The 178,644-nt window shown below is 69.8% G+C and carries 132 protein-coding genes and 10 pseudogenes; 77 read left to right on the top strand and 65 right to left on the bottom strand.

Features of this window, described 5'->3' with window-relative positions:
* Positions 1–299: 299 nt before the first annotated feature.
* The 3 genes and pseudogenes from ACFYQA_RS15260 to ACFYQA_RS15250 all read left to right on the top strand — a co-directional run.
* Positions 300–761 (top strand): annotated as a pseudogene (locus ACFYQA_RS15260) (rhomboid family intramembrane serine protease); the annotation flags it as partial.
* A gap of 1,071 nt (positions 762–1,832) precedes the next feature.
* Complete coding sequence (locus tag ACFYQA_RS15255) at positions 1,833–2,288, top strand: winged helix-turn-helix domain-containing protein (protein ID WP_388916849.1); 456 nt, start codon at positions 1,833–1,835, stop codon at positions 2,286–2,288.
* A gap of 299 nt (positions 2,289–2,587) precedes the next feature.
* Positions 2,588–2,872 (top strand): transposase, encoded by a 285-nt coding sequence (locus ACFYQA_RS15250; protein ID WP_388916846.1) that lies wholly within the window; start codon positions 2,588–2,590, stop codon positions 2,870–2,872.
* A 38-nt stretch (positions 2,873–2,910) separates the two neighbouring features.
* On the opposite strand, the gene ACFYQA_RS15245 is transcribed toward ACFYQA_RS15250, so the two are convergent.
* On the bottom strand, positions 2,911–3,762 hold the full coding sequence (locus ACFYQA_RS15245) for a hypothetical protein (protein WP_388916843.1): 852 nt from the start codon (positions 3,760–3,762) through the stop codon (positions 2,911–2,913).
* Between the two features lie 148 nt (positions 3,763–3,910).
* Here ACFYQA_RS15245 and ACFYQA_RS15240 point away from each other — a divergent pair, with 148 nt between their 5' ends.
* From ACFYQA_RS15240 to ACFYQA_RS15225, 4 genes are all read left to right on the top strand, one after another.
* Positions 3,911–4,771, top strand: coding sequence for a VOC family protein (locus ACFYQA_RS15240; protein ID WP_386406447.1), 861 nt, complete (start codon positions 3,911–3,913; stop codon positions 4,769–4,771).
* A gap of 98 nt (positions 4,772–4,869) precedes the next feature.
* The gene (locus ACFYQA_RS15235; RefSeq protein ID WP_388916840.1) at positions 4,870–5,685 is read left to right on the top strand and encodes a phytanoyl-CoA dioxygenase family protein; all 816 of its coding nucleotides are present in this window, start codon (positions 4,870–4,872) and stop codon (positions 5,683–5,685) included.
* A gap of 54 nt (positions 5,686–5,739) precedes the next feature.
* Positions 5,740–7,719 (top strand): FAD-dependent oxidoreductase, encoded by a 1,980-nt coding sequence (locus ACFYQA_RS15230; protein WP_388916837.1) that lies wholly within the window; start codon positions 5,740–5,742, stop codon positions 7,717–7,719.
* Positions 7,716–9,119, top strand: coding sequence for an MmgE/PrpD family protein (locus tag ACFYQA_RS15225; RefSeq protein WP_388916834.1), 1,404 nt, complete (start codon positions 7,716–7,718; stop codon positions 9,117–9,119). Before ACFYQA_RS15230 ends, ACFYQA_RS15225 begins: the two co-directional genes overlap by 4 nt.
* Here ACFYQA_RS15225 and ACFYQA_RS15220 read toward each other — a convergent pair.
* The 3 genes from ACFYQA_RS15220 to ACFYQA_RS15210 are packed head-to-tail and all read right to left on the bottom strand — an operon-like array spanning position 9,109 to position 12,405.
* Positions 9,109–10,098 carry an ABC transporter substrate-binding protein gene (locus ACFYQA_RS15220; RefSeq protein WP_388916831.1) on the bottom strand — a complete coding sequence of 330 codons (990 nt, stop codon included), beginning with the start codon at positions 10,096–10,098 and terminating at the stop codon, positions 9,109–9,111. The two genes, ACFYQA_RS15225 and ACFYQA_RS15220, sit on opposite strands and share 11 nt — an antisense overlap.
* Before the next feature lie 19 nt (positions 10,099–10,117).
* Complete coding sequence (locus ACFYQA_RS15215; protein WP_388916828.1) at positions 10,118–11,326, bottom strand: FAD-dependent oxidoreductase; 1,209 nt, start codon at positions 11,324–11,326, stop codon at positions 10,118–10,120.
* Entirely contained in the window at positions 11,323–12,405 is a 1,083-nt protein-coding gene (locus ACFYQA_RS15210) for a cupin domain-containing protein (protein ID WP_388219584.1), read from the bottom strand. Before ACFYQA_RS15210 ends, ACFYQA_RS15215 begins: the two co-directional genes overlap by 4 nt.
* Before the next feature lie 134 nt (positions 12,406–12,539).
* On the opposite strand from ACFYQA_RS15210, the gene ACFYQA_RS15205 reads away from it, so the two are divergent.
* Both ACFYQA_RS15205 and ACFYQA_RS15200 read left to right on the top strand, forming a co-directional pair.
* Complete coding sequence (locus tag ACFYQA_RS15205) at positions 12,540–12,767, top strand: hypothetical protein (protein WP_055592531.1); 228 nt, start codon at positions 12,540–12,542, stop codon at positions 12,765–12,767.
* 32 nt (positions 12,768–12,799) lie between these two features.
* Positions 12,800–13,654, top strand: a complete 855-nt coding sequence (locus tag ACFYQA_RS15200) for a fumarylacetoacetate hydrolase family protein (RefSeq protein ID WP_388916824.1) — start codon at positions 12,800–12,802, stop codon at positions 13,652–13,654.
* Between the two features lie 75 nt (positions 13,655–13,729).
* Here ACFYQA_RS15200 and ACFYQA_RS15195 read toward each other — a convergent pair whose 3' ends face one another.
* Positions 13,730–14,509, bottom strand: a complete 780-nt coding sequence (locus ACFYQA_RS15195; RefSeq protein WP_388916821.1) for an SDR family NAD(P)-dependent oxidoreductase — start codon at positions 14,507–14,509, stop codon at positions 13,730–13,732.
* Positions 14,510–14,741: 232 nt separating this feature from the next.
* On the opposite strand from ACFYQA_RS15195, the gene ACFYQA_RS15190 reads away from it, so the two are divergent.
* Both ACFYQA_RS15190 and ACFYQA_RS15185 read left to right on the top strand, forming a co-directional pair.
* Positions 14,742–15,476: a GntR family transcriptional regulator gene (locus ACFYQA_RS15190; RefSeq protein WP_388916818.1), complete on the top strand. Its 735-nt coding sequence runs from the start codon at positions 14,742–14,744 to the stop codon at positions 15,474–15,476.
* 303 nt (positions 15,477–15,779) lie between these two features.
* Positions 15,780–16,655, top strand: coding sequence for an IclR family transcriptional regulator (locus ACFYQA_RS15185; RefSeq protein ID WP_055592528.1), 876 nt, complete (start codon positions 15,780–15,782; stop codon positions 16,653–16,655).
* A 104-nt stretch (positions 16,656–16,759) separates the two neighbouring features.
* Here ACFYQA_RS15185 and ACFYQA_RS15180 read toward each other — a convergent pair whose 3' ends face one another.
* The 5 genes from ACFYQA_RS15180 to ACFYQA_RS15160 form a co-directional block, all read right to left on the bottom strand.
* The gene (locus ACFYQA_RS15180) at positions 16,760–18,076 is read right to left on the bottom strand and encodes an MFS transporter (protein ID WP_055592527.1); all 1,317 of its coding nucleotides are present in this window, start codon (positions 18,074–18,076) and stop codon (positions 16,760–16,762) included.
* 191 nt (positions 18,077–18,267) lie between these two features.
* On the bottom strand, positions 18,268–19,467 hold the full coding sequence (locus tag ACFYQA_RS15175) for a flavin reductase (RefSeq protein ID WP_388219599.1): 1,200 nt from the start codon (positions 19,465–19,467) through the stop codon (positions 18,268–18,270).
* Entirely contained in the window at positions 19,457–20,815 is a 1,359-nt protein-coding gene (locus tag ACFYQA_RS15170; protein WP_388219602.1) for an MFS transporter, read from the bottom strand. The genes ACFYQA_RS15175 and ACFYQA_RS15170 overlap by 11 nt, the downstream gene beginning before the upstream one ends.
* Entirely contained in the window at positions 20,808–22,055 is a 1,248-nt protein-coding gene (locus ACFYQA_RS15165) for an acyl-CoA dehydrogenase family protein (protein WP_055592524.1), read from the bottom strand. The genes ACFYQA_RS15170 and ACFYQA_RS15165 overlap by 8 nt, the downstream gene beginning before the upstream one ends.
* Before the next feature lie 85 nt (positions 22,056–22,140).
* Complete coding sequence (locus tag ACFYQA_RS15160; RefSeq protein WP_388916814.1) at positions 22,141–23,142, bottom strand: alpha/beta fold hydrolase; 1,002 nt, start codon at positions 23,140–23,142, stop codon at positions 22,141–22,143.
* Between the two features lie 225 nt (positions 23,143–23,367).
* On the opposite strand from ACFYQA_RS15160, the gene ACFYQA_RS15155 reads away from it, so the two are divergent.
* A complete protein-coding gene (locus tag ACFYQA_RS15155) occupies positions 23,368–23,550 on the top strand; it encodes a hypothetical protein (RefSeq protein WP_388219606.1) in 183 nt (60 codons plus the stop codon).
* A 19-nt stretch (positions 23,551–23,569) separates the two neighbouring features.
* Here the strand turns inward: ACFYQA_RS15155 and ACFYQA_RS15150 are convergent, their stop codons facing one another.
* Positions 23,570–24,493, bottom strand: a complete 924-nt coding sequence (locus ACFYQA_RS15150; protein ID WP_388916812.1) for an IS5 family transposase — start codon at positions 24,491–24,493, stop codon at positions 23,570–23,572.
* A gap of 137 nt (positions 24,494–24,630) precedes the next feature.
* On the opposite strand from ACFYQA_RS15150, the pseudogene ACFYQA_RS15145 reads away from it, so the two are divergent.
* Positions 24,631–25,353, top strand: a pseudogene (locus ACFYQA_RS15145) (IS3 family transposase); the annotation flags it as partial.
* 116 nt (positions 25,354–25,469) lie between these two features.
* Here ACFYQA_RS15145 and ACFYQA_RS15140 read toward each other — a convergent pair.
* Positions 25,470–26,333, bottom strand: coding sequence for a fumarylacetoacetate hydrolase family protein (locus tag ACFYQA_RS15140; RefSeq protein ID WP_388219608.1), 864 nt, complete (start codon positions 26,331–26,333; stop codon positions 25,470–25,472).
* A gap of 354 nt (positions 26,334–26,687) precedes the next feature.
* Here ACFYQA_RS15140 and ACFYQA_RS15135 point away from each other — a divergent pair, with 354 nt between their 5' ends.
* From ACFYQA_RS15135 to ACFYQA_RS15090, 10 genes are all read left to right on the top strand, one after another.
* The gene (locus ACFYQA_RS15135) at positions 26,688–27,449 is read left to right on the top strand and encodes an SDR family NAD(P)-dependent oxidoreductase (protein ID WP_388219611.1); all 762 of its coding nucleotides are present in this window, start codon (positions 26,688–26,690) and stop codon (positions 27,447–27,449) included.
* Positions 27,450–27,538: 89 nt separating this feature from the next.
* The gene (locus tag ACFYQA_RS15130; RefSeq protein ID WP_388916809.1) at positions 27,539–28,363 is read left to right on the top strand and encodes a phytanoyl-CoA dioxygenase family protein; all 825 of its coding nucleotides are present in this window, start codon (positions 27,539–27,541) and stop codon (positions 28,361–28,363) included.
* 297 nt (positions 28,364–28,660) lie between these two features.
* A complete protein-coding gene (locus ACFYQA_RS15125; RefSeq protein WP_388916807.1) occupies positions 28,661–29,710 on the top strand; it encodes an ABC transporter substrate-binding protein in 1,050 nt (349 codons plus the stop codon).
* A 9-nt stretch (positions 29,711–29,719) separates the two neighbouring features.
* The gene (locus ACFYQA_RS15120) at positions 29,720–31,513 is read left to right on the top strand and encodes an ABC transporter permease (RefSeq protein WP_388916805.1); all 1,794 of its coding nucleotides are present in this window, start codon (positions 29,720–29,722) and stop codon (positions 31,511–31,513) included.
* Between the two features lie 13 nt (positions 31,514–31,526).
* On the top strand, positions 31,527–32,717 hold the full coding sequence (locus ACFYQA_RS15115; protein WP_388916802.1) for an ABC transporter ATP-binding protein: 1,191 nt from the start codon (positions 31,527–31,529) through the stop codon (positions 32,715–32,717).
* Between the two features lie 155 nt (positions 32,718–32,872).
* Entirely contained in the window at positions 32,873–33,634 is a 762-nt protein-coding gene (locus tag ACFYQA_RS15110; protein ID WP_388916799.1) for a GntR family transcriptional regulator, read from the top strand.
* A 157-nt stretch (positions 33,635–33,791) separates the two neighbouring features.
* Positions 33,792–34,841: a cupin domain-containing protein gene (locus ACFYQA_RS15105; protein WP_388219624.1), complete on the top strand. Its 1,050-nt coding sequence runs from the start codon at positions 33,792–33,794 to the stop codon at positions 34,839–34,841.
* 30 nt (positions 34,842–34,871) lie between these two features.
* A complete protein-coding gene (locus ACFYQA_RS15100; protein ID WP_055592268.1) occupies positions 34,872–36,092 on the top strand; it encodes an FAD-dependent oxidoreductase in 1,221 nt (406 codons plus the stop codon).
* 1 nt (position 36,093) lies between these two features.
* Positions 36,094–37,077, top strand: coding sequence for an ABC transporter substrate-binding protein (locus ACFYQA_RS15095; RefSeq protein WP_388916795.1), 984 nt, complete (start codon positions 36,094–36,096; stop codon positions 37,075–37,077).
* 48 nt (positions 37,078–37,125) lie between these two features.
* The gene (locus ACFYQA_RS15090; protein ID WP_388916792.1) at positions 37,126–39,105 is read left to right on the top strand and encodes an FAD-dependent oxidoreductase; all 1,980 of its coding nucleotides are present in this window, start codon (positions 37,126–37,128) and stop codon (positions 39,103–39,105) included.
* 266 nt (positions 39,106–39,371) lie between these two features.
* Here ACFYQA_RS15090 and ACFYQA_RS15085 read toward each other — a convergent pair whose 3' ends face one another.
* Positions 39,372–39,581 carry an integrase core domain-containing protein gene (locus tag ACFYQA_RS15085; RefSeq protein WP_388219633.1) on the bottom strand — a complete coding sequence of 70 codons (210 nt, stop codon included), beginning with the start codon at positions 39,579–39,581 and terminating at the stop codon, positions 39,372–39,374.
* Between the two features lie 170 nt (positions 39,582–39,751).
* A pseudogene (locus ACFYQA_RS15080) lies at positions 39,752–40,245 on the bottom strand (alcohol dehydrogenase catalytic domain-containing protein); the annotation flags it as partial.
* Between the two features lie 181 nt (positions 40,246–40,426).
* Here ACFYQA_RS15080 and ACFYQA_RS15075 point away from each other — a divergent pair.
* The 3 genes and pseudogenes from ACFYQA_RS15075 to ACFYQA_RS15065 form a co-directional block, all read left to right on the top strand.
* Positions 40,427–40,663 (top strand): annotated as a pseudogene (locus ACFYQA_RS15075) (transcriptional regulator); the annotation flags it as partial.
* Positions 40,664–40,680: 17 nt separating this feature from the next.
* Complete coding sequence (locus ACFYQA_RS15070) at positions 40,681–41,409, top strand: SDR family NAD(P)-dependent oxidoreductase (protein WP_388916789.1); 729 nt, start codon at positions 40,681–40,683, stop codon at positions 41,407–41,409.
* Between the two features lie 468 nt (positions 41,410–41,877).
* A pseudogene (locus tag ACFYQA_RS15065) lies at positions 41,878–42,324 on the top strand (rhomboid family intramembrane serine protease); the annotation flags it as partial.
* A gap of 314 nt (positions 42,325–42,638) precedes the next feature.
* On the opposite strand, the gene ACFYQA_RS15060 reads toward ACFYQA_RS15065, so the two are convergent.
* The gene (locus tag ACFYQA_RS15060) at positions 42,639–44,066 is read right to left on the bottom strand and encodes an IS1380 family transposase (protein ID WP_388916787.1); all 1,428 of its coding nucleotides are present in this window, start codon (positions 44,064–44,066) and stop codon (positions 42,639–42,641) included.
* A gap of 285 nt (positions 44,067–44,351) precedes the next feature.
* On the opposite strand from ACFYQA_RS15060, the pseudogene ACFYQA_RS15055 reads away from it, so the two are divergent.
* From ACFYQA_RS15055 to ACFYQA_RS15040, 4 genes and pseudogenes are all read left to right on the top strand, one after another.
* Positions 44,352–44,600: pseudogene (locus tag ACFYQA_RS15055) on the top strand (transposase family protein); the annotation flags it as partial.
* A 466-nt stretch (positions 44,601–45,066) separates the two neighbouring features.
* On the top strand, positions 45,067–46,503 hold the full coding sequence (locus tag ACFYQA_RS15050; RefSeq protein WP_388916784.1) for an NAD(P)-binding domain-containing protein: 1,437 nt from the start codon (positions 45,067–45,069) through the stop codon (positions 46,501–46,503).
* A 490-nt stretch (positions 46,504–46,993) separates the two neighbouring features.
* The gene (locus tag ACFYQA_RS15045; protein ID WP_388916781.1) at positions 46,994–47,503 is read left to right on the top strand and encodes a transposase family protein; all 510 of its coding nucleotides are present in this window, start codon (positions 46,994–46,996) and stop codon (positions 47,501–47,503) included.
* A gap of 132 nt (positions 47,504–47,635) precedes the next feature.
* Complete coding sequence (locus tag ACFYQA_RS15040; RefSeq protein WP_388916778.1) at positions 47,636–48,628, top strand: LLM class flavin-dependent oxidoreductase; 993 nt, start codon at positions 47,636–47,638, stop codon at positions 48,626–48,628.
* A gap of 31 nt (positions 48,629–48,659) precedes the next feature.
* On the opposite strand, the gene ACFYQA_RS15035 is transcribed toward ACFYQA_RS15040, so the two are convergent.
* The 6 genes from ACFYQA_RS15035 to ACFYQA_RS15010 all read right to left on the bottom strand — a co-directional run bounded on the left by ACFYQA_RS15035 (position 48,660) and on the right by ACFYQA_RS15010 (position 52,475).
* Positions 48,660–48,971 carry a hypothetical protein gene (locus ACFYQA_RS15035; RefSeq protein ID WP_388916775.1) on the bottom strand — a complete coding sequence of 104 codons (312 nt, stop codon included), beginning with the start codon at positions 48,969–48,971 and terminating at the stop codon, positions 48,660–48,662.
* Positions 48,968–49,300: a transposase gene (locus ACFYQA_RS15030; RefSeq protein WP_388916772.1), complete on the bottom strand. Its 333-nt coding sequence runs from the start codon at positions 49,298–49,300 to the stop codon at positions 48,968–48,970. Before ACFYQA_RS15030 ends, ACFYQA_RS15035 begins: the two co-directional genes overlap by 4 nt.
* Positions 49,301–49,349: 49 nt before the next feature.
* Complete coding sequence (locus ACFYQA_RS15025; RefSeq protein ID WP_388916770.1) at positions 49,350–49,481, bottom strand: hypothetical protein; 132 nt, start codon at positions 49,479–49,481, stop codon at positions 49,350–49,352.
* Between the two features lie 490 nt (positions 49,482–49,971).
* Complete coding sequence (locus ACFYQA_RS15020) at positions 49,972–51,228, bottom strand: M20 family metallopeptidase (RefSeq protein WP_388916767.1); 1,257 nt, start codon at positions 51,226–51,228, stop codon at positions 49,972–49,974.
* Positions 51,225–51,677 carry a TRIC cation channel family protein gene (locus ACFYQA_RS15015; protein WP_388916863.1) on the bottom strand — a complete coding sequence of 151 codons (453 nt, stop codon included), beginning with the start codon at positions 51,675–51,677 and terminating at the stop codon, positions 51,225–51,227. The genes ACFYQA_RS15020 and ACFYQA_RS15015 overlap by 4 nt, the downstream gene beginning before the upstream one ends.
* Before the next feature lie 207 nt (positions 51,678–51,884).
* Positions 51,885–52,475, bottom strand: a complete 591-nt coding sequence (locus ACFYQA_RS15010; RefSeq protein ID WP_388916764.1) for a trimeric intracellular cation channel family protein — start codon at positions 52,473–52,475, stop codon at positions 51,885–51,887.
* Between the two features lie 78 nt (positions 52,476–52,553).
* Here ACFYQA_RS15010 and ACFYQA_RS15005 point away from each other — a divergent pair.
* Positions 52,554–53,313, top strand: a pseudogene (locus tag ACFYQA_RS15005) (transposase family protein).
* A gap of 331 nt (positions 53,314–53,644) precedes the next feature.
* Positions 53,645–54,112: pseudogene (locus ACFYQA_RS15000) on the top strand (rhomboid family intramembrane serine protease); the annotation flags it as partial.
* 13 nt (positions 54,113–54,125) lie between these two features.
* Here ACFYQA_RS15000 and hemE read toward each other — a convergent pair.
* Positions 54,126–55,193, bottom strand: coding sequence for a uroporphyrinogen decarboxylase (gene hemE / locus ACFYQA_RS14995; RefSeq protein WP_388916761.1), 1,068 nt, complete (start codon positions 55,191–55,193; stop codon positions 54,126–54,128).
* A gap of 202 nt (positions 55,194–55,395) precedes the next feature.
* Between hemE and ACFYQA_RS14990 the strand changes: the two genes are divergently transcribed.
* The 3 genes from ACFYQA_RS14990 to ACFYQA_RS14980 all read left to right on the top strand — a co-directional run bounded on the left by ACFYQA_RS14990 (position 55,396) and on the right by ACFYQA_RS14980 (position 58,794).
* Positions 55,396–56,073, top strand: a complete 678-nt coding sequence (locus ACFYQA_RS14990; protein WP_388916758.1) for a DUF3000 domain-containing protein — start codon at positions 55,396–55,398, stop codon at positions 56,071–56,073.
* Between the two features lie 526 nt (positions 56,074–56,599).
* Positions 56,600–57,256, top strand: coding sequence for a response regulator transcription factor (locus ACFYQA_RS14985; protein WP_042164084.1), 657 nt, complete (start codon positions 56,600–56,602; stop codon positions 57,254–57,256).
* Positions 57,257–57,447: 191 nt separating this feature from the next.
* Positions 57,448–58,794, top strand: coding sequence for an HRDC domain-containing protein (locus ACFYQA_RS14980; protein WP_388916755.1), 1,347 nt, complete (start codon positions 57,448–57,450; stop codon positions 58,792–58,794).
* A gap of 51 nt (positions 58,795–58,845) precedes the next feature.
* Here ACFYQA_RS14980 and ACFYQA_RS14975 read toward each other — a convergent pair whose 3' ends face one another.
* The 3 genes from ACFYQA_RS14975 to ACFYQA_RS14965 are packed head-to-tail and all read right to left on the bottom strand — an operon-like array spanning position 58,846 to position 61,936.
* Entirely contained in the window at positions 58,846–59,676 is an 831-nt protein-coding gene (locus tag ACFYQA_RS14975) for a carbohydrate ABC transporter permease (protein ID WP_388916753.1), read from the bottom strand.
* Positions 59,673–60,620 carry a carbohydrate ABC transporter permease gene (locus ACFYQA_RS14970; RefSeq protein ID WP_388916750.1) on the bottom strand — a complete coding sequence of 316 codons (948 nt, stop codon included), beginning with the start codon at positions 60,618–60,620 and terminating at the stop codon, positions 59,673–59,675. Before ACFYQA_RS14970 ends, ACFYQA_RS14975 begins: the two co-directional genes overlap by 4 nt.
* Entirely contained in the window at positions 60,620–61,936 is a 1,317-nt protein-coding gene (locus ACFYQA_RS14965) for an ABC transporter substrate-binding protein (RefSeq protein WP_388916747.1), read from the bottom strand. Before ACFYQA_RS14965 ends, ACFYQA_RS14970 begins: the two co-directional genes overlap by 1 nt.
* A gap of 519 nt (positions 61,937–62,455) precedes the next feature.
* Between ACFYQA_RS14965 and ACFYQA_RS14960 the strand changes: the two genes are divergently transcribed.
* The 3 genes from ACFYQA_RS14960 to ACFYQA_RS14950 all read left to right on the top strand — a co-directional run bounded on the left by ACFYQA_RS14960 (position 62,456) and on the right by ACFYQA_RS14950 (position 66,273).
* On the top strand, positions 62,456–63,673 hold the full coding sequence (locus tag ACFYQA_RS14960; protein WP_388916744.1) for a thiolase family protein: 1,218 nt from the start codon (positions 62,456–62,458) through the stop codon (positions 63,671–63,673).
* Positions 63,670–65,799 (top strand): 3-hydroxyacyl-CoA dehydrogenase NAD-binding domain-containing protein, encoded by a 2,130-nt coding sequence (locus ACFYQA_RS14955; RefSeq protein WP_388916742.1) that lies wholly within the window; start codon positions 63,670–63,672, stop codon positions 65,797–65,799. Before ACFYQA_RS14960 ends, ACFYQA_RS14955 begins: the two co-directional genes overlap by 4 nt.
* Before the next feature lie 96 nt (positions 65,800–65,895).
* Complete coding sequence (locus tag ACFYQA_RS14950; RefSeq protein WP_388916740.1) at positions 65,896–66,273, top strand: NTP pyrophosphohydrolase; 378 nt, start codon at positions 65,896–65,898, stop codon at positions 66,271–66,273.
* Between the two features lie 366 nt (positions 66,274–66,639).
* Here the strand turns inward: ACFYQA_RS14950 and ACFYQA_RS14945 are convergent, their stop codons facing one another.
* The gene (locus ACFYQA_RS14945; protein WP_388916737.1) at positions 66,640–74,010 is read right to left on the bottom strand and encodes an SDR family NAD(P)-dependent oxidoreductase; all 7,371 of its coding nucleotides are present in this window, start codon (positions 74,008–74,010) and stop codon (positions 66,640–66,642) included.
* Positions 74,011–74,171: 161 nt separating this feature from the next.
* Between ACFYQA_RS14945 and ACFYQA_RS14940 the strand changes: the two genes are divergently transcribed.
* The 6 genes from ACFYQA_RS14940 to ACFYQA_RS14915 are packed head-to-tail and all read left to right on the top strand — an operon-like array spanning position 74,172 to position 80,215.
* Positions 74,172–75,200, top strand: coding sequence for a 3-oxoacyl-ACP synthase III family protein (locus tag ACFYQA_RS14940; RefSeq protein ID WP_388916734.1), 1,029 nt, complete (start codon positions 74,172–74,174; stop codon positions 75,198–75,200).
* Positions 75,197–76,150 carry an alpha/beta fold hydrolase gene (locus ACFYQA_RS14935; RefSeq protein WP_388916731.1) on the top strand — a complete coding sequence of 318 codons (954 nt, stop codon included), beginning with the start codon at positions 75,197–75,199 and terminating at the stop codon, positions 76,148–76,150. Before ACFYQA_RS14940 ends, ACFYQA_RS14935 begins: the two co-directional genes overlap by 4 nt.
* Positions 76,147–77,724 carry an AMP-binding protein gene (locus tag ACFYQA_RS14930; RefSeq protein WP_388916728.1) on the top strand — a complete coding sequence of 526 codons (1,578 nt, stop codon included), beginning with the start codon at positions 76,147–76,149 and terminating at the stop codon, positions 77,722–77,724. The genes ACFYQA_RS14935 and ACFYQA_RS14930 overlap by 4 nt, the downstream gene beginning before the upstream one ends.
* Positions 77,721–78,722 (top strand): NAD-dependent epimerase/dehydratase family protein, encoded by a 1,002-nt coding sequence (locus ACFYQA_RS14925; protein WP_388916725.1) that lies wholly within the window; start codon positions 77,721–77,723, stop codon positions 78,720–78,722. Before ACFYQA_RS14930 ends, ACFYQA_RS14925 begins: the two co-directional genes overlap by 4 nt.
* Positions 78,723–78,731: 9 nt before the next feature.
* Positions 78,732–78,992, top strand: coding sequence for an acyl carrier protein (locus ACFYQA_RS14920; RefSeq protein ID WP_388916723.1), 261 nt, complete (start codon positions 78,732–78,734; stop codon positions 78,990–78,992).
* The gene (locus ACFYQA_RS14915; RefSeq protein WP_388916720.1) at positions 78,989–80,215 is read left to right on the top strand and encodes a beta-ketoacyl-[acyl-carrier-protein] synthase family protein; all 1,227 of its coding nucleotides are present in this window, start codon (positions 78,989–78,991) and stop codon (positions 80,213–80,215) included. The genes ACFYQA_RS14920 and ACFYQA_RS14915 overlap by 4 nt, the downstream gene beginning before the upstream one ends.
* Before the next feature lie 210 nt (positions 80,216–80,425).
* Here ACFYQA_RS14915 and ACFYQA_RS14910 read toward each other — a convergent pair whose 3' ends face one another.
* The 9 genes from ACFYQA_RS14910 to ngcE form a co-directional block, all read right to left on the bottom strand.
* Positions 80,426–81,949 carry an amino acid permease gene (locus ACFYQA_RS14910; RefSeq protein WP_388916717.1) on the bottom strand — a complete coding sequence of 508 codons (1,524 nt, stop codon included), beginning with the start codon at positions 81,947–81,949 and terminating at the stop codon, positions 80,426–80,428.
* Between the two features lie 154 nt (positions 81,950–82,103).
* Positions 82,104–84,026 (bottom strand): 1-deoxy-D-xylulose-5-phosphate synthase, encoded by a 1,923-nt coding sequence (gene dxs, locus ACFYQA_RS14905; RefSeq protein ID WP_388916714.1) that lies wholly within the window; start codon positions 84,024–84,026, stop codon positions 82,104–82,106.
* 208 nt (positions 84,027–84,234) lie between these two features.
* Positions 84,235–85,524, bottom strand: coding sequence for a sugar ABC transporter permease (locus ACFYQA_RS14900; RefSeq protein WP_388916711.1), 1,290 nt, complete (start codon positions 85,522–85,524; stop codon positions 84,235–84,237).
* Complete coding sequence (locus tag ACFYQA_RS14895) at positions 85,521–86,312, bottom strand: ATP-binding cassette domain-containing protein (RefSeq protein WP_381168226.1); 792 nt, start codon at positions 86,310–86,312, stop codon at positions 85,521–85,523. Before ACFYQA_RS14895 ends, ACFYQA_RS14900 begins: the two co-directional genes overlap by 4 nt.
* 192 nt (positions 86,313–86,504) lie before the next feature.
* Positions 86,505–87,608, bottom strand: coding sequence for a sugar ABC transporter substrate-binding protein (locus ACFYQA_RS14890; RefSeq protein ID WP_388916860.1), 1,104 nt, complete (start codon positions 87,606–87,608; stop codon positions 86,505–86,507).
* Between the two features lie 133 nt (positions 87,609–87,741).
* On the bottom strand, positions 87,742–88,953 hold the full coding sequence (locus tag ACFYQA_RS14885; protein WP_388916707.1) for an ROK family protein: 1,212 nt from the start codon (positions 88,951–88,953) through the stop codon (positions 87,742–87,744).
* A 277-nt stretch (positions 88,954–89,230) separates the two neighbouring features.
* Complete coding sequence (locus ACFYQA_RS14880; protein ID WP_388916705.1) at positions 89,231–90,154, bottom strand: carbohydrate ABC transporter permease; 924 nt, start codon at positions 90,152–90,154, stop codon at positions 89,231–89,233.
* A 3-nt stretch (positions 90,155–90,157) separates the two neighbouring features.
* Positions 90,158–91,084, bottom strand: a complete 927-nt coding sequence (locus tag ACFYQA_RS14875) for a carbohydrate ABC transporter permease (RefSeq protein ID WP_388916702.1) — start codon at positions 91,082–91,084, stop codon at positions 90,158–90,160.
* 115 nt (positions 91,085–91,199) lie between these two features.
* Positions 91,200–92,705 carry an N-acetylglucosamine/diacetylchitobiose ABC transporter substrate-binding protein gene (gene ngcE / locus ACFYQA_RS14870; RefSeq protein ID WP_388916699.1) on the bottom strand — a complete coding sequence of 502 codons (1,506 nt, stop codon included), beginning with the start codon at positions 92,703–92,705 and terminating at the stop codon, positions 91,200–91,202.
* 33 nt (positions 92,706–92,738) lie between these two features.
* On the opposite strand from ngcE, the gene ACFYQA_RS14865 reads away from it, so the two are divergent.
* Together ACFYQA_RS14865 and ACFYQA_RS14860 are read left to right on the top strand one after the other, a co-directional pair.
* Entirely contained in the window at positions 92,739–92,894 is a 156-nt protein-coding gene (locus ACFYQA_RS14865; RefSeq protein ID WP_388916696.1) for a hypothetical protein, read from the top strand.
* 283 nt (positions 92,895–93,177) lie between these two features.
* Positions 93,178–96,975 (top strand): GH92 family glycosyl hydrolase, encoded by a 3,798-nt coding sequence (locus ACFYQA_RS14860; RefSeq protein ID WP_388916693.1) that lies wholly within the window; start codon positions 93,178–93,180, stop codon positions 96,973–96,975.
* 130 nt (positions 96,976–97,105) lie between these two features.
* Here ACFYQA_RS14860 and ACFYQA_RS14855 read toward each other — a convergent pair whose 3' ends face one another.
* The 4 genes from ACFYQA_RS14855 to acnA all read right to left on the bottom strand — a co-directional run bounded on the left by ACFYQA_RS14855 (position 97,106) and on the right by acnA (position 103,402).
* Entirely contained in the window at positions 97,106–98,194 is a 1,089-nt protein-coding gene (locus ACFYQA_RS14855; protein ID WP_388916691.1) for a lytic polysaccharide monooxygenase, read from the bottom strand.
* Between the two features lie 262 nt (positions 98,195–98,456).
* Entirely contained in the window at positions 98,457–100,028 is a 1,572-nt protein-coding gene (locus ACFYQA_RS14850; protein WP_388916688.1) for a caspase family protein, read from the bottom strand.
* 14 nt (positions 100,029–100,042) lie between these two features.
* Positions 100,043–100,489 (bottom strand): hypothetical protein, encoded by a 447-nt coding sequence (locus ACFYQA_RS14845; protein ID WP_388916686.1) that lies wholly within the window; start codon positions 100,487–100,489, stop codon positions 100,043–100,045.
* 189 nt (positions 100,490–100,678) lie between these two features.
* Positions 100,679–103,402: an aconitate hydratase AcnA gene (acnA, locus tag ACFYQA_RS14840; RefSeq protein WP_388916683.1), complete on the bottom strand. Its 2,724-nt coding sequence runs from the start codon at positions 103,400–103,402 to the stop codon at positions 100,679–100,681.
* 455 nt (positions 103,403–103,857) lie between these two features.
* On the opposite strand from acnA, the gene ACFYQA_RS14835 reads away from it, so the two are divergent.
* Positions 103,858–104,058, top strand: coding sequence for a DUF4236 domain-containing protein (locus tag ACFYQA_RS14835; RefSeq protein WP_388916680.1), 201 nt, complete (start codon positions 103,858–103,860; stop codon positions 104,056–104,058).
* A gap of 81 nt (positions 104,059–104,139) precedes the next feature.
* Positions 104,140–105,669, top strand: a complete 1,530-nt coding sequence (locus ACFYQA_RS14830; RefSeq protein ID WP_388916677.1) for a UDP-N-acetylglucosamine 1-carboxyvinyltransferase — start codon at positions 104,140–104,142, stop codon at positions 105,667–105,669.
* 208 nt (positions 105,670–105,877) lie between these two features.
* Here ACFYQA_RS14830 and ACFYQA_RS14825 read toward each other — a convergent pair whose 3' ends face one another.
* Together ACFYQA_RS14825 and ACFYQA_RS14820 are read right to left on the bottom strand one after the other, a co-directional pair.
* Entirely contained in the window at positions 105,878–106,705 is an 828-nt protein-coding gene (locus ACFYQA_RS14825; protein ID WP_388916674.1) for a hypothetical protein, read from the bottom strand.
* 78 nt (positions 106,706–106,783) lie between these two features.
* Positions 106,784–113,653: an RHS repeat domain-containing protein gene (locus tag ACFYQA_RS14820; RefSeq protein WP_388916671.1), complete on the bottom strand. Its 6,870-nt coding sequence runs from the start codon at positions 113,651–113,653 to the stop codon at positions 106,784–106,786.
* Positions 113,654–114,241: 588 nt separating this feature from the next.
* Between ACFYQA_RS14820 and ACFYQA_RS14815 the strand changes: the two genes are divergently transcribed.
* Positions 114,242–117,706, top strand: a complete 3,465-nt coding sequence (locus tag ACFYQA_RS14815) for a DNRLRE domain-containing protein (protein ID WP_388916668.1) — start codon at positions 114,242–114,244, stop codon at positions 117,704–117,706.
* 469 nt (positions 117,707–118,175) lie between these two features.
* Here the strand turns inward: ACFYQA_RS14815 and ACFYQA_RS14810 are convergent, their stop codons facing one another.
* From ACFYQA_RS14810 to ACFYQA_RS14800, 3 genes are all read right to left on the bottom strand, one after another.
* Positions 118,176–118,373, bottom strand: coding sequence for a hypothetical protein (locus ACFYQA_RS14810; RefSeq protein ID WP_388916665.1), 198 nt, complete (start codon positions 118,371–118,373; stop codon positions 118,176–118,178).
* Between the two features lie 120 nt (positions 118,374–118,493).
* Positions 118,494–118,757 carry a hypothetical protein gene (locus ACFYQA_RS14805; RefSeq protein WP_388916662.1) on the bottom strand — a complete coding sequence of 88 codons (264 nt, stop codon included), beginning with the start codon at positions 118,755–118,757 and terminating at the stop codon, positions 118,494–118,496.
* A 715-nt stretch (positions 118,758–119,472) separates the two neighbouring features.
* Positions 119,473–119,703: a DUF6243 family protein gene (locus tag ACFYQA_RS14800; protein WP_388916659.1), complete on the bottom strand. Its 231-nt coding sequence runs from the start codon at positions 119,701–119,703 to the stop codon at positions 119,473–119,475.
* Between the two features lie 608 nt (positions 119,704–120,311).
* Here ACFYQA_RS14800 and ACFYQA_RS14795 point away from each other — a divergent pair.
* Together ACFYQA_RS14795 and ACFYQA_RS14790 are read left to right on the top strand one after the other, a co-directional pair.
* Positions 120,312–121,145 (top strand): PIG-L family deacetylase, encoded by an 834-nt coding sequence (locus ACFYQA_RS14795; protein WP_388916656.1) that lies wholly within the window; start codon positions 120,312–120,314, stop codon positions 121,143–121,145.
* Between the two features lie 143 nt (positions 121,146–121,288).
* Positions 121,289–121,513 (top strand): RHS repeat domain-containing protein, encoded by a 225-nt coding sequence (locus ACFYQA_RS14790; protein ID WP_388916653.1) that lies wholly within the window; start codon positions 121,289–121,291, stop codon positions 121,511–121,513.
* A gap of 6 nt (positions 121,514–121,519) precedes the next feature.
* Here the strand turns inward: ACFYQA_RS14790 and ACFYQA_RS14785 are convergent, their stop codons facing one another.
* Positions 121,520–122,371, bottom strand: coding sequence for a hypothetical protein (locus tag ACFYQA_RS14785; protein WP_388916651.1), 852 nt, complete (start codon positions 122,369–122,371; stop codon positions 121,520–121,522).
* On the opposite strand from ACFYQA_RS14785, the pseudogene ACFYQA_RS14780 reads away from it, so the two are divergent.
* Positions 122,357–122,782, top strand: a pseudogene (locus ACFYQA_RS14780) (nucleotidyl transferase AbiEii/AbiGii toxin family protein); the annotation flags it as partial. The gene ACFYQA_RS14785 and the pseudogene ACFYQA_RS14780 sit on opposite strands and share 15 nt — an antisense overlap.
* Before the next feature lie 325 nt (positions 122,783–123,107).
* Here the strand turns inward: ACFYQA_RS14780 and ACFYQA_RS14775 are convergent.
* Complete coding sequence (locus tag ACFYQA_RS14775) at positions 123,108–123,458, bottom strand: trypco2 family protein (protein ID WP_388916648.1); 351 nt, start codon at positions 123,456–123,458, stop codon at positions 123,108–123,110.
* A gap of 91 nt (positions 123,459–123,549) precedes the next feature.
* Here ACFYQA_RS14775 and ACFYQA_RS14770 point away from each other — a divergent pair, with 91 nt between their 5' ends.
* From ACFYQA_RS14770 to ACFYQA_RS14750, 5 genes are all read left to right on the top strand, one after another.
* A complete protein-coding gene (locus ACFYQA_RS14770; RefSeq protein WP_388916645.1) occupies positions 123,550–124,872 on the top strand; it encodes a serine protease in 1,323 nt (440 codons plus the stop codon).
* Positions 124,873–124,918: 46 nt separating this feature from the next.
* A complete protein-coding gene (locus ACFYQA_RS14765) occupies positions 124,919–127,225 on the top strand; it encodes a tetratricopeptide repeat protein (protein ID WP_388916642.1) in 2,307 nt (768 codons plus the stop codon).
* Positions 127,226–127,294: 69 nt separating this feature from the next.
* On the top strand, positions 127,295–128,695 hold the full coding sequence (locus ACFYQA_RS14760) for a vWA domain-containing protein (RefSeq protein ID WP_388916639.1): 1,401 nt from the start codon (positions 127,295–127,297) through the stop codon (positions 128,693–128,695).
* Positions 128,692–129,708 (top strand): hypothetical protein, encoded by a 1,017-nt coding sequence (locus tag ACFYQA_RS14755; protein ID WP_388916637.1) that lies wholly within the window; start codon positions 128,692–128,694, stop codon positions 129,706–129,708. Before ACFYQA_RS14760 ends, ACFYQA_RS14755 begins: the two co-directional genes overlap by 4 nt.
* 2 nt (positions 129,709–129,710) lie before the next feature.
* Complete coding sequence (locus ACFYQA_RS14750) at positions 129,711–130,988, top strand: ABC transporter substrate-binding protein (RefSeq protein WP_388916634.1); 1,278 nt, start codon at positions 129,711–129,713, stop codon at positions 130,986–130,988.
* A 500-nt stretch (positions 130,989–131,488) separates the two neighbouring features.
* On the opposite strand, the gene ACFYQA_RS14745 is transcribed toward ACFYQA_RS14750, so the two are convergent.
* Positions 131,489–131,938, bottom strand: coding sequence for a transposase (locus tag ACFYQA_RS14745; protein ID WP_388916631.1), 450 nt, complete (start codon positions 131,936–131,938; stop codon positions 131,489–131,491).
* 41 nt (positions 131,939–131,979) lie between these two features.
* Positions 131,980–134,304: a beta-L-arabinofuranosidase domain-containing protein gene (locus tag ACFYQA_RS14740; RefSeq protein ID WP_388916628.1), complete on the bottom strand. Its 2,325-nt coding sequence runs from the start codon at positions 134,302–134,304 to the stop codon at positions 131,980–131,982.
* A gap of 592 nt (positions 134,305–134,896) precedes the next feature.
* Here ACFYQA_RS14740 and ACFYQA_RS14735 point away from each other — a divergent pair.
* Both ACFYQA_RS14735 and ACFYQA_RS14730 read left to right on the top strand, forming a co-directional pair.
* Positions 134,897–136,300 (top strand): glycoside hydrolase family 43 protein, encoded by a 1,404-nt coding sequence (locus tag ACFYQA_RS14735; protein WP_388916625.1) that lies wholly within the window; start codon positions 134,897–134,899, stop codon positions 136,298–136,300.
* A 609-nt stretch (positions 136,301–136,909) separates the two neighbouring features.
* Positions 136,910–137,344 carry a VOC family protein gene (locus ACFYQA_RS14730; RefSeq protein WP_388916622.1) on the top strand — a complete coding sequence of 145 codons (435 nt, stop codon included), beginning with the start codon at positions 136,910–136,912 and terminating at the stop codon, positions 137,342–137,344.
* Positions 137,345–137,639: 295 nt separating this feature from the next.
* Here ACFYQA_RS14730 and ACFYQA_RS14725 read toward each other — a convergent pair whose 3' ends face one another.
* The 4 genes from ACFYQA_RS14725 to ACFYQA_RS14710 all read right to left on the bottom strand — a co-directional run bounded on the left by ACFYQA_RS14725 (position 137,640) and on the right by ACFYQA_RS14710 (position 140,951).
* A complete protein-coding gene (locus ACFYQA_RS14725) occupies positions 137,640–138,542 on the bottom strand; it encodes a TIGR03619 family F420-dependent LLM class oxidoreductase (RefSeq protein ID WP_388916619.1) in 903 nt (300 codons plus the stop codon).
* A 431-nt stretch (positions 138,543–138,973) separates the two neighbouring features.
* A complete protein-coding gene (locus tag ACFYQA_RS14720) occupies positions 138,974–139,513 on the bottom strand; it encodes a GNAT family N-acetyltransferase (protein ID WP_388916616.1) in 540 nt (179 codons plus the stop codon).
* Between the two features lie 368 nt (positions 139,514–139,881).
* Positions 139,882–140,073, bottom strand: a complete 192-nt coding sequence (locus ACFYQA_RS14715; RefSeq protein ID WP_388916613.1) for a DUF397 domain-containing protein — start codon at positions 140,071–140,073, stop codon at positions 139,882–139,884.
* On the bottom strand, positions 140,070–140,951 hold the full coding sequence (locus ACFYQA_RS14710; RefSeq protein WP_388916610.1) for a helix-turn-helix domain-containing protein: 882 nt from the start codon (positions 140,949–140,951) through the stop codon (positions 140,070–140,072). The genes ACFYQA_RS14715 and ACFYQA_RS14710 overlap by 4 nt, the downstream gene beginning before the upstream one ends.
* Positions 140,952–141,297: 346 nt before the next feature.
* Here ACFYQA_RS14710 and ACFYQA_RS14705 point away from each other — a divergent pair, with 346 nt between their 5' ends.
* From ACFYQA_RS14705 to ACFYQA_RS14675, 7 genes are all read left to right on the top strand, one after another.
* A complete protein-coding gene (locus ACFYQA_RS14705; protein ID WP_388916607.1) occupies positions 141,298–141,522 on the top strand; it encodes a DUF397 domain-containing protein in 225 nt (74 codons plus the stop codon).
* Between the two features lie 78 nt (positions 141,523–141,600).
* Positions 141,601–142,092, top strand: a complete 492-nt coding sequence (locus tag ACFYQA_RS14700) for a hypothetical protein (protein WP_388916604.1) — start codon at positions 141,601–141,603, stop codon at positions 142,090–142,092.
* Positions 142,093–142,304: 212 nt separating this feature from the next.
* A complete protein-coding gene (locus tag ACFYQA_RS14695) occupies positions 142,305–142,955 on the top strand; it encodes a CBS domain-containing protein (protein ID WP_388916601.1) in 651 nt (216 codons plus the stop codon).
* Positions 142,956–143,313: 358 nt separating this feature from the next.
* Positions 143,314–144,072, top strand: coding sequence for a hypothetical protein (locus ACFYQA_RS14690; RefSeq protein ID WP_388916598.1), 759 nt, complete (start codon positions 143,314–143,316; stop codon positions 144,070–144,072).
* 373 nt (positions 144,073–144,445) lie between these two features.
* Positions 144,446–144,895: an ATP-binding protein gene (locus tag ACFYQA_RS14685; protein WP_388916595.1), complete on the top strand. Its 450-nt coding sequence runs from the start codon at positions 144,446–144,448 to the stop codon at positions 144,893–144,895.
* Between the two features lie 116 nt (positions 144,896–145,011).
* Entirely contained in the window at positions 145,012–146,019 is a 1,008-nt protein-coding gene (locus ACFYQA_RS14680) for a hypothetical protein (protein WP_388916592.1), read from the top strand.
* Positions 146,020–146,180: 161 nt separating this feature from the next.
* Positions 146,181–146,723 carry an ATP-binding protein gene (locus ACFYQA_RS14675; RefSeq protein WP_388916589.1) on the top strand — a complete coding sequence of 181 codons (543 nt, stop codon included), beginning with the start codon at positions 146,181–146,183 and terminating at the stop codon, positions 146,721–146,723.
* Positions 146,724–146,860: 137 nt separating this feature from the next.
* Here ACFYQA_RS14675 and ACFYQA_RS14670 read toward each other — a convergent pair whose 3' ends face one another.
* Positions 146,861–148,606, bottom strand: coding sequence for a hypothetical protein (locus tag ACFYQA_RS14670; protein ID WP_388916586.1), 1,746 nt, complete (start codon positions 148,604–148,606; stop codon positions 146,861–146,863).
* 89 nt (positions 148,607–148,695) lie between these two features.
* Here ACFYQA_RS14670 and ACFYQA_RS14665 point away from each other — a divergent pair, with 89 nt between their 5' ends.
* Positions 148,696–150,087, top strand: coding sequence for an IS1380 family transposase (locus tag ACFYQA_RS14665; protein ID WP_388916583.1), 1,392 nt, complete (start codon positions 148,696–148,698; stop codon positions 150,085–150,087).
* A 391-nt stretch (positions 150,088–150,478) separates the two neighbouring features.
* Here the strand turns inward: ACFYQA_RS14665 and ACFYQA_RS14660 are convergent, their stop codons facing one another.
* On the bottom strand, positions 150,479–151,795 hold the full coding sequence (locus tag ACFYQA_RS14660; RefSeq protein WP_388916580.1) for a hypothetical protein: 1,317 nt from the start codon (positions 151,793–151,795) through the stop codon (positions 150,479–150,481).
* Positions 151,796–152,207: 412 nt separating this feature from the next.
* Between ACFYQA_RS14660 and ACFYQA_RS14655 the strand changes: the two genes are divergently transcribed.
* From ACFYQA_RS14655 to ACFYQA_RS14635, 5 genes and pseudogenes are all read left to right on the top strand, one after another.
* A complete protein-coding gene (locus ACFYQA_RS14655) occupies positions 152,208–153,014 on the top strand; it encodes a hypothetical protein (RefSeq protein ID WP_388916577.1) in 807 nt (268 codons plus the stop codon).
* A gap of 158 nt (positions 153,015–153,172) precedes the next feature.
* Positions 153,173–155,272 carry a DUF262 domain-containing protein gene (locus ACFYQA_RS14650; protein ID WP_388916574.1) on the top strand — a complete coding sequence of 700 codons (2,100 nt, stop codon included), beginning with the start codon at positions 153,173–153,175 and terminating at the stop codon, positions 155,270–155,272.
* Positions 155,273–155,356: 84 nt separating this feature from the next.
* On the top strand, positions 155,357–157,186 hold the full coding sequence (locus ACFYQA_RS14645; protein WP_388916571.1) for a DUF4357 domain-containing protein: 1,830 nt from the start codon (positions 155,357–155,359) through the stop codon (positions 157,184–157,186).
* A 44-nt stretch (positions 157,187–157,230) separates the two neighbouring features.
* The gene (locus ACFYQA_RS14640; protein WP_388916858.1) at positions 157,231–158,484 is read left to right on the top strand and encodes an McrC family protein; all 1,254 of its coding nucleotides are present in this window, start codon (positions 157,231–157,233) and stop codon (positions 158,482–158,484) included.
* Between the two features lie 30 nt (positions 158,485–158,514).
* A pseudogene (locus tag ACFYQA_RS14635) lies at positions 158,515–158,718 on the top strand (hypothetical protein); the annotation flags it as partial.
* Between the two features lie 114 nt (positions 158,719–158,832).
* Here the strand turns inward: ACFYQA_RS14635 and ACFYQA_RS14630 are convergent.
* The 3 genes from ACFYQA_RS14630 to ACFYQA_RS14620 form a co-directional block, all read right to left on the bottom strand.
* Positions 158,833–160,488, bottom strand: coding sequence for a class I SAM-dependent DNA methyltransferase (locus ACFYQA_RS14630; protein ID WP_388916568.1), 1,656 nt, complete (start codon positions 160,486–160,488; stop codon positions 158,833–158,835).
* Between the two features lie 612 nt (positions 160,489–161,100).
* Entirely contained in the window at positions 161,101–161,457 is a 357-nt protein-coding gene (locus tag ACFYQA_RS14625; protein WP_386392345.1) for a DoxX family protein, read from the bottom strand.
* A gap of 210 nt (positions 161,458–161,667) precedes the next feature.
* The gene (locus ACFYQA_RS14620) at positions 161,668–162,525 is read right to left on the bottom strand and encodes an SDR family NAD(P)-dependent oxidoreductase (RefSeq protein WP_388916565.1); all 858 of its coding nucleotides are present in this window, start codon (positions 162,523–162,525) and stop codon (positions 161,668–161,670) included.
* Here ACFYQA_RS14620 and ACFYQA_RS14615 point away from each other — a divergent pair.
* Positions 162,467–163,027, top strand: coding sequence for a transposase (locus ACFYQA_RS14615; RefSeq protein ID WP_388916562.1), 561 nt, complete (start codon positions 162,467–162,469; stop codon positions 163,025–163,027). The genes ACFYQA_RS14620 and ACFYQA_RS14615 overlap by 59 nt on opposite strands.
* 533 nt (positions 163,028–163,560) lie before the next feature.
* Here the strand turns inward: ACFYQA_RS14615 and ACFYQA_RS14610 are convergent.
* The 3 genes from ACFYQA_RS14610 to ACFYQA_RS14600 form a co-directional block, all read right to left on the bottom strand.
* A complete protein-coding gene (locus tag ACFYQA_RS14610) occupies positions 163,561–165,027 on the bottom strand; it encodes a hydrolase (RefSeq protein ID WP_388916559.1) in 1,467 nt (488 codons plus the stop codon).
* Positions 165,028–165,537: 510 nt separating this feature from the next.
* A complete protein-coding gene (locus ACFYQA_RS14605) occupies positions 165,538–166,113 on the bottom strand; it encodes a flavoprotein (protein WP_388916556.1) in 576 nt (191 codons plus the stop codon).
* Positions 166,114–166,292: 179 nt separating this feature from the next.
* Positions 166,293–167,153 carry a sulfurtransferase gene (locus ACFYQA_RS14600; RefSeq protein ID WP_388916553.1) on the bottom strand — a complete coding sequence of 287 codons (861 nt, stop codon included), beginning with the start codon at positions 167,151–167,153 and terminating at the stop codon, positions 166,293–166,295.
* A 342-nt stretch (positions 167,154–167,495) separates the two neighbouring features.
* On the opposite strand from ACFYQA_RS14600, the gene ACFYQA_RS14595 reads away from it, so the two are divergent.
* Positions 167,496–168,464 (top strand): alpha/beta fold hydrolase, encoded by a 969-nt coding sequence (locus ACFYQA_RS14595; RefSeq protein ID WP_388916550.1) that lies wholly within the window; start codon positions 167,496–167,498, stop codon positions 168,462–168,464.
* Between the two features lie 191 nt (positions 168,465–168,655).
* Here the strand turns inward: ACFYQA_RS14595 and ACFYQA_RS14590 are convergent, their stop codons facing one another.
* The 3 genes from ACFYQA_RS14590 to ACFYQA_RS14580 form a co-directional block, all read right to left on the bottom strand.
* Entirely contained in the window at positions 168,656–169,306 is a 651-nt protein-coding gene (locus ACFYQA_RS14590; RefSeq protein ID WP_388916855.1) for a 3-oxoacid CoA-transferase subunit B, read from the bottom strand.
* 71 nt (positions 169,307–169,377) lie between these two features.
* Positions 169,378–170,049, bottom strand: a complete 672-nt coding sequence (locus tag ACFYQA_RS14585; RefSeq protein WP_388916547.1) for a 3-oxoacid CoA-transferase subunit A — start codon at positions 170,047–170,049, stop codon at positions 169,378–169,380.
* The gene (locus tag ACFYQA_RS14580) at positions 170,046–171,251 is read right to left on the bottom strand and encodes a thiolase family protein (protein WP_388916544.1); all 1,206 of its coding nucleotides are present in this window, start codon (positions 171,249–171,251) and stop codon (positions 170,046–170,048) included. Before ACFYQA_RS14580 ends, ACFYQA_RS14585 begins: the two co-directional genes overlap by 4 nt.
* Before the next feature lie 84 nt (positions 171,252–171,335).
* Here ACFYQA_RS14580 and ACFYQA_RS14575 point away from each other — a divergent pair, with 84 nt between their 5' ends.
* The 3 genes from ACFYQA_RS14575 to ACFYQA_RS14565 all read left to right on the top strand — a co-directional run bounded on the left by ACFYQA_RS14575 (position 171,336) and on the right by ACFYQA_RS14565 (position 176,998).
* Positions 171,336–172,220 (top strand): LysR family transcriptional regulator, encoded by an 885-nt coding sequence (locus ACFYQA_RS14575; protein WP_388916541.1) that lies wholly within the window; start codon positions 171,336–171,338, stop codon positions 172,218–172,220.
* Positions 172,221–172,846: 626 nt separating this feature from the next.
* Positions 172,847–175,537 (top strand): SpoIIE family protein phosphatase, encoded by a 2,691-nt coding sequence (locus ACFYQA_RS14570; RefSeq protein WP_388916852.1) that lies wholly within the window; start codon positions 172,847–172,849, stop codon positions 175,535–175,537.
* 414 nt (positions 175,538–175,951) lie between these two features.
* Entirely contained in the window at positions 175,952–176,998 is a 1,047-nt protein-coding gene (locus ACFYQA_RS14565) for a PHB depolymerase family esterase (protein ID WP_388916538.1), read from the top strand.
* A gap of 427 nt (positions 176,999–177,425) precedes the next feature.
* Here ACFYQA_RS14565 and ACFYQA_RS14560 read toward each other — a convergent pair whose 3' ends face one another.
* Together ACFYQA_RS14560 and ACFYQA_RS14555 are read right to left on the bottom strand one after the other, a co-directional pair.
* Complete coding sequence (locus ACFYQA_RS14560) at positions 177,426–177,647, bottom strand: helix-turn-helix transcriptional regulator (protein WP_055595213.1); 222 nt, start codon at positions 177,645–177,647, stop codon at positions 177,426–177,428.
* Positions 177,647–178,138: a DUF2975 domain-containing protein gene (locus ACFYQA_RS14555; RefSeq protein WP_388916535.1), complete on the bottom strand. Its 492-nt coding sequence runs from the start codon at positions 178,136–178,138 to the stop codon at positions 177,647–177,649. Before ACFYQA_RS14555 ends, ACFYQA_RS14560 begins: the two co-directional genes overlap by 1 nt.
* Between the last annotated feature and the right edge of the window lie 506 nt (positions 178,139–178,644).

Genomic DNA, 178,644 nt, shown 5'->3' with positions numbered 1-178,644 from the left:
ACCCGCAGCTCAACCGACCCCGGCACCCGCCGAGTCACCCGCACCATCGTGCTCCACCAGCTCACACCCCACACGGCTTAACTCATGGCCATTGCAGCTGGGCCTGGAGCAGTCACAGGGCTGGAAGAAGGAACCCATGCCACGGGCGAGCCAAGGAGCGACACCTTCCGGAGGACGAGTGGACCAGCGGACCTGGTCCTGCTGACGCGCCCCGCGGTCAGCAAGGCGAGACCTCCCGCTCGCCGCTTGCTGGCCACTTGCTGACCAGGGCTCAGCAATCATGCCTGTGACCTGCACTGATGTCCACTCTTCAGATCTTCGGCAACAACGTCGAGGACCGCATGGGCCATCTGCGGTACCTGCTGTTCTACCTGGTCTGCGGCTACGCGGCCGCATACGGATTCGCACTCACGAACACCGACTCCGCAGCTCCGCTGATCGGCGCCTCCGGGGCGATCGCGGGGGTGCTGGGCGCCTACCTGGCGCTCTACCCGAGGGCACGCGTCTGGGTCCTCGTCCCCTTCCTGATCTTCCTTCCCCTGCGCATGCCGGCCTGGATCGTCCTGGGCCTGTGGTTCGTCCTGCAGGCCGTGTACTCGTCCGGCGCGGGCGTCACCGGCGCCGGGACGGTGGCGTACGCGGCCCACGTGGTCGGCTTCGTCGTGGGCATGCTGATCGCCTGGCCCCTCAAACCGGGCACTCCCCCACCACCCGAACCGGGCGGCATCCTCTTCGGACGGCAGACACGACGGGACTGGTAGGACCACACGCCGAGGGCCGGGCAGCGCAGGGAAAACCTGAGCTGCTTTGCATAAGCAACATCTATACCTCCAGGTCAGCCATCAACCGTTGAACGGTTCAACTACCCGCATGTTTTGCCGGATCCATGAACCTTCAGCAGGGCTCATGCTGACCCATTGCCGACTTTTCTGACCATTCGTCAGGTGAGAAGTGCCCCCATAAGGATCACGCCGAGCCCGACAGAGCCCCGAGCGCCCCACGTCGGAGATGCCACATCACGAGGCGGCGCAAAATACGGCCAGAACTCCCCGGTCAGCCAAATGGCGATACTCCGCATCATTCCCCTACCTCGATCAGGCCGGTCGCCCGTCTTGACGAATGACCCCGAGGCTCCGATGAACAACTTACTGAACGTTTCTCATCCTGAGCGCCAGGCGATTTCGACGGCGTGAACGGCGGCGACCGTGGGGCCGATGCGGTTGGTGCTGCAGCGGGCTTTGCGGAGGATCCGCCATTGCTTGAGACGCACGAAGGCGCGTTCTCCTGGCGCTCGCAGCCGGGCGTGGTCGCGGTTGAACTGGGCTTACTTCTCGGGAAGGTCGCGGCCGTAGTAGGGGCAGGGCTTCGGCGTAGTCGCGTGACGTCCGTTTCATGATCATGTGAGTCCGAGGAGGGGCACGCGGTCAGCGCAAGCACAACGACCAGAGCGTGCCGCACGCCTCGCGGATCGCGCGGGTCGGGCACCTCGGCCGGCCGCTCCAGCAGACCCGGGACCTCCTCGGCCACGGCCCCGGGATGCTCGCGGAGTTGGCCAAAGGCAGGCGGGATCGGCGATGACGCGTCGGCAGGCACGGTCTTCCAACTCGGGTCACGGGGCGTAGAGAACTCCATGATCCACAGGCGCCGTGCCCGCTCTGTGTCCGGAGCCCGCCGCATGATCAAATCGGGCGAACGCGACTCTCCCCGGGGCCTTGTCCCTGCAGGTCACGCCGATATAGGCCGGCAGTCGGATGCTACTGAACTTGATTGGGTGAAGTCGGGTCGTCTGTCTGACGGTTGGAGGTCTGTGCGGGTGAGATACGCGCAGGGCGGTGGGCTGTCCGACGCCGGGAGGGCCGCGCGGGAGCGTATCCGGCTGCAGGCCGTGGAACGCTTCGAGCGCGGGGAGAAGAACGAGGGACATCGCCGTCGCACTGCGGGTGTCGGAGCGGTCGGTGGAGCGCTGGCGGAAGTCCTGGCGTGAGCGGGGCGGGGCCGGAGTCCTGTCGAAGGGGTCACCGGGCCGCCCGAGGCTTACGCCGGCCCAGATGGAGCGTCTGGAGCGGGAGCTGGAGCGTGGTCCGCTCGCGCACGGCTGGCCGGATCAGCGGTGGACGCTGGCGCGGATCAGGACGCTGATCGGCCGGTTGTTCCACGTCTCGTACACCATCGAGGGCACCTGGCTGTTGCTGAGGCGGCACGGCTGGTCCTGGCAGCAGCCCGGCGGGCGATCGAGCGGGACGACGAGGCGGTCGAGCTGTGGAAGAAGGAGGTCTGGCCGCAGGTAAAAGAGCGGCCGCGGCCCGGGGTGCGTGGATCGCCTTCGAGGACGAGGCCCGGCAGTCGATGACCCCACCCAGGGCCAGGACCTGGGGCCGCGTCGGCCGCACCCCGGTGGTCAGGATCCGCGGCCGGGGAAGTGGCCGTCTGTCCATGGTGGGCAGTGCTGCTTCAAGCCGGGGTCCCGGTCGCGGCTGATCTACGGGCTGCGGGAGTACCGGGGCCGCAGGGGCGAGCCGAAGGGCTTCGGCTGGCGCGACTTCTGTCGCCTCCTGGTCCGGGCCCGGATCCAGCTCGGCGCCCGATCGTGCTGGTCCGGGACAACGTCCGCCTCCACCTCACCCGCAGCATGCGGGAGTTCATCGAGAAGAACGCCGACTGGCTGACCGTGTTCCAGCTGCCCACCTACGCGCCGGACCTCAACCCGCAGGAGGGCATCTGGTCGCTGGTCAAGCGCGAGATCGGCAACCTCGCGGCCGCCGGTCTCTCCCAGGTCACCCGGGCCGTCAAGCGCAGGCTCAAGCAGATCCAGTACCGGCCCGACGTGGTCGACGGCTGTCTCGCCGGCACCGGCCTGACCATGAACGACTGACCGGCATCACGAATTCAAGTTCAGTATCGTGACGCAAGTCAGTTCGCGGGTGTCAGGGGCTCGAACCCCTCCTCATAGCTGCCCTGGCCGTGGCTGACCCGCACGGTTCCGAAAGGCCCGGCGGTCAGCGTCGCGGTGGCGTCCGGTGCGAGCTCGAGAGCACGCCCCTCGCATGGCAGGACCACGACCTCACCGGGTTGGACCGGGCCGAACAGCGCGATCGAACGACGCAGCGCATGGGCGAGCTGCGTCCACGTCCCCGCAGGCAGCCCAAAACGTCCCGCGGCGGTGTCCGTCGCCAGGTCGAGCCCGATCAAGGCGAGGTCTACGCCCGTGGGAGCGAGCCAGGTGTCGGAGACGACGACATGCCCCGCGTGCGCGTTGTCCGCGATGCGCTCCAGCGTCGTCGAGGGCTCGTCGACGACGGTCCGCCGACTGTTGACCACCAGCGCTGCGTACGTCCGTGCGGCGGCGGCATGGATCTCGGGCACGGTGATGTCGAGGTGCTGCAACGGGGTGCCGATCCGGATGGCGAAAGCACCCGTGACCAGCGGTTGGACGAGCTGGTTACTCGGGATCACCGCTCCCGAGCCGTGCACCGAGCTGCTGAGGTAGTAGCCACCGACAGCGACTGCCCCGTCCGGAGACTCCGGCAAGGACACCGCCCGCCCGGCCACACGGCAGCCCTCGTCCATGGCTCGCCGGAAGTTGAGTGCCGCGACTGTCTCCGCGTCTTGTTCGGCGTACGGCTCCAGCAGGGCGGTGACACCTCGGGCCGGACGTCCGGTCAGGTCGGCGTTGATGAGCATGTTGGCCGCGCGTTCGAGGTCGGCGTGTTTCCGGGTCTCGTCCCACGGCGGCGGCTCTGTGGTCTGAGGGTTGGCGGGCATCGACACATGGTGTCCCGGCATGTGGTCGGGGTCGCTGTATGCGGTTTCACGCAGTGGCACCGCAGGAATGAGCGATGCGCGTGATCGGCACCACACTCCGAGAGGGCATGCACAACGGCCTGGGACCGGCATGCAACGAGGAGGAGAGATGAGACGCATCCGCGAGTTCGGATACCTGGTCGCGACCGTACGCGACATCGACGCCTGGAAGGTCTTCGCCAGCGATGTGCACGGCATGCAGATCGTCGAGCACACCGAGGGCCGGCTGAAGCTCCGGCTCGACGAACGCAGCTGGCGCATCGACCTTCACCGGGGCGAGGTCGAGCACATCGACGCGGTGGGCTGGGAGGTCCGCGGTCCGGGCGACATCGAGGCAATCGAAAAGAAGTTGCGCGATCACGGCTACACCCCGCACCGCGCCACGACCGAGGAGGCCGCCTCCCGAGAGGTCACCGACTATCTCGCCTTCGAGGACCCCGATGGCAACGGCGTCGAAGTCTACTACGGCGCCCGGCGCGACCAGACGCCGTTCATCTCGCCGACCGGCGCCCGCTTCGTCACCAAGAACATGGGCATCGGCCACGTGATGTTCGCGGTCAGTTCCTCGGCCCCCTTCCGCGAGCTCTACCTGGACATCTTCGAGCTCGGGCTGAGCGACTTCATCGACATCGGTCCCGACCCGGGAACCTTCCTGCACTGCAACCCGCGCCACCACTCCATCGCCTTCGCCAACCGCCCCGGCGTCGCTCCTCGCCTGGGCCACCTGATGGTGCAGGTCGACGACATGGACACGGTCGGACGTGCGTACGACAAGGTCCTCGACGGGGCCGCCGTACTCGGCTCGACGCTGGGCAAGCACACCAACGACGAGATGGTCTCCTACTACGTCAAGACGCCGTCGGGCTGGGAGATGGAGTACGGCTACGGCGGCCTGGAGATCGACGAGGAGACCTGGGTCCCCGGGCGCTGGAGCGCCGCGCACTTCTGGGGCCACAAGCGGGTCGGCTGAGCCGTACATGCGGCAAAAGAATGAGTCATTCGGTTGACCGGATGAATTCCATCTGGTGTTCTGGTCTTACGGAACTACGCATGAATAGGGGCTCATCCATGACTGCAACACTCGCCGAGTCCCGCGTCGAGGACTACCGACGCGACGGCTTCCTCTTCCCGATGCGCGCCATGAGCGCCGAGCAGGCGGCGTCCTACCGGGCTCGGCTGGAGGCCTTCGAGGCCGAGCACGGGCCGCAGGCCGGCTCCGTCCTCCGCTCCAAGTCCCACCTGGTGCTGCCCTGGGTCAACGAGATCATCCGGCTCGACCCGGTGCTGGACGTGGTCGAGAGCATCATCGGCCCCGACATCTACTGCTGGGGCTCGTCGTTCTTCATCAAGGACCCGCACCACCCCGGCTTCGTCGCCTGGCACCAGGACGCGCCGTTCTCCAACATCCCCGCGGGCGGGGAGATGCTCACCGCCTGGATCGCCCTGGCCCCCAGCATCCCCGAGAACGGCTGCCTCAAGGTCGTGGCCGGCACGCACACCGAGCAGGCGCCGCACTCCTTCGTCGAAGGCACGGACAACCTGCTCTCGCAGGGCCAGGAGATCGCCGTCGAGGTGAACGAGGACGACGCCACCTCGCTCGCCCTGGAGCCGGGGGAGTTCTCCCTGCACCACCAGTTCATCTTCCACGGTTCGGCCCCGAGCCGCTCCGACCAGCGCCGCGTCGGCATCGCGGTGCGCTACATGGCGCCGTACGAGCGCGAGGGCGAGCCCACCGACTACGCCACGCTCGTACGCGGCGAGGACCCGTACAACGCCTTCATCCCCGAGCCCGTCCCGTCCTCCGACATGAACCCGGCAGCGGTGGCCTACCGCAACGACCAGCTGGTGCGACTCCACGGTGACCGCTACCGGACCACGATGTGACGCGCCTTCGGACGACGTCGTAGGACCTCACCGCGTAAAGGACGGAAGACCCCCATGCCCGACGCTGCCTACAGCCGCCTGCTCTCCCCGGTCACGGTCGGGAGCTTCACGATCCCGAACCGGATCATGCTCACCACGCACAACCCGAAGCTGAGCGAGGAGCGCTACCTCAAGTACCTCGAGACCCGAGTGGCCAGCGGCGTCGGGCTGGTCGGGATCCCGGTGCTCCACGAGGCCATCTCCACCCTCGCCTTCGTGGACACCGGGCACCTCGACCATGTCGGCGTCCACGACATCGACAACGGTCCGGACGCCGAGACCGAGGAGGGCGACGCCTACTACGACGAGCGCCTCCTGCCGCCGCTCCGGGCTCGCGCCGAGATCGTGCACCGGCACGGCGGGGTCGCCTTCGGCCAGGTCGCCAACCGGGGCGCGATCCGGCTGCCCGAGACGTTCCAGGCGATGGTGTCTCCCAGCGGCCTGCCCGACCCACAGGTGCGAGCCCAGCCGCACGAGCTGTCCACCAGCGAGGTCAAGCGGGTCGTGCGCCTCTTCGCACGTGCGGCCTCCCGCGTCCAGCGGGCCGGCCTCGACGGCGTCGAGATCCACGCCACCCACGGCTACCTGATCGAGCAGTTCCTCTCCCGCACCACCAACCGTCGCACCGACGAGTACGGCGGCTCGCTGGAGAACCGGACACGGTTCCTCGTCGAGACGATCGCGGCGATCCGCGAGGCATGCGGCCCCGACTTCCCGATCGCGATGCGGATCAGCGGCCACCAGGCCGAGACCGACGGGCTCACCACCGAGGAGATCTGCCGGATCGTCAAGGCGGTCGAGAAGGACCTCGTCTACGTCAACATCACCGCCGGCACGATCATGGCACTGCACGACGGGGTCGTTCTCCCATACGTCGCCTCCACCCTCTTCGAGCCAGGCTTCAACGCCGAGGCCGCAGCGGCCGTCAAGGCCGCCGTCTCGATCCCGGTGGGCCTGACCGGCCGGATGAACAGCCCCCAGCTGATGGAGCGGCTCCTCGAAGAGGGCGTCTGCGACCTGATCGGCACCACCCGGGCGCTGCTGGCCGACCCCGACTTCATCCGGAAGACCGCCGGCGGGCGTGCCGACCGGATCCACCGATGCATCGGCATCAACGAGTGCCACTACCCCGACCGCGCCTCCTCCTGCCCGGTCAACCCCTGGGCCGGCCGGGAGGACGAGCTCGACCTGCCCGACCCCGTCCGCCGCAAGAAGGTGCTCGTCATCGGCGGCGGCCCGGCCGGTCTGATGACCGCCAGGACCGCCGCTCAGCGCGGGCACGACGTCGTGCTCGCCGAACGGTCCGACCGGCTCGGCGGCAAGATCGCGACCCTCGTGAGCGACCCGTTCCGCAAGGAGATGGCCAACCTGCTCGGCGACCTGGTCCGGGAGGTCCACGAGGCGGGCGTCGAGGTGCAGCTCGGCCGCGAGGTCGGGCCCGGGGACATCGCCGCGTACGGTGCCGACGCGTTGGTCGTGGCCACGGGCTCGGTGCCCGACATCCCCGACATGGCCGGGATCGACGACGTGCCGGTCTACTCCGGGATCTCGCTGCTGGAGGAGGACCTCGACCGGATCGGTGACCGGGTGCTGGTCGTGGGCGGGCTCAACGACCACGTCGCCCCGCTGGCGGCGGCCGATTACCTCGCCCAGGCGGGCAGGAGCGTCACGCTGATCTCGGAGTGCCTGCTCCCCGGGCAGAGCGCCGAGCCGTCCATCCTCCACCTGCTCACCAAGCGGCTCCACGAGAAACAGGTCGACATCCGGCCGGTCACCCGGTTCCACAAGGCAGGGGTGGAGCCTGAGCTGCGCGACGTCTTCAGCGGCCGGATCAGCTCGATCGGGCAGGTCGACGCGGTGGTCTTCGTGACCACCTCCACACCGGTGCCCTTCCCCGAGACCGCCGGCGAGTTCTATCGCGTGGGGGATGCCCTGGCACCCCGCCGACTGGTCCACGCGACCCTCGACGGTGCCCGCACGGGGAGCCGGATATGACGGCGCCCGTCCCCTCCGAGGTCACGGCGGCGATCCTCGCCGCCGTGACGCGCACGCGTTTCGAGGACCTCCCCGCGGCAACCGTCCGGCACGCGAAGCAGCGGATCACCGACATCGTCGGCTGCGTCATCGGCGGTGCGGACACCGCCGGCAGCCCTGAACTGCGCAGCCTCCTCGTCGCTCGGGGCGGAAGGCCCGGCGCCACGGTCCTGCCCGGCGGAGAGCGCCTCCCGACCGCCCCGGCCGCGTTCGCGAACGCCATCGCGGCCCGCGGCAACGACTTCGGCGTGCTCATCCCCTACATCGGCACCACACCGGTCTGGTCGCACATCTCCGAGTCCACCGTGCCGGCCGCCCTCGCGATGGCGGAGAGCACCGGCGCGTCCGGTCGTGAGCTGATCACCGCCCTCGTTCTCGGCGACGACCTGGCCGCCCGGCTCACGGCGGGAGCGACGTACGTCCCCGGAGCCGGATGGGACAGTCCGGGGCTGGTCAACAAGTTCGGCGTCGCAGCGATCGCCGGCAGGCTCCTCGGCCTGGACGAACTCCGGCTGCGCGACGCGTTCGGGATCGTGCTCCACCAGCTCGGCGGCACCTTCCAGGCGATCGACGCCGGCGCCCACACCTTCAAGCTGGCCCAGGGCCTGGCCGCCCGCGACGGCATCGAGGCGGCGGAGCTCGCGGCTCACGGCTGGACCGGCAGCCCCGATCCGTTCTTCGGTCCGAACGGCTACATCGACATGTACTGCGACGGCGTCGACCTGGACGTCGTGGCGGACGGTCTCGGCACCGTCTTCCACGGTGACGCGACCTTCAAGCCCTACCCCTCATGCCGCTTCACCCACTCGGCGATCGACTGCGCGCTCGAGATCTCCGCCCGGCTCCGTGAGGCCGGCGCGGACGCCGGACAGATCGGCCGGATCCACCTCGACGTCGCGCCGATGCACGTCGACTCACCGCTGGACCAGCCGTTCGCCCCCGGCCGGAACCCGCAGGGCCACGCGATCTTCAGTCTGAGGTACGCCGCGGCCAGCGCGCTCCTCCGCGGCCGGGCGACTCTGGCGGAATACACCGAGGAGGCGGTCGGCGACCCCGCCGTCGCGGCGCTGGCCGACCGCGTCTCGATCACGGGTGGCCGTCCGACGGCGACCCCCGAGGCAGCGACTCTCACGGTCGGGCTGCGGGACGGTACGTCCCTGACCGCCGGTCGCGACACGGCCACGGGCAACCCGCTCTCGTCCCCGCTCAGCGCGGCCCGGATCGAGGCCAAGTTCCGTGCCAACTGGTGCTTCACCGGGATGCTCGAGCCGGCCCGTGCCGACGACGCCCTCGAACTGCTCGGCCGGCTCGACGAGGTCGACGACCTCGCCGAGCTGACAGCGATCCTGGTCAGACCGTGAAGCCGGCGGCGGTGGTGGTCCCGGCGAAGAGCTCCTCCGGGCTCCACTTCCGCTTGGCGAGTCCCTGACGCCTGGAGTAGCGCAGGAACGTCTCCAGGGTGTGGCGGTTGGCCTCCACCCCGTACTTCCAGAAGTCCTCGCCCATCACCTCGACGGTCTCCTCGAGGTGATGGGCCAGCCACGGCAGCATCAGCTTGAGCGAACTGCGGTACTCGAGGTCCTCCCGGGCCAGGGCGAGCGACTGCTCGAACGCCTTGAAGAGCGACAGCGGCACCCACGGGTTCGTCTCGACGACGTCACGTCTGATCGCCACCACGTGCATGATCGGGAAGATCCCGGTGCGCCGGTAGTAGTCGGCCTCGACCGCCTTGTAGTCCGGAAAGAGCCGGGTCACGTCGGGGCTGGTGTGGAAACTGGACGGCGTGCTGGCGCTGAAGACCGCGTCGAGCTCACCGGACGCGAGCATCTGCGAGAGCGTCTGCTCGGGACCGATGGGCCGCACGGAGATGCCCTCGGGCAGGTCGAGCCGGATCTTCTCGCTGCGGCCCCTGTCCTCGACGCCTCCGGTGAAGAACCGCATGTCCTCGACGGCGACGCCGTACTCGTCCTCCAGCATGCCGCGCTGCCAGACACCCGCGGTGATCTGGTACTCGGGCAGGCCGACGCGCTTGCCCCTCAGGTCGGCCGGTGAGGCGATGCCGCTGTTGCGGTTGACGAACATCGACTGGTGCCGGAAGTAACGTGACGGGAAGGCGGGGACGGCGACGAACGGCGCGCCCTGCTCCAGCGTGAGCACGTACGACGACAGGCTCATCTCGCTCAGGTCGAACTCGTGGTGCTTGATCTGGCGGTGGAAGATCTCCTCGACCGGGAGGGTCAGGTAGTTGAGGTCGATGCCCTCGGCCCGCACCCGTCCGTCCTGCAGAGCGCGCAGGCGGTCGTAGTTGGTGGCCGCGATGGTCAGGTTGAGCTTGCTCATAGAGGATCGTCAGCCGCCTTCAGCTCTTGGAGTAGATGTCCATGTGGCCGGGCACCCTCGGCGGTGCGACGCCGTCGGTGCCGTAGAGCCACTGGGCCAGGGAGTAGTCGTTGTCGGCGAGCGTGCCGAGGTAGGCGTCGCGCAGGATGGCACCGGCGCCGCCGAGGTGGACCATCTCGCCGAAGAACCGGGTGTTCTCCTGCACCGCGCTGGTGCGCGGGTAGCGGATCTCCTCGTACTTCGCGAGGGCGGCCGGGACGTCCGCGGCGCCGCTTCCCAGCGCGTCGGCGAGCGCGACCGCGTCCTCCATGGCCTGACCGGCGCCCTGCGCGAGGTACTGCCGCATCGGGTGCGCGGCATCGCCGAGCAGGGTGATGCGGCCGTCACTCCAGCCGGCCATCGGCTTGCGGTCGAACTGCACCCATCGGGTCTCCAGGTCGAGAGTGTGCAGCGACTCCTTGATGTGGTCGCAGGTGTTCGCGAACCGCTCGAAGAGCTCCTCGCGGGTGGCCCATTCCTCACTGCCGGGTGTCGCCGTGCGGCTGCGGAAGGAGAGCACCCGGTTGAGCAGCTCGCCGCCCTGGACGGGGTACTGCATGAGGTGGATCTCGTCGCCGGCGAAGAGCATGACGGCGTCCTCGGTGCCCTCCGGCCGGGGCCCGGGACCGCGGTAGATGACGTACTCCGACCGGATCGGCTCGGAGTCGTCCAGCGTCAGCCTGCGTACGGCCGAGCGCAGGCCGTCGGCGCCGATGACGGCGTCGCCCCGATAGGTGCTGCCGTCGGCGCACCGGACGTGCGCGGCGGTGTCGGTCTGCTCGACGGCGACGACCTCCTTGCCGGTCACGACCTCGACGTTGCCGGTGGCGAGGGCGACCTCCAGCAGCGCGTCGAGCAGGTCGGCGCGGTGGATGACGGTGTACGGGGCGCCGTACCGCTGCACGAACTCCTTGCCCATCGTGGCCTGGTAGATCTCGTTGCCCGTGTAGATGTCGCGCAGGACGAAGCGGTGCGGGAGAACCGCGGTGCGCAGGACGGCGTCCATGACGCCGAGGTCCTGGAGGACGCGCCCGGCGTTCGGGCCGAGCTGGAGGCCGGCGCCGATCTCCTTGATCTCGGGGGCGCGCTCCAGGACGGTGACCTCCATCCCGCGCTTGGCGAGGGCGACGGCGGCGCTCACGCCGCCGATTCCCCCGCCCACGACGACGATCGTGTCAGGTGCGGTCATGACTGGTCCTCCCGCTCTTCGCGGTAGAGCCCGAACGGCTCGTACAGGGGCCGGTCGTTCATGCTGAAGAGAACCGCGTCGGTTCCGTCGTCGGCGACGTGCCGGTACGTCGACCAGGACGGGATCGCGAGGAAGTCGTGCTGCTCCCAGTCGAAGCGCTCACCGTCGATGACCGTGTGGCCGGCCCCCTCGACGGCGCAGAAGATGACGCTCGAGGTGTGCCGGCGCGTGATCGCGGCGTTGCCGGCGGGCACCAGGTGCATCCCGCAGGTCATCGTCGGAAGGACCGGCCCGCCGGTGAGGGGGTTGGTGAACTCCAATTCGACCCCGTGCTCCGGGGAGCCTTCGTCCACCCGCAGTTTGGCGAGGGCCTCCTTCGTCGCGGCGTACGGGTATTTGGTCAGTGGCGAGTGCAGTGTCCCGGAGCGGGTGCCGTACGGAACCATCCCGGTGCCGTACCGGTTGGTGCTCGCGTCCTCGGCCTGGGTGAGCGGCTGGAGCTGCTTGCCGGGAAAGTCCTCGTAGAACTGGGCGTTCATCGTCTGCACGAACGGGACGTCGAGCGCGTCGAGCCAGAGCATGGGCTCGTCGCCGTCGTTGCGGTGATCGTGCCAGGTCCAGCCGGGGGTCAGGATGAGGTCGCCCGGGTTCATCAGCATCGGCTCTCCCTCGACCATGGTGTGGCCGGAGCCGGAGAGCATGAGCCGGATCGCGGACGGCGTGTGCCGGTGCGCGGGGGCTGTCTCGCCGGGCAGGACGAGTTGGTAGCCGGCGATCATCGTGTGCGTGGTGCCCTTGCGGCGCGCGGGGTTGACGGCGTTGAGGGCGCGGCGATCGGACTCACCGCCCAGGTCGACCGCCGTGGCGGCCTCGTCCATGAGCGCCATGACGTCGCGTCGGTGCCAGACGTGGGGAACGTCGGTCACCACCGGCTCCGGAGCGTCGGTGCCGGGGACACGCCACAAGGGGGCGAGATGGGCCTCGCCCAGACGCCCGTAGAAGGCGGCGTCGGGTTCTCCCGGAACCGCGAAGTTCGGACCGGTGCTCGCCGCTGCACGGCTTTCGGCTGTCGTACTCAAGCTGTTCCTCCAGAGGTGGGGAGGGTGGTGCCCAGAAGAGTCCTTCGTGTCGCGGGGAGCGAGCCATGCGGCTGTGTCACCAGGTGGCATCGCGTTCAGGTGGGCGTGCTGATCGGTGCCTAGGCTCCGCAGGTGTGCCTCCGTCCACCGATCTCGCCGGGACCCGCACCGGGAAGGAACCGCGCACGGCGGTGTTCCTCGGGGCTGTCGGGGCCCTGAGCGACGGGGCACTCGCCGAGCCGTCCCGCCTGCCCGGCGACGACGTCGCCCGCCGGCCGGATCGCCCGGGCCACGCGGCGGCCCTCGTCGCCCGGCCGGCCGGGCGCGCCTCGACAGGTCCCGGGCCCGGGTCCTGGATCTGACCCCACTCACACCAGCCCACCAAGGAGTCCGGATGCGCTTCGGAGTACTCGACGACCGCCTCATCGCCGTCCTGTCGGACGGCGCGGCCCACGACGTCACCGGCCTGGCAGGCCCGCCGGCCGGTCCGGCCGGCCCGCTCCAGAGGCTGATCGAGCGCGGTCGGCCGCTGAGCGCCGCCGAGGTCCGCACCGCCCCGGCGGTCGACGTCGGCGGTGCGGCCTGGGACGCGCCACTGCCGTTCCCGCGGAAGGTCATCGGTGCGCCGGCGAACTATCGCGCTCACGTCGCGGAGATGGGCAACCCGAACACGATCGTGGAGTGGGGCGTCTTCCTCAAGGCCAGTACGTCCGTGATCGGGCCGGGTCGGACGGTCGAGCTGCCCTACACCGACGTGCGCACCGACCAGGAGGGCGAGCTCGCGGTCGTCATCGGGAAGGAGGCCCGGCACGTGTCGGCGTCGGATGCCTTGGACTACGTCTTCGGTTACACCTGCGTCCTCGACATCACGACCCGCTCGACCGAGGACCGCTCGACCAGGAAGTCCTACGACACGTTCACGCCCCTCGGCCCGCTCGTCGTCACCCCCGAAGAGGTCGGCGACCCGGACGACCTCGCCCTGAGGTGCTGGGTCGGCGGGGAGCTGCGCCAGGACTCGAACACCAGCCGGATGATCTACGGTGTCCGCCGGCTCATCGCGTACGCGAGCTCCGTGATGACCCTGCAGCCGGGTGACGTGATCGCCACCGGCACCCCGGAGGGGGTCGGCCCCCTTGCCGACGGGGACGAGATCGTCGTCGAGATCGAGCGGGTCGGCCGGCTCGCCGTGACCGTCTCGGCCGCCGGCGCGCTGCCGTACGGGAACCGCATGGGCATGCCGACCGTCTGACGGGCCGCGGACCGGCATTCCGTCATGGGCGCGGTGCCGGTCCGCGGCCCGATCGGGTCGGCCGGGGGTCCGTCGTCAGCGTGCGGTGTAGCCGCCGTCCACCGGCAGGACGGCGCCGGTGAGGTAGGACGCGGCGTCGGAGCCCAGGAAGGCGATGCACGAGGCGACCTCGCCGGGCTCGGCGAAGCGCCGCCCGAGGAGGCGATCACGCTGATCCTCGGGGAGGGCACCGCGTTCGGTGATCCGTTCGGTGAGCGTCAGGCCCGGGCAGACCGCGTTGGCCCGGAGGCCGGCTGCGGAGTGCTCTGCGGCCAGCTGCTTGGTGAATCCGATCAGTCCGGCCTTCGAGGTCGCGTAGCTGGCGGCGCCGGGCATGCCGACCAGTCCGTGGGCCGAGGAGACGTTGACGACGCTTCCGCCGGTCGGGCACTCCAGCAGCGGGTCGAGCAGTGCCTGGGTGAGGAAGACGTTCGCGCTCAGGTTGAGGTCGAGGGCACGGTGCCAGCGCTCTCGGGTGGTGTCCGAGGCGGCCAGTTTGTCGTTGACGCCGACGTTGTTGACCAACGTCTTCAGGGGTACGCCGCTGGACGCCACCGCCCGGACGATCCGGTCGATGTGGCCGGCGCAGGTGACATCCGCGGTCACCAGCGTGTGCCGGGCGTCGCCGAGGCTCTCGGCGAGCACCGGGAGCCGTTCGCTGTCGCGGTCGACCGCGATGACGTACGCCCCCAGCTCCGCGAAGGCGCGGGCCGTCGCCGCGCCGATCCCCGCGGCCGCGCCGGTGACCACGACGCCCTGGCCGTCGAACCGCATTCTCTCGAGAAGCACCGCGTCCACCCCATCAGTCACTGTCATCCGCACTTCCGTATGAATAGACTAGGGTCGGTGTCTTCGCAGGGCCGTGGCCAGGGTGCTGCACAGTGGCACAGGCCGAAGAGGAGCTGAACGTGGCATCTGAGGGACACCGGTCCGATCGGGGCGTGCGCGTACCTCCCTGCCCGGAATCGCGGTGTGCCGCTGTTCCGGTGACCGGCACGGCAGGCTGACCGGGCCCCGGGCCGGGGCCGGACCGAGAAGGGGGACCGAGATGACGTTCACGCCGATACCGGCGCCGCTCTACCAGCGCATCTTCGCGGTGCTCTCCCAGCGGATCGGCCAGGGCGGTTACGCGCCCGGCTCCCGGTTCGCCACGGAGGACGAACTGGTGGCGGAGTTCGGCGTCAGCAAGGCGACCGTCCGCAGAGCGGTCGGTGAGCTGGTCGCGCGTGGTCAGCTCGTCCGGCGACAGGGGAGCGGTACGTACGTCCGAGGCTCCGGGGACGACCCTGCGGCACGCGGCTTCGTGGGGTCCATCGGCGATCTGATCCGCGGTACGCCACAGCTGAAGGTCCTCGACGTCCACGTCGAGGAGGACGTCCGGTTCCCCGCGAGCGTGCGGCAGGCCCTCGGCACGGACGCCGAGACGGGCACCGTCTATCGCACCAGGCGGCTGTGGGGGGATCAGCCCTTCGTGTACTCGGTCCACTACGTCGGTCCCACCGTCGCGGCGGTTCTCGGCCGTGCCGAGCTCGCGGAGGAAGGGCTGATGAGCCTCCTGCGCCGGGAGAACGTCGAGATGAGCGAAGCGGAGCAGACCCTGTCCGCGCGACTCGCGGACGTGGAGGTCGCGGACCGGCTGAACATCGGGCTGGGCGCCGCCGTCCTCTTCGCCGAGCGGGTCCTGCGCTCGCCCTCCGGACCGCTCGACTGCCTGCACAGCTGGTACCGGGGGGACCTCTACCGCTGGCAGGCACGGCTCGCCGTCGAGCCGGCCGGTCGTTGAGTCCGCGTCGGCCCCGTCGGTCAGCGGGGGTGGTCCGCGGCACGGACGCGTCGGCAGGGTTCCGGGCCCGGCTCCGCTCCGTGCGCTGACGCATCGCTTTCCTTGCCCTGCGTTCCGCGTCCTCCGACGGCGTGGAGTCGCGAATCCGGGGTTCGTTCTCCGAGACCGGCGATCCGTACGCCGTTCCTTGGGATCGGGCTGACCAGGGCACTCGAGGCCTTGCGGGTTGTCCTCCGTCGGGAAATCATCGGTCGGACATCGGTGTGCGCCCGTACGGCGTCGGGGGAGGGAAGGAAGTTGACCATGACTGACGAGCATGCGGGCGGAGGCTCGGATCCTCTCGAAGCTTCCTTCCGCGTCAAACCGAGTGTCGCGGTCAGCCGGGCCCTGGCTCTCCTCGATGCCTTCCTCGAGGCCGGGCACACCGTCAGTGTCACCGAACTGGCACAGCGGACCGGGATCCCGAAGTCGACCGCCTTCCGCATCCTCGTCCAGCTCACCAAGAGCGGTCACGTCATCCGGAGCGGGAACAGCTACCGGCTCGGCATACGCATGTTCGAACTCGGAAACCACTTCGTCCACGCGCGTCCCCACGGTCTGAGGGAGGTCGCGGCTCCGCTGCTGGGTGATCTCTTCCTCGAGCTCGGTGCGGCGGTGGGTCTGTCGGTCCTGGACGGCTCCGACGTCATCCTGATCGACCAGGTCACGAGTTCACGGAGCAGCATCGCCTCCTCCGTGGTCGGCGTACGGGAAGACGCCTTGACGACGGCATCGGGCAAGGCGATGCTCGCCTTCGTCAACGCCGCGAACCGCGACCGTGTGATCGCGCAGCACCTCGAGCTCTCCCGCCGCACGCGGCACACCGTGATGCACGCCGGACGGCTGCGGGCGCAACTGCAGCTGACGCACGAGACGTGCCTCGCCTACACGCACGAGGAATACACCATGGGCGAGGGCGCCATCGCCTCTCCGGTCCTGGTGAACGGTCGCCCCATCGCCGCGGTCAGCGTCTCGGCACCGAGCAGTCGCATCGACAAGGCCAGGACGGACGGAGCGGTGCTGCGCACCGCGCGTCTGGTGGCCGGCCGGTTCATCCGCGCCCGCGAGCTCGCGGAGGACTACGGGCTCCAGGACGTCCACTGGGACATGGAGGCGGAGTTCCCGCACGGCTGTTCCTGAGAGGCCGTCGCGCCGCGCCCGTCGCGACGCCGGCATCACCACAACCCACGCGGTGCCCGGCCGGGAGTCCGGCCGGGCACCGCGTGACGGATTCGGAAGTCCGATCAGGAGACGGGGGACGGGCTCGCCGGCACCTGCGCCCGGTGGACTTTGCCCGCATCTCCCTTCTGCAGTCGGCCCAGGACGATGATGCAGACCGTGCCGATCGCGAGGGGTACGGCCATCAGGTAGAACAGGCTCCCCGCGGACCAGCCGCCGTCAAGGAGGTAACCGATGCTGATCGGCGAGACGATCGACACCAGCCGTCCGACACCGAGCATCCAGCCGACACCGGTGCCGCGCAGCGCCGCCGGGTAGACCTCGGGTGCCACGGCGTAGAAGCCGGCCACCGCGGCGACCGCGAGAACTCCCAGGAGGACTCCCAGGACGACGGCGAGCCAGGCGACACCGAACGTGGCCCCGTAGGCAACGGTGCCGACCACGCTGAGGGCCATGGCGACCTGCAGGATCCTCCTCGGCAGCACCCGTATCGCGACTGCCGCGAAGAGCAGGCTGCCGAAGATGCCGCCGAAGTTGAGGAAGGAGCCGACCGTGGTGCCCATCTGATCATCACCGGTCGCCTCCGCGGCCAGTTTGGGAATCCAGGAGTTCGCGAAGTAGTAGGACGCCATCAGGCAGGCGTAGCCGAGCCACAGTACGAGCGTCTTGCGCCCGGTGGCACCGGCGAAGACCGCGGAGACACCGAGGTGGGCACGCTCGCCCTCGGTCACTTCGGGCAACTCCTTCAGGCTTGGCCGCCCCATCTTGTTGAGGACGGTGTTGACCCGTTCGAGGGCGTTCTTGGGACGGCGGGCCACCAGGAAGTCGATCGACTCCGGAAGGAACGCCCATGACACGACGAGCATGACGAGAGCCAGGACCGCACCGGCCACGAACATCGACTTCCAGCCGGCCGGCTCGACGAGCAGGCTCGCGGCCACGCCGGCCAGGGTGGCACCGATCGGAAACCCGGTGGCGTAGATCCCGACCACCGTTCCGCGACGGCGATCGGAGGCGAACTCCGAGACATACGCGTTGAGCTGCGACATCGCTCCGATGCCGAACCCGGTGATGAACCGGGCCACGATCAGGACGGCCACGTTCGGGGCCACCACGGCGAGCACCATGCCGACCAGCACGATGGTCACCGAGATGGTCGTCAGCGGTCGGCGGCCGAGGCGGTCACCGACCGGGCTGAACAGGATCGCACCCGCGGCCATACCGAAGAGGCTCGCGCTGAGCACGATCCCGAGCGTCGCATCACTCACGCCCCACGCGTCCGCCATCGGCTTGGCGGTGAACGCCATCATCGCGATCTCGAAGCCGTCCATGATGATCAACGCCATCGCGACTGCCACGGCGCGGATCTGGAGACCGGTCATTCTGGACGACCGGACTTCAGCCAACACATCCATCGAACATCCTCTTCTCCGGTCGCGTCCCGGACCTGGATCACCAGGCGGCCGAGACGCGATCGATAAGACGGTCACCTTCCCGCGAGGTGAAGTGAGGCCACACGTTGGCTGTATCACAGCGGTTGGCTCGATCCTGCTGTGCCACCAGGTGGCCGCTGTCACAAAACGGGGGTCAATGTCCGTTCGATGGCCCTCGCGGACAGGCGCAGCCGGTCGACGAAGGCGATGATTTCGGCCCCTGAGGAGCTTCCCGGGAGCCCGGACAGGCGCAGGACGAGAACAACGTTCTCATCGGCGTCACAGACCGGCACCGACACCTGCAGAACGTTGTACGACCGGTCGGGCACGATCTGCTCCGGCTCGTGGAACGCCGTCATCCGGCGCAGTGCCTCCAGCAGACGCCGTTCGTTGTCCGGGGTGCGTGCCGGCTCGCTGAACGCGTCGACGAGTTCGTCGAGCAGTGCGGTCGCGAGCGGACCGTGCAGGGTCAGGGACCAGCCGCGCTCCTGGGTCCGGCGCAGTTGGACGGCGGCGGCCTCCCGCACCTGTGGTGCCGAAGCCGGCACACGGTCGAGCCATTGCCCGGCCGAGGGAGCCCCGGGATGCCCGACCAACAGCATTCCCAGGGGCGGAGCGAAGGGCAGCCGGGTTCCGGGAGGGGGCGAGGAGGTTCCGCCGGAGGAGCCGGCCGTGGCCACGAACGCGAACTCGTCGCCGAGCGGCGCGAGCAGGCTCACCTCCGCGCCCAGCTCCGAGGCCAGATGCTCCAGCTCCAGGCGACCGCGTTCGGCGACGCCGACGGCCGCGGCGAGGGAACGGTGGTCGGAGGTCATCAGCAGGCCCGGCGTGAAGCGACCGTACCCACGCTGGAAGAACAGCAGCGGCAGACATTCGCGCTCGGCGGCGAGCGACTGGATGGCGCCGAGCACGAAGTAGTGGTCGCCCACCTCGATGACATCGGCCCAGGTGCATTCGATCCAGGCGGTCACGCCCTCGATGACGGGAGCGCCGTCGGGCGCGGCACGCCACCGCAGGCCGCGGAACTTCTCCTCCGGGGGCCGCATGAACGACCCGCACACGTCGCTCTGGTCTGCGGCCAGGATATTGACACAGAAGGACGCGCACTCGCGCAGTGCGGTGAAGGTCCGCGACGTCTTCATCGGCATGAACGAGACCAGCGGCGGCTCCATCGACACGGAGCTGAACGTTCCCACCACCATCCCGAGAAGTGTGCCGTCGGGCGCGCGTCCGGTGACGACGGCGACCCCGGTGGGATAGTTGCCCAGCACCTGCCTCATGACCTGGGGGTCGATGGCCTCGGGGGCGGACGTGGACAGCACGGAGGCGTCAGGAGGCATCGGTTCTTGTCCTTTCGTGAGCGGTCGAAGCGCCTGAGGAGGCGCTGGAGGAAGCCGGCTCCGGCGTGACGGAGACGTACGACTCGTCCCTGGAGCCGTTGAGGTGGCGCAGGCTCAGGCGATGGGAGCCCACGGCCAGGAGGGCGGCGGCCAGGACGAGGAGCGCGGCGGCACCGAGCACGGTCGCCCTCAGACCGAGCCAGTCCCCGATCCCGCCCTGGACGGCGGCCCCCAGGGAGACGGAGCCGGTGTAGACGATGACGTTGATGGACAGCACCCGTCCGCGCACCCGGTCGGCGACCAGCATCTGTATCGTGTTCTGTGCGACGGACAGGGCGAGAAGGAAGAAGACACCGACACCGACGGTGGCGAGGGTCGCGGTCAGGAGGCTGGGGGCCAGCCCGAAGACGGCGAAGGTGATGCCGTAGCCGCACATCGCGATCGCCACGACGGTCGAACGCCTCATGATCCGCAGCATTCCGCCCAGCACGGGCACACCCGCCAGGGTTCCGGCACCGAGACCCAGGTTGAGGAGGGCCACGCCGAGCGCACCGGAGTCGAACACCTGTTCCGCGAAGGTGATCACGTGTTGGAAGATCGGCATGCCGAGGCTGCCCACCAGGAAGACGACCGTCAGGGCCGTCATCACCCCCGGGGAGCCCCAGGTGTAGCGCAACGCCTCACGGAAACCGCCGTCCGCGACGCGATCCTTGCGGGCTCGTCGCGGCTGTGGGTTGACCGGTTCGGTGACCAGCAGGACCACCACGACCACGAGCACCATCACGAAGCTGACGAAGAAGGCGGCCGCCGGGCCCACCCAGAACAGCACCAGACCCGCCACGGCAGGGCCCAGCGAGCGGGCGAGGTTGAACTGGATGGTGTTCAGCGACGCGGCCGAGTCGAGCGCCTCACGCGGCACGTAGTCGTTGACCAGCGCCTGCCAGCTCGGCATCGAGATGCCCTGGGCGCACCCCGTCAGCACCGCGAGGCCCACGAGCAGCAGCGGGTCGTGCCGGCCCGACCACCAGCACACGCACATGGCCAGCGCCACCAGCGAACGGGCCAGCTGCGTGACCATGACCAGCCGGCGGCGGTCCAGCCGGTCGGCCGCCACGCCCGCCCACGGACCCAGCACCATGATCGGGACGAACTGCGCCGCGGTCGCGAGACCGACCCAGAAGGCGCTCCCGGTGAGCTGGAGGAGGACGAACGGTACCGCCAGCGACTGGAACCAGCCGCCCGCGCTGGCCAGGAAGGCCCCCAGCCAGAACTGCACGAAGGGGCGGTGCCTCAGCGCCGACGCCAGGGAGTCCCCACGAGCCGGACCTGCCTTGGCAGGGTCAGCCATAGAGCCGCTTCGAACGGTCGACCGCCGCGGTGCGCTCGGCTTCGCTGAGCAGGAAGGTGGCGGCCGCCGGGTTGCCCATCTCGAGGTTGGCCGCGGTGGCGGCCGCGAAGTCGGTGTTCTGGGTGAAGTGCTGACGGGCCACGATCAGATCCCGGTACAGCCGCGACAACGGGTTCAGCTCGTGCACCACCCGCGCCGACATGGTGGGCATCAGCTGCTGGGCGACGTACAGCGCGGCTTCGGCGGTGCGTGCGGCGTCGTAGATCCCCCGCGCGGCCTCGAGGTCGCCCGGCACCTGGCCCAGTTCGGCGAGCCGGTAGCCCTCGTCGAGGATCCGCAGGGCGACCTTCTGCTGGTCGTCGAGGCGCACCCGCACGTCGTTCGTACGCAGCAGCTCGACCCGGTCCTCGCTCAGCTTCGCGTTGTCGAAGCGGCGCGTGAACTTCTTCAGCTGGTCGACGTACTCCTCGTAGAACGCCCAGCCCGCGCCCAGCGCGGGCGCGCCGGCGACGAGGTTGTAGAGGTAGCCCTGTGGCACGCGGTACAGCGGGCCGTCGTTCTTCTTCAGACCGGGACCGGCCTGGGCCAGCAGAATCTGGCGGTCGAGCGCCCGGTGCGCGGGGACGAAGACCTGGTCGAGCTCGACGGAACGGGACCCGGTCCCCCGCATGCCCAGCACGAACCAGTCGTCGATGATCCGTCCCTCGGCCAGCGGCACGACGAAGTTGTGCATCAGCGGCTTGCCGTCGACCTCCACGCTGGCGCCGAGGATGACCCACGACGCGTGGGTGACGCCCGAGGAGGACTTCCACGAACCGTTGAGGATGTAGCCGCCCTCGACGGGGGTGGCGGTGCCGTGGGGCGCGTACGAGGAGGACAGCAGGGTCGTCGGGTCGTCACCGAACAGCTCGTCCTGCAGCTGCTCGGTCATGTGCGAGACCTCCCAGTTGTGCACGCCGAGCAGCATCAGAACCCAGCCGGTCGACGTGCAGGACTTGGCGACCTCGATGACGGCCTCGACGAACTCGACCGGGTGCGCCTCCTCGCCGCCGTACCGGGCCGGCTGGAGGGCTCGCGTGAGTCCGCAGTCGACCATGGCCTGGACGGCCTCGTCGGCCACCACACGATGGGCGTCGTTGTCGGCCGCGTACTTCGCGACGACGGGAGCGATCTCCCGGGCCCGGTCGACCAGCGAGGTGCGGTGGTGCGCACGAACAGCGGCTCCGGTCGGTGCGGTCATGAAGGTCTCCTTGGTGGTCGATGGCTCATCAGTGCTGGTCTGGGCTGATCCGCGCTGATGGAGCAGGTTCCGATCGCTTCGTGAATCAGCTGGTGAAGGGGGCATCCGTCGGGCTGCCGACGAGATCAGGGTTCGGTGGGCGGCGCGTGGAGATGCCCGCGGCCCGGGCGGTCTCCCAGGAGACCTTGCCGTCGCGGAAGAACTCCAGGAACACCTGGTGGTGCAGTTCCGGGCGGTCGGTCTGCCCCTGGTGACCGGTGTTCTCGGGGTAGAAGAACTGGACGTTCGGCAGAGCGTCCTCCTGAAGGTGCGCCGCCTCGACGGCGTACAGGACGTCCCTGTCGCCGAACATCGCGATGCCCGGGATCGTCGCCTTGTCCAGGCGCCCCTTGGTGGTGAGCCGGATCAGCTCGTTCGGGTCGGTGGGCCGCAGCACCCGGCCCATGTTGAGGTCGTAGTAGTCGCGGTTGCGGTTGGCGGCCGCGGTGCGCATGCTGACGAGCTCGTCGGTGACACCGGACCGGTCGACGACCATGGACTCGATCATGGCGCGCATCATGGTCTCGGAGCCGTCGTAGGTTCCGCCGCTGCCGGGCAGCGGGCCCTGCTTGGCGCGGTTGTCGACGGCACGCATCTCGTCGCGGGTGACCAGGTCGCCGATCATGCCGGCGATGACGGCGAACCGCTCCACTCGCTCGGGGTGCGCCACCACGTAGTTGACGCTTGTCTGGCAGCCCATCGAGTTGCCGCCCAGGCAGAACGTGTCCAGCGCGACCGCGTTGACGAAGTCCTGCAGGTAGTCGACCTGTCCGCCCTGCCCGTAAGCGTAGAAGCGACCTGGATCCTCGGTCAGGCCGAACCCGGGGAAATCGGGGCAATATACGCGGAAGCCCTGCGCGCCGAGGAACGGAGCCATGTAGCGGAAACCCGCGGAGCCCGATGAGCCGGGGATGCCGCCGTGCAGCAGCACGACAGCCGGACCGGCCTCACCCGAGGTCGAATAGTGCGCCTTCACACCCGACTGCAGCCGGACGAACCGGCTGAGCAGTCCTGGGACCTTGATCTCCTGCTCTTCGGTCAGAGCCACTGCCCCCTCCTTCGCTGGTGGACGTCTCGTGGAGCGTCGGCCAGTCTTGAGGCAAGTGCGTGAGATCGCCCACCGCGAGATGCCAACAGGTGAAACCCGGCGACTCGGAATCAGCCATTCCGGTGCGCTCATGGCAGTGACACCGACACGGGAAAATGCTCAGCTCAAGCGGGACAACAAGGAGCTGGCGATGGAGCGTGAAGTCCTCAAACGCTGCATGGTCCTGTGGGTGAAGTAGCCGTGGGGGACCCGGCGGCCGTCGTCGGGGCGATCAGCGACCTCAGGACCGAGCACGGCATCCCGCACCGCGTCGCCTGCCACGCCTTGGGCGTGAGCGAGTCGTGGTTCTACAAGCACCGCAACCGCGAACCCACCGGCAGGGAAGTACGCCGCCAACAGCTGGCCTAAGAGCCCGTGAACAAACTGATCATTTCCGGTGTTTGGCGTCCTTCGTGCCCGCCAGGCGCCGTGACATCAGCATGATCATGGACCACTTGACCATGGCTTCGTGGCGCTCGGGTAACCGTTCGTAGTCGCGTACGCAGCGGCGGCGCTGGAAGATCCACGACAGCGTGCGCTCCACCACCCACCTGCGTGGTATTACCACGAAGCCCTTGACGTCGTCGTTGCGCTTGACGATCTCGATCGTGAACTGGAGCTTCTTCTTGGCCCAGGTGACGAGTTTCCCGGCGTAGCCGCCGTCGGCCCAGACCAGACTGATCGATTCGAAGAGGTCACGCAGGTGCGCCAGCGCGGGGCGGGCTCCGTCGCGGTCCTGCACGCTCGCGCTGGTGACCATGACGACCAGGAGCAGGCCGATCGTGTCCACGATCACGTGGCGCTTGCGTCCTGCCACCTTCTTGCCCGCGTCGTACCCGCGGCTGTCGACGCCGACCGTCTCCGCGGCGCGTACCGACTGTGAGTCGATGATCGCGGCGGTCGGGTCGGTGTCCCGGCCCTCGGACCGGCGGACCTCGTCGCGCAGGTCGTTGTGGATGGCGTCGACACTTCCGTCCTGCCACCACCGGGTGAAGATCGTGTGCACCGTGCGCCAGTGCGGGAAGTCACCCGGCAGGTTGCGCCACTTGTTGCCGTTGTCCGCGACGTAGAAGATCGCGTCCACGATCAGCCGGCGGCAGTACTCCTCCGGCCGTCCGCCGTTGCCGTCCAGCCATGCCGGCCACGGCAGCACCGCCGCGATGACCTGCCACTCCGCGTCCGTGGTGTCCGAGGTGTAGCGGCGGGAGCGGGCCGGATGACGGCGGCCGTGACCGAACCGGCAGGCCAGGCAAGGGCAGTCGGCTTGCCCATCCGGGGCGACAGCGGGGGTGGCGGGGGAGTACAACGGCATGACAGGACCTCTTGGCGCGACTGGGCTTCGATACCGCAGTTGCTACCAAGAGGTCCTGGCCGTGCGCGTCACTTTGCCGATTCCCACCCGCCCTCGACGATCAGTTTGTTCACGGGCTCTAAGCGGTTACGGAGGAATTCACCAAGTCCGGCGGCACCTACGGATCTTTGAAGATCTGGATCACGCTGGTGCGTCAGGGCTGGCGGGTCTCGGTGAACACCATCGCAAAGCTCATGGCCGAGCTCGGCCTCGTCGCCCGCAAGGTCCGCAGGCGGAGCGGGCTGACCCGGCCCGGGAAACGGCCGGCGAGCCCGGACTTCGTGCACCGCGACTTCACCGCCGAGGAGCCCGACCTGGTCTGGTGCGGGGACATGACGGAGATCGTCACCGGAGAGGGCAAGCTGTATCTGGCCACGGTCATCGACCTGTTCTCTCGGCGCCTGCTGGGCTACGCGATGGGCGCCCGCCACGACGCCGACCTGGTCGTCGCCGCGCTGCACATGGCCGCCGCGACCCGCAGCGGGGACGTCCGTGGCGTGATCTCCCACAGCGACCGCGGCAGCGAATACACCTCACGGAGGTTCCGCCGGGCCTGCCGCAGGCTGGGCGTCTTCCGGTCCATGGGACGCGTCGGCTCCTGCTTCGACAACGCCGTCAGCGAGGCGTTCAACAGCGTCCTGAAGGTCGAGTACGTCCACCGGCACACCTTCACCACCCGCACCGAGGCCCGGATCAGGATCGCGACCTGGATCACCGACTTCTACAACACGCGTCGGCTACACAGCGTGTGCGGGTTCAAAAGCCCGATCGACTACGAACACGACCACCGAGCCGCCCTCACCGAGGAGCTGGCTGCATAGGAAGGGCTCCACCATCCGAGGGGATTGACAGTTGCGGCGGCCGGCTTCCCGGGCCGGTGCCCGCCGCGGCGTCACGGCTCCCTGGCCGCTCGCGGCGGGGCCCCGGCCCCGGGGAATCAGTTCGCGCCGCGGCCCAGGCGGGAGACGTACGGGAGTGCGCCGTCGGCAGTCACGCCCACCTCCAGGCGTCCGACCTTCTCGACCTCCATGGCGATGCGGTCGCCGTCGGCCAGTGGGCCCACGCCTTCCGGGGTGCCGGTGGCGATGACGTCGCCGGGCATGAGGGTCATCACGGAACTGGCGTACTCGATGAGCCGCGGCACGCTGTAGATCATCAGGGAGGTCCGGCTGTGCTGACGCGACTCGTCGTTGACCCAGCAGCGCAGTTCCAGGTCGTCGGGGTCGCCGACCTCGTCCCTGGTGACGACGAACGGGCCGATCGGAGTGAAGGTGTCGAAGGACTTGCGGGTGGAACGGTCCTCGGTCGAGCGGATGGTGATGTCCAGGACACAGGTGTAGCCGAAGACGTAGTCGAGTGCCTCCTCCCGGCTCACGTTGCGGGCCCGCCTGCCGATGACGACTCCGAGTTCGGCCTCCTGGTCGGTGCGCACGTCGCTGTAGGGGAGCCTGACGAGTTCGTCCGGGCCGATGACGGAGGACGCGGCCTTCAGGAACAGACCCCACTCGGCGATGGTGTTCGGGTTGTTCATCTCGGCCACGTGCGCCCGGTAGTTGGCCGGCGCGCCGATGATCTTGTGCGGCCGGGGCAGGGGGGCGGACCAGGCCACCTTCTCCGGGTCGATCCGGGGGGAGTCGCGCAGTGCCTCCGGGGCGGCAAGGACGTGACCGAGGTTCTGCTCCAACAGCCGTTGCAGCGGGCCCTGTGGTGTGTCGGGGCCCGGGACCAGGTCTGTCACATCGATAACTTCCGTGTCCGTCGAGACCGCGAGGCGGTTCCCGTCGAAGACTCCAAGACGCATCTGCGCCTCCTTCTCTTCCGACCCTTGAACGGTCGGCTCCGGCGGTGAGGCGGCCGCAGGGCGGGGGTGCGACCGAAGCCCTGAAGATTCATCCGCTGATCAGTATGACTGGAGGATAGGGCCGGTCGACAGGGGGCGCAATGGCGCTGTCGAGGTCCTTTTGGTCGACAGAAAAGGGCTGGAAGGCCCTTGAAAGGGTTGCTGCACACCTCTGGTGCGACCGCGGGGAGCCATGTACGTTGCAGCTCATTCATCCGGAGAAACGGATGACCGAATTTCTTGTCGGGTCGATGCGAGCCGCGTCGACCGCATCGACCGACCTTTGCCCGTCCTTCCTTCCAAGGGGGTGACCGCATGCTGGAAAAGTCCGGATTCGACGGCCTGGGAGTCGTCGTCACGGGAGCCGCCGCCGGAATCGGCGCCGCGACCGCCGAGGTGCTCGGCGGACTCGGTGCGCACGTCCTGGCCGTCGACATCGACGCCGACGGTCTGACCGAACTCGCCGCACGTCTGGCCGGTTCGGGTGCCGCCTGCACCGTTGTCGAGGCCGACCTCACCGACCGGTCCGACGTGGAGCGGATCCCCCGGGCGGTGGACGATTCCGGGATCGTGATCAAGGGGCTGGTCAACAACGTCGGGGTCAACAGCCGGCGTTCGATCCAGGACCTGGACCCGGAACAGTGGGACCGGGACCTCGCCCGCAACCTCACCAGTGCCTACCTGCTCACCCGGGCACTGCTGCCGGCGCTGCTCGCGGCACCGCGCGGCGGGTCGGTCGTGAACGTCTCGTCGACACACGCCCTGGCCGCCAACCCGGCGGCGCTGGGCTACGCCACCACCAAGTCAGGACTGCTGGGCTTCACCCGGCAGTTGGCCGCCGAGTTCGCGGACCGCGGTCTGCGGGTCAACGCAGTCTGTCCCGGACTGACGATGACCACACGGATCGCCGACCGGGGCATCCCGCAGCCGCAGGAACGCCTGCGGGACCGGCTCCTCGGCGGCAGGTTCGCCGAGCCCGAGGAGGTCGCGAACGGTATCGCGTTCCTCGCCTCGGACGCCGCCTCGTACATCACCGGCGTGACCCTGCCGATCGACGGCGGCTTCACGGCCCGTTGACCCGGGCGGTCGCATGCGGCTTCACCGCCCGTCCACCCGGGCGGATCCCTTCGGCACAGCCAGAACCCCACCAGAGAGAGGTGTGTTCCATGACCACAGCGACGACCGGGACCCTGCTACCCGGCCAGGTCGACGGCTACCGCCAGAACGGCTTCCTGTTCCCGCTGGATGCCATGACGGCCGATCAGGCGGCGTCCTACCGTGCGAAGCTGGAGGCGTTCGAGGCCGAGTACGGCGAACGCGGCTCGGCCATCCTGCGCTCCAAAGCCCATCTGGTGCTCCCCTGGGTCAACGAGCTGATCCGGCTGGAGCCCGTACTGGACGCGGTCGAGAGCGTTCTCGGCCCCGACCTCTACTGCTGGGGCTCCTCCTTCTTCATCAAGAACCCGCACCACCCCGGATATGTGGCCTGGCACCAGGACGCCCCGTTCTCCAGCATCCCCAAGGGCGGGGAGATCATCACCGCCTGGATCGCGCTGGCCCCGAGCATCGTGGAGAACGGCTGCCTGAAGGTGGTCGCCGGCACTCACACCAAGGAGGCCGAGCACACCTTCAACAGCGACGGCTCCAACATGCTCTCCCAGGGGCAGGAGATCGCCGTCGAGGTGGACGAGAACGACGCCACGCTGATCCAGCTCCGGCCCGGGCAGTTCTCGCTGCACCACCAGTTCATCTTCCACGGCTCGGGGCCGAGCCACAGCGACGAGCGGCGCATCGGCATCGCCGTCCGCTACATGAAGCCCTTCGAGCGAGAGGAGGAGGGCACCACCGAGACCGCCACCCTGGTACGCGGCAGCGACCCGTACGGAACCTTCGTCCCCGAACCGGTACCGACCGCCGACATGGCCCCCGAGTCCGTCGCCTACCTCGACGAGCAGCTGGTCAGCCGGCACGGAGACCGCTACCGCAAGTGACCCACCGGGCGGGGCTGCCGCGCCGTACGGCACAAGCCCCGCAGGGACCGCCCAGCCCGTTCGCGTGAGCGCCGGCCGCCCGGGGCAGTCCCGCCCCGCGCGTGTCCGCCGCCCTGTCCCGCCCTTCCCGCACGCGTCAGCAGTGGGACGGACGGGGCCACCGCCCCCCACTCCCCCCACCTGCCCCCCGAGCGATGGTGCCGGCTCCGTCCTCCGCGACGAGCACGCCCGAACACGGCGCGGCACCGAAAGACCGATACCGGCTGTGAAACAGCCTCGCGACGAGAGGTATAGAACATGGAGTACCGCCCGCACCGGACCGGTGTGCTCACCCTGGCCGTCCTCGCCTCCCTGGCTGTGCTTACCGCCTGCGGAAAAGGCGGGCCGGGGGTGAAGGCCGGCGAGGTCGCCACCACCGGTGAGACCCTGGTGGCCGCGGCCGCGAAGGAGGGCCAGGTCGTCTTCTACTGTTCCCTCACCCCCGCCTCGTGCGAAGCACTGGCCAAGGGGTTCGAGAAGGAATACCGGGGAGTCTCCGTCAAGGTCCTCAGAGCGACCAGCCCCGACCTCTCGGCGCGGTACGCGACCGAGAAGAAGTCGGCGGCCGAAACCGCCGACGTCATCCTGCACGCCGATGTCCCGTTCATCCAGACGGCCCTCAAGGAAGGGCTCGTCACGTCCTTCAAGGACGCCGGAATGCTGCCCGCCGACCACCCCGAGAAGTGGCTCCTCGACAGCGAGGGGATCGCCGGCACGCCGTACATCGTCGACGCCCTCGGCATCGGCATCAACACCGACCTGGTGAAGCCTCAGGACCGCCCGAAGACCTGGGCCGACCTGGGCGACCCCAAGTGGAAGGGCAAGATGAACGGCCCGCACAAGGACGGCTCCGGCTACGCCACCTACTACGGCACCATCGACGACCACGTCGACGGCTTCCTGGAGAGCCTGAGCAAGCAGGAGATCTTCCCCGACCCCGGCGGCATGGTCAGCCTGACCGAGTCGCTGGCCGCCGGTCAGTACGCGATCCAGAGCGTGGCCAGCAAGGCCGCCATCGACAACGCCAAGGCCAAGGGCGCGCCGGTCGACATCGTCTTCCCGGAGCCCGGCGCCACGGGACCGGCCTTCGCCTACACGCTCAACCCCGAGCCCGGCCATCCCAACGCCCAGAAGCTGTTCGCCGACTACGTCCTGTCCGAGAAGGCCGGCCAGGCGCTGCACGGCGCCAACAGCGCGATAGCCGCGCCCCAGGTGGAGACCGAGTTCGAACTGCTGCACCCCAACCTCGAGTACTACCGGCCCGCCAAGGTCGAAGAGGTCGCCAAGATCCTCAACGGCGGCAGGTGAGCGGGCACCATGAGCGAGAACTCCGTCATCGACGCCGAGCGGGCCCCCGCGTCCGCCGGCCCGCCGGATGTCCCGGTGCGCCCCCTGAGCGCTCCACGCCGCAAGGCCTCCCCCACCGCCTTCCGTCTCGTCGTCCTGCTGGTGGCGGCCGGAGTGGCGCTGCTGATCGGCTATCCCCTGGTGCGGATCGTCCTCGGTCTGGTGTGGGTGGACGGCACACTGACCTTCTCGGCCGTCTCCGAGACCCTGGCCCTGCCCGGACTGGGTGACACCCTGCTCGACACGTTCATCGTGACCGGCAGCTCCGTCACGCTGGCCCTGGTCATCGGTTCGGCCTTCGCCTGGCTCAACGAGCGGACCGACGCCCGGATGGGCGTCCTCACCGACGTGCTCCCCGTCGTCAACTTCCTGATGCCCGGCATCGCGACGGCGGTGGGCTGGCTGCTGCTGATGTCCTCGGACGCCGGATACGTCAACAAGGTCATCCGCGCGGTGGCCAACGGGGTGTTCGGGGCGAACCTGACCTCCGGGCCGTTCAGCGCCAACTCCTGGTACACCGTCATCGGCGTCTACACCCTCACCCTGGTCCCGTTCGTCTACCTGGTGGTCTCGGCCGGGCTGCGCAACCTCGACTCCCGGCTGGAGGAGCAGTCCCGGATGTGCGGGGCCGGTGTGTTCACGACCCTGGTCCGGGTGACGCTGCCCGCGCTGCGCCCGAGCCTGCTCAGCGCGGCCTTCCTGGCCGTGTGGTTCGGCTTCGCGGTCTTTTCGGTACCGGTGGTGCTCGCCGAGCCGGCGGGCATCCAGATGCTGTCGGTGGAGATCGTCCACCTGCTCACCTCCTCCTACCCGCCCCAGACCGGTGCGGCGATCGGGCTGAGCAGCCTGGAACTGGTGGTGCTGGGCGTGATCTGGCTGCTCCAGCAGCGGTCCCTGCGCGGCGGCCGTACGGCGGTGATGGGCGGCAAGGGATCGGGCACCGAGCGCATCCCGCTGGGCCGGCTGCGTGGGATGGCTCGGGCGGCGATGCTGCTCTACCTGTTCTGCGCCGTGCTCCTCCCCGTGGGCGCGCTGACCCTGGTCACCCTCAACGGCTACTGGGGCAACCCCTCCTGGAAGAACTTCGGCCTGGGCTCCTTCTGGTCGATCCTCACCGACCCCGCCAACCAGCAGGCGATCGTGAACAGCCTCCTGTTCGCTCTGGCCACCGCGACGGTCGCGGTCGTGATCGGCGGCGGCATCGCCTGGCTGTCGGTCCATTCCCCGGGCACCGTGGCGAAGGCCGCTGCGGCCGTGTCCAAGGTCCCGGCCGCCATCCCGCCGGTCGTCGTCGCGGTGGGCATGGTGCTGGCCTTCGCCGGAGAGCCGTTCTTCCTCGGCGGCACCGCCCTGATCCTGCTGATGGGCTTCCTGGTGGTCGCGATGCCGGAGGCATCCATCACCTCGGAGGCCGCCGCCGGCCAGGTCGGCAAGGAACTGGGGCAGGCGTCCTCGCTCTCCGGGGCCTCGCAGGGACGCACCTTCCGGTCCGTCTACCTCCCCCTGATGCTGCCGGGCCTGGCCGCCGGCTGGACCCTGATCTTCGTCCGGATCATGGCGGACGTCGAGGCCTCGGCCCTCCTGGCGAGCACCGGGACGCCGGTGATCGGCTTCCAGCTCCTGGCCATCTTCGAAGGTGGCGGCGGATACGCCGAACTGGCGGCGCTGGCCCTCTTCGTGTCCCTCGTCTCCATGGTGATGGTGGCGGTGGTCCTGAGCGCCACCTCGATGTGGCAGGCACGCAGAAACCGTCAACAGTCCTAGAAGGAGAGCCGTCATGGCGAATGTCGTATCCCTGGACACGGGAGACGTCACGGCCCGCGAGGCCGTCGCGCTCCCTCCGGCACCAGCCGCTCCGGAGCCGGCGCTCAGGATCAGGGGCGTCCGCAAGATGTACCGCCGCAGCGACGGGGAGTCGGTGCCCGCCGTCGATGACACCACCCTGGACATCCACGAGGGCGAGGTGCTGGTGCTGCTCGGTGCCAGCGGCTGCGGGAAGAGCACCTTCCTGCGGTGCATCGCCGGTCTGGAGAAGCCCGACGCCGGAAGCATCGAGAGCCGCGGGAAGATCCTTTCCTCCGCCGAGGACGGTGTCTTCGTCCCGCCCGAGCAGCGCGACATCAGCATGATCTTCCAGTCGTACGCGCTGTGGCCGCACATGACCATCTTCAAGAACGTCGCCTACCCGCTGACCACGGGCCACCACAAGGGCCTGACCCGGGAGCAGGTCCGGGAGCGGGTCATGGACGTGCTGGAGATGATGGGCATCGCGCATCTCGCGGAACAGCACCCCGCGCAGATCAGCGGCGGCCAGCAGCAGCGCGTCGCGCTGGCCCGGGCACTGGTCAAGGACTCCGGGATCGTCCTGTTCGACGAGCCGCTGTCCAACGTCGACGCCCGGGTGCGCGACCAGTTGCGCGTGGAGATCCGGGAGATGCAGAAACGCCTGGGCTTCACCGCGGTCTACGTCACCCACGACCAGGAGGAGGCGATCGGGATGGCCGACCGTATCGCCGTCATCGACCACGGGGTCGTGGCCCATGTCGCCACTCCGCGCGAGGTCTACCTCAGGCCGGCCAACCTCAGGGTGGCGCGGTTCATCGGCAAGCTCAACGAGGTGGAGGGCACGGTCACGGCCGTCCGGGGCGACAGCAGCGTCATGGTCGCCACCGCGCTGGGCGACATCGAGGCCGCCACCGGACAGGACGGCCTGCGCACCGGGCAGGAGATCGCCGCGGTCTGGCGGCCCGACCGCACGGTCCTCAACGGCGCCGACGGCGGCGGGAACTGCTGGCCGGGGACGGTGCGGACCTCGGAGTTCTACGGATCCTTCACCGACAGCCGCATCACGCTGGGGGACCGGGACCACGAGGTCATGCACTGGGCGACGGGGGACGTGCCCCTGGAGACGGGCGGCTCCGTGCGGCTCTCGGTCGCGCCGTCCGACGTCAGGGTGCTGGCGCGGTAGCCGAACGGCTGTGCCGACGACCAGAACGCCGGCGTTCCGGACGGAAGGGACTTCTTTCCTCCGGAACGTCCGCCGAGAGAATTCCATCCACCCACATGCCGGTTTATCCGGCTGTTACTATGCAGGGTTGAAATGCTCCGTGACCTCTTAGGGGAATGATGCAGCACACGCCACCCCCCGCTCCTCTGTATCAGCGAGTATTCGGGGTGATCTACCAGCGGATTCGCCTGGGTGACTACCCGGCGGGAGAAGCGCTGCCCACCGAGGACCGGCTCGTCGCCGAGTTCTCGGTGAGCAAGGCGACCATCCGCAAGGCCGTGGACGAGCTCATCGCCCGCGGACTGGTATTTCGCCGGCAGGGGAAAGGCACGTTCGTGTACGGGGACGCGGAAGAGAAGATCGGCAGTGTCTTCCGGGGGTCCCTGCTCGACCTCATCTCCGGTACGCCGCGCATGCCGCTCCATGACGTCGGGGTGGAGATCGGGGTCCGTTTTCCCGCCTCGGTCCGCGCGACCCTCGGCACCGACCGGGAGACCGGCAACGTCGTCTGGAACCGGCGTACCGCCGGCGGCACGGTGTTCGTCTACTCGATCCATTATCTGGCCCCGCAGATCGAGCACTTCGCACGGGATCCCCGCCTGCGCACCGACGGGCTGCTGGCGGTGCTGCACAGCGACGGGGTGGCCATGGAGGGAGCCGAGCAGCGGGTGTCGGCGCAGCTCGCCGACACCGAGGTGGCCCGACATCTGGAGACCGAACTGGGTGCGCCGGTGCTGTTCTCCCAGCGGATCCTGAGCTCCGCGGACGGCCCCATCGACGTACTGCACAGCTGGTACCGCGGTGATCTGTACGAATGGCGTTCACGCCTGGACATCAGGAGTGACGGTGGCGTGGTCATGGTGCCCGAGGAAAGCTGACGCCCTGCACGCCGGATAACGCAGGAACACGAGAAAGCGCACTCTTCTCCAGACTTCTGGAAAGGGTGTGCGGGTTGGACGCTGCCTTTTCCGGTGATTTCGACGACGTTTTTGATGACCCGGTACCGGGTGTCCGAATCAGAGGAGTGAAGGAAATATGACGACGGTGGAAAACCGAACCGATTCCCCGGCCGATTCACCGGCGGACCTTTACGAGAGGCTGGCCGGGGCACATGTGGTGCCGCTGTGGCGGGTCCCGGGCACGGACGCTCCGGAGCCCGAACCGGCCGAGGTCCCGCACGTGTGGCGCTGGCGGGAGCTGATCCCCCTCATGGAGGAGGCGGGCCGCACCATCGACCTGGGCAGCGAGGCGGAGCGCCGGGCGCTCAACGGCGTCAACCCCGCCCGCCAGTGGGGCACGACGCACACCATGGTTGCCGGCTACCAGTTGGTCCTGCCGGGTGAGGAGGCCACCGCGCACCGGCACACCCCCGCCGCGGTCCGGCTGATGCTGGCCGGCCGGGGGCACACCACCGTCGAGGGCGAGCCGGTGCTGATGGAGCCCGGCGACCTGGTCCTCACCCCCGGATGGAACTGGCACGACCATCGCAACGTGGGCGACGAGCCCATGATCTGGCTCGACGGCCTCGACGTTCCCTTCGTCCGCGGCCTCAACGCCCAGTTCTACGAGGACTTCGAGGACAAGCGGATGCAGCCGGCACGGGTCGCCGAGGACGACAGCGTGGCGCGGTACGGCGCCGGCATCGTACCGGCCGGCCCGCGGACCGGCCGGGCGCACTCGCCCCTGATGAAGTACTCCTACGCCGCCACCCTGGAGAGTCTGGAGCGGCTGCGGGAGTCGGAGGGCGACCCGGAGCACGGGGTCACCGTCGAGTACACCGATCCGCAGACCGGCGGTCCGGTGATGCCCACCCTGGGCTGTGCCGCGCAGCTGCTGCCGGCCGGGCGCCGCACCCGCCGTCGCCGGCACACCTCCAGCACGGTGTTCTGCGTGACCCGGGGCTCGGGCCACAGCGTGATCGGCGGCCGACGCTACGACTGGGAGCAGAACGACTTCTTCGTCGTCCCCTCCTGGACCTGGTACGAGCACGTCGCGGCGGACGGAAGCCCGGACGTCACCCTGTTCGCCATGAGCGACCGGCCGATGCTCGAACCCTTCGGTCTCTACCGCGAACAGCTCGCCTGACCCATGACGACTCCGAGGAAAGAGGTCCCCATGGCCGGCCCGGAAAGCAGGCCGCACGTTCTCGTGATCGGCGGCGGAATCGGTGGCTTCACCACAGCCCTGGCGTGCGCCAGGCGCGGTATGTCGGTGCACGTCCTGGAACGCGCGCCGGAGATCAAGGAGATCGGCGCCGGGCTGCAACTCGGCCCGAACGCCGGCCGGCTGCTCGGCGAACTCGGCGTGCTGGACAGCGTGCTGCGCACCGCCGTGCTCCCGGAACGGTTCGTGATCCTGGACGCCTACACGGGCCGGGAGATCTACCAGGCACGGTTCGGGCAGGCGCTCGCCGAGCGGTTCGGCGCGCCGTACACGGTGATGCACCGCGCCGACCTGCTCGACACGCTGCTCCAGGGCAGCCTCGCCACCGGCCTGGTGACGGCGTTCACCGGCAAGGAGGTCGTCGGCGTCGAACAGGACGCCCGCGGCGCCACCGTCACCTGCGCCGACGGGTCGACGCACTCGGCCGACGTCGTCATCGGCGCCGACGGCCTGCGGTCCGCCGTCCGCCGCGAGGTGCTCGACGACAGCGAGCCGGCCGTCTCCCGGTACGCCATCTACCGCGGCCCCGGACCCCGCCCCGAGGGGGTGGAGGACGCGGTCACCCTGTACGCGGGCGACGGGCTGCACCTGATGCAGTACCCGATCCAGGGCGGCGAACTGCTCAACAGGGTGGCCTCGTTCCGCAGCGACCGCGGTGCGCCGGGCAGCGACACCTGGGCCACCCCGGAGGAGCTCTTCGAGAAGTTCGCCGACACCTGCGACCCCGTGCGGGAGGCGCTGCACCACCTGGACCTCGGCAAGCGATGGGAGCAGTTCGACAGAAAGCCCATGCCCGGCTGGGCCCAGGGACGCGTCGCGCTGCTGGGCGACGCAGCCCACCCCATGCGCCAGTACCTCGCACAGGGCGCCGGCCAGGCCATGGAGGACGCCGTCGCGCTCGCCGCCGCCCTCGCCGACAGCCCGGACGACCCGGTCACAGCGCTCAAGGAGTACGAGGAGATCCGCTTCCCGAGGGCCGCCGCGGTGCAGCGCAACACCCGCTTCTTCGGGGAGATGGTCCACCTGGGCGGCGTCGGCGCGGTCCTGCGCGACTTCGCGTTCAGCTCCCTGACAGCGGACGACTACTCGCTCGCCGAGTGGCTCTACGGCACCGGCGGGGCGCCCGCCCCGCAGCCGCCCGCCCGGCTCGACTTCTACACCGAGGGGCGATGAAGTGACCATCGACCTGACCGTGGCCTGCGGGCCCTACGACCGCACGGCGGCGCTCGCCGACGGCCGGGTGCGCGTCCCCGGAGTGGACCTCACCTGGCTGCCCTTGAGCGCCGAGGAGATCTTCTTCCGGATGGCGCGGCACGGCGAGTTCTCCGCCTCCGAGATGTCGCTGTCCTCGTACACGCTGACGCTGGAGCGGGACCGGCCGTTCGTGGCGATCCCGGTGTTCCCCTCGCGCACCTTCCGGCACCACGCGGTGTACGTCCACGCCGACAGCGAATTCACCCACCCCGAGCAGCTCAAGGGGAAGACCGTCGGCATCCCCGAATACCAGATGACGGCCGCGGTGTGGATGCGGGGCATCTTCGACGAGCACTACGGGCTTCCGGTGGACTCGGTCTCCTACCGCACCGGGGGACTGCTGGAACCCGGCCGGACCGAGAAGCTGGCCATCCACGTCCCCGGCGTGGGCATCACGCCGATCGCGGAGGGGCAGAACCTCTCCGACATGCTGGAGGCCGGCGAGATCGACGCCCTCTACACCGCCCGGGTGCCCCGCCACTTCACCGACGGCACCCGCCGGGTGCGCCGGCTGTGGGCGGACCCTGCCGCCGCCGAGAAGGAGTACTTCGAGCGGACCGGCATCTTCCCGATCATGCACACCGTAGTGCTGCGACGCGACGTCTACGAGCGCAACCGCTGGCTCGCCAGGGCACTGACCGACGCCTTCCAGGAGGCCAAGGAACACGCCGACCGGGCGCTCGGCGAGACCGTCGCGCTGGCCGGGATGCTGCCGTGGGGCCATCTGGCGGCGCAGTCGGCACGAGACGTCATGGGCGAGGACATCTGGCCCTACGGCCTGGCGCCCAACCACGCCTGCCTGACGGCCTTCCTGCGCTACCTGCACGAGCAGGGGCTCACCGGACGGCTGCTGGCCCCCGAGGAACTGTTCGCCCCGGAGACCCACGAGAGCTTCGTCGTGTAGTGGGCGGCGCGCGAGCGCCGCATATGACCTACCCATTGGGAGACACTGATGAGCAGCGGTGAGTTCGCAACGCTTCTGAGCCCCTTCGCCATCGGTGGCAAGACGGTCCGCAACCGGATCATGCTCACCACCCACAACCCGAAGATGAGCGAGGAGCGTTACCTGCAGTACCTGGAGACCCGGGTCGCGGGCGGGGTCGGGATGGTCGGCATACCGGTCCTGAACGAGACCATCTCGACCCTGGCCTATGTCACGCCCGGCCAGCTCGACGGGATCTCCGCCCGGGACCTGGACGGCACCGCCGACCCCGAGACCGAGGAGGGCAGGGAGTTCTTCGACTCCCTCCTCCTGCCGCCGCTGCGGGCTCGCGCCGAGATCGCGCACCGACACGGGGCGCTGGTCTTCGGCCAGGTGGCCAACCGCGGCTCCATCCGGCTGCCCGAGACCTTCCAGGCGATGGTCTCGCCCAGCGGCATACCGGACCCGCACGTGCGGGCCCAGCCGCGCGAGATGACCACCGGCGAAGTGGAGCGGGTGGTGCGGCTGTTCGCCCGGTCCGCCTCGCGCATCCAGCGGGGCGGGCTCGACGGCGTCGAGGTGCACGCCACCCACGGCTACCTGGTCGAGCAGTTCCTCTCGCCGTCCACCAACCGTCGCACGGACCGCTACGGCGGCTCACTGGACAACCGGATGCGCTTCCTGACCGAGGTGCTCGAGGCGATCCGCGAGGAGTGCGGAGCGGACTTCCCCATCGGGATGCGCATCAGCGGCCTCCAGGCCCACCCCGGCGGGCTGACCACGGACGACATCGCGGCCGTCGTCAAGACCGTGGAGTCCTCCCTGGCCTACGTCAACATCACGGCCGGGACGATCGGCGCCCTGCACGACGGCGTGGTGCTCCCCTACGTCGCCTCCAGCCACTACGAGCCCGGCTTCAACGCGGACGCCGCGGCCACCGTCCGGGAGGCGGTCTCCGTGCCGGTGATCCTCACAGGCCGGATGAACGACCCCGCGCTGATGGAGGACGTGCTCCGCAGCGGTGTCGCGGACCTGGTGGGCACCACCCGCGCCCTGATCGCCGACCCGGAGTTCGTGAAGAAGACCGCGGCCGGGCGGGCGGACCGCATCCACAAGTGCATCGGGATCAACGAGTGCCACTACCCCGACCGGGTCTCCTCCTGTCCGGTGAACCCGTGGGCGGGCCGGGAGCGCGAGCTGGACGTGCCCGCTCCCACCCGGCGCAAGCGGGTCCTGGTGGTGGGCGGTGGCCCCGCCGGCCTGATGTGTGCCCGCACGGCGGCGAGCCGGGGCCACTCGGTGGTGCTGGCGGAGAAGCAAGAGACGCTGGGCGGCAAGATCACCCTGCTCTCCCGTGACCCGCACCGCCGCGAGATGGCCTCGCTGATCGACGACCTCGCCCGGGAGGTGGCGGAGGCCGGGGTGGAGGTGCGGCTCGGGTTCGAGGCGACCCCCGAGTCCGTGGCCGAGATCGCGCCGGACACGGTGGTCGTCGCCACCGGCGCGCTCCCGGCCGTCCCGGACCTCCCCGGCCTGGAGGAGACCCGCACCTACACCGCCCTGGACATCCTCGACACGGACCTCACGGAGCTGGGTGAGAACGTGCTGGTCGTCGGCGGCCTCAACGACCACCTCGCGCCGCTGGCCGCCGCCGACCTGCTGGCCGGCCACGGCAAGAAGGTCGTGCTGCTGTCGGAGTGCATCCTGCCCGGTCAGGCCGCCGAGCCGTCGATCCTGCACCTGCTGACGAAGCGGCTGCTGGAGAAGCACGTACGGATCGAGGCGCTCACCCAGCTGGTGAAGGGGGGAGCACGCCCGCAGGTGCGCAACGTCTTCTCCGGGGAGACCTCCGACATCGGCGCCTTCGACTCGGTGGTGTTCGCCACCGGCGCCGAGCCGGTCGACTTCCCCGAGACCGGCGGCGAGTTCTACCGCATCGGCGACTGCCTGGCGCCGCGACGGCTGGTGCATGCCACGCTCGACGGCGCCCGTATCGGCTCCCGTCTCTGAGGGGGCGCCGGAAGGCGGGCAGGGGCCTGGCGATCCCTGCCCACCTTCCGGCGCCGGCAGGATCAGCCCTCCGTGAGATGTCTTGGTGATGGCGACGCTGCCGGCGTCAGGCTCGAAGCTCTCCGCAGGGCGTTGGAGGTGGGGGGCGTCGGCTCGACCGGTGCTTCCCGGCCAGAGTCTTCAGCATCGACGTCTCCATGACCCACCGGAGACGGCCCAGGCGGAACTGAGCTGCCCCGAGTTTCGTGGAGTTCGCGATCGTGTGATCAAGCGGTCTGCGGAACTTGCTCCTGTCTCGTCCAGTACGCCTGTTCGTACTCGTCGGGGGGCACGTAGCCGAGGGCGGAGTGGAGCCGTTCACCGTTGTACCACGCGACCCACTGGAAGACGGTCCGCTCGACCTTGTCGAAGTGCCGATACGGACCCTGATGGTCGATCAATTCGGCCTTGAACGTGCCGTTCAAGGCCTCGGCCATCGCATTGTCGTACGAGTCCGCGACGGAGCCGACCGACGCCGAGGCGCCTGCCTGCGGCGAGATGCTCCGTATACCGAAATGGACACGTATTGCGACCCGCGGTCGCTGTGATGCATGAACCGGTCGGAGGCGGCACCGTGCCAGTGCTCTTCGCCGGGCGGGCGGCTGACGGTTTCCCCGGGGTGTGCTTCGAGGACGGTGCCGTCGCGGGTGCCGATCAGGGCGATGCCGGAGACGGCCAGCAGACCGGGCCAGAACTTCTCGCCCAGCACCTCGTCGGTGGCGACCAAGGTGCCCGGGGCGTTGGGATGCGCACGTACCCGGCCTGGCAGGTGCCCATGAACGTGCGGTCGAGGCAGTTGGACTGGGAGCCGTTACGGCAGTTGGCGCAGGTGTTGTCCGAGGTGGCGAACGAACCGATGACGAACTGGCCCGGCTTCACGGCAGTGACCTCGCTGCCGACCTCCTCGAGGAAACCGAGGTACTCGTGGCCCATCGGGTGCGGCTCGTCGACCGTGTCCAGACCACGGAAGGGCCACAGGTCCGATCCGCACACGCAGGTGACAGCGGTGCGGATGATCGCGTCGGTGGGCTGGAGGATCTTCGGGTCGTCGAGCGTCTCGAAGCGGACGTCGCCGGGGGCGTGGATCACTGCTCCGCGCATGAGGGTGGTTCCTTACGTGCTGAGGGGACGGGCAGCAGGCGCCCGCGTGAAGTCGGCCAGGGCACCCGAGTGTGCCCTGCCACTTCCGGGCAACCGCTCTTCCACACGTACAGCGAGTCACGGATGAGGGATGTACCGGCAGTACATCGCTCCGGCAGCACTCGGCCCGTACGGTCGAGACATGGACAACCGCGATGAGGTCCGCGAGTTCCTGACCTCGCGGCGAGCCAGGATCACCCCGGAGCGGGCCGGGCTGCCGGGCGGGTCCCGGTGCCGCGTGCCGGGACTGCGCAGAAGCGAGGTCGCCGCGCTGGCTGACATGAGCGTGGAGTACTACGCGAAGCTGGAGCGGGGCAGCCTCGCTGGCGGCTCTCCGGCCGTCCTGGAAGCCGTCGCCCGCGCAGCAGCCCACGACGAGCTGAGAGCGGTGCGATCGTGAGTCGGATCCTGGTGACGGGCTCTGCCGACGGGCTGGGGCGGGCCGCGGCAGACGCACTGCTGTCCGCCGGCCACGAAGTCGTGGTGCACGCCCGCAATGAGGAGCGCGCGGCCGGCATGCAGGGACTGGTCGACCGCGGGGCGGGCCTGGTCCTGGGCGATTTCGCGGATCGTGACGTGGTGCGGCGCATCGCCGCCGAACTCAACGAGGCCGCACCGCTCGATGCCGTGATCCACAATGCCGGCGTATGGAGCGGGCCTGCGGTCATGCCGGTCAACATCATCGCCCCGTACCTGCTCACGGCCCTGCTGCGCGGGCCGCGTCGGCTGGTCTACCTGAGCAGCGGCTCGCACTACCAGGGGCGGATCTTCCTCAACTGCATCGACTGGCAAGGTGACAAGCCCGGCTCGTACGCCGACAGCAAGCTGTTCCTCACCACGCTCGCAGCCGCGGTGGCCCGCCTGCGCCCCGGAGTACTGAGCAATGCCGTGGACCCGGGCTGGGTGCCCACCAAGATGGGCGGCCCCGGCGCGCCGGACGATCTCGAGCTCGGTCACCGGACGCAGGCGTGGCTGGCCTCCAGCGATGACCCGCAGGCACTGACCAGCGGCGGCTACTGGTACCACCAGCAACGTCAACAGCCGCACGCCTCGGTGCTCGACGAGAACTTCCAGGACCGTCTCCTGCACACGCTGGGCGAAGAGACGGGCACCGCCCTCGCCTGACCGGCGGCGCACGTCCACGCTGTGCGCTGCTGTATCAGGCTCCATGCGAGGGGTCTCGCCACCTTCGGCGAAGGTGGCGAGACCCCTCGCTGAGGCCGCTACCACCAGGCCGCCTCCGCCACCGAGGGAGACGTCTTTTTCCGGTCGGCGTACAGCTCCGTCAGCCTTTCGACCGCCGCGTCCTGAGTCCGATACCCGGTTTCCTCTCACTGCTTTGCCCGAGCGTCGCGAAACCGGATGGTGCAGGCGTGCGGGCCACGACTGGGCTTGAAGAAGGGGCCCATGCCGCAGGCGGGCTGACGAGCCAAGGAGCGACACCTTCCGGGGACGAGTGGACCGGCGAACCTGGTCCTGCTGACGCTCCCCTCGGTCGGCAAGGCGGGGCCTCCCGCTCGCCGCTTGCTGGCCACTTGCTGACCCAGGGCTCAGCAATCATGCATATGACCTGCACTGATGCCCACTTTTCAGATCTTCGGCAACAACGTCGAGGACCGGATGGGGCACGTGCGCTTCGCGCTGTTCTACCTCGTCTGCGGCTACGCGGCCGCATACGGATTCGCTCTCACGAACACCGACGCCACCACTCCCCTGATCGGCGCCTCGGGCGCCATCGCCGGCGTCCTGGGCGCCTACCTGGTGCTCTACCCGAGGGCGCGCGTCTGGGTCCTCGTCCCCTTCCTGATCTTCCTGCCGCTGCGGTTGCCGGCTTGGATCGTGCTGGGCCTGTGGTTCGTCCTGCAGGCGGTGTACTCGTCAGGCGGTGGCGTCACCAGCGCCGGAGCGGTGGCGTACGTGGCCCACGTGGTCGGCTTCGTCACGGGCATGCTGCTCGCCTGGCCCCTCAAGCCGGGCACTCCCCCACCGCCCGAACCGGGCGGCATCCGCTTCGGACGGCAGACCCGACGGGACTGGTAGGGCCACCCGCCAGGAGCCGGGCAGCGCAGGGAAAACCTAAATGACTTTGCATGAGTGATATTCGTATTCTCAGGCCGGCCGATGCTCCTATAGACGTCAAGCCGCAGGAGCAAGGTCGTTTTGACTGATTCGTTCGGTTGGCCTCGATTCGTCAGCGGGGTTTGGTCGCTGACCGGTCCGGCGGTTCGCCCGGAATATCCTCCCCGGCTGGAGGACGGGCCGTCGCGTGACACCGCGGGGTGCGCCGGGTTCCACGGGCCCGGAGGTGGTGGCTCCTTCTCCTTCCTGGTGATCGTCGGGGTGAGGCCGGTTCGTCAAGTGACGGCCGGAAGTTCGGTCAGCCGTTGCCAGCAGGTGGTGAATGCCTCGGCCCAGGGCCAGGACCGCTCGATCCGCAGGTAGCGGCGGCGGGCGTGTTTCGCGAGGCGGGCGGGCAGGTGGTAGAGCCGGAAACGCATGGTGTCCGGCTCGGCATCGGCCAGGTCGGCGATGTCGTGCAGACCGAGCAGGCGGACCCAGGCGTCCAGGTCGGCGGCGAGATTCGCGGCCAGCATCCACCCCTGATTCACAGCGAACGACTTCGAGGGGAGATTATGCAGGCCGAGGGCCTTGTTCGTACGCACGCGGTCTTCGACCTCGGCGTGGTCGCGGTGCAGGGCGTCGAGGAACTGCGGCTGATGGGAACCGGCGATGCCCCACATCCGGCCGATGTTCGTGGCGGTGATCGAGTAACGCCAGCCGGTCTTCTTCTCGAAGTCGGTCAGCTTGGCCACCTGCCGGCCCGAGGGCCTGACCCGGCGGACGATCAGCCGGGTGCCGCTCGGCCAGCCGGTCCGGGTGTTCAGGTCCGTCAACTCGGCCAGGAAGTAGCCCTCCTGGAGTGAGCCGTCCTGCTTCAGTGAGGTCTCCCACGCCGTCTCGGGCAGCTTCGCGATGGCCTTCTCGTCGTCCTCGGTGATCTTCCAGCCGACACTGAAGCGGACCGTGCGCCGCTTCGTGTTGAGGGCGACCAGGTGGTCCAGCAGGCCGTGGGTGGCCCCGGCTCCGTCAACGCGGACGAGGAGCTTCGCGCTGGAGGAGCGTGGGATTTGGGCCAACGCCGCGTGGAGGACACGCAGATGATCGGCGACCGTGTTCGCGCCGGCGTTGCCGGGACGCAGTTCCATGGCCAGGCACTCGTCGGTGTTCGCGCACCAGGCCGCGAGCGGGTGAAAGCCGAACGTGCCCTTGAACGTGGGTGCTGCCCGCTCCTTCTTGGACGCGGCGGTGATGATCGTGGCGTCCATGTCGATGACGACCCAGCCCTGCAGATGCCGGCCCGCGACCGTCAGCCAGGGAAACCCGCCGGGACGCAGGGCCAGCAGCGACCAGACATGCCGACGGACCTGGCGCCGCGCCTTCGCGATCAGTTTCAGGGCCGCCTCGTCCAGGGCGGCAAGGGTGCGCCGGGCGGTGGAGTCCGAGGCCGTTGGTCCGAACACGGACCGCTGGTGCAGGCCGAGTTGCTCGGCCTCGCTCAGATTCGACGCCCCCAACACGATCGCCACAGCGAGCTGCACCACCACCGTGGCGCGATCACGCCAGCCATGCCCGAGGCCAACCGGCAGCACGTCGGCCAGAGCCCCGGTCAGCCCGACCCGGTCCGCGCATCGGCGCAGCAGCACAGCCCCGGCATGCCCGACCAGCCCCTTGCCGTCGGCCCGCACACGCAGCCGACGGTCCCACCCTGTACGCTCGCTCACCAGAAAGGTGCCCTGACTCTCGTGCCGGATACGACGTAGACACTCGCATCCTTGCAGGTCAGTGGCACCTTTCTGCTATCGGGGCGTCAGTTCGGTCAATTCCGCTGAATCAGCCGGGCCAGTACAAGAGGTCCGAGGTCTTCAGATGGCTGGAACAGCAAAAGCTGCACTGACGTACCGACAGTCACAGGCACGAGCCGACCAGGCACCGACCTGTATGAGGTCCTGGAACGCCGCTGCCGCGGGGCACGACCTATGTGATCCTCGACGGCACGCCGATCGAGCACGTGCTGGGCCGACAAGGGCCACCGGAGTGCCGGCGGCACGGTCCGCACCCCGTGTTGGTGACGGCGGTAGACCCTGCCCACCGGTCAGCAGGCGATGAACCGGTCCCACGCGAAGATCCGCGCACTCGTCGAGCAGGCCATGGCCACCCTCAAGTCCTGGCGGCTCCTCCGCAAGCTCCGGTGCTCGACCACCCGGATCACCAGCCTCGTCCAAGCCGCCCTCTGCCTTTATCTGGCCGGCTCAGACCGATGGTGGAAAATCCTCCTTCACTCGGACAAGACGGAGAACCAGATTACGGATCCGCTTCCTTCTGCATCTCGGAGGAATGAGATTGCGCAGACCGGGAAGGAGCTACGGTCGGGCACATTTCCGCCAGGGCGCCATCCACCCTTTCCGCTGCGTTGCCGATGTGAAGTTCAAAGGGTGAAGGCACGCAGGGCGACGACCTTCGCGGCCAGCCCGGCGGACGACCCCGTCACACTCGGCGAGGTGACAAAGTTGCAGTTCATCCGCCGAGAGTGGGGCTTGATGCCGACCTGTAGCCGCACGGCCGGACCGGCTATCGCGGCCCGCACCTCCGACGGGTTGACGCCGTTGATTGCGACAGCAAATTAGCGCAACTGAGCCAATCCTGCTACGGTCAAAAGAAATCCGCCTCTCTGGACCGGTCGATACGTGCGGACTCTGGCGACCGGACGGCTCCGCCCTGCCCGTGAGGGTGAGTACGGGGCCACATGGCGAAAATAAAGGGACATACGTGACGAACAGAAAAAGAGTAGCGATTGTCGGTGCCGGCCCCTCGGGCATGGCTCAGCTGCGGGCCTTTGAGACCGCAGCGCGCGCAGGGGCGGACATCCCCGAGATTGTCTGTTTTGATAAACAGGCTGACTGGGGTGGCCAGTGGAACTTCACCTGGCGCACCGGACTCGACGAGTACGGCGAGCCCGTGCACTCGAGCATGTACCGCAATCTGTGGTCGAATGCGCCGAAGGAAGCGCTGGAGTTCGCTGATTACACCTTCGACGAGCACTTCGGTCGCGCCGTCTCCTCATACCCGCCGCGCCCGGTTCTGTGGGACTACATCGCCGCCCGGCTGAAGAAGACGAACGTGCGCGATTTCATCCGTTTCCAGACCGTCGTGCGCTGGACGGAATACGACGCCGAGCGTGAGGTCTTCACGCTCACGGTCGAGAATCTCCCCACCGGAGAATCGACGACCGAGGAGTTCGACCATGTGGTCGTCGCCAGCGGCCACTTCGCCTTCCCCAACGTGCCGCACTTCCCTGGCATCGAGACCTTCCCCGGGCACATCGCCCACGCGCACGACTTCCGCGGCGCGGAAGCCCTCAAGGGGCAGGACGTCCTCGTCGTCGGCTCCAGCTACTCGGCCGAGGACATCGGCAGCCAGGCGTTCAAGATGGGCGCACGCTCGGTGACGGCGAGCTATCGTTCCGCGCCGATGGGCTACGACTGGCCCGAGGGCTTCGAGGAACGCCCCGTCATCAAGCGCATCGAGGGCAACACGGTCCACTTCGCCGACGACACCTCGAAGCACATCGACGCCGTCATCCTGTGCACCGGCTACCTGCACAAGTACCCGTTCCTGCCCGACGAGCTCGCGCTGGCCTCCCCGAACAACGTGTACCCGGACGGCCTTTACCGCGGTGTCGTGTGGCAGGACAACCCGCGTCTGGCCTACCTCGGCGCGCAGGACCAGTGGTTCACCTTCAACATGTTCGACGCGCAGGCCTGGTACGTACGCGACCTCATCCTGGGCCGCGCCGAGCTGCCGTCGGAGACCGAACGCTCCGCCTCCATCGCCGAGTGGCGGGAACGTTTCGAGAAGCTTTCCTCGGACGCCGAAGAGGTCCGCTTCCAGGCCGACTACGTGCGTGATCTGCTGCGGCAGACGGACTACCCCGAGTTCGACCTCGACCGGGTCGTCGAGATCTTCCTCGCGTGGAAGCGCGACAAGAAGGCCGACATCATGGGCTACCGCGACCGTGCCTACCGCTCGGTCATGACGGGAACCCTGGCCACCGAGCACCACACACCGTGGCTCGAAGAACTCGACGACTCGATCGAGCGCTACCTCGCCGAGGGCCCCGCCAAGACCCTGCAGAACGCTGAGCGCAGCCTGGCGGCGTAATTCCCCGAGGTCGGGGGCGGAGCCCACTACGGGTCAGGGGCCCAGCAGCTCTCGCTGCGGGCCCCTGACCCGTATCCATGGGGTGGGCACAACTGGGGGATGTCGGTTGCCGGGGCCAGGGGGAGTGCGCCTTGGGTCGTGGGAGCGTGCCGTGGGCCGTGCCGGACGGCTTGTGTGTGAGGGGCGGGAATCGAGCCGCAGCCCTGTGGAGACCCTCCGCAATCGCCTCGGCATCGGCGCGGCCCGCTCAAGAACCCTGGCCCCCGTGATCCGCGCAGAACGCAACGACCACTTCCAAGGGCAGCCCTGGTCGAATACAGTGAGCAACTTGGGGCCTTCGAAAGACAGCGGACGGTAGGCATCCCGGCCAAGGGCTGCCGTGTGTCAGGCGGGCGATGCTGTCCGCGAGGTAGTGGGCAAGCAGCCAGTGCCGTTCAATGCTCGGCCGCTCTCGAGTGCTGCGATTTCCTGATACAGGCCGCTGCGGCTGATGGTTGACCCACTCACTTCTGCAAGAGTCATTAGCAGTGCCGCTTGGTGTGGTGTCCAGGACAACGGCAACGACTGGCGGTTCAGCCAAAAACACAAGGCATTCGGCGGCAACGTGCAGTTCCTGGCCGCCCCGGACGGCACCCCGCGGTGGGTCTCCGACGTCGAACCCGGCAGCGTCCCCGACAGCACCGCCACCCGCCTCCACGCCCTGCCCGCGCTGTACAAGGCGGCGGCCGACGGCCTGCCCATCCTGGCCGACAAGGGCCACACCGGCGTCGGCATCGGCATCCTCCTCCCGGTCCGCCGCCCCAAGGGCCAGCCAGAACAGGCCCTGGACGCCGGCACACGAACCACCAACAGCCTGATCCGAGGCATCCGAGCCCTCGGCGAACGCGCCGCAGCCGAACTCAAGCAGCGCTGGCGCACGCTGCAGCACATCACCATCAGCCCCAGCCGGATCGGCGACATCGCCCGCGCCGCCCTCACCCTCAACGGAATCTGGAAGTGATCAACGCCGAGAAAACGTCAGTGGCGCCGAAATATCACGGGCTTCGTCAGTGTTCCCGGATACGAGCACGGTCGGCATTCGGCGTGCCCGCTCCACGTACCGGTGTCTTTCTTTCCGAGAGGTCTGCTACCCGTGACTGTCCCACTCTCCATCCTCGACCTGGCGCAGATCGGCGAGGGCGAAACCGCCGCCGACAGCTTCCAGGCCAGCGTGACCATGGCCCAGCACGCCGAGGAATGGGGCTACCGGCGGATCTGGTACGCGGAACACCACAACATGCCGACCATCGCCTCCTCGGCGACCAGCGTGCTCATCGCGCACATCGCCGCGCATACGCGGACCATCCGCCTCGGCGCCGGCGGCATCATGCTGCCCAATCACGCACCGCTGCCGATCGCCGAACAATTCGGAACCCTGGCGACGCTGCACCCCGGCCGCATCGACCTGGGCCTGGGCCGGGCACCGGGCAGCGACCAGCAGACGATGCGTGCGCTGCGCCGCGACCCCAGGTCGGCGGACACCTTCCCGCAGGATGTGCTGGAGCTGCAGGGCTACCTGGCAGGCGAGTCCCGCATCTCAGGTGTCGACGCCACACCGGGCAAGGGCACCAACGTGCCGCTGTACATTCTCGGTTCTTCCCTGTTCGGCGCGAAGCTCGCCGCCGCACTCGGGCTTCCGTACTCCTTCGCCTCCCACTTCGCCCCGAACGCGCTGCGGGACGCCGTCGCCCTCTACCGGCGCGAATTCCAGCCGTCGGCGCAACTGGACAAGCCGTACGTCATCGCCGGCGTCAATGTCATCGCGGCGGACACGACGGAAGACGCCCAGGAGCATTTGCACGCCACGAAGCGCCACCGCGTGACCCAGATGCTCGGCCGAGGCGACCGGACGTTCACGCCGGAGGAGGCGGACATGATCCTCGAGACCCCCGCCGGACAGCAGGTCCTGCAAATGCTCCAGTACACCGCCGTCGGCAACCCCGCCGAGGTCAAGGATTACCTGGACCGCTTCACCGGGCTCGCCCAGGCGGACGAGCTGATCATCGTGTCCTCGGCCATCGACAGGAAGGCCTGGCTGAGGTCGCTGGAGCTGCTGGCGGAAATCAGCGGACAGGCATCCGCCTGACGGGCCAGGGAGCTGTCGAAAAATAGCATTGTCATGCTGGCTGACCGGCGTGGGATGATCTTGTGATTCGTGCCGGGGAGAGGTTGTTCTCCGCCCACAGGTCCTGGGTGATCCTAGGCGATCCGTAGGTCTCACCGGACTCCCGGAAGAAATGCACGATCCTGTCCTCCAGTTCCGCGCGTCTGACCTCGCGCTTCGTCGGCTCGTCCGGACGGCGCCGCCACTTGTAGAACCATGCCTCGCTCACCCCGACCACCCGGCAGGCCACCCGGTGCGGGACGCCGTGCTCGACCCTCTGGTTACCGATGAAGGCGACCAGCGCCTCCGGATCGTTCTCGGTCACTTCACCCAGAGGGCCATGCATCGCTTGAAGACATCACGCTCCATCTCCAGCTCCCGGATGCGCTTGTTCTTCTCGCTCATCTCCCGGCGCAGCCGCTCCAGCTCCTCGCGCTCGGCCTCCCGCACACGCCCGCCCGACGCGGCCGACGCGGGCCGGTCCGACGACGTCGTCCCGTTACGGCGCCACCGCGAGACCCAGCTGTGCAGGGTGCCCGGGTTGATGCCGAGCTCCTCGGCGACATCACCGACCGGCTTCCCCGTCTCGATCACGATGCGTACGGCACCCTCACGGAACTCGGCATCGTACGGCGGCTTCTTCTTGGACCCCATGAGCCCCAACTTCCCCTGCAATCACGGGCTCTACGCTACGAGGGGATGGTCAGGGTGCGACGTCCTCGATCCTTTCGTGCGGCAGACGCAGGCACAGCATCCCGGATGCCTTGGCCACATCGATCGCGGCGACTCGCTCCACCAGTTCCGCTGTCTGGTCGACCGCCCCGGACTCGTCCACCCACGTCCCCTCCCTCACACGGACCCGCCGGGCCGCAGCCACCCGCAGGGCCGTGAGGGGAAACGAGAATCTGAACGGCGTGCTCGAAGGCGACAGTGCGCGGCCCCTCCGGCCGGCCCCGGCGCCAGACTCTGTCCCGGGCTCACTGTCCCAAAGAGGGAGCGACGTCGACGGGCGGCCACCACGGCCCATTTTCACGCCTGTGAGGCGTCCCCGCAGGGGATATGGGGGACTCCGTCAAAGTAGGCCGAGTCAGGCAACCCAAGGAAAACCTGAAAGATTTTGCATAAGAGCTCGTGACACGATCTTGTTGAGATGTCCTGGTGGGGCGTTACCAGTGTGACGATTCGGCCGTTCGTGAGGGTGTGGGTGCTCGACCGTGGATCGTGGACGATGAGTTGTGGGGGTTGATCGAGCCGCTGCTGCCGCCCTGGCCGGAGCGGTCGCCGGGCCACGACCGAGCGACCGGCGAGGCGATGCCGGACTTGTCTCAGCTGCCGAGCCAGGAGAGGGCGGCCACCGCCACGGCGCTGACGCCGGTGTCCAGGGTCGGCTGGATGACAGGGGCGAATGTGGCGCTGTGGTTGACCGGGATGTCCTGGAAGACGGTCCCCTTCTTGGCGGCCTCGGCGTAGCGCTCCGGATCGATGCCGCCGATCGCCCAGTACGTGAACGGCACCTCGAACGCCGCGGGGATCTCGCTCATGTCCTCGCTGGCGGTCTGCAGGTCGACGGTGTGCGCGTCGTCGCGGAAGTACGCGGCGAACGCCTCCGCGACGCGCCGGGTCGGCTCCTCGTCGTTGACGGTGGGCGGGAAGGAGGCGATCCGCTCGATCTCGGGTGCCTTCGGCGAGCGGGACGCCTCGCACTCGGCTTTGACGATCCGCTCGATCGCGTCCAGGACGTGGGTGCGGGTGGCGTCGTCGTAGGTGCGCACGTTGAGTTCGATGACGGCCCGGTCGGGGATGACGTTGGGGCCGGAGCCGGCGTGGATGCTGCCCACGGTGAGCACGGCGGGCGTGGTGGCGGCCAGTTCCCGGGAGACGATGGTCTGCAGGCGCACGACGATCATCGCGGCCATCACCACCGGGTCGACCGCCGCCTGGGGCATGGAGCCGTGCGCCCCGCGTCCGTGCACGGTGATGCGCAGGCTGTCCGCGGCCGACAGGAACGAGCCGGCGCGGGTGCCGACGTAGCCGGCCGGATAGGGCAGTACGTGCTGGGCGAGCACCACGTCGGGCCGGGGCGACCTGGAGGTGAGACCGTCGGCGATCATGGCCTCGGCGCCCTCGCCGTTCTCCTCCGAGGGCTGGAAGAGCGCCACGAAGGTACCCCGCCAGGCGTCCCGGTGCTGGGCCAGCAGCCGCGCGCAGCCGAGCAGGCAGGTCACGTGCACGTCGTGTCCGCAGGCGTGCATGACGGGCTGTTCGCTGCCGTCCGGGCCGGTCACGGTCGCGGTGGAGGCGTAGGGCAGACCGGTCCGTTCACGCACGGGGAGGGCGTCCATGTCCGCCCGGGCCATGACGGTGGGGCCGTCCCCGTTCGCAAGGACCCCGATCACGCCCGTGCCGCCGATGCCTTCGGTGACGTCATAGCCGAAGTCCCGCAGCGCGTCCGCCGCCTTCTTCGCCGTGCGGTGTTCCCTCAGTCCGAGTTCGGGGTGCCGGTGCAGGTCCTGGTAGAAGTCCTCCAGGTCGGAACGGATGGAGTCGAGGTCGGCCAGCACGGTTTGGGCAGGATCGGTCATCGAGGCTCCTTGCGTGGGCGGGGCTGCTCTTCCTCCCCGTTTCGGGCCGCGGGATCGATGCGGCGCCGCACTGCCGAGGCCGCGTTGGACCGGGACTGCCGGTGGAGCCACTGGGAGGATTCCAGCCGTAGTGCGCGGCGGTACGCCCGGAAACCCGGCCTCGGAACGATGCCCAGGCCGACACCGCCCCCGGCACGACGTACGAGCAGACCACCGTGACTCCGGCGACCGTCACAGCGACAGTGGCAGCGCGACTGGTGTGCCTGGCGGAGCACATCCCTGATCGTGCTGCCGCTCGGGCCGGAGGTGATGCCGAGCACCAGGAACCCGAACAGGTCCAGGCCGGCCGCGCGGGATGCGGCGCCCAACGGCACACACAAGAAAACGTGGCGAGGTCCAGGCAACGCACCGCGACAACCCTCCCGGAACGGGATCGGCGAAGCCGGCATCGCGGACGTAGTGCCCATAGGCCGAGCCTACCCATGGTCCCACGCCCGGCGACCCGGGCGAACACGAAGCGTGACGGACAGCAGCGGGGTGCCGACTCGCATCACGGCCCGCCCCACGGGACGTGTGGAGCACGAAGGGCTCGTGCCGTGGGACCGACCCGAACGGGTGAGCCGGTCGGGTTCGGCCCATGTCCCGGCCCCGCGTACCTACCTGCGCCTCCTGGTCTCAGGTGGTTCGGGTGCGTCAATACTGAAGTGGAGGCCGAGCGTGCGGATCAGGAAACAGGCCGATGCGGCGCCCAGCGCGGCCGGCAGACCGTAAACACCCAGCTGGATAGCGGTGACGGTTACCGTGGCGCCCACCAGGGCGGGGATGGCATACAGGCCACTGCTCAGCACCGACGGAACCTGACGGACGAGCATGTCGCGGATCGTGCCCCCGCCCACTGCGGTGACCACTCCCAGCAGGGCCGCGGGCGCAACGCCCAGCCCGGATTCCAGTGCCTCGCTCGCTCCGATCACCGCGAAAGCGCTCAACCCGATCGTGTCGAGCATGGTGATAGCTGCCTCGATCCGACGCAGGTACTTGCTGAGAGCGAAAGCGATCACCCCGCCGATGGCGGCAAGCGTGTAATAGCGCCGGTCCAGGAGAGTGGCAGGGGGCAGCGAGTCGATGAGGACATCGCGGATGAAGCCGCCGCCCAGTGAGCCTCTTCCAACCTGGCGGGTGGTTGGATCGGCGCCCTGGTGGCGGGCATGAAGAAAGCTCCTGGTAGACGGGTTCACGACCAAGATCACCAGTCCGCCAGGAGCTCTCGTGCTTGTCCACCCTTCCCCAAGCTCTCGGCTTCTCTCGAGCAGGGGAGACCCCATTGCATCGATCTGTCCAGCCGCACCCTGCAGCACCTCTCCGGTCTTCTCGCAGGTCACCGCCGCCGCATCGGTTCCCGGTGGCGCCGCCTGACCTGCGGCCGGCAGGCCCTGCCGGTCCTGGCCCACCTGCGCTGCGGTGACACTCCCCCAGCCTCCGGCCGGGGGTGCCCCCAACGCCCGCCTCGCGGCGGGATTCCGCGTCGGGATCGCCACGGTCCACCGCTGCATACGCGAGGCCGTCGACCTCCTGGCCGCCCTCGCGCCCACGCTCGAGCAGGCCATGCAGACCGTGCGGAAGAAGGCATATGTGATTCTCGACGGCACGCTCCTGCCGATCGACCGCATCGCCGCCGACCGGCCGTACTGCTCGGGGAAGAAGAAGCATCACGGGATGAACGTGCAAGTCATCGCCGATCCAGCCGGACGCCTGATCCGGGCGTCGGACGCACTGCCGGGAGCCACGCACGACCTGACCGCGGCCCGGACCCACAAGATCCCTGCCGCTCTGGCCGCCGACGACATCAAGTGCTGGGCAGACAAGGCGTATCAGGGTGCGAACTCCGCCATCCGCGTCCCGTTCCGGGGCAAGCACCTGCGCGGCCGGCGCCGGCGTCACAACCGGGACCACGCCACCATCCGCAACCTGGGCGAACGCGCCATGGCGATCCTCAAGTCTTGGCGGCTTCTGCGGAAACTCCGCTGCAGCACCACTCGGATCACCGCCATCGTCCAAACTGTCGTCACCCTCGAACTCGCCAGCTGATCAAGATGGAAAAGGCTCAGCCTGTCGATCGCCGCGTCTTGGTTTCGGGACCCGCCTTCCTCCGACTGTTTGCCACGGGCATCACGGAAACGGATGGTGTAGAAGTGCGGACAGCGGCTGGGCTTGGCACAGGAGCAGGTCTTGAAGAAGGAACCCATGCCGCGAGCGAGCTGACGAGCCGAGGAGCGAGATCTTCCGAAGGGGCGGGCGAACCAGCGAAGGCCGGCCCTGCTGTCACGTCCCGCGGTCAGCAAGGCGGAGACCTCCGGCACGCCACATGCTGACTACTTGCTGACCTGGGGTCCACCCAGCACACATCTGACCTGCGGTAATGTCCACCCTCCGGATCTTCGGCAACAACATCGAGGACCGCATGGGGCACCTGCGCCTCGCGCTGTTCTACGCCGTCTGCGGCTATGTGGCCTCGTACGGCTACGCGCTGGTGAACGCGGGCTCGGGCACCGCGCTGATCGGCGCGTCCGGGGCGATCGCGGGGGTGCTGGGCGCTTATCTGGTGCTGTATCCGAGGGCGCGCGTCTGGGTACTGGTGCCGTTCCTGATCTTCCTGCTGCTGCGGCTGCCGGCCTGGATCGTGCTCGGCATGTGGTTCGTGCTGCAGGTGGTGTACTCGTCCGGGACGGGCGTCACCGACGCCGGGACGGTGGCGTATGTGGCGCATGTCGTGGGCTTCGTGGCCGGCATGCTGATCGCCTGGCCGCTGCGCCCCGGTACTCCCCCGCCGCCGGAGCCGCCCGGCCTGCTGTCCGGCAGGCGGGCACGGCCCCGGCACCCGTGGTGAGCGCCCCGCGTGGTCAGCGGGCGGTGGCGGTGTGAACGTGGTCGACGAGGCGGGTCAGCGCGTCGGCGTCGGTGTTCGGCATGACGCCGTGGCCGAGGTTGAAGATGTGGCCCTCGAGGCCCTCGGCCGCGGCCAGCACCTCGCGGGTCTTCGCCTGCACCGCCTCCGTGCCGGCGAACAGCACGGTCGGGTCGAGGTTGCCCTGGAGCGCCTTGCCGGGGCCGACCCGGCGGACGGCCTCGTCCAGCGGGACGCGCCAGTCGACGCCGACGACGTCCGCGCCGGCCTCGCCCATCAGGCCGAGGAGTTCGCCGGTGCCGACGCCGAAGTGGATACGGGGGATGCCGTAGCCGGACACCGCGTCGAGGACCTTGGCCGAGGCGGGCAGCACCGAGCGCCGGTAGTCGGCCGGGGCGAGCGCGCCGGCCCAGGAGTCGAACAGCTGGACCGCGGAGGCGCCGGCCTCGATCTGCACGGTGAGGAACGCGGCAGTGATGTCCGCGAGGCGGTCGAGGAGGTCGGCCCAGAGCTCCGGGTCGCCGTACATCATCGCCTTGGCGTTCTCGTACGTGCGGGACGGGCCGCCCTCGACGAGATAGCTGGCGAGGGTGAACGGGGCGCCCGCGAAGCCGATCAGCGGGGTGGCGCCCAGCTCGGCGGTCAGCAGGCCGTACGCCTCGGTGACGTAGGAGACGTCCTCCGGGGTGAGGTCGCGCAGCCGGGCCAGGTCGGCGCGGGTGCGGAAGGGCTCCTCGACGACGGGGCCGATACCGGGCTTGATGTCGAGGTCGATACCGATGGCCTTGAGGGGCACGACGATGTCGCTGAAGTAGATCGCCGCGTCGACATCGTGCCGGCGCACCGGCTGGAGGGTGATCTCGGCGACGAGGTCGGGGCGCATGCAGGAGTCGAGCATCGCGATGCCCTCGCGCACCTTGCGGTACTCCGGCAATGAGCGGCCCGCCTGCCGCATGAACCACACCGGAGTGTGCGGCACCGGCTCACGCCGGCACGCCTTGAGGAAGGCACTGTCGTACGTCTGGGTCGGCTGCTTGCCCCGCGGGCTGACATTGGCACTCACCCGGCCAGTCTCGCATGGTCCGCCGGACGTCCCGCACCGCAGGCCACCCGGGCACCGTGCCCCGCGCCACACCGTGCGCCGCGTCCGCGCCACGCCGGGCATCGTGCCCCGCGCCACGCCGGTGTGACACGATCCGGACACCGTTACCCGCCCCGGGTGTCCTTCCCCGCGCCGGGGCCCGCTTCCGCTTAACCTTCCCCGCATGGCTGCGGCTCAGGGACGACTGTCGGACGGCACGGGCGGAATGGACGAAGCGAAGGACACCGATGCGGATCTCGGGCTCGGGGACACGGCGCCCCCCTCGCCCTTCCGGACCGCCGTCGAAGCGTTGCGGGGCGCGCGGCTCCGACCGCAGATCGAAGTGGAGACCACTCCGGCGCCCAAACGGCTCGCCCCGTACGCGTACGCGCTGGAGGCGGCGGTCGTGGACGGCGACCAGGACCTGGCCGACGGCCGACTGGTGTTGCTGCACGACCCGGCCGGGCACGACGCCTGGCGGGGCACCTTCCGGCTGGTGACGCTGGTGCGCGCGGAACTGGAGCCGGAAATGGCGGCGGATCCGCTGCTTCCGGAGGTGTGCTGGTCCTGGCTGACCGGTGCGCTCGCGGCACACGGCCTGACGTACGGCGAGCCGAGCGGCACGGTCACGCGGGCCAGTTCGCACTACTTCGGCGGGCTGTCCGAGCGTCCTGCCGCCTCGCAGATCGAGATCCGTGCCTCGTGGACGCCGGAAGAGGGCATGGGCGGGGTGCCGGACGCGGCCACGCATCTGATGTCGTGGTGCGATCTGCTGGCGCAGGTCGCCGGGCTGCCGCCGGCCGCTCCGGGGGACGCGTCGGTGGTGACGCTGCCGCAGCGCAGGGGGCCGCAGTCACGCTGAGCCCACCGCACCGCTGGGTCCACGGCGGGCGCTGAGCCCACCGCGGGCACTGAGCCCACCGCGGGCACTGAACCTGCAGCCGTTGCCGGGTCGATCCCCTCGTGGGGCTCCCGGCGCTCCCCCAGACCGGTCTTCGGGCCGGTCTTCTGCCGTTTCCGGGCTGGTCGTCGGGCTGTTCGCCGGGCTGTAGCCGGGTCGGTCACCGGAGCACTCGCGACCGGTCTCTTTGTCGATCTCCTCGGTTGCCCCCTTGCCAATCCCCTCAAGATCTCTTTGGCGACCTTTTTGGGGATCTCTTTGTCGATACGGCCACTTCCGGAAGCGTTGCGATGCAGACCGAAACCGTTCGATCTTCGAATGATCGACCGCGTGTCCGAATTGCACGGATTGTTACTCACTGGATCGTGATCATTCTCTAAAGGAGACCGCGTTTGTTGCCGAAGACGACTGTGACCTTGAAAGCACGGTTGAGCCCGGCTCCGCCCCCACGAGCCGGCCCCGTCCCGCCGCCACCCCAGGAGGCCTGGTGTCCGTTCTCCTCGAGCAGCCCGCAAGCCTGGTCGCCTACCGCCCGAACAAGCCGACCGCCATGGTGGTCGTGGCCGACCCCCGCGTCCGCTCCACCGTCACCCGCCATCTGTGGGCTCTCGGTGTACGCGACGTGATCGAGGCCTCGTCCGTCGCGGAGGCTCGTCCCCGCATCGGCAACCCCCGCGACATCTGTGTCGCCGACGTCCATCTGCCGGACGGTTCCGGCCTCACCCTCCTCTCGGAGACCCGGGCCGCAGGCTGGCCCAATGGCCTCGCCCTGTCCGCCGCCGACGACATCGGCGCCGTGCGCAACGCCCTCGCCGGCGGAGTGAAGGGCTACGTCGTCACCGGCACCCGTACCAACCTCGGACTTCCCTCCCGCCCCGGTGCCGCCCCCATCGGCGGCGCCCGTCTGCACCGCCGCCCTCCGGGTGCCCCGAGCCACCCGGGCGGCTACCGCGAACTGTCCGGCCGTGAGGTCGAGGTGCTGCGGCTGGTGGCGGAGGGGCAGTCGAACAAGGCCATCGGCGTCTCGATGGGCCTGTCCGCGCTGACCGTCAAGAGCCACCTCGCCCGCATCGCCCGCAAGCTCGGTACGGGCGACCGCGCCGGGATGGTCGCGGTCGCCCTGCGCACCGGCATCATCCACTGACCTCCGCGGCACCGACCTCCGCGGCCGTGCCGCCCGCCTCCCCTCCTCCATCCCCCTCCTCCGCCCCCTCCCCTCCGGTCCGCTTCTCCTCGGCCGGGCATGCACCGGCCTGACTTGTTTACGACCCCCTGGGGCCCGCCGACGGAACGTTCCGTCGGCGGGCCCCTTCGCGGCACGGATACTCTTGACAGGTGACCGACGCCCACGACACCGCAGCAGACAATGCCCTGCGAACCACCGGAGGCGCCCCTCCGGACGACGACGGATCTTCTGCTACGGAGGCGCCGATCCCCTTGCTCGAACCGCGCGAGGGCGTTCCGCCCGTGATCACGGACGACGCCGCGCTCGCCGAGGTGATCGCCGCCTTCGCCGCGGGCACCGGCCCCGTCGCCGTCGACGCCGAGCGGGCCTCCGGCTACCGTTACGGCCAGCGTGCCTACCTCGTCCAACTGCGCCGTGAGGGCGCCGGGTCCGCACTGATCGACCCCGTCGCCTGCCCCGACCTGTCAGGGCTGGGCGAGGCGCTGTCCGGCGTCGAGTGGGTGCTGCACGCCGCCACGCAGGACCTGCCCTGCCTGCGAGAGATAGGGATGCTGCCCACCCGTCTCTTCGATACCGAGCTGGCCGGCCGCCTCGCCGGTTTCCCCCGCGTCGGGCTCGGCGCGATGGTCGAGAACGTGCTCGGCTTCGTCCTGGAGAAGGGCCACTCCGCCGTCGACTGGTCCACCCGCCCGCTGCCCGAACCCTGGCTGCGGTACGCCGCCCTCGACGTCGAGCTCCTGGTCGACCTGCGGGACGCCCTGGAGAAGGAACTGGACCGGCAGGGCAAGCTGGAATGGGCGTGGCAGGAGTTCGACGCGATCGCGTCCGCACCGCCGCCGGAGCCCCGCAAGGACCCCTGGCGGCGCACCTCCGGTATGCACAAGGTGCGCCGGCGCCGGCAGATCGCCGTCGTACGGGAGCTGTGGCAGACCCGGGACCGGATCGCGCAGCGCCGGGACGTCTCCCCGGGCAAGGTGCTCTCCGACACGGCCATCGTCGAGGCCGCTCTCGCCCTGCCGGCCGACGCACAGGCCATGGCCGCGCTGAACGGGTTCGGGCCGCGGGCGGGGCGGCGTCAGCTGGAGCAGTGGCAGGCGGCCGTGGACCGGGCGCGGGCGCTGAGCGAGGCGCAGCTGCCGCAGCCCGGACAGCCCTTGACCGGACCCCCGCCGCCGCGCGCCTGGGCGGACAAGGACCCGGTGGCCGCCGCCCGGCTGTCCGCGGCCCGCGCGGGAGTGAGCGCGCTGGCCGAGCGACTGACCATGCCGCAGGAGAACCTGATCACCCCGGACACGGTACGGAGGGTGTGCTGGGAACCGCCGCAGCCCGTCGGCCCGGAGTCCGTTGCGGCCGCGTTGGCGGGGTACGGGGCGCGGCCGTGGCAGGTGGAGCAGGTGACGCCGGTCCTCGTCACCGCGCTGGCCTCGGACGGTTCCGACGGCGGTTCCGACGGCGGTTCCGACGGCGGTTCCGAGGGCGGTTCCGAGGGCGTCTGAGCGCGGTGGGACCCGCAGGTCCGGCCGCCCGCGGCGGTGCCGCCCTCTGTTCTACTTCGTGGCCCCCCTCATGAAACCGTTGTAGATGAAGCGCTGGAGGGTCAGGAAGACGATCAGGGTCGGGAGGATGACCAGGATCGCGCCCGCCGAGATGGTTTCCCAGTGGGCTCCGAAGGGGCCCTTGAAGCGGAACAGGGACGTCGAGATCACGCCAAGATCCTCGGAGGGCAGGTAGAGGAAGGGGATGTAGAAGTCGTTGTAGACGTTGATCCCCTTCACGATCACCACCGTCGCGATCGCCGGTTTGAGGAGCGGGAGGATCACCTTCCGGTAGACCGTGAACGCGTTGGCGCCGTCCAGTCGTGCCGCCTCGTCGAGGGAGACGGGGATGGAGCGGATGAACTGCAGGAAGATGTAGATCGACACGATGTCCGTGCCCATGTAGAGGGCGATCGGCGCCCACAGACTGTCGAACATGCCGAAGCTGTTGACGATCTGGAAGGTCGCCACCTGGGTGGTCACTCCGGGGACGAGCGCGGCGAGCAGGAACAGGACGACGACCAGTTTCCGGAAGCGGAAGGCGAAGCGGTCGATCGCGTACGCCGTCATCGAACCGATGAGTATGGTGCCGCCCACGGCGACGACCAGGATGACCGCCGTGTTGCCGAAGGCGGAGAGCATCCGGCCGTCCTGGAACGCGGTGACGTAGTTGCCGAGGTTCAGCGGGTCGTCGGGCAGGGCAAGCGCTCCGCTGCCGCCCGCCATCTCCTCCGAGGTCTTCAGCGAGGTCAGGAGAACCACGGCGAGCGGCAGCAGGACGACCAGCGTGGCGAGGACGAGGGTCAGGTACATGAGCGACCGGGCCACTGTGCGGCGGGTCATACCAGGTCCACCTTGTCGTCGGGGACGATGCGGCGCTGCACCCAGGTGACCGCCAGGACGATCAGGAGCAGGACGACGGCGGCGGCCGAGGCGAGCCCCGTCTTGTTGAACTGGAACGCGAGCTTCACCGTCTGGATGACGAAGGTCTCGGTGCCGGTGGCGCCGCCGGTCATGATGTACGGGATCTCGAAGACCGACAGGGAACCGGAGACGGAGAGGATCACGCTCAGGCCCAGAATGGGTCTGATGCCGGGCGCGATGATGTACCGGAACTGCTGCCATCGGGTCGCGCCGTCGATCTCGGCCGCCTCGTACAGCTCGCCGGGGATGGACTGGATCGCGCCGAGGAACAGCACGAAGTTCAGGCCCAGATAGCGCCAGACGGACACGCCGGCCAGCGAGGTGTTCGCGGAGAACGGGGTGCCCAGCCAGGCGTGGTCGGTGTCGACGCCGACCAGACGGAGCACCGAGTCGAGGGTGCCGCCGTCCTGGAAGAAGTAGAGGAAGACGAAGCCGATCGCCACCCCGTTGATCAGGTAGGGGAAGAACAGCACGCCCTTGAAGAAGTTCCGGAAGCGGACGTCGAAGCTGAGGATCGTGGCGAAGTAGAGGGCGACGGCGATCTGCACCACGGAGGCGACGAGGTAGTAGCCGCTGACGAAGAACACCTCGAACAGTTCGGGCCGGGTGAAGAGTTCGGTGTAGTTCTCGGTGCCCGTCCAGCTCAGTTCGGGGCTCACACCGTCCCAGTCGGTGAAGCTGTAGGCGACCATGTTGGCGAGCGGCGCGTAGGTGAAGGTGAGCAGCAGGGCGAGCGGCGCGATCAGGAACAGCCAGGGGGTGACGCGCCGCCGCAGCCGGGCGCCGCGCGGGGCGGGGGCCGCGGCCGGCCCGGCGGGCGCGGCCGAGGGCACAGGCCGCGCCGCCTCGGCGGTGTCCGCCATCAGGACCCCAGGGACGTACGCGCCTCGGCCCAGCGTGCGCCGAGGCCGTCGAGGAAGTCGTCCAGGCTGCCCTTGCGCGCTCCGCGGGCCAGGTCGACGAGGTCCTGGCGGTAGTCGGGCTTGTAGATGCCGACCTCGGAGCTGTTGTCGATGGACTTGACCTGGGCGCCCTTGGCGTCGTCGAGGTCGATCAGCTCGACTCCCGCGTCCCGGTAGGGCCGCAGGATCTCGGGCAGGGGGTCGTCCTTCAGCGGGGACAGGGCGAGATTGGCCTTCGCGTAACCGGACTTGTCGGTGAACCAGTCGATCCAGGCGCGGGCGGCGGCCTTGTGGTCGGAGTGGACGTTGACGGCCTGCTGATAGTCGGGGGAGGTCACCGCGCAGAAGGCGCCGTCCTGTTGGGCGGGGAAGGGCATGAAGCCGATGTCGTCGGGGTCGCTGCCGGCCTGCTTCGCGGCCTCCCGCATCTGGACGACGGCCCAGGAGCCGAGCCACATGGTGGCGATCTCGCCCTTGGCCAGCTTCGGCTTGGACGCCTCCCAGTTGGTGGTGGTCGGGTCCTTCTCGGCGAGGCCGGCGCGCACGATGTCGTGGAGCAGGGTGTCGGCGACGCGCAGGTCGGCGCCGTCGGCCCACGGGTCCCCCTCGGCGAGTTTCGTGGTGGCGCCGGTGTCGCAGCCGACCGAGCCGTTGACGTTGGTCCACTGGGTCAGCGGCCACATGTCCTTGAAGTTGGTGTAGTACGGGACGGCGTCGGTCCGGGACTTGACGGCCTTCAGGTCGTCGAGGAACCGGGCGGGGGTGGTGGGCCAGTCGGTGACGCCCGCCTGCTCCCAGACCTTCTTGTTGTAGAGGAATCCGGGGACCACGCCGATCGGGCTCTGGCCGTAGACCTTTCCGTCGACGGTGGAGTAGTCGGTGAAGCGGTACTTCTCGCTCAGTTCGGCCCGGCTGCCCAGCGAGGCGAAGAACTTCGGGTAGTCCTTCTTCTCGATGACGGCGGGGATCATGAGGACGTCGCCGTAGTTCTCCGTGTTCATCCGGATCTTGACCTCGCCCTCGTAGTCGGTGAGGGCGTCGAACTCCACCTTCACGTCGGGGTGGGTCTTGTTGAACTCGGCGGCGTAGGCCTCCATCGTGCCGTCCTGCACCAGATCGGTCCGGTGGGTGAGGACGGTGATGGACCCCTTGGCCTCGGACGGGTCGTCGGGCGCCTCGGCGTCCGCGCCCTGGGAACTGCCCCCGGTGCCGGTGCAGGCGGAGGCCAGGAGGGCGAGGGCGGCGATCGATCCGGTGAGCACAGTGCGGCGGTTCATGAGGACCAGCTCCGTTCGAGGACACGGGACCCGACATGAGTCAGTTGGCTGGTTCGGCACTCTGACAGCCGCTACTAAACCGGTAAAGTCACAATTGCGCCAAGGATGCGGGAGTGCCTACGGGTTCCTGGGTCAACCGGTCTAGAAATCCCGTGGCCGATGGAGCCGGGGGAGGGACCGGGGGCGCGTTCCGCCGCGATACCGGGCCGCGCCGCCCATCGCCCGCCGGCCACCGGACCGACCCCGCCCCGCCGCTTCACCGGTACGCGGAGGTGGCGCGGACACCGGGCGGGGATACTCCACCACCGGGACCCGGGTTCGTGCCCTGCACCGGCCCCGGCCCCGGCCCGTACCGGCCACCGTCCGTGCCGCGCCGCGCGACGCCTCCCCCAGGGGTGTGACCTTCACCGCTCGGAGATGGAGGACTGGGCAGCTACATTACCCACAAGTAGCATAGGCTCTGAGCGCGCGCTCAGCGCAACGCAGCAGTGCCATCCCGCACCCTGGAGGAGAGCCATCGTGCCTCGTACCGTCAAGGACGTCGTCTTCGTCGACGGCGTCCGCACCCCGTTCGGCAAGGCGGGCCCGAAGGGCATCTACCACGAGACCCGGGCCGACGACCTCGTCGTGAAGGCGATCCGGGAGCTGCTGCGCCGCAACCCCGGACTCGACCCGAAGAAGATCGACGAGGTCGCGGTCGCCGCGACCACGCAGATCGGCGACCAGGGCCTGACCATCGGCCGCACCGCCGGCATCCTCGCGGGCCTGCCCACCTCGGTCCCGGGCTACTCCATCGACCGCATGTGCGCGGGCGCCCTGACCGCCGTGACCGCCGTGGCCGGCTCCGTCGCCTTCGGCGCGTACGACGTGGCCATCGCGGGCGGTGTCGAGCACATGGGCCGCCACCCGATGGGTGAGGGCGTCGACCCCAACCCGCGCTTCGTCTCGGAGAAACTGGTCGACGAGTCCGCCCTGTTCATGGGCATGACCGCGGAGAACCTGCACGACCGCTACCCGACGATCACCAAGCAGCGCGCCGACGAGTACGCGGTCCGCTCGCAGGAGAAGGCCGCCAAGGCGTACGCCGACGGCAAGATCCAGGCCGACCTGGTGCCGGTCTCGGTGCGCCGCACCAACGCCGAGGCGGGCGAGACGGGCTGGGGCCTGGTCACCGCCGACGAGCCGATGCGCCCCGGCACCACCCTGGAGAACCTGGCCGGGCTCAAGACGCCGTTCCGCGTCCACGGCCGGGTCACCGCCGGTAACGCGGCCGGTCTGAACGACGGCGCCACCGCCTCGCTCATCGCCTCCGAGGACTTCGCCCGCGAGAACGGGCTGCCGGTCAAGATGCGCCTGGTCTCCTACTCCTTCGCGGGTGTGGAGCCCGAGGTCATGGGCTACGGCCCGATCCCGGCGACGGAGAAGGCGCTGGCCCAGGCCGGCCTGTCCATCTCCGACATCGGCCTGTTCGAGATCAACGAGGCCTTCGCCGTCCAGGTGCTGGCCTTCCTGGAGCACTACGGCATCGCCGACGACGACGCGCGCGTCAACCAGTACGGCGGCGCCATCGCCTTCGGCCACCCGCTGGCCTCCTCCGGCGTCCGCCTGATGACGCAGCTGGCCCGCCAGTTCGAGGAGCACCCGCACGTCCGCTACGGCCTGACCACCATGTGCGTCGGCTTCGGCATGGGCGCGACGGTCATCTGGGAGAACCCGCACTTCGAGGGGGACAAGTGAGCACCACCGCAGAACTGTTGAAGGGCGCCGCCGCGCTCTTCCCCGACGAGGTCGTCACGACGGCCCACGTACGCCACTTCGAACTGCCCCTGGGCGCAGGTCGCTTCGCGCTGATCACGCTCGACAACGGTCTTGACCACACCAAGCCGACCACCTTCGGCCCGCAGTCGCTGGCGAACCTGGACGCCGCCATCGACCAGGTCGAGAAGGAGGCCGCGGACGGCACAATCGTCGGTGTCGGCATCACCGGCAAGCCGTTCATCTTCGCCGTCGGCGCCGACCTCAAGGGCGTCGAGCAGCTGAAGGAGTGGGACCACGCCCACGCCATCGGCAAGGGCGGCCACGACGTCTTCAAGCGGCTCGCGAAGCTCGCCGTCCCGACCTTCGCGTACTACAACGGCGCGGCCATGGGTGGCGGCGTCGAGGTCGGCCTGCACTGCGCCTACCGCACGGTGTCGTCGGCCATCCCCGCCTTCTCCCTGCCCGAGGTCTTCCTCGGCCTGGTCCCCGGCTGGGGCGGCTGCGCCCTGCTGCCGAACCTGATCGGCGCCGAGAAGGCCATCTCGGTGATCATCGAGAACAGCCTCAACCAGAACAAGCAGCTCAAGGGCAAGCAGGTCTACGAACTCGGCATCGCGGACGCGATCTTCGAGGGCGCGGACTTCCTGGAGCAGTCGCTGATCTGGACGGCGGCCGTCCTCAAGGGCGAGATCGCCGTCGAGCGCCCGGTGATCGACCGCGGCGAGGCCTGGGACCAGGCCGTCGCCAAGGGCCGGTTCATCGCCGACTCCAAGGTGCACGGCGCCGCCCCGGCCGCCTACCGGGCGCTGGACATCATCGCCGCCGCCAAGGACGGCGACCTCCAGCAGGGCTACGACGCCGAGGACAAGGCGCTCGCCGACCTGATCATGGGCGGTGAACTGCGCTCCGGTCTCTACGCGTTCAACCTGGTGCAGAAGCGCGCCAAGCGCCCCGCCGGTGCCCCGGACAAGAACCTGGCCCGTCCGGTCACCAAGGTCGGTGTCGTCGGCGCCGGTCTGATGGCCTCGCAGCTCGCGCTGCTGTTCCTGCGCCGCCTCGAGGTGCCGGTCGTGCTGACCGACATCGACCAGGAGCGCATCGACAAGGGTGTGGGCTACGTCCACGCCGAGATCGACAAGCTGCTCGGCAAGGGCCGCATCAACCAGGACAAGGCCAACCGCCTCAAGGCCCTGGTCACCGGTGTGCTGGACAAGGCCGAGGGCTTCGCGGACGCGGACTTCATCATTGAGGCCGTGTTCGAGGAGATGGGTGTCAAGCAGCAGGTGTTCGCCGAGGTCGAGGCGGTCGCCCCGGCGCACGCGATCCTCGCCACCAACACCTCCTCGCTGTCGGTGTCCGAGATGGCGTCGAAGCTGAAGAACCCCGAGCGGGTCGTCGGCTTCCACTTCTTCAACCCGGTCGCGATCCTGCCGCTCCTCGAGATCGTCCGCGGCGAGCAGACCGACGACGCCTCGCTGGCCACGGCGTTCGGTGTCGCCAGGAAGCTGAAGAAGACCGCGGTCCTGGTCAAGGACGCCCCGGCGTTCGTCGTCAACCGGATCCTGACCCGCTTCATGGGCGAGGTCCAGAACGTCATCGACGAGGGCACCCCGGTCGGGACCACCGAGAAGGCCGTCGAGCCGCTCGGTCTGCCGATGTCCCCGCTGGTCCTCCTCGAGCTGGTCGGCCCGGCGATCGGCCTGCACGTCTCCGAGACGCTCAACCGGTCCTTCCCGGAGCGCTTCACCGTCTCGCCGAACCTCAAGGCGGTCGTCGAGGCCGGCAAGCGCGGCTTCTACGTCTACGACAGCGGTAAGCCGGAGCTGGACCCGGAGGTCGCCGCGCTGCTCAAGCAGGGCGACACCGTCCTCACCGAGGAGCAGGTGCGGGCCCGGGTGCTCGACGCGGTGGCGCAGGAGATCGGGCTGATGCTCGACGAGGGTGTCGTCGCCGAGGCCCAGGACATCGACCTGTGCCTGATCACCGGCGCCGGCTGGCCCTTCCACCTGGGCGGCATCACGCCGTACCTGGACCGCGAGGGCGTCTCCGAGCGGGTGAACGGCAAGCGGTTCCTGGAGCCCGGAGTGGCTTCGGTTCCGGCGTAGCCGTCGCCGTCGTACGGCCCTGAGGAGGGCCCCCGCCCGTGGCGGGGGCCCTCCTTCGCGCGTGGGTGCCGTCCCGTTCCGTGGGACCCTGACGGGATGAACGACACCGTCGCCCCGCTCGTGATCGTCGACGCCGCGAACGTCGTCGGGTCGGTGCCCGACGGCTGGTGGCGGGACCGGCGCGGCGCCACCGAACGCCTGCGGGACCGCCTGGCGTCGGACGGTCTGCCGGACCGGTCCGGACCGGTGGAGATCATCCTGGTCGTCGAGGGCGCGGCCCGCGGGGTGGAGTCGGTGCCGGGCGTCCGGGTGGAGTCCGCCCCGGGCAGCGGCGACGACCACATGGTCGCCCTGGTGGCCGGTGTCGGCGTCGGCGACCGCCCCGTCCTGGTCGTCACAGCCGACCGCGAACTGCGCCGCAGGGTGACGGCCCTGGGAGCGGACGTCACCGGCCCGCGGTCCGTGCCCCGCTGAGGCCCGCGGTCCCGGCCGCCGGCCCGGATCCCGGGCGGTGACGGCGGTCAGGCGGACCCGGCGGTCCCGGCGTGGCGGACGGTGACGCCCTGCGCCGCTCGGGCGGGCGCGCCGGCCGGTCGCCGGTGTGCGCCTGCTCGGGACCCGCCGCCCCCCGCTGAGGCCCCTGGCCCGCCCGCCGGCCCGGCTCCCGGATGGTGACGGCGGTCCGGTGGACCCGGCGGTCTCGTCGTGGCGGACGGTGACGCCGCGCCGCCGCCCGGACCGGCGTGCCGCCCGGACCGGCGTGCCGGCCGGTCGCCGGTGTGCGCCTGCCCGGCGCCGCTGTGCCGGGGTCCCCGGCGCAGCGGGGGCGGCGGCCTCCGTCTACTCCTGCTCGCCGGTACCCGGTCCCAGTCGCTGGTGGACCAGGCGGGCGAAATGGGTCAGGGTGCGTCCGGTGGCCAGGTCGGCCGGTCCGAGACGGATGTCGAAGAGATCCCTCGCCTGGACCAGGAACTGCATCCCCAGCAGCGAGTCCAGCCCGAAGTCGGTGACGTTGAGCGTGGGGTCCAGGTCGGCCGGATCGGTCTGCAGGACACCCGCGAGGAGCTGCGCGACCGTCTCGGTGATCTTGTGCACCGCCTCGTCCGCCGAGAGGTCCGCCAGCGTGCTCAGGAGCTCGTTGCGGGCGTCCGGGGAGGCCGCGGAGGACTCCGGGGCCAGCAGGGCGAACCGGGGGGTGGCCAGGGCGGGCAGCAGCTGGCGTACGGCTCCCCAGCGGTAGCGGCCCGCTCCGGCGACATCGGCGCCGGCGGCCGGCAGCCGGTCGGCGGTGGTCAGGACCTCGGCGGGGGTGAGCAGTTCGAGGCCGCGTCCGGTCATGGCGGGACCCATGCCGCTGCGGGCGACATAACCGGTTTCGCCGATCGGTCCCCAGGCCAGTGCCGTACCTGTCCGGCCGGCGTCGCGCCGGGCCCGGGTGAGGGCTTCCAGGTAGGCGTTGGCCGCCGCGTAGGCGGCCTGCCCCGGGTTGCCGATGCCGGCGGAGACGGACGAGTAGGTGAGGAACAGATCCAGGTCGCGGTCGGCGGTGAGGCGGTCCAGCAGGGCCGCTCCCGCCGCCTTGGGTGCCATTACGGCGGCGAACCGGTCGTCGGTGAGGTCGGCCAGCACCGCGTCGTCCATGTGCATCGCCGCGTGCACCACGCCGCGCAGGGGGTGCCCGGTGGCGTCCACGGCCTCGACGACCCGGCGCAGCGCGGCTTCGTCGGTGACGTCGGCGGCGTGGGCGGTGGCGTGCACTCCGCGGTCGGCGAGTTCCCGGAGCAGGGCGGGCGCCTCGGGGGCGTCGGGTCCGCTGCGGGAGAGCAGGGCCAGGTGCCGGGCCCCGCGGTCGGCCAGCAGGCGGGTGGTGGCGGCACCGAGTCCGCTCAGTCCGCCGGTGATCAGGTAGGTGCCCTCGCCGTCGAGGCGCAGGGTGCCGGGTGCGGGCTCCACGGGGACGGGTTCGTCCAGGGGGTCGAAGGTGACGACGACCTTGCCGGTGTGCCGGGAGTGCTGCAGGAGGTGGAAGGCCTCCTCGACCCGGGCGGCGGGGTGGACCGTGTGGGGCAGCGGCCGGTAGGTGCCGGAGGCGGCCTCCGCCTCGAAGTCCGCAAGGAGACGGGAGCCCAGTTCCGGGCAGTCGACGACGGCGTCGAGGTTGAAGCCGATGAAGGTGAGGCTGCGGTCGAACGGGCGCAGCGTGATCGGGTTGTTGAGGAAGATGTCCCTCTTGCCGAGCTCGATGAAGCGGCCGTTGGGGCGCAGCAGGTCGAGGCCCCGGGCGATGGCCTCACCGCTGAGGGAGTTCACCAGGACGTCCACACCCCGGCCGCCGGTCAGCTCCCGTACCCGGGGGACGAAGTCCAGGCCGCGGGAGTCGAGCACGTGCTCGGCGCCGAGCGTGCGCAGCAGGTCCCGTTTGGTCTCCGTGCCGGCGGTGGCGATGACGCGGGCGCCCTGACGGCGGGCGCACTGCAGGACGGCCAGGCCCACCGCCCCGGCTCCGCCGTGCACGAGCACGGTCTCCCCGGGGCCGAGGCGGGCCTGGTTGACCAGGGTCTGGTGGACGGTCAGGAAGGCGACGGGGAAGGTCGCCGCTTCCGTGAAGCCCAGCCCGGCGGGGATGCGGACGACGGCGGAGGCGGAGGTCGTCGCGTGGGACGCGAGGGCGGCGGGCACCAGGCCGCACACCCGGTCGCCGGGCTTCAGGCCCCGTACACCCGGTCCCACGGCGCGCACGATGCCGGCGCCGTCGGTGCCCAGTCCGCGGCCGAGCGGGCTGTTCTCCACCGCCTCGGGCGGCAGCAGGCCGTTGGCCCGCATGGGGTCGCGGTAGTTCAGGGCCACGGCCCGCATCTCGAGGGCCACCTCGCCCGGCCCGGGTTCGCGCAGGTCCGTCTGCCGCCAGATCAGCCGCCGGCGCAGGCCGGGGTCGCGGGCTTCCAGGATGTACGGCGTGCCGGCGGGGACGGCGGGTGGTTCGTCCGCCGGGTGCTGGAGGTGCCGGGGGACGAACCGGCCCCGGGCGGTCAGGACGATCTCGTCCTCCCGGGCGTTCGGGTCGTCGTCGGGGGTGAGGAGTTCTCCGGCCAGGCGGCGGGCGTCGGTGCCGGCGTCTGTGGTGCGGTGGCACGACAGACGTCGCAGGCGCAGATCGGGACGCTCGTTGGCGAGGGTGCGGCAGGCCGCCCAGACGGCCGCGTCGACCGGGTGGGACGGCTGCTCCGGGGCGGGGAAGAGGCCGGTCGGGCGGGTGACGAGCCATACCCGGGGGCTCGTACCGCCCTTCAGGCCGTCGCAGGCGGCGGCGAGGGAGCGCAGGAGGGCCGCCCGGCGGGTGGTCCGCGTGACGGTGTCGTGCGGGCCGGGTTCGGCGAGCAGCAGGACGACGTGCGGATCGGAGTCCGTGGGCAGCGTCCCGCGCCAGGCGGTGGCCTCGTCGGGCGCGGTGACGACGGTGGCCTTCCCAAGGTGGGCGGCCAGTGCCCGTGCTGTCGCCGTCTCGGTGTCGTCCTCGACGGCGATCACCCAGGCGGCGCCGGGAACCGTCCGCGGGGGTTCGGCGTCCGGCCCGGGGTCGTGGTCCGCGGCGGCGAGGAGGACGGAGCGGTCCTCGGGCCCGGTCTGCGCCACACCGGAGAAGCCGCACTGCCGCAGCAGCGGTGCCCACTGGTCGCGGGGGAGGATGCGGGACGCCGGGCGCAGGCTGTGGTCGCCGCGCTCCCAGAAGTCGTTCAGCGTGCCGGACAGCAGGGCCTGGAGCCCGGCGTGGTGCGGTTCGGTGGCCAGCAGGTGTCCGCCGGGGGCCAGCACGGTGTGCAGTCGGCGCAGGGTGGCGGCCAGGTCGGTGGTGGCGTGCAGGGCGTCGCCCGCGAGGACGAGGTCGAAACCGCCTCGGGGCAGGCCCTGGCCGATCAGGTCGGCGTCCGGGTCCAGGGTGCGGTGGTCGACGAAGTCGTAGGCGGCGAAACGGTGTTCGGCGCGGGTGAGACCGCTGCCGGTGGTGGCGGTGCAGGTGTAGCGGGTCCGGTCGGCCGGCAGTACGGGCAGGGCCGCGGCCGTCAGGGCGGTGGTGGTCGCGCCGAATTCCAGGACGCGCAGCGGACGGTCGGCGGGCCAGCGGGCGACGATGTCGCCGAGCAGTGCCCGCACGGTGCGGTGGGCGAAGCGGTGGGCCGGGCCGGTCTCGTGGAGTTGCTCGTAGGCGCTGTCCCCGGCCGGCAGGAGTTCGCGTGCGTCGGCGCGTCCTCGCACCACGTCGGGCAGCCGGCGCAGGTGCCGGTTGAGGAGCAGCGTCTCGGCGCCGTACGCGGGATGGTCCTCCACCAGGGCGCGCAAGCGCGCCTCGGCGCGGATGCCGGCGCCGGTCAGCCGCCAGGTCTCCCCGGTCGGCCGGGCGAGGCCGTGCTCGGTCAGCAGGGGCAGCATCAGCCGTGCGAGCCGCCGGTGTCGGGGCTGCAGGCCCCCGGCCACCAGGTCGCTCATCGAGAACGGGGCCGCGGGGTCGGTGAGGAGACCGCGCAGCGTCTCGGCCCAGCAGTGGGCTCCGGCCTGTTCGGCGGCGGCGGTGAACCGGCGGTGGCCGCTGTCGTCCAGGGTGGCGCGTGCGGCGGCGATCCGCGGTTCGGCCGCGCGCGCGACCTCGGTGGGCGTGGGAAGCGGAGAGGACGGGGCGGGGGCTGCCCGGTGGGGGGCGGCCCGGAGCACGGTGCGCTGGACCGTCAGCGGGGTGCCCTGGATCATGTGGCCGCGGCGGGTGCGGCAGCCGTCGATCTCGACGGTGACCGTGCCGTCCGTGTCGGCGTAGGTGATGTCCCAGCACATCTCGTGGGCGCTGCGGCTGCGCCGGCGCAGGTGCACGACGCCCGTGGGCGCGGGGGTGCGCCATACGCGTACGGCCCCGAACACGGTCGGCAGGAACGCGGCGGATTCCGCCTCCGCCCCGGCGAGGGCCACGGTGGCCTGCAGCGGCGCGTCGAGCAGGACCGGGTGGGCGGTGTAGGAGTCTGCGGCGTGCTCCAGCCGGTAGGAGAGCAGCACCTCACCGTCGCCGGCGTCGATGCGGTCGATGAGCTGGAAGTCCGGCCCGCAGTTCAGGCCGATGCCGTGGCACGTCCGGTAGAAGTCCGGGCCGTCGATGCTCCGGTCGCAGCGTGCCCGGAGCGCGTCGACGTCGAGCGGGTCCGGTGCCGTGCCGAGCAGGGTGCGGACCTGGGCGCGTACGACGGGCCGGCACTCCCCGCCGTGTTCCTCGCGGACGCTGATGGTCAGGGCGCCGTCGTCGGGGGTGACCGCGGTCTGCAGGGCGACCGGCGTCGGGTCCGGCCACGGCACGGACAGCGGACGTCCGATCTCCAGGTGCCGTACTTCGACCGGTCGGTCCATGGCCCGCCGGCCGGCGCTCAGTGCCATCTCCACGTAGGCGGCGGCCGGCATGAGAACGTCGTCGCCGATCCTGTGGTCGCCCAGCCAGGGCACCAGTTGCGGTTCGACGGTGCCGTGCCACACGGGGTGCGGGGCGGGCATCCGCTCGCCCACCAGGGGGTGGTCCAGCAGGCCGCTGCCGCTGGTGTGCGCGACCAGGTCCTGCGCGGTGCCGTGCCAGTGCCGTTCGTGCTGCCACGTGTAGGCGGGCAGATCGACCACCCGGCCCGGCCGGGGGAAGTGGTGCCGCCAGTCGGTCGCGGTGCCGGCGGCGAGTACGGCGGCGACGGCCGCCGCGGTCTCGCGGGGGCCGTCCCCGTCGCGGTGCAGGGTGGCGACGCAGGTGGCTCCGGTGCGACGCAGATAGGGGCGCAGCACCGGGTGCGGTCCGATCTCGACCAGGACGCCGGCGTGCTCGGCGGCGAGGCGGGCGGCGGCCTCGGCGAACCGGACGGGTTCGCGGACGTTGCGCCACCAGTACTCGGCGTCGAGTTCCGGCCCGTTCAGCGGGGTGCCGGTGACGGTGGAGACGAACGCGATCCGGGCCGGGGCGGGTTCGAGCCCGTCGAGTGCGGCGAGCAGCGGCTCCCTGATGGGGTCCATGACCCGGCTGTGGAAAGCGTAGTCCAGGTCCAGTTCGCGGAAGAAGACGCCGCGGCCGGTCAGTTCGGCGCCCCAGGCCGCCAGCGCGTCGGCGTCACCGGCGACGGTCACGTCGCTCTCGCTGTTGATGCCCGCGATCTCCAGTGCCCCGTCGTGGCGGAGCAGTTCCTCGCGTGCCCGGGCCTCGGGCAGGCCGACGGCGGCCATGCGGCCCCGGCCCGCCGTGGCGCCCTGGGTGCGGCTGCGCTCGGCGATCACCAGCGCCGCCTGTTCCAGGGTCAGGGCCCCGGCGGCGTGGGCGGCGGCAACCTCTCCGACGCTGTGCCCGGTCACCGCCCGCGGGCGCACGCCGTGCGAGGCGAGCAGCGCGGTCAGGCCCACCTGTACGGCGAACAGGGCCGGCTGGGCCACCTCGGTGCGCTGCCACTTCCGGGGGGACGGGTGGGCCAGTTCCTTGGCCACCGACCGGCCCAGGTGGGGTGCCAGGGCCGCGTCGGCCTCCTCGACGGCCCGGCGGAAGGCCGGTTCGCTCGCCAGCAGGTCGGCGGCCATGCCCGGCCACTGGGAGGCGTTGCCGGAGAACACGAACGCGATCCCGTCCCGCTCGCCGGTGCGCACCGTGGCCCCTCGGGCGGGCTCCCCGGCCGCCAGCCGGTCCAGCTGCCGGGCGGCTTCCTGCGGGTCGGCGGCCAGTACGGCGGCGCGGTGCGGGTGCGCGGTGCGCCGCACGGTGCTGGTGTGGGCCAGGTCGTAGAACTCCTCGGGCTCCGTCTCCCGCAGCCGCTCCGCCATGCGGGCGGTCATCTGCTTCAGCGCCTTGGCGGACCGCGCGGAGACGACCAGGGGCAGCGGGCGCCCGTCCGGCACCGGCCGCGGCTCGGGCTGCCGGGAGGCGGGGGGCAGGGTGACGACGGCGTGGGCGTTGGCTCCGCCGAAGCCGAAGGCGCTCACTCCCACGGCGGCCCGCTCCCCCAGGTCCAGCGGGACGGGGTCGACGGCGGGGGCCAGTCCCAGGCCGTCGAAGTCGATCCGGGGGTTGAGGGGAAGGGCGTGCAGGGACGCCGGGACCAGCCGGTGGCGCAGCACCAGGATGGCCTTGAGCAGGCCGGCCATTCCGGAGGCGGGCTCCAGGTGGCCGAGGTTCGACTTCACCGAGCCGATCGGCAGCGGGGCGCCGCGGCGGCGCCGGCCCAGCGCCCGGCCGATGGCCTCGGCCTCCGCCGGGTCCCCGACCTGGGTGCCGGTGCCGTGGGCCTCGACGTAGACCAGGTCGTCCGCGTCGATCCCGGCCTCCGCGTAGACCGTGTGCAGCAGCGCCTCCTGGGTCTCGGCGCTGGGCACGATCATGCCGGTGCTGCGGCCGTCGGTGTTGTTGCCGGTGGCGGCCAGCACGGCGTGGACGCGGTCGCCGTCCGCCACCGCGTCCGCGAGGCGCTTGAGGACGAGCACCGCGCCGCCCTCGGCGCGGACGAAGCCGTCGGCGTCGGCGGAGAACGCCGCGCAGCGCCCGCGCCGGGACAGCATGCCCGCGTAGGAGAACCCGGCGAAGGAGTAGGGGTTGGACAGCACGTTGATGCCGCCGGCCAGGGCGACGCGGCCGACGCCCTCGCGCAGGGTGCGGCAGGCCCGGTCCAGGGCGACCAGGGCGGAGGAGCAGGCCGTGTCGACGGCCATGCTCGGCCCGCGCAGGTCGAAGGCGTACGACATCCGGTTCGCCGTGATGGACAGGGTGGCGCCGGGCATGGTGTGCGGGCTCGTGTGGTCCTGCATCATCGACAGGTTCACGCCGTAGCCGGGGTCGGAGACGCCCACGTACACGCAGGTGTCCGACCCGGCCAGCGACTCGGCGGGAAGGGCGGCGTCGTCCAGTGCCTCGGCGGCCATCTCCAGCAGCAGCCGCTGCTGCGGGTCGATGTGCCGGGCCTCCGCGGGGGACATGCCGAAGTAGGCGGCGTCGAACGAGGCGACGTCCTGGAGGAAACCGCCGGCGGCGGTGTAGCTGCGGCCGGGCCGTACGGTCCCCGGATCGACCGTCCGGTCCCGGGGCAGCCGGTCGGCGGGCATCTCGCCGACCATGTCCCGTCCGTCGCGCAGCACGGACCACAGTCCGTCCAGGTCCGTGATGCCCCCGGGGAGCCGGCAACCCACGCCCACCACCGCCACGGCCCGTTCAAGCTGCTGCATCGTCAAGTCCCCCGCCTTTTCACGCTGGTTGCAGGTCTCCGCTGCGGATTGAAAAGGGTCAAGAGATGAAAAGACCAATGGGAATCACTCGTTGGGGTGGAGACCGCCGCACAAACGGCATTCCGATCCGGTGGCGGCCGCGACGCCGCTACGGTGACGCGGTGCCCGAAGCCCTCCGTGCCCGTATCGCCGCCGTTTCCGCTCATCTGCCGTCCCGTTACCGGACCTTGGACGAGATCCGCGTCAAGATCACCGAAACCGGCGGGTACGCCCCGCCGCCCGGTCTGCTGGAGGATCTCACCGGTGTGCGCGGGGTCCATGTGCACGAGGACGGCGAGAACGCCTCCGACCTCGCCGTGGCGGCCGCCCGCAGCGCGCTCGGCGAAGCCGGCCTGAAGATCGGCGACGTCGATCTGCTGCTGTTCGCCTCGACCTCGCAGGACCTGGTCGAACCCGCCACGGCCCACCTCGTGGCCACCAAACTGGGCGCCTCCTGCCCGGTGTTCGACGTCAAGAACGCCTGCAACAGCTTCCTCAACGCCATGGAGGTGGCCGCGTCGTTCATCGAGACCGGCCGCTACCGCACGGTTCTCATCGCCTGCGGTGAACCCTCCACCCTGGCCACCCGCTGGCACGCCCCCGACCGGGAGGATCTGCTCAGGGCCCTGCCCGGCTACACCGCCTCCGACGCCGGCGCCGCGATGGTGCTCACCGCCGGCCCTGCGGGTGAAGACGATCCGGGCATCCTGGCCCTGCGGTTCGTCAGCAACTCAGCCGCCTGGGAAGCCTGCACCGTGGCCGGCGGAGGCAGCATGCACCACCTCTCCGTCCACGACGACCACACCACCCTGCGCCTGAACGGGGACCTGCGTCAGGGTGCCCTCGACGTGCTCCCCCGTATCCTGGACACCGCCGGGGAGGAACTCGAAGCGGCGCGCGCCGGCGCTTTCGCCTTCATCGCCTTCCACCAGATCGCCATGCCGCAGTACCGCGAGGTGATCGACTCGTTCTCCCTCCCCGAGGACCGGTGCATGCCCGCGGTGGCCGAGCACGGGAACTGCGCGGCGGCCTCCCTCCCCCTGCAACTGGTCAAGGCACGGGAGGCCGACCGCATCGAGAGCGGGGACCTGGTGGCGATGATCGGCCTGGCCAGTGGTTTCAGCTTCGGCCTGGCTCTCGTCCGGTGGTGACCGCACGAGCCGGCCACGCCCCGGCCCTCGACCCGGCACCGCGCTCCGCCGCACTGGAACGGCTGATGCCGGGCTATCCCGCGCCCCGGCACTGGCGGCGTGTGCCGGTCACCGGACAGCACTACCTCGACCTCGGCTCCGGGCAGCCGGTGCTGTTCCTGCACGGCAACCCGTCGTGGAGCTACGTCTGGCGCAAGCTGCTGCACCGGCTCTCCCCGCACGCCCGCTGCCTGGCACCCGACCTGCCGGGCTTCGGGCTGTCCCGGCACCTGCGGCCGGCTGACGGGGTCCCCGACCCCTACGAGGCCCAGCTGGAGGGTCTGGACATCCTCCACCGCCACCTGGTGCGGGACGAGGGCCTGCCCGAGCGGGGCTGGACGTTCGTCCTGCACGACTGGGGCGGTCCGCTCGGCGCCGCCTGGGCCCTGCGGAACCCGGGCGTGGTGGCCCGGCTGGTCGTCTGCAACACCGTGGCCTTCCCCTTTCCGGACGGCTTCCGGCTGCCGTTCCACCTGCGCTGGATCCGTGACCACCGGCCGGTCGCCGCATTCGTCCACGCCACCAACGCGTTCGCCCGTACCGCCGTGCGCGCCGGAGTCCACCGCCCGCTGCTCCCGGCCGAGCGCCGGGCCCTTCTCCGGCCGACCGCCCGCCGCGCCGAGCGCCGGGCGGTCACCGACGCCGTCCGTGCGATCCCCCGCGGCCCCGCGGACCCCGCGTGGCGGCTGCTCGAACCTCTCGGTGGCGGGGCCGACTTGGCGGAACTGCCCCTGCTCGTCGGCTGGGGCATGCGCGATCCCGTCTTCACTCCGGCCCTGTTGGAGGAATGGGCGCGCCGGTACCCCCATGCCGACATTCACCGCTTCCCCGACGCCGGGCACTTCGTGATGGAGGACGCCGCGGCCGAACTGGGCGACCGTATCCGTGACTTCCTCCAGGGAGCACCATGACCGTGACCGTTCCGGGCATCGCCGCACGCCTGGCCGACCGGCCCGACGCGATCGCCCTCATCGAAAGCCGTAAGGGAACCTCCCGGACAACACGTCGCGACGAACTGGTGCGGCGCTGCCACCACATCGCACAGGCCCTGCGCGACGCCGGTGTCCGGCCCGGCCACAAAGCCGTCGTGATGACCCGCGACGCCCACGACCTCACCGCCGTCTCGTACGCCCTCGGTGTCCTCGGCGCCGTCCCCGTCCTGATCGAACCGCGCGCCGAGGTGGGCCGCTGTCTGGAGGACATCGCCCCGGACGTCTTCGTCGGCGAGCCCCTGGCCCACCTCGGGCGCCGGGCCCTGGGATGGGGCCGCCCGCACGTGCGGATCCCCCTGGTCACCGGCCCCGCGCCGCTCCTCCCGGGACGGCGGCTGGCCACCCGGGTACCGGTCGGCAGCACCCCGCTCCCCCAGGTGCGGGAGCCCGACGGCGACGAGCCGGCCCTGATCGCCTTCACGTCCGGCTCGACCGGACGGCCCAGGGGCGCGGAATACCGCCACGCCACCCTGGCCGGACAGCTCGACGCGCTGACGACGCTGATGGGCCCCCGGCCCGACGACGTACTCCTCGCGGGATTCCTGCCGATCGCGCTGCTCGGCCCGCTCCTGGGCGTGGCCACCGTCGTCCCGGCCATGAGCCACCTGGCCCCGGCCCGCACACCGCCGGAGGAACTCGTCGGGCCGATCCTGAAGCACCGGGCCACCATCGTCCTGGCGTCGCCCGCGGTCCTCACCCTGCTCGCCGGCCACTGCGCCCGCCGTGGCATCTCGCTGCCCTCGGTCCGGCAGGTGCTGTCCTTCGGCGCCCCGCTGCGCGTCCGCCTCGCCGACGCCCTGCGCGACGTCGTGCCGGACGACGCCGAGATCCTCAGCGTCTACGGCGCCACGGAATGCCTGCCCGTCTCCGCGATCGGCGACCACGACCTGCGGGCCTCACGCGTCCGGCCGCCCGCCGGGCACGCCGGCACCTGCCTGGGCCGGCCGCTGCCCGGCATCCACGCCCGGATCCTGGACGCCGACGCCACCGGATGCGGTGAGATCGCCGTCACCGGCCCCACCGTCAGCCCCGCCTACCACGCGCGCCCCGACGCCGACGCCGCCACCAAGAGCGTCACCGGCCGTGGCGTGCTGCACCGCACCGGAGATCTCGGCCGGCTCGACGACCAGGGCCGGCTGTGGTTCCTCGGCCGCAAGGCCCACCTGGTCACCGGCACCGGCTTCACCCTGGCCACCGAGGACATCGAGGCCGCGGCGGACACCACCCCCGGCGTCCGGCGCACCGCCCTGGTCGGGGTCGGCACGGCTGTGTGCCAACTGCCGGCCCTGTGCGTGGAACTCCTGCCCTCCGCCCCCCGCGCCACCGCCCTGGCCGCCGTCCGCGCCGTCGTGAAGGACCATCCGGAAGGGCACCGCGTCGGCGCCCTGCTGCTTCATCCCGGCTTTCCCACCGACCCCCGGCACAACTCCAAGATCGACCGCCCCCGCCTGGCCGGCTGGGCCGCCAAGCGCCTGCGCGGGAGGCTCCGATGAAGGTACTGGTCACCGGCGGGAGCGGCTTCCTCGGCCTGGAGATCTGCCGGCAACTGAGCGCCCGCGGCAACGTCGTCTCCTCCCTGGGCCGCCGCCCCAGCACCACGCTGGAACGGATGGGTGTCCGGCAGCACCTGGGCGATCTCGCCGACACCGCCGCGGTCTCCCGTGCCGTCGCCGGCTGCGACGCCGTCGTCCACAACGCCGCCCTGGCCGGTGTCAGCGGCCCGCCGCGGCCCTACTGGGCCACCAACGTCGTCGGCACCCGCCATGTGATCGAGCAGTGCCGCGCCCACGGGGTACGCACCCTCGTCCACACCTCGACCGCCAGTGTCGTCTTCCGGCCCGGCGGCCTGGAAGGCGTCGCCGAGGACCTCCCCTTCGCCCTTCACCACCTGGCCGCCTACCCCGCCACCAAGGCCCGCGCCGAGGCTCTGGTCCTGGCGGCCCACGGCCCGGAGCCGGCCACCGTGTCGCTGCGTCCGCACATCATCTGGGGGCCTGGCGACCCGCATTTCGTCCCCGCCCTCGCACGCGCCGTGCGGGCCGGCCGTCTGCTGATGCCCGGCGACGGCGACAACCTCGTCGACACCACCCACGTCCGTACCGCCGCCCACGCCCACCTGCTCGCCCTGGACCGCCTGCGGCAGTCACCGGCGGCGGGCGGCCGCGCCTACTTCATCGGCCAGGGCGACCCGCGTCCCCTGCGCGAGATCACCCGGCGCTTTCTGCGGGCCGCCGGCATCGACGCCCGCTGGTGCGCCGTCCCGCCCCGGCCGGCCACCGCCGCGGCCGCCGTCAGCGACATCTTCCTGCGCATGGTCGGCAGCCCCCGCACCCATGCCCTGAGCCGCTTCCTCGTCGCGGAACTGCTGCATCCGCACTACTTCGACCTCACCGCGGCACGCCGCGACCTGGGTTTCGAGCCACCGATCGGATTCGAGGCCGGTCTCGCGGAACTCACCGCGCTCGCCCCGCCCACCCCGGATCACAGCTAAGGACACCCCGTGCCGGAAACCTACGACGCCGTCCGTTCCCTCCTGAACAGCGCCTTCCGCGTCCCCGAGGACGAGATCCGGCCCGAGCTCACACTGGGGCAACTGGATCTGGACTCCCTGGCCCTGACGGAACTGGTGCTCATCCTCCACGAACGCTTCGGGGTGAGGGTCAACGCCGAGCACGCCTCCCGCGATACGACCGTCACCCAGGTCGTCGACCACCTCGACGCGCTGCGTGCGGACGGCACGGAGACGGTGACCTCCTCGTGACGGAGCCCGTCGCCGTCACCGGCCTCGGCCTGGTCACCCCCGCCGGAGAAGGTGCCGACGCCACCTGGGAGGCGGTCTGCCGTGGCGTGGGCACGGCGGCCCACGATCCGGCGCTGGCCGCCCTGCCTGTGGATTTCTCCTGCCGCGTCCCCCTGTCGCGCGAGGCCCTGGACCGGCGTGTCGGACGCACCGCCTGGCGCATGTCGCGCAGCGCCGTACTGGCGGTGCTCGCCGCCCGTGAGGCGGTCCATGACGCCGGCCTCGATCCCGGGACGTGGAACGGGGACCGGGTCGCCGTCGTCATCGGCTGCGGGATGGGGGCGGACGCGGCACGCGAGGAACAGGCCCGGCGTCTGGAGGAACAGGGTGCCGACATGGTCTCCGCGCTCACCGTCCCGCTGATCATCCCGAACATGGCGGCCGGCGAGGTCACCATCGACCTCGGGGCCCGCGGCCCCAGCCTCGCCCCGGCCACCGCCTGCGCCTCCGGCGCCACCGCCGTCGCCGTGGCCCGCGACCTCCTCGTCACCGGCCAGTGCGACGTCGCGGTGACCGGGGCCACCGAAACCGCCGTCACCCCGCTGGTGGCCGCCGGTTTCTGGCGTGCGGGCACCCTGTCCCGGCGTACCGACGCGGTCGCCGGCGCGTCCCGGCCCTTCGCCGCCGACCGTGACGGCTTCGTCCTGGCGGAAGGAGCCGGTGTCCTCGTCCTGGAGCGGGCCGGGGACGCGGCCGCCCGTGGTGCGCGCACCCGCGCCCTGCTCGTGGGCTGCGGCAGCACCTCGGACGCCCACCACCCCACCGCGCCCGCCCCGGACGCCCGGGGTGCGGAGAGGGCCCTGCGCACCGCCCTGGCGGACGCGGGCCTGGCCCCGCGCGACGTCGACCACGTCAACGCCCACGGCACCTCCACACCGCTCAACGACGCCGGCGAGGCGGCCCTGATCGCCCGCGTGCTGCCGCACCGCCCCAGCGTCACCGCGCCCAAGGGCGTGCTCGGTCACAGCCTGGGGGCGGCGGGCGCAGTCGAGGCGGCACTGACCGTGCTCACCCTCCAGCACCGCACGGTGCCGCCGGTCGCGAACCTGCGGGCCCCGGCGCCCGGGTTCGACATCGACTGCGTCACCGGGGAACCCCGTCGGCAGGACGTCCGCGTCGCCGTCAGCCACTCCTTCGGCTTCGGCGGCCACAACGTCGTCCTCGCGCTGACCGGGGCCTCCTGACGGCTCGGCGTCCGGACAGGGACGCCGGCGGCGCCCCGTGGTCACGCGTGCGGGGCCCCTGTGGCGAAGCGCTGCCGGGGGCTCTCGTGCGCATCACGCCGGGCTTGTAGAGGGCCCGTCAGACCCGCGGACCCTACGGCCGGGCACCGCGCTCTGATCCTGCCCGGTCCGGACGAAGGACCCCGGCGGCTTCGGACCGGGCCCGTCGGTTCAGTGGGAGTCCGGGCCGGACGGTTCGAGGGGCTCCCCCGGCTTCATCCCCTCGCCGCGGCCCAGGCGGCTGTGGCTGCGGCTGTAGAGGAAGTAGACGACGACGCCGATCACCATCCAGATGGCGAACCGCAACCAGGTCTCGGCGGGCAGGTTCAGCATCAGCCACATCGAGGCGGCGACCGACAGGATCGGCAGGAACGGCACCCACGGGGTGCGGAAGGCCCGCGGCAGGTCGGGCCGGGTCCGGCGCAGGATGATCACGCTGAGCGCGACGATGACGAAGGCGAACAGCGTGCCGATGTTCACCAGCTCGGCGAGTTCCGTCAACGGGGTGAAGCCCGCCACGATCGCGATGATGACGCCGAGCAGGATGGTCGGCCGGTGCGGGGTCCTGAACCGGGGGTGGACGCGGGAGAAGAAGCGGGGCAGCAGTCCGTCCCGGCTCATCGCGAAGAACACCCGGGTCTGGCCGAGCAGCAGGATCATGCAGACCGTGGTCAGGCCGACGGCGGCGCCGAAGCTGATGAAGCCCGCGTACCAGGGATGCCCGGTGGCCTTGAACGCGTCCGCGAGCGGGGCGTCCACGGACAGCTCGCTGTAGTGCTGCATGCCGGTGACGACGATCGACACGGCGACGTACAGCACGGTGCAGATGAGCAGGGAGCCGAGGATGCCGCGGGGCATGTCCCGCTGCGGGTTCCTGGTCTCCTCCGCGGCCGTGGCGACGATGTCGAAGCCGATGAAGGCGAAGAAGACCACCGAGGCCGCGGTGAAGATGCCCATCACGCCGAAGTCGGACGGCGCCCAGCCGAACATCAGCTGGATGAGCGGTGAGTGGAGGCCGTCACTGGCAGCGACGGGCTTCGCCTCGGGGATGAACGGGGTGTAGTTGTCGGCGGTGATGAAGAAGGCGCCGGCGATGATGACGACGAGGACGACGGCCAGCTTGATGGCGACGACGACCGTGGTGACCCGGGCGGACAGCTTCATGCCGAGGACGAGGACGCCGGTGAGGATCAGCACCAGGGCGGCGGCGAGGATGTCGAAACCGAAGACCTTGGCCCCGTCCCGGATGCCGAGCTCGGCGGGCAGCTGCCAGCCCGCGTTGTCCAGCAGCGAGTGGATGTACCCGGACCAGCCGACGGCCACCACCGCGGTGCCGAGCGCGAACTCCAGGATTAGGTCCCAGCCGATGATCCAGGCGGGCAGTTCGCCCAGGGACGCGTACGAGAAGGTGTAGGCGGAGCCCGCCACCGGGACGGTGGCGGCGAACTCGGCGTAACAGAGCGCGGCGAGCGCGCAGACGACACCGGCCACCACGAAGGCCAGGGCCACCGAGGGCCCGGCGTTGTTCTTGGCGACCGTACCGGTGAGGACGAAGATGCCGGTGCCGATGATGACGCCGACGCCGAAGACGGTCAGATCCAGCGCGGACAAGGACTTCTTGAGCGCGTGCTCCGGCTCCTCGGTGTCACGGATGGACTGCTCGATCTTCTTCGTCCGAAAGAGGGTGTTGCTCACGGATACCTCCCACGCTGTGTCGTCCCCGACATGATCGAGAGGGGCCCTGGAACGTGTGCCCCGGCGCAGGCGTCTTCACGCGAACGGGTCGCCCGCACCACTCTTCGCAGTGGCACGGGCGACCCGTTCGGGCGTATCGGCGGGAGGTGTCGGTTCAGTCGCGGGCCGATTCCACCGAGTCGGCGACGGAGCGCGCGTATCCGCCGTCCAGCTTCGAGACCAGGCCGGTGACCTGGCGGGCGATGTCGGGGGCGGTGAGGCCGACCTCCGCCATCACCTCGGCGCGCGAGGCGTGGTCGAGGAAGCGCGGCGGGATGCCGAAGTCGCGCAGCGGCATGTCGAGGCCCGCGTCGCGCAGGGCCTGCGCGATCGTCGAGCCGACCCCGCCGACGCGGGAGTTGTCCTCGACGGTGACGACGACACGGTGCTTCCCGGCGAGCGGGGCCATGGCCTCGTCGACGGGCTTGACCCAGCGCGGGTCGACGACGGTGGTGGAGATGCCCTGCTTCTCGAGCAGGCCGGCGATCTCCAGGCACATCGGCGCGAGGGCGCCCACGGAGACCAGCAGCACGTCCGGGGTGTCGGTGCCGGGCTCGCGCAGGACGTCCATGCCGCCCACCCGGCCCACGGCCGGCACGGCGGGTCCGACGGCGCCCTTGGAGAAGCGGACCACGGTCGGCGCGTCGGTGACCTCGACGGCCTCCCGGAGCTGGGCGCGGACCTGGTCGGCGTCGCGCGGGGCGGCCAGCCGCAGCCCGGGGACGACCTGGAGGATCGACATGTCCCACATGCCGTTGTGGGAGGCGCCGTCGGTGCCGGTGATGCCGGCCCGGTCCAGGACGAAGGTGACACCGCACTTGTGCAGGGCCACGTCCATCAGCACCTGGTCGAAGGCGCGGTTGAGGAAGGTGGCGTACACGGCGAAGACGGGGTGGACCCCGCCGTGGGCCAGGCCCGCCGCGGAGACGGCGCCGTGCTGCTCGGCGATGCCGACGTCGTAGACCCGGTCGGGGAACCGCTTGGCGAACTTGTCGAGGCCGACGGGCTGGAGCATGGCCGCGGTGATGGCGACGACGTCCTCGCGCTCCTCGCCGAGCTTGACCATCTCCTCGCCGAAGACGGACGTCCAGTCGGCGCCGGAGGAGGCGATCGGCAGGCCCGTGTCGGGGTGGATCTTGCCGACGGCGTGGAAGCGGTCCGCCTCGTCCGCCAGGGCGGGCTGGTAGCCGCGGCCCTTCTCGGTGAGGCAGTGCACGATCACGGGGCCGCCGAAGCCCTTGGCGCGGGTGAGGGCGGACTCCAGGGCCTCGATGTCGTGGCCGTCGATGGGGCCCACGTACTTCAGGCCCAGGTCCTCGAACATGCCCTGTGGGGCGATGAAGTCCTTCAGGCCCTTCTTGGCGCCGTGCAGGGTGTCGTAGAGCGGCCGGCCGACGACCGGGGTGCGCTCCAGGACCTCCTTGGTACGGGCCAGGAAGCGCTCGTAGCCGTCGGTGGTGCGCAGGGTCGCGAGGTGGCTGGCGAGGCCGCCGATGGTGGGCGCGTAGGAGCGCTCGTTGTCGTTGACGACGATGACGAGCGGGCGGTCCCTGGCGTCGGCGATGTTGTTCAGCGCCTCCCAGGCCATGCCGCCGGTGAGGGCGCCGTCACCGATGACGGCGACGACGTGGTCGCCGGTCTTCCTCAGCTGGTTGGCCTTGGCGAGGCCGTCGGCCCAGCCGAGGACGGTGGAGGCGTGGCTGTTCTCGATGACGTCGTGGTCGGACTCGGCCTGCGAGGGGTAGCCGGAGAGGCCGCCCTTCATCTTCAACCTGGAGAAGTCCTGCCGGCCGGTCAGCAGTTTGTGTACGTAGGACTGGTGTCCGGTGTCCCAGAGCACTTTGTCCCTGGGGGATTCGAAGACGCGGTGCAGGGCGAGGGTGAGTTCCACCACGCCCAGGTTGGGGCCGAGGTGGCCACCGGTCTTGGAGACCGCCTCGACGAGGAAGGTCCGGATCTCCTCGGCCAGCCGGTCGAGCTCCCCCAGGGTGAGCCGGTCCAGATCGCGCGGTCCCCTGATACGGGTCAGCAGCGGCACCCGTGCCTCCTTGCAGTAGAGCTGATCGAGCTGTTGCCGGGCTCGTCGAGTCTAATGTTCCGCCCGGGCGCCCTGCGTCCGGGCGGTGCTTCGTAGGTCACGCCCTCGACTTTGCCCGTGATTCGGACCGTGCCGCGGCACGGCTGTGCCCGGTACCGCGCGGGTACCGGGCACAGATTCTTTGCGGACGGTGCCGCCGCGGGAGCCGCTAGGCGCGGCCCGCTGTCTTCTGGGTCTTGCGGGTGACGGCGTCGATGACGACGGTCGCCAGCAGGACACCACCGGTAATCATGTACTGGACCGGCGAGGCGATGCCCTCGAGGGCGAGGCCGTACTGGATCGAGACGATGACCATCACACCGAGCAGCGCGTCCCAGGTGCGGCCGCGGCCGCCGAAGAGGGACGTACCGCCGATCACGGCCGCGGCGATGACGTTCATCAGGAACTCACCGGTACCCGCGCCCTGGTTGGCGGAGGCGATCTTCGAGGCGACGAAGAGGCCGCCGATCGCGGCGAAGGTGCCGGCGATCGCGAAGACCGAGATCCGGACCAGCTCCACGTTGATACCGGCACGGCGGGACGCCTCCACGCTGCCGCCGAGCGCGAAGACCTTGCGGCCGTAGACGGTGCGGCGCAGCACGAAGTCCGTGCACACCAGGACCGCGAGGAAGATCACCACGGCCAGCGGCAGGCCCTTGGACTGGTTGAAGACGATCGCCACGGCGAACGCCAGGACGGCCAGCAGCACGGTCCGCACGATGATCTCGTTGAGCGGCCGGGACGGCACACCGGCGGCCTCGCGGCGGCGGTTGTCGGAGAACGCGAGGAGGAAGTAGCCCACGGTCACGACGATCGCCAGGCCGTAGGCGGCCGCCACGTCGGAGAAGTAGTGGCTGGTCAGCTGGGCGACCAGGCCCTCGGAGTCGAGGTTGATGGTGCCGTTGCTGCCCAGGATCTGCAGCATGAAGCCCTGCCAGAACAGCAGGCCGGCCAGCGTTACGGCGAAGGCCGGGACGCCGATGCGGGCGAAGATGAAGCCGTGGATGGCTCCGGCCACCGTGCCGGTGAGGATGGCCAGCACCAGGGCCAGCACCTCGTTCATGCCGTGCGTGACGCTCAGCACTGCGAAGGCGGCGCCCGCGACACCGCTGACCGAACCGACCGACAGGTCGATCTCGCCGAGCAGCAGGACGAAGACGATACCGACCGCGATCATGCCCGTGCCGACCATGGCGACCGACATGTCGGAGAAGTTGCCCGCGGTGAGGAAGTTGGGGTTCAGGCTGGTGAAGATGCCCCAGATGATCAGCAGGCCCACCACTACGGGAAGGGAGCCGAGGTCACCTGCCTTCAGCTTCCGCTTGAACTCGCCGATGTAGCCGGCGAGGCCCTGTTCGCGCACCAGCAGCCGGGGGTCGACGACGGTGACCGCCGCGGCGGCCGCCTCGGTGTTCTCGACCGTGTCGGCGGCGGGCGTCGAGGTCTTTTCGGTGCTCACTTGCCGGCCTCCCCATTGGCGCGCGCCGCACGACGGGTCACGGCGTTCTCCGTGGCTCCGGTGATGGCGGAGATGATCTCTTCCTGCGAGGTCGACTTGACCTCGAATATGCCGTTGTTGCGCCCGAGGCGCAGGACGGCGACCTTGTCCGCCACGGCCTTGACGTCGGCCATGTTGTGGCTGATGAGGATGACGGCGTGGCCGCGCTCGCGCAGCCGCTCGACCAGGTCGAGGACCTGCGCGGTCTGCTCGACGCCGAGGGCGGCGGTGGGCTCGTCGAGGATCACCAGCTTGGGCTCGCCGAGCATGGACCGGGCGATCGCCACGACCTGGCGCTGACCGCCGGAGAGCGAGGCGATCGGAATGCGGACGCTGGGGATGCGGATCGACAGCGTGTCGAGCAGCTCACGGGAGCGGCGCTCCATCTCCACCTCGTCCAGGACACCGCGCTTGCGGAGCTCCCGGCCCAGGTAGAGGTTGCCGACGACGTCGATGTTGTCGCACAGCGCGAGGTCCTGGTAGACCGTCGCGATGCCCAGGTTCTGGGCGTCGTGCGGCCGGTTGATCTGAACGGTCTTGCCGTTCCACTCGATGACGCCCTCATCGATGGGGTGCACGCCGGCGATCGTCTTGACCAGCGTGGACTTTCCGGCGCCGTTGTCGCCCACCAGGGCGACCACTTCACCGGCACGGACCTCAAGCTCTACATCGGTGAGCGCCTGGACGGCACCGAATCGCTTGGAGACCCCGCGCAACGCCAGCACGGGCGTAGCGGACACGTGAACCATCTCCTTCGCCGCCTGACCCGGCGGGAGGTTGTGCAGAAGTATGGGGGGTGTTCCGACCGGCGCCCCGCGTAGCCTGCGGGGCTGGTGTGTGCGGGGCGCCGGTCGGAGCTCATGGCAGTCGGTCCCGTACGGGAGCCCGGTGCGGACTCCCGTTCAGCTCTGGGGACTTGGGACTGCGGACCGCGAAGCGGTCTACTTGAGACCGATCTTGTCGCAGGCGGCCTTGTACTTGTCCGTGCAGATCTCCTCGACGGTGTAGATGCCGTCCTTGATCACGGTGTCGTTGATGTTCTCCTGAGTCAGCGACACGACCGGGACGAGCACCGAGGGGATGCCCTTGGTGGTGGCGCTGTCGGCCGTGTCCTTGGCGATGGAGTCCAGCGGCTTGCCCTGGGCGAGCAGGACGGCCATCTCCGCGGCGACGTTCGCCTCCTGCGGGTACGACTTGTAGACGCTCATGTGCTGCTCACCGGTCACGATGCGCTGCACACCCGCGAGTTCGGCGTCCTGGCCGGTGACCGGGATGTCGTCGATGCCGGCGGCCTTCAGGGCGGTGATGATGCCGCCCGCCATGCCGTCGTTGGCGGAGTAGACGCCGACGATCTTGTCCTTGCCGAGGGCGGAGATGGCGCCCTCCATGTTGGCGTTGGCGTTCTCCGGCTTCCACTCCTTGGTGTCGTACTCGCGGCCGACCTTCACCTTGCCGTCGAGGACGGAGTGCGCGCCTTCCTTGAACTGGGCGGCGTTCGGGTCCGTGGAGGCCCCGTTCATCATGACGATCTGGCCGCCCTTGGCCTTGTCGCCCAGGGCCTCGAGGAGGGCCTCGCCCTGGGTCTTGCCGACGGTCACGTTGTCGAACGAGGTGTAGGCGTCGATCGGACCCTCGGCCAGGCGGTCGAAGGCCACGACCGGGATGCCGGCCTCCTTGGCCTTCTTCACCGAGCCGGCGATGGCCTTGAAGTCCACCGCACCCACGATGAGCGCGTCGACCTTGTTGGTCACCATCGTGTCGACCTGCTGGTTCTGCAGGCTGGCGTCCTGCTTGGCGTTGGCGTAGACGACCTCGCCCTTGTTGTTCGTGAGCTCCTTGACCTTCTTCTCGATCAGGGGCTTGTCGAACTTCTCGTACCGCGCGGTCTGGTTCTCCGGCAGGAGCAGACCGATCTTGATGTTGTCGCCCTTGGCGGCGGAGTCGCCCGAGTCGCTGTCCTTGTCACCGGACTCGGCGGCGCTGCCGCAGGCGGCGAGAGAGACGGCCAGTGCGCTGGCGGCAACGGCAATGGCGGTACGACGCATACGCGTATTCACTTCAGAAACCTCCCTGACGAGGCCGCGACGTTGCGGCCGAGGTGGCTGGAAGTCAACTCGGCCACACGTGCGACGTCAAGAAGTAAATCCTTAACGAGATGGCAACGGTGCCAATCGTTCTCTAAGTGAAGGCAGGAGAGGTCGCGGCGAGGGTGCCGTTCGCCGTGCCGTCCAACAGGGTCGAATCGCCCATCTCGCCCAACGCGAGGGCGAGCGCGCCGAGTACCTCCGCACGGCCCCCAAGCGCTCCGGGGAGCACGGACAGTTGGCGCGCGGCGCTCGGGATCGCGTAACGGCCGACGGACTCCCTTATGGGGCCGAGGACCAGCTCGCCGGCCTCGGCGAGGTCACCGCCGAGGACCACCCGGCTCGGGTTCAACAGGTTGCAGAGATTGGCGACTCCACTGCCGATGTGACGGCCCACGTCGGCGATCACCCTACGGCAGCCCGGATCGCCGCCGCGCGCCAACCGTACGACACCTTCCATCGTCAGATCCGTGCCGTGGCTGGGCTGGAGCAGGGGCAGCACGTAGCGGGCCGCCGTGAAGGTCTCCAGACAGCCGCGATTGCCGCAGCGGCAGACGGGGCCGGACTCGTCGAGCGTGATGTGCCCGATCTCCCCCGCGGTGCCGCCCGGCCCGCGGTAGATCTTCCCACTGATCACCAGACCGGCGCCGACACCGCTGGCGACCTTGATGTACGCCAGGTCGCGCACGCCCCGGCCGCTGCCCCAGACCATCTCGCCGAGGGCGCCCAGGTTCGCGTCGTTGTCCACGTGCACGGGCACGCCGAGCCGCCCCCGCAGCTCCTCGGCGGGATTGGTGCCGGTCCAGCCGGGCAGGATCGCGGTCGAGCCCAGGGTGCCGGACTCCATGTCGATGGGTCCGGGCACGCCGAGGCCGACCCCGGCGACCTTGGCCCGGTCCACGCCGGTCGCCTCGATCAGCCGGTCGACCAACTGCTCGGCCCGGTCGAAGCCCTGGGCCGCGGAGGCGTCCACGTCCAGCGGCTCGGACTCCTCGGCGAGCACCTGGTGGGCCAGGTTCCCGACCGCGACCCGCAGGTGGGTGTGCCCGAAGTCCACGCCCACGACGATCCCGGCGTCCCCGCTGAGCGATACGCTGCGGGCCCGGCGGCCGCCCGACGAGGTGGGCGTGACCTCGACGGTCCCGCTCCCCTTCAGCTCCCGGACGATATTGGACACCGTCGCCGCGGACAGACCCGTGGTCCTCGCGATCTCGGCCTGGGTGAGGGAGCCCGCCAGACGTACTGCTCGAACGACCCGTTCAAGATTGGCTCGGTGCAGCGACGACTGCGACCCCGGAGTCTCCACGACGACCTCCTGCGCGCGGGGCCGCTTCGATGAGACCCCGTTCCGTGTCCAACTAGTGAACTCTAAGATGAGCCGTTCGGGTCGCCTCCCGTCAAGAGGTTGAACCGTTTCCAGGTCTGTGGACACCACTGCACCCGCCGCTCCCTGGGGTGGGAGCCGCGGGTGCGCGAGGCAATCCGGAGGGTGACTTCAGAGGGTCCGGTGACGGCTCCCCGGGGCGCCTTCCGCAGCGCCTTCCGGGCAGCGCCGGCCGGCAAAAGGGCAGGAGGGCAGGAGGCTACTTGAGTGCGCCCGCGGTGAGGCCCTGCACGACCTGGCGCTGGAAGATGATGTACGCGGCGAGCACGGGGAGCATCGCCATCACGAGGCCGGCGAAGAGACCGGACCAGTCCCCCTTGTAGCCTTGGCTGACGGCCAGCTGCACCAGGCCCTGGGTGAGCACGTGCTTGTCCTCGTCGGTGTTGAGCACGGTGGGCAGCATGTACTGGTTCCACTGGCCCAGGAAGTTGAAGATCCCCACGCTGATCAGGCCCGGTTTGGCCATCGGGAGCATGATCTGGAAGAACGTCCTGCTGTGCGAGGCGCCGTCCACGAACGCGGCCTCCGCCACGCTGCTGGGCAGAGTCCGGAAGAACGCGGTCAGGAAGAACACCGTGAACGGCAGCGAGTACGCGATGTAGACCAGGATCAGCCCGTGGATCGTGTTCAGCAGGCCCATGTTGTTGACGACGTAGAACAGCGGAACCAGCGCGAGCATGATCGGGAAGCTCATGCCGCCGATGAACAGGTAGTAGATGAACCGGTTGCCCGGGAACTCGAAGCGGGCCAGCACATAGGCGGCCATCGAACCCAGCACCAGGGTGCCGATGAGCGAGCCGCCCACGACCAGGATGGTGTTGAGGAAGTAGTCGCTCATATGGGCCTGGGACCAGGCCCGTGACCAGTTCTCGAAGTGGAGCTCGTCAGGCAGCGACCAGGGCGAGCCGAAGATGGAGGCGTCGTCCTTGAAGGACGTCATCACCGCCCACAGCAGCGGCAGGGCCACCATGATCGCCCAGATCACCAGGATTCCGTGCGAGAAGACGTTGAGGACGCCGCCCGCCTTCTTCTCCCTGGGAGGCGCGCCGGCGGGGACGTCGGTCTTGGTGACGGTGACACCGGACTCGGCCGGTACCGGGGCGGGGGTCTCGGTCGTCTTCATTGATCAGTACTCCAGCCGCTCGCGCCGCCCCAGCTTCATCACGACGGCGGCGAAGGCCAGCGTGACGAGGAGGAGGGCGACACCGATGGTGGTGGCGTAGGCGGCCTGACCGTCGCGGAACGCCTTCTGGTACACGTACAGGACCATGACGGTGGTCGAGTAGTCGGGGCCGCCGGGCCCGGTCGTCATGATGTGTACGACCGCGAACGATTCGGCGCCCAGGGCGAGGATGCCCATGTAGACCCAGCCGGACTGCACGGTGTCCCACAGCAGCGGCAGGGTGATGCGGAAGAAGGTGGTGATCCGGTTGGCGCCGTCCAGCAGCGCCGCCTCGTAGAGGTCCAGCGGGATGGACGCCATGCCGGCGGAGAAGAGGACCACGAAGAAGCCCACCGTGGACCAGACGATCACCGCCATGACGGCCCACAGGGCGAGGTCCGGGTCGCCCAGCCAGAGCGGCTGGATGCCGTCGAGCCCGACCGCCCGCAGGAACGAGTTGATCGCACCACTGTCGGGGTTGTACGCGAATGCGAACAGCAGGGCGACGATCGCGATCGAGAGCACCTGCGGGAAGAAGTAGACGATCTTGTAGAAGGCGGAGCCCCGGACCCCCGAGATCACCGGTCCGCCGCGGCGCCGCCGGCCGCCCACGTTGATCATGAAGGAGAGGAACAGCGCCAGACCGATCGTCACCACCGGTACCAGCAGGGCGAACAGCAGACTGTGCTGCAACGACTTCCAGAAGATGTCGTCGTCCAGCATGCGTTCGTAGTTGGCGAACCCGACCATCTCGAAGTCGGGGCTCAGACCGGTCCAGTCCGTGAACGAGTAGTAGATCGACTGGACGAACGGCCAGACGACGAAGAGCGCGTACAGCCCCAGGGGAACCGCCAGGAACCCCACGATGAACCGGTACTTGCCGTGCTGCATTGCTACGACCCCGATCTGCGCGCGGGCGGCCGTCGGGGCCTGTCCGGCAACGGTGCGCCGGACAGGCCCTGGTGACGGTAGCTCACCGATTGCTCATTGGTTGCTCATTGGCCGCTCACTGGTGCTTGTAGTGCTTGATCGACGAGTCCTTGGCCGTCTCGTCGGCGAAGGCCTGGATCTTCTTGATGGTCTCGGCCGGGGTCGCGCGGCCGGCCATCATCTCGCCGAGGCCGGAGACGCCGATCTTCTCCTTCTGGAGCTGCACGTACCAGTCCTGGAGACGCGGGTTCACCACGTTCTCCCCGGCCACGTCCAGCGCTGCGACACCGGACTTCAGGCCCGGGGTCAGCTCGATGCCGTCGGTGCCGCCGTTGTACGCGGTCAGTGACTTCACCTTGCCGGTGAAGTTCTTCGAGGACGCCTCGCTCAGCATGACGCGCAGCTGCTCCATGCCGCCGGCGGTGTTCGCCGCCTTGGCGGGGACGACGAAGGGCTCGCCGCCGGAGGCCCAGATGGTGCCGAAGGGCAGCTTGTCGGAGGAGTCCAGGCCGGTGGGCGCGGAGACGGCGAGGTCGAAGTCGTCGGGCATGACGTTCGCCGACTCGTTCTCCACCCAGGAGCCGTTCGGGATGAACAGCGCGTCGCCCTTGGCCCAGGCGGTCTGGGACTGGATGTGGTCCAGGCCCGGGGTGCCCTCGAGGACGTAGCCCTTCTGCTGGAGCTCGTAGTAGGCCTCGAAGCACGCCTTGACGGCGGGGTGCTTCCAGGCGTTCGGCTCCAGGTTGTCGATGGCGTCGAGCACCTCGCGCCCGCCGACCTTGCCGATCATCGGGTACAGCGAGAAGGGGAGGTAGTACGGGTACTTGCCGGCGTAGGTCCAGCCGGCCATGCCCTTCTTCTTGGCCTTCGCGCAGACCGCGAGCATCTGGTCCCAGGTCTCGGGGTACTGCTCGTCGAGCGAGTCCAGCGCCTTCTGCGAGTACCAGACGCCGTAGACCGTGTAGGCGTAGTAGAGGATCCAGACCTGCTCGCCGTCGAACTGGCCCATCTCGACGATGCCGGGCCGCAGCGTGTCGCGGACCTTGGTGCCCGGGTCGTCGTAGGAGGGGGCGTCCAGCAGCGGGGTGAGGTCGGCGAGCTGCTTCTTGCCGACCAGGGTGCCCATGTCCATCTGCTCGGCGCCGGAGTTGTCGATGAGGTCGGGCGGAGTGCCCTGGTTGAAACGCGGCTGCAGGGTGGACTGGATCTTCTGGGTGGCGGAGAATTTCACCTTCGCCCCGGGGAAGGCCTTTTCGTACACCTTGACGGCGTCCTCGGCGTACTCCTTGCCGAAACCGCCGTCGAACAGGACGAATTCCAGCTTCGCGGTGTCATTGACGCCGAGCGGGTTCTTCGCGGTCTTCTTGCCCGCCTCGGCCTTCTCCTGGTCGTCCCCGCCGCCGCTGGCGCACGCGGACAGAAAGCTCATCGTGGGGACGGAGATCAGGCCGAGTGCCGCGGACCGCTTGATCAGGTCGCGGCGGCCCACTCCGGTGGTGCCGTGGCCGGTTCGGTCACGGGTGCCGTGCTCGCGAATGCCGTGCTCGCGGGTGCCGTCGTACTCGGCGGAGTTGGATCCCATGCTCAAGTCCTCGCCTTCTCCAGGACTCAGGCGGTGAACCGGATCCTTCCCGGCACCGCGTTCGGGTCGCGCTGGGTCGTGCAGGAAGTGCTGGAAGTGCAGGAAGTGCCGGAAGTGCTGGAAGTGCGGCTGGTGCCGGCGGCACCAGTGGTACGGGACGTGGCGGCGTTCGCTGCCCGGGAGCCGTGAAGATGCCCCGGAGTGCCGACAGGTATAGTCCACTTCCCGCCACCGGAGCAAGATCGAACACAAGGTTCGCCGCGGGTCTTTTCCGAGTTGAGACCTGGCGGAAATATGAGCGGTCGGCGCGTTCCGCAACGGAAGAACCCTTGCCTCCGAACCCGAACACCGCATTCAACACCCTTGACACCGTGCGCCACTTGACCCACTACTGGTGCTTGCTCAGCAATTCTGACAACGTTGTCCAAGTCAGGGAGGGTGCTCGCGCATGCACCACGGAGTTCGGCACAGAATGCGGCACAGATGGGGCCCGGCGGTCGTCGCGACGACCGCCTTTGCCGTGGCGGCGGCCTCCCCGGGCGTCGCGGTCGCGCTGCCCGGGGCACCCGCGAAGGCGGACCAGGAGTTCACTTCGTCGTTCGAGGCCGGGGAACCCGCCCCCGACTGGCTGAACACCGTCGACACCACGCGGGGCGGCAAGAAGCGCGCCTCGGGTGTCGACGGCGGCTACAGCAGCGGCATACCGGGCAACGTCACCGACCATGTCACGGACGTGCGCGCCAGTTCGGAGAACGCGGGCGCCGGGGAGGTGAAGGAGAACCTCGTTGACGGTGAGCCCAGTAGCAAGTGGCTGGCCTTCACGTCCACCGGCTGGGCCGAGTTCGACCTGGACGCACCGGTCGAGGTGGTCCGGTACGCGCTCACCTCGGCCAACGACTTCGCCCCGCGCGACCCGCGGGACTGGACCCTGAAGGGTTCGGCCGACGGGAAGAACTGGACGACCCTCGACACCCGTTCGGGCGAGACCTTCGCGGAGCGGTTCCAGACCAAGGTCTACGACCTGGACGCATCGGCCGTCGCCGGGTACCGGCACTTCCGGCTGGAGATCACCAGGAACGGCGGGGCGGACGCCCTCCAGCTCGCCGACGTCCAGTTCTCCACCGGCGACACCGAGGAGCCCACCCCGCAGGACATGCTCTCGCTGGTCGACCGCGGGCCGAGCGGTTCCCCGACGGCGAAGTCGGGTGCCGGATTCACCGGAAAGCGTGCGCTGCGCTACGCCGGACGGCACACGGCCGACGGGCACGCCTACTCGTACAACAAGGTCTTCGACGTCCATGTGAAGGTCGACCGCCGTACGGAGCTGTCGTACAAGATCTTCCCGTCGATGGCGGACGGCGACCTCGACTACGACGCCACGAACGTCTCCGTCGACCTGGCCTTCACCGACGGCACCCACCTGAGCGAACTGCGCGCCACCGATCAGCACGGCTTCCCGCTCACCCCGCGGGGACAGGGCGACGCCAAGGTGCTGTACGTCAACCAGTGGAACAGCGTCGCGTCGGGGATCGGCTCGGTCGCGGCCGGCAAGACCGTCGACCGGATCCTGGTCGCGTACGACTCCCCCAAGGGCCCGGCGAAGTTCCGGGGCTGGCTGGACGACGTGTCGTTGAAGCAGGTGAAGCCCGAGCGGCCGAAGGCCCACCTGTCCGACTACGCGGTGACGACCCGGGGCACCAACTCCAGCGGCGGTTTCTCGCGCGGCAACAACTTCCCGGCGACCGCCGTGCCGCACGGCTTCAACTTCTGGACGCCGGTGACCAACGCCGGTTCCCTGAGCTGGCTGTACGACTACGCGCGCGGCAACAACGCGGACAACCTGCCGACGATCCAGGCGTTCAGCGCGAGCCATGAGCCGAGCCCCTGGATGGGCGACCGGCAGACCTTCCAGGTACTGCCGTCCGCCGCCTCCGGCACCCCCGAACCGGGCCGTGAGGAACGGGAGCTGGCCTTCCGGCACGAGAACGAGACCGCGCGGCCGTACTACTACGGGGTACGGTTCGAGAACGGCCAGAAGGCGGAGATCGCGCCGACGGACCACGCGGCGGTCATGCGCTTCACCTACCCGGGTGACGACGCGAGTGTCCTGTTCGACAATGTCACCGACCAGGCCGGCCTGACCCTCGACGAGGAGAACGGCACCTTCAACGGCTACTCGGACGTGAAGTCCGGGCTGTCCGCGGGCGCCACCCGGCTGTTCGTGCACGGCGAGTTCGACAAGCCGGTGACGGACGGCTCCGTCGAGGGCGTCAAGGGCCATCTGCGGTTCGACGCGGGCAAGGACCGGACGGTCACCCTGCGCCTGGCCACCTCGCTGATCAGCGTCGACCAGGCGAAGGACAACCTGCGCCAGGAGATCCCCGCGGGCCGGTCCTTCGATTCGGTCAAGCAGAGCGCCCAGCGGCAGTGGGACAAGCTGCTCGGCAAGGTCGAGGTCGAGGGCGCCACGCCGGACCAGCTGACCACGCTCTACTCGAGCCTCTACCGGCTGTACCTGTACCCGAACTCGGGCTTCGAGAAGGTCGACGGGAAGCACAAGTACGCCTCCCCCTTCTCGAAGATGCCGGGCCCGGACACCCCGACGCACACCGGCGCGAAGATCGTCGACGGCAAGGTGTACGTCAACAACGGCTTCTGGGACACCTACCGGACCACCTGGCCGGCGTACTCCTTCCTGACCCCCTCCAAGGCGGGTGAGCTGGTCGACGGGTTCGTGCAGCACTACAAGGACGGCGGCTGGACCTCCCGCTGGTCCTCCCCCGGCTACGCCGACCTGATGACCGGCACCTCCTCGGACGTCGCGTTCGCCGACGCGTACGTCAAGGGCGTGGACTTCGACGCGGAGGCGGCGTACGACGCGGCCGTGAAGAACGCCACCGTCGTGCCCCCGTCGTCGGGCGTCGGCCGCAAGGGCATGGCGACCTCGCCGTTCCTCGGCTACACCGGCACCGAGACGCACGAGGGCCTGTCGTGGGCCCTGGAGGGCTACCTCAACGACTACGGCATCGCGCAGATGGGCGAGGCCCTCCACAAGAAGACCGGCGACAAGCGCTACAAGGAGGAGTCCGCCTACTTCCTCGACCGGGCCCAGGAGTACGTCAACCTGTTCGACTCCGAGGCCGGGTTCTTCCAGGGGAAGAACACGAAGGGCGACTGGCGCGTCGAGTCCTCGAAGTACGACCCGCGGGTGTGGGGATACGACTACACCGAGACGAACGGCTGGGGCTATGCCTTCACCGCCCCGCAGGACAGCCGGGGCCTCGCCAATCTGTACGGCGGGCGCGACGGTCTCGGCGACAAGCTCGACGAGTACCTCGCCACCCCGGAGACGGCCTCCCCGGAGTTCAAGGGCTCCTACGGCGGTGTCATCCACGAGATGACCGAGGCGCGGGACGTCCGGATGGGCATGTACGGGCACTCCAACCAGGTGGCCCACCACGCCCTGTACATGTACGACGCGGCCGGGCAGCCCTGGAAGACCCAGAAGAACGTCCGTGAGGTGCTGTCGCGGCTCTACACCGGCAGCGAGATCGGGCAGGGCTACCACGGGGACGAGGACAACGGCGAGCAGTCGGCCTGGTACCTGTTCTCCTCCCTCGGCTTCTACCCGCTGGTGATGGGAAGCGGCGAGTACGCCGTCGGCTCCCCGCTGTTCAAGAAGGTGACCGTGCACCTGGAGAACGGCCGCGAACTGGTCGTCAAGGCGCCGAAGAACAGCGCGAAGAACGTGTACGTACAAGGGTTGAAGGTCAACGGCAAGCGCTGGAACTCCACCTCGCTCCCCCACTCGGTGGTCGCGAGGGGCGGAGTCCTGGAGTTCGACATGGGCCCGCGGCCGTCGTCGTGGGGCACCGGCAAGAAGGCGGCCCCCCCGTCGATCACCCAGGACAACGCGGTGCCCACGCCCCGTGAGGACGTGCTGAAGGGCAAGGGCGACCTGTTCGACAACTCCTCGGCGACCGGCGCCACGGTGTCCACCGTCGACCTGCCCGTGGAGGGGGACGTGAAGGCGGTCCAGTACACGCTGACGTCCTCGGACCACGCCAAGGCTCCCACGGGCTGGACCCTCCAGGGATCGGCCGACGGCACGAGTTGGAAGACCCTCGACAAGCGGGCGGACGACGCCGACGCCTTCCGCTGGGACCGGCAGACCCGGGCCTTCTCGGTGGACAAGCCGGGGAAGTACGGCCACTACCGGCTGGTCCTCAGCGGTGAGGCGACGCTGACGGAGGTGGAACTGCTGAGCTGAGCCGGCCTCGCGTCGGGAGGCGGGTCCGGGCCTTGGTGGCCCGGACCCGCTTCGTCGTGTCGGCGGTACGTCGTGTCATCGGCACGTCGTGTCATCGGCACGTCGTGTCACCGCCGCGCACGGGGCTGGTTCAGCCGACCCGGCAGGGCAGGCTCGTCGCACTGTCACCGCCGGAGCCGGAGACGACGTAGCCGAAGGTGGCGCTCTGTCCCGGATTCAGCGCGCCGTTGTAGTCGGCGTTGTGGACCATGACAGCCTGGCCCTGGTAGGTGGCGTTGCCGCTCCACAGACTGTCGACCCGCTGGCCGGCCGGGAGGGTCCAGTCGACCATCCAGCCGAGCATGGGAATGTCACCGCTGTTGGTGACGGTCACCTGGGACTGGTAGCCGCCGTTCCAGCTGCCCGTCGTGGAGCGGGTGGCGGTGCACTGGCCGGGAACGGGCTCGGTCGGGGGGTTGCCGGGCTCCTTGATGCCGGTCACCTCGCCGTTTCCGCCGTCGAAGACGACGTCGGAGCAGGAGTAGAAGGTCTCCGCGCTGTCCGAGCGCTGCCAGACCATGTAGACGATGTGGCGGCCCGACTTGCCCTGCGGAAGTTTCCCGGTCCAGGAGTAGTTGGCGTCGACGGTGCCCGGGGACCCGTTGAGCGACGGGTGGTCGACGGAGAGGAAGGGCTGCTTCTCCATGTCGGCCCAGGTGAGGGTCCGGGTCGGGTCGAAGCCGTCCTTGGTGATGTACACATAGAACCAACCCGGGTGCGCGGCCCAGGCGTTGTAGGAGAAGTCGACGGTCGCACCCGAGGTGAGGTGGGTGAGCGGCCAGTCGTCGCGCGGCTGGTTGAAGCCGGTGAAGCTGGTGTTGCCGCCACTGCACAACTGCCCGTCCGGCACGAAGCCGTCGGTACGGCCGGCGCCGTCGGAACGCAGTACGGAGAACCAGTTGTAGAACGGCGTGGTGCCGCTGACCTGTGCGGCGGCCTTGCACGCCGGGTTGACCGGCTTGATCTCACCGGTGTCGGTCAGCCCGTCCTGCCAGCACAGGAAGGTCCGGCTGGCGGGCTTCATCGGCGTCCCGTGCGCCTCCGCCTCGCCGCCCGCGCTCATGACCAGGCCGATGGCCGGGATGGTGGCGAGCAGGGAGACGAGGACCAGGAAGATGGCCCGGGTGCGGGTGGGGAGTGTGGGCCGGGGAGCGGTGCCGCCCCTCGCCCTTGTTCTCATTATTGTCGGGATCATGACACACCTGTCCGTCGCTGCGGGTGGGGCGCTGCGGGTCACGGGTCGTGCGCACACATGCGTGCACATGCGTGCACATGCGTGCACGTGTGGGGCCGAGCGAGACGGGAGCATCCTTGCGGCGGGTTCCGGTCCGACGAAGAATGGGAGCGCTCCCATCTCACTCGTACGGGGAAGGTAGCGCCGGAGGCTCCGCTTGTAAACGGGTGACGCAACAGGGGCGGCACGGGGGGCGGTTACGAGCCGTTCAGGACGGCTCGTCGAGGAGCCGTTCGACGGCGGCGGCCGCTTGCACCCCTTCGAAGAGCCTGACCACGCTCGCCAGCACGCAGTCCCCGTACGGGGCGTTCAGCGCCGCCCGGACGATCACCACCACGTCGTCGCGGAGCCGCGTCCCGCGCAGGTCGACCGGGCGGTCCAGCAGCTCCCCCAGGAGGGACGCGAACTGTTCCCGGCCCTGAGGGTCCGCCATGCACGACAGCGTGCTCAATTCTCCGGTGAGGCGCAGGAACAGGGTCACCTTCCGGGAACGGCGCGGGGAGCCGGAACGAGGAGGCGGGGGTGGGACCGGAGCCCGGTTCTCCGGCCGGCCCGGAGGCAGCGGGTACCGCGGGGCGGAGACGGAGGCGGCCCTGCCTCCCTGGCCCAGCTGTCGCTCCAGCTCGACGGCCACGCCCTGCCCTTCGAAGAGCTCCACCGTCCACAGCAGCGCACGCACCCCGCCGTTCTGCTTCACCGCGGCCCGCGCCATCGTCGCCACGTCCTCCCGCAGCCGGACGCCTCGCAGGTCGACGCGGCGACTCAGCTCCTCCCCCAGCACCATCGCGAACTCCGCCCGGCTCCGGGCGTCCTCCATGCACGCCAGTCCGCTCAGCGACTCGGCGATCAGCACCAGCGCGGAGAGCCGTGTGGAGGGAAGGCCGTCACCCGGCGGAGACACCGGGGGCGACAGGAGCGACGGAGTCACCAGGGTCACCGGCTCGTGTCCCGGCTCGTGTCCCGGCTCCTGACCGTGCCCCTGTTTCTGCTCCTGCTCCTGCTCCTGCTCCTGCCGCTGCCGCTGCCGCTGCCGCTGCCCGCGCACCGAACGCGCGACCACCACCCGGTGCTCCAGCTCGGCCCACATCTGAGGGCGTTGGGTGACCTGGGCCGCCTGCAGTTCGTCGTACACGTAGTCGTAGAGCTCATGGACGCCGATCACCCCGTCCCCGTCGCGGTCCGCCTCGCCCGAACGCAGGCCCTTGATGACGGCTCCGGTGAACCGGGAGGGCTGCGGCTCCAGTTCGTCGAGCCGATCGCCCTCCCAGGCGTACTCGGTGCGGTTGGTCGCGGTGAGCACCGCCCTGCCGTGTCCGGCGAGTTCGTCCCTGAGGTGCACCACGGTGTCGCCCTTGCTGCCCCGCAGGAAGGCGCCGCTGTAGCAGCAGTCCAGGAGCAGGACGATGGACCGTGCCCGGCACTGGCGCATCTGGGTGTGCAGGAACGCGGCGGGGACGGAGGTGGAGGCGAGCAGCCTGTGGTCGGTGTCGGTGGTGGCGAAGTGCAGTTCGCCGTTGTCGTTCTTGACGCCGTGGCAGGAGAGGTGGAGCAGGAGGACGTCGTCGCGGCGGCGGTCGAGGAAGAAGCGTTCGATGGCTTGGGTCACCTCGTGGTGCCGGCCGTCGACGACCCTGCCGACCTCGAAGTCGCCGATCCGCGGGTCCTCGAGCACCTCGGCCAGGCCGTGCGCATCGCGCACGGGCGAACGGAGCTGTCGCAGCGCCTGGTTGTCGTAGCGGCCGGTGGCGATGAGCAGGGCGAAGCGGCGGCCTGTGGACATGGTCGCCCCCCTCCTCAGCCCTCCGGCCCGGCGTCAAGGGCGGCGGAGCTGTCGTCCGCGTCCCGGCCGCCGTCCTCCCGCGTCGTCGCCGCTCGGGTGGCCAGGAAGGCCTCGATGAGGCGCCGCTGGTCTGCGGCGGAGACGGCCTCCAGCTCCAGACTGTCTTCGCCCAATGCGATGCTGACGGTGCGCACCGGCCGGTTCTCGATCCAGGTCTGTACGAGGCCCAGCACCGAGCGGAGCGCGATGGGGGCCAGGGTCACCGCGAGTGCGCCGACGGCGATCGCGTCCACCGGTTTGGCACCGGCGGGGACGGGGCCGGTGCGGACCGGTTCGACCCGGTCGACGTCCAGTTCGAGCAGGCGCTCGCGCAGGTGCCGGGTCAGTTCGTCGAGCTCTTCCTGGTCACTGTCCGGTCCTCCGGTCAGTACGAGTTGCATGCGCTCACTGCCGCGGCTCACCGCTACCCCCGTCACCTGGTGATGCTCCAGCGTACAACGGGGCCGGGATGTGGCCGGGGTGAGGAAAGGACGTGGACGGGAGCGGGGCAGGAGTGGGGCAACGGCGAGGGCCGCACCCCGGCGGACGGGATGCGGCCCTCAACTGCCCTGCGGTAACTGCCTGCGGTACCGCTTACTTACTGATCAAGGTCACTTGCTGATCAGGCTGCGCAGCACGTACTGCAGGATGCCGCCGTTGCGGTAGTAGTCCGCCTCGCCGGGGGTGTCGATGCGGACGACCGCGTCGAACTCGACGCCTGTGTCGGTGGTGACCTTCACCGTGCTCGGGATGGTGCCGTTGTTCAGCTCGGTGACGCCGGAGAAGGAGAAGGTCTCCTCGCCCGTGAGACCGAGGGTCTCGGCGGTGTGGCCCTCCGGGAACTGGAGCGGCAGGACGCCCATGCCGATGAGGTTCGAGCGGTGGATGCGCTCGTACGACTCGGCGATGACGGCCTTGACACCGAGGAGCGCGGTGCCCTTGGCGGCCCAGTCGCGGGACGAGCCGGAGCCGTACTCCTTGCCCGCCAGGACGACCAGCGGGATGCCCTGGTCGATGTAGTTGCGCGAGGCGTCGTAGATGAAGGAGACGGGGGCGTCGTCCTTCGTGAAGTCGCGCGTGTAGCCGCCCTCGGTGCCCGGCGCGATCTGGTTGCGCAGGCGGATGTTGGCGAACGTGCCGCGGATCATGACCTCGTGGTTGCCGCGGCGGGAGCCGTAGCTGTTGAAGTCGCGGCGCTCGACGCCGTGCTCCGTGAGGTACTTGCCGGCCGGGGTGTCGGCCTTGATGGCACCGGCCGGGGAGATGTGGTCGGTGGTGACCGAGTCGCCCAGCTTGGCGAGGACGCGGGCGCCGGAGATGTCCTCGACCGGGGCCGGGTCCATGCCCATGCCCTCGAAGTACGGGGGCTTGCGGACGTAGGTGGACTCGCTGTCCCACTCGAAGGTGTTGCCGGTCGGGATCGGCAGCGCCTGCCACTGGGCGTCACCGGCGAAGACGTCGGCGTAGGACTTGGTGAACATGTCCTCGCCGATGGTGTTGGCGACGACGTCGTTGACCTCGGCCTCGGTCGGCCAGATGTCCTTCAGGAAGACCGGGTTGCCGTCCTGGTCCAGGCCGAGGGACTCGCGGGTGATGTCCACCTTCATCGAACCGGCGAGGGCGTAGGCCACGACCAGCGGCGGGGACGCCAGGTAGTTCATCTTGACGTCGGGGTTGATCCGGCCCTCGAAGTTGCGGTTGCCGGAGAGGACCGAGGTGACGGCGAGGTCGTGCTCGTTGACGGCCTGGGAGACCTCGTCCGGCAGCGGGCCGGAGTTGCCGATGCAGGTGGTGCAGCCGTAGCCGACCAGGTTGAAGCCGACCTTGTCGAGGTACGGGGTCAGGCCCGCCTTGTCGAAGTAGTCGGTGACGACCTTGGAGCCCGGGGCGAGGGTGGTCTTGACCCACGGCTTGCGGGTCAGGCCCTTCTCGACCGCCTTCTTCGCCACCAGGGCGGCGGCGACCATGACGTAAGGGTTGGAGGTGTTGGTGCAGGAGGTGATCGCGGCGACGGTGACGTGGCCGTGGTCGAGCTCGTACTCCGTGCCGTCGGCGGCGGTGACCTTCACCTTGTGGCTGGGGGCGCCGTTGGAGATGGCCGGCGAGTCGGAGGCCGGGAAGGACTCCTTGCTGGCCTCGTCGACGTCGCCGCCGTCCTTGACGTAGTTGCGTACGTCCTGGGCGAACTGGGCCTTGGCGTCGGCGAGGACGATGCGGTCCTGCGGGCGCTTCGGGCCGGCGATGGAGGGCACGACGGTGGCCATGTCCAGCTCGAGCTTCTCGGAGAAGTCCGGCTCGGCCTTCGGGTCCAGCCAGAGGCCCTGCTCCTTGGCGTACGCCTCGACGAGCGCGACCTGCTGGTCGCTGCGGCCGGTCAGGCGCATGTAGTTCAGCGTCTCGCCGTCGATCGGGAAGATCGCGGCGGTGGAGCCGAACTCCGGCGACATGTTGCCGATGGTGGCGCGGTTGGCCAGGCTCGTCGCGGCGACGCCCTCGCCGTAGAACTCGACGAACTTGCCGACGACGCCGTGCTTGCGCAGCATCTCGGTGATGGTCAGCACCAGGTCGGTGGCGGTGGTGCCGGGCCGCAGCTCGCCGGTCAGCTTGAAGCCGACGACGCGCGGGATCAGCATGGAGACCGGCTGGCCGAGCATGGCGGCCTCGGCCTCGATGCCGCCGACGCCCCAGCCGAGGACGCCGAGGCCGTTGACCATGGTGGTGTGCGAGTCGGTGCCGACCAGGGTGTCGGGGTAGGCCTTGCCGTCACGGGTCATGACGACGCGGGCCAGGTGCTCGATGTTCACCTGGTGGACGATGCCGGTGCCGGGCGGGACGACCTTGAACTCGTCGAAGGCGGTCTGGCCCCAGCGCAGGAACTGGTAGCGCTCCTTGTTGCGGCCGTACTCCAGGTCGACGTTCTGCTTGAAGGCGTCGTTGGTGCCGAACTTGTCGGCGATGACGGAGTGGTCGATGACCAGTTCGGCCGGCGCCAGCGGGTTGATCTTCGCCGGGTCACCGCCCAGCTCCTTGACGGCCTCGCGCATGGTGGCGAGGTCCACGACGCAGGGGACACCGGTGAAGTCCTGCATGATCACACGGGCCGGGGTGAACTGGATCTCCTCCGACGGCTGGGCCTGGGAGTCCCAGGAGCCGAGCGCGCGAATGTGGTCGGCGGTGATGTTCGCGCCGTCCTCGGTACGGAGCAGGTTCTCCAGCAGCACCTTCAGGCTGTAGGGAAGGCGCGCGGCGCCCTCGACCTTGTCCAGCCGGAAGATCTCGTACGACTCGTCGCCCACCTGCAGCGTGCTGCGGGCGTCGAAGCTGTTCGCCGACACGACAGTCTCCTTCATTGATGTGCGCGTACCACCACACCGCAAACCCTTTGCGGCTACCGCCGCGTGGCGCCGCCACTGCGCCTGGACCAATCCGCTAAGGCAAGGCTAAGTTAGGCATCCCTTACCGGATCGTGGCGGCTGCGGTGCACCTCGGCAGATATCTCGATGTCGAGATAACTCTAATACACAGCGGCCGAATGGTCATGCGCGGGCCCGCCCGAGGACGCCCGCGTGCCAGGATTCCGAACCCATGCCCCTTCCGGGTACCCCGCCCGCCACGGACACACCACCCCGAACAACCTGGCCCCGACCTTCCCCCTCCCGGCCCTCTCCCGCCCCCGTCGCCCGTCATTACCGGACCCGGACGGGGTATGCGCACCGGGACGGCGTCATGAACCGACGCCATGAACCCGACGCCATGAACCCGAGTCATGAACTCGGAGAGGGAGGCAGGAATGCCGCTCACGTTCCGCAAGAGCTTCAGGATCTTTCCGGGGGTGCGACTGAACATCAACAAGCGCTCCTGGTCCATCACCACCGGCGGCGGGCGCGGCCCGCGGCACACCACGAGCAGTACGGGGCGTCGTACGACATCGATGGATTTGCCCGGACCTTTCGGATGGCGGAGCACGCGCAGCACCCGGCGCGACAGGTGACACTGACTCCACATCACCCGAACGGCCCACCCAAAAGGCCCCTGGGGGGCGCCATCTCATATCTGAGATAGCCTCAATCTCATGTCAGACGACTACCTCGTACGCATCGGTAAGCTCATCCGTGACGCCCGGCAACACCGCGGCTGGACACAGGCACAGCTGGCGGAGGCGCTCGCCACCAGCCAGAGTGCCGTCAACCGCATCGAACGCGGCAACCAGAACATCAGCCTTGAGATGATCGCCCGCATCGGTGAGGCGCTCGACAGCGAGATCGTCTCTCTCGGCTACGCCGGCCCCATGCACCTGCGGGTCGTCGGCGGCCGCCGCCTCTCGGGCGCCATCGATGTGAAGACGAGCAAGAACGCGTGCGTGGCACTGCTGTGCGCCTCGCTGCTCAACAAGGGCCGCACGGTGCTGCGCCGCGTCGCCCGCATCGAGGAGGTGTACCGCCTCCTGGAGGTGCTGGGCTCGATCGGCGTCCGCACCCGGTGGATCAACGAGGGCGTCGACCTGGAGATCGTGCCGCCCGCCACGCTGGACCTCGAATCCATCGACGCGGACGCGGCCCGCCGCACCCGCTCCATCATCATGTTCCTCGGCCCGCTGCTGCACCGCACGGACCGCTTCATGCTGCCGTACGCCGGCGGCTGCGACCTCGGTACGCGCACCGTCGAGCCGCACATGATCGCGCTGCGCCGGTTCGGCCTGGAAATCGCCGCGACGGAGGGCCAGTACCACGCGGTGGTGGATCGTTCGGTCAGCCCCGACCGCCCGATCGTGCTGACCGAACGCGGGGACACGGTCACCGAGAACGCGCTGCTGGCCGCGGCCCGGCACGACGGCGCCACCGTCATCCGCAACGCCTCGTCCAACTACATGGTCCAGGACCTGTGCTTCTTCCTGGAGGCCCTGGGCGTCAAGGTCGAGGGCATCGGCACCACCACGCTCACCGTGCACGGCAGGCACACCATCGACGTCGATGTGGACTACTTCCCCTCCGAGGACCCGGTCGAGGCGATGAGCCTGCTCGCCGCGGCCGTCGTCACGGGGTCCGAGCTGACGGTGCGCCGGGTGCCGATCGAGTTCCTGGAGATCGAGCTCGCGGTCCTGGAGGAGATGGGCCTCGACCACGACCGCACCCCCGAGTACGTCGCGGACAACGGCCGCACCCGGCTGGTCGACCTCACCGTCCGGCCCTCCAAGCTGGAGGCGCCGATCGACAAGATCCACCCGATGCCGTTCCCCGGCCTGAACATCGACAACGTCCCGTTCTTCGCGGCGATCGCGGCGGTGGCACAGGGCCAGACCCTGATCCACGACTGGGTCTACGACAACCGCGCCATCTACCTGACCGACCTCAACCGCCTCGGCGGACGCCTCCAACTCCTGGACCCCCACCGCGTCCTGGTCGAGGGCCCCACCCGCTGGCGCGCCGCCGAAATGATGTGCCCCCCGGCCCTGCGCCCCGCCGTGGTCGTCCTCCTGGCGATGATGGCCGCCGAGGGCACGTCCGTCCTCCGCAACGTCTACGTCATCAACCGTGGTTACGAGGACCTGGCCGAACGCCTCAACTCGGTCGGAGCGCAGATCGAGATCTTCCGGGACATCTGAAAGCCTTCAGAAACAACACCGCTATACCCCTCCTGACCTGTATGAATGCGAGGCGGGAGGGGACGCGTTGGCGCCTCTGGGACTTTCCTGGGACATGTGGCCGGGACCGAGGAATACCTCTCGTGACCGAACCGAGGACTACCTCTCGTGACCGATTCGACGCCCTTGCCCGGTGGAGAGCTTCGTCGACCACGCCGCCGGGGACGCGTCACCCGCTGAAGCGGGACGCGTCCGCGGGGAAGTACCGCAACTCCGGATGGGCGGGGTCGAACTGCGGCATCCCGGGCGGCAGGACGGGGTGCAGGGCCTCGAAGACGCTGCGCACGGCGTTGTCGGTGTACGCCGCCGCAGTCTCGGTCGCCTGGAGGACGACGCCGCCCGCCGAAAGCGGGACGACCCGGTGGAACGCCCCGGTCGCGGCCAGGGCCTCGGGGCCGCCCAGCCTCACGGACAACTCCTCGGGGCACACCGTGGTCCAGGAGTAGCCCCGCAGCATGTTCCTGGCCTCACGCACCGAGGCCCGCACCCGCCGGTTGAGCACCCAGTCGAGGTTGGTCTCCTCCGAGGCGGGCGCGTCGGCACCCAGCCAGGCGAAGGCAGGGTTCACACCGTCCAGCGCGGCGACGAGGAACTCCACCGCACCGGCGCAGAACCGGGCATCGTCGAGGCCACCGCAGTCCGCGCCGAACAGCATCTGTGCCTCGGCATTCGGGCGGCGGACCCTGATGGTCGAGCTGCGTACATGAACGAGCGGCTTCCCCAAGTACTCACGCATGTAGAGCACATGCGCGGTCTCCGGCTCGCGCAGCAGCTCCTGGCGCATGGCCTCCCACCCCGTGGCCAAGGGATGGAACTCCCGGCGCGGAGCCCGTTCGGTGGCCCGTGTACTCGCCGAGAAGAAGGCGGTGCCCTGGTGCTCCTGCTCCATCCGGCCGCGCAGGGGTCCGGCGAGAGCCGCGCCGAACCAGGAGGCGAGCCCGTGGCCGACCCCGCCGCCGGTGCTGACATCGAACGTTGCAATGGCCCGCAGGCTCACGCCGCGCGCTCCTTTCCCGGACAGTCTTCCGCACAGCGTAACCACCGGCCGGGTCGGCCCGGCCGGTGGTGTGCCGCGCTATGCCGCGAGCTCGTAAAGCGTCACGCCCCCGACGGTCACCGAGGTGCCCACGGCCACCCCGCCACCACCGCCCGTTGCCCCGAACAGGACGAGCGGAGCGCCGACAGCGACCAGTGCCCTGCCCCACTCCGAGCTCCACCAGGGCTGACCGGGTACGGGAGGATTCGCCATGCCGGTGGCCGACGGCTTGGGCTCGGAACCCGACTGCGCCGACGAGCGTGAGGTCGTCGAGGCATCCGGGGCCGGGCCGGGTCCCGGCGCGGGCGACGGAGTTCTCTTGCGCTTGGGATCGACTCCGTAGTAGCGCATACCTTCGTAGGCGGTGTCCTTGTCGCTCCAGACAGTGCCCGTGCGGTCCTTACCGAAGGCGAACTTCGCCGTGGCGAGTGCGGGTCCTCTGGCGACTCTGCGAGTGTCGCCCTTCGAGTCCAGGTGGTCCTCCAGCTTGTCGACGTAACGCGTGAGCTGGTCGGGGCCGTCCTCATAGGCGTACTTGTGTTTCTTCGCCGCCGCCTGGTCACCTGGCTTCGGCTTCTTGGAGGCCGTGGGCTTCACTTCCCAGACGTACACGGTGCCGTTGGACCAGAAGATCACATCGGCTCTGCCGTCCGCCCCGGATCCGTCGGCCTTGGCGCCGGGGATCTCGTTGGCCGCGTGACCCCCGCGCCCGACATCGACGGTGACGAACCCCTCGACCCCGTACTTCTTCGCCCACGACGCGGCGGCGAAGCCGGTGGCGCAGACGGCGGCGTCGTGGGCCGTGGTCTGCCGGGACAGGCAGTTGCCGAGGTTGGTCTTCCCTTCGTTGCGCTGAACAGCGGGCGCGCCGCCGCCACCGCTCTGCTCGGTGCCACCGCCGCCGCCACCACCGCCACCACCGCCACCACCGCCCGACCCCTGGTTGCCCAGCCATGCGCAGTAGCAGAAGAGCAGTCCGGTGGGGTCGCTCTTGCTGACCGGGCTGCTGTTCCCGTAGGCGTATCCGTTCATCTGCAGCGGATCGGCCAGATCGGTGATCGGGTCGGCGGACAGGAAGCGGCCGGCGTTCTGGTCGTACTCGCGCGCACCGATGTGCGTCAGCCCTGTCGCCGAGTCGTCGATGCCGACGCCGAGGTAGCCGCGCTTGTTGGGCCAACTCGTCGGCTTCGGGCCGCGGGACTCGCCGTACGGCTTGAACTCGCGCCGGGTGACCGGCTGGGTGCCGGACAGTTCGACCGACGTGCCGGCGGTGCCGAGGTGGTCGGCGATCAGGACATGGAGCCTGTGACCGGTGGTGGCGCCGTTGGTCGCGGTGCGGACGACGGTCGGCGCTCCGGGATGCGCGTAGGACCGGGAAGCGCGCGTGATCTTTCCGGTGGCGTCGGTGGTCAGTTCGGTCTCGTCGAGATGGAGCGTCGCCCCGGTCGGCGAGTGTTCCAGCAGACGATTTCCCGCCGCGTCGTAGATGTACGACGTCTTGTTGCCGTCGTCGGTCAGGGACTCCAGCTTGTTGTCGGGCGACCATTTCAGCGACTGGGTCGTCGCCGGCAGGTCACGGACCTCGGTGTTCCCGGTGGCGTCGTAGCTGTAGGAACTACTCTGGCCGGAGGGCGTGGACCCGATCCAGGACAGTGTGTGCGGCTGGGTGGTGACCGTCTCGGCCGGCCCGGTGCCCGTGACCGTCTTCCCGTAGCCGTAGACGAAGTCGACGTTCTTCGTCGCGTCGGCCGTGTTGTGCTCCGTCATCATGGCGCGGTTGCCGAGCCAGTCGAAGGTGAACGACTGGCGGTACGTCGTGGCGCCGGTCGACACCGTGTCCGCGGCGGGCGCCGCGGCGGCCAGGCCGGCCACGAGCGCCGGATCGGGCGCGTCGGCGTCGGACTCCGCATCGGGGGCATCGGCGATCGGGCCGGAGGAGGGGGCGGCGTCGGCGCGGTGTCCCCACGTGGCACCGCTCGCCGCCTTGCACCCGGTGCCGTTCCCGGTGGGTGCGATGCTGGACGTCCAGGCATGCACCAGTTCGCCCAGCGCGTCGTAGGTGAAGCACTGGTTGTCCCAGACGGGTCCGGTCGCGCTACTGAGCTTTCGGGCGTTGGAGGTGATGGTGCCGGAAGCGTCGTACGAGTAATAGCTGTCGTTGATGGCGTGCGGGGATGCGGTCTCCCGGTCGGTGACCGTGCGCTGGAGGCGCCCGGTGTGCGCATCGACGAAGTTGGTCGTCCAGACCCGGTAGGGCTGTGCCCCGGAGACCGTGCGCAGGATCTCGCCGTAGGGTGAGTAAGTGGCGTCGGCGGTGTACCAGGAGAGCCCGGAGGTGGACTCGGCCAGTCCGTCGTCGTTGTAGCGCGTGATGACCTTCTCGGTCGCGAGTCCGCCCTTGGCCGGCATCGTCACCGTCAGCGGGCGCCCGGTGGGGCTGTAACTGTATGTGTAGCCGTACGTGCCGGAGACACCGGTGGTCATCGAGTTCGCGGGGATCACGGTCTCCCGCCCGGTGGGCCGGTATCCGGCGTCGTAGCCCGTGACCCTCGTGATGTAGTCGCCGGAGGTGTCGTGCCGGATGGCCGCGACCGGCTGTCCCAGCGCGCCAGGCAGCGTGTCGAAGGTGAACTCCTTGACCGGCGCGGCGGTCGGCGAGCCCTCGCGGACCGCGGTCGCCCGGCCCAGGACGTCGTAGTCCGTGTAGACCGACTGCTCACGCGCGTTGGTGACCTTGACCGGACGGTCGGCGTCGTCGTACTCGGTCCTGGTGGTGCCGGTGTCCGGGTCGGTCGCGGCGGTGACGCGGCCCCGGACGTCGTAGGTGTACGACCAGACGTTGCCGGCCGGGTCGGTGACCTTCTCACGGTTGCCGCGCTTGTCGTAGGCGTACGACGTGACGCGTCGACCGCTGTTGTCCGCGTTCGTGTAGTGCTGTACGGAGGTGACACGGCCCAGGGCGTCGGTGAAGGACTTGCTCGACGGGGCCGTGGAGCCGGGCGGGTCGACGAACGTGCTCGTGTCGGTGTAATAGGTGTAGGCCGCGTACTTGAAGTGCTGGCCGTGGTAGGTGGAGAGCCGGACCTGACGGCCGAGGCCGTCGTAGCGGCTCTTGGTCCAGTTCGGGATCAGTGTGTTCGACTTGGGCTCGAAGAGCTCGCCGGCCGGTTGCCCCTTGGCGAGGTAGCCTCCCGTCTTCTCGTACAGCAGACCTTGGTCGTTGTAGGTGGTGTCGACGATGACGCGACCGGCCCCGTGGGCCTCGGACTGGCTCTGGACGTCGCGCATCAGGCCGTCGTAGATCGTGACCTGTGTGGCGTACGAGCCGTCGTCCTTGAGGGTCTTCATCGTGACCGCGGCAGGGCGGGTCCTGTCGGGCGTCGCGACGGCTGCCTGATAGCTGAACTGAACGTCCGGCGCAGGCGCCGTCGACCGTGCCGCCGACCATCCCTTGACCAGTCGGCCGAGACCGTCGTACTCGGTGCGCGAGACGCGTCCGTTGGGGTCCGTAACGGTGAGCCCGAGCCCGCGGCCCGGATCGAACGTCGTGGTGGTGGCATGGCCCTTGGCGTTGATCACCTTGGTGGAGGTGACCGGCCCTCCGGTGTCACTGGGGGTGTACTGGGTCTCGGTGGTTCCCGTGCCCGGCTTGGTGACGGTACGTACGCGACCCAGGGGGTCGTATGAAGTGCTGGTGACGACGGAGTGGGCGGTGCCGGCGCCGTTGATCTCGGCAACGCTCGTGGCGAGACCCCTCGTCGGAGTGGCCCCGTACGCCAGATTGTCGTAGGAGATGCGCCGTGAGCCCTTCAGCTCGGTGGCCGGGTCCGCGGTGTCGAAGTCCGCGCACCGAGTGGCCGTGCTGCGCTGCTCCTTGGGAAGACCGATCAACCAGTCCGCGGTGTTGTGCACATAACTCGTCCGGCTGCAGCGGTATTGGGACAGGCTCTCGCCGGTTCCGTTCGGCTTGACGACCATGCTCTCGACCTGGACGGGCAGACCATGGGCGGTGTCGACCTCGGTCAGCGTGCGTACGGCCTGCCAGCTGGTGTCGACCGTCTGGATGGCGTCAATGCGCTTGATGCCGCCGCGGTGGGAGAGCAGTGGGGCGAGCGTGGTGCCGTCCTCCCCTTCGCGAGGGCGCGACGCGGTCTGCTGGGACCAGGGGTAGTTCAGGATGCGTTTGACGACCCGGCCGTCGGAACTGGCGTACGTGATGTTCTCGGCGGTCATGCCGGCGTACTGGCGGGCGTCGTCCGCGACCAGGGTGTGGGTGCCGGTCGAGTCCTTCACCGCGCCGCCCACGCCCTGGAAGTAGCGCGTCACGCCGTACGACTGGGACTGCTGTTCCCCTATCTGTGAGGAGGATTTGCTGCCCCGGGTGACGGACACCTGCCGGTAGCCGCGCCAGTCGCTGTGGGTGCGCAGGGCCGCACGCGTGAATTCGTCGTCGCTTTTGGACCAGGCCGGGCCTGTGTACGCGTACTTCGTGTGGATGGGCTTGCCGTGCGAGGTGACGTTGTCGGTCTCGGTGACCGAGGCGACGACGTACTTGTTGAACCACGCCTTGGCGGGCGTCCTCTCCTCGCCGTCCGGGGACCAGCGCAGCGGGAAGCAGGTGGTGTTGTCCCTGCCCTTGTCCTGGGGCGGTTCGACGGCGCATCCACCGGTGTACTCGACCTCGATGTGACCGCCGTACTCGGTGGCGACGGTACCGATGCGTGGCCTGGTGAAGCCGGGGCGCTGGTCGCCGCTGCCGGTCGGGACGAGATTGGGAAGCTGACGGTCCTTCAGGCGGTTGCGCAGCGGCGAGGAGGAGCCGACGGTGTAGTGGGCGAAGCTGACGCCGTCCTTGGACTGGACGGTGCCGGTGCTGTCCCCGGGCCCGTATCCGGTGCGGGTGATGGAGTTGAGCCACAGACCCGGCGAGGTGTCGTACCAGTCCTCGGGAAACGACTGGTGCAGGGTGTAGGTGTCGACCTTCTGGAGTGTGATCGACCCGGGACGCTGGGCGTAGGTGGTGACGGCGGACAGCCGCAGCCGGGTCCAGAAGGACGGGAAGGCGGGGCAGAGCTTGGAGGTGGCCTTGCAGTTGAGGTTGCCGGGGCTGTCCCACCAGGGCCGGTAGGCGCCGGGGTCGCCGGTCTTGTCGAAGTTGCCACCGTCGCAGATCGTGGCCGATGCCAGACACCGCTGGGCGGCCACCAGGTCGACGCGGGCCGAGGGCTTCGTCAGGTCCTGCTCGCGCATGCCGTACTCGATGGAGTCCGGGTAGGCCGCACGGTCGTAGGCCTCCGGCGTCTTGAACTTCTTTCGCACCGCGTAGTGGTTCACGGACTGGTGCCAGTCGACGACCATCACGTTGCCGTGTACGTCGACGACCTTGTCCAGCCCCCAGCGCCAGGCCTGCTGCTTGCCCACGCCACAGCGCGAGTCCGCATAGGCGGCTGCGTGGCAGGGCTCGCCGGGGTGGTTACCGAAGACGGGCACCGTGGAAACGGAGTCGGTGTCGGCGTGACCTCCGCCGACCTTGTTCAGGCCGAAGTGGTACATGGTGCCGTCGGGGGTGGTGACGACCCAGTACTCGCCGTTGTTGTCGCCGTTGGAGCCGCCCACCCGGTGTTCGACGCGGGTCCCGTCGTCTCGCATGGGCCGGTAGATCTCGGTGGCGCTCTCAGGGTTGCTCCCTGCGACCCTCACCAGCTCGGTGGTGCTGCCGGCCAGCGACATCACCGCGTTGTACGACACCCAGCACAGGTCGGGCGTCTTGTTCTTGGAGGCCGTGTTGTTGGGTGTGCCGGCCTCGAGCGTCTTTCGGTCGTCCTCACAGTTGCGGTAGCGGCGTTCGATGTGCCCGGGGTCGTAGTCCCATCCCTCCCCGATCCAGGACGCCTGCGGCGACGATACCGCCGTGCGTCCGTCCACGCTCTGAGAGTTGTAGTTGAAGACGATCTGGGGAGCCGGCCCGGCCGGGGTCGGTGGCATCACGAGCGGATACGACCAGGTGAAGGCACCGGAGGAACCTCCGGCCTCCCACTTGCCGTTGGATGCGAGGGGCGTGGCCTTGAACGAGCCGCCCGCACCGCTGCCGGAGTCGATGGCTCCGACCACCGCGCTGTCCCCTGCCGCGGCCTGGGTCGTCGAGGTGCGATAGGCCGCTTGCACCACCGACGGTCCGGTGCGCTGTGCCGGCGCGGCGGTACTGGAGGCCGGGGTGACAGTTCCGTCAGCAGCCGTGTCGACGGTCGCGGTGATGGACTCACTCGTGGTGTCGTTCTCGGTCTCCAGCTCGACGTACTGCTGGCACGCCTCGTCGTCCGGCGTCGCCAGGTAGCACTCGGGGAACTGCACGAACCGCAGGCGGGATGCCCAGTCGGCACCGTAGAGGTTCTTGAACTTGGAGTAGTCCAGCTTCACCGAGACGGGGACGGAGCCGCTCTGCGGTGCCCGCACGGTGACCACGGCACCGTCCACGCCCTGCGCCACGGAGGCGGTGCGGTCGGTGACGGACACCTGCCATGTCCCCGTCGGCGACGGCTGGTTCGGTGCCTGGCCGAGACTGACCGGCAGGTCGCCCACCGGCGTGAGCGCCACGGGCTCGGCGTCGGCAGGGGCCGTGCGGGCCGACGCGGGGGTCGCATCGGAGCCGAAGGTGACCGTGCCGGAGTCCGCGGGAGGCACGGCGGTCGTGCCGGCGGGGGCCTGCTCCTGATCCTCGGGTACATCGACCTTCAGGGATTCGAGGCTCTTGTCGAAGACCTCACCGGTGACCGGAGAATCCTTCTCCAAGGGCTCCAGCGTCAAAGTCTCGCGGCCCTTCTCCGCAGTTGCCGGGTCGGGCGGGAGCGCCAACGACTGGGTGGGCAGCAGCCCGACCAGCAGCGCTGCCCCCACGGCGGGTACGAGCATGAGCCGCATTCTGAGAACGCGGGCACGGCAGAGTCGGCTGAACAAGACGAGGTCCCCCGGACCACTCGGAGCGGGACCGAAGCGGACCTCGCGTGATGGCGTGTCAGATGACGGAGATTATGCGGGGAACCCGTGAAATCGCACCAGCTTCGGCGACCTGACGTGATCGCAGTCACAGCTCGAGTCGGGGCATCCGGCCATGGACAGCGCACATGCGAACCCTTGCTCCCTAAAGGATCTTTCACCTGGAGCGAACAACTGACCGCATATCAGGTGAAAGGTCGTTCAACACTCTTCAATAGCCATACCGTTGCGGGCGATATTTCCCGATGTGTTCCCTCCGTGGGGCTGCCCACTCCACACCGATATCCCGGCCACCGCCACGCAGCCGCCGGATCGGACCCGAAGCCGCCGCCCGCCTCACCCCGCCTGCGCCAGGTGACGAGGCACGGCTTATGGGTCATCATCAGCTCGCTTCGCCATGCCCGTTCCGGATCGGGGAGGTCCGCCGCGCATGGCCCGGCTCTGCATCCCCGGCGACACCCGAACGGCGTGCGCCGGATCCAGGGGAAAGGGAACCACCCAACCATGACGCGCAATTGGCGCCACGTGCCCAGCCGTCGGGCCACTGCGGCGGTCGCCGCCGCGGCTCTCGTGGCGATCGCGATCGGCTACGCAGGCCTTGACACGGAGGACTCCGCAGGTCGTGACGGTGCCGGCCGTGGTCGACACACCAGGCCGGTCGACGAGACCGAGGCGATCTCCCGTGCGGCGAAGAGCGGCAAGCCGGTCGAGGTGACATCGCTGCGGACTCCCCGGTCCACCACCTGGGCCCGGCCCGACGGACTCATGGCCAAGCAGTTGCACTCTTCGCCGATCCGGGCCGAGGTGGACGGCCTGTGGAAGGCCGTCGACCGTAATCTGCACCGCACCGCCGACGGCTGGGAACCCAGGGCGACCAACACCCGGATGGTGTTCTCCGCCGGTCCCGGGGAACGAGGCGACGACCGTTCCTCGCGTGCCGGGATGCGCCGGGTCTCACTGGTCGAAGGGACTGCAGCAGCACCCGAGACGCCGACCCCTCTGGCAACGCTGTACGTCGACGGGTACACCATCAAGCTCACCTGGCCAGGCGCCGTCCCGGCTCCTGTCATCGACGGCTCACGCGCCCTGTACCCGGAGATTTTCCCGGGAGCCGATCTGGTTCTGACCGCCGACGACGACGGATTCGCCCAGCTCGTCGTGCTGAAGAGCCGCCAGGCGGCGGCCGACCCGCGCGCAAAGGCGCTGTCGTACGGCATAACCTCCCCGGACCTCAGCTTCCGTCTCGATCCGGTCTCCGACATCGTCACTGCCGAAAGCGCCTACGGCGACGAGGTCGCGACGTCCCCGACGCCGTTGATGTGGGACAGCAGCGGAGTCCCGGCGGTCACCGACAGCACGGTGGGCGCCAGTTCCCAGCCGACCGCATCGGAGACGCCCAGCCCCACGGAGACGCCCGGGCCCACGCCGGAGGAGAGCCCAGGCCCGTCCGAGGAGGCACCCGTACCCGTCGAGGCGGACGAGCAGACCGACCCGTACGCCGAGGTGCTGCCGTCCGCCACCGACGGCCCCTATGTGGCACCGTCCGAGCCACCGCTGCCGTCCGCACCGCCGGAGCCGACACCCGCGCCTTCGCAGTCCGGCTCGGCGGCTACGCTCAGCCTGCCGTCTCTCGACGGCCCCTCCCCCGACTCGCGTGGTGAGCTCGTCGACGCCGACCTGTCGGAAGCCAACTGGACGCTCACCCCCGACCAGGCCTTCCTCACGGATCCGGCAACCACGTACCCCGTGTTCATCGACCCGTCGGTCAAGAAGCACACACAGAACTGGACCACCGCGTACAGCCGCCACCCCAACGCCACGTTCTACAATGGCAAGGGATTCAACAAGGGCGGTACACACGATGCGCGCGTCGGCTTCGAGTCCGACACGTGGGGCACTTCCCGGTCGTACTTCAACATTGCCTTCGACAAGGATCTCAAGGGCGCCCAGATCATCAGTGCGAAGCTGCGCATGCTGGAGACCTATTCCTGGTCCTGTAGCGCCCGGTCGATGAGCGTGCACCTCACCGGACCGGTCAACTCGCATACCAACTGGAAGAACGCGCCCAAGTTGCACGACGGCAACAAGTTCGCGACCAAGAGCTTCGCTCACGGGTACAAGTCCACTTGTCGCGACGCCTACGAGACCTTCGACGTGCGCAAGGCCGCCCAGAAGCACGCCGACCAGGGGAAAAGCAGCATCACTTTCGGACTCCGTGCCCGGGACGAGAACTCCCAGTACGCCTGGAAGAAGTTCCAGGCCAACGGCGACAACGCCCCCGTCCTGGAGCTCGTGTACAACCGCAAGCCGAACGCACCCACCTCCCTCGACCTCGGTCCGGACGCCAAGTGCACCACCACCGAGCCGCACGTCCGCATGGGTTCCGGAAGCCTGACCTTCAGCGCGAAGGCGTCGGACAAGGACAAGAACCTCGACTACCTCGACTTCGACCTCTGGCCGACCAACAAACTGCCCACCTCCGGCGATCTCCTCGGGGCAACCGGCAAGGTCTCCGTCGGCGGCGACACCGGCACAGCCCTGCGAACCACTCCCGCATTCTCGACCAGCAAACTCACCAACGGCACCCTCTACTCCTGGCGTGTGAGGGCCGTAGACGACGCCGGAGCCACCTCGGCCTATTCTCCGGCGAAGACGCCCTGCCGCTTCATCCTGGACACCTCGGCACCCAAGCCGCCGAAGGTCAGCTCCACCGACTTCCCGAACGCCGACGGCAGTGAGAACGGCTTCGGCAACGACGCCGAGGACGCGAACTGGAGCACCAAGAAGTTCGGCACCCCGGGCTCGTTCACCGTCCGCGCGCTCAACAGCGACACAGTCCGCTACGAGTACGGATTCAACTCTGCCAGCTATCCGTTCTCGCTCGCCCGCACGGCTGGGACGGCCACCACCGTCAGCGCCACCATCAGCAACGCCAAGCCGCCGACCGCTGGCCCCAATGTGCTGTACGTCCGGGCGGTCGACGGTGCGGGCAACGTCTCGGAGCCGACGAAGTACTTCTTCTACGTCTCGCCCCGCGACCAGGCCGACGCACCAGGAGACTTCACCGGTGACAAGCTCGCCGACCTCATGGTGATCACGGAGGCCGGCAACCTCGCGCTCTACCCCTCGCAGGCCACCAACGACCTCACCAAAGGCAGCGGCGACCTGGACTACTCCATGTCCGGCGCCTACCGGGGCAACCCCGAGAAGGACCCACAGGGAGATGATCTGCCCCCCTTCGTCGCCGCGCTCTCGGGACACTTCAAGGGCGCCCTGATCACGCACAATGGCGACATCTACGGCGGTGACGGACTCCAGGACCTGGTGGTCCGGGTCGGCGGCAAGCTCTGGGTCTACCCCGGAGACGGCTACGGAGCCGTCAACATCGACAAGCGACGGGAGATCCTGTTGCCGGCTGGTGCGCCCGCCCCCGCCGATCTCACGCAGATCGTGGCGGCAGGCGACGCCACTGGAAACGGTCTGACCGACTTCTTCGCCACCGTCGGTGACGCGCTGTGGGTGTTCAGCGGCTACAACGGCGCTTCGATGGACAAAGCCACCCGCCTGTCCTCGTCCGCCTGGACCGAACGCGACATCGTCACTGCCCAGGACGTTTCGGGTGACGGCGTCACCGACCTCGTCTACCGCACCGATGTCACCGGCAGGCTGCTGCTCCGTAAGGGCATCGCGGCGTCCGGCGGAGGTGTGGTCCTCACCTCTCTGGCTGCCGCGGCCAATTCGGCAGGGGGCGTGGACACCGAGTACGGCTCCTCCGGCTGGTCCAGCACGAGCATCCCGCACCTGATCGGCACGCCGGACGTCAACGGGGACGCAATACCCGACATCTGGACCGTGCGGTCCGACGGATCCGTGAGGTTCTACGCGGGCGGCCGGACCGTGCTCACCGGCTCCGGCACGCAGATCATCGGCGCCGCGAGCTACTGGAGGACACGTATCGGCATCGGCTGACGCGGCACCGGGCGCGGGGGGGGGGGGGGGGGGGGGGGGGGGGGCGCCCCCCCCCCCCCCCCCAACCACACCCCCCCCCCCCCCCCCCCCCCCCCCCGCCGCCCCCGGGGGGGGGCGCCCCGGGGGGGGGGGGGGGGGGCCCCCGCGGGGGGGGGGGGGGGGCGCCCGGGGGGGGGGGGCCCCCGGGGGGCCCCCCGGGGCCCCCCCCCGCGCCCGGTTCAGAACCTGCCCGGGCCGCAGGTTCCCCCGTGAGACACGAAGGCGGTCGCCGCAGCCTTGTACTCGTCGTGGTGGAAGGGCGCAGGCGCGGTCCTGTCGCTCATCCTCCTCCCCTCCCCACGGGATGGGGCCCCGGCGGGCCGGATCGGCGCCGTCAACGTATGTGCCCCGGACACGGCCGTGGCGAAGGTCTACGCCTACGGCCACGGGCCAGCCGCCATGCGCCCGGGGCCGGCGGAGTCGTCGATGGTCACCGAGTACGGACCGGGCTCGGTGACGTCGTCCACCGGGGCAGTGAACCGGTCGGCGGGTCGGCCGGGCCTCTGCCGCCGGCGGCCTCGATCAACACGTCGTCGACGCTCAGCGTCTCCAGGAGACTGTTGGCGTCCAGCGAGAACCGCAGCCGCAGGTCACCGCCCTCGGCGGAGTCCGGCAGGGGGAACGACACCGCGCCCGTGGCGGGTGCGCGCCGATTCCAGCGTGGTGAACGGGCCGCCGTCGACCGAGTAGGCCACGGTGAAGCTCTCACCGAGGTCCAGCCCCGATGCCGCCCGGGTGCAGGACAGTGTCAGGTCTCCGTATCCGGCCAGGTTGTGATGGGCGCGGACACCATGGACGGCTCGGAGGACAGCGACCCAGTGAGCCGGGCGCCGTACGTTCCGGTCCTGGCGGAACCGGAAGCGATGAAGGTGTCGAGCCCGTCGGAGAAGTCCTCGCTGCAGACCGGCGTGGCGTCGGAGGCAGGGGCTGTCGCAACGCCCGCGGTTCCCACGGCCGTGACGCCAACGGCCAGGGGGCCGAGTAAGCGCAGGCGCCCGCCGGTACTAGACATGTCCGAGATCCCTTCCGGCCACGCCGGTCGACTGCGTCGGCGCGCCCTTGCCGGTTGCGCGAGTCGTGCCTGCTTCCGATCCCCGCGGATCGTTCCGGGATCGGCCCGCACCGGGTCAAGCGGGCAGTCGAGGTGGGGAAATCGGTGAAATCACCGGCCGGGTCGGCGTCGGCGGACAGGGCGAGCAGCATGACCGGGGCGCTGGCGCTCCGGTCATGGACCGAGCGTCGGCGGCTTCGGGGCCCGCGCAGAGCAGAAAGAGTGACCATCCCCTGTGGGATCCCTCTGGGACTTTTCTGGGACTTCCGGCCGCATCAACGGGCATGACCGAGAAAGAGCCGAAACACCATCTGCCCGGGTCAAAGGCCCGCAGCTACCCATCGTGGCAGGCCACAGGGCTTCCTGGTCTCTTCCGGGACATCTGAGGGTTCTCGGAAAAAGCGCTGTCACGCCCCTCCTGACCTTCATAAATGCGAGGCGAGGTGGGGTGCGACGGAGTCTCTGGGACTTTGAACCAGGAGCGGCTGTTTCCGAGCGCCGCGCTCTTCACATGATGAGTCGTCGACAAGACGTCACCATGTCGACGGGCTGGGCGGCCCGCGGCTGAACCGGGCGGTGAGCGGGCCCCGCCGCCCCGGTACGGCAGCGGGGCCCGGACCGCGCGTCGCGGTCCGGGCCCTGCTCCGTGCGGTTGCCGCCCTGCGGCGGCGGTGCGTCAGCTCTGCGCGGTGTCGTCGCCCGCCTGCGCGGTGTCGTCGCCCGTCTGTCCGGCGCCCTCGGCTGCGCCTGCCTTCTCGCGCATCTTGCGCACCAGCTCTGCCTTCTGGTCGGCGGCACTCTGGCGGTCGAGGTTGCGGTGCGGACCGTTGTTCTGCCGTTCGGTGCGGGACAGCTTCTTGCGCTGGCCCCCGCCCATGCCCACGGGGTTGTTGATGTTCTTGCTCACGGGTTCTCCCGGAATGATGTGAAGTGATCTACGGATTCATCGGCGGGGGACGGGCGCGGCGACGTCGAAGGACGTCAGCAGGGGCCCGTCACGCTCTCACTCGTAAATCGGCGTCTGGAAGAACATGACCAGGACGTTACCCGGTTCCGCCGGCCCCGCACACCAAGGTTCTTCGCCGTCCCGGCATCGGCCGGGCCTACAGTTCCGAGTTCCCCTCAGACTGTCACGTACGCCGACCGGGACCTTCCGGTCCGGTTGGCGATGAACCGCCGGCGAACTGTGATTCCGTCATCCTGCAAGGTCCCCGATTTCGTGCCGGGATCTCACGGCTGGTGCCGGATAGAAGCCGGATTCGACGTGGCACCGAGACGTGCAGGCCGCGCCCGCACTTCCTTCGCGCGTGAACGCCGCCGCCCGGAAGGCCAGGCAGCCGCGCCGGGAACAGTTGGCCGGGCCGGCACGGTTGCATCGACCGAGGGACCGACGCCGCACGGACGGGGAACACGGAGACCACAAGGTCGTCCGCCCCACCAGGATCCGGGCCCCAGGATCGCGGTACGCCCGCCGCGCACTCGGACCAAGACGTATTTCTGCAGGAGGACTCTTTCATGACCGACCGGCCCTTGACGCTCATGGCAGTACACGCCCACCCCGACGACGAGGCCACCGGAACCGGAGGGATCCTCGCGCGGTACGCGGCGGAAGGCATTCGCACCGTTCTCGTCACATGTACCGACGGCGGTTGCGGTGACGGAACGGGGGGCGCCAAGCCGGGCGATCCCGGGCACGATCCGGCGGCCGTCGCCTCGGTACGCCGCCAAGAACTCGAGGCGAGCTGTGACGTCCTGAAGATCAGCGATCTGGAGGTGCTGGACTACGCCGACTCCGGGATGATGGGCTGGCCGAGCAACGACGCCCCCGGATCCTTCTGGCAGACCCCCGTGGAGGAAGGCGCCGCCCGACTTGCGGAACTCATGCGGCACTATCGACCCGATGTGGTCGTCACCTACGACGAGAACGGCTTCTACGGCCACCCCGACCACATCCAGGCCCACCGCATCACGATGGCGGCGCTGGAGATGACCGCGCTGACACCGAAGGTGTACTGGACCACGATGCCCCGCTCGGGGATGCAGCGGTTCGGCGAGATCATGCGCGAGTTCCATGAGGACATGCCGGAGCCGGATCCTGCCGAGGCCGCCGCGATGGCCGAGATCGGTCTCCCCGACGATGAGATCACCACGTGGGTGGACACCACCGCGTTCAGCGGTCAGAAGTTCGACTCGCTGGCCGCGCACGCCAGTCAGGGCGAGAACATCTTCTTCCTCAAGATGGGCAAGGAGAGGTTCGGCGAGTTGATGGGCACGGAGACCTTCGTACGTGTCAAGGACGCCACCGGCGCGGCCGTACCCGAGAACGATCTCTTCGCCGGACTGCGCTGATCCGTCCGCCCGACCGGGCCCGGGAAGGCTCATCGGCCGCACGGCGGGCGATTTCCTGGGGCAGCGGTGAGTCAGGTCTGCGGACCGACTCATCACTGCCAAGCCCACACGGTCGTCACGGACCTCATCGCCGGCAGGCTTTTGTGGGGCTGCCCCTCGCCCGCACCGATGCCCTGGGCAACACCTACACCTTCCACCGTGACGCCTTCGGCCGCCCCGCCACCATGACTGACCCACTCGGAGGTGTCACACGGCTGGAGTGGGGCATCGAGGGGAAGCAGGCACAGGTGCGGGAGGCTCAGCCGATTCCGAAGCCGTCGCCGGCAACGAGGGTCATGGTGCCGGAAGGACAGGGCACCCTGTTCTGACAAGGCCTAGACCTCCGGTCGGACCTTGCTGCCGATGTGGGCGAGGCGAATCGTCCGCTTCTCCGGTACCAGGCGGAAGTGGATGCGGCCGGCGCCCGGGGTGAATCGGGCGTGTAGGTCGAAGGTGCGTGTTTCCCCGTCCAGATCGGTGAAACGGCACACGCGCTTACGGGTCTCGCCCTCCGGGCTCACCTTGGTCCGCCACTCGGGCTCGGCCATACTCGCCGGGTCCCACGCGGCAACGGCTTCCTCCAGTCGCTCCAGAGTTCGCCGTACGGGTACCACCCAGTGCGGGTTCAGGCCGCTGAGCCGGCTCTCGACCCGCGGCAGGAACGTAAGGTGCGGATAGAGATCGGCGCAGCTGTCCCAAATCCGCGAGCCGGTGGTGACGCCCTCCCGGCGTGCCGCTCGGATCCAGTCCAGGTGCACGTCGAGATGAGGCTCGGCGGAGAGATGCCTGACGTCGACGGTGTCGTGCCGCCTCTCCAGCGTGCCGTCGTCGTCTTCGGTGAGTTCGCTGCGCTCCAGGGTGACGCTGTCGGCCTGCCACTGCCGAGCCACCGGAAGGCTGACGGCGATGCCGTCCATGAAGTGCGCGGCGCCCAGGCCAAGGACGACCTCGCCGTTGTGACGGTATTCCAGATGGTCGGCGGCATCCTCCGCCGAGAAGACGCTCCGCACGGGCGAGCGGCCCTGTAATGCCCGAAGGCGCTGCCAGAGAGCGCGGTTGCGCGGACTGGCGCCGATCCACTTGTTGACGGGATAACCGTCGGCGATGTCCAGTGCCTTGACGTCCACCTCGCTCACGAGGGCCGTGCCTCCCGCGGCTGCGGCGGCACGGACATGCCGGAGCTGCACACGCGGCTCCTGGCGGATGTGATCGCGCTCGGTTCCCCGTATCCCCTGGTCCTCACCGGCGGGTATGCCGTGCGGGCGCGCCGCCTCGTGAGCCGCCCCAGCCCGGACCTCGATGTCGCCACCGAGGATCCGGCGCCCATGGCCGACATCGCCGCCACGCTCCGCGCCGGCCTGGAAGCCCGCGGCCGGAAGGTGCACGCGCTGGAGACCGCCCCGCTGTCCGCCCGCTTCACCGTGACCGACCCGGCCACCGGACAGGACTGCGAAGTCGACATCCTCAAGGAGATCTTCTGGCGACCGGTCGCCCAGAGCCCGTACGGGCCCGTCCTCGCGGAGGAGGACGTGATCGGGACCAAGGTCCGCGCCCTCGCCGATCGCCCGCCCGATGGTCGAGGAGCCGACGTCGTAGACCATGGCGAGGGCGTCCTGGGGCAGGCCGGTGCGCAGGGAGGCCAGCGTGATCACCAGCCGGTCGCGGAAGACGAGTTCGTACTTCGGTCCCGTCCCCGGCCAGACGGCGACGGCCGCGTCCGCGCCGGTCGTGACGCTCGCTCTCGCACCGTGATTCCCACCGAGGTTCGAGTTCGTCGAGCAACTCGCCGAAGTGCTGGCGGCTCACGCCGCAGAAGGCAGGATGAGACAAGGCCGCGCGGGCCCACTTCTTGATCACACTCGAAGAACCCGCGCGGCCCTCGTCATGTCACGGCCCCGACCCGATCAATCGCGGGGGAACTCGTTAGCTCCGCGAGAGGGAGCCGTCGTGCGGTTCTGGCCGGTGGTGGGCATCGGCGTCCTCGCGGCTCACCTCATGGTGACGGCCGTCGGGGCGGGGAAGGGGCTTGAGGGCGACCTCGATGCGGTGCGTGGAGTCATGGCTCACCGAGCCGCCCAGACGTGCCTCGACCACGCCCAGGCGCAGACCCGCCCCGCCCTCGCCGGCCCGGTGGAACTGCACCGAGAACTCCAGGCTGACCTGCTCCACATTGAACCGCCAGTCGCTCTCCGCTCCTTCTGCCTGGGCCCGCGCCAACTCCGCGCGAACCGAGCCGATGGCCTCCGCAAGACCGATCGTTTCCATATCCCTCATGTCAACACACCCCCGTCTTCCGTTGCTTGACCGATCCACTCTGCTCACAAGTCTAGGGACGCACCAGGCTTTGCACGTAGTGTGAGACAGCATGGGGGAACTGCGTGCGGACTGGAGGCTCAGGCTGCGGCGCGAGGACGCGCACGGCCCCATCTGTGGTGCCGGCGTGCTCGTCGACCAGTACACGGCGCTGACCTGCGCACACGTGGTGCGCCACCCGGACGCCGTCATGTGGCTGGAGTTCGCCGAGAACAGCGAGCTCGAGCCGGTCTCCGCACGCGTCATGCCCGGCGGCTGGCTGCCGGAGGGCGAGAGCGGCGAGGACGTCGCCGTGCTGCGCCTGGACAGCCCTCGCCCGCAGGCGCGCCGCGCCCTCCTGGAACCCAGGCTGTGGGGCGGAATGGAGGTGTACGCGACCGGTTACGCGAAGGGCTTCGACGACGGCATGAGCCTGTGGGGGCGCATCGGCGGCGCCAGCGGTGAGCGGGTGCAGCTCGACGCCGTCACCAGGACGGAGGTGGTGCGCGCCGGCTTCAGCGGCGCCGCCGTGTGCACCCGGCCTCAGGAAGGTCGTCCCGCCCGTGTGGTCGGCCTCGTCGTCAGCTGGCGCGGCGATCTGGGCGAACTGCTGCCCGAAGACAACCGGCTCTCCTTCTCCTACCTGATCCCCATTGACCGCATCGCCGAACTCTCGCCGGTCATCAAGGAGTTGAGCAGCCCGCATGCCTGGGATCACGGCTTCGAGGAGCGGTTGACCCGGTGGTTCGACGACCCGGACGAGGACCCGGTGAAGATCACCGTGGTGCCTCCGGGCAGCGGCAAGGACCGCTCGCTGCGCCATCTGCTGCACCGCGCCCACGTCGTCCATCGCGGCGGCGCCAGCAGGCCGGACCTCGTCGACCACGCCTTGGACCAGGTCACTTTCCCGGCCGGTGAATACCTGGCGTACTGGGACTGGCTGCGCGGCGCCAAGCCCCGACCCGCGCGGGCGGCCGACCGTGCGCCCGTGCGACCGGTCACGGTCCTCGTCGACGGTCTCGACGAGGAGCCCCAGCCGGGTCCCCTGATCGAACTTCTGGCCCGGCTGCGGGTGTTCGGCTTCCGGCTGCTGCTCGTCTTCCGCCACGAGGGCGGCCCCGGCTGGACCGCGTCCCGCGACCGGCTCCTGCGGCCCGCGCTCCTCCGCCACGCGGACACACTGCTCGACCGTCTGCAGCGCGTGGAGTTCAGCCGGGCGATCCGCCGCGACATCGTCGGCAGCGCCTCCCTCGGCTCCGTGACCGAGACGGCCGACCGGCACCGGGCCGCGCGCCGTCTGATCGACGAGGTGAGGGACCCGCAGCAGCAACTCACCCGGCTGCGCGCACTGATCAGGACCCTGCGCGCCGACCTGAGCCGCCATGGAGACCGGTGATGCGGTGCTCCGCCCGGCCCGGGCGAGGGCAAAGGAGCACGAGGGGATGACGGCCTGCCCGCACCGGCGCTTCGCCGGAGCCCCCTGCGGCGGCACCGTGCTGCCCACCGGCCACTGCGCCGCATGCGGCCGCGCGGAGAGCGGCCCCGGGCTGCCCGCCCTTCCCGAGGACCCCCGGGAACTCGGCCCCCGCGAACTCCTCTCGCTCCCCGAGCGAGAGCCCCGCCCCGCCGAGGAACGCCTCGTCCGTCCCGAGGCACCACTGCGCATCCGCATGGACTGCTCGTCCACCGGCTGCGGCATCGCCTTCGCCCCGCCCTACACCGAGGGCCCGGTGCCGATCAAGGGATTCTGCCCGGTCTGCGGCGAGCGCTACTCGTACCAGCCCGAACTCGCCAAGGGCGACATGCTGCGCGACCAGTACAGGATCATGGGACCCATCGCGCACGGCGGACAGGGCTGGGTCTACCTCGCCGAGGACACCCATCTCGGTGACGTCGTCGCCGTCAAGGGACTGCTCAACCGGTACGAGCACGACGGCGCCCGGCTCGCCGACGTCGAACGCCGCAACCTCGTCGCCATCCGCCACCCCCGCATCGTGCAGATCCGCGACTTCGTCGCCCGGAGTGACGACACCGGCCAGGTCACCGGCGGCTACATCGTCATGGACGACGTCGGTGACGGCACCCTCGCGAAAGTCGTCGAGGACGTCCGGCGCGGTGAATCCGTCCTCGACATCGAGCACGTCGCGGCGTACGGCTGCCAGATCCTCGAAGCCTTCGTCCACCTGCACGCCGACGGCGAACGGGTCTTCGTGTACGGGGACATGAAGCCCTCCAACGTCGTGCACCACAGGGACGGCATCAAGGTCATCGATCTCGGCGGCATGCGCGAACAGGGCCAGAGCCAGCCGCCCGCCCATGTCACGGCCGACTACACGGCACCTGAGACCGAAACGTCGGCCAGGACCACCGTCGCCCACGACCTGCACACCGTCGGCGCCACCTTGCGGGAACTCGCCCGCTGGGCCGTCGCCGACGTGCCCGGCCTCGGTACCGCCTCCTTCCAGCGGGTCGTCGATCGTGCCGTCCGGCCCTCCCCGTACCGGCGCTTCGCCGACGCCCATGAGATGGTCGGCCAACTGCGCGGCGCCCTGCGGGAGATCCGCGCGCTGCGCGGCAAGAGCGACCCGCCCGAGCCCTCCGACTACTTCCGGCCGTCCACCCGGCTGCTCGGCGCCCGGCTCGGCACGGTGCCGGACATCGAACACTGGCTGGACCGCCCCCGCCGCGACCGGTACGAGCCACCCGTGGCACCGGCCCTCGAGCTCGGCGCCCCCACACCCACCGAGATCGCCGCCTGTCTGCCGGTGCCGAGGCCGTACCCGGGCGATCCGCAGACCGCGCGGTTCGAGGTGAGCAGCGGCTACGACCCGGGCCAGCTCCTCGAGCAGGAGGACGAGAAGCCGCGCTCGGTGGAGATCTGCCTGCACAACGTGCGCGTTCTGCTGGACCGGAACACCGGGGAGGACCTGGAGCGGGCCCAGGAGGAGCTCGACACGGCGGACTCCATCCCCGGGCCGCCCGCCGTGCGCCGGTGGCGGCTGGAGTGGCATCGCGCCCTGCTCGCGCTGCGCAGCGCCGACCTCGACGACGACCCACGGCAGGTCGTCGAGGCCCGGAGACACTTCACGCAGGCCCACCTCGAACTGCCCGGCGAGTACGCGCCCAAACTGGCCCTCGCCTACTGCGCGGAGCGGCTCGGCGACGACACGGCCGAGCCCACGGCCAAGGAACTGTACGAGGTGGTCTTCGCCCGCAACCCCGCGCACGGCGGCGCGGCCCTCGGCCTGGCCAGGCTCGCGCTCCGCGCGCGCGACCGCCGGACGGCCATCGACGTGCTCGGCCGGGTCCGGCAGGGCACTCTGGACCACACCGTCGCCCGGATCGCCTCCCTGCGCATCCGCGCGGCCCGGCTGCCCGGAGACGGTGATCCGCTGCCCGCGCCCGCCGAGGTCGACGCGGCGCTGGCCGAACTGCGCAAGCTCGAGGGCGGGAGTCCGGGCGCCGGGGAGCCTCGCCTGTCGGAGGACGAGGCGCTGCGCCTGGGCACCGAACTCCACGAATGGAAACTGGACGCGGTGCACAGCCTCAGCGACCGGCCCGGTTCGCCGGGAAGGGATGCCGGACGGCTCAACGCCCGCAGTCTGAGACGTCTGAGCGCCCCGGAGCGCGAGTCGCGCAAGCAGCTGGAGACGCACTACCGGCGACTGGCGGCCCGCCACCATGGGCCGGCCGCCCATGAACACCTCGTGGATCTCATGCACGCGGTACGGCCTCAGACCGTGTTCTGACCGCACGGCACGACAGACCGGATCGGCACCCGGCACCCGGTGTGCCGCGGCGACGAAGGTGAAGGAGCGGTGACGTACGACATGAACAGCCACACCCGGCCGTCGCAGCCGGGCATCCGACTGCACGTCGACCTCGGCGGCGATCTGCTCCCGCACCGAAGCGCGAAGATAGAGGCCCATCTGCAGGTGGACGTGGCCGCCGACGGCGCTCCCACCGATCTGCCCGCGGTCCAGCTCGCCGTGATCATCGCGGTGGACGTCGCCGAATCCAACCGGGCAGCCGTCCGGCACGCCCTGCCGTCGGCGCTGCGTGCCCTGCCCGACCGTATCTCCTTCGCCGTGCTCGGCAGCGGCCCCGAGCCGGTCCGGTGCTATCCGCGGGGCGCCGACGAGTGGGCCGTCGCCGACCGGGAGGAAAGGCGCCGGGCCGCCTTCGTCGCGGGATCGCTCCCGCTGCACCGGGAGGGGACGCGTTCTGCCGGGTACGCCGCCTGGGTGGCCGGATCGCGCGCCCTGCTCTTTGGACGGCCGGTGTCCGTACGCCATCTGGTGCTGATCACCGATGGCAGCAGCGCCCTCGGGGAGACCCGTCTGGAAGAGGAACTGGACGCTTGTGCAGGGCAGTTCACCTGTGATGTGTTCGCCGTGGGCGCGGACTGGGTCCCCGATCCCCTGCTGACCCTCGCCGAACGGCTGCACGGTACGGCCGAGTTCGTGGACGACGGACTCGGCCATGCGATCACTGCCGCCATCCAGCGGCTGCGCCGGGTGCACACGCCCCAGTTGCCGATCGAAGTGACCGTGCGGCCCTCCGTGCGCCAGGTCTCGCTCAGCGAGAAGGCGCCCCGGCCGCACCGCCTCGGCAGGCTGCCCCAGCCCGGCCGGCCGCACCGCTGGAAATTTCCGACCTACCAGTGGCAGCAGGGCAGACGCGACTACCTGCTCACCCTGGTCGCCGACTCCGACGCCGACCCGCTGGAGACCGAGCTGCAGTTCGCCATGGTCTCCATCGGTGATGTCCACGCGCCCGTCATCGCCCGCTGGCACCTCCCCGAGCAGTCCCTGCCCCACGCCCCGACGGGCACCGGCAGTGTGCGTGACCTCAACGCCACCGCCAAGATGCGGAGGGTTCTCCGCCAGGGCCTCATCGCTCTTCAGGAACACCGACCGGACACCGCCAAGGACCGTCTGGGACAGGCCGCCCGGCTGGCGACGCAGTTGGGCACGGACTGGGTGCTGGACGAGATCCGCACGGTCGCCGACATCGAGGACGCGGCCGCGGGGCTGGTCCGGCCGCGCGCCGTCGACGCCGGTGCCCTCGGCCCGATGATCCTGCGCGCCGGGTCCCGTCCCGGCGGCCCCCTGGCCGACGCCGTCGGGGCGCGGCCGGGCCCGCGCTGCGGCGGCTGCGGTACCCCGGCCGGGAGCGAGGCCCGTTACTGCATCACCTGCGGGGAGAAGCTGCGGTGACGACCGGACGCACCACCTCCTGGCACCGGTTCTCCCTCGCCGCTTTCTGGCGCAGGCGCCTGCGCCCCTGGCGGACCCGCCGGCTGCTGGAGGTGCATCTGCTGGTTCTGTTCCTGCTCACGGCCGTGGCGTCGACCGCCCTGTTCCTCTCCTGCCGTCAGGTCCAGCACAGCGCCGAAGCGCTCGCGTCCCGCGAGGCACCGGCCGTGCAGGGGCTCGCCGCCACCCGGCTCGCGGCCCTGCGGGCCGGCCAGGAGGCCCGCGCCCTGGTGAAAATGGACCTCACCGGCGTCACGGGCTCGGGCGAGGCCTACCGGTCCCAGCTCTCGGCTGCCGACCAGGGCCTGTCCCGGATCGCCGACCGCACGGACCAGGACCTCGGCACGGTCAAGGGCCTGCTCGCCACCTACAGCAACTCGCTCGGCCTCGGCACGTCCCTTTACCCCGACCAGCCCCTCATGCGGAAGCAGAAGCTCGAAGAAGCGGACTCGCTGCTCACCCGCGATTCGGTGGGGCTCGTACCCCGCCTGGAGGCACTGCAGGGGGTCCAGCTGAAGCACGCCGAAGCCACAGCCACCATGGGGCAGTGGCAGCGCGGCGGGTGGTGGCTCGCCGAACTCGCCCTGGCCCTGGTGGGGCTGACCCTGCTCTCGGCGTTGTTCGTGCTGCGCGACCGCTGCGGCCGTGACTGGAATCCGTACCTGCTCGCGGCCTTCGTCCTCACCGTGCTGCTCGCGGTGTTTCCGCTGATGGCGATGTCCTCCACCCAGGACGACCTCGGCGGGGCGGTCAAGGATCTGCGGCAGATCACCGACGTGCCCCGGCGAAGCGGCACGGAGCCGGCCGATGCACAGCGGTACGTCACGAAGAAGTCGGAGGAGGTCCGGCAGAAGATGACCGATGACGCCTGGACCGCCCCGGTGTACCAGGGAACTTTCGTCGGCAGCCTGCTGGCCATCGTCCTGCCCGCGCTGGGGCTCGGTCTTCGGCTCGACAACGACTACTGGAGGTGACGGTGACCCGGCGGTTCAAGATGCTGATCTTCATCATGGTCATGCTGCTGATCACCGCCTGCGGCATGGTGGTGGTCTGGGCGCAGCACGACGACGAGGAGCCGGTGACCATCCTCGGAACGTGGACGGCCAAGCAGGCGGAGCAGTTCGAAACCCTGCTGCACGGCTTCGGCATCCCCTTCCGCTACCAGGGCACCGCGGCCCAACGGGATGTGCTGCTCTCCAAGGTGCAGTCGGGGGAGCCCCCGGACATCGTGATCATGCCGGGCCTCGGCGAACTCGCCGAATACGCAGACCAGAAACTCCTCAAACCGCTGAACCGTCTCTACGAGCCGCAGGAGTACGGCGCCCCCTGGAAGCCGACCGGCTCGCCCTCCGAACACGTCTACTGGGTCCCGGTCAAGGCGGACCTGAAGAGCATCGTCTGGTACCGCCAGGGTCACAAGCCCGCCCATAGGCCTGCTCCACTGAGGAGTTGGTGCATCGGCATGGGGGACGACGGCGCCTCCGGCTGGCCCGGCACCGACTGGATCGAGGACCTCGTGCTGCAACGGGAGGGCCCGGACGTCTACGAGCAGTGGGCGCTGGGCACGGGCGAGGTGAAGTGGTGGCGCAGTGATCCGGTGCACACGGCCTGGGAGGCGTGGGCCGATCTGCTCCGGCAGGACAAGAACGCGGCCGAGAACGCTCTGCTCACCGACCACCGCGGCGACCCGGACGACAACGGGCTGCTGTTCGACGGCCGGGGCGGGTGCACCCTGGAGCATCAGGGCTCCTTCGCGCTCTCCTTCTACAGGAACGACGCGCAGCACGCAGACCTGATGGACTCCGCTCCGCTCCTGCCCGAAGGCGGCAGCCGGGTCCGGGCCCACGAGGTGACCGGTGACTTCGCCGCGCTGTTCAGCGACCGCCCCCAGGCCCGTGAACTGATCCGCCGGCTGGCCTCCAAGGAGGGCCAGCAGAGGTGGGCCGGTCTGGCGGACGTCTTCTCGGCGAATGGTCAGGTGAATCCAGAAAAGCCACAGGACGACGCGGTCGAACACAAGATCGCACTACGGCTCCGTGAAGGCCCCCGCTGCCTGGACGCCTCGGACGTCATGGCACCTGCCGTGCGGGACACCTTCTACGAGGCCGTCCTGCTGACCATCGCAAGGGTCGCCACCGACCAGGACCTCGACATTCCGGGTCTCCTCCAGGATGTGCAGAGGATGCAGGACGCGCAGTCCGCGCAGGGCGTCGACAACAGAGCGGCCCCGAAGACGGTGTGCAGTAAGCGGTGAGCGATCGGGCGGTGCCTACCGCATGTGGTGCGACGGCGGCATCGCCGTCGTCGTCAGTGCGACCACGCCCTCCAGGCCGACACAGCCGCGGCGGGGGCTGACGAAGCCGTTGGCGGTGGCCTTGTCGGGGGTTCCGCGGGCGAGTTCGTCGACGGTCGCGCAGGGCGTAGGCCGAGCGCCATTCCCCCGGCGCCCAGGCCCCAGGTTCCCCACCGGCCGCGAGCCGCTCCAGAAGCGCGCGCTGCCGTTCGTCCAAGGCGGACCGGGCCGCGGACCCTGACGCCCTCCAGTACCGGGACGGAGCGGGGGCTGTCGGCGGCCTGTCCCGGCGTGACGACGAACGACAGCGGCCGGCACCGGCGGTCGGCCGCGAGGTGGGTCTTGGTGGTCAACCCACCTCGGGAACGGCCCAGTTCGGCCGCACGGAGCCGGGCCCTGCGACGCCGGCGCGTGCGGCGGCGTCGCAGGGCCCGGCTGGTCGTCCCCCTCGCCGGGCGGGCCTACCGGGGCGTTCTGCCCCTTTCGAGGAGCCCCTTTTCCTCCGTGACGGCCTTCTCCAGCTCTTCCAGGAGTTCGGGGCCGACCACCATTCCGGCCGCGTGGTGGTGGGCGCGCGAGACCGTGGAATCCACGCTGACCAGGTCGAGGCCGGCCTGCCCGCGGGCCGCGGCCTCGGCGGTCATCCCGTCCATCAGCGTCCGGAACGTCCCGGCCGCCGCCCACCGCTGGAACGCGCCGTAGACGGTCGACCAGGAGCCGTACTCCTCCGGCACGTCCCGCCAGGGGCCCCCGGCCCTGAACCGCCACATCACGGCGTTGAACTGCCGCCGCAGGTCAGGGACCGGACCGCGTTCGCCCACCGGCGAGAACGGCTCGACCAACTCCCACTCGGCATCCGAGAGATCACCACGCGCCACCCCGACAACTACCAGGTCCAGGCTGCCGCGCACCGGCAAATCCAGAAACCAGTGATCCGAACCTGGAACAGTCCCTAGTTGCGTACGACACGCCACCGGTTGTCGGCCGTGCCGTCGTCGGAGTCCTGGACGGCGAAGGCGCCGACGGCGGTGGAGTTGCCCGCGATGGCGAGGAGTTTGCCGCTGTGTTCGTTGCGGATCTTGTATGTGCCGTCGTTCTGGTCGAGCAGGGTCCAGCGGTGGTCGGCGGTGCCGTTGTCGGCCCACTGCAGGACGGTCGCGTCGTCGGCGGTGGACATGTCCTGGACGCCGAGGACCTTGCCGCTGTGGGCGTTGCGGAAGCGGAAGGCGCCGCCGTCGGTGAGCATCTCCCAGTTGTGGTCGGCGGTGCCGGAGTCGTTCCATTGCAGGGCCCGGCCGCCGTCGGCGGTGGACATGTCCTGGATGCCGAGGACCAGGCCGCTGGCCGCGTTGACGAGGCGGACGTCGGGGACGTCGGGGACGGTGCTGGTGTTCCAGTAGACGGTGTAGTTGTGGCCGTGGGCATCGTGGAACGGGCCCAGGTTCACGGTGGCGCCGGCCGCGGTGGCGGTGAAGGCGAGCGTACTGGTGTTGGTCCGCCTGATCGAGGAGGTGTCCAGGGACGGCAGGGCGCTGAGCGCCGTGTTGCCGTAGTTGCCGGACAGGACGACCGGGCCGTAGGTGATCGCGGCGACGTTCGGGTTGTCGTTGGCCGGCCGCGTGACGACCCGCATGGGCAGGCGGGCGGTGACCGTGTCGCCGGAGGTCCAGGCGCGGGTGAGGGCGGCGTAGCCGCCGGGCGTGGTGGTGACGTTCTGGGTGACACCGTTGACGGCGATGGTGGCGCCGGTGGTCCAGCCGGGGATGCGGATGCGCATCGTCCAGGTGCCGGCCGCGCTGCCGGTGACGCGCAGGGTCGTGGTGTCGCTCGTCGGGTAGGAGGTGGTCTGGGTGACGGTGATGCCGCGTTCGGTCCAGGTGAGGACCGAGGGGACGAACAGGTTCACTGTCAGGGTGGTGCCGGCGTAGTAGTAGATGGAGTCCATCAGCCGGGTGTGTATCTCCAGGCCGGTGCCCTGGCAGCACCAGAAGGTGGTGTAGTCGGTGCTCCAGGTGCCGCCTCCCCAGGCCGGGCCGACACCGCGCCGGCCGCCGGGGTTGAGGGGGGTGAAGTAGGTGACGTGGCCGTGGGGGTCGGCCGGGTTCTGCTGGCCGATCATGTGGTTGAGCCACGCCTGTTCGTAGAAGTCGAAGAGCGCGGCCCGGTTCGGGTCCAGGGCGAACAGTTCGCGGGTGAGGGTGAGCATGTTGACGGTGTTGCAGCTCTCGCAGGTGTCCTGGCGCAGGTACGCGGCGATGGCGTTCGGGGCGTGGAAGTGCTCGGCCTGGCTGTTGCCGCCGATGGCGTAGGTGTGGGTGCCCACGCAGATGTTCCAGGCGTTGGTGGCGATGTCGCGGTAGCGGGTGGTGCCGGTGGCCTTGTACTCCCGCGCCGCGCCGATCCACTTCGGTACCTGGGTGTTGGCGTGCAGACCGTCGAGCCGGTCTTGGCCGGCGGCCAGGGGGTCGAAGACGGCGGCGTGGTCGAAGCGGCGGGCGACGGTGAGCCAGCGCGCGTCGCCGGTCTGCTGGTACAGGTCGGTGAGCACGGTGTTCATGCCGCCGAACTCGGTGCCCAGCATGGCCTGTGTCTGTGCCGCGGTCAGCCGGCCGGTGCGGGTGTCGACCCATCCGGCCAGCGCCAGCAGGACGTCGCGGGCCTGGGTGCTGCCGAGGTGGCGCCACACGTCAAGCAGACCGGTGAGGGTCTTGTGGATCGTGTAGTAGGGCACGTTGCCGTTGTTGAGGGTGCGGGCTTCGAGGGCGGTGAAGTCGGCCTCGGGGTAGCCGGACAGGTACCCGGCGGTGAATCCGGCGGCGCCGTTGTTGGCCTGGCACTTGGCCAGCTCCGCGACCATGTACGTGGCCTTGTCCCGGCAGACGGTGTCCCCGGTCACGGCGTACAACTGCGCCCAGGCCGTGAGGAAGTGGCCTTGGACGTGGCTGCGGAAGGGGAAGTTCGGCGCGTCCCAGCCGCCGGTCGCGGCGGCACCGGCCGTGGAGAGGCGGTGGTTGGCGCGGAAGTTGTACAGCAGCCGGTCGACGTCCACGAACCGCAGGTAGGCGGCGGTGCGGTTCTGGTTGTCGAGCCAGCGGCTCGCGGTCAGCCGGACCTGGCCGAGCGCGAAGGGGTGGGCCAGGGCTCCGATGTCCGTCCGGACGGGCGGGACCACCGCCGCGTGGGCGGGAGTGGCGCCGAGGAGGGGGCCGGTGGCAGAGGCGGCGGCCGTGGCTCCGGCGGCCTGGAGGAGGCGGCGCCTGCTGAGGGAGGAGGTCATCGTGCGCTCTCTTCCGTGCGTGGGAGGCGGTGGGGTGTGGAGTGGGGACCAGGGGTGAGGGCCAGGGGTGGGGGGGTGGCTCAGGCGAGTCGGGAGGACCGGTCGGAGGCGAACGGCTCGTCGGTCCGGTACGGGTCGAGCCAGAACGCGCATGAACGTCTCCTCACAGCCGGAAGGAGCAGGAGCCGGAGCCGGAGCCGGAACAGAAACCGGAGCGGATACGAAAACACGGGACTTCGTGAAACCGGAATAAATGTGAACCCGCCATATCGGCGCCCCGTACCCGTGCGTTCGATATTTCGAAAAGCGTTCGCAGTGACGCCGGAACTTTAGAGGGCACGCAATACGGCGTCAATACCGTCGGCACCCTCGAGCGGCGATCGGATAGCGGGGACCGCCCGCGAAGGAACGCATGACGAAAATCGCACCCAAGGCATTGACGGACCACGAACAACGCCTTACTTTCCTGACTGACCTGCCGAACCGCGTCCCATATATCGAACGTCGATGAAGCCGCCGAGCCGGCCTCCTCCCTCGGTCGGCGTGTCCGCCGCTGTTCGCTCACCCACCCCGCACGCACCCCGGAGAACCGATGAGCGCACATTCCCGCACCCCCGCCATGCCGTCACGCAGACTCTTCCTCGGCGCCGCCACGGCCACGACGATGGCCCTGGCCACCGATCTGACGCTCGGAGCCCGATCCGCGCATGCCGCCGACTCCGCCTACGTGATGGGGTACTTCACCGAGTCGCCGAACGGCATCGGCACCGACTACGGCCTGCACCTGGCCGTCAGCACGGACTCCCTGAACTGGACGCCGCTGAACCAGAACAACCCCGTGGTCACTCCCACCGCCGGTGCCGGCGGCCTGCGCGACCCGTTCATCATGCGCAAGCGGGACGGCACCTTCGTGGTCCTCGCCACCGACCTCAAGGGCACCGACTGGGGCTACAACAGCCAGTACATCCACGTCTGGGACTCCACCGACCTGCGCACCTTCACCAACTACCGCCGCCCCCACCTGCACGACATGGTCACCCACAGCTGGGCCCCCGAAGCCTTCTGGGACGCGAGCCGCAACCAGTACGCCATCCTCTACTCGGCGGTGAACTCATCCGGCCACAACGTCCTCATGGTCAACCACACCAGCGACTTCACGACCGTCTCCGCCCCCCAGGTCTTCTTCGACCCCGGCTACGACGTCATCGACGGCGACATGGCCGTCGGCATCAACGGCGTCAACTACCTCTACTTCAAGAGCAGCGGGACCGGCGGCCTGGTCGGCGCCCGCTCCACCTCGCTGAACCCGGGCAGCTTCACCCCGTTCAGCACGTCGGTCGCCCACGGCGGTACCGAGGCCCCCACCCTCGTGAAGTCCCTGACCTCGAACACCTGGTACCTGTGGGGCGACACCTACACCCCCAACGGCGTCTTCTACGCCTGGCAGACCAGCGACCTCGCCGCCGGGACCTGGACCCCGGTCGACCAGAAGCTCTACACCCACCCGGTCAACGCCAAGCACTGCACCATCGCACCCATCACCGGAACCGAGTACACCAATCTCCTGGCCCGGTGGGGCGCCCCCGCCTGGAACCGGCTCAAGTCGTACAACTACCCGGCTCGCTACGTCCGCCACGCCGACTACACGGCCCGGATCGACACCTACCCCTTCGACCCGTACACCGACTCCCAGTGGAAGCTCGTGCCCGGCCTGGCCGACGCCTCCGGCGTCTCCTTCCAGTCGGTCAGCCACCCCACCCGCTACCTGCGCCACTACGACTTCGCGCTCCGCCTCGACGCGAGCGACGGCACCGGCACATTCGCCCAGGACGCCACCTTCCACCGCGTCGCCGGCCTCGCCGACGCCTCCTGGTCCTCCTTCCGCTCCCACAACCAGCCCACCCGCTACATCCGCCACTCCGGCTACGTCCTGCGGATCGACCCGATCAGCACCGCCACGGACCGGGCCGACGCCACCTTCTCGGTCGGTCACTGACGGGGCGGGCAAGCCCGCGAGGAAGGTGAGAAGACTCCTTTCGAAAAAGCGATACGGGGCGGCCGAAAGTCGGCTGCTTGGGAGCTCGGCCCGCTCTCGGAGCGCGACACCATTTTCTCCGCGCGTGGCGGGAATCCAACGTCACGCACACGTATTCGGCATGCGTTCGCGTACGCCCGAGGCCATTTCATACACACGCAGACATTTCCGGATCGCAGCATGATGAGCGATGACGACGACGGTGAACACAGACTTCTCAGGGCCGTACGGAGCGGAGAACGGCGGGCGCCGCAAACGCTCGTGCAGCACTTCCCACCCCTGGTGCACACTCACGTCGGCAGGCTTCGAACGGGGACGCGCACCGGAGCCGATGCCCGGGACACCACGCTGCAGGCCGTGCGCGAACTGCCGACACCACCCGCGGCCCACACGCACCGCGCGTGGGCCGCGGGCCCTGGCGGTGCGGCAACTCCCCGCACGTCAGCACCGCGACCAGGGGCACCCGGGGTTCTCGCCATGCCGGTCGACTCGGCCGGCGGCCCGGCCGCCGGCCGCGAGACGCTGATCTCCGGGGTCCTGGTGCACAGCACGTGCCACTACGGTGAGCCAATGGCATCGATCAAGCAGTTCCAAGTCACCTTCGACTGCGCAGAGCCTGAGCGCGTCGCTCGTTTCTGGTGCGAGGTGTTGGGGTACGTCGCACCGCCGCCGGAGGGGTTTGCCACTTGGGACGATTTCGATCGCGCACTGCCCCCTGACCATCAGGGTCCAGCGTTCGCATCATGCGCTGATCCCACGGGTGCGGGCCCGCGGCTGTTCTTCCAGCGCGTGCCCGAAAGCAAGGTCGTCAAGAATCGGCTTCATCTTGACGTACGGGTCGGCACCGGGCTCGTGGGTGAGGAGCGCCTCGCCGCACTCGAGGCCGCGTGCGCACGACTGGTCCCGCTCGGCGCGGTACGCGTACGACTGCTTCTTGCCGACGACGACAACGAGTCGTGCCTCGTGATGCAGGACATCGAGGGCAACGAGTTCTGTCTCGACTGAGGGACCGCCCTCGACCTGTCAGGGCGCTGTGGCGCAGATCGCCGGCCGATGTTCCAAGCGCCGCGGGGCCCCGCTTCGATCCGCGGGCCGTGAGGACGCACGCGGTCTCGTTGCAGTGTGGTCGACCGGGTCCCGGCGAGGCGGCAGAATTCGTCATGACGCGGTCGCGGGCTCGCGGTCCCGGCGAGCGAACCTCGCCGGGACCGCGCCACACCACTGGGCCGCGCCACCGGGCCGCGCCACCGGGCCGACGCACGCCGACCCTCCGATGCCGACTCGTCAGGACGAAGCGGGTTCAGCCCTTCGCCACGAGCTGGAGGATCTGCCGGGCGTGCTCGATGGACCCGTCGACGGTGTCCACGTCGTACATCGAGTCGATCATGAAGTGGTCGATGCCCGTCCGCTCGTGGACCTCCTTGACGGTGTCGGCGACCCGCTCCGTGCTCGTGCCGGCGTCGATGTTCACCCGCAGCACGGTGTCGATCGCCTGGGGATCACGGCCGGTCTGCCGGGCCAGTTCGTCCAACTGCGAGCGCTGCGCGACGAGCCCGTCGATGTCTACGTAACCGGGGACGACGATCAACGGCAGCCAGCCGTCACCGCGTCGGGCGACACGGCGCAGTGCGCGCTCGGACATCGCGCCCAGGTAGAAGGGCGGACGCGGCTTCCGCGCCGGCTTCAGCGGCGAGTGGTGCTCGGGTACGGAGAGCTGCGCGCCCTCGTACTGCGCCGGGTCGGTGGTCCAGATGGCGTCGAGGGCGTCGAGCAGTTCCTCCATGCGGGCACCGCGGCGGGTGAAGTCCAGGCCGGCCGCCTGGTACTCCTCGGGGGACCAGCCGACCCCGAAGCCGGGCAGCAGGCGTCCGCCGCTGATCAGGTCGATCGTCGTCAGCGACCGGGCCAGCTGGACGGGCGGGTAGAGCGGGGCGACGAGGACGTGGGAGCCCAGCAGCACCCGGCTGGTCGCGGCGGCCGCGACGCCGAGGAGGACGAACGGGTCCGCCGCGGGGTTCAGTTCCTCCGGGATGGTGTCGCCCTGCCCTCCGTATCCCACGGCGGGACGGACCGCGGCCAGGTTGCGGTCCCCCACCCACAGGCTGGCGCCCCCGGCCTCCTCGATCGCGGAGGCGAACGTGCCCGTCTGCGCGATGCCGTACGCCTGGTGGTGGAACTGGGGGAGGGCGAAACCTATCTTCATGCCGTCCTTCACACTGTGTTGCTGCCGGGCACGGCACTTCAGCTCCGCACCGGCATGATCCTCATCGGGTGAAGTTCACCCTAGGCAGGTCCTTGCGCCTTCAACGTTCGGCGCGCCGTGCGTAGTTGGCACGACATGGACTGCGCCGGTGGCAGTGGTCACGGTGAATACGGGAGTTACCGCTTCCACGGCGCCTGGTACTCCGTCGGCGACAATCGGCTATGGGGCGCCGACCACCATCGCAGCCGCCCCGCACGGAGCCGGGCCCTGCACACCGCCGGCCGCGCTGGTCCAACCTCGCTGCCCGCCGCCCCTGGTGTACTCGCCGCCCGACGCAAGGAACGCGCCTGCACCCGCAGTGAACAGGGCGTCCGTCGGGGCGGAAGCCCCGGCGCACCCGCAGCCTGATCGAACCACCCCGGCGGAGAACGTCAGCTCCTCGCACTACGGGCGATGCGGTACACCACGTTCGGACGCAGTGGACCTTCGGGCTCGGTGGGGTCGTCGAAGTCGTCGGCCGGGTCCCGGGTCATGCCGATCCGGCGCATCACCGCCTGCGAACGGAGGTTGGTGGCCGTGGTGACAGCGAGGATCTCAGGTAGCTCAAGAGTGTCGAAGCCATGGGCCAGGACTGTCAGCGCGGCCTCGGTGGCGTACCCGTGGCCCCAGGCCGAACGGGCGAGCCGCCAGCCGATCTCCACCCCTGTGAACGGTATGTCGTCGTCCACTTCGTCCAAGCCCGCGAAGCCGATGAACTCACCCGTGAACTGCTTCTCGACCGCCCACCATCCGTAGCCTCGCCGGTCGAACTCGGCCCGGAACCGCGCCACGGAGGCATCGCTCTGCTCGCGGGTGAGCAGGTCGCCCAAGTGCTCTCGAACCTCGGGATCGGCATTCATCGCCGCCCACGGTTCGAGGTCAGAGTCACGCCACCGGCGCAGGACGAGGCGATCGGTACGCAGTTCAGCCATGCCGCCCAGCCAACGTGAGCTCTGGCCCCGAGGCAATTCCTTTTCCCTCCGGGTGGCCCGACACTGCGGAGCCGGAGACGGGTGCCTTGCTGAAAAGCGTGAGCACTCGGCGGGCATGTGTCACGTGAGCGCTCAAACGAGCAACATCGGGGCAGCGGCAGCCAAAGTGTTCACGCTTCGGGGACGGTGTGTCACACCCGGGACACAGGCGCTTGAACCGCCCCGAGTCCGGCCACCGCTACATCAATCGCGCGACCCTCGGATACGCACCCCAGGATGAAACCAAGAGCCCGGCGAAGCAGTGAAGGTGCGCCGTCCGCCGCTCCATCCAGCACCCGGCACAGCGGACAGCACACCCTTCAAGTCGCTCAGCGCTCCGACGCGAACCGCACGAACTGCCCCCAGCCTTCACGGCCGACGGCGAAGGCCGGGCGGGTCACGTCCTTGGAGTCCCGTACGTGGACGGCCTGTTCGGCCATCGCAACTTCCACGCAGCTGTCGCCCTGGGTGCCGCTGTAGCTGGACTTGAACCAGGCGAGTTCCGTCGTACCGCTGCTCATAGCTCTCCTCGCAGTCGCTCCAGCAGGTCCCGGGATTCCTTGGGGTTGAGGGCCTGCGAGCGCAGTGTGTCATAGCGTCGGCAGAGCAGACTCACCTCTTTCGCGTCGGAGATCAGCCGCCCGTTCTGCTGACCCTCGGAGTACCCGAGCCTCCGTCCCTCCAAGGTCTCCACCAGCTGGACAGGCCCGTCCAGACACCCATGGAACTCCAGCTCCAGCGGCACCACTTGAAGCGTCACATTCCGCGGCGCGGTGAGCTCAAGCACATGGTCCAGCATGCTCGCCTGCACCTGTGCCCCGCCCAGTCCGCGTCGGAAAACCGACTCCTCCACGATGAAGCCGAACGGCACTGTCGGCCGGTCCCGCATTATCGTCTGCCGCTCCATTCGGGCAGCGACCTGTGCCTCCGCCTGCTCATCGGTCAGCAGTGGGATGCTGTTGTCGAACACCGCCCGCGCATACGCCTCCGACTGCAACAGCCCCGGAACCAGCCGGCACTCGTACGTGCACAGGCTCACCGCCTCCCGCTCCAGCCGCGCCCACCGCCGGAACCACGCCGCGAGGCCCGCCTCACCCCGGGTGAGATGGCGGGCGGCCTTCCGCAGCGCCCCCGTGTTGCCCAGCGCCTCCTCCGCGCGTTCCACGAACGCCTCGTCCGGCATCCGGCGCCCCAACTCCACCGACTCCACGGTGTGCTTGGAGTACTGGACCCGAGCGCCGAGGTCGACCCGGCTGAGCCCCGCGTGTTCGCGCAGCGCCTGGACGAAGGCGCCGAACGTGCGCAGGCTGTCGGACGGATGAGGCTCCCGCTCCCACTCCCCCGCCGGAACCACCCGCGCGCCGACGCCCCCGGCCGCCTCCCCTTCGACGATGTCCATGCGCCGCCCCTCTCTGCGTACCGCGCCCCGGCGGCCCCTTTCACCGCTTCGCGCTCACCACCCAGAGTGACGGAAGAACCGTCGCACCGTCCACTCTGAGTGCCCTTACGGTGACTCCGCGTACGGGGCGCCGCACTCGTCCCCGCCCGCATCCGACCGTCACTCTGGCGTCATGGAGAGCGAAGGGAAACCGTCCGGCCCCGCGACCGGAGCCACGGCTGGACGTGTCCGTCGGCCCGCGGGACCTCCCGGGCGACCGTCGTCTCTTCCGTGGACTCCGGCCCCATACGTACGGGGCGGCGGCGGCCGGACCTGGCCGCGTTCAGATGAGCTGGAAGGTGCAGTGATGCAGAACGGAACCACCCTGTACGCGCTCGACATCAGCGGGGCCTCGTTCGTGAAGGCATGCGGCGGCCCCTGCACCGAGGGATGCGTGACCCTGGCCCGGATCGGCGAGGGCGCCTGGGCCCTGGGCGACAGCAAGCAGCCGGACGCGCAGCCGCTGCGGTTCACCACGGAGGAGCTGGACGCGGCCGGCATCGACCCGGCGCGCTTCGGCCTCGGCGCCTGATCCCCACCCCCTCCCTACCGCCGGCCGGACCGGGTCCCTCCCCGTGTCCGGCCGGCCCTTCTCGAACGGGAACGGCTCGTGCACCACCACGGCTATCTGTGGACCGGCCCGAAGGCACGCTTCGACGACGAGGCCCTGCGGCGGCCCCCGCACCCCGATCCGCCCCCGGCCGGAAGCAGACCGGAACTGATCGAGCGCTACCGCCGGGTGGCCGCGGAGTTCTCCACGTCGGACCTCCCGCCCCTGGAGACGGCGTACTGGCTCGTCAAGCCCCGCTCATCGGTTCGGGGCACGTGGGACGAGGCGAAGGAGGCGGCGGTCTGGCTCGGTGAGCGGCTGGCCGAGTACGCCCCCCGGTTCGCGTCGGAGAGCGACCGGGACACCACGCGCCTGGCCCGACTGGTGAACGCCGCCGCCGGACGACTGCACGCGGGTGCCGACGTGTCGTACGGCTGCTACCTCGAACGCCCCTCGTACCTCTCCCTGGCCGTGGTGACGTGCTCCCCGAACCGCGCGATCCCCGACCTGGCCTGCCCGTGCGCGTGGTCGAGCGGTCAGGGGGCGACCTGACCCTCCCCGTCGACGAGCGCAAGGGCCGGGCGCCCGGCGTCGTCGGCGTCTCACGCGCACTCGGCCGCACTCCTGGCCGTGCGACCGCCGGCCTCTCCGTCAGGCCGAACGTCACTGGTCGCCGGAGCCGCGCGGTGCTGTCATGGGGAGGGAGGACGGCGTGGACGAGCCGGCAAGGGCGCGGCCACCCCGTCGCACAGCGGAGGAGGTCGATGCCCATGCTGTACCGCCGCACGGTCGGTGACGTGATGACCGAGGAGGTCGTCACCATCCGCCGCACCACACCACTCCAGGAGGTCGCCGCCCTGCTGGACGCGAACGACATCGTCGCGGCCCCGGTCGTCGACGAGGACGGCGTTCCCGTCGGCGTCGTGTCCGCGTCCGACGTGCTGCGGCACGAGACCGGCCTGCCCGATCCGCAGGGTCAGGACGGGACCGACGAGCGCTCCTGGGGCAAGGCCCGGGCCCGGACCGCGGGCGCGCTCATGAGCAGCCCCGTCTTCACCGCCCGCGCCGACTGGACGATCCCCCGGGCCGCGCGGGAACTCCGCAGGCGGCACGTCAAGCAGCTGCCGGTGGTCGGCGACGACGGGCTCCTCGCCGGCATCGTCACCCGCAGCGACCTGCTCGACGCCTTCATCCGCTCCGACGCCGAGATCCGCGGCGAGGTCGAGCAGGAAGTCCTGGGGCGCATCCTCGGGCTGGACGAGGGCACCGTCGCGGTCGAGGTCCGGGACGGGGTCGTCACCCTTCAAGGACACGTCCCGGAACCGCGGCTCGTCCCGGTGGTCGTGGGCCTCTGCCAGGGCGTCGACGGTGTCGCCGCCGTGGACGCCCACCTCGCCGCCGCCCGAACGGGCTGAGCGTTCTGCCCCGGAAGGGCCGACCACCGGGTGCGGGCGAGCAGATTTCGGCACGAGACCGTCCCCACCCACCGTCGCCGCGCTGCCCGGCGGTTATCACGATCGGCATGGGCCTCTGACGCTGAGCACAACTGTGTCTTCCCGGTCCCTCCATGATTGGCTTTGTTCACGAGAACGGATTCGTTTGTTGACGGCTTCGGAAGTCGCTTCGTGTGCCGCCACCATGATCAATGTCGATGAGTTCGGGAGTCACCCATGGCTTCAGACAGGCGTTGTCAGTGCCGGTGATGACTTGCCGATCAGGGCGGGCTCGCGGCCCGTCGGTCGGAGAGGGGCTGCGGCTCGTCATACTTTTTACATGGAGACGCAAGCCGTCGAAGAAGCGCGGCGATGGCTCGCCGAACGGGGCGTCGTCGAGATCGGTCACGGGTGGGCCGACGCCGAGGAGCCGGGCCGGCCGCGCACCGCCGACGAGATCGCGCACTCCTGGGCCGGCGAGGTGTTCACCGACGGCTGCCTGGACGTGGCCGAGCAGGTGCGGCTGGCCTTCGGGCTGCTGGATCTCCTCGACGACTACTGGGTGACGTGCGAGATCCGGTTCGCGGACCGGGGCGCGCAGGGGCCCCTCCCCGCCGACGTGCTGTGGGACGGCTACCGCCGACGGCTGGAGGCGGAGCGCGACGCCGAGGCCGTCACCTACTCGCTCTGGGTCGACTGGTTCGAGGACCACGACACCGCCGTGACGGCCTTCGCCGAGGTGCTCGGCCACGACATCGACCACGTCGTGGCGGAGGGATCGGACGCCCTGCTCCGCCGGGCCGGCCGTGTTCTGACCTGCTCAGGCCCCGTGCCCTGGCCGGTGAAGCAGCCGACATATGAAACCGCCGCCCGGCTCCCCGCACTGCACGGGCCGCTGTACGAGGGCCTGCTGGCCGGCTACCACGATGTCTACGGCCACCTGGAGCCGACGGCCGCACTCGCCCTCCTCGCGCGACTGCACCTCCCGGCGGATACCCCACACCTCGCGAAGCTGCGGTCCGTGCTCGCCGCAGGACACAGGAACCACCACCGCAGCCCCCACGCCTGGGACGACGCAGTACGGGCCTCGACGCACTGAACATCACCGCCTGCCCGGCCGGGACGACCGCGAACGACGCCACACTCGGGCAGGCCCTCGCCCCTTCCTCGCCCCCCGGGTACGGCCCCTGAGCAAGGCCCGGGGCGACTGACTCCCGTTCTCGCGCACACCACCTGTTCGCACTGGCGTGCGACTCCCAATGTCGTGTCAGAACGACGTGCTACTCACGTACATAGCCAGACGATGTCTCTCTCCCCTTACCGCGCCGCGACAGCTCCTCATGCCACCCCGTGCTCACTACTCAGCGCGACGGAGAACCCGGCGTACCGTCCGCTCTTCGCATCCGTACGCCTACTCTTCGTACGGGGCGCGGCGCTCGCCCCCACCCGCGCCCGGCCGCCACTCTGGCGTCATGAACCACGCAACACCCCAAGTCGGCGCCCCCGTCAGCACCTTCACGCAACTGCTGTCGTCCACGCGGCGCGGCGCCCGTCTCGCCCGGCTCCTCGCGGTGACCGAACTGCACGCGCGGGGTGCTTCGCAGGAGCTCACGGAGCGTGCCGAACTCGTCGTCGCGGAACTCGCCGCCAACGCCGTCCTCCACGGCCGCGTGCCCGGCCGCTGCTTCCGGCTGACGCTCGTCCTCGACCCGGCCGCCGGCCGCCTCCGCATCGAGGTCAGCGACGCCCGCGGGAACCTCCACCCGCTCCCCTGCCCCACGGCCACCGCACCCGACCCGCTCTCCACCGGCGGACGCGGCCTGACCCTCGTCACCGCCCTCGCCGACCACTGGGACTGCGTCCCCTACCCACCCAGCGGCAAGACCGTCCGGGCGCTGCTCACCACACCGGCCGAAGCGTGACACGCCGTGGCCGCCCCGACCGCACGCCTCGGCGTCAACCCCAGAGGGCTCCACCAAACGGGTGATCACACATCAAACACCAACGAATGTTCTCACTTCGCGCATAGTTTCACGTCATGCCCAACGTCAGTCACGACACCCTGCACGGCTTCCTGCCGGGACGTCCGAAAGCGCTGAACCGCGCGCTGGACCTCCTGGACCTCGGAATCCCGCCCGGTGTCACCACCGAGACTCTCCCGACGGACGCATCCGGCGCCCCGAAGATGTTCACCCGGAACATGGACTCCGTGCTGCGGGTGGTCCGTCCCGACGGGCGCGAGCCGTTCATCCTCCTGATCGAGGCGCAGACCGGCGTCGAGACGAAGAAGGAGACCTCGTGGCCGTACTACATCGCCTACTTGCGTGACCGGTACAAACTCGAGGTCGTCCTGCTGGTCCTGTGCGTGGACACGGCAACAGCGGCATGGGCGGCCAGACCCCTGCGCACCGGTCTGGGGCGCCCCACCCAGGTGACAGTGCCCCACGTGCTGGGCCCGTCCAACGTGCCGCGGGTGAGCCGAATCCAGGACGCCTCGGCCGACTTGGACTTCGCCGCGTTCTGCCTGTGGATCCACAGCAACGACCCGGACATCGAGGGCATACTGACGGTAGTGGGCGAGGCACTGGCCCAGGACACGGACCGCGAAGCGCGGGACGACCTGGCGGGACTGATCGAGGACGGCTTGGGCAGCGAACACGCCCGGAAAATCTGGAGGAACCTGATGGAAACCCTCTTCACCCCCAGGCGGGGCACCATCGTGGGCGACGCCCGCCTCGCAGGACAGGAAGAAGGACTCAAGGAAGGACTCGAGGAAGGACGCGTGGCCGGAAAGGCCGAGCAACTGCTGCGCCTGATGGAGCGCCGCGGCTTCTCCATGACGGAAGAGACCCGACAGCGCGTCACCACCTGCACGGGCATGCCGCTCCTGGATCTCTGGTTCGACCGCGCCATCGACGCCACCACCCTCGACGAGATCTTCGCCGGGCACTCCACCACGGACCGCGTCCCCGCCCCCGCCCGGAGCCCCGAGCACACCGCGGTCCCCAGCCAAGAGCCGAGGAACCCCGGGCCCTCGGCCAACTGACACCAAAAGCGCACACCCGGCCGCACCCCACTCCGGGGTGCGGCCCGCTCGCTTCATGGCCCGTTCCGCAAGCGCACCGACTCCTCTCCGTCGCCGCACGGTCACTCCGCGTACGGGGCGCGGCACTCGCCCCCGCCCCACCTGACCGCCAGTCTGACGGCATGAACCACGCAACATCCCCAGTGGGCGCCCCCGCCGGCACCTTCACCCAGCTGCTGTCGTCCACGCGGCGTGGCGCCCGTCTCGCCCGGCTCCTCGCCGTGACCGAACTGCGCTCCCGGGGCGCCTCGCAGGACCTCACGGAACGTGCCGAACTCGTCGTCGCGGAGCTGGCCGCCAACGCCGTCCTGCACGGCCGCGTGCCCGGCCGCTGCTTCCGGCTGACCCTCGCCCTCGACCCGGCGGCCGGCCGCCTCCGTGTCGAAGTCAGCGACGCCCGCGGGGACCTGATCCCGCGGTCCCTCCCGGCGGACACCGAACCCGACGCGCTCCCCACCGGCGGACGCGGTCTGACCCTCGTCACCGCCCTCGCCGACCACTGGGACTGCATCCCCTACCCACCCAGCGGCAAGACCGTCCGGGCAGTGCTCTCGTGCCCACGTGCCAAGTCACCCCGAACGCCGCGGCCACCTCTCCACGGCGGGAGCGAAGTACCGCTTCGGGCACCGGCCACCCCTGGCCTGCCGTCGCGAAGAGATCTGTGAGGGCAGCGCCGATCACCTTTGTATCGGGCAGGCCGTCGCCGGCCGACTGAATCGGTAGGGGCCGCGACGCGCAGAGTTCCACAACCAGGGAGCACCTGCCACCGACTTGGCTTGAACGCTAGGACTCGGTAAGGCGCTCAGTTCGTACGGGTGTTTGACAAATGCAGCCCCACGTAGCCGACTATCACCTTGCCCGTGGTGCCCGCTGTGTCGTCGTAGAAGTGGATGCGAGGCGCGATCCTCCCCTTGTTGTCGATCTTTATGTGGGCTTCCATAAACACCTTGCCCGAGGCGTCGACCTCCAGCGGCACAGGAAGCATGCGCTGCTGCCGGAACTTCCTGTCGTTGCGCACGGAGTCGGACTCCACCATGGCCACACGCGTCACCGGATACATGCGCATACCCTGCGGGGAAGCCTCGCAGAAATCCCGGAAGGTTCCGTCGAATCCCTGCTCGCCAGTGCTGCTCGCCCCGTACGAATCCAGCGCCAGCAGGGCGTCCCACACCTTCGACGCCCAGGTCGAGCTCTTCATGTCGTCGTCGAGGTCCTCCGCCTTGCTCGTGTCGTAGGTCAGAACAAGATGCCTCATCCGCTCGTGCACGCGTTCGTTCAGTTCGGCAAAGGATATCGGCGCCGGTTCCTCCGCCGGCGGCGTGTAGGCGTCCTCCGCCCGGCCGGCCTCCACCAGCCGCTGTTGCAGAACCGCCACTTGGTGACGCAGGGCGGACAGCTGTGCCTGAGTGGCATCGTGGTCGGCGATTTCGTCCTCGTAGCGGTCGGTCGCCTCCCGCAGCTGCTCATCGAGCGCACGCCTGCCACGCTCCGCCAGGTCCCGGGCGCTGGCGGCCTCACTCAGCTCTTCCAGCGCTTTGTCGATCGTCTCGTTGGCCGTGCTCAGCTGGGCACGCAGAGAGCCGACGGTCTCGTTCCCTGATGACTCAGCGGTCTGGGACCGTGCCGCGCGCAGATCCTTGAGGACCTCCTCGATGCCTGGAAACGCGGGCTCGGCGAGCAGGGGCGGCTGCGGTGTGGTGACAGCGTGCTGGCGCGGGTACCTGGAGATCCGGACGTCTGCGTTGCGGAACTCCGGATCGCTGAGCCGCCGGTACGTCAGGAGGCGGTGCCGCCGACCGTCTTCGGCGGAGCTGAGGGCGACGTCCGGAAGATAAGTGCGGATCTGGCCGGGGAACACGTCGTGCCGGTCTCCGGCGACCTTTCGGAAGGCGGGGACAGCCTCCCGTTCCAGCCGGAACACCGAGGCGATTCCGACCAAATTCCTGACGACCCCGGTCAGCAGCTTTTCCCAGGCCGGATCGTCGTTGGACGGCTCCGCCGCGAGGACCAAAGGCAGTTCTCGGGTGGGATCGGTGAGCGCGGACGTGAGCAGGCCGACGGAGTCGGGGCCGATCAGGTGAGGTGCCGTGGTAAGCCGAATCGTCCCGTCCGGCACGTTGAAGTGATCGAGGATCTCACGGACGAGCCGAGGCGGGACCGGTATGGCCTGCCGTCTGCCCGGGCTGGGGTAGTGCTCCAGGTCGACACCGACGTACGCCGCTTTCGACTCACGGTCGACAGCGGACGTGAGCGTCGTCTGCCAAGTCCCCTCCTGCCTGTCCTCCTTGTTCTCCCGTAGACGAAGCCGCAGCGCAGTTTGGTAGCCGTCGGTGTCGTAGGAGTCGGTCACGGTGAGGGTGTAGGTGTCCGTGAGCCGATGGACGCCCGAGGAGAGGTGCGTCGCCAGTCCCTTGCTCTCCAGCCAGGAGGTGAAGCACGAGCGAGCCCCGGCGAACATCTGCTCCTGCTCGTCGTCGGGGATCGGTAGTACCGCCCGGTAGACCAGCGGGTTCTCAGCCCGGATCCACCGGCTGACGTCTGTGGACAACTTCTCCGGGAACGAGGAAGAGCCTTGTGACCTGCAATGATGGGAGTTCTTGAGGCTTCCAGCACGCACGATGACAAGGCTCTTCCGAGATGCAATCTTCCCATGCCGCCGTCCATGTCTCCGCACTCTTCGACGAGCCGAATCTGATCGCGGATGCGGGGCTGCTTCCGCTGGTCGCGCTCGCCGAACGGGTCGGCCTGCCGGGTCTGGCCGCCCAGGTCCGCATCGAGGCGGCCGACAACAGCGGCGGCGCGCATCCGGCGGCCAAGGTGATGTCGCTTCTGGGCGCGATGTGCTCGGGGGCCGACTCCATCGATGATGCCGACCGGTTGCGGCACGGCGCGATGGACCGGGCCTTCGCCGGGATACGCGCCCCGTCCACGTTGGGCACCTTCCTGCGCTCCTTCACCCACGGCCACAACCGGCAACTCCACCGGGTGCACCGGGAGTTCCTGGCCCGCCTCGCGACCCACACCCCGCTGCTGCCCGGCGCCGGGCAGCTGATGTTCATCGATATCGACCCCACCCACCGCCGGGTCTACGGACGGGCCAAGCAAGGCGCCGAGCACGGGCGCCTGAAGGGGCAGCGCACCCTGCACCCGATCGTGGCCACCCTGTCCACCCCGCTCGCCCGGCCGGTGATCGGTACGGTTCGCCTGCGCCGCGGCAAGGCCGCCGATGTCCGCGGCGCGAAAAGCTTCGTCGCCCAGGCCCTGGCCATCGCGAAGGACGCGGGCGGAACCGGAATCCGGATGGTGCGGGCGGACAGCAAGTTCTACACCGCCGACGTGGCCGCCGCCTGCCACAGGGCCGGTGCACACTTCTCCCTGACCACGGGCATGAACCCCTCCATCGCCGCCGCGATCGGCCGCATCGCCGAGGACGCCTGGGTCCCGATCCGCTACCCCGAGGCGTTCGTGGATCCCGACACCGGCGAGATGGTCTCCGACGCCGAGGTCGCCGAGACCGAGTACACCGCGTTCACCGGACGCAAGAAGGCCGAGCAGGTCACCGCCCGTCTGATCGTGCGCCGGGTGCGACGCCTGAACCCGCAAGCAGCCACCGGGCAGGGCGAGTTGTTCGACTCCTGGCGCTACCACCCCGTCTTCACCAATAGCCCCTTCGGCATGCTCCAGGCCGAACTGCACCACCGGCAACACGCCGTCGTGGAACAGGCGATCGCGGACGGGAAGTCCTCCGCGCTCGCCCACCTGCCCTCGGGAAACTTCCAGGCGAACGCCGCCTGGCTGGCCCTGTGGGCCATGTCGCACAACCTGCTGCGGGCCGCCGGCGCCCTCGCCTCGGCCTTCCACGCCAAGGCCACCACCGCCACACTCCGCGCCCACCTGATCCACGTCCCCGCCCGGCTCGCCCGCACCGCGAGGATCAAGCTGACCGCCCACCTGCCCGCCAACTGGCCCTGGCAAGGCGCCTACCAGGACTTGTTCGAAGCCGTCCACCACTCGCCATCGACACCCTGACGGCCTCCATCCACACCGCACCCTGACGGCCGCACCGGCCACCGGCGACACCGCCACCACCCCAGCCCCGACTCGAAAGACACCTCGGACAGGCCGCGACCCGAGCGCGGCGGGCGCTGCACTCCCTCGAACCCGTGCCCCACACCACCATCAGCCCTCGGCGAGAAATCGGACCTCGGAAACATCAGCCGGTGGATCCGGGCTCAGCGCGCGGCTCGTCTCGGACGAACTCGCCCCGGCCCCACCGCATAGCCTGCGGTCTGGGCTTGCGGCTGGGCATCACCAGTGGAGTGGGTCTCAATGTCGGCCTCCTGCTTGATCGACGAACGGGAGGAATACCCGATGGTGGCGAACAGAACCGATCACGGAGTGAGTGCGAGCGCGCCTGCGCCTACGCGGGCAGTGCGGGGAACACCACCACCGAGCCGTCCCGGTCGCGGGCGATCTCGATCGCCACGTCCGTCGGGCGGCCGTTGAGTGCGACGCCGTCGCCCAGGCGGCGGATCTGGTACGCCGCGCGCAGGAGCCGGTCGACCTCACCGGTCGTGAAGACGGGGCGCTTACTGTTCGGGCGTGCCAGCTCCAGCGTTGACAGGCGCACCAGCACCCCGGCGATGCCCGACTCCAGCTCGTCGAGACGCCGCTCGTCGTCCTTGAGGGCGCGGGCGAAGTTCTCGAACAGGTTGTCAGGCTCGCTCTGGGCCCGCTCGACCGCCTGGAGGACGTTGACGCGCCGCTTCAACGCCATGGCTAGCTCCGCCAGTTCGACGTGGGTGCGGAACGTGCCACCCTGGTCGTCCACGCCGGGGAACGACTCGGTCAGCGTGCCGATCTCGACGGGCTCACCGTCGGGAAGTCGGTCGAGCGCGCTCGTCCACCGGGCCAGGCGGATGTCGGCCTTGCTCAGTGCCGTGTCGATGGCGTGCACCGCCGAGTCGAGTCCCAGCGAGACACCGAGCTTGCCCTGGTCGAGCAGGATGGCCGTGGCCTTGTCGATGGCGGGACGGCAGCCGTTGAGCGCGCTGTGCTCGTCGTCGAGCTTGTCCGCCTGAAGCTGCTCCAGCAGTTCCGTGATGTGTGCGATGGCCTCCTGCCGCTTGGCGTCGGCATGCGCGCTCACCCCGACCGCCACGGCCATGAGCACGAGCGGTGCGGCCACGGTGAGCAGCGTGCCCCCGGCGGCCGCGGCACCGGCGGTCGCACCGGCCCCGCCGACCGTGCCCGCCGCTGCCGTTCCTTCGACCCGCACGAACGTCGGGTTGGCGACGATCTTGCCCGTCGTCGAATTCACGAGGGGGCCGCGGATACCACCGGCCACCGCCTTCGACGGCATCGAGCGAACAATGCCCTGCCCCAACTGCTTGGCGACCTTCGCCGGAACCACCATGACGTACAGCCCCTCGCCGGCAGCCGTCGTCTTGGCCGCCGCGGCGGAACCGCGCGCCGACTGTGTGATCAGCTGCGACAGGTGCTGTGCCAGCGGACTCGCGGCATCGAGCGAGATGCCCCGGCCTCGGTCGAGCTTGTCCGGCAGCGGATGCATCTCGAGTGTGGCGATCGGCCGGTCGGCCAACGCGGCCAGCACGCCGCGCAGTTCGGCCAGACGCTCAGCCGTCATCGGCCCGTCCCCGGCCACCGTCGGCACCTGGACGTCACCTGTCGCCAGCGTCCACACCGGAACGGTTGCCTTCTTGCGGTAGTCGATCATCGTCCCCCCTGACTCATCCCCACGTCAGCCCGCGGCTGACGTCCCAGCAGAACGGTATAGCCGAATCACGGCACCGTGTGTCGCTCGATCCACATCGACCACCTCCCAGCGCGGCGGGTCGGCACAGGCCGACGCGCGGACGACGACCGGTGCCCGCCGAGTGGCCGAAACCGTGAGAGTCGAACAACCTTCAACATACGCTCTGTTGACAGTGCCAACACACTCTCTTACGGTTCTGGCGTTGCTTGAGTATGCGGGGGCCACGTCACGGAGGACGACCTTTCGTCCGGACCGAGGTGGAGCCGCACAGCGTGTCACTGGTGGGGGGGATGGTTTGACGCGGAACCGGGTACGTCTCAGCGGCGGCTCGAGCTGGCAGACGGACTTCCGTCGCAGGACCACGGGGCGCCCCGTGCGCTCCGCCATGGACGTCGCCCGTCTCCACCGGAACCTCAACCACATCCTTCTGGACCTTCGGCGTGCCGTGGAGAGGTACGCGGTGGCCGAGGCGGCCGGCCTGTACTCGCTGGCGTGGTCCCAAGTGGCGGAGGCGCCGCCCAGCGAGACCAGGAAGCAGCGGGAAGAACTCCAGGCGTTCAAGAAGGTGCTCGACTCCGCTTCCTGGCTGGAGGAGGAGCGTCGACGTGCGGCGACGGCCGATGTCCGGCAGGAGCCCCCGACCCGGCAGCGCTCCACGGTACGTCCGGGTCGCCGCCCTGCCGAGAAGCGCGCGAGCGGTCACGTGCCGCACCGCGGGACGAAGCCCTTCAAGGACACCGGGGCGAACCGTCCGCCCTCGCACACGGCCGGTTCAGGTTCTCGGACACCGGCTCGTCGTGACGAGCCGCCCCTGCTGGGGACCGGTCGGCTGTCGGAGATCGCCACCGAGCTCCGCCCGCTGCTGGAGCAGACCGCCCGTATGGGCGCGACGACCACCTGGTCCCGTATCGGCATGCGCCTCCCCGCACTGCCGCGGCTCCACCGTGACGACCAGAGCGTCATCCTGTGGCTGGTGGACGAGGAGCGGGAAAAGGGAGAGCCCCTTCTCTGCGCCCTCGTCACGGTCGGCGACCGGCAGACGCACCCCCGTTTCCCGGTCATCGCGGAACAGCTCGGCCTGGCGTGCTCGGACACCGCCGCCCAGCAACAGACGGCATGGAACTACGAGGTGCTGAAAGCCCATCAGTACTGGCGACATCGGCGCCCCGGACGCGGCTGAGGGATCCGGCTGCTCGTGGGGTACCCGACCGAGTGCAAGGAAACGGCCGGATCGACGCGCGGCGAGGTACCGGAAACCCGACCGGCGCGTTGCTCACCATGACCGGCTGATCCCGCAGTCCGCCCTTCCCGTCCACACATCCCGAGGAGACCCGGCCGATGGCCACCGTGCTGTTCAAGGACACGACCCACCAGGTAGCCGACCTGATCACCGACATCCGGCGCGGTGAGATCGCCCTGCCCGACCTGCAACGGCCCTACGTGTGGCAACCGGCCAAGGCGCGCGAGCTGTTCGACTCGATGTACAAGGGCTTCCCGGTCGGCTATCTGCTCTTCTGGGAGACCGGGATCGAGCCCGGGGCCCGGCAGATCGGCGACGGGGCCAAACCGGAGGCGGCTCGCCGGCTCATCGTCGACGGCCAGCAGCGTCTCACCTCGCTCTTCGCCGTCATGACCGGCACGCCCGTGGTGAGGGAGGACTACCGCACGACGCGCGTCCGGCTCGCCTTCCGCCCCTCGGACGACACCTTCGCCGTCACGGACGCGGCCATCGAGAGGGACCCCGAGTACCTCCCTGACATCAGCGTGCTGTGGGACACCGCGACAGGACGCCGCAAGGTCATCCGTGACTTCCTCGCCCGCCTGAACGACAAGCGTCCCCTCACCGAGGCCGAGGAGGACCGGATCCAGGACGCGCTCGACCGTCTGCACGACCTGGAGAGCTACCCGTTCAAGGGGGTGGTGCTCTCGGCCGACATCGACGAGGAGCAGGTCGCGGAGATCTTCGTCCGTATCAACAGCGAGGGCGTGAAGCTCGACCAGGCGGACTTCATCCTCACGCTCACCTCCGTGTTCTGGGAGGAGGGACGCCGCGCCTTGGAGGAGTTCTGCCGGCAGTCGCGAACTCCGGCTCTCCACCGAGCATCACCCTTCAACTGGTACATCAAGCCCAAGCCGCCCCAGCTGCTGCGCGTGGTCGCCGCCGTCGGCCTGGACTCCGCCGTGCTCAAACAGGTCTACGCGACCCTGCGCGGGCGGGACACCACCGGCAAGCTGTCCTCCGAGCAACGCGAGGCACGCTTCGAACAACTTCAGCAGGCACAGAAGCACGTCCTCGACCTCCAGCACTGGCACGAGTTCTTCCTCTGCCTGGAGCGCGCCGGCTTCCGCGGCGAGAAGATGATCTCCAGCCAGAATGCGCTGCTCTACAGCTACGCGCTCTGGCTGATCGGCCGCGTCCGCTACAACGTCCCCATCGACCGGCTCCGGTCCGTCATCGCGCGTTGGTTCTTCATGGCACAGCTCACCGGCCGCTACACCGGTTCGGTGGAGTCCCAGATGGAGCACGATCTCGCACTGCTGCGGAACATCCCGCGCGGCGACGCGGACGGCTACACCACCGCCCTCGACCGGGTCGTCCGGGAAACCCTCACCTCGGACTTCTGGACCATCACCCTGCCCAACACGCTGAACAGCTCCGCCGCCAAGTCGCCCGCCCTGCTCGCGTACATCGCGGCCCTCAACATCCTGGACGCGGACGTCCTGCTGTCCGACGTCAAGGTCCGCACCCGGCTCGACCCGGCCATCCTCGCGCGCAAGGGCGTCGAGCGGCATCACCTCTTCCCCCGGAAGTACCTGCAGAGTTCCCTCGGGGTCACCACCAGCGCGCGCATCAACCAGATCGCCAACATGGCACTGCTGGAGTGGAGCGACAACATCGCCATCTCCGACCAGGCGCCCTCGCAGTACTGGCCCGCACAGCCGGCCGCCAAGGGACTGCCCGCCGATGTCATGGCCCGTCAGCGCCATCTGCACGCACTGCCGGAGAACTGGCCCTCGATGGACTACGACGCCTTCCTCACCGCTCGCCGTGCCCTGATGGCGCAGGTCGTCCGTGACGCCTTCGGGCAGTTGGAGAGCGACTCCTACCGCCCTGTGTACAGCGCCCCGGCCGTCGTGCCCGAGCAGCGCACGGCGAGCGGGCTCCCCTCCCGCCGGATCAAACTGTCGGAGCTGCTGGACGCCGGCCTGATCAGCACGGGAACCGTCCTCACCCCCGCGTGGGAGGAGTACGGGCAGGTGGCCGTCGTCGACGAACAAGGCCGCATCCGGCTCGACGAACAGATCCACGACACCCCGTCCGGAGCCGCCAACGCGGTCGGAGCGGGGACCAACGGCTGGACCTTCTGGCTGGCCGACACCCCCGAAGGGCAGGTCTCGCTGGCTGATCTGCGCGCCGCCCTGTCGGAGGAGGCCTGACACCTCACCCATGCTTGTTGACGGTGTCAACGTTTAGCCTGTGCGTGTTCGACGCAGGCGTCGCCCTCTCCTGGAAGGTCACCCATGCCCCAACCCGACCGTCTCCCCGGCACACCCGAGTTCCGCATCAAGCTGCCGCAGGACGGTGCCGAGGCGCGCGGGTGTCTGCTGACGCAGTTCGGCGGCAACGGGACGAACAAGTTCCTGCTGCGGGAGGGTTCCCTCGTGACCGCCGAGGAGTGGCCGGGGCTCGGCCGCCACGCGCGCCGATTCCGGGCGGAACTCCGCGCGGACGGTGCGCTCGTGGACGCCCCGGCCGCCCCCGGCCGGCCCCAGGACGCGCCCGCGCGCTGGACGGTGACCCGAGACCTCGAGTGCAACTCCTCCTCGGCCGCCGCCTCGCTGGTGTACGGATACGACGCTTCCGGGCCGGAGTCCTGGCGCACCGCCGAGGGCCACCCGCTCGCCGACTACCTGTCCACCGGCTGGCGCGCCCCGCGCAAGGCGTGGCTGGTGCGCGGCTCGAACGTCTCGGGGCACAACCTGGTGCGGCGGCTGTGGCTGGAGGAGGGGTTCGTCTCGCTCGCGGGTGCGCACCTGCCGCCCCTGGAGGAGGCCGATCCGACCAAGAGCGCGCTGCGCCGCTTCGTCGAGGAGGGGTACGAGGGGGCGGCCTCGTACCACCAGAAGCAGGGCCTGGTCGACGAGCTGCACGCCTTTCTGACACAGATGCGCGTCGGCGACACGGTGGCCACCATCGGCGACGGCCGGCTGCACGTCGGGCAGATCACCGGGGAGGCCGTGCAGAACGCGTCACCGGGCGGACTGTCCAATCTGCGCCGGACCGTCGCCTGGCAGGCGGACAGCCACGCGTACGAGGAGCTGCCGGAGGAGGTGCAGCAGAAACTGTCCGTGCAGCACGACGTCGTCGACCTGACCGGTGTCCTGGACGCACTGGACGGGCTCACCGGGTCTACGGGACCTGTGGACCCGACGGCGGCCGACGGCACCGGCGACCGCCCCGCCGCGGAACGGCCGGCGCAACGGGAGCTGAACCTGCCGGACATCACCGAAACACTCGCCGCCGACCTCCTCGTTCACGACCGGGCCTGGCTGGAGGAAATGCGCGAACTCCTCCTCGACGAGAAGCAGATGGTGCTCTACGGCCCGCCGGGTACGGGCAAGACGTACCTGGCGATGAAGCTGGCCGAGTACTTCGGCGGCGGCCCGGAGCAGGTCAAGATCGTGCAGTTCCACCCGTCGTACGCGTACGAGGACTTCTTCGAGGGGTTCCGGCCCGCGGAGGACCCGGAGACGAGGGAGGTGGCGTTCCGGCTGACGGCGGGCCCGCTGCGGGAACTCGCCGATCTCGCCTCCCGCGAGGGCAACCGGCACGTCCCGCACTTCCTGATCATCGACGAGATCAACCGCGCCAACCTGGCGAAGGTCTTCGGCGAGCTGTACTTCCTCCTGGAGTACCGGGACCGGTCCGTCCGTCTCACCTACTCCGGAGACGACTTCCCGCTGCCGCCCAACCTCTTCGTGATCGGCACGATGAACACCGCCGACCGGTCGATCGCCCTGGTCGACGCGGCGATGCGGCGCCGTTTCGCGTTCGTGGAGCTGTCCCCGCGCACCGAACCGACCGCCGGGCTGCTCGCGCGCTGGCTCGAGCGCGAAGGGAGGGACCAGGAGCCCGCCCGCCTCCTCGATGCCCTCAACGCCCGAATGGACGACGCCGACTTCGCCATCGGCCCTTCGTATCTGATGAAGCCGGGTGTCTACCGCGACGGCGGCCTCGAACGGACCTGGCGCACGAAGATCCTGCCGCTGCTCGAGGAGTACCACTACGGCGAAGGAATCGACGTCGCCGCCCGCTACGGTCTCGACGCGCTGCGCGAGCAGCACCCGTGACCGTGCCTGTGCCTGTATCCGGGCCCGTGCCTGTGTCCGTGCCCGTGCCCGAGGTGGTGCTGCGCGAGTACGGGCCCGCCGTCTCCGTCCCGCTGGGTGCCGAGGCCGGGCGGGCCCTGGCCGCCTCCGGCATCCTGGAGAGCGCGACCCCGGATCCCGGCCGGGACGGGCACTGGCTGCTGCGGGCGGGAAGCCGGGTCGGCGCCGTGCGCACGCCCGGCGGTCCGGTCGTACGGATCATGCCCAAGACCCCGGTGAGCCGGCTGTTCTTCCTGCTCGGGTTCAGCCTCGACCCGGCACGCGCCTGGCGCGACAGCCGGGAGGGCACCGTCGAGACCGGTGCGTACGACGATGTCGTCCCCGCGCTCGCGCATGCCGTGGAGCGGCAGATCGACGCGGCGCTGCGGCGGGGGGTTCTCCAGGGCTACCGGGAGGTGCAGGAGTCCGCGCTGGTCGTGCGCGGGCGGCTGCGCGAGGCCGAGCAGATCCGGCGGCACTTCGGCCGCACCCCGCCCGTGGAGATCGTCTACGACGCGTACACCGCCGACACCTCCGAGAACCGCATCCTGCGCGCCGCCGCCGAGCGGTTGCTGCGGCTGCCGGGCGTTCCCGGTCCCGTCCGGCGGCGCCTGGCCCATCAGCGCGTACGTCTCGCCGACGCCCTGCCGCTGGTACGGGGACAGGAACTGCCGCGTTGGCAGCCCTCGCGCCTCAACTCCCGCTACCAGCCCGCGTTGCGGCTGGCCGAGGCCGTCCTGCGCGGCTCCTCGCCGGAACACCGGGCCCCCGCTCCCGGGCCCGAACCGCTCGCCGTGGACGGCTTCCTGCTCGACATGAACAAGCTGTTCGAGGACTTCGTCACCGTCGCCCTGCGCGAGGCCCTTCGGGAGCACGGCCTGACCGCGCGCCTCCAGGACCCCCACCACCTCGACACCGCGGGTCTCGTGCGGATGCGCCCCGACCTCGTCGTCCGCACCGGCGACGGACGTACCCCGCTCGCCGTCGTCGACGCCAAGTACAAGGTCGAGAAGGCCGACGGACTCCACAACGCCGACCTGTACCAGGCGCTCGCGTACGCCACCGTGCTCGGCCTGCGCGAGGCACATCTGGTGTACGCGGCCGGACGGCAGCCCGAGCGCTTCCACGAGGTGCGCGGCACGGCGGCGGGGCCGGGCGGACGCGGAGTTCGGCTGTATCAGCACAGCCTCGACCTCTCCCGCGAACCGGACCAACTCATGTCGGCTCTCCGGGACGTCGCCGGACGGCTGGCCGGCGCCACTCCCCCTTCGCAATCATGAAACGCCGTCAGGCGGAAAGGAAGTGCCCTCATGCCCCGGCTCGCCTTCGCCCAGAGCTTCTGGGACGGCTACGACACCCTGGAGAAGCCGGTCCGAGCCGGAGTGCGCAAGGCCATGGCGAAATTCCAGGCCATGAGCGTCGCCGAACTCAACGCGGACAAGGGACTGCACCTGGAGTCCGTCCACAACGCCCGTGACCCGCGGATGCGCACCATACGCATCACCGACTTCTGGCCCGCCACCTGACCGGCCGGCCGCCGCACGCGCCGATGCGGACGAGTGCGGGCCGGTGCGGACGAGTGCGGGCCGGTGCGGGGCGCCCACCAGGGGTGTCCCGCCCCGGCCTCATCACTCCTCCGGTACCAGGGCACCCGCGGCGAGGCCGTCACGGGCGACTTCGGCGAGCTGCCGACTCAGCTCGTCGACCTTGCGCATGCCTTCCTCGAACGCGGACAGGGCCCGGAAGGCAGTGCCGTACCGACGCTGTTCGTCGATGCCCATGCGGGGGATACGGGAGCCCCTGCCGTCAAGGCGGTAGGTACCGCTGGCGCTTGTGGACCGGCGGGCGTTGACGGAGCTGCGCAGGAATCCCTGCAGATAGTCCGTGTCGAGCTGCTCGCTGGCCGAGACCGGCTCCGGACCGTCGTACGTGACGAGTCCGGCCCGGGCCAGATCCGCGACGCTGGTGGTGGCACCGTCCAGTGAGCCCGGTTCGCCGCCCGGCACAAGCTCGGGCAGAAGTGTGGCGAGTCGACGGACCTGGTCCTCCAGTTCCTTGCGCAGGGCTGCGTATTCGCCGGGATAGTCGCGGTGCCGGGACCGGAGATGGTTGCCGGGGGTCAGGTCGACGGTCTCGTCGAGGAGTTCGATCAGCGGCACGTCGGCGACCTGGTCGGGGCGTGGTTCCAGGCTCCCGTCGGGGCTGTTGCCGGTCAGGTCGACCATGCGCACGGTCTGGTGCGTATCCGCGGCTCCCGCGCTCTCGGGGCGTCTCAGACACCACAGATGAACGGGCAGGGCGTGAGAGGTCGCCGTCCCTGGCGGCAGGGCGACCACTTGGCGCACGATCCCCCGGCGTACAAGCTCTGCTCGGATGCGGCGGCCTGCCCTGCGGTAGGCGACCGAGGCAGGCATGACCATGAGGACCTGGCCGCCGGGCTCGGTGTGCGCATAAGCGTGCTGGAGCCACGCCAGCTCCCCTTCGGCCTTGGACGGGGTACCGAGTTCCCAGCGGGAGTCGAGCAGCAATTCCTCTCGCCCCCACTCGGTCACGCCAGTGGGCGGGTCGCAGACGACCAGGTCCGCCTTGAGGTCCGGCCATTCGTCCGCGCGCAGGGAGTCACCTGCCGCGATGCGCACGTCCGATCGGCCCAGGAGGCCGGCGCGGAGCTGCGCGAAGCGGGCACTGTCGGCATCCGTCTCCTGGCCGCAGCAGCGCGTTCCCGCTTCGGAGGCGACGGCCAGGAGCAGTACCCCGATGCCGCAGGCGGGATCGAACACTGTGGCGCCGGTCCGCAGTTCGGGAGCGAAGTGGCACATGGCACGCACCACGCGCTCGGACGTCACCTGGTCCGATCCCGCGCGCCGAGCGGAGTCAATGAATCGTTCCGTCAGTGCCTTCACAAGGTCGACGGGCGCTTCGGTCCGGGCGAGCTCTTGCACACGGGTGGCGACGTCATCCGGCAGGCTTGGCTCACTTTCTCCGGCCAGCACCGAGGCCACCTCTGCCAGACCCGCGACCATCTGTTCCCCGTAGGCAGTTCTCATGGCCTGCCACAGCTCGACCTCGGGCGACACCTCTTGGCCTTTGCGCTGCTTGTCCAGCCATTCCTGGACCTCGGCGAGTGCGTAGAGCGGACTGTTCGCAGCGCCTCCCGCCACCGCGGGGAAGTCGTCGTACCGCCGCCGCCAGTTGGAGACAGCGGCCCGAGTGACCCCGGCCAACCGGGCGATCTCAGAACCGGTGACAAGAGGGCCTACCGGTGGGGCGGTATTCTCCTTCATACCTCCAGCGTACACGGACCGCACACACCCTTCCCTTGTGAAGCCTGTTGACAGAGGTAACAATGAGTTCTTTCATTTCTGACATACAGCAGTTTCACCCGAGTCCAGCACGACGCACCCGGCTCACGCCCCGCGCCCAGGCATCCGTGTGACGGACATGCCGGAGCTGCAGGCCGCCCTCGCCGACGTGCCCGCCGTGAAGAACGAGCGGTTCGTCGTCCTGCCGCTGACCGCCGCCCCGGCCGGTGTCCGGTCGGCCGACCGCCGGGCAGGCGAGGGGCCGCGGACCCATGGCCGTTACCCTCCTCGTCCTCGCCGTCCTCCTCGTCCTCCTCGTCCTCCTCGTCCTCCTCGTCCTCCTCGTCCTGCTCGTCCTGCTCGTCGCGTCCGTCACCGCGGGCCTGGCCATCGGCTCCGTCCGGGTCCCGCCCGGCCAGGTCTGGTGCATCGTCAGCCACGCCTCGGGCGCCGACTGGGCGCGGGCGGACTGGTCGCGGCCACGCGGGGAAGTCCCCGCTCGCCGCGCTCGGGCTCATCGCCCACCGGGCCTCGCGGTGGAGGGGCGCCGGTGGGAGAAGTCGCACGACAGGATGACGCATGCTCCCCGGTCCGTCACCAGGGGCCGTGGTGGAGCAGACCCAGGACGAGGGCGGCCGCCGCGGTGGCCAGGAACACGATCCCGCCCGCGATGTCGCGGGAGCCCACCCGCAGGTGGGCGATGATCGCGCCGATGAAGTACAGCACGAGGCCGCAGGCGGCGAGGGTTCCCAGAACCGGCACGGCGAACCCGGCCGCCAGCCCCACGGCGCCCGCTGCCAGTAACGCGCCCAGCACCGGCACGTACTTGCGGGGAATGCCCTTCATGTCCGCCTGGGTCTTGGGGTATTCATGGCCGCTCAGGTACGTGACGGCGGCGGCGCCGTTGAAGACCACGCCGAGGATGGTGACCGTGACGAAGGCGATGAACACGTTCTCTCCGCTCTGCGGGGACGGTGTTGCCGGGCGCCCCGTTGTGGGAGCCGTTACCCGGAGACGGAACGGGCACAAGCCCTTGTGATCATGAAGTTATGACGCTCCGTGATCACTGGGGCTTGTGGTCGCGCTGCCATCATGGTCGACGCCCTGCGCGCGGCGGGTGCCGTTGCACCTGGCCAGCCCCCGCACCAGATCTGCGGCTCGCTACGTCTTGTTCAGGTCGAGCAGCGCTGTAGTGGCCTCCCACAACTGCGGCCCGATGGGCGGCGCCTTGATCGTGCGCGGTTTGCCGTTCTCGTAGTACGCACCGGACACGACGCTGTCCTCGGGTGTGGGGGTGACGAACCGCAGCAGGTGTCGTGCCGCCTTCTCCGGGGACTGGAAAAACAAGCGAGGCACAGGTGTCCGGAACAGCGAGCCCACAGTGCTTCGGCTGGTCCTGGCGAAATTCGACGAGACACCGCCGGGGTGGAAGGCCACCGCGGACAGGCCCTGCTCGTGGTATCGGTCGTGCAGTTCCCGGGTGAAGAGGACGAGTTCCAGCTTGGCGTTGCCGTAGGCGCGTACGGGTGAGTAGTTCCGCGCATTGTCGAGGTCGTCCAGGTCGACGCGTGCTGACAGTCGTGCGGCGTTGCTTGATGTCTGCACGACGAGGGCCTGGGAAGCCAGCAGGGTGTCCAGCAGCAGGTTGGTCAGCAGGAACGGCGCGAGATAGTTGACCTGGAACGTCTCCTCGAAGCCGTCTGCTGTGACATGGCGGTCCCCGAGGATCGCCCCGGCGTTGTTGACCAGTACGTCGATGCGCGGGCAGTGGTCGGCGAGCTGTGCCGCAAGGGTGCGCACCTGGTGCAAGTGGGCGAAGTCGGCGACGAAACAGTGCACGCCGAGCTCATCCGCGACCGCCTTGGTCTTGGCTGCGGATCTGCCCACGACGACCACGCGGTGTCCATCACGTACCAGTCGACGCGCCGCGGCGGCGCCGGTTCCATCGCTCGCACCAGTGATGACAACGGTCTTCGGCAAGACAGGTTCCCTTCGAACCGGATGCTGTACGGGCGCCACGGACCAGCGTGTGTCACGTGATCCGTTCGGTTGGTGCCCGAACGCGCCTGTCCTTCATGCCCGTTGCCGGCAGGAGCGAGCGAACTCCGGGCAGAAGCACGCCCTCGCACAGCATAGAGCGAACCGCCACGACTCCCCGTTGCTCGCTCCGACCCTGGACCTCCTGGAGGACCTGGGGCCACTGCCCGACGACATCACCGTGCACCTGGACGCCGGCTACGACTCGGACAAGACCCGCACCGAACTCGCCGCCCGCGGCCTGCACGGCCGCGTCGCGCACAGAGGCGAGAAGGCGCCGATCCAGGCCGGCCGGCGGTGGCACGTCGAGCGCACCCACGCCAGGCAGAGCGCCTTCCACCGGCTCGCCCGCTGCTACGAACGGCGAGCCACGATCATCGACGCCTTCTTCGACCTCGCGGACACGATCATCACCGTCCGCAGCCTGATCCGCCGGTCATGGACGACCCACCGCCGGGACGACCGCCCGAACCGCCGCCCATGAGCACACGCCTCTCTGTGCGAGCTCCAAGCAGGTCCTTGCGCCTTCAACATTCGGCGCGCCATGTGGAGTTGGCACGAGATGGACGACGCCGGGGCACCTGTTTGCCCAAGGCTTGAAGGGCATCGCGCACGGCCGGATCACGGAATCCCGCGAGCCGGTGATGCCGTGCGGGAAAAGATGCCGCACCGACTGGATGTCCCGGACCGCTCGTAAGTCTTCGGCCACGGTGAGACCTTGACTCCCGCCACCGCCGAACTCGCCGTCACCAACGGGGCGAGGCGGCAAAGGGCAGTACGGCCGTGGCCGACTCCCCCCATCCCGGCCATTCGGCACAGACCCGAACCCTGGACCGCTACCTGCGCCGGGGGCGGAAGGCCCCTCGCGTCCGCAGCCCGGTCGAACCACCCCGGCGGAGAACGTCAGCCCCGTCAGCCCCTCGCGCTACGGGCGATGCGGTACACCACGTTCGGACGCGGCGGCCCTGCGGGCTCGGTGGGATCGTCCTTTGGGCAGTGGCCGGTGGACGGTTCGGATCACACCGTGAGCTTGACCGCTTCGATCCACGAGTCGTTGTCCTGGGTGCCGACGTAGGTGAACTCGTACCCGGTCCCGGGCTCGTCACACGCCAGGCTGAGCCAGGCGTCCTTGTGGACGTAGGCGGACTGGCAGACGGTGCCGGCGCCACGGTCGACGCTGACGGTGAACCCCAGCATGTCCGGGGCGTCCTCCTCGGTACTGCCGATGTAGTTGTCGATGCCGTCGGCGGCGTCCGTCCACGGCGCGGGGCGGTGCCCCTTGCCGTCGGTCGAGGCGGGGTTGTGGACGGAGGGGGCGCCGGATGTGAGCTTGGTTCCGGACACGGCGATGTTGACGGCCTTGAGCGGCGTCCCCGCGCCCGCCGTGCCCGCTGTCTCGCCGTCGCACACGGCGTCGGTCCAGCCCTGGCCCGCCGCATAGACCCGGTAGCAGATGTGCCGTCCGCTCGGATCCTGCGCGGCCAGTTGCTGGACGGCGATCGCCGCGGTCCTCTCCGGCGCCTTGGTCTCCTTCTCCTCGGAACCACCACCCTCCGCCCCGGCTCCGTCTCCCTCTCCGGCTCCGTCTCCGTCTCCGGCTCCGCCGGCCTGCTGTGTCTCGGTCGCGGCCGGGGGTGCCGCGACGCCGGCGGACGGGGCCTTCGGCGCCTCGGGGGCCGGTGAGAGAGCGGGCGGCGGCAGCGTGCCGGCGCCGGCTTCCTGGAGCCTTTCGGTGGCGACGCTGCGGACCTCGGGCTTGTAAGTGATCCACAGCATCACGAACGCGATCGCCAGCGCCATGAAGACACTGAGGAAGACCGCCAGCCAGCGCGGCAGGAAACCCCGCTGCACGTACGTGCCCTCCACGTCCAGCGGCGTCACACCCGACCGCTGCACCGCCAGGGTGTAGGGCCGGTGCTCCGCCGACCCGAACCAGATGATCTGCCGCGGTTTCAGCGTCGTCTTCACGAACGCCGCACGGCCCGGCTCGATCTGCACATTGCTCGGATGAATGTCGTACGACAACTGATCACCGTTGTCACTGCCACTGAGCGACGCGGTCACCCTCGTATTACCGAGGTTGTCCACCGCCAGCTTCGGACGACCCCGCAACCGCCCCTTCACCGTCGGCGGCACCAACTCCGCCCGCACTTCCGTGAACGGGGTAATGGTGAGGTTCCCCTCCGGAACCGTCGTCGCCTCCGGATGCTCCGTCGGCGTGATCCGCACCGCGTACGGATGCGGCCCCGCCGCCGCGTCCGACGTACGCGGCGGAGCGAACGTCAGATCCACCGTCCCCGTCGTCCCCGGATACAACCGCAGCGACCGAGGCTCCACCCGCGCCCACGGCGCAAGATCACCCACCGCCTCGAAGCGGTACTCCTCCACCACGTCACCGGTGTTGCGCAGACGCAGCCGCACAGTCGTACTACCACCCGGGTCCACGGTCGTGGAGGCGGGCTCGAGGGAAGTCCAGAGGCTCACTCCCGGACGTTAAACGCAGCAATGGCGCCGAGTCAGGAAGCTACGGGGCACGATGAGTGCCCGAAGAGGCCGTACCGGCTGCCCCCGCTCCCGGTGGGCGTTCGCGGCTCCTCCGTTCCTCGTGTCACCCTCCCTCGGGACCACCGAGCTGCACACCGCCGCCCTCGGAGCCGGTCCCCTCGCTGCCTGCTCCGTCGTACGGAGCCACCGTCGGCCGGCACGGTTACCGACAGGACTTCAGACGACTGCCCCGCCCAGGTTCCTGCTCGGTCCCGCCCGGCACCTGGTTCACTCCGTGCCTCCCCCACCGAATCGCTCATGCGCTCTCGACCAGCCGGAGGACAGACCCGTCGGAGTCATCGGAGCCGAGACAGCGGCCGCAGACTGCGGCCGGGCTTCACTGTCCTCTTCCGGTCCGTCTGGGGGACGGGCCGCCGGCTCTCCCGCTGACGTGCGTTGATACAGGCCTCGGCCTGGACGGACGGCAAGAGGCCGGTCCGATCGCGGCGCCTACGCAGCCGGCCCGGGTTCCAGGAGGTCCAGCGCCTCCGTCCAGCGGAAGCGGTCGGCGCCTCCCACGGTCTTCGGTCGGTGCGGTTCGTGCGAGCCGATCAGAACACCCATCCCGGTCAGCCGTTCCAGACTCTGCCGGTAGGCCGGGTGGGCGGCTTGGGCCGCGTTGAGATACGGCAGGACGGCGATGGGGACGCCCATGCCGTACGCCTCGCACAGGATGCCCAGGGCCAGCGTGTCGGAGATACCGGCGGCCCACTTGTTGACCGTGTTGAACGTGGCCGGGGCCACGGCGATCGCGTCCGCGGGAGGGAGGGGGCGGGCCTCTCCGGGCTTGCGCCAGGCGGACCGGATCGGATAGCCGGTCTGCGCCTCGATCGCTTCCGTGTCGAGGAGTCCCAGTCCCTGCGGGGTGGCCACGACCCCGACATCCCAGCCCCGTTGCCGCGCGGCGGTGATCAGCGTGCCGACCTCGCCGGCTATCCCGCTCGCGCAGACGACGACGTACAGGAAGGGCTTCTTGTCCGAGGCGGACGGGACGGACAGGGTGGTCGGAGCGATCGGCTCGGTCACGCGGGAACTCCCGGTCGGCGGCTGAAGTGGCGCGGTCCGGGCAGGATACGGCGGCGACCGAGGGCGCTGGGGTCGGCGGTGGATCCGCGATGAGCACCCGACCGCCCGGCAGAACCCCCGGACAGCGCAGGTCCGGGGGTGTCCGGGCGAGCCGGGGGTGTCCGGGCGAGCCGGGACCGTCAGTCGGTTTCGAGGGGGAGGGCCGGGTCGGCGGCCCACTCGGTGAGGGAGCCGTCGTAGATCGCGACGTCGGGGCGGCCGAGGACAGCGAGGTGGAAGGCCAGGCCCGTGGCGGCGATACCGCTGCCGCAGTACGTGATGACCTTCTTGGACTCGTCCAGGGCGCCGGCGTCGTCGAAGAGCCCGCGGACCTCGTCCGGGCCACGGAAGCGGCCGTCGGATTCGGCGAGTTCGGGGAACGGAACGTTCGTGCTGGACGGGATACGGCCCGGCCGGGCGTAGGTCTGGCGGGTGCCCGCGAAGGTCGGCCGGTCGAGGGAGTTCACCAGCTGGGTGCCGGGGTCCTTTATCGCGGCGAGGACCGCGTCCTTGTCGGCGTACAGCTCGGGACGGCGGTTCGCGGTGAACACGGCGGGCTCGTTGGACTCCACGCCGCTCTTGACCTCGTGGCCCGCCCCGGTCCAGGCGGGGAGGCCGCCGTTCAGCACCGACACGTCGTCGAAGCCCTCGTAGCGCAGGTTCCACCACAGCCGGGTGGCCCAGATGTTCGGGCCCTGGTCGTAGATGACCACGTGCGTGCCGGGGCCGACGCCGAGAGCGCCGAGCCGGGCGGCGAACGTCTCGCTGTCGAGCGCGGTGAACGTGGTGGCCGCGCCGGGGTCCGCGAGGTCGTTCAGCAGGTCGGCGAAGACGGCGCCGGGTATGTGGGCCTTCTCGTACGCCTGGCGGCCCGACTCGACGTCGTAGTAGCCGTCGCCTTCGGGCTGGGTGAGGAAGGTGGTCGCGTCCAGGATCCGGATCGCGGGGTCCCCGAGGCGCTCGTGCAACCAGGCCGGGTCCACCAGCAGGGGGTGAGACATGTGTGTTTCCTTTTCTCGCATTCCTACGGACCCCGGCAAAACACCGAGGTGTCCTACAAACGTACCTGTTTGAGAAGCATGTCTCAGTAGGTGGACATCCGGGTGGTTCGGGGGCCTCTCGGGCCGAGGCCTCGACGGCTGCCTTGAGGGGCCGGTCCATGTCTGCGGTGACCTCGGAGCGAGTGGTGCGGGGCCGGGCATGCGCGTCAGGAAGTGCTCACACCTGCCGGTGCGATCTTCACTCGACCGGACCAGTTCGCAGTGCCGCACCAGCCGGTGGAACGCAGTGTCGTCGTGCAGTCATTCCTCTCGGCCAGTCATTCCCCTCGAGAAAGAGTGGTTATGGAGCACATACGGCACGCCGCCCGGCGGGCACTTCCCCTGGCCGTTTTCCTCCCCGCCGCGGCTCTGGCAGCCGCCGGCCCGTCCGCGGCCTCCGAGAGCGGCGGTGGGGCCGGGCCCCATGAGGGCACCAAGCCGACCGTCGTACTGGTGCACGGCGCCTGGGCGGACGCCTCGGGCTGGAACAAGGTCGTTCGGAGCCTCCAGGCCGAGGGCTATCCGGTGGTCGCCCCCGCGAACCCGCTGCGCAGCCTCTCCGGCGACTCCGACTACCTCGCCGCCCTGCTCAAGACGATCAAGGGCCCCCTCGTCCTCGTCGGTCACTCCTACGGCGGTTCGGTGATCACCAACGCGGCGGCCGGCAACCCGAACGTCACGTCCCTCGTGTACGTCGCGGGGTTCGCCCCGGACAAGGGCGAGACGGCTCTGCAGCTGGTCGCCAAGCACCCCGGCAGTCATCTGACGGACGACCCCCGGGCTCCCGTCCCCACCGCGCTGGACGCCGTGCCGCTCGGCGGCGGCCCCGACGATGTCGACCTGTACATCAAGCCGGACAAATTCAGCGACGTCTTCCTGAGCAACCGGCTCGACGCGGCCCGGGCGAACGCCCTGGCCGCCTCACAGCGGCCCGCGAACGTGGCCACGAACACCCAGCCGAGCAAGGGGGCCGCCTGGAAGACGATCCCCTCGTGGTACCTCGTAGCCACCGACGACCGCACGATCGGTACCGAGAACCTGCGCTTCATGGCGAAGCGGGCGGGCTCGACCACCGTCGAGGTCGACGCCCCGCACGCCGTACTGGAGACCGATCCGGGCGACGTCACCGACCTGATCCTGCAGGCCGCGCACGGCTCGCGCCCCGGTCTCGCCAGGACCGGCGCGAGTGGGCAGGCCGCGATCCTCGGCGGCGCGGCGGTCCTCGCGGTGGCCGGGGGCACCGCCTTGGTCGTGCGGTCCCGCCGCACCTGAGGCGGCCGCCGAAGATCTCCCCGGAGCTTGCGGAGGACGAGGAGGCGTCGACGTCCACGCTTCTCCGGCCGGGGTCCCGCTCCCGTCCGCAGAAGCGTGGACGTCGCGATGCCCGGGAACGTACTGATGGCCTGCCCGCTGACCGCGGGCAGGCCATCAGTACGTTCCCGGGCGGGCCGTCGGCCCGTGTCTCACGCCTCCGGCGCGAGCAGCGGCATGTCGAGGCGGCCGGCGAGTTCGTCCAGCGTGGTGCCGAAGGTCTGGGCGACCCGCAGGCCCTGGGGGGTGATGTCGAACACCGCCTGGTCCGTGTAGACGCGGTCGACGCAGCGCAGCCCGGTGAGCGGGTAGGTGCATTCGGGCACCAGCTTGGGGGCGCCGGTCTTGGTGAAGAGGGTCATCATGACGAAGACCTTCTTGGCGCCGATCGCCAGGTCCATGGCACCGCCGACGGCGGGGATGGCGTCGGGTGCTCCGGTGTGCCAGTTGGCGAGGTCGCCGGTGGCGGAGACCTGGAACGCGCCCATGACGCAGATGTCCAGATGGCCGCCGCGCATCATCGCGAACGAGTCGGCGTGGTGGAAGTAGGCGGCTCCGGGCAGTTCGGTCACCGGGACCTTGCCCGCGTTGGTCAGGTCGGGGTCGACCTCGCCCTCCTTCGCGGCGGGCCCCATGTTGAGCATGCCGTTCTCGGTGTGGAGGACCACCCCGGAGTCGGCGGGCAGGTGGTCGGCGACGAGGGTCGGCTGTCCGATGCCCAGGTTGACGACGGCGCCCTGGGGGATGTCGCGCGCCACGAGGGCGGCCATGGCGTGCTTGCTCAGCGGGCCCTGGCCGTTCATGGCATCTCGGCCGTTCGTCGCACCTTGGCCGTTCGTCGCACCTTGGTCGTTCGTCACTCGGCTGGTCGCGTTCATGCGGGGTCGGCCTCCTTCACCACACGGTCGACGTAGATGCCGGGGGTCACCACGGTTTCGGGATCGATGTCGCCGGTCTCGACGATCTCCCGGACCTGCGCGATCACCGTGGTCGCGGCGGTGGCCATGACCGGTCCGAAGTTGCGGGCGGTCCTGCGGTAGACGAGGTTGCCCATGCGGTCGGCGCGGTGGGCGCCGATCAGCGCGACGTCGCCCTTGATCGGGTACTCCAGCACGTAGGTGCGGCCGTCGATCTCGCGGGTCTCCTTGCCCTCCGTGAGGAGCGTGCCGACTCCGGTGGGGCAGAAGAAGGCGCCGATGCCGGCCCCGGCCGCCCTCATGCGTTCCGCGAGGTTGCCCTGGGGGACCACCTCGAGTTCGATCCGGCCCGCCCGGTAGAGGTCGTCGAACACCCAGGAGTCCGCCTGGCGCGGGAAGGAGCAGATCACCTTGCGGACCCGGCCCTTGGCCAGCAGCGCGGCGAGTCCGGTGTCGCCGTTGCCGGCGTTGTTGGACACGACGGTGAGGTCCTTGGCGCCCTGGCGTATGAGGGCGTCGATCAGGTCGACCGGCATGCCGGCCATTCCGAACCCTCCGACGAGCACGGTCGAGCCGTCCTCGGTCCCGGCCACCGCCTCGTCGGCGTGGTCGCACAGCAGGGTGGTCATCGGTTGCCTCCCGAGACGTTCTCCAGGACCACGGCGAGCGCCTGGCCGACTCCGATACAGATGGCGGCGACGCCCCACCGCTGCCCCGACTCCTTCAGCCGGTGGGCCAGGGTGCCCAGGAGCCTGCCGCCGGAGGCGCCCAAGGGGTGGCCGAGCGCGATCGCGCCGCCCTTGGCGTTGACGATCTCCGGGTCGACGTCCCAGGCGTCCACGCAGGCCAGCGACTGGACGGCGAAGGCTTCGTTGAGTTCGACGGCGGCGATGTCGGACCAGGTGATCCCGGCGCCCTTCAGGGCCCGGTTCGCCGCTTCCACGGGGGCGTAGCCGAACATCTGCGGGTCCAGCGCGGACACGCCCCGGCCGGCGATGCGGGCGACGGGGTCGGTGCCGATGCGCGCGGCGGCCTCGCCCGAACCGAGGAGCACCGCGGAGGCGCCGTCGCTCAGCGGGGAGGCGTTGCCGGCGGTGATGACGCCGTCGGGGCGGAAGACGGGCTTGAGCCCGGCGAGCTTCTCTGCGGTCGAGCCGGGGCGGATCCCCTCGTCCCGGGTGACGGTCGTGCCCTTGCGGTCCGCGACGACGGGCACCACCAGGTCGTCGTAGAAGCCGGTGTTCCAGGCGTCGTCGGCGAGGTTGTGGGAGCGGGCGGCGAAGGCGTCCTGCCGCTCGCGGGCGATGGTGAAGCGGTCGCCCAGTTCCTCGTTCGCCTCGCCCAGGGAGACGGTCCACTCCTTCGGCATGCGCTGGTTGACCAGCCGCCACCCGAGGGTGGTGGACACGGCGGTCACGTCCGCGGCGGGGAACGCGCGCGAGGGCTTGGGCAGGACCCAGGGCGCCCTGGTCATCGACTCGACGCCGCCGGTGAGCACGATGTCCACGTCGCCGGTCTCGATGGCGCGGGAGGCGATGACGGCGGCGTCCAGGGAGGATCCGCACAGCCGGTTGACGGTCGTGGCCGGGACCGAGGTGGGCAGGCCTGCGAGGAGGACGGCCATCCTGCCGACGTTGCGGTTGTCCTCGCCGGCGCCGTTGGCATTGCCCCAGACGACGTCGTCGATCTCCGCCGGGTCGAGCGCGGGGGTCTTGGCCAGGGCCCCGGTGACAGCCACCGCGGCGAGGTCGTCGGGCCGGACCTCGGCGAGGGCGCCCGAGAACTTGCCGAAGGGCGTTCTTGCTGCTGCGTAAAGGTAACTGTCGCTCACGCCTCCACCGTACGAGCGCTCGCTTCATCATGTCCAAGACCTAGTCGGCATCGATTCATAAGCAGCGCTTATAAACTGGGGTCCATGGAACTCCGTCAGCTCCGGTACTTCCTCGCCCTGGCCGAGGAGTGCCACTTCGGGCGCGCGGCCGCCCGCCTGCACGTGGCGCAGCCGGCTCTCTCCCAGCAGATCAAGCAGCTGGAGCGGGAGCTGGGCGTCCCGCTGTTCAACCGGTCCACCCGGCGCGTCGAGCCGACCGAGGCCGGCCGTCACCTCACCGACTACGCGCGCGCCCTCGTCACGGAGGAGGAACGCGCGCGGACCCACATGCGGGAGCTGGCCACCGGTCACGCGGGCCGGGTCTCCGTCGGCTTCATCGGCACGGCCACCTACGACGTCCTGCCGCGGGTCGCCCGCACCGTACGCGCGAAGCTGCCCAAGGTCACCCTGGACCTGCGGGGCGAGATCCTCACCCCCCGGCTCGTCGAGGGCCTGCTCACGGGCGTGTTCGACCTCGCCGTCCTGCGGGGCGCGGCGCCGAAGGAGAACATGCGCATCACGCCGTTGCGGTCCGAGCCGCTGGTGGCCGTACTGCCGTCCCACCACCGGCTGGCGGGCCTCCCGAGCGTCCCGCTGGAGGACCTGGCCGACGAGCCGTTCGTCATCCATCCCTCGCAGTCCCGGTCCTCGATGTACGACCGGGTCCTGTCCGCCTGCCGGCGGGCCGGTTTCCGGCCCTCCCCGCTCCTCGAGGTCGGCGAGACGGCCACCCTGGTCGTCCTCGTCGCGGCGGGACACGGCGTGGCCCTCGTACCGCAGTCGGTGCGGAGCCTGAGCCTCGAGGGCGTGACCTACGTACCGCTCACCGCCCCCGAGTCGGTCGAACTGGTACTGGCCCGGCGCACGCACCGCGTCTCGGCCGCGGTCGAGCAGGTCGCCTCGGTGATCGAGGACTGCGTCCGGGGCTGAGACGCACGGTCGGCAGGAGCAGGCCCCGCCCCTGAAGCGCCACCCGGGAGGGGCGCGCGGGGGCGTCTCACATCACGGCGCGCACCGCCCCGAGCGGCCGGCTCACGTCGCCCGACGCCCTGCGCACAGCCGCCGGACGCCCTGCGCGCATGAGCCGCTCCCGCCGCCCTCGGCGACCACCGCGCCGGCCACGACCGCGCTGCCCCTGCTCGGCGGCACCGGAGGGCCGCACCCGACCGGACCGAAGCGCCCCTGAGCGAGTACCGTTGACCCGTTCGCAAGAAATGCGCAGAACGTACGGGTTGAACCTTGTTTGCTCACAATGCCCTTAATGCCTCGTCTTCCGCGGGGCAGGTCCGGCTGGCGGGCGGTCCGGTGGACGGTGACCGCACCGGGACAACCCGTACATCGCCGCGGAGGAGGCGAACCAAGCAGTGACAGCAGATTCCCGTCGCCCTCCCGGTACGTCACCCCGCGGCTTCAGGGGCCTCGCCGCACGCAGGGCATCCGCCCGGCACCGGACCCGGGAGCGGGAACGGTCCGAGGACCAGCAGCCCAACCGGCCGGAGGACGGACAGCACAACCGGCGTGGCGACGGTCCCTGGCCGGCGCGGCCCCCGGGGCGGCTGCGGTCCCTGCTCCGGGTGCGGAGCGTGGCCGGTCAGGTGTTCGTGCTTCAGGTCCTGGTCGTGACCCTGATCATCACCGCCGCGCTGGTCGCCCTCGTGTTCCAGGCCCGGCGTGACAGCACCCACGAGGCCCAGACCCGGTCCCTGGCCATCGCCGCGACGTTCGCGAACTCCCCGCAGACGCTGACGGCGCTGACCGGTCCCGACCCCAGCAAGGTCCTGCAGCCGCTCTCCGAGCGGATCCAGCGGGCGACCGACGTGGACCTCGTCGTCGTGTACTCGAAGGCCGGGGTCCGCTACACGCACCCCGACCCCTCACTGGTCGGAAAGGCCGTCACCGGCCCGATCAGGCCGCCGGCCTCCCCCCGGACGCAGACCATCGAGACGGCCAAGGGGCGCTCGGTGGTCGGGTACTCCCCTGTCACCGAGCCCGACGGGACGCTGGTCGGCTCGGTGGGAGTCGGCATCACGGTCCACAAGGTGGCGGGCATGGCGGCCCAGCAGTTCCCGGTGATCCTGGGGGCCGCGGGCGTGACCCTGGCCATCTGCGCGGGCGGCACCGCTCTGGTGAGCCGACGGCTGTTGCGTCAGACCCACGGTCTCGGTCCGGTGGAGATGACCCGGATGTACGACCACCACGACGCGGTGCTGCACGCGGTGCGGGAGGGGGTGCTGATCGTAGGGGGTGACGGGCAGCTGGTGCTGGCCAACGACGAGGCGCGGCGGCTGCTGGATCTTCCGCCGGACGCGGAGCGGCGGCAGATCACCGACCTGGGGATGGACCCGGGCGTCGTCGAACTGCTTGCCTCGGAGCGGACGGCCACCGACGAGGTGCTCCTTACGCCCGACCGGTTGCTGGCGGTCAACAAGCGGCGCACGGTGCCCGGCAACGGGAGTACCGGGAGCGTGGTGACGCTCAGGGACACCACGGAGTTGCGGGCTCTGTCCGGTCGCGCCGAAGCCTCCCGGGAGCGCCTGAGCCTGCTCTACGACGCGGGGGCACGGATCGGCTCCTCCCTGGACGTGGAGCGCACCGCGCACGAACTGGCCGGGGTGGCGGTACCTCGCTTCGCCGACCTGGTCACCGTCGACCTGGCCGAGGAGGTGCTGCGCGGCGAGGAGCCGACCGGGCGGAACACCGTCATGCGGCGGGCCGGGCTGAGCACCATCCACGACGGTCTGCCGCTGATGGCGGTGGGCGAAACCGTTCGCTTCCCCGACGCCACGCCACAGGCACGGTGTGTGAAGAGCGGCCGCGCGGTGCTGGAGGCGGATCTGAGCACCGCCGAGGGATGGCGGACCCTGGCCCCCGACCGCGCGGAGGAGCTCCTGGGCCAGGGTTTCCATTCCCTGATCGCGGTACCGCTACGGGCTCGCGGCACGGTGCTGGGCTCGGTGGACTTCTGGCGCTCGGAGCAAGCGGAACCGTACGACGAGAGCGATGTGCTGTTCGCCGAGGAGCTGTCCGCCTGGGCCGCCGTGGCGCTGGACAACGCCCGCCGCTACACCCGCGAGCACGCGTTGGCGGTCACCCTGCAACGCAGTCTGCTGCCCCGCGACCTGCCGGACCTGAGCGCGCTGGAGGCGGCCCACCGCTATCTGCCGGCCCAGGCCGGAGTGGGCGGGGACTGGTTCGACGTCATCGAGCTGTCCGGCGCCCGGGTGGCACTGGTGGTCGGGGACGTGGTGGGACACGGTCTGCACGCGGCGGCCACCATGGGGCGGCTGCGGACCGCGGTGCACAACTTCGCCACCCTCGACCTCCCGCCGGACGAGCTGCTGGCCCGGGTGGACGACTTGGTGGCCCGGCTCGACCGGGAGCGGGCGGACCAGGGTGACGACGAGGGAATCATCGGGGCCACCTGCCTGTACGTCGTCTACGATCCGGCCTCCGGCACGTGCAGCGCGGCCCGGGCCGGCCACCCGCCGCCCGCCCTCGTCCGTCCGGACGGCACCGTGACCTTCCCCGACCTGCCCGCCGGTCCACTGCTGGGCCTGGGCGACCTGCCCTTCGAGAGCACGGAATTCGAGGTGCCCGAGGGAAGCCAGCTCGTCCTCTACACCGACGGGCTCATCGAGACCCGCGACCGGGACATCGACGTCGGTCTGGAGATCCTGCGTGGCGCGCTGTCCCATCCCGGCCGGACTCCCGAGCAGACCTGCGACGCGGTGCTCGACGCCCTCCTGCCGAACGGCGGGAACGACGACATCGCCCTGCTGGTCGCCCGCACCCGGGTGCTCGACCCCGAGCGGGTCGCCGGCTGGGACGTGTCCCCCGAAGCCGCCGCCGTGTCCGGCGTCCGCGCCGACGTCACCCGGCAGCTGGCGGCGTGGGACCTGACGGACGCGGGCTTCACGACCGAGCTCATCCTCAGCGAACTGGTCACCAACGCCATCCGGCACGGCACCGTCCCCATCCACGTCCGCCTGCTGCGGGACCGCCGCCTGATCTGCGAGGTTTCCGACGGCAGCAGCACCTCACCCCATCTGCGCCAGGCGGCGACCACGGACGAGGGCGGACGCGGCCTGTTCCTCGTCGCCCGCTACGCCGAACGCTGGGGCACCCGGTACACGCCGAACGGCAAGGTGATCTGGGCCGAGCAGCTGCTGAACGGCGAGGCGAGCGAACCCGACGCCGCCCTGACCGGCGACGACATCCTCGACCAGTGGTCCGACGCGGCCCTGTGACCGTTCCTGGAGCTGCACATATCGGTAAAGTCGGCGCAGTAGCGCCTCACCCACATCTGCTCAAAGCTCGGCATCCGCTCCCGCAGCGAACTCGCGGCCCGCTTCAAGGAACCGCACCCGCGTCCGCACCTGCCGTGGCTGGGCACGACCACCCGAAGCCCGCGTTGCCGGCAGGGGCTGTTGACTCTATTGGGCGGCCTCAGGATCGAAGCGCCGGCCACGACGGCGTGGCCCATGGTGAGCAGACGTGCGCCCTTCGCGCCGGCCGTCAGGACCAGTGTCTTTGAGCCACTTCGATTCGCTGTCGTATGTGTACCGCACACATCGCCAGTGTTCTCGTGTCGCCTCTACGGTTCCGCTACCACACGGACCGGCGCCCTTGGCCGGACCGCAAGTCCCAGGGAAGAGGTGCACATGATGCGAGCCCGTCAACGCGTCTTCTGGTGGTCCCCCACCTTGGTCCTCTCCGTCCTGGTGGCCCTGCTGACGTCGGCAGGTACCGCCCAGGCCGCCACTCTCCACACGGTTCCTCCGGTGTCGGGCAGTCTCACCGGCCACAACATATCCGGCGTGTACGTCTCCGGAATCTCCTCCGGGGGCTACATGGCCGGTCAACTGCACGTTGCCTACTCGCAGAAGATCAAAGGCGCGGCGATCTTCGGGGCGGGACCGTACTACTGCGCGCAGAACAACGTCTACCAAGCCCTCTACGGCTGTGGGGACAACGTCTACCCCACCTATCCGAGCACTCTGACCTCGAAGGCCTCCGCCTGGTCCTCCTACGGGTGGATCGACCCGGTCAGCAACCTGTCCGGCAGCCCCGTGTACCTCTACCAGGGCACGAACGACACCACGGTGAAGCCCTCGGTCGGCGATGCCGGGAAGGCCTTCTACCAGCACTTCGGCGCGAACGTGACCTACGACGACACCTCTGCGGCGGGGCATTCCTGGGTCACCCCGTACGGGCCGAACAGCTGCACCGCGAACAGCGCGCCGTACCTGAACGACTGCGGCACCGACCCCCAGAAAGCACTGCTGCAGAAGCTTTTCGGCTCGGTCTCCTCGCCCAACACCGGACCGCTGACGGGCAAGCTCGTCAAGTTCGGTCAGAGCACCCACGCCGTCAACGGAATGGCGAGCACCCTGAGCATGGGCAGCTCCGGGTTCGCCTATGTCCCCACGTCCTGTGATTCGGGGGCGAGCTGCCGCTTGATGGTTTCCCTGCACGGCTGCAAGCAGGGGTACGACAAGATCGGTACGACCTTCGTCGACCGCGCCAACCTCAACCAGTACGCCGACAACAACAAGATGATCGTCCTGTATCCGCAGGCCACGTCGTCCTATGTGAACCCCAACGGGTGCTGGGACTGGTGGGGTTACCTCGGCGCCACCAACTACCCCATCCAGGGCGGCGCCCAGGTCGAGACCATCATGAACATGGTCACCGCACTCGGCGGATGAGGCTCACGCGCCGGGGCGGGCCAGTACCGCAGGACCACCCCGGCGCGCTTTCCCCCTCGCAGTAAGCGACTCTTTCGGGCATCTTAGGATTCGAAGGACACCGTCGCCGATCGCCCGGGACACTGCGGGAGTTCAGTCAAGCCCCGCTCGACTCCCCGAGGTGATCGGCGTCCGTCCGTCCCCGGCCCAGGGGGCTGCCTCCCATGGACGAACCCCCGCCCTTCCGCGCTGGAAGGACGGGGGCTTGCGGTGGGGGCACGTTCGCAGGCCGCGATCGTCGACCAGGACGGTGCGGTGCAGGTCAACCGGAATCCGACCAAGGGGGTTGGGGCGGCGCTGCGGGTGATCGGCGATCCACGTCCATGCGGTCCACGTGCCGTGTTACGGGCCGGTGGCGCCAAACGTTTTCACGCCCGCCCTGGGCGTGTCATCCGCCCGCGGCATCCTCGGCCTCCCAGCGCAGCAAGTCGCCCGGCTGGCAATTGAGCACCTCGCAGAGCGCGGCGAGCGTCGCGAAGCGCACCGCCTTGGCGCGGCCGTTCTTGAGTACCGCCAGGTTGGCGGGCGTGATGCCTACGCGGTCTGCGAGCTCGCCCACGGACATCTTCCGCCTGGCCAGCATCACGTCGATGTCGACGACGATCGGCATCAGATCACCTCGTCCAACTCGGCCTGCATCTGTGCCGCTTCGACGTCGCGCGCGACGGCCTGGGCGAGCAGCATCCGCAGCACGAGCACGATGAGCGCGACCCCCAGGATGGCCACGCCAACCCCACCCATGATGACGGTGACGCCCGGATCGTCCCGCTGGCCCGGCGCATTGAGGGCCGTGACCGCGAACCATACGAGGGCAGCCGCCACGATCGCGCCGATCACGCCATCCACGTACCGGAAGGCGGTGTGGGAGAACACGGTTCCGCGTCGCACCATCGTCACCAGCCGCCATACGCAGACCAGGGCGACCTGGACCGACACCATGCCCAGGATCGTGATCACGCGCAGCGGGGTCAGCGGGAGCGATCCGTCCTCCGGGTCGCTCCCGCTGACCAACGCCCACACCATCCCTGCCTGTACGAACACGGTGCCGACGAGCACCACCACGAGCACGGCGCGCAGCGCACCCACTGTCAGTTTTCCCACGACCCAACCTTCCATCGAGTTGCGATGGGAATCTATCGAATTTCGATAGGTAAAGCAAGAGCTGGGGGCGGAGAGCGGGCGGCGGCTTCGCATCGTGGCGGGACGCCGCCGCCCCTCCAGTGGCATGGCGTTCGCGCGAACCGTCTTGATCTTGTCGAAGCCGGCGTCGCTTGAACACAAGACGGATGCCACCCGACTACGCCGAAGCCCTGGCCGTGGCAGGCACGGATGTACCCGGTCGAACCACACCGGCCGCCGTCTACAAGAGCCGCTCCTTTGTCCGCAGCGCGCCCATCCGCTCACGCTTCCCCGTTCACGCGATGGCCTTCCACGGGACCTCCCCCCGGGTGGTGGACACCCTGACCTCCGGCCCCGGTGGGGGCCGGGAGAGGGTGACCGATTATGGTGATGAAGGTCTATTCGCCCGAGTTCAGGGCCGACGCCGTGGCCCTGTTCCATTCGGAGCCGGATCTCACGATCGCGCAGACCGCGCGTGACCTGGGGAT

The sequence above is a fragment of the Streptomyces sp. NPDC005774 genome (assembly GCF_042871645.1).
GTDB lineage: Bacteria > Actinomycetota > Actinomycetes > Streptomycetales > Streptomycetaceae > Streptomyces > Streptomyces pratens.
The sequence above is the reverse complement of the archived record's forward strand: the minus strand, read 5'-3'. Positions and strand labels throughout refer to the sequence as shown.

Excerpts from the sequence above, each read along its gene's own strand:
- ACFYQA_RS14660 (WP_388916580.1), bottom strand. The coding sequence starts at position 151,795 with ATGATCGACTACCGCAAGAAGGCAACCGTTCCGGTGTGGACGCTGGCG.
- ACFYQA_RS15020 (WP_388916767.1), bottom strand. The coding sequence starts at position 51,228 with ATGACCGATCCTGCCCAAACCGTGCTGGCCGACCTCGACTCCATCCGT.
- ACFYQA_RS15120 (WP_388916805.1), top strand. The coding sequence starts at position 29,720 with ATGAGCGAGAACTCCGTCATCGACGCCGAGCGGGCCCCCGCGTCCGCC.
- ACFYQA_RS15215 (WP_388916828.1), bottom strand. The coding sequence starts at position 11,326 with ATGACCGCACCTGACACGATCGTCGTCGTGGGCGGGGGAATCGGCGGC.
- ACFYQA_RS15015 (WP_388916863.1), bottom strand. The coding sequence starts at position 51,677 with ATGCCGGCTTCGCCGATCCCGTTCCGGGAGGGTTGTCGCGGTGCGTTG.
- ACFYQA_RS15150 (WP_388916812.1), bottom strand. The coding sequence starts at position 24,493 with ATGCCGTTGTACTCCCCCGCCACCCCCGCTGTCGCCCCGGATGGGCAA.
- ACFYQA_RS14815 (WP_388916668.1), top strand. The coding sequence starts at position 114,242 with ATGACGCGCAATTGGCGCCACGTGCCCAGCCGTCGGGCCACTGCGGCG.
- ACFYQA_RS15175 (WP_388219599.1), bottom strand. The coding sequence starts at position 19,467 with ATGCCTCCTGACGCCTCCGTGCTGTCCACGTCCGCCCCCGAGGCCATC.
- ACFYQA_RS14850 (WP_388916688.1), bottom strand. The coding sequence starts at position 100,028 with ATGTCCACAGGCCGCCGCTTCGCCCTGCTCATCGCCACCGGCCGCTAC.
- ACFYQA_RS14975 (WP_388916753.1), bottom strand. The coding sequence starts at position 59,676 with ATGACCCGCCGCACAGTGGCCCGGTCGCTCATGTACCTGACCCTCGTC.
- ACFYQA_RS14880 (WP_388916705.1), bottom strand. The coding sequence starts at position 90,154 with ATGAAGACGACCGAGACCCCCGCCCCGGTACCGGCCGAGTCCGGTGTC.
- ACFYQA_RS14615 (WP_388916562.1), top strand. The coding sequence starts at position 162,467 with ATGACAACGGTCTTCGGCAAGACAGGTTCCCTTCGAACCGGATGCTGT.
- ACFYQA_RS14600 (WP_388916553.1), bottom strand. The coding sequence starts at position 167,153 with ATGTCTCACCCCCTGCTGGTGGACCCGGCCTGGTTGCACGAGCGCCTC.
- ACFYQA_RS14710 (WP_388916610.1), bottom strand. The coding sequence starts at position 140,951 with ATGGACATCGTCGAAGGGGAGGCGGCCGGGGGCGTCGGCGCGCGGGTG.
- ngcE (WP_388916699.1), bottom strand. The coding sequence starts at position 92,705 with ATGGGATCCAACTCCGCCGAGTACGACGGCACCCGCGAGCACGGCATT.
- ACFYQA_RS15125 (WP_388916807.1), top strand. The coding sequence starts at position 28,661 with ATGGAGTACCGCCCGCACCGGACCGGTGTGCTCACCCTGGCCGTCCTC.
- ACFYQA_RS14860 (WP_388916693.1), top strand. The coding sequence starts at position 93,178 with ATGCGGCACAGATGGGGCCCGGCGGTCGTCGCGACGACCGCCTTTGCC.
- ACFYQA_RS14725 (WP_388916619.1), bottom strand. The coding sequence starts at position 138,542 with ATGAAGATAGGTTTCGCCCTCCCCCAGTTCCACCACCAGGCGTACGGC.
- ACFYQA_RS14890 (WP_388916860.1), bottom strand. The coding sequence starts at position 87,608 with ATGCGTCGTACCGCCATTGCCGTTGCCGCCAGCGCACTGGCCGTCTCT.
- ACFYQA_RS15240 (WP_386406447.1), top strand. The coding sequence starts at position 3,911 with ATGAGACGCATCCGCGAGTTCGGATACCTGGTCGCGACCGTACGCGAC.
- ACFYQA_RS15200 (WP_388916824.1), top strand. The coding sequence starts at position 12,800 with ATGCGCTTCGGAGTACTCGACGACCGCCTCATCGCCGTCCTGTCGGAC.
- ACFYQA_RS15030 (WP_388916772.1), bottom strand. The coding sequence starts at position 49,300 with ATGGGGTCCAAGAAGAAGCCGCCGTACGATGCCGAGTTCCGTGAGGGT.
- ACFYQA_RS14645 (WP_388916571.1), top strand. The coding sequence starts at position 155,357 with ATGCCCCAACCCGACCGTCTCCCCGGCACACCCGAGTTCCGCATCAAG.
- ACFYQA_RS14675 (WP_388916589.1), top strand. The coding sequence starts at position 146,181 with ATGAACCACGCAACATCCCCAGTGGGCGCCCCCGCCGGCACCTTCACC.
- ACFYQA_RS15045 (WP_388916781.1), top strand. The coding sequence starts at position 46,994 with ATGGTTGACCCACTCACTTCTGCAAGAGTCATTAGCAGTGCCGCTTGG.
- ACFYQA_RS14735 (WP_388916625.1), top strand. The coding sequence starts at position 134,897 with ATGAGCGCACATTCCCGCACCCCCGCCATGCCGTCACGCAGACTCTTC.
- ACFYQA_RS15115 (WP_388916802.1), top strand. The coding sequence starts at position 31,527 with ATGGCGAATGTCGTATCCCTGGACACGGGAGACGTCACGGCCCGCGAG.
- ACFYQA_RS14805 (WP_388916662.1), bottom strand. The coding sequence starts at position 118,757 with ATGTCTAGTACCGGCGGGCGCCTGCGCTTACTCGGCCCCCTGGCCGTT.
- ACFYQA_RS14950 (WP_388916740.1), top strand. The coding sequence starts at position 65,896 with ATGAACGACACCGTCGCCCCGCTCGTGATCGTCGACGCCGCGAACGTC.
- ACFYQA_RS15105 (WP_388219624.1), top strand. The coding sequence starts at position 33,792 with ATGACGACGGTGGAAAACCGAACCGATTCCCCGGCCGATTCACCGGCG.
- ACFYQA_RS15135 (WP_388219611.1), top strand. The coding sequence starts at position 26,688 with ATGCTGGAAAAGTCCGGATTCGACGGCCTGGGAGTCGTCGTCACGGGA.
- ACFYQA_RS15100 (WP_055592268.1), top strand. The coding sequence starts at position 34,872 with ATGGCCGGCCCGGAAAGCAGGCCGCACGTTCTCGTGATCGGCGGCGGA.
- ACFYQA_RS14590 (WP_388916855.1), bottom strand. The coding sequence starts at position 169,306 with ATGAACGGCCAGGGCCCGCTGAGCAAGCACGCCATGGCCGCCCTCGTG.
- ACFYQA_RS15225 (WP_388916834.1), top strand. The coding sequence starts at position 7,716 with ATGACGGCGCCCGTCCCCTCCGAGGTCACGGCGGCGATCCTCGCCGCC.
- ACFYQA_RS14875 (WP_388916702.1), bottom strand. The coding sequence starts at position 91,084 with ATGCAGCACGGCAAGTACCGGTTCATCGTGGGGTTCCTGGCGGTTCCC.
- ACFYQA_RS14630 (WP_388916568.1), bottom strand. The coding sequence starts at position 160,488 with ATGAAGGAGAATACCGCCCCACCGGTAGGCCCTCTTGTCACCGGTTCT.
- ACFYQA_RS14575 (WP_388916541.1), top strand. The coding sequence starts at position 171,336 with ATGGAACTCCGTCAGCTCCGGTACTTCCTCGCCCTGGCCGAGGAGTGC.
- ACFYQA_RS14770 (WP_388916645.1), top strand. The coding sequence starts at position 123,550 with ATGGGGGAACTGCGTGCGGACTGGAGGCTCAGGCTGCGGCGCGAGGAC.
- ACFYQA_RS14585 (WP_388916547.1), bottom strand. The coding sequence starts at position 170,049 with ATGACCACCCTGCTGTGCGACCACGCCGACGAGGCGGTGGCCGGGACC.
- ACFYQA_RS14680 (WP_388916592.1), top strand. The coding sequence starts at position 145,012 with ATGCCCAACGTCAGTCACGACACCCTGCACGGCTTCCTGCCGGGACGT.
- ACFYQA_RS15195 (WP_388916821.1), bottom strand. The coding sequence starts at position 14,509 with ATGACAGTGACTGATGGGGTGGACGCGGTGCTTCTCGAGAGAATGCGG.
- ACFYQA_RS14695 (WP_388916601.1), top strand. The coding sequence starts at position 142,305 with ATGCCCATGCTGTACCGCCGCACGGTCGGTGACGTGATGACCGAGGAG.
- ACFYQA_RS15190 (WP_388916818.1), top strand. The coding sequence starts at position 14,742 with ATGACGTTCACGCCGATACCGGCGCCGCTCTACCAGCGCATCTTCGCG.
- ACFYQA_RS14775 (WP_388916648.1), bottom strand. The coding sequence starts at position 123,458 with ATGAGGGATATGGAAACGATCGGTCTTGCGGAGGCCATCGGCTCGGTT.
- ACFYQA_RS14740 (WP_388916628.1), bottom strand. The coding sequence starts at position 134,304 with ATGACCTCCTCCCTCAGCAGGCGCCGCCTCCTCCAGGCCGCCGGAGCC.
- ACFYQA_RS14945 (WP_388916737.1), bottom strand. The coding sequence starts at position 74,010 with ATGCAGCAGCTTGAACGGGCCGTGGCGGTGGTGGGCGTGGGTTGCCGG.
- ACFYQA_RS14895 (WP_381168226.1), bottom strand. The coding sequence starts at position 86,312 with ATGGTTCACGTGTCCGCTACGCCCGTGCTGGCGTTGCGCGGGGTCTCC.
- ACFYQA_RS14685 (WP_388916595.1), top strand. The coding sequence starts at position 144,446 with ATGAACCACGCAACACCCCAAGTCGGCGCCCCCGTCAGCACCTTCACG.
- ACFYQA_RS15185 (WP_055592528.1), top strand. The coding sequence starts at position 15,780 with ATGACTGACGAGCATGCGGGCGGAGGCTCGGATCCTCTCGAAGCTTCC.
- ACFYQA_RS14990 (WP_388916758.1), top strand. The coding sequence starts at position 55,396 with ATGGCTGCGGCTCAGGGACGACTGTCGGACGGCACGGGCGGAATGGAC.
- ACFYQA_RS14650 (WP_388916574.1), top strand. The coding sequence starts at position 153,173 with ATGGCCACCGTGCTGTTCAAGGACACGACCCACCAGGTAGCCGACCTG.
- ACFYQA_RS15180 (WP_055592527.1), bottom strand. The coding sequence starts at position 18,076 with ATGACCGGTCTCCAGATCCGCGCCGTGGCAGTCGCGATGGCGTTGATC.
- ACFYQA_RS15230 (WP_388916837.1), top strand. The coding sequence starts at position 5,740 with ATGCCCGACGCTGCCTACAGCCGCCTGCTCTCCCCGGTCACGGTCGGG.
- ACFYQA_RS14560 (WP_055595213.1), bottom strand. The coding sequence starts at position 177,647 with ATGCCGATCGTCGTCGACATCGACGTGATGCTGGCCAGGCGGAAGATG.
- ACFYQA_RS14970 (WP_388916750.1), bottom strand. The coding sequence starts at position 60,620 with ATGGCGGACACCGCCGAGGCGGCGCGGCCTGTGCCCTCGGCCGCGCCC.
- ACFYQA_RS15140 (WP_388219608.1), bottom strand. The coding sequence starts at position 26,333 with ATGCGTCTTGGAGTCTTCGACGGGAACCGCCTCGCGGTCTCGACGGAC.
- ACFYQA_RS15090 (WP_388916792.1), top strand. The coding sequence starts at position 37,126 with ATGAGCAGCGGTGAGTTCGCAACGCTTCTGAGCCCCTTCGCCATCGGT.
- ACFYQA_RS14965 (WP_388916747.1), bottom strand. The coding sequence starts at position 61,936 with ATGAACCGCCGCACTGTGCTCACCGGATCGATCGCCGCCCTCGCCCTC.
- ACFYQA_RS14795 (WP_388916656.1), top strand. The coding sequence starts at position 120,312 with ATGACCGACCGGCCCTTGACGCTCATGGCAGTACACGCCCACCCCGAC.
- ACFYQA_RS14715 (WP_388916613.1), bottom strand. The coding sequence starts at position 140,073 with ATGAGCAGCGGTACGACGGAACTCGCCTGGTTCAAGTCCAGCTACAGC.
- ACFYQA_RS14720 (WP_388916616.1), bottom strand. The coding sequence starts at position 139,513 with ATGGCTGAACTGCGTACCGATCGCCTCGTCCTGCGCCGGTGGCGTGAC.
- ACFYQA_RS14835 (WP_388916680.1), top strand. The coding sequence starts at position 103,858 with ATGCCGCTCACGTTCCGCAAGAGCTTCAGGATCTTTCCGGGGGTGCGA.
- ACFYQA_RS14820 (WP_388916671.1), bottom strand. The coding sequence starts at position 113,653 with ATGCTCGTACCCGCCGTGGGGGCAGCGCTGCTGGTCGGGCTGCTGCCC.
- ACFYQA_RS14855 (WP_388916691.1), bottom strand. The coding sequence starts at position 98,194 with ATGAGAACAAGGGCGAGGGGCGGCACCGCTCCCCGGCCCACACTCCCC.
- ACFYQA_RS14565 (WP_388916538.1), top strand. The coding sequence starts at position 175,952 with ATGATGCGAGCCCGTCAACGCGTCTTCTGGTGGTCCCCCACCTTGGTC.
- ACFYQA_RS14595 (WP_388916550.1), top strand. The coding sequence starts at position 167,496 with ATGGAGCACATACGGCACGCCGCCCGGCGGGCACTTCCCCTGGCCGTT.
- ACFYQA_RS15220 (WP_388916831.1), bottom strand. The coding sequence starts at position 10,098 with ATGAGCAAGCTCAACCTGACCATCGCGGCCACCAACTACGACCGCCTG.
- ACFYQA_RS14765 (WP_388916642.1), top strand. The coding sequence starts at position 124,919 with ATGACGGCCTGCCCGCACCGGCGCTTCGCCGGAGCCCCCTGCGGCGGC.
- ACFYQA_RS14665 (WP_388916583.1), top strand. The coding sequence starts at position 148,696 with ATGCAATCTTCCCATGCCGCCGTCCATGTCTCCGCACTCTTCGACGAG.
- ACFYQA_RS15110 (WP_388916799.1), top strand. The coding sequence starts at position 32,873 with ATGATGCAGCACACGCCACCCCCCGCTCCTCTGTATCAGCGAGTATTC.
- ACFYQA_RS15165 (WP_055592524.1), bottom strand. The coding sequence starts at position 22,055 with ATGACCGCACCGACCGGAGCCGCTGTTCGTGCGCACCACCGCACCTCG.
- ACFYQA_RS15245 (WP_388916843.1), bottom strand. The coding sequence starts at position 3,762 with ATGCCCGCCAACCCTCAGACCACAGAGCCGCCGCCGTGGGACGAGACC.
- ACFYQA_RS15085 (WP_388219633.1), bottom strand. The coding sequence starts at position 39,581 with ATGGCCGAGGCCTTGAACGGCACGTTCAAGGCCGAATTGATCGACCAT.
- ACFYQA_RS14830 (WP_388916677.1), top strand. The coding sequence starts at position 104,140 with ATGTCAGACGACTACCTCGTACGCATCGGTAAGCTCATCCGTGACGCC.
- ACFYQA_RS15170 (WP_388219602.1), bottom strand. The coding sequence starts at position 20,815 with ATGGCTGACCCTGCCAAGGCAGGTCCGGCTCGTGGGGACTCCCTGGCG.
- ACFYQA_RS15235 (WP_388916840.1), top strand. The coding sequence starts at position 4,870 with ATGACTGCAACACTCGCCGAGTCCCGCGTCGAGGACTACCGACGCGAC.
- ACFYQA_RS14925 (WP_388916725.1), top strand. The coding sequence starts at position 77,721 with ATGAAGGTACTGGTCACCGGCGGGAGCGGCTTCCTCGGCCTGGAGATC.
- ACFYQA_RS14730 (WP_388916622.1), top strand. The coding sequence starts at position 136,910 with ATGGCATCGATCAAGCAGTTCCAAGTCACCTTCGACTGCGCAGAGCCT.
- ACFYQA_RS14705 (WP_388916607.1), top strand. The coding sequence starts at position 141,298 with ATGCAGAACGGAACCACCCTGTACGCGCTCGACATCAGCGGGGCCTCG.
- ACFYQA_RS15130 (WP_388916809.1), top strand. The coding sequence starts at position 27,539 with ATGACCACAGCGACGACCGGGACCCTGCTACCCGGCCAGGTCGACGGC.
- ACFYQA_RS14930 (WP_388916728.1), top strand. The coding sequence starts at position 76,147 with ATGACCGTGACCGTTCCGGGCATCGCCGCACGCCTGGCCGACCGGCCC.
- ACFYQA_RS14690 (WP_388916598.1), top strand. The coding sequence starts at position 143,314 with ATGGAGACGCAAGCCGTCGAAGAAGCGCGGCGATGGCTCGCCGAACGG.